The 230,686-nt window shown below is 39.7% G+C and carries 192 protein-coding genes, 1 tRNA gene, 1 other RNA gene, 1 pseudogene and 1 riboswitch (2 of these 196 only partly in view); of the genes and pseudogenes, 95 read left to right on the top strand and 100 right to left on the bottom strand.

The window, feature by feature from the left end; translation table 11 throughout:
* The 7 genes from IEE83_RS03460 to IEE83_RS03430 form a co-directional block, all read right to left on the bottom strand.
* Nucleotides 1–1,547 carry the 5' portion of an ABC transporter permease gene (locus tag IEE83_RS03460; RefSeq protein WP_194119229.1) on the bottom strand. The gene continues 892 nt to the left of window position 1, outside the view, so 1,547 of the gene's 2,439 nt are visible here — the first part of the coding sequence; its start codon is at nt 1,545–1,547; its stop codon lies beyond the left edge, outside the window.
* A gap of 98 nt (nt 1,548–1,645) precedes the next feature.
* Nucleotides 1,646–4,054, bottom strand: coding sequence for an ABC transporter permease (locus IEE83_RS03455; RefSeq protein WP_194119228.1), 2,409 nt, complete (start codon nt 4,052–4,054; stop codon nt 1,646–1,648).
* Between the two features lie 207 nt (nt 4,055–4,261).
* Nucleotides 4,262–5,302, bottom strand: coding sequence for a DUF4097 family beta strand repeat-containing protein (locus IEE83_RS03450; protein ID WP_194119227.1), 1,041 nt, complete (start codon nt 5,300–5,302; stop codon nt 4,262–4,264).
* Nucleotides 5,303–5,490: 188 nt separating this feature from the next.
* Complete coding sequence (locus tag IEE83_RS03445) at nt 5,491–5,847, bottom strand: hypothetical protein (protein ID WP_194119226.1); 357 nt, start codon at nt 5,845–5,847, stop codon at nt 5,491–5,493.
* A 90-nt stretch (nt 5,848–5,937) separates the two neighbouring features.
* On the bottom strand, nt 5,938–7,341 hold the full coding sequence (locus IEE83_RS03440; RefSeq protein ID WP_310588467.1) for a GH1 family beta-glucosidase: 1,404 nt from the start codon (nt 7,339–7,341) through the stop codon (nt 5,938–5,940).
* 224 nt (nt 7,342–7,565) lie between these two features.
* Nucleotides 7,566–10,106, bottom strand: coding sequence for a T9SS type A sorting domain-containing protein (locus IEE83_RS03435; RefSeq protein WP_194119225.1), 2,541 nt, complete (start codon nt 10,104–10,106; stop codon nt 7,566–7,568).
* 1,121 nt (nt 10,107–11,227) lie between these two features.
* A complete protein-coding gene (locus IEE83_RS03430; RefSeq protein WP_194119224.1) occupies nt 11,228–11,800 on the bottom strand; it encodes an RNA polymerase sigma factor in 573 nt (190 codons plus the stop codon).
* 386 nt (nt 11,801–12,186) lie between these two features.
* Here IEE83_RS03430 and IEE83_RS03425 point away from each other — a divergent pair, with 386 nt between their 5' ends.
* Entirely contained in the window at nt 12,187–13,116 is a 930-nt protein-coding gene (locus IEE83_RS03425) for a serine hydrolase (protein ID WP_194119223.1), read from the top strand.
* A gap of 43 nt (nt 13,117–13,159) precedes the next feature.
* On the opposite strand, the gene IEE83_RS03420 is transcribed toward IEE83_RS03425, so the two are convergent.
* From IEE83_RS03420 to IEE83_RS03395, 6 genes are all read right to left on the bottom strand, one after another.
* On the bottom strand, nt 13,160–14,368 hold the full coding sequence (locus IEE83_RS03420; protein ID WP_194119222.1) for a YncE family protein: 1,209 nt from the start codon (nt 14,366–14,368) through the stop codon (nt 13,160–13,162).
* 146 nt (nt 14,369–14,514) lie between these two features.
* Nucleotides 14,515–14,808, bottom strand: a complete 294-nt coding sequence (locus tag IEE83_RS03415) for a hypothetical protein (RefSeq protein ID WP_194119221.1) — start codon at nt 14,806–14,808, stop codon at nt 14,515–14,517.
* Nucleotides 14,809–14,834: 26 nt separating this feature from the next.
* A complete protein-coding gene (locus IEE83_RS03410) occupies nt 14,835–17,207 on the bottom strand; it encodes an ABC transporter permease (protein WP_194119220.1) in 2,373 nt (790 codons plus the stop codon).
* A gap of 15 nt (nt 17,208–17,222) precedes the next feature.
* On the bottom strand, nt 17,223–19,691 hold the full coding sequence (locus IEE83_RS03405; RefSeq protein ID WP_194119219.1) for an ABC transporter permease: 2,469 nt from the start codon (nt 19,689–19,691) through the stop codon (nt 17,223–17,225).
* 50 nt (nt 19,692–19,741) lie between these two features.
* Nucleotides 19,742–22,162 (bottom strand): ABC transporter permease, encoded by a 2,421-nt coding sequence (locus IEE83_RS03400; protein ID WP_194119218.1) that lies wholly within the window; start codon nt 22,160–22,162, stop codon nt 19,742–19,744.
* Nucleotides 22,163–22,169: 7 nt separating this feature from the next.
* A complete protein-coding gene (locus tag IEE83_RS03395) occupies nt 22,170–22,721 on the bottom strand; it encodes a hypothetical protein (RefSeq protein WP_194119217.1) in 552 nt (183 codons plus the stop codon).
* Between the two features lie 348 nt (nt 22,722–23,069).
* On the opposite strand from IEE83_RS03395, the gene vapB reads away from it, so the two are divergent.
* Nucleotides 23,070–23,279 (top strand): type II toxin-antitoxin system VapB family antitoxin, encoded by a 210-nt coding sequence (vapB, locus tag IEE83_RS03390; protein WP_194119216.1) that lies wholly within the window; start codon nt 23,070–23,072, stop codon nt 23,277–23,279.
* Nucleotides 23,280–23,338: 59 nt separating this feature from the next.
* On the opposite strand, the gene IEE83_RS03385 is transcribed toward vapB, so the two are convergent.
* The 6 genes from IEE83_RS03385 to IEE83_RS03360 all read right to left on the bottom strand — a co-directional run bounded on the left by IEE83_RS03385 (nt 23,339) and on the right by IEE83_RS03360 (nt 35,572).
* Nucleotides 23,339–25,729, bottom strand: a complete 2,391-nt coding sequence (locus tag IEE83_RS03385) for an ABC transporter permease (RefSeq protein ID WP_194119215.1) — start codon at nt 25,727–25,729, stop codon at nt 23,339–23,341.
* A gap of 65 nt (nt 25,730–25,794) precedes the next feature.
* Nucleotides 25,795–28,179 (bottom strand): ABC transporter permease, encoded by a 2,385-nt coding sequence (locus IEE83_RS03380; RefSeq protein WP_194119214.1) that lies wholly within the window; start codon nt 28,177–28,179, stop codon nt 25,795–25,797.
* Nucleotides 28,180–28,384: 205 nt separating this feature from the next.
* Entirely contained in the window at nt 28,385–30,793 is a 2,409-nt protein-coding gene (locus IEE83_RS03375) for an ABC transporter permease (RefSeq protein ID WP_194119213.1), read from the bottom strand.
* A 145-nt stretch (nt 30,794–30,938) separates the two neighbouring features.
* Entirely contained in the window at nt 30,939–33,299 is a 2,361-nt protein-coding gene (locus IEE83_RS03370; protein WP_194119212.1) for an ABC transporter permease, read from the bottom strand.
* 190 nt (nt 33,300–33,489) lie between these two features.
* Complete coding sequence (locus IEE83_RS03365) at nt 33,490–34,167, bottom strand: ABC transporter ATP-binding protein (protein WP_194119211.1); 678 nt, start codon at nt 34,165–34,167, stop codon at nt 33,490–33,492.
* 154 nt (nt 34,168–34,321) lie between these two features.
* Nucleotides 34,322–35,572: an efflux RND transporter periplasmic adaptor subunit gene (locus IEE83_RS03360; RefSeq protein WP_194123280.1), complete on the bottom strand. Its 1,251-nt coding sequence runs from the start codon at nt 35,570–35,572 to the stop codon at nt 34,322–34,324.
* Between the two features lie 447 nt (nt 35,573–36,019).
* On the opposite strand from IEE83_RS03360, the gene IEE83_RS03355 reads away from it, so the two are divergent.
* Together IEE83_RS03355 and IEE83_RS03350 are read left to right on the top strand one after the other, a co-directional pair.
* Nucleotides 36,020–37,384, top strand: a complete 1,365-nt coding sequence (locus IEE83_RS03355) for a sigma-54-dependent transcriptional regulator (protein WP_194119210.1) — start codon at nt 36,020–36,022, stop codon at nt 37,382–37,384.
* 234 nt (nt 37,385–37,618) lie between these two features.
* Entirely contained in the window at nt 37,619–39,571 is a 1,953-nt protein-coding gene (locus IEE83_RS03350; protein ID WP_194119209.1) for a glycoside hydrolase family 127 protein, read from the top strand.
* Between the two features lie 132 nt (nt 39,572–39,703).
* Here the strand turns inward: IEE83_RS03350 and IEE83_RS03345 are convergent, their stop codons facing one another.
* Nucleotides 39,704–40,618 (bottom strand): LEA/WHy family protein, encoded by a 915-nt coding sequence (locus IEE83_RS03345; protein ID WP_194119208.1) that lies wholly within the window; start codon nt 40,616–40,618, stop codon nt 39,704–39,706.
* Nucleotides 40,619–40,890: 272 nt separating this feature from the next.
* Here IEE83_RS03345 and IEE83_RS03340 point away from each other — a divergent pair, with 272 nt between their 5' ends.
* The gene (locus IEE83_RS03340) at nt 40,891–41,430 is read left to right on the top strand and encodes a YciE/YciF ferroxidase family protein (RefSeq protein ID WP_194119207.1); all 540 of its coding nucleotides are present in this window, start codon (nt 40,891–40,893) and stop codon (nt 41,428–41,430) included.
* Between the two features lie 218 nt (nt 41,431–41,648).
* Here the strand turns inward: IEE83_RS03340 and IEE83_RS03335 are convergent, their stop codons facing one another.
* The 5 genes from IEE83_RS03335 to thiM form a co-directional block, all read right to left on the bottom strand.
* On the bottom strand, nt 41,649–42,149 hold the full coding sequence (locus IEE83_RS03335; protein WP_194119206.1) for a pyridoxamine 5'-phosphate oxidase family protein: 501 nt from the start codon (nt 42,147–42,149) through the stop codon (nt 41,649–41,651).
* A gap of 122 nt (nt 42,150–42,271) precedes the next feature.
* Nucleotides 42,272–42,922, bottom strand: coding sequence for a thiaminase II (gene tenA / locus IEE83_RS03330; RefSeq protein WP_194119205.1), 651 nt, complete (start codon nt 42,920–42,922; stop codon nt 42,272–42,274).
* A gap of 6 nt (nt 42,923–42,928) precedes the next feature.
* Nucleotides 42,929–43,759, bottom strand: coding sequence for a bifunctional hydroxymethylpyrimidine kinase/phosphomethylpyrimidine kinase (gene thiD / locus IEE83_RS03325; RefSeq protein ID WP_194119204.1), 831 nt, complete (start codon nt 43,757–43,759; stop codon nt 42,929–42,931).
* Nucleotides 43,756–44,379 (bottom strand): thiamine phosphate synthase, encoded by a 624-nt coding sequence (gene thiE, locus IEE83_RS03320; RefSeq protein WP_194119203.1) that lies wholly within the window; start codon nt 44,377–44,379, stop codon nt 43,756–43,758. Before thiE ends, thiD begins: the two co-directional genes overlap by 4 nt.
* Before the next feature lie 387 nt (nt 44,380–44,766).
* Nucleotides 44,767–45,564, bottom strand: a complete 798-nt coding sequence (gene thiM, locus IEE83_RS03315) for a hydroxyethylthiazole kinase (RefSeq protein ID WP_194119202.1) — start codon at nt 45,562–45,564, stop codon at nt 44,767–44,769.
* Nucleotides 45,565–45,645: 81 nt separating this feature from the next.
* Nucleotides 45,646–45,738, bottom strand: a riboswitch (TPP riboswitch).
* Between the two features lie 109 nt (nt 45,739–45,847).
* Here thiM and hxpB point away from each other — a divergent pair.
* Together hxpB and IEE83_RS03305 are read left to right on the top strand one after the other, a co-directional pair.
* Complete coding sequence (hxpB, locus tag IEE83_RS03310) at nt 45,848–46,498, top strand: hexitol phosphatase HxpB (RefSeq protein WP_194119201.1); 651 nt, start codon at nt 45,848–45,850, stop codon at nt 46,496–46,498.
* Between the two features lie 76 nt (nt 46,499–46,574).
* The gene (locus IEE83_RS03305; RefSeq protein ID WP_194119200.1) at nt 46,575–47,915 is read left to right on the top strand and encodes a sensor histidine kinase; all 1,341 of its coding nucleotides are present in this window, start codon (nt 46,575–46,577) and stop codon (nt 47,913–47,915) included.
* A gap of 301 nt (nt 47,916–48,216) precedes the next feature.
* Here the strand turns inward: IEE83_RS03305 and IEE83_RS03300 are convergent, their stop codons facing one another.
* Both IEE83_RS03300 and IEE83_RS03295 read right to left on the bottom strand, forming a co-directional pair.
* Nucleotides 48,217–49,422 carry a DUF1501 domain-containing protein gene (locus IEE83_RS03300; protein ID WP_194119199.1) on the bottom strand — a complete coding sequence of 402 codons (1,206 nt, stop codon included), beginning with the start codon at nt 49,420–49,422 and terminating at the stop codon, nt 48,217–48,219.
* A gap of 20 nt (nt 49,423–49,442) precedes the next feature.
* Nucleotides 49,443–50,846, bottom strand: coding sequence for a DUF1800 domain-containing protein (locus tag IEE83_RS03295; RefSeq protein WP_194119198.1), 1,404 nt, complete (start codon nt 50,844–50,846; stop codon nt 49,443–49,445).
* Nucleotides 50,847–51,058: 212 nt separating this feature from the next.
* On the opposite strand from IEE83_RS03295, the gene IEE83_RS03290 reads away from it, so the two are divergent.
* A complete protein-coding gene (locus tag IEE83_RS03290) occupies nt 51,059–51,484 on the top strand; it encodes a hypothetical protein (RefSeq protein ID WP_194119197.1) in 426 nt (141 codons plus the stop codon).
* Between the two features lie 22 nt (nt 51,485–51,506).
* The gene (locus tag IEE83_RS03285) at nt 51,507–51,947 is read left to right on the top strand and encodes a hypothetical protein (protein ID WP_194119196.1); all 441 of its coding nucleotides are present in this window, start codon (nt 51,507–51,509) and stop codon (nt 51,945–51,947) included.
* Between the two features lie 67 nt (nt 51,948–52,014).
* Here IEE83_RS03285 and IEE83_RS03280 read toward each other — a convergent pair whose 3' ends face one another.
* Nucleotides 52,015–53,712, bottom strand: coding sequence for an amino acid permease (locus IEE83_RS03280; protein WP_194119195.1), 1,698 nt, complete (start codon nt 53,710–53,712; stop codon nt 52,015–52,017).
* A 248-nt stretch (nt 53,713–53,960) separates the two neighbouring features.
* Between IEE83_RS03280 and IEE83_RS03275 the strand changes: the two genes are divergently transcribed.
* The 5 genes from IEE83_RS03275 (at nt 53,961) to IEE83_RS03255 (ending at nt 58,613) form a co-directional block, all read left to right on the top strand.
* Nucleotides 53,961–54,749 carry a PI-PLC domain-containing protein gene (locus tag IEE83_RS03275; RefSeq protein WP_194119194.1) on the top strand — a complete coding sequence of 263 codons (789 nt, stop codon included), beginning with the start codon at nt 53,961–53,963 and terminating at the stop codon, nt 54,747–54,749.
* A 78-nt stretch (nt 54,750–54,827) separates the two neighbouring features.
* Complete coding sequence (eat, locus tag IEE83_RS03270; protein WP_194119193.1) at nt 54,828–56,132, top strand: ethanolamine permease; 1,305 nt, start codon at nt 54,828–54,830, stop codon at nt 56,130–56,132.
* A 27-nt stretch (nt 56,133–56,159) separates the two neighbouring features.
* A tRNA-Lys gene (locus IEE83_RS03265) sits at nt 56,160–56,232 on the top strand.
* 695 nt (nt 56,233–56,927) lie between these two features.
* The gene (locus IEE83_RS03260; protein WP_194119192.1) at nt 56,928–57,497 is read left to right on the top strand and encodes a dihydrofolate reductase family protein; all 570 of its coding nucleotides are present in this window, start codon (nt 56,928–56,930) and stop codon (nt 57,495–57,497) included.
* 225 nt (nt 57,498–57,722) lie between these two features.
* Nucleotides 57,723–58,613 carry a helix-turn-helix domain-containing protein gene (locus IEE83_RS03255; RefSeq protein ID WP_194119191.1) on the top strand — a complete coding sequence of 297 codons (891 nt, stop codon included), beginning with the start codon at nt 57,723–57,725 and terminating at the stop codon, nt 58,611–58,613.
* 323 nt (nt 58,614–58,936) lie between these two features.
* On the opposite strand, the gene IEE83_RS32810 is transcribed toward IEE83_RS03255, so the two are convergent.
* The 3 genes from IEE83_RS32810 to IEE83_RS03240 all read right to left on the bottom strand — a co-directional run bounded on the left by IEE83_RS32810 (nt 58,937) and on the right by IEE83_RS03240 (nt 60,729).
* On the bottom strand, nt 58,937–59,113 hold the full coding sequence (locus tag IEE83_RS32810) for a hypothetical protein (protein ID WP_228101663.1): 177 nt from the start codon (nt 59,111–59,113) through the stop codon (nt 58,937–58,939).
* 204 nt (nt 59,114–59,317) lie between these two features.
* A complete protein-coding gene (locus IEE83_RS03245; protein ID WP_194119190.1) occupies nt 59,318–59,755 on the bottom strand; it encodes a VOC family protein in 438 nt (145 codons plus the stop codon).
* Between the two features lie 125 nt (nt 59,756–59,880).
* Nucleotides 59,881–60,729: a hypothetical protein gene (locus IEE83_RS03240; protein WP_194119189.1), complete on the bottom strand. Its 849-nt coding sequence runs from the start codon at nt 60,727–60,729 to the stop codon at nt 59,881–59,883.
* A gap of 254 nt (nt 60,730–60,983) precedes the next feature.
* On the opposite strand from IEE83_RS03240, the gene IEE83_RS03235 reads away from it, so the two are divergent.
* The 3 genes from IEE83_RS03235 to IEE83_RS03225 all read left to right on the top strand — a co-directional run bounded on the left by IEE83_RS03235 (nt 60,984) and on the right by IEE83_RS03225 (nt 63,796).
* Complete coding sequence (locus IEE83_RS03235; protein WP_194119188.1) at nt 60,984–61,721, top strand: SDR family oxidoreductase; 738 nt, start codon at nt 60,984–60,986, stop codon at nt 61,719–61,721.
* 207 nt (nt 61,722–61,928) lie between these two features.
* Nucleotides 61,929–62,810 (top strand): SDR family NAD(P)-dependent oxidoreductase, encoded by an 882-nt coding sequence (locus tag IEE83_RS03230; RefSeq protein WP_194119187.1) that lies wholly within the window; start codon nt 61,929–61,931, stop codon nt 62,808–62,810.
* 62 nt (nt 62,811–62,872) lie between these two features.
* A complete protein-coding gene (locus tag IEE83_RS03225; RefSeq protein ID WP_194119186.1) occupies nt 62,873–63,796 on the top strand; it encodes a helix-turn-helix domain-containing protein in 924 nt (307 codons plus the stop codon).
* Between the two features lie 174 nt (nt 63,797–63,970).
* On the opposite strand, the gene IEE83_RS03220 is transcribed toward IEE83_RS03225, so the two are convergent.
* The 3 genes from IEE83_RS03220 to IEE83_RS03210 form a co-directional block, all read right to left on the bottom strand.
* Nucleotides 63,971–65,122 carry an efflux RND transporter periplasmic adaptor subunit gene (locus tag IEE83_RS03220; RefSeq protein WP_194119185.1) on the bottom strand — a complete coding sequence of 384 codons (1,152 nt, stop codon included), beginning with the start codon at nt 65,120–65,122 and terminating at the stop codon, nt 63,971–63,973.
* Between the two features lie 8 nt (nt 65,123–65,130).
* A complete protein-coding gene (locus IEE83_RS03215; RefSeq protein ID WP_194119184.1) occupies nt 65,131–69,495 on the bottom strand; it encodes a CusA/CzcA family heavy metal efflux RND transporter in 4,365 nt (1,454 codons plus the stop codon).
* 100 nt (nt 69,496–69,595) lie between these two features.
* The gene (locus IEE83_RS03210; RefSeq protein WP_310588466.1) at nt 69,596–69,976 is read right to left on the bottom strand and encodes a hypothetical protein; all 381 of its coding nucleotides are present in this window, start codon (nt 69,974–69,976) and stop codon (nt 69,596–69,598) included.
* 260 nt (nt 69,977–70,236) lie between these two features.
* Between IEE83_RS03210 and IEE83_RS03205 the strand changes: the two genes are divergently transcribed.
* Complete coding sequence (locus IEE83_RS03205; protein ID WP_194119183.1) at nt 70,237–70,407, top strand: hypothetical protein; 171 nt, start codon at nt 70,237–70,239, stop codon at nt 70,405–70,407.
* 70 nt (nt 70,408–70,477) lie between these two features.
* Complete coding sequence (locus IEE83_RS03200; protein WP_228101662.1) at nt 70,478–70,984, top strand: ankyrin repeat domain-containing protein; 507 nt, start codon at nt 70,478–70,480, stop codon at nt 70,982–70,984.
* Between the two features lie 17 nt (nt 70,985–71,001).
* On the opposite strand, the gene IEE83_RS03195 is transcribed toward IEE83_RS03200, so the two are convergent.
* Entirely contained in the window at nt 71,002–72,021 is a 1,020-nt protein-coding gene (locus IEE83_RS03195) for an SGNH/GDSL hydrolase family protein (protein WP_228101661.1), read from the bottom strand.
* 809 nt (nt 72,022–72,830) lie between these two features.
* Between IEE83_RS03195 and IEE83_RS03190 the strand changes: the two genes are divergently transcribed.
* Genes IEE83_RS03190 through IEE83_RS03180 form a run of 3 tightly spaced genes read left to right on the top strand, consistent with a single transcriptional unit; the run spans nt 72,831 to nt 74,263 of the window.
* Nucleotides 72,831–73,385 (top strand): REP-associated tyrosine transposase, encoded by a 555-nt coding sequence (locus IEE83_RS03190; protein ID WP_194123276.1) that lies wholly within the window; start codon nt 72,831–72,833, stop codon nt 73,383–73,385.
* Between the two features lie 7 nt (nt 73,386–73,392).
* Complete coding sequence (locus IEE83_RS03185; RefSeq protein ID WP_194119182.1) at nt 73,393–73,872, top strand: helix-hairpin-helix domain-containing protein; 480 nt, start codon at nt 73,393–73,395, stop codon at nt 73,870–73,872.
* Entirely contained in the window at nt 73,865–74,263 is a 399-nt protein-coding gene (locus IEE83_RS03180) for a barstar family protein (protein WP_194119181.1), read from the top strand. Before IEE83_RS03185 ends, IEE83_RS03180 begins: the two co-directional genes overlap by 8 nt.
* Before the next feature lie 235 nt (nt 74,264–74,498).
* Here IEE83_RS03180 and IEE83_RS03175 read toward each other — a convergent pair whose 3' ends face one another.
* Nucleotides 74,499–75,509 carry an aldo/keto reductase gene (locus tag IEE83_RS03175; RefSeq protein WP_194119180.1) on the bottom strand — a complete coding sequence of 337 codons (1,011 nt, stop codon included), beginning with the start codon at nt 75,507–75,509 and terminating at the stop codon, nt 74,499–74,501.
* A gap of 286 nt (nt 75,510–75,795) precedes the next feature.
* Here IEE83_RS03175 and IEE83_RS03170 point away from each other — a divergent pair, with 286 nt between their 5' ends.
* Entirely contained in the window at nt 75,796–76,701 is a 906-nt protein-coding gene (locus tag IEE83_RS03170; protein ID WP_194119179.1) for an RpnC/YadD family protein, read from the top strand.
* A gap of 272 nt (nt 76,702–76,973) precedes the next feature.
* On the opposite strand, the gene IEE83_RS03165 is transcribed toward IEE83_RS03170, so the two are convergent.
* The 3 genes from IEE83_RS03165 to IEE83_RS03155 form a co-directional block, all read right to left on the bottom strand.
* On the bottom strand, nt 76,974–78,482 hold the full coding sequence (locus IEE83_RS03165) for a RagB/SusD family nutrient uptake outer membrane protein (protein WP_194119178.1): 1,509 nt from the start codon (nt 78,480–78,482) through the stop codon (nt 76,974–76,976).
* A 17-nt stretch (nt 78,483–78,499) separates the two neighbouring features.
* Nucleotides 78,500–81,628, bottom strand: a complete 3,129-nt coding sequence (locus IEE83_RS03160; protein WP_194119177.1) for a SusC/RagA family TonB-linked outer membrane protein — start codon at nt 81,626–81,628, stop codon at nt 78,500–78,502.
* Nucleotides 81,629–81,868: 240 nt separating this feature from the next.
* A complete protein-coding gene (locus IEE83_RS03155) occupies nt 81,869–82,669 on the bottom strand; it encodes a GntR family transcriptional regulator (protein WP_194119176.1) in 801 nt (266 codons plus the stop codon).
* A gap of 510 nt (nt 82,670–83,179) precedes the next feature.
* Here IEE83_RS03155 and IEE83_RS03150 point away from each other — a divergent pair.
* The 5 genes from IEE83_RS03150 to IEE83_RS03130 all read left to right on the top strand — a co-directional run bounded on the left by IEE83_RS03150 (nt 83,180) and on the right by IEE83_RS03130 (nt 91,773).
* Nucleotides 83,180–86,323, top strand: a complete 3,144-nt coding sequence (locus tag IEE83_RS03150; RefSeq protein WP_194119175.1) for a GH92 family glycosyl hydrolase — start codon at nt 83,180–83,182, stop codon at nt 86,321–86,323.
* Nucleotides 86,324–86,390: 67 nt separating this feature from the next.
* Nucleotides 86,391–87,680, top strand: coding sequence for a GH36-type glycosyl hydrolase domain-containing protein (locus IEE83_RS03145; protein ID WP_194119174.1), 1,290 nt, complete (start codon nt 86,391–86,393; stop codon nt 87,678–87,680).
* A gap of 2 nt (nt 87,681–87,682) precedes the next feature.
* Complete coding sequence (locus IEE83_RS03140) at nt 87,683–88,621, top strand: ROK family protein (protein ID WP_194119172.1); 939 nt, start codon at nt 87,683–87,685, stop codon at nt 88,619–88,621.
* An 18-nt stretch (nt 88,622–88,639) separates the two neighbouring features.
* On the top strand, nt 88,640–90,421 hold the full coding sequence (locus IEE83_RS03135) for a class I mannose-6-phosphate isomerase (RefSeq protein ID WP_228101659.1): 1,782 nt from the start codon (nt 88,640–88,642) through the stop codon (nt 90,419–90,421).
* Nucleotides 90,422–90,423: 2 nt separating this feature from the next.
* The gene (locus IEE83_RS03130) at nt 90,424–91,773 is read left to right on the top strand and encodes a sugar porter family MFS transporter (RefSeq protein ID WP_194119171.1); all 1,350 of its coding nucleotides are present in this window, start codon (nt 90,424–90,426) and stop codon (nt 91,771–91,773) included.
* 150 nt (nt 91,774–91,923) lie between these two features.
* On the opposite strand, the gene IEE83_RS03125 is transcribed toward IEE83_RS03130, so the two are convergent.
* Complete coding sequence (locus IEE83_RS03125; protein WP_194119169.1) at nt 91,924–92,373, bottom strand: SRPBCC family protein; 450 nt, start codon at nt 92,371–92,373, stop codon at nt 91,924–91,926.
* 213 nt (nt 92,374–92,586) lie between these two features.
* Here IEE83_RS03125 and IEE83_RS03120 point away from each other — a divergent pair, with 213 nt between their 5' ends.
* Complete coding sequence (locus IEE83_RS03120; RefSeq protein ID WP_194119168.1) at nt 92,587–93,570, top strand: GlxA family transcriptional regulator; 984 nt, start codon at nt 92,587–92,589, stop codon at nt 93,568–93,570.
* 7 nt (nt 93,571–93,577) lie between these two features.
* Here IEE83_RS03120 and IEE83_RS03115 read toward each other — a convergent pair whose 3' ends face one another.
* The 6 genes from IEE83_RS03115 to IEE83_RS03090 all read right to left on the bottom strand — a co-directional run bounded on the left by IEE83_RS03115 (nt 93,578) and on the right by IEE83_RS03090 (nt 96,563).
* A complete protein-coding gene (locus IEE83_RS03115) occupies nt 93,578–93,835 on the bottom strand; it encodes a hypothetical protein (protein ID WP_194119166.1) in 258 nt (85 codons plus the stop codon).
* 47 nt (nt 93,836–93,882) lie between these two features.
* Nucleotides 93,883–94,467 (bottom strand): 2'-5' RNA ligase family protein, encoded by a 585-nt coding sequence (locus tag IEE83_RS03110; protein ID WP_194119165.1) that lies wholly within the window; start codon nt 94,465–94,467, stop codon nt 93,883–93,885.
* A gap of 119 nt (nt 94,468–94,586) precedes the next feature.
* A complete protein-coding gene (locus IEE83_RS03105; RefSeq protein ID WP_194119163.1) occupies nt 94,587–94,964 on the bottom strand; it encodes a DoxX family membrane protein in 378 nt (125 codons plus the stop codon).
* Between the two features lie 84 nt (nt 94,965–95,048).
* Nucleotides 95,049–95,453 (bottom strand): VOC family protein, encoded by a 405-nt coding sequence (locus tag IEE83_RS03100; RefSeq protein WP_194119162.1) that lies wholly within the window; start codon nt 95,451–95,453, stop codon nt 95,049–95,051.
* 54 nt (nt 95,454–95,507) lie between these two features.
* A complete protein-coding gene (locus IEE83_RS03095; protein WP_194119160.1) occupies nt 95,508–96,041 on the bottom strand; it encodes an SRPBCC family protein in 534 nt (177 codons plus the stop codon).
* A 105-nt stretch (nt 96,042–96,146) separates the two neighbouring features.
* On the bottom strand, nt 96,147–96,563 hold the full coding sequence (locus tag IEE83_RS03090) for a VOC family protein (protein WP_194119159.1): 417 nt from the start codon (nt 96,561–96,563) through the stop codon (nt 96,147–96,149).
* A 299-nt stretch (nt 96,564–96,862) separates the two neighbouring features.
* Between IEE83_RS03090 and IEE83_RS03085 the strand changes: the two genes are divergently transcribed.
* Nucleotides 96,863–97,387, top strand: coding sequence for a DinB family protein (locus tag IEE83_RS03085; protein WP_194119157.1), 525 nt, complete (start codon nt 96,863–96,865; stop codon nt 97,385–97,387).
* Between the two features lie 91 nt (nt 97,388–97,478).
* Here the strand turns inward: IEE83_RS03085 and IEE83_RS03080 are convergent, their stop codons facing one another.
* Nucleotides 97,479–97,772, bottom strand: a complete 294-nt coding sequence (locus IEE83_RS03080; RefSeq protein ID WP_194119155.1) for a YciI family protein — start codon at nt 97,770–97,772, stop codon at nt 97,479–97,481.
* A gap of 123 nt (nt 97,773–97,895) precedes the next feature.
* Here IEE83_RS03080 and IEE83_RS03075 point away from each other — a divergent pair, with 123 nt between their 5' ends.
* From IEE83_RS03075 to IEE83_RS03065, 3 genes are read left to right on the top strand one after another with little or no spacing between them, the layout of a single operon-like run.
* Nucleotides 97,896–101,039 (top strand): DUF3427 domain-containing protein, encoded by a 3,144-nt coding sequence (locus IEE83_RS03075; protein ID WP_194119154.1) that lies wholly within the window; start codon nt 97,896–97,898, stop codon nt 101,037–101,039.
* Nucleotides 101,006–101,614, top strand: coding sequence for a YcxB family protein (locus tag IEE83_RS33385; protein WP_194119153.1), 609 nt, complete (start codon nt 101,006–101,008; stop codon nt 101,612–101,614). Before IEE83_RS03075 ends, IEE83_RS33385 begins: the two co-directional genes overlap by 34 nt.
* Before the next feature lie 37 nt (nt 101,615–101,651).
* Nucleotides 101,652–102,407 (top strand): GDSL-type esterase/lipase family protein, encoded by a 756-nt coding sequence (locus tag IEE83_RS03065; RefSeq protein ID WP_194119152.1) that lies wholly within the window; start codon nt 101,652–101,654, stop codon nt 102,405–102,407.
* A 73-nt stretch (nt 102,408–102,480) separates the two neighbouring features.
* Here IEE83_RS03065 and IEE83_RS03060 read toward each other — a convergent pair whose 3' ends face one another.
* From IEE83_RS03060 to IEE83_RS03045, 4 genes are all read right to left on the bottom strand, one after another.
* Nucleotides 102,481–103,422 (bottom strand): hypothetical protein, encoded by a 942-nt coding sequence (locus tag IEE83_RS03060; RefSeq protein ID WP_194119151.1) that lies wholly within the window; start codon nt 103,420–103,422, stop codon nt 102,481–102,483.
* 63 nt (nt 103,423–103,485) lie between these two features.
* A complete protein-coding gene (locus IEE83_RS03055; RefSeq protein ID WP_194119150.1) occupies nt 103,486–104,592 on the bottom strand; it encodes a Fic family protein in 1,107 nt (368 codons plus the stop codon).
* Between the two features lie 218 nt (nt 104,593–104,810).
* A complete protein-coding gene (locus IEE83_RS03050; protein ID WP_194119149.1) occupies nt 104,811–105,182 on the bottom strand; it encodes a DUF983 domain-containing protein in 372 nt (123 codons plus the stop codon).
* A 128-nt stretch (nt 105,183–105,310) separates the two neighbouring features.
* Nucleotides 105,311–105,904, bottom strand: a complete 594-nt coding sequence (locus tag IEE83_RS03045) for a Crp/Fnr family transcriptional regulator (protein WP_194119148.1) — start codon at nt 105,902–105,904, stop codon at nt 105,311–105,313.
* Nucleotides 105,905–106,145: 241 nt separating this feature from the next.
* Here IEE83_RS03045 and IEE83_RS03040 point away from each other — a divergent pair, with 241 nt between their 5' ends.
* A complete protein-coding gene (locus IEE83_RS03040; RefSeq protein ID WP_228101658.1) occupies nt 106,146–106,961 on the top strand; it encodes an alpha/beta fold hydrolase in 816 nt (271 codons plus the stop codon).
* A gap of 288 nt (nt 106,962–107,249) precedes the next feature.
* On the opposite strand, the gene IEE83_RS03035 is transcribed toward IEE83_RS03040, so the two are convergent.
* A complete protein-coding gene (locus IEE83_RS03035; protein ID WP_194119147.1) occupies nt 107,250–107,747 on the bottom strand; it encodes a hypothetical protein in 498 nt (165 codons plus the stop codon).
* 501 nt (nt 107,748–108,248) lie between these two features.
* Here IEE83_RS03035 and IEE83_RS03030 point away from each other — a divergent pair.
* On the top strand, nt 108,249–108,623 hold the full coding sequence (locus tag IEE83_RS03030; protein ID WP_194119146.1) for a hypothetical protein: 375 nt from the start codon (nt 108,249–108,251) through the stop codon (nt 108,621–108,623).
* 48 nt (nt 108,624–108,671) lie between these two features.
* Here IEE83_RS03030 and IEE83_RS03025 read toward each other — a convergent pair whose 3' ends face one another.
* The 5 genes from IEE83_RS03025 to IEE83_RS03005 all read right to left on the bottom strand — a co-directional run bounded on the left by IEE83_RS03025 (nt 108,672) and on the right by IEE83_RS03005 (nt 113,643).
* Nucleotides 108,672–110,210 (bottom strand): DHA2 family efflux MFS transporter permease subunit, encoded by a 1,539-nt coding sequence (locus tag IEE83_RS03025; RefSeq protein WP_194119145.1) that lies wholly within the window; start codon nt 110,208–110,210, stop codon nt 108,672–108,674.
* Between the two features lie 239 nt (nt 110,211–110,449).
* Nucleotides 110,450–110,647 (bottom strand): hypothetical protein, encoded by a 198-nt coding sequence (locus IEE83_RS03020; RefSeq protein ID WP_194119144.1) that lies wholly within the window; start codon nt 110,645–110,647, stop codon nt 110,450–110,452.
* 145 nt (nt 110,648–110,792) lie between these two features.
* The gene (locus IEE83_RS03015) at nt 110,793–112,283 is read right to left on the bottom strand and encodes an IMP dehydrogenase (protein WP_194119143.1); all 1,491 of its coding nucleotides are present in this window, start codon (nt 112,281–112,283) and stop codon (nt 110,793–110,795) included.
* A gap of 1 nt (nt 112,284) precedes the next feature.
* Nucleotides 112,285–112,704, bottom strand: a complete 420-nt coding sequence (locus tag IEE83_RS03010; RefSeq protein WP_194119142.1) for a hypothetical protein — start codon at nt 112,702–112,704, stop codon at nt 112,285–112,287.
* A gap of 435 nt (nt 112,705–113,139) precedes the next feature.
* On the bottom strand, nt 113,140–113,643 hold the full coding sequence (locus IEE83_RS03005; protein WP_194119141.1) for a hypothetical protein: 504 nt from the start codon (nt 113,641–113,643) through the stop codon (nt 113,140–113,142).
* Nucleotides 113,644–114,040: 397 nt separating this feature from the next.
* Between IEE83_RS03005 and IEE83_RS03000 the strand changes: the two genes are divergently transcribed.
* A complete protein-coding gene (locus tag IEE83_RS03000; protein ID WP_194119140.1) occupies nt 114,041–114,226 on the top strand; it encodes a hypothetical protein in 186 nt (61 codons plus the stop codon).
* Nucleotides 114,227–114,244: 18 nt separating this feature from the next.
* On the opposite strand, the gene IEE83_RS02995 is transcribed toward IEE83_RS03000, so the two are convergent.
* Nucleotides 114,245–115,729: an aminotransferase-like domain-containing protein gene (locus IEE83_RS02995; RefSeq protein ID WP_194119139.1), complete on the bottom strand. Its 1,485-nt coding sequence runs from the start codon at nt 115,727–115,729 to the stop codon at nt 114,245–114,247.
* Between the two features lie 135 nt (nt 115,730–115,864).
* Here IEE83_RS02995 and IEE83_RS02990 point away from each other — a divergent pair, with 135 nt between their 5' ends.
* The 4 genes from IEE83_RS02990 to IEE83_RS02975 all read left to right on the top strand — a co-directional run bounded on the left by IEE83_RS02990 (nt 115,865) and on the right by IEE83_RS02975 (nt 119,384).
* Nucleotides 115,865–116,374, top strand: coding sequence for a lipocalin family protein (locus IEE83_RS02990; protein WP_194119138.1), 510 nt, complete (start codon nt 115,865–115,867; stop codon nt 116,372–116,374).
* A 95-nt stretch (nt 116,375–116,469) separates the two neighbouring features.
* Nucleotides 116,470–117,720 (top strand): asparagine synthetase B, encoded by a 1,251-nt coding sequence (locus IEE83_RS02985; protein ID WP_194119137.1) that lies wholly within the window; start codon nt 116,470–116,472, stop codon nt 117,718–117,720.
* Nucleotides 117,721–117,802: 82 nt separating this feature from the next.
* Nucleotides 117,803–118,744, top strand: a complete 942-nt coding sequence (locus IEE83_RS02980; RefSeq protein ID WP_228101657.1) for a UbiA family prenyltransferase — start codon at nt 117,803–117,805, stop codon at nt 118,742–118,744.
* Between the two features lie 7 nt (nt 118,745–118,751).
* Nucleotides 118,752–119,384, top strand: coding sequence for a class I SAM-dependent methyltransferase (locus tag IEE83_RS02975; protein WP_194119136.1), 633 nt, complete (start codon nt 118,752–118,754; stop codon nt 119,382–119,384).
* 107 nt (nt 119,385–119,491) lie between these two features.
* On the opposite strand, the gene IEE83_RS02970 is transcribed toward IEE83_RS02975, so the two are convergent.
* Nucleotides 119,492–119,671: a hypothetical protein gene (locus tag IEE83_RS02970; protein WP_194119135.1), complete on the bottom strand. Its 180-nt coding sequence runs from the start codon at nt 119,669–119,671 to the stop codon at nt 119,492–119,494.
* Between the two features lie 9 nt (nt 119,672–119,680).
* Complete coding sequence (locus IEE83_RS02965; RefSeq protein WP_194119134.1) at nt 119,681–120,592, bottom strand: RpnC/YadD family protein; 912 nt, start codon at nt 120,590–120,592, stop codon at nt 119,681–119,683.
* 191 nt (nt 120,593–120,783) lie between these two features.
* On the opposite strand from IEE83_RS02965, the gene IEE83_RS02960 reads away from it, so the two are divergent.
* The 10 genes from IEE83_RS02960 (at nt 120,784) to IEE83_RS02915 (ending at nt 133,480) form a co-directional block, all read left to right on the top strand.
* Nucleotides 120,784–123,234: a heavy metal translocating P-type ATPase gene (locus tag IEE83_RS02960; RefSeq protein ID WP_194119133.1), complete on the top strand. Its 2,451-nt coding sequence runs from the start codon at nt 120,784–120,786 to the stop codon at nt 123,232–123,234.
* Between the two features lie 136 nt (nt 123,235–123,370).
* Nucleotides 123,371–123,544, top strand: a complete 174-nt coding sequence (ccoS, locus tag IEE83_RS02955) for a cbb3-type cytochrome oxidase assembly protein CcoS (protein WP_194119132.1) — start codon at nt 123,371–123,373, stop codon at nt 123,542–123,544.
* A 69-nt stretch (nt 123,545–123,613) separates the two neighbouring features.
* Entirely contained in the window at nt 123,614–125,761 is a 2,148-nt protein-coding gene (gene ccoN, locus IEE83_RS02950) for a cytochrome-c oxidase, cbb3-type subunit I (protein WP_194119131.1), read from the top strand.
* Between the two features lie 85 nt (nt 125,762–125,846).
* A complete protein-coding gene (locus IEE83_RS02945; protein WP_194119130.1) occupies nt 125,847–126,878 on the top strand; it encodes a c-type cytochrome in 1,032 nt (343 codons plus the stop codon).
* Complete coding sequence (ccoG, locus tag IEE83_RS02940; RefSeq protein ID WP_228101656.1) at nt 126,879–128,333, top strand: cytochrome c oxidase accessory protein CcoG; 1,455 nt, start codon at nt 126,879–126,881, stop codon at nt 128,331–128,333.
* A gap of 53 nt (nt 128,334–128,386) precedes the next feature.
* The gene (locus IEE83_RS02935) at nt 128,387–128,839 is read left to right on the top strand and encodes a FixH family protein (protein WP_194119128.1); all 453 of its coding nucleotides are present in this window, start codon (nt 128,387–128,389) and stop codon (nt 128,837–128,839) included.
* The gene (locus tag IEE83_RS02930; RefSeq protein ID WP_228101655.1) at nt 128,839–129,546 is read left to right on the top strand and encodes a sulfite exporter TauE/SafE family protein; all 708 of its coding nucleotides are present in this window, start codon (nt 128,839–128,841) and stop codon (nt 129,544–129,546) included. Before IEE83_RS02935 ends, IEE83_RS02930 begins: the two co-directional genes overlap by 1 nt.
* A gap of 131 nt (nt 129,547–129,677) precedes the next feature.
* Complete coding sequence (gene hemN / locus IEE83_RS02925) at nt 129,678–131,042, top strand: oxygen-independent coproporphyrinogen III oxidase (RefSeq protein WP_194119127.1); 1,365 nt, start codon at nt 129,678–129,680, stop codon at nt 131,040–131,042.
* Between the two features lie 137 nt (nt 131,043–131,179).
* Complete coding sequence (locus IEE83_RS02920) at nt 131,180–132,400, top strand: PAS domain-containing sensor histidine kinase (RefSeq protein ID WP_228101654.1); 1,221 nt, start codon at nt 131,180–131,182, stop codon at nt 132,398–132,400.
* Between the two features lie 15 nt (nt 132,401–132,415).
* Nucleotides 132,416–133,480 (top strand): response regulator, encoded by a 1,065-nt coding sequence (locus IEE83_RS02915; RefSeq protein ID WP_194119125.1) that lies wholly within the window; start codon nt 132,416–132,418, stop codon nt 133,478–133,480.
* On the opposite strand, the gene IEE83_RS02910 is transcribed toward IEE83_RS02915, so the two are convergent.
* From IEE83_RS02910 to IEE83_RS02900, 3 genes are all read right to left on the bottom strand, one after another.
* Nucleotides 133,477–134,118 carry a response regulator gene (locus tag IEE83_RS02910; protein ID WP_194119124.1) on the bottom strand — a complete coding sequence of 214 codons (642 nt, stop codon included), beginning with the start codon at nt 134,116–134,118 and terminating at the stop codon, nt 133,477–133,479. The two genes, IEE83_RS02915 and IEE83_RS02910, sit on opposite strands and share 4 nt — an antisense overlap.
* A 147-nt stretch (nt 134,119–134,265) precedes the next feature.
* Nucleotides 134,266–135,381 (bottom strand): lipid-A-disaccharide synthase, encoded by a 1,116-nt coding sequence (lpxB, locus tag IEE83_RS02905; RefSeq protein WP_194119123.1) that lies wholly within the window; start codon nt 135,379–135,381, stop codon nt 134,266–134,268.
* 69 nt (nt 135,382–135,450) lie between these two features.
* On the bottom strand, nt 135,451–135,870 hold the full coding sequence (locus IEE83_RS02900; RefSeq protein ID WP_194119122.1) for a 6-pyruvoyl trahydropterin synthase family protein: 420 nt from the start codon (nt 135,868–135,870) through the stop codon (nt 135,451–135,453).
* Between the two features lie 188 nt (nt 135,871–136,058).
* On the opposite strand from IEE83_RS02900, the gene rfaD reads away from it, so the two are divergent.
* From rfaD to IEE83_RS02885, 3 genes are all read left to right on the top strand, one after another.
* On the top strand, nt 136,059–137,024 hold the full coding sequence (rfaD, locus tag IEE83_RS02895) for an ADP-glyceromanno-heptose 6-epimerase (RefSeq protein WP_194119121.1): 966 nt from the start codon (nt 136,059–136,061) through the stop codon (nt 137,022–137,024).
* A gap of 156 nt (nt 137,025–137,180) precedes the next feature.
* Nucleotides 137,181–138,632, top strand: coding sequence for a Fe-S cluster assembly protein SufB (sufB, locus tag IEE83_RS02890; RefSeq protein WP_194119120.1), 1,452 nt, complete (start codon nt 137,181–137,183; stop codon nt 138,630–138,632).
* Between the two features lie 108 nt (nt 138,633–138,740).
* Nucleotides 138,741–140,987 carry a monovalent cation:proton antiporter family protein gene (locus IEE83_RS02885; protein ID WP_194119119.1) on the top strand — a complete coding sequence of 749 codons (2,247 nt, stop codon included), beginning with the start codon at nt 138,741–138,743 and terminating at the stop codon, nt 140,985–140,987.
* 258 nt (nt 140,988–141,245) lie between these two features.
* Here IEE83_RS02885 and IEE83_RS02880 read toward each other — a convergent pair whose 3' ends face one another.
* Nucleotides 141,246–142,154, bottom strand: a complete 909-nt coding sequence (locus IEE83_RS02880; protein WP_194119118.1) for a 1-aminocyclopropane-1-carboxylate deaminase/D-cysteine desulfhydrase — start codon at nt 142,152–142,154, stop codon at nt 141,246–141,248.
* Nucleotides 142,155–142,262: 108 nt separating this feature from the next.
* Here IEE83_RS02880 and IEE83_RS02875 point away from each other — a divergent pair, with 108 nt between their 5' ends.
* Nucleotides 142,263–143,294, top strand: coding sequence for an RluA family pseudouridine synthase (locus tag IEE83_RS02875; protein WP_194119117.1), 1,032 nt, complete (start codon nt 142,263–142,265; stop codon nt 143,292–143,294).
* Between the two features lie 53 nt (nt 143,295–143,347).
* Nucleotides 143,348–143,791, top strand: coding sequence for a GNAT family N-acetyltransferase (locus tag IEE83_RS02870; RefSeq protein ID WP_194119116.1), 444 nt, complete (start codon nt 143,348–143,350; stop codon nt 143,789–143,791).
* Nucleotides 143,792–143,826: 35 nt separating this feature from the next.
* Here the strand turns inward: IEE83_RS02870 and trmD are convergent, their stop codons facing one another.
* From trmD to fabG, 10 genes are all read right to left on the bottom strand, one after another.
* Entirely contained in the window at nt 143,827–144,501 is a 675-nt protein-coding gene (gene trmD, locus IEE83_RS02865; protein WP_194119115.1) for a tRNA (guanosine(37)-N1)-methyltransferase TrmD, read from the bottom strand.
* Complete coding sequence (gene rimM, locus IEE83_RS02860) at nt 144,491–145,057, bottom strand: ribosome maturation factor RimM (protein WP_194119114.1); 567 nt, start codon at nt 145,055–145,057, stop codon at nt 144,491–144,493. The genes trmD and rimM overlap by 11 nt, the downstream gene beginning before the upstream one ends.
* An 88-nt stretch (nt 145,058–145,145) precedes the next feature.
* Nucleotides 145,146–145,703, bottom strand: coding sequence for a 30S ribosomal protein S16 (locus tag IEE83_RS02855; RefSeq protein ID WP_194119113.1), 558 nt, complete (start codon nt 145,701–145,703; stop codon nt 145,146–145,148).
* A gap of 141 nt (nt 145,704–145,844) precedes the next feature.
* Entirely contained in the window at nt 145,845–147,383 is a 1,539-nt protein-coding gene (locus IEE83_RS02850) for an OmpA family protein (RefSeq protein WP_194119112.1), read from the bottom strand.
* 55 nt (nt 147,384–147,438) lie between these two features.
* An RNA gene (gene rnpB / locus IEE83_RS02845) (RNase P RNA component class A) lies at nt 147,439–147,834 on the bottom strand.
* A 103-nt stretch (nt 147,835–147,937) separates the two neighbouring features.
* Nucleotides 147,938–149,281: a DUF4403 family protein gene (locus IEE83_RS02840; RefSeq protein ID WP_194119111.1), complete on the bottom strand. Its 1,344-nt coding sequence runs from the start codon at nt 149,279–149,281 to the stop codon at nt 147,938–147,940.
* Between the two features lie 94 nt (nt 149,282–149,375).
* Nucleotides 149,376–150,359: a Smr/MutS family protein gene (locus IEE83_RS02835; RefSeq protein ID WP_194119110.1), complete on the bottom strand. Its 984-nt coding sequence runs from the start codon at nt 150,357–150,359 to the stop codon at nt 149,376–149,378.
* 97 nt (nt 150,360–150,456) lie between these two features.
* Nucleotides 150,457–151,305: a DUF2279 domain-containing protein gene (locus tag IEE83_RS02830; RefSeq protein ID WP_228101653.1), complete on the bottom strand. Its 849-nt coding sequence runs from the start codon at nt 151,303–151,305 to the stop codon at nt 150,457–150,459.
* A gap of 172 nt (nt 151,306–151,477) precedes the next feature.
* Nucleotides 151,478–153,559, bottom strand: coding sequence for a VWA domain-containing protein (locus tag IEE83_RS02825; protein ID WP_194119108.1), 2,082 nt, complete (start codon nt 153,557–153,559; stop codon nt 151,478–151,480).
* A 326-nt stretch (nt 153,560–153,885) separates the two neighbouring features.
* Nucleotides 153,886–154,632: a 3-oxoacyl-[acyl-carrier-protein] reductase gene (fabG, locus tag IEE83_RS02820; protein ID WP_194119107.1), complete on the bottom strand. Its 747-nt coding sequence runs from the start codon at nt 154,630–154,632 to the stop codon at nt 153,886–153,888.
* 232 nt (nt 154,633–154,864) lie between these two features.
* Between fabG and IEE83_RS02815 the strand changes: the two genes are divergently transcribed.
* A complete protein-coding gene (locus tag IEE83_RS02815) occupies nt 154,865–155,080 on the top strand; it encodes a hypothetical protein (protein WP_194119106.1) in 216 nt (71 codons plus the stop codon).
* Nucleotides 155,081–155,225: 145 nt separating this feature from the next.
* Nucleotides 155,226–155,939 (top strand): SDR family oxidoreductase, encoded by a 714-nt coding sequence (locus IEE83_RS02810; protein ID WP_194119105.1) that lies wholly within the window; start codon nt 155,226–155,228, stop codon nt 155,937–155,939.
* A gap of 37 nt (nt 155,940–155,976) precedes the next feature.
* Here IEE83_RS02810 and IEE83_RS02805 read toward each other — a convergent pair whose 3' ends face one another.
* Nucleotides 155,977–157,059, bottom strand: a complete 1,083-nt coding sequence (locus tag IEE83_RS02805) for a hypothetical protein (RefSeq protein ID WP_194119104.1) — start codon at nt 157,057–157,059, stop codon at nt 155,977–155,979.
* Nucleotides 157,056–157,694, bottom strand: coding sequence for an ABC transporter ATP-binding protein (locus IEE83_RS02800; protein ID WP_194119103.1), 639 nt, complete (start codon nt 157,692–157,694; stop codon nt 157,056–157,058). The genes IEE83_RS02805 and IEE83_RS02800 overlap by 4 nt, the downstream gene beginning before the upstream one ends.
* A 198-nt stretch (nt 157,695–157,892) precedes the next feature.
* On the opposite strand from IEE83_RS02800, the gene IEE83_RS02795 reads away from it, so the two are divergent.
* From IEE83_RS02795 to IEE83_RS02780, 4 genes are all read left to right on the top strand, one after another.
* Nucleotides 157,893–159,257: an alpha-L-fucosidase gene (locus IEE83_RS02795; RefSeq protein WP_194119102.1), complete on the top strand. Its 1,365-nt coding sequence runs from the start codon at nt 157,893–157,895 to the stop codon at nt 159,255–159,257.
* Nucleotides 159,258–159,310: 53 nt separating this feature from the next.
* Complete coding sequence (locus IEE83_RS02790; RefSeq protein ID WP_194119101.1) at nt 159,311–160,345, top strand: isoaspartyl peptidase/L-asparaginase family protein; 1,035 nt, start codon at nt 159,311–159,313, stop codon at nt 160,343–160,345.
* A gap of 103 nt (nt 160,346–160,448) precedes the next feature.
* The gene (locus IEE83_RS02785; protein ID WP_194119100.1) at nt 160,449–161,867 is read left to right on the top strand and encodes an alpha-L-fucosidase; all 1,419 of its coding nucleotides are present in this window, start codon (nt 160,449–160,451) and stop codon (nt 161,865–161,867) included.
* 213 nt (nt 161,868–162,080) lie between these two features.
* Complete coding sequence (locus IEE83_RS02780; protein ID WP_194119099.1) at nt 162,081–163,544, top strand: alpha-L-fucosidase; 1,464 nt, start codon at nt 162,081–162,083, stop codon at nt 163,542–163,544.
* 96 nt (nt 163,545–163,640) lie between these two features.
* Here the strand turns inward: IEE83_RS02780 and IEE83_RS02775 are convergent, their stop codons facing one another.
* A complete protein-coding gene (locus IEE83_RS02775) occupies nt 163,641–164,027 on the bottom strand; it encodes a hypothetical protein (RefSeq protein WP_194119098.1) in 387 nt (128 codons plus the stop codon).
* 311 nt (nt 164,028–164,338) lie between these two features.
* On the opposite strand from IEE83_RS02775, the gene tnpA reads away from it, so the two are divergent.
* The 3 genes from tnpA to tnpC all read left to right on the top strand — a co-directional run bounded on the left by tnpA (nt 164,339) and on the right by tnpC (nt 166,606).
* On the top strand, nt 164,339–164,641 hold the full coding sequence (gene tnpA / locus IEE83_RS02770; RefSeq protein ID WP_194119097.1) for an IS66 family insertion sequence element accessory protein TnpA: 303 nt from the start codon (nt 164,339–164,341) through the stop codon (nt 164,639–164,641).
* Between the two features lie 3 nt (nt 164,642–164,644).
* Nucleotides 164,645–164,992 (top strand): IS66 family insertion sequence element accessory protein TnpB, encoded by a 348-nt coding sequence (tnpB, locus tag IEE83_RS02765; protein ID WP_131962091.1) that lies wholly within the window; start codon nt 164,645–164,647, stop codon nt 164,990–164,992.
* Between the two features lie 72 nt (nt 164,993–165,064).
* Complete coding sequence (tnpC, locus tag IEE83_RS02760) at nt 165,065–166,606, top strand: IS66 family transposase (RefSeq protein WP_194119096.1); 1,542 nt, start codon at nt 165,065–165,067, stop codon at nt 166,604–166,606.
* A gap of 231 nt (nt 166,607–166,837) precedes the next feature.
* On the opposite strand, the gene IEE83_RS02755 is transcribed toward tnpC, so the two are convergent.
* The 8 genes from IEE83_RS02755 to nirB all read right to left on the bottom strand — a co-directional run bounded on the left by IEE83_RS02755 (nt 166,838) and on the right by nirB (nt 179,426).
* On the bottom strand, nt 166,838–168,154 hold the full coding sequence (locus tag IEE83_RS02755; protein WP_194119095.1) for a DUF4302 domain-containing protein: 1,317 nt from the start codon (nt 168,152–168,154) through the stop codon (nt 166,838–166,840).
* 27 nt (nt 168,155–168,181) lie between these two features.
* Entirely contained in the window at nt 168,182–169,105 is a 924-nt protein-coding gene (locus IEE83_RS02750) for a zinc-binding metallopeptidase (RefSeq protein WP_194119094.1), read from the bottom strand.
* Between the two features lie 49 nt (nt 169,106–169,154).
* On the bottom strand, nt 169,155–170,651 hold the full coding sequence (locus IEE83_RS02745; protein ID WP_228101652.1) for a RagB/SusD family nutrient uptake outer membrane protein: 1,497 nt from the start codon (nt 170,649–170,651) through the stop codon (nt 169,155–169,157).
* Complete coding sequence (locus tag IEE83_RS02740) at nt 170,651–173,950, bottom strand: SusC/RagA family TonB-linked outer membrane protein (protein ID WP_310588463.1); 3,300 nt, start codon at nt 173,948–173,950, stop codon at nt 170,651–170,653. The genes IEE83_RS02745 and IEE83_RS02740 overlap by 1 nt, the downstream gene beginning before the upstream one ends.
* 351 nt (nt 173,951–174,301) lie before the next feature.
* Nucleotides 174,302–174,973 (bottom strand): response regulator transcription factor, encoded by a 672-nt coding sequence (locus IEE83_RS02735; protein WP_194119092.1) that lies wholly within the window; start codon nt 174,971–174,973, stop codon nt 174,302–174,304.
* 17 nt (nt 174,974–174,990) lie between these two features.
* A complete protein-coding gene (locus tag IEE83_RS02730; RefSeq protein WP_194119091.1) occupies nt 174,991–176,418 on the bottom strand; it encodes an ATP-binding protein in 1,428 nt (475 codons plus the stop codon).
* A 3-nt stretch (nt 176,419–176,421) separates the two neighbouring features.
* Nucleotides 176,422–176,775: a nitrite reductase small subunit NirD gene (gene nirD, locus IEE83_RS02725; RefSeq protein ID WP_194119090.1), complete on the bottom strand. Its 354-nt coding sequence runs from the start codon at nt 176,773–176,775 to the stop codon at nt 176,422–176,424.
* A gap of 134 nt (nt 176,776–176,909) precedes the next feature.
* Nucleotides 176,910–179,426: a nitrite reductase large subunit NirB gene (nirB, locus tag IEE83_RS02720; RefSeq protein WP_194119089.1), complete on the bottom strand. Its 2,517-nt coding sequence runs from the start codon at nt 179,424–179,426 to the stop codon at nt 176,910–176,912.
* Between the two features lie 280 nt (nt 179,427–179,706).
* Between nirB and cobA the strand changes: the two genes are divergently transcribed.
* The 6 genes from cobA (at nt 179,707) to IEE83_RS02690 (ending at nt 189,185) form a co-directional block, all read left to right on the top strand.
* Complete coding sequence (gene cobA, locus IEE83_RS02715; protein ID WP_194119088.1) at nt 179,707–180,465, top strand: uroporphyrinogen-III C-methyltransferase; 759 nt, start codon at nt 179,707–179,709, stop codon at nt 180,463–180,465.
* 229 nt (nt 180,466–180,694) lie between these two features.
* The gene (locus IEE83_RS02710) at nt 180,695–182,056 is read left to right on the top strand and encodes an alginate export family protein (RefSeq protein ID WP_194119087.1); all 1,362 of its coding nucleotides are present in this window, start codon (nt 180,695–180,697) and stop codon (nt 182,054–182,056) included.
* Between the two features lie 66 nt (nt 182,057–182,122).
* The gene (locus tag IEE83_RS02705) at nt 182,123–183,436 is read left to right on the top strand and encodes an MFS transporter (RefSeq protein ID WP_194119086.1); all 1,314 of its coding nucleotides are present in this window, start codon (nt 182,123–182,125) and stop codon (nt 183,434–183,436) included.
* A gap of 22 nt (nt 183,437–183,458) precedes the next feature.
* A complete protein-coding gene (locus IEE83_RS02700) occupies nt 183,459–187,028 on the top strand; it encodes a nitrate reductase (RefSeq protein WP_194119085.1) in 3,570 nt (1,189 codons plus the stop codon).
* Nucleotides 187,029–187,239: 211 nt separating this feature from the next.
* Nucleotides 187,240–188,700 carry a rubredoxin gene (locus tag IEE83_RS02695; protein WP_194119084.1) on the top strand — a complete coding sequence of 487 codons (1,461 nt, stop codon included), beginning with the start codon at nt 187,240–187,242 and terminating at the stop codon, nt 188,698–188,700.
* A gap of 11 nt (nt 188,701–188,711) precedes the next feature.
* Nucleotides 188,712–189,185, top strand: a complete 474-nt coding sequence (locus IEE83_RS02690) for a nitrate reductase associated protein (protein ID WP_194119083.1) — start codon at nt 188,712–188,714, stop codon at nt 189,183–189,185.
* Between the two features lie 108 nt (nt 189,186–189,293).
* Here IEE83_RS02690 and IEE83_RS02685 read toward each other — a convergent pair whose 3' ends face one another.
* The 3 genes and pseudogenes from IEE83_RS02685 to IEE83_RS02675 all read right to left on the bottom strand — a co-directional run bounded on the left by IEE83_RS02685 (nt 189,294) and on the right by IEE83_RS02675 (nt 190,309).
* Nucleotides 189,294–189,878: a precorrin-2 dehydrogenase/sirohydrochlorin ferrochelatase family protein gene (locus IEE83_RS02685; RefSeq protein ID WP_194119082.1), complete on the bottom strand. Its 585-nt coding sequence runs from the start codon at nt 189,876–189,878 to the stop codon at nt 189,294–189,296.
* A 10-nt stretch (nt 189,879–189,888) separates the two neighbouring features.
* Nucleotides 189,889–190,088: pseudogene (locus tag IEE83_RS33245) on the bottom strand (type II toxin-antitoxin system HicA family toxin).
* Nucleotides 190,085–190,309 (bottom strand): type II toxin-antitoxin system HicB family antitoxin, encoded by a 225-nt coding sequence (locus tag IEE83_RS02675; RefSeq protein WP_194119081.1) that lies wholly within the window; start codon nt 190,307–190,309, stop codon nt 190,085–190,087. Before IEE83_RS02675 ends, IEE83_RS33245 begins: the two are co-directional and overlap by 4 nt.
* Before the next feature lie 176 nt (nt 190,310–190,485).
* Here IEE83_RS02675 and IEE83_RS02670 point away from each other — a divergent pair, with 176 nt between their 5' ends.
* Nucleotides 190,486–192,438, top strand: a complete 1,953-nt coding sequence (locus IEE83_RS02670; protein WP_194119080.1) for an ABC-F family ATP-binding cassette domain-containing protein — start codon at nt 190,486–190,488, stop codon at nt 192,436–192,438.
* Between the two features lie 83 nt (nt 192,439–192,521).
* On the opposite strand, the gene IEE83_RS02665 is transcribed toward IEE83_RS02670, so the two are convergent.
* A complete protein-coding gene (locus tag IEE83_RS02665; protein WP_194119079.1) occupies nt 192,522–193,100 on the bottom strand; it encodes a Uma2 family endonuclease in 579 nt (192 codons plus the stop codon).
* A gap of 104 nt (nt 193,101–193,204) precedes the next feature.
* Here IEE83_RS02665 and IEE83_RS02660 point away from each other — a divergent pair, with 104 nt between their 5' ends.
* Both IEE83_RS02660 and IEE83_RS02655 read left to right on the top strand, forming a co-directional pair.
* A complete protein-coding gene (locus tag IEE83_RS02660) occupies nt 193,205–194,485 on the top strand; it encodes a type IX secretion system plug protein (RefSeq protein WP_194119078.1) in 1,281 nt (426 codons plus the stop codon).
* A gap of 85 nt (nt 194,486–194,570) precedes the next feature.
* The gene (locus IEE83_RS02655; protein WP_194119077.1) at nt 194,571–194,966 is read left to right on the top strand and encodes a hypothetical protein; all 396 of its coding nucleotides are present in this window, start codon (nt 194,571–194,573) and stop codon (nt 194,964–194,966) included.
* A 95-nt stretch (nt 194,967–195,061) separates the two neighbouring features.
* Here the strand turns inward: IEE83_RS02655 and ychF are convergent, their stop codons facing one another.
* Together ychF and IEE83_RS02645 are read right to left on the bottom strand one after the other, a co-directional pair.
* Nucleotides 195,062–196,165, bottom strand: coding sequence for a redox-regulated ATPase YchF (gene ychF / locus IEE83_RS02650; protein WP_194119076.1), 1,104 nt, complete (start codon nt 196,163–196,165; stop codon nt 195,062–195,064).
* 185 nt (nt 196,166–196,350) lie between these two features.
* Complete coding sequence (locus IEE83_RS02645; RefSeq protein ID WP_090335433.1) at nt 196,351–196,671, bottom strand: DUF3276 family protein; 321 nt, start codon at nt 196,669–196,671, stop codon at nt 196,351–196,353.
* A gap of 269 nt (nt 196,672–196,940) precedes the next feature.
* Here IEE83_RS02645 and IEE83_RS02640 point away from each other — a divergent pair, with 269 nt between their 5' ends.
* From IEE83_RS02640 to IEE83_RS02630, 3 genes are read left to right on the top strand one after another with little or no spacing between them, the layout of a single operon-like run.
* The gene (locus IEE83_RS02640; RefSeq protein ID WP_194119075.1) at nt 196,941–197,390 is read left to right on the top strand and encodes a septal ring lytic transglycosylase RlpA family protein; all 450 of its coding nucleotides are present in this window, start codon (nt 196,941–196,943) and stop codon (nt 197,388–197,390) included.
* Between the two features lie 17 nt (nt 197,391–197,407).
* A complete protein-coding gene (locus IEE83_RS02635; protein ID WP_194119074.1) occupies nt 197,408–198,322 on the top strand; it encodes a DUF58 domain-containing protein in 915 nt (304 codons plus the stop codon).
* Nucleotides 198,323–198,362: 40 nt separating this feature from the next.
* Nucleotides 198,363–199,508, top strand: a complete 1,146-nt coding sequence (locus tag IEE83_RS02630; protein ID WP_194119073.1) for a hypothetical protein — start codon at nt 198,363–198,365, stop codon at nt 199,506–199,508.
* 263 nt (nt 199,509–199,771) lie between these two features.
* Here IEE83_RS02630 and radA read toward each other — a convergent pair whose 3' ends face one another.
* A complete protein-coding gene (gene radA / locus IEE83_RS02625; RefSeq protein ID WP_194119072.1) occupies nt 199,772–201,145 on the bottom strand; it encodes a DNA repair protein RadA in 1,374 nt (457 codons plus the stop codon).
* Nucleotides 201,146–201,313: 168 nt separating this feature from the next.
* On the opposite strand from radA, the gene IEE83_RS02620 reads away from it, so the two are divergent.
* Nucleotides 201,314–202,027, top strand: a complete 714-nt coding sequence (locus IEE83_RS02620; RefSeq protein ID WP_194119071.1) for a porin family protein — start codon at nt 201,314–201,316, stop codon at nt 202,025–202,027.
* A gap of 203 nt (nt 202,028–202,230) precedes the next feature.
* On the opposite strand, the gene IEE83_RS02615 is transcribed toward IEE83_RS02620, so the two are convergent.
* Nucleotides 202,231–202,629 (bottom strand): LytR/AlgR family response regulator transcription factor, encoded by a 399-nt coding sequence (locus tag IEE83_RS02615; protein WP_228101651.1) that lies wholly within the window; start codon nt 202,627–202,629, stop codon nt 202,231–202,233.
* 394 nt (nt 202,630–203,023) lie between these two features.
* Here IEE83_RS02615 and pheS point away from each other — a divergent pair, with 394 nt between their 5' ends.
* A complete protein-coding gene (gene pheS, locus IEE83_RS02610) occupies nt 203,024–204,064 on the top strand; it encodes a phenylalanine--tRNA ligase subunit alpha (RefSeq protein WP_194119070.1) in 1,041 nt (346 codons plus the stop codon).
* Nucleotides 204,065–204,159: 95 nt separating this feature from the next.
* Here pheS and IEE83_RS02605 read toward each other — a convergent pair whose 3' ends face one another.
* Nucleotides 204,160–204,891, bottom strand: a complete 732-nt coding sequence (locus tag IEE83_RS02605; RefSeq protein WP_194119069.1) for an esterase family protein — start codon at nt 204,889–204,891, stop codon at nt 204,160–204,162.
* A 147-nt stretch (nt 204,892–205,038) separates the two neighbouring features.
* Nucleotides 205,039–206,469 (bottom strand): circularly permuted type 2 ATP-grasp protein, encoded by a 1,431-nt coding sequence (locus IEE83_RS02600; protein WP_194119068.1) that lies wholly within the window; start codon nt 206,467–206,469, stop codon nt 205,039–205,041.
* A gap of 354 nt (nt 206,470–206,823) precedes the next feature.
* Here IEE83_RS02600 and IEE83_RS02595 point away from each other — a divergent pair, with 354 nt between their 5' ends.
* From IEE83_RS02595 to IEE83_RS02585, 3 genes are all read left to right on the top strand, one after another.
* A complete protein-coding gene (locus tag IEE83_RS02595; protein WP_194119067.1) occupies nt 206,824–208,371 on the top strand; it encodes a DUF5723 family protein in 1,548 nt (515 codons plus the stop codon).
* 82 nt (nt 208,372–208,453) lie between these two features.
* Nucleotides 208,454–208,849 carry a peptide-methionine (R)-S-oxide reductase MsrB gene (msrB, locus tag IEE83_RS02590; protein ID WP_194119066.1) on the top strand — a complete coding sequence of 132 codons (396 nt, stop codon included), beginning with the start codon at nt 208,454–208,456 and terminating at the stop codon, nt 208,847–208,849.
* A gap of 82 nt (nt 208,850–208,931) precedes the next feature.
* On the top strand, nt 208,932–211,493 hold the full coding sequence (locus tag IEE83_RS02585) for a penicillin-binding protein 1A (RefSeq protein WP_194119065.1): 2,562 nt from the start codon (nt 208,932–208,934) through the stop codon (nt 211,491–211,493).
* Nucleotides 211,494–211,888: 395 nt separating this feature from the next.
* Here the strand turns inward: IEE83_RS02585 and IEE83_RS02580 are convergent, their stop codons facing one another.
* The 4 genes from IEE83_RS02580 to IEE83_RS02565 form a co-directional block, all read right to left on the bottom strand.
* A complete protein-coding gene (locus tag IEE83_RS02580; RefSeq protein WP_194119064.1) occupies nt 211,889–212,134 on the bottom strand; it encodes a hypothetical protein in 246 nt (81 codons plus the stop codon).
* A gap of 216 nt (nt 212,135–212,350) precedes the next feature.
* Nucleotides 212,351–212,854 (bottom strand): ATP-binding cassette domain-containing protein, encoded by a 504-nt coding sequence (locus tag IEE83_RS02575; RefSeq protein WP_228101650.1) that lies wholly within the window; start codon nt 212,852–212,854, stop codon nt 212,351–212,353.
* Nucleotides 212,855–214,026: 1,172 nt separating this feature from the next.
* Nucleotides 214,027–214,389, bottom strand: coding sequence for a helix-turn-helix transcriptional regulator (locus tag IEE83_RS02570; RefSeq protein WP_194119063.1), 363 nt, complete (start codon nt 214,387–214,389; stop codon nt 214,027–214,029).
* A gap of 197 nt (nt 214,390–214,586) precedes the next feature.
* A complete protein-coding gene (locus tag IEE83_RS02565; RefSeq protein WP_194119062.1) occupies nt 214,587–216,356 on the bottom strand; it encodes an ABC transporter ATP-binding protein in 1,770 nt (589 codons plus the stop codon).
* A gap of 160 nt (nt 216,357–216,516) precedes the next feature.
* On the opposite strand from IEE83_RS02565, the gene IEE83_RS02560 reads away from it, so the two are divergent.
* The 10 genes from IEE83_RS02560 (at nt 216,517) to IEE83_RS02515 (ending at nt 225,733) form a co-directional block, all read left to right on the top strand.
* Nucleotides 216,517–217,074 carry a DUF4126 domain-containing protein gene (locus IEE83_RS02560; RefSeq protein WP_194119061.1) on the top strand — a complete coding sequence of 186 codons (558 nt, stop codon included), beginning with the start codon at nt 216,517–216,519 and terminating at the stop codon, nt 217,072–217,074.
* Between the two features lie 7 nt (nt 217,075–217,081).
* The gene (locus IEE83_RS02555; RefSeq protein WP_194119060.1) at nt 217,082–217,999 is read left to right on the top strand and encodes a helix-turn-helix domain-containing protein; all 918 of its coding nucleotides are present in this window, start codon (nt 217,082–217,084) and stop codon (nt 217,997–217,999) included.
* 90 nt (nt 218,000–218,089) lie between these two features.
* Nucleotides 218,090–219,481 (top strand): glycosyl hydrolase, encoded by a 1,392-nt coding sequence (locus IEE83_RS02550; RefSeq protein WP_194119059.1) that lies wholly within the window; start codon nt 218,090–218,092, stop codon nt 219,479–219,481.
* Nucleotides 219,482–219,650: 169 nt separating this feature from the next.
* Nucleotides 219,651–220,466, top strand: coding sequence for a sugar phosphate isomerase/epimerase family protein (locus tag IEE83_RS02545; RefSeq protein WP_194119058.1), 816 nt, complete (start codon nt 219,651–219,653; stop codon nt 220,464–220,466).
* Between the two features lie 74 nt (nt 220,467–220,540).
* Complete coding sequence (locus tag IEE83_RS02540; RefSeq protein ID WP_194119057.1) at nt 220,541–221,686, top strand: Gfo/Idh/MocA family protein; 1,146 nt, start codon at nt 220,541–220,543, stop codon at nt 221,684–221,686.
* A 30-nt stretch (nt 221,687–221,716) separates the two neighbouring features.
* The gene (locus IEE83_RS02535) at nt 221,717–222,487 is read left to right on the top strand and encodes a 3-ketoacyl-ACP reductase (protein WP_194119056.1); all 771 of its coding nucleotides are present in this window, start codon (nt 221,717–221,719) and stop codon (nt 222,485–222,487) included.
* Nucleotides 222,488–222,626: 139 nt separating this feature from the next.
* Nucleotides 222,627–223,868: an MFS transporter gene (locus IEE83_RS02530; RefSeq protein ID WP_194119055.1), complete on the top strand. Its 1,242-nt coding sequence runs from the start codon at nt 222,627–222,629 to the stop codon at nt 223,866–223,868.
* A gap of 412 nt (nt 223,869–224,280) precedes the next feature.
* On the top strand, nt 224,281–224,664 hold the full coding sequence (locus IEE83_RS02525) for a T9SS type A sorting domain-containing protein (protein ID WP_194119054.1): 384 nt from the start codon (nt 224,281–224,283) through the stop codon (nt 224,662–224,664).
* Nucleotides 224,665–224,734: 70 nt separating this feature from the next.
* Nucleotides 224,735–225,118 carry a T9SS type A sorting domain-containing protein gene (locus IEE83_RS02520; RefSeq protein WP_194119053.1) on the top strand — a complete coding sequence of 128 codons (384 nt, stop codon included), beginning with the start codon at nt 224,735–224,737 and terminating at the stop codon, nt 225,116–225,118.
* Between the two features lie 231 nt (nt 225,119–225,349).
* Nucleotides 225,350–225,733 carry a hypothetical protein gene (locus tag IEE83_RS02515; protein WP_194119052.1) on the top strand — a complete coding sequence of 128 codons (384 nt, stop codon included), beginning with the start codon at nt 225,350–225,352 and terminating at the stop codon, nt 225,731–225,733.
* Between the two features lie 104 nt (nt 225,734–225,837).
* Here the strand turns inward: IEE83_RS02515 and IEE83_RS02510 are convergent, their stop codons facing one another.
* Nucleotides 225,838–226,782: a ring-cleaving dioxygenase gene (locus IEE83_RS02510; protein WP_194119051.1), complete on the bottom strand. Its 945-nt coding sequence runs from the start codon at nt 226,780–226,782 to the stop codon at nt 225,838–225,840.
* A 278-nt stretch (nt 226,783–227,060) separates the two neighbouring features.
* On the opposite strand from IEE83_RS02510, the gene IEE83_RS02505 reads away from it, so the two are divergent.
* The 4 genes from IEE83_RS02505 to IEE83_RS02490 all read left to right on the top strand — a co-directional run.
* Nucleotides 227,061–228,179, top strand: a complete 1,119-nt coding sequence (locus tag IEE83_RS02505; protein WP_194119050.1) for a Gfo/Idh/MocA family protein — start codon at nt 227,061–227,063, stop codon at nt 228,177–228,179.
* A gap of 164 nt (nt 228,180–228,343) precedes the next feature.
* Nucleotides 228,344–229,132, top strand: a complete 789-nt coding sequence (locus tag IEE83_RS02500) for a DUF3050 domain-containing protein (protein WP_194119049.1) — start codon at nt 228,344–228,346, stop codon at nt 229,130–229,132.
* A gap of 17 nt (nt 229,133–229,149) precedes the next feature.
* Nucleotides 229,150–230,118, top strand: a complete 969-nt coding sequence (rlmF, locus tag IEE83_RS02495; RefSeq protein WP_228101649.1) for a 23S rRNA (adenine(1618)-N(6))-methyltransferase RlmF — start codon at nt 229,150–229,152, stop codon at nt 230,116–230,118.
* Between the two features lie 438 nt (nt 230,119–230,556).
* On the top strand, nt 230,557–230,686 hold the start of the coding sequence (locus tag IEE83_RS02490) for an SMP-30/gluconolactonase/LRE family protein (protein WP_228101648.1). It continues 791 nt past the right edge of the window; only the first 130 of its 921 coding nucleotides appear in the window; the start codon lies at nt 230,557–230,559; its stop codon lies off the right edge, out of view.

Below are 230,686 nucleotides of genomic sequence, written 5' to 3'. Positions count from 1 at the left end.
AAATAATCACTGATTGTCGCATTTTTCACTTGCGGCAATTTTTTAACTTCTTCTTTAAAAATCGCCACCTTATCTCCCAGCGTGTTTGTGCCATGTACGAGCAAGACTTGATTTCTGTTATATCCGACTTTTGCATTCAATATAAAATTAACCTGACGGTAAATTACAAACGTGCCGATAATCAAAATGATAGAGGTTGTGAATTGAAAAACGACCAGACCACTTCTTAAATCCGATCCTTTTTTGCCTTTCACCAATTGTCCTTTTAAAACATTGATCGGCTTGAAACCGGATAAATAAAATGCAGGATACAGTCCGGCCAAAATCCCGATAGCAACTGAACTAAGAATTAGAACCGGCAACGGCCACCATTCGGTGAAAGGGAATACCAGTGATTTTGATGAAAGTGTATTGAAAAACGGAAGTAGAACGTAAGCCAGAACAAAACCCAAGGAAATCGAGACAAAACTGATCAGTAAAGATTCCGTCAAAAATTGATTGATCAAACCACTTCGCTCTGATCCTACCGTTTTTCTCAAACCTACTTCTATCGCTCTGTTAGCCGATTTTGCAGTGGAAAGGTTGACAAAATTAATACAGGCAAGCAAAAGTATAAAACCAGCAATGGCGCCAAAAAGCCAGATAAACCGGATATCACCATGTGTCAAACCATCGCGGATGTCTCCATTTCTCAAATAGATTTCAGAAAAAGGTTGCAGTTCATATTTTTTATCCGCTTCAATTTGATCCGGATTCACTTTTTGTCCGCTTGCAATGAGCTGCGGCATATAATATTTTTTGGTAATCGCAGAAAGTTTCGATTCAAACTTGTGCTTATCCGTTCCTTCTTTCAGCCTAACATATGTATGATAATTGGTAGCCAGCCAGTTGGTTTGTTCTCCTTCATAAAATACAACGCCGGCCATGGTCATCAGAAAATCAAAACCTACGTGAAAATTCTTTGGAAAATCTTCAATCACACCGGTAATTTTTCTTGGTTTTGATGCGTCATCATTGATAATCATGATCTTCCCAATCGCACTTTCGCCCGGAAAAAATTTGTCCGCTTTTGACTTGGTAATGACTAAACTATTTGGCTCATCCAGAGCATGTTCCTGATCGCCTTCCAGCATTTTCAAACCCCAGATATTGATCAGATCCTGATCCATATATACAAAGCGCTCTTCGTAAGCATTTTGCAGTTTATCCGATCTTCTTACCTGATTTGGCCCCGCTCCGAATAATTCACTATTTAAAAATCTTCCGGCTTTTTCAACTTCCGGGTAATCTTCTTTGATCACTTTGGCGACTCCGGCCTGCTGCCAGGTATAAGGTATTATTTCCCCCTGGTATTTTTCAACGGCGACAACTCTGTAAGTGCGGTTCTGATAAGGAATATCTTTGTCGTAACGGAGCTCGTCTTTTATGAACAGAGCTATCAGAAGACAAGCCGCAATACCAATGGCAAAACCACCGATTTTGACAAAAGAATACATCTTTTGATTGATGAGATGACGCCAGGCGAGTTTTAGATAGTTTCGAAACATGGTTATAAATTTTTATGGCTGATGGAATTTTGAGTCTTTTCCAACTTTAATTACCCGTCGGACGGCAGAAAAAGCCGTCCGACGGGCTGTCGCGTAAACTATTCTGATTTCAGTGATTTTACCGGATTTACCAGCGCGGCTTTTATCGATTCATATCCGGCCGTGATACCTGCCACAATAAATGTGATCGTAACGGCCAGGATCATGATTTCGGCACCAATTGGAATCCGGTATTCATAATCTTGCAGCCAGCCGTGCATCACATACCAGCCCAGCGGAGCGGCAACGACAAAAGCAACGACAATGAGTAATGCTATTTCTTTACCAAAAAGACCAATGATGTTGATAATGCTGGCTCCCAAAACTTTGCGGACACCTATTTCCTTTGTTTTCTGCGAAGCCATAAATTTCACCAAACCGTACAAACCAAGACAACCGATGAAAATCGCGATGAAGGAAAATACGCGTATCAGTTTTAGCATCATGTTTTCCAGCTCATAACTTTTGGCAATTTTATCATCCATAAAAGCTTGTTCGTAGAGATAATCCGGGAAGTATTCATTCCATAATTTCTCTACACTTTTCATGGTCTGATGAAGATTGGCGGTGTTCAGTTTGATGGCGCAGGTATAGTTGTAATCCTTGTAGGTGAAAATCGCGATGGGATTGATGCCACTTTTAAATGAAGTATTATTCCAGTTTTTCAATACGCCATAAATCGGAGCTGTTACGCCCCAGATTTTAAGATTTTTACCAATCACATCCTGAGGATTTTTCAACCCCAAACGTTCCACTGCTTTTTCATTAATCAAAAAACCACGGATGGTGTCGCTTTTAGGAATATTTTCGCCCGCAACAAATTGAAGCCCAAAAGTTTTGACATAATTATCATCAGCATTTTTGGTATTCATGCTCCACAATTCTTCCTTTTGGCGGGTGTCAAATTGAACGTTGCTGTTATTATTGGAATTGGTTGTGGGAAGAAACAGACAAAATGAAGCATCCGAAATTCCTGGAATTTGTAATAGTCTTTGTCTGAAAGTGGACTGATTTACTTTGTCGGGCGTAGGAATCTTGATTTCTGCAATTCCTTTCGTTTCATAACCGACAGATTGTGATAACATAAAATCAACCTGATTGTTGACAACCAGCGTGCATATGACCAAAAGCTGAATGAGCACAAATTGGAAAACAATTAATCCGCGGCGTAAAGAAATTCCACCGATTTGTCGTGTTGAAATATTCCCTTTCAAAGCTAAAACCGGCCTGAAACCTGCCAGAATTCCACCCGGATATGATCCTGCCAAAAGTACCACAGCAAGAAAAAGCGATACGAGGAAAATCCATAACAAACCGTCTGCCAGATTAATGTTTACAGGCCAGGTTCCAGGCTGATCAAGCCAGCTGTTGATATGCGGCACGACCAGAATCGCAAGGACAAAACCAATGACCAGGGCTGCAACGGTAATCAATGCAGTTTCCGTCATAAACTGAATAAAAACCTGACTTCTTGTTCCACCGACAGCCTTACGAACTCCAACTTCCTTGGAACGTCTAAGTGCTTGCGCAGTAGCCATGTTGATAAAATTAAAACAGGCCGTTACAATCAAAAATATCCCGATCACGCTCATGATCCAGATCCATTTCATAGGCATAGATCCGTTATAATTTTCGGAATGATGCATGGCTGAATAAGGAATCAACGGATGTTTGTAAAAGGCAAAATCGGTACTGTGATATTTCTTGTTCAGTGCTGCCATTTGTTTTTCAACACCTTTCACATTTACATTTTCAGGCAATAAAAGGAAACAAAAAGTTCTGGAATTAACACCACCCCAGTTGTCTAGTCCGGCACCTCCGTAATTGAATTTCGGGTTTGCAATGAGTGTTTGAAATGAAACAAAAAACTCATAAGGTAGATCTGTATTTTCAGCGATATTGTCGATGATACCGGTCACTTCCAGATTAAGCTCGTTTTCGAGGCGAATACTTTTACCAATCGGATTTTCAGTACCAAAATATTTTTTGGCCATTTTCTCACTGATAACAATAGTATTCGGCTTGGTCAGTGAAGTTTTTGGTGTGCCAATTTGCCAGTGAGAATCGAAAATGGAGAAAAATTCCGGCTGGACAAACGCCAGATTCGGGCCTTCTTCCTTGAATTTTTTAACAGCTTTCCCGCCGTTATCCAAAGCGGCCATAAAGGCGTCCGATTGCTCAAAACACATGCTGGATTTGTATTGAGGCAACTCCGCTGCCATCGCCTTCCACATAGGAGCCGGAACACCGCGGGAATAGGAAACGCCATCAGAATGAAACTCCGTCGTGATCTGGTAGATGTGATCAATATTGCTATTCGAATGATCAAAAGAAGTTTGAAAACGTATAAACCAGAAGACAATCAGCGCGCATGCCAGGCCTATGGAAAGACCAGCCACATTAAGTAAAGCATACAAACTGTTACGCGTAAGATTTCGCCAGGCGATTTTGATGTAATTTTTGAACATGACCGACAGATTTAAGGGAAAGGAAATCCGGCAAACGGAATTTCATAGGTTGCATATTATCAATCATTAGAGTAAATCTTATGCCAAAATAATATCAAACTGATATTCAATATTTTAAGTAGCTATTAAACAACAAAAGTGTCCGATAACGGACACTTTTGTTCAGGGACGAACGCCTGTAAAAGACAAGGATTACGAGTAATGTTTTTATTGATTAATAGAGACAGAACCACCGTTCGCTGACAAATTAACAGGAATCCCGCCACCATTCATTTTTCCAAGAACACGGTCTTTTTCAACTTGTCCGTCAAAGTTTTTCAAACTTACAGTTACTTTGTTTCCTCTCAGATTTAAATCCATTCCTTTATCCATTGGCATATTCACACGAAGGCTCCCAGCGGACGTAGACAAATCTACAAACTTGCCAACCTGAGTAATTTCAACTTCCATACTTCCGCCGCTTGTATGTGCTTTCACGCTCCCCGAAAGTCCGGCAAGGCGCACAGATCCACCCGAAGTTCCGGCGTCAAGATCACCTTTAATTCCATCACCTTTGATGCTTCCGCCGCTTGTTTGGGCTACAATTGTACCATCAAGTCCATTCAGCGTAATGCTTCCGCCAGAGGTATGCAAATTAATTTTTCCATTCAGTTCGCTCGCTTTGATACTTCCGCCGCTTGTTCCCAGCGTGATTTCTTTTTTGCAATTTTCAACTTCAATACTACCGCCGGAAGTTTGTCCATTGATAATGCCGTCAAGATCAGATACTTTCAAACTTCCGCCTGATGTTCTGAAATCCTGTTCTCCGGTAAGTGAAGAAATACGGATACTTCCGCCGCTTGTACGCAGGTTGGTTGCCATATTTCTTGGTGTAGAAACTTTGAAGGATATAGAAACGCTGTTTTTATCCCAGCCGTTTCTGTTTTTACGAATAGCAGTTGCTTTCAGAACACTGCCTTCGGTACCGATAAAAATATCAAAATCTTCAAGTTTGTCTTCAATTTCTTCTTTGCTCAGATTGACTTTCCCGTTCCAGTTATTCGGACGAACGTACATTTCAACCTTCACACCGTTTGCCTGATCGCCGGCAACGGTTATGGAACCGCCGGAAGTTTCCACTTTAAGATTAGTAAGCGATGCGCTAGTGAAATTTTTACTGACGTAAGGCTTGTCGTCTGAATTCTGCGCATTGGAAGAAATTGTAATAAATAGAACGAATGCGGCTAAAAGTAGATTAATTTTTTTCATGATCTAATAAGTTTTCTTTGTCGTTTGGAGGTAAGATGTTAAAAGTTAAATAGAGGTTGCGTGGGTCTCAAAACTTTTCTTAAGATTTAATGCAAAGCAAAAAAGAAGGGCAAAGCTCGCTAAGATTTTAACTTTGCGAAATTTGCCCTTTTTTTACCTGCTTGCGTGAAACCGCTTAGATTCTTAAACTATTCTTTATCAATCTTATAAACCTCAATCTCCGTAAAATTCCCGGTCGCACCCCAACCACAGGCAACACCTTTTTTCCTATCCGTAAGACTATAACGAATATGCACTTTGGTAAAAGAATAATAATCTTCTTTTTTCCCAAGCTCTTTTTCGACCACTTTTAAAGAAGTTTCGGATGGCAAATAATAAAGCAGAGAATCTCCCGACGGAACTTCAAAATGCCAGGAGCAACCATCCGTCGCAAGCATGTTAACCCATTGGGCATCGCTTTCCAGTATTACGACATCGGTTGGAAGTTTGTCGTCAGTGCAGGCAGTAAAAGTGAATAAGGCGAGTAAAAAGACTAATATTTTCATGGCAGAAAGGTTTGGAATTTTGTTATAATTACAAGATTCCGTTTGAATAAAAAAGGTTGGAAGCGCCTTAAAATATTATTGATCCACAGTCTATTCCTTCAAAAATCTGGCAAACCATTTTCCTGAATCCTTGATAACTCGCTCCTGGTTTTCATAATTGACATACACCAGTCCAAACCTTGGCCCATAGCCTTCTGCCCATTCAAAATTATCCAGCAGCGACCAGGCCAGGTAACCGCCGATTTTCACACCTTCATTTTTCGCTTTTAAAATATTAGCCAGATATTCTTCAAAAAACTGAATTCTTTTAATATCCTGAACAATTCCATTTTCCAAAATATCCTCAAAAGCCGCTCCGTTTTCGGAAATGATAATTTCCCTGATGTTGGGATACTGGCTGAACTGTTTCAATATTTCATACATGCCATCCGGTGCAACTTCCCAGCCCATGGCCGTCAACGGAACATTGCGTTTCCTGGCCGATACTTCTTCAAGCCACAAAACAGGTGCGAAATAGGAATGTTTTACGATAACCCGGAAGTAGTTTTGAAGTCCGATAAAATCAAAATCAAAGGCTAGTTTTTCTGCATCACCTTCCAGCATGAATTTTGAGATTCCTTTCAAAAATGGGAAAGTCTCCACCGGATATCCCATGCCCAGACACGGTTCAAGAAAAAGACGGTTCATAATCGCATCCGCTCTTTTGGCGGCGCGGATATCTCTTGCGCTTTGCGAAAAAGGCTGCACATGCGAGCAGGAAAGTGCAGTACCGATATAGGCATCCTGAACCATATCACGAACAATCCGTCCGCCTTCGGCCTGGCACATAGCCAGATGATGGACAACAGGAAGAAAATTAAATAATCCTTTTTTCCCCGGCGCGTGCATGCCTGTGGTATAACCCAAGCCAGCAACTGCCATTGGCTCGTTCAGGACAATCCAGTTTCGAACTTTTCCGCCAAAAGCATCCGCACAAATCGAAACATATTCAGAAAACCATTTTATAATTTCCCTGTTTTTCCAACCGCCACGATCTTCCAGCGCCTGGGGCAGATCCCAGTGATACAAGGTAATCCAGGGTTCAATATTTAGGGAAATACATTTATCAATAATACGGTTGTAAAAATCGATACCGCTTTGGTTGATCTTGCCAGTACCATCCGGCAAAATCCTGGACCAGGAAAGTGAAAAACGGAATTCCTTAAAACCAAGCTCCGCAACAAGTTCAAGGTCTGCCTCATACCGGTTATAAAAATCGCAGGCAATTTCAGCATGATGCCCATTTTTGATTTTCCCTTTTTGACTTGTGAAAGTATCCCAGATCGACGGTCCTCTGCCATGTTCTGTAACGGCACCTTCAACCTGAAACGCTGCCGTTGCTGTTCCCCATTTGAAATCAACGCCGAAATCTTTTCTGGAAAGAATTCCAGTTTCCGGAATTTCCAGATTAACGGCTTGTTCTGATGATTCAATATTATACTTAAAATCCTTCAATGTTTCTGCTGATTATAACCTGAACGTGAAGTCAGTAACACAAAATTAAATGGAATAATTGCCAAAAAGGTAACATTATCATAATCATATGAAAAACTTAACATTGGAAAGTGAATTGAGAATTCGGTCTTATCCTTTACATCGATTATTGGGCTTTATTTAAACAAAAAATTCCTTCACCCGAACAAACAGGTGAAGGAATTTGAAACTAATAACGCTTGGTACTACCTGATTACTGAAATTTTCTGTTTAGTTACCAGGCCATTGCTTTGTTTAAAGGTTACTACATAATTTCCGGCTGGCAGACTGCTGATATCAACATCAACACCGTCTTTCGGAATGAAGTCTTTCACCTTTACACCTCTGATGTCATAAATCTGAATGCTGGCAATTTGTTCCTTGCCATTTCTCAGCTTCATGAAATTTGAACTTGGATTTGGGTAAAGTAATGCGGACTCATCTGTAACAAAATTTTCACTAACAATTCTGCTATAAGCAAACGTTTCATCGTTATCAATCATTTTCAGACGATACAAATTGTTTCCGTTAGCAGGGCTAGCATGTGTATAGCTGTAAGATTTTGTAACTAAACTTTCACCTTGTGCAGCAACTGAACCTAAAACAGCCCATTCTTTGCCATTAAGGCTATGTTGTACTTCAAAAGATTTCGAGTTGGTTTCAGCAGTGGTTTTCCATGAAAGTGCAGCGCTCGTACCTTCTTTTTTCACGCTGAAATCTGTAAGTGTTACAGGTAGCGGCGTGTCTGTTTTGATAGTAAAGCAACCCAGATCAGAATAAACAGTACCGGCACTGGTAGAAATTTCAAGAACAACAGAAGTTGTTGTAGCCGGAGCCTGTTTGGTTAATGTATATTTCTTCAAACCAAGTGTTCCGGCCGTTACCGCTTTGTCAATTGTCACGGTCACTGTCGATGATGTTAACTCAGTCGATCCGTTTAAGAATTTAACTTTCAAAGTTTGTGTGTAACCAGCGTTTGAACCATCATAGCCAGCATATATAGACCAGGTAATTGTATTTCCCGGTGCAATAGTTTTTGACTGTGAAATCGCAACCTTGTCAGTTAATTTCGCAGATTTAACACCACATACTACGTAATCCGTTGACGTTGTAAAAGTACCAGTTCCGGTTTTTGTCCAGTTATTTGTTCCATCTTCAAAACTTGGATTCAACAAGGCATTTCCTGTACAGGTTTCACAAACCGGAGGAGTAATTTTAAGACATGCATTGTCCACTTTGAAATAATCTCCTGTTGCAGATCCAAGTACACGAATATATGACGTTCCTGCCGGTGCAGCACCAGCTGTTAAAGTATATTTCGTCATTCCGTTTGGTCCTGTTGCAGGAAGATCTTCAACTGCTTTGTTAAGTGTAGCTTCTGCTGCAACTGCCCCAATTTGAACTTTTGACGCGTTCAGGTAAATAAGCTGGAATTTATGACTTGATTTTACATGGTATCCACCCCAGATATTCAATACCGCCGTGCTTCCAGGAATAGTATTTACATCCTGCCAGAAACTTCCGCCAGAAGTACCCAAAAGACCATTTTTTGATCCACAAACAGCATATGCATCATCGTCAGTGAAAATCTGGCCTGCATCATTTGAAGAGCTCCATCCACTTGGAATTTGTTTTCCGTTTACTGTGTTATAGGTTTCAAAACTTGGGTTCACCAAAGTATTTCCATCACAATTACAATCAGCAGGAGGCGGTGTTACCTGCATACAAGCACCATCAAGTTTGAAATAATCACCTGTTGCAGTGGCCTCAGCACGAGCAAATGCAGCTCCTGCGGGCGCAGTTGCAGTCAAAACGTATTGTTTTAATATTGGACCAGTATTAGGAGCAGTATCAACATCCCAGTCAACAGCCACTGACGTTGCGTTCGCATTAATTAATGTACCGCCCGAATTATAAAAGGAAAGCTTAAATGTCTGCCCAGCTTTTACGTGATATCCGCCATATGCAGAGAAACGAACAACCGCACCAGGAGCAACAGCATACTGCTGGTAAATGCTGCCCGCGCCATTTAGAACAGTTGCATAACTTCCACAGACATCATAAGTTGTGTTTTTAGTTTCAAAATTTCCGTTTGTGGTCCAACCTGTGTTACCATTTTCAAAACTTCCGTTGGTCAGAACATTGTCGTCGCATCCACAATCAGCCGGAGGACGCGTTACCTGCACACAAGCACCGTCGATCTTAAAGTAATCACCTGATCCGTAAGCCTCAGCACGCGCAAATGCAGCCCCTGCCGGCGCTGTTGCATTCAATACATACTGTTTTAATATGGGACCATTACTAGGAGCTTTATCAACATCCCAGTCAACGGCAACAGATGTTGCGTTAGAATTAATTAACGCACCACCCGAAGTATAAAATGAAAGTTTAAAGGTCTGGCCGTTTTTTACATGGTAGCCACCGTATGCAGAGAAGCGAACCACGGCACCTGGAGCAACAGCAACCTGCTGGTAAATACTTCCAGCGCCATTCAGAACAGTTGCATAATTTCCACAGACATTATAAGCTGTGTTTTTAGTATCAAAACTTCCACTTGTTGTCCAGCCGGTATTACCATTTTCAAAACTTCCGTTGGTTAAAGCATTGTTGTCGCATCCACAATCAGCAGTGGTGGTTCCGGTAGAAGAAGTTTCAGGAAGAGTCAGAGAAACTTTTGCGTGTGATTCGTTATAGGACAGGCATAAGACTATTATGCACATCACCATAAGGGAGTAAACTTTTTTCATGAGACTGTATAGTTGTTAACGATAATGATGAGAATTACGGGTTAAATAATAAGTGAATGGTTAAAATTTTGTGATAAATAAATTCTATATATCAGAAGTTCTGATCATTAAGAAATTCAAAATGGATGTTATAGTTTTTAACGGATTAGAGGGTAGTTCAACTAAAATCACATTGACTCTGATGTATTTTTGCTAAACTTCTGTGGTTATTCTAGGAGGCGTCGACGACTGCAAATGTAAAAAAAATTCTATTTAAAAATCAAATCATTTTTATCATTAATTTTATATTATACACAAGCAATAACTATATCTACGTTAAAAATTAAACTAATTCTACAAGAAAAAAATAACTAAATCTATCTCATAAAATAGCCATAACGATGCCTATCAGCACTTTACAAATTAGTGACAAATTATAAATTGTAAAAAAATCATTTTTTACCTCAAAATAGAAAATATAACTTTTCCAAGTTGACACTAATTTATACTATTACAAATCGAACTAATTTTTTCTACTAATGAAGTGTTCTATAAATAGCTAAGAAATCGCCTTTTAATATATGTTTAAGTGATTTTGGCGAATGTCTAATTACTTATCAATCAGGATAGATGTTACGGAAGAAAAAGAAGTCTGCTGAAATAATGTAAAAGACAGTTACAAAATATATCACACTCAGCGAGTTAGAAGAGACATTTTAGGAATATCGGAACGATATTTATTATACGTTATCAAATTTACTCTACACTTCGCTACAATTTTCTTCTAAATCTGGATGTAAAAGAAAAAAATGAATAGTAAAGCGTGTATATTACTTAAACTTTCAACTTGATTTTTTCTTAGTGCTGACTTCTTAAATTTGATTCCTTCAAGAAAATCATTCTTACAAACTGATTTGGAAAAGAAAGTTTAGGGAGTAAAACACTTCGTGGCAGATGTAGTATCTTTTGGATTTTAGGCTCTGGAAAAATTCAGAAGATGTAGTATTAGTTATTTCCACCTAAAATCCTATGTTAAGAAAATTTAATATTAATTTTTTCTTAAAATTTTCGGATCCTAATTGAAACGTAAAAAAAACCAGCATCCCGGAAAGAGAAACTGGTTCAAAAGTCTGCTTTTTAATTTATGCCACCCTTAAAGAATAGTTGTTAACACCAAAAATATCTCTCAATTCATTAAGTGCTTTTCTAATCCTTGACTTTACTGTTCCAAGCGGCAGACTTAATTTTTCAGATACTTCCTCGTGCGTATATCCCTGAAAATAAACAAGATCTATTAAAATACTTTTTTCCGGAAGCAATCTGGAAACAATAGCACGAATGTCAATTGTAGCCGGAATTGGATTAAAGATAACATTATTTCCCATTTCAGATTCCAGAATTGTATCCCAGCTTACAGAATTTTCCTTTTTGAGGTCAAGCCTTAAACGATCAATAGCTGTATTTCGGGCAACATTGAGAATCCATGTAAAAAGGGTACCTTTTTCAACATTATAACTTTCAATATTTTTCCAGATTTTTAGAAATGAATCCTGCATTACATCCGCCGCTTTTTCTTCATCCTTAACGATTTTCATGATGATACCATACAAGGCCGAGGCGTAATGATCATAGAGATACTCGAAGGCTTCTTTTTTGTTGGATTTTAAAGAAGAAATCAATTCGAGTTCGGTGTATGCAGATTTACTTATCATCATTTCTGTTATTAATGTAGTTATTGCGGGTAAGTCTGGCAGCTTTGATAGCCTTTCATCAACGCTTTATACAAATTATGTTCCATTGTCTTTCATTTTAAATGTGTGTATCCTTTCCCTCTATTTTGTGGATTATGTATTTGAAGTGGTTCTGTTTCCAAATAAATTTTCCACAGATTACACAAAAATTGAGGAAATTCAGAATGGCAGTAATGGAATCCATTCCACACTTTTAATAGTCCATTTGATATTATCTTTTTGTAAAACGGATCATGTTAAAATTCAAATAGTTCACTATAAGCTATTTAGTAACTAACTTTTTATTTAATTTGCTATGTAATTTGCTATTTAATTTTTGATGCTTTTTTCAACACTTCCATTTGCACTGTATGAAATCTATTTATTTGCTGACAGCATTGCTAATCCTGAGTTTTGTCACTTTTTCACAAAATGTCAGCTCAATTTATGGGAACTCCGATAAAAAACTTACCGAAAAACTTGAAAAAGCACTGGAAGGTTTCAAAGGGAATGCAGGCGTTTATGTTCGGAATTTAAAATCAGATAAGTTTGCTGCTGTCAATGCAGACACTATTTTCCCAACGGCAAGCATGGTAAAAATACCGATCATGATTGGTGTTTTTGATAAAATAAATAAGGGTGAACTTCAATTCGACCAGCTTCTCACTTACCGAGATTCCCTGAAATATGATGATGGCATTACGGGTTCATTTCGTGATAGTACCAAAATTCCACTGCCAAAAGTTATTCATTTGATGATTTCACTGAGTGACAACACAGGTAGTTTGTGGTTACAGGCTCTGGCCGGTGGCGGAACGGCAATAAATCAGTGGCTTGAAATCAACGGTTTTGTCAATACCCGCGTGAATTCGAGAACGCCCGGACGAAAACAAAATCAGGCAACGTATGGCTGGGGACAAACATCTCCACGCGAAATGGCGGAACTTATGACAATGATCCGTCAGGGGAAAGTAATTAGTCCTGCCGCCAGTGAAAGAATGTACCGGTATCTGGGAATGCAGTTTTGGGATGGCGAAGCATTATCACAAATCCCGCCTTATATCAAAACAGGAGCGAAAAGCGGGGCAGTGAATCAGGCAAAATCAGAAGTAGTAATGGTGCACGCGCCACACGGTGATTATGTTTTTTGTATCACAACCAAAAATCAACAAGACGAACACTGGCAAAGGGATAATGAAGGATATAATCTGATTCGTAAAGTTTCAGAAATCATCTGGAATCATTTTGAACCAAAAAGTAAATGGAAACCTGTTTCCGGATATGAAAGATGGTGGTTTTAAATAATATCCTGATGGATTTTCCATCAGGATATTATTTTTCTAATTAGTGACTTTCGCTGGATTCTATCCCAAGAACACTCAGCTGATAAGGAGTCGCAGAAACCTTGATTTTTTTAACTTTCGTAAAGTCAGCCATATCAATTTGCAATAATTCACCGCTTTTTGGCTGGGTTAAGTATAAATATTTTGAAGTCGCTTCAATCTGTGGTTTTTGAGTTTCATCCTTTGCAATTGCTGATGATACAGAGCCACTTTTTACCATTGTATTTGTTTTGAGATCATAAATTCTGACTTCTCCGCTATAAAGGAAAGCGATCAGTTTATTTCCTGCGTAATCAAGTTTGACCTGAATTAAATCAGTGCTTTCAATAATAGGCGTTATTTTATCCAAAACCGGATCAATCAAATACGCGCCGACAGCAGCTGAAAAACCAATAAACTTCTCTGCTTCTTTTGCCTCTAAAATAGAACTGAACCAGGCTGTCCCGAAGCTGGCCGGATGGGCAATTAAGTGCTGCTTGCCCGTCGGTTCAACAACCAGTATGCCGCTCATAGAACCAAAAAGTGCGATAAGACCATCGCTCGCGTTTCCATGAATTCCTTTGGTCTGGATCGTTGAAGCAAAAAGTGTTTTACCACTTGCATCAATAATTTTCACTCTTTCCGGCAAGGATCCTGCAACAGATCCATCTTTCTCAGTAATGGAATAAGTGCCATTGTCAAACTTGTTCATGGCTCCGTGATGTGCAACATTACCGGCGTTGATGGTTTTCATTGTCGCGCCGGTCACATGAAAATCGGCTTCATTTGCAATGCTTAACGTACCGTCGCCATCATTGAATGTTATAATCTCATCGCCCTTACTTTTAAAATGCGTCGGTTTATTGCTGTTTCCTGTCAAAGCACCAAGTTTCGGAGTTCCTTTCACATCAACATGATCTCCATGTCCTTCGAAACCAGTATCAAAAATTTGCAGGGTATTGTTTGCTGTACTTATAATTGCGCCAAATCTTCCTGCTTTTGTTGGATACAAAGCCGTTTTGGGAAACTGAGCCTGGAAGGATTCCACCGAAAACTTTACCGGATCTACCAGTGAAAGTTCCTTTGTAGTCTCATCATTAACCAAAATACGAATGTATTTATACTCCGTTTCTTCCACTGGCGTAACAGATTCCTTATCATCCTTATCACAGGAAAACAAAACTGAAACAATGCTTAAAGCGATTAATGTTTTTAATAAATTCTTTTTCATCTTTCAATATTTAAATGCAACAATGATGCAAATATATGAATTTCATATATAAACGCAACATTGTTGCAAATAAAGTATGGGCACAAAAAAAGGTCTTTCCTATTCCAATCAAGAATAAAAAAGACCTTTTGCATGATTGTAAAAGTTTATGCGGTAGCCCTGCTCTTCTGCAAAAGCCATCTGCTTTCTTTTTTCACAAATGTTATGGGCACATACTCATCATTGGGTGCGCCAATATAGTAAACCGCCCATTCCGGATCCTGATGCGAAAGCATTTCACTGATACAATCGGCGCGGTGCCCGTTAGGATTTGAACAATTGTCCCAGTAAAAAAGCTCGACACGATAATGCAGCTGTTCTTTCAGCCCATTCACAGTCACTTCAATTTCGATTTCATGCCTTCCTGGAATTGATGGAATCGGGATAGCTATATGGCTCATATGATTGATGTTTAAATGTGTCTTTTTTAGTCTGTCTTAAGTGATTTAACCGGGTTCATCAAGGCCGCTTTTATACTTTGGAAACTTACGGTTAAGAGTGTGATGATGATGGCCATTATTCCGGCTGCTGCAAAAACCCACCAGGAAATTTCGATTTTTTCTGTGAAGTCCTGCAACCATTTATTCATAAAATACCAGGCGATAGGAGCCGCCAGTGCAATGGAAATCAGTACCAACTTGAAAAAATCTTTCGACAAAAGTGCAACGACACTAACTACACTTGCTCCCAGAACTTTTCGTATCCCGATTTCCTTAGTCCGTGTTTCTGCTGTAAATGTTATCAGACCAAACAAACCCATGCAGGCAATAAAAATCGCAAAAGCTGTAAAGACTGTAAACATTTTTGACATCCGGATTTCAGTCTTGAACGTATCATTGAAAGCATCATCCAGAAAATAATATTCGAACGGTTTATCCGCTGAATATTTCTTATAAATATTTTCAATTGATTTTATCTTTTCAACGATATCGGATTTAGGATCCATTTTGGCAAATAAAATGCCTGAACTTTGTTCATCAGCTAAATTGTTAGTGGTGTCCGAAATAATAAAAAGTCCCATAGGAAGCTTTTCACTTTGGGTTGATGCAAAATGAAAATTTTTCAGAATACCTACCACGTTTCTTTTAAAAACTTCCTGGCCGAGAGGATTGCCCTTCAAGCCCAATTCTTTTACCGCATACTCATTTATCAAGATGCCGTGACCATTTTTCCATGAAGTACCTTCTGGCTTTATTTTCCAGGCCAGTCCGAGTGTATTCATATAATTAGCATCTACTTCGGCATAAGACACACTTACATCTTTATTTGTTGATTTATTTTGTGTAAAAAACATGCTATACCCTTTGTACAAACCAGTACTTGAAAAGGCAACTTCTTCAACACCTGCCAGTTGCGCTATTTCATTTTTAAATGAGAAATAATTTTTGCCAATAGAACCACTTATAGGAATGTTCAGCATCTGGTCCTTATTCAGCCCCAGTTTTACATTTTGCATAAAACTTAACTGCTGTCGGACAATGAGACTGCAAACAATCAGCGCTATGGAAACTGTGAACTGAAAAACCATAAAAATCTTTCTTAAGGCAGTACCTTTTTGCTGGCTTCCCAATCTTCCTTTCAATACCTCTATCGGGGAAAATCCGGATAAGATCAATGCGGGATAACTACCGGCGACGAAAGCACTAAAAAGTAAAATCCCGGCTAATACCCCAACAAATGAAGGAGATAATAGAAATGAGCCGTCGATTTTCAGATTTAACAAATTATAAAAGGGCTGCCTCATGAGCTCTACAAAACCAAACGACAGACAAAATGCAATACAGCAAACCAGCACGGATTCAGTGTAAAATTGTTTAACTAAACTGTTTCTTCCGGCACCCGCTGCTTTGCGCACTCCTACCTCTTTCGCGCGCTGGGTTGATCTGGCCGTGGTAAGGCTCATATAGTTGAACAGCGCCAGAAAAAGTATTAGTGAAGCAATACCGGCAAAAATTTTGATCAGTTTAATATTTCCTGAATCCACAAAGTTATTTCCCAGATGAATCGTAGTAAATCCTTCTAGTGAATAACTTGCTTTTCTATCAAAATCATCCGTTGCAATCCCCGCCGCTAAAATCTTTTTCTCTACCTTCTTAACGGAATTTTCTGAATCCAACAATAAATAGGTAGTAAAAGCACCTGCGTGCTCCCACATGTTTTTATCCTGCTCACTTAATTGTGGAATGGTGTTGATAGAGGCAACAAAATCAAAATTAAAGGTGGAATTGGAAGGCGAATTTTCAGCTATGCCGGTAATCTCAAACAGGTGTTTTCCCTCATACAAAAGTGTTTTTCCGATCGGATCTTTTTCACCAAAATATTTTTTTGCAGCCTGTTCTGAAATCACCAAAGCATACGGTTTGTTCAGGACATTATCTATATTTCCTTCTTTCAATTTGAAAGAAAAAACTTTAAAAAACGAGGGATCTGCAAACATGAAATTGGGTTCACTGAAAAGCGAAGACGCGTTCTCCGGGTTTTTGAGCACCACAGGCTGATAAGACTCTTTTATCCGGACAAAATCCTGAATTTCCGGTGTTGATTCTTTTAACTGAGGTCCAATTTTAGAATTAAAACTCCTGAATTGTATATCCCGCTCATCCATCTTGACTTTGGCAAGTATACTGTAAATCCTGTTTCCATTTTTGTGAAACTTGTCATAACTATACTCATGCATCACAAACATCAATATCAGCATGGACACAGCCATACCCATCGCCAAACCGACGATATTGATGAAGGAGTAATCCTTGTGCTTCCAAATATTTCTGGCGGCGATTTTGAGGTAATTTCTGAACATGGGAAGTTAGGTTAATTATTCTGAACGGAGTGATTTTACGGGATTGGCCAGTGAAGCTTTTATACTTTGAAAACTTACGGTCAATAAAGAAATTAAAATAGCAGAAACAGCTGCCACGACGAAAATCGACCAGGAAATTTCGATACGGTATTTATAATTTTGCAGCCATTTATCGACAGCATACCAGGCAAGGGGCACGGAAACGACTATCGCAATAAAAACAAGTTTGAGAAAATCTTTTGACAGCAGAGCTACGAGACCGGCTACCGAAGCGCCAAGTACTTTTCTGATTCCGATTTCCTTAGTGCGCTGTTCAGCTGTAAATGCGGATAGTGCAAATAATCCGAGGCAACCAACAAATAACGCCAGGCCTGTGAAAACACTAAGCACAACACTGGTTTTTGCCTCCGAATTGTAAAGTCTGGCAAAGGAAGAATCCAGGAAATCATGCTGAAAAGGAACACTAGGAACAGCAGATTTCCATAGTGAAGCCACTTTTCCGGTAACATTTTTTTCTGAACCCGGTCGCAATCTCACGGCCATATTAGAATTCCATGTCTGGTAAGTTTTCGAAGATTCATTAAATATAGCCATCGGTTCTATGGCCACTTTGACAGAACCCATATAAAAATCTTTCATCACGCCCACAACCTGAAAACGCTGGTTTCTGTTTCCCGGATAACGCATCCATTTCCCAACAGCATTTGTCCATCCAATGGCTTTTACGGCTGCTTCATTCAGGATCACGCTGGTTGAATCACTGCCTGTATCAGACAAGAAATTACGACCTGAAATTATTTTCATTCCCATAGTAGGAATAAAATTCACATCCGTCAGAAATGAACTGATCAGCAGATTTTTTATAACAGCATGATTTTGATCACCCTGCTCTGGTTCATAATAATCTCCGAAACTGCCCCGTGAAGGCAAATCCGAACTGTATGTAGCACTGACAGCTCCGGGTATTCGAAGAAGTTCCTGTCTGAAAGTTTCTTTTGCAGAGGCACTGGCAAGGTGCCTGACATTTTCAATAATCAAGACATTTTCGCGCTGCAATCCGGGAGAAACTTTGGTGGCAAAATTCAATTGCTCATAAACCACAAAAGCGCCTAACATCAGCACGATAGATACCGTAAATTGAAAAACGACCAATGAACTTCTCAAAAATGCATTGCCACCCGTCGAAGCCGTACCCGTCATTTTTGAAATATCAATCGTTTTGAATCTTGAAAAATAAAATGCCGGATAAAGTCCGCAAAGCAAACCTGTCAGTAAAGGCAAAAGAATTATAAAAGGTATTATTTCGGGTGAGAAAAGATCAGAAACCGTCAGATTGAGAGATGTGAGCTTATTGAAAAAAGGCAATGCAAGAATAGTCAAGACAGAAGCAAGTGCCATGGAAATAACACTGAAAAGCAGGGATTCCGTCAAAAACTGACTAACCAGTATACCTTTATTCGAACCTAATGCGCGACGGATTCCGACTTCTTTGGTACGTTTTATAGACCGCGCCGTAGAAAGATTCATGAAGTTTACGCAAGCCAGCAGCAAAATCAAACCGCCAACAATACTGAAAATATTAACCTGCTGTTTGTCGCCGAGTGTTGATAGCCGTGAATAAAAATCTGTCGCATTAAGGTGCAATGATTTTAATGGCATCAATTTCACATCCAGTCTGTCTCCGTTTTGAAGTTGTTTCAAAAGGTCCTGTCCTACGCGCTCATACGCGGCGGGTGCAAATTTCCTGATCATTGCCGGAAATTTGGATTCCAGATTGGCAAGAACTTCTGGTGTAGGTTTTTCACGGAATTTGGCCCAGGTATCTACCTGAAGCCAGATCCAGCTCCACGCAAAATTCTCTACAACTTTGAAATTTGCCATGGGTAATAAAAAATCAACTTGTAGGGAAGACGTTACCGGCAGATCTTTCATCACTCCGGTAATGGTATAAACTGCTCCGTTAACTTCCAATGACTGTCCAACAGGCGATTTTGTACCAAAATATTTTTTGCCCATCTTTTCAGTCAAAACCAGGCTTCCCGTATTGTCAAGCGCTGAAAGTCCGCCTTCTTTCATGGGGAAAGCAAATAATTTTAGAAAAGAAGTATCGGCTGCTATTGCCCGGTCTTCATTATATTGTAAAGATTCCTGTCCGGGAATATTCCTGCGAACAATCGCACTACCCAGATTGAACGTTCTTGCGGTTGTCTCAATTTCGGGATAATCTGCCGCCAGCCTCGGACCTATTGGCGGTGGTGTATTTGTGGTTTTGAATTCCTGGTCTCCCATTTTCATGTCCAGCGTTACCGAGTAAATCCGGTCAGCATCAGGCAGAAATTCGTCAAAACTTCTTTCATAATAAACATAAATCCCGATAAGCCAGCACGCTGCCAGTCCAACGCCAAGGCCGGTAACATTGACGAGCGAAAAAAAAATCTGCCGCCGAAAATTCCGGAATGCCACTTTAATATGATTGGTTATCATCGTTTTATTATTAAGAAGTTAGGTAACAATAACTATTCAAAAACAATGTATCACTCTGATTTCAAAGATTTTACAGGATTCATCAACGCCGCTTTAATGGATTGAAAACTAACTGTCACTAATGCAATGCCAACTGCGGCTATCCCGACGAGAACGAAAATCCAGGCACTGATTTCGATGCGGTAAGAATAATTATCCAACCACTTTTGCATGAAAAACCAGGCTAACGGAGTGGCAATAACGATAGACAAAACGACCATTTTTACAAAGTCTTCGGAAAGTGTATAGACGATGCTTGAAATGCTCGCACCTAAAACTTTGCGAACGCCGATTTCCTTGGTACGCTGTTCAATGACCATCAGCGCGACAGCAAATAATCCCAGACATGACAGTAAAATTGCAACGCCAGACGCCAGACTGAAAATCTGAGAAAGCCTTTCTTCCTCCTTATACCAGGCATTTGTATTTTCGTCCATATAGGAACCGATGAATTCTGCCTGTGGAGCAACTTCTTTCCAGACTCCTTTCAATTTGTCCATAGCGCCAGCCAGACTTTGCGGCGTGACACGAACAAAAATATAGCTGATCGGATCGGAATGTGAAAGATGTAAAGTAATTGGTTTTTGATCCGCTTTCAGTGAGTATAAATGAAAATCGGGAACAAGTCCGATAATCTGATATTTGACACCCGCTGTATCCGTTTGAAAAAATTTCCCGACAGGATCTTTTTCACCGATCATCTTGGCCATACTTTCTGTAATGATCACACGATCAAGAGAATCTGTCGGGTAAGCAGGATCAAATTCCCTGCCGTCAAGAAGTTTTATACCAAGGGTTTTTGCATATTCGTAATCCACAGAAACCCAGTCTGAGGAGATTTCTTTTTCCTTGTAGGTAAACCCGATCACACTTCTTGAAGTGCTGTGGTCATTTCCAACACCTAGATTTACTGCACTGCCGGACACGCCAAGGATTGTCGGATCATTGCCCAGCGTATTACGCATTCTGCGCAAAACCTGCTGTCCGTTCACCTTGTTTCCAACCGGAATACTGATGACCTGATCCTTGTCAAAACCAAGCGGCTGTGTTCTGAGATAGCCAACCTGCTGAATAGCAATAATAGTACAGCAAATCAACAAACTCGATAAAGTGAATTGGGTAACGATCAAAGAATTACGAAGAATTCCGGGACGTTTCAATGTGATTTTCCCTTTTAAAACCTCAACCGCATTAAATTTTGACATTTGCCATGCCGGATAACCGCCGGCCACCAAAGTGACAAGTATAAAAAGGCCAAGAATAATAGTTAAAGTCTCCGGCTGAAAGACATATCCTAACGTCAATTTCCCTCTGAAAGTAGCATTGAATTGTGGTAAAAAAGCATAAGCCAACAAAAGGCCAGCGAGAAAACCAACAAAACAGATCATAGACGTTTCGCCCCAAATCTGTATAAAAAGTTGATTTTTAAGTGCTCCAAGTGATTTTCGAACACCAACTTCCCGAGCCCGCGTGAAGGAGCGGGCAACACTCAAATTAATAAAATTGATACAGGCAATCAGCAGGATAAAACTCGCGATACCCATCAGTGCGAAAATCAATGTTGAAGAAGATGAACCACCGGAAATGTCTTTTGCAAAATGTACATTAGCCAGTTTCTGTAATCTTATAGCGAAAATATCTCCTCGTTCATCTGGTTTTGCTCCACGCTTTTTCAAACTGGCAATGTTATCAGCAAAATATTTTTTTGAAAAAGATTTCAACCGGTTTTCAAAAGACGCCTGATCGGCGTTCGGGGTCAATTTTACATATACATTGTGAGACATGGCGTCCCAATGATCCTTTTCACGTTGATAACCTTCGTGATTTTCGATACGAATAAATGCATCGTACTGTATGGTTGAGTTGTCCGGAAAGTCACCCAATACACCTGTGACAATATATTGTTTTTGATTTCCGCCATCCGATCCCAGCTGTATCTGTTTCCCAATTGGATCTTCGCTTCCGAAAACTGCCTTTGCCATATTCTGGCTGATCACAATATTACTAAGGTTATTAAGCGCAGTTTCAGCACTTCCTTTCAACATGGGGAAAGAAAATATTTTCAGAAAATCAGGATCAGTAAGCATGACCTGTTTGTCAAAATACTTGCCTTTGTATTCCACCAGACTACTCCCGTTCATTAATCTCGACGCGGCTTCAACTTCCGGATATTCTGCTTTCAACGCCGGTGTCAGCGGCATAGGCAGTGTACCGCTCTTTTCTTCTTTTTCTGGATTGTTAGAAAACAAATAAGCCTGAAAAATCCGGTCGCCGTCTTTATGGAAATTGTCAAATGACAACTGGAAATAAGCCGTCAGAAAAAGAAAAATGCTGATACAAAAAGCTACCGAAAGCCCGACAATATTGATCGAAGCATAACCTTTACTTTTCCAGAGATTTCTGAATGCAATTTTGAAGTAGTTACGTATCATCTAATGGTTATTTATCGATTGAAAAACCTATTTCCTGTTCAGTTTCTGCAATAATTCTTTGACGTTCACTTTCAGATTTTCCGTTGGCGTTCAAAGTTCTTTCATATTCAAAATCCTCGCCGTTTTTGACAAATTGATAGTGCATATACATTTGCCCTTCCGCATTATATTTTATCTGTTTTGAAAAGGGCTGCTTTTTATCACAGACCGTTTCAGTATGTTCAGTTTTTTCAATTTCTACGGTTTCATCATCTGCTTTTGAAACTTCCTCTTCCGGATCTTCGTCGGAAAACAAGGGTGGTATCGGAGGCTCAGGAGGAGGAGGAAAAGAAAGATCCAGAGAATCGAGTACTTTTTCCTTCAATGCCAGTCGCTCAGATTTATCCAAAAAAGACAGATCAAAAGTATGGTCATACTTTATTGTTTGCCCATCGATTGTCCCACTGATATGGATAGAGACAGACTTTCCATCGTCTTCAATACTCCTACTCACAGACCGCGATTGTCCGAAAGCAATCGAATTGATGGTTGTAAGCAGAATGATAAAATAATTTTTCATAGCTGAATGAGTTGCTTTTTTAATTTCCGGGTTAAATAATCCTGTTCTAATATTAACATTGGGACTACCTGCTATGGCAAAATGAAATAATTATACCCGAATACTGAACGCTAGATAACTTATTAATTACAAGCATTTTAAATCAAAATAAAAATAAAAAAAGTGTCCGATTATGGACACTTTCGTTCAGTATTGGACTTTGGTTAATCTTTCGTGAATTATAAAAAAAGTACTTTAATTTAATCAACGTCTAACAAATTTTTGAGTGTTATATTAAATATGAATTCAATATAGTTATCTTCAAATAGGCAGGTTTTTTATATTTGTATAGCAAACAAAAAACTAAAAATGAGTACTTTATCAATTCATACGAAACTAGAAACCTTAACCCCTGCCTTAAAGGATGAGGTTAATGATTTTATTGATTTCTTAATCGAGAAATCAACAAAAGATAAAAAAAAGAAAATTATTCCTGAGTTTGGAAGTGCCAGAGGTAAAATTAGAATGTCTCCGGATTTCGACGAACCTCTTGATGACTTTAAGGATTATACAGCCTGATCATACTTAACAGAGATAACAATTTTAAACATTATCAATTACCGATAATCTGGTAAACCCTACTCCGATTTCAAAGATTTCACCGGATTCATCATCGCAGCTTTTACACTTTGGAAACTGATTGTAATTACTGCAATTAAAACCGTCAGCAATCCGATAGTCGGGAAAATCCACCAGCTAATTTCTATCCGATATGCAAAACCTTCCAGCCATTTGTTCATCGCGTAGTAGGCAATTGGCGATGCAATGACAACGGAAATTAATATTAACATAACAAAATCCGTTGATAACAACGTCACAATTCCGGCAATCGAAGCACCAAGTACTTTTCTGATACCGATTTCCTTGATCCTCCGTTCGGCTGTAAACGTTGCAAGTCCAAATAATCCCAGACAGGAAATTAATACAGCGATGATTGTAAATGTATTGAAAAGTGTTGCGCTGCGCTGTTCGTTTTTGTAAAGGCTGTCAAACGTATCATCAAGAAATTTATAATTCAGCGGATAATTTGGTACCATCTCAGCCCAGATTTTCTCAACCGATTTTATTGCCCGCGCCTCATTTCCCCTGGTGTATTTTACATAAATTCCTTTGCTCCATTCTGAATCCGTAAACAAAACCAGCGGTTCTATTTTCTCCCTTAAACTTTTATAATGAAAATCTCTGACTACACCAATGATCGTTCCTTTTTTACCCTGAAAATAAAAACGCTGCCCGACTATTGGTTTAGGAATATTCAGTTTTTTGACTGCGGCTTCATTTAAAACCACATTATCCTTATCAACAACACTGTTTTCCGCAAACCACCGGCCATCTGCCATTTTCAGGTTGAACAGGGATTGAAAATTGGATTCCACAGCAATCTGTCCCACCGTTGGCTTAAAATCCGCTGGCCGGCCATCCCAATCCAGACTGCCACTGTGGCTGCTGTTGATATCAACAATATTAGAGCTTGAAATCGTCACATCTTCAATTCCCGGCTGATTCAAAAGCCGGGCTTTCATCGTCTTTGCTTCAACCTTTGGAACCATGTTCCATGGAAGTGTAAAAGTAAACGTTCTCCCCCTGTCATAACCTAGCTTTGCATCCCGGATAAATTTCATTTGCTGGAAAACAATAAGTGTAGAGATCAGAAAAACAACCGAAACCGTGAATTGCACAATCACCAGTCCTTTTCTAAAATTGCCGTTATTTGATCCAAAAACGTTATTTCCTCTTAATGTTTCAAACGGCTTGAAAGAAGATAAAAGCAGTGATGGATAAATGCCAGTAAGCAAAATGGCAAAAAATGTTGTTCCTAATAATACATACCATAACGATGAATTCGTCGGCGACAAGACAAATAATTTTCCCGTTAAATCATTAAATGCAGGCAACAAAGCATAGATCAGGATCAGTGACAGACCCAAACTTAAAAGGCAGGTCATTATAGATTCAGTCATAAACTGGCCAAATAAATGGGAATGTGTGGCGCCTAAAAGTTTTTTCATACCCACTTCTTTTGCGCGCATACTGGCTCGGGCTGTCGTCAGATTAACATAGTTGATACAGGCTACGAACAAAATCAAAAGCGCCAATCCGAAGAAAATATAAACGGTTTTGTGATCGCCTTTATCCTGCCCGGCTCTCTGGATAGCATTATTAAAATGCATATCTGCCATTGATTCCGATTCCAGCACAATTTCTTTTGAAGGATTTCCTTTATCATCCTTTTTTGCATTTGAAATAATCGTTGTCAGTTTTTTATCCAGCTTTTTCAAATCAGCATCAGGCCTTACCAAAATAAAAGTTTCATAATTGAAATTCCCCCAATTATTGTCATTTTTAAAAGTACCCGGATCGGATAAGTAGGCACTTAGCGGCAAAATAAAGTCATATTGAAAACTTGAATTGGCAGGATTATCTGCCAAAACAGCTGAAATTCTATAATCCAGAGAATCAATCCGAACGATTTTTCCTGAGATATCAGCTTTCCCAAACAATTGCTCCGCTTTCGATTCCGTCATCGCAATATTTCGGATTCCGGATTTGAAATCGTTAAGAGATCCATCCAGAGTTTTGTAGTCGAAAATCTCAAACCAGTTGGAATCCACGTAAGCAACATGATCCGCCAAAATCATTTTCTCTCCAATCTTGATCGGCAAATTTGAAGAATTCATTATCCGGGTAACCTTTTTAATTTCCGGAAGCGATTTTATTTCGTTGGCCAATAAAAGCGGCGTGCTTGACCAATGCCAGGTTTCCTGTTTGCTAACCTGATAATGCGTCAAAATCCTTTTGATCTGATTTGAATTTTTATGGAAGGAGTCAAAACTGGATTCATTTTGCACCCACAAAAGAATGAAAACCGCGGCCACCATCCCACCCGAAAGTCCTATGATATTGATTGAAGTAAAAAGTCTGGAACCCAACAGGTTTCTGAGTGCAATTTTGATGTAGTTTTTCAACATGACGTTAGGCAGCGTTTATCTTAGTTTATTGCTTCAATCTATTTTTGCTTTTCGAAACAAATATTTTACTCACTTTTCAAACTCTTCACGGGATCCGTCATAGCTGTTTTCAAACTTTGGATACCAACGGTTAAAATGGCAACTGAAACAGCCAACACTGCCGAAACGGCAAAATACCACCAGGAAATTTCGATCCGGTAAGGAAATTTTTCCAGCCAGATATTGGCAGCATAATAAGATATTGGCAGCGCGGCAACAATGGCGATCAAAACCAGTTTGACAAAGTCAGTTGATAATAAGGTAGTGATACTCGCAACGGAAGCACCCAAAACTTTTCTAATGCCAATTTCTTTAACTCTCGTTTCAGCATTAAAAGTGGCCAGACCAAACAAACCGATACAAGAAACAAAAATGGACAAAATAGCGGCCAGCGTAATCATTTGTTTCCATTTCGCCTCGGTTTCATATCTTTTCAGATTCGTGGCATCTTCAAATTTATATTCAAACGGCATGAAAGGCACGTGGGCATGAAATATTTTTTCGACAGATTTGATGGTTTCCGGAATGTCGGTGGAATTCAATTTGACATAAATCGTACCCAATTTATAATCAGGATCCTGTGTCAGCAAAAGCGGTTTTATTTTTTCTTTCAAAGAAGCAAAATGGTAATCTTTAATCACACCGATCACCTTGTATTTGCGATTTTTCCAATCAAAATTAATTTCCTTCCCCACCGGGTCTTTCCAACCTGCTTCCTTCACAAACGCCTCATTTACCACCACCGATTCCATGGGATCCGATGTAAAACTTTCCGAGAAATTTCGTCCTTTGGTAACCGGAATCTGTAAGGCGCTCAGAAAATTGTCGTCTACTCCGATGTAACCAAAATCAATACTTCCATTTTCTATTTGCGCACCGGTTCCGTTGTAATTACCATTAAATGCTGCAACGGTTTTAACACCAGCCATATTTTTCAACTCCTGTTTAATGGCAGCAATTGATTCTTTACGGTTATCTCCCCGTCCGACACTAAAACTCATCAGATTATGATCATTGTAGCCTAAATCCTTATTGGTCAAATATTTAAACTGGGAATAAATGATAATGGTGCCAATAACAAGACAAATCGACAAAGCAAACTGAAACACGACCAGACCTTTCGTAAGAAAATGTCGCTGCGTCAGTTTTGTACGATTGTAAAGCGTTTGCGCCGGACTGAATCCCGACAAAACCATGGCAGGATAAAATCCCGCAACCAGGCCGGTAAGCAGAAAAAGACCGAAATAACCGGTGACAAGTTTAAAATCAAGTAAATAGGAAAGCGCCAATTGCTTGTTTGCCAAATCGTTAAAAATTGGCAAAACCAGTTGCGTTAAAACAATAGCAAAACTGAAAGCGATAAATGACAAAAGAAAAGATTCACCCAAAAACTGGTACATCAGCTGCTTCCGCTGACTGCCAACAACTTTACGAATTCCAATTTCCTTCGCCCGTTTGAGTGATCTGGCGACCGTGAGATTTATAAAATTGATACAGGCGATCAGTAAAATGAAGATGGCAATTCCGGAGAGAATGTAAGAATAAATCGGGCTGCTGCCGTTGGATAATCCGTTTCTTAAATCACCGGATGCATTATCCAGATGTATCGTCAAAAATGGTTGCAGATCGAAGTGAATTTTTTGTTTAAAATCTTTGATCTTGCTGATTTCAACGGCGGATTTACTTTTAAAAACCTGATCAAGTTTTGGTACAACGGAAAGATAATTCGCTTTGTCGTGCAGCAAAACAAATGTATTCATATAAAAACCAAGCCATTCCTGATCCGTCCAGCCACGGGTCTCCTGAAACTTAAAAGGAATAACTGATTTGAACTGAATGGAAGAATTTTGAGGGCAGTTTCTTGCTACTCCGGTGACGTTAAAAGTTTCAAACTTTTCGCCGATTTTAAGCTCCATTGTTTTACCAACGGCATCTTTTGTACTAAAATATTTCTCAGCCACATCTTCGGAAATCACAATCGAATTAATACCTGACAACACTGTTTTCGGATCGCCGTGCAATAATGGCATTGAAAAAACGGTAAAGAAATTATCGTCTGCAAAAAGGACTTCCTCGTTAAGCAGATCTGTACCTTTTTTGGTAACAAAGGAGCTGCCCTGCGCTCTTACGATTTCCTTGATTTCGGGAATTTCCTGTTTGAAAGACGGACCGTGGATCGCGTTAGTACTACCAATCACGTGTGTTTCTCCATCCTGTGTCATCGCCACCTTAATCCGATAAAGCTGATCTTTATTTTGCTCAAAACGATCAAAACTTACTTCGTCTTTGGTATAAAGCACAATCAACATGCAGCAGGTCAGCCCCAGAGATAACCCGGCAATATTAATTACCGAAAAAACCTTATTTCTGATAAGATTGCGAAAAGCGATTTTGAGATAATTCTTTAGCATGGCTGTTGGCAAGTAGCTTTTAGCGGTTAGTGATTAGCTTTTAGCCGTGGCTTCGAGCTTTTTTTGAGTTTTAGAAATTTTACCTGGAAGCATTAATTAATCAAGCATAAAATATCACTTTCAATATTTACAAAACCTCTATCTCATTTCGGGAAACAAATATTCAAAACCAAGTCCCCGAAGTTAAAACGCCAACAGCTAACGGCTATTCGCTCCTTAGCGATTTTACCGGATTTTTCAATGCCGCTTTTATCGATTGGAAACTGACCGTTAACAATGCAATTCCCACCGCGAGAATTCCGGCTAAACCGAAAACCCAGACGGGAATATTGATCCGGTAAGCATAATCTTCCAGCCATTTGTTCATTGCAAACCAGGCAAGCGGCGCGGCAATTGCAAATGCGATAAGTACCAGCTTTACAAAATCTTTGGAAAGCAGATTGACAATCTCAGCAACACTTGCTCCAAGCACTTTCCGCACACCAATTTCCTTAACCCGCTGTTCCACAGAGAATGAAGCCAGACCGAATAATCCCAGACATGAAATAAAAATGGCCAGACCAGCCAAAATCCCTACAATTTCACTCACCGTATTATCGGCCCGATACAATTCCGCAAAATGATCATCAAGAAATTCATATTCAAACTCTTCATCCGGTGCCATATTTTTGAAAGCTGCCTGGATTTCTGCAATCGCTTCTTTGGCTTTATCGCTGCTTATCCTGACTGACATTTCTCTGTAACCCCAATCCGTTTTATCAAGAATACAGAGCGTTTCAATTTTGTGGTGAAGGGAATTGAAGTTAAAATCTTTACAAATTCCGACGATCACACCGGCAGAATCCATACCTCCAAAACCGAAATTCTTGCCCACCAGATAATCCATTGGTTTTCCAGGCGTGTCTTTTAACAATTCTTTGGCCAGTGTTTCATTAACGATATAAGCATTTCCATTATCTGCTGCATTTGCTTTTGAAAAATTCCGGCCGGCAACAAGTTTAATTTTATACAAAGTCAGATAATCAGGATCCACCACCACCTGTGAGCTGGCCATTTCCCTGACAGGTCCATCTCCATGAAACTTGACACCGCTCTGATGTAAATTGTTTCCAAGTTTTTGTTGGGAACCAGTTACTGCTGTGATATGAGATTTACTTAATAATTCATCTTTTATAGCTTGATAATTTTTACCCGATTGAACACCCAAAGGAATCGTAACAACCTGTTCCCGATCAAAACCGATATTCGCTTTTTGCATATATTTTAACTGGCGAACGGTCAAAACAGTCGCGATCATTAGAAATATTGCACCTGCAAACTGGCCAACAACGAGCACATTCCTGAACGAAAGTTTCTTCCTTCCACTTTGCATCCTTCCCTTTAAAACGGTGATTGCATTGAAAGAAGAAAGATAGGCCGCCGGATAAAGTCCGGAAATAATTCCAACCAGGATAGTACCCAAAACCAGCGAAATGAGTAATAGCGGATTGGTGAAAAATGAAAATTTCAGTTCGCGCTGACTTAATTCATTGACATATGGCAGTAACATTTCAACAAATAAAATAGCCAGAATCAGAGAGAAGAAACACAGCATCACAGATTCACCAAGAAACTGCATTCCAAGTTGAAAACGGCCTGAACCACTGGCTTTTCTGATACCAATTTCTTTCGCCCGCCCGGCAGAACGCGCCGTAGAAAGATTCATAAAATTGATACAGGCAATCAGCAGAACGATGATGGCAACGAAAGAGAAAATGTAGGTATACGTTTTATCGAATTTTTGGTAATTCTGATAATCATGTGTGATATTCACAGAATTGGCATGAACGTCTTTAAGCGATTGGAGGAAAAGCTGATAATATTTCCAGCCGCCTTCTTTCATATGCCTTTTCAGATAATCCGGGAAGCGTTTTTCCATGGATGCAACATTGGCATTTTTTGACAATTCCAGATAAGTCACCAGCCAGTTTCCACCCCAGTTTTCCATATAATTCGGCTTGATGATCGTATTAAACGAAAACAATCCGTCGAATTGTAAATGTGAGGTTTTGGGAATATTTTCAAGAATTCCGGTTACCGTAAACCGTGTTGTATCACCTCCGTAAACGGTAATTATTTTTCCAAGTGCATCCTCATTTCCAAATATTTTAGCGGCGCTTTCTTCTGAAAGCACCACGCTGTTCGGTTTTTGTAAAGCCTGATTTCTGTCTCCTTTGACAAGTTTATAATCAAAAATTTGAAGAAATGTGGAATCAACAAAGTAACCGGAAGGGATACTGAATTTTTTATTATCAACCCGCAGTTTGACTTTATCCATCATTCTGACCCGTGTAAAATTCAGAACTTCCGGGAATTCATTTTTCAGTGTTGGCCCCATTGGAAACATGGACAAAGCCACATTCTGAGGTGCCACCATACCTTCAAATTTCTGGACTTCATCCAGTCGGTATACATTCTTTTTATGAATGTTATCAAAGCTTTTCTCATAAAAAACAAAAAGCATGATCACAATACAAGCCGTCATCCCGGTAGCCAGACCGAGAATATTAAGCAGAGAATATCCCTTATGCTTCCAAAGGTTTCTCCATGCGATTTTGAGATAGTTTTTTATCATTTTTCAGGTTTTGGCTTTTGGCTAATTGATATAATCTTTCCGATATTTCGAGCGTACCGATATAAAATATTCTGTTTAATAATAGCTTCCGATTCTCTGTAATCCTGGCGCTCAAAGCTAACTGCTAATAGCCAATCGCTCCCATTTATTCGCTTTTCAAACATTCCAAAGGATTCACATTCGCAGCTTTTACCGCTTGCATTCCAACTGTCAGCCAGGCAATTACTAAGGCGGCAATGCCTGCGCCAAGGAAATACCAGACTTCCAGGTCGATGTGTAATGCAAAGCTTTGCAGCCAATATCCGGTTATCAGATAACTGATAGGCAATGCAATGACTACTGCTGCAATGACCAGTTTTGTAAAATCACTTGAAAGCAGATATACGATACTGAAAACGCTTGATCCCAGCACTTTACGAATTCCAATTTCTTTCAATCTTCTTTCTGCGGTAAACGCGGCCAATCCAAACAATCCCAGACAGGAAATCAGAATTGCCAAACCGGCGAAGTATTTTGAAAGTGACGCAACTCTTTGTTCCGCAGCATATTGCGCCTGGTATTCCTGATCCAGGAATTTGTAGTCAAGGGAAAATCCGGGATTGTATTTTTTGTAAAGTTCTCCCATTGACGCTAAGACCAACTTTTCCTTTCCAGCCGCAATTTTAGCCATGATAATATAGGTATCACCTTGCGATAAACGGAAAAATAACGGTTTTACATTTTCATGAAACGATTCAAAATGGAAGTCTTTGGCAACACCAACAATTTGCATATCCTGTCCCCAAAGTTTGACCGTTTTTCCAACGGGATTTTTCAATCCCATGAATTTTATGGCTGCTTCGTTGAAGATTATTTTAGAACTATCTGCACTAAAATCTTTGGAGAACAACCGACCTTCTTTCAAACGAATTCCAAGCGTCTGCATCATTTCATAATTCACGCCGACATTTTCAAACTCTGTTTTGTTATCTTCCGCTTTGCCTTCCCACCATACTCCGAAAGTGCCTGAATTATGCCCCGTCATATCATGACCGATGCTTGATGCATTTAAAATTCCGGGCATATTTCTTAGTTCAGAAAGAAAAGTTTCCATTTTCGCATCATCCCCCATTTTCCCTTCTCTGGTAAAATAGACAATGTTGTCTTTATTGTAACCCAAATTTTCAGACTGGACAAATTCAACCTGTTTGTACACAACAATTACCGAAACAATCAGGATAACGGAGATCGTAAATTGGAAAACAACCAGACCCTTTCTTGCCCAGACTTCACCAACGGAAACATTTAATTTTCCTTTTAAAACAGAGATCGGATTGAAACCGGAAAGGTATAAGGCAGGATAACTACCCGAAATTAAACCTGTAACAATTACAACACCAAGAAGAGACAAAATTAGTTTTGGGTCATAATGAAGGATCAGATCCTTGCCCGTTATTTCATTAAATTGAGGCAAAAACAATAAAACCAATAACACAGACAGAAAAAGTGCAAGGAAAGTCATCAGCATCGATTCACCCAGATATTGATAAATGAGCGTCTCTCTATATGCCCCAATGGCTTTTTTAATACCAACTTCCTTAATTCTGCCCGACGCTTTGGCCGTAGAAAGATTCATAAAATTGATACAGGCGATCATCAATATGAATACGGCAATAATTGAAAATAACCGGACGTATTCTATTCTGCCGCCCGTCGGTAATCCGTTCTCATATTTTCCATACAGATATCCGCTTGAATATGGACGGGCAAATAATGTCCTGTGAGTTACCTCACCATTTGTTTTTGTCTTAACAAGATTGGCAATTTTCTTGTTAAACTGATTGACATCTGTTCCGCTTTTCAGCAGTACAAATGTATCAGGCCCCGAGTTTCCCCATTTGATGCTGTTTGGATACTTATCTACATATAGTTCAAAAGAAACAACAAAATCAAACTGCTCAGAAGAATTCGATGGCGTTCCTTTAAAAATTCCGGAAACTACAAATTGCTTTTCGTGCTCAAATTCAATCGATTTTCCAATGACGTTTTGTGTGGTATGAAAAAGATTCTGAGCCAGTTTTTCGGAAATAACTATGGAATTTTTGTCACTTAAAACCTGGTTTGCATCGCCCTGTTCGAGGCCATAAGAATACATATTGAAAATATCCTTTCCTGCATACCGTCCCTTGCTTCTAAAATCGTTATTTCCCTCCGATAAAGTCGCCACAAACTGTTTTGACGAAATAGCATACTCGACTTCCGGCATTTCACTTTTCAGCGTTTCAGCCAAAGATCCGGATGTTGACTGTGCCGTGAGAATACCTTGAGCCTGCACACGGTTTTCCATCATCTGAAAAAGCCGGCTGTCTTTTTCGTGAAATTTATCAATACTTAATTCATCATTAACCCAAAGGTATATCAACAACGAACAGGCCAATCCTGCGGAAAGTCCTGTCAAATTGATAAAAAAAGTGCTTTTAAACCGCTTGAAATTGCGATAGATAACAAGGAGATTATGTCTGAACATAGTTCAAGAATTTTTTAAGAGGTGACTGTGACTAATGCTTTAATAGTTAAAATCAAGGCAATATCATGTCTGGCTAATAGCTTAAATATGGTTTAGTATTTCAAAAAAGCGGATTTCGAAATACTAAACCATCATCGGAAGAAAACTTTTTGTTCGAAACCAATTCGAACTCTTGTTACTATATGTTTATCTAAACATGAATCTTTTCAGTGACCACCTTGCCATCGAATAAATTTACAATTCTGTGGGCAAAACCTGCATCATACGGCGAGTGAGTTACCATGATAATCGTGGTTCCGGCACCGTTCAGCTGACTTAATAAAGCCATTACTTCTTCCCCGTTTTTCGAGTCAAGGTTACCCGTCGGCTCATCCGCAAGTATTGTTTTTGGTGTTGCAACCACGGCACGTGCAATCGCAGTACGCTGCTGCTGTCCACCGGAAAGTTGCTGTGGAAAGTGATTGCGGCGGTGCATCATGTTCATGCGGGTAAGTGCTGCTTCTACTTTTTCCTTACGTTCAGCAGGAGGTGTTTTCAGGTAAAGCAAAGGAAGCTCAACGTTTTCATAAACAGTAAGTTCGTCGATCAGGTTGAAGCTTTGGAATACAAAACCAATATTTCCCTTACGAATCTGAGCACGCTGGCGTTCAGACATTTTGCCAACCTCAGTACCATAAAACTCATAAGAACCAGCGCTGGGATTATCCAGCAAGCCAAGGATGTTCAAAAGGGTAGATTTACCGCAACCGGATGGTCCCATAATAGCGACAAATTCCCCGTCTTTGATCTCCAGATCAATCCCGTTAAGGGCAGTGGTTTCTACTTCCTCGGTAGAAAAGATTTTCTGTAAGTTGTCAATTTTGATCATATTTTCTTAGCTGTTGGCTGTTAGCTTTTGGCTGTTAGCTGGTTATGGGTATTTCTTACGTGTTGGCTTGTTATAGTTTTTTACTGCTAGTATTCTTATTTCGTATTTCCGTTGGCTCGGATGTTTAAATTATTAATCCGAGCCAACCACTAATTTAGAATTCTAAAACCTCATTATCTCCAAAGTTCTCATAAGAACTCGTAATCACTTTTTCACCTGGTTGTAATCCTTCAAGTACTTCAAAATATTCAGGATTTTTACGTCCAAGGGTTATTTTGCGTTTTGCTGCACGTTTGCCGTCTCCACCCAAAACATACACCCAGTTTCCGCCGGTTTCAGAGAAGAATCCGCCAACAGGCAATAATGTTGCTTTTGATGGTTGTCCTAGTTGTAATCTGATCGGTGCAGATTGTCCGCGTTTGATCAGCTCAGGTGCGCCGCCTTTCGGGAATTCCATATCCACCTCAAAACGTCCGCTTAATACCTCAGGATAAATTTTGATAATTTTCAAAGTATATGCCTTGCCGTTAAAGTCCATACTGCCCTGCAAGCCGGCAAAAATTCTTGAAATATAATGTTCATCAACACTTACACGCATTTTGAAACCATTTAAATCATCAATTTGTCCAATATTCTGACCTTGATTAATATTTGAACCCACTTCAACATTCATTGAAGAAAGCATACCCGAAACCGGCGCTTTTACCACCAGATTGTCAAGTGTTTGTCTCCACAAATCAACGTTTTTCTTTGTATTGGTAAGTGTTCCTTCCAACTGTGTGATCTGCATTTTCGCATTTTCTTCCTGGTATTTCTGCGACTCAATTTCAATCTCACGCTGTTTTGTCAAACGTTCCAGTTCTCTTTTGGTTTTAAGAAAATCTGCATCGGGAATTACTTTATCCTTGTATAGTTTGATATTCCGGTCGTGTGCATCTTTGGCCTGATCAATCTGAAAATCCAGTTCACTCAAACTTTTCTGCAAAGCGAAACGCTCCACACGTAATCTTTGACGGGTATTTTGAAGATCATTCACCAATCGGCTGGCTTCCGTCTCAGATTGAAGAAAGCTCAATTTAAGGCTTTGATTTTCAAGACGTAAAAGTATATCACCCTGTTTTACCATATTACCGCCTTCTATCAGTTTCTGCGTTACATAACCGCCTTCGATGGCATCCAGCTGGATTGTTTTTAGTGGTTGAACAACCCCGGTCACTACAATAAATTCGTCAAAAACACCTGTTTTCACGGTTGATATTGTCAGTTTATCCTGTTGAACATTCAATTTGCTTCTCTTGTCGGCGAAGAAAAACTGATAAACCAAAAAGCTAACCAAAAGGACACTTCCGGCAATAATTCCTATTCTCCGGCTGTTCCAAAATTTCTTTGGCTTCACTTTATCCATCGTTGATCCTCCTGTGAAATTGGATCCGCTGCTCCCCGAAACTGGTGTTTTAACTTCCATTATATAGTCAGGCTTATAAATATCGTTTAAAAATCTTCTATCTTGTTATATCCAATCCTTGTGCCAGAAAAACCGGACAATCATAACTAATTGAAAATCAATAAAATTAAACATTTTAACATTATCAAACATGTTCAATATCGGACACTTTTGTTCGGCTTCGGACAAGCCAAATTGACATCGTTCGTACAGATATCTGGCCTTCAAACCATTACTAAAAATTCTAATCAGGGGAATAGTTTTTACAAATCAGCATAGAAGATTACGTTAAGTAGCTTATTAGCTTAAAAATTACGTAAAAATTAACCAATATTGCTTTATGATTTAGTGATCAATGCAATATTTGACTGCGAAACAAGAACCCAATATTAGCCAAAGCCAAAAAACATGCTCCTTTCCGAAGCCAAAATTCTAATAATTGATGATGATGTCGATGTTTTAAGTGCAGCAAAATTGTTGCTCAAACGTCATGCAAAACTTGTCGATATTGAAAAAAATCCGCAAAAATTACCTTTTCTTGTTACCAACAGCAGTTATGATCTGATTCTGCTGGATATGAATTTCACACGTGATGTCAATAGTGGCCGTGAAGGATTTCACTGGCTCGACAGAATTCTTGACATCAATCCGAATATAAAGGTGATTATGATCACGGCTTACGGAGATATTGAAATGGCCATTCGTGCCATAAAATCCGGAGCGACTGATTTCGTTTTAAAACCTTGGGAAAATGATAAACTCATTGCAACCATTGAAGACGTATTAGCGGAGAAAAAAGGTGATAAACTGGCAGCAGGCACCGAAGAAAAAGGTGACAGCAAAAAAGAAAAATCAACTTCCGATGCTATTATCGGACAAAGTGCCGCCATGCTTCATGTACTAAAAACATCAGAAAGAGTCGCTGCCACGGATGCCAATGTCTTAATTCTGGGTGAAAACGGTACCGGAAAAACACAATTGGCAAAACACTTGCACCAGCATTCACAACGCGCTGACAAACCTTTTGTCGTTGTGGATTTGGGTGCGCTGAGTGATTCTCTTTTTGAAAGTGAACTTTTTGGTCACGTTAAAGGCGCTTTTACAGATGCCAAAGATGACCGCGCCGGGAGATTTGAAGAAGCAAAAGGCGGTACTATTTTTCTTGATGAAATCGGGAACTTGACACTTTCATTACAGGCCAAATTACTGACTGTTTTACAGGAACGCAAGGTTACACGTGTTGGCTCAAATAAATCAATTCCGCTGGATGTTCGCCTGATTTGCGCAACCAATATGAATATTGAAAGTATGGTAGCCGATAAAACTTTCCGTCAGGATCTTTTTTATCGTATTAATACTATTGAACTGGATCTTCCCCCACTTCGTGAGCGCCCGGAAGACATTGCACCGCTTGCAGAATTTTATCTGAAACAATTCCGTAAGAAATACAATCGTCCGGTTACGGATATCAGCAGTGCATTGATCAAAAAAATGCAGCAATATAACTGGCCGGGAAATATCCGTGAATTGCAGCACGCTATTGAAAGAGCTGTAATTCTCTCCCAGGAAAAAACATTACAGCCAGATGATCTTTTCCTGAAAACATCAGGCGAACAACCAACCACTGCCACAGGTTTTGATCTTGAAGACATGGAAAAAAACATGATTGTTCAGGCAATGAAACGTTTTAATGGAAATATTACGGATGCGGCCAGAGAACTTGGGTTAAGCCGGGCGGCTTTGTATCGAAGAATGGAGAAGTATGGACTTTAAATTTTAGTTGAAAGTGGAGAGTTGAAAGTTAAGACCGGCGGCGAGGTTGAAAGTGATGTTGAATAGTTCGGGATGGCATACAAAGTTTTCGATTTACCGGATTGCATAAACAGCTTAAATCTTGTTATTCCTAACCAATGGAAAGCCGATTGCCGAAAGCCGACAGCCCCTTTGGCATATTTTTTACGCCTTTTATCGTTATGTTAACGAACTTCACATTTCAATTTTTAACTAATGATAAAGTATTGCAAGCTGATTTTTCTTCTTTTTTTGACACAAATAAGTTTTGCCCAGGATAATTCCATAATCTCCGTCCCGCTTAAAAATGTAAAATTGCATCAGGGATTTTGGCATGAAAAACTGGAAACCGGACGAACTGTAACGATTCCTCACGTTTTTCAGGAATGTGAACAAACAGGTCGGATTGATAATTTTGCAGTTGCCGGAGGATTAAAAAAAGGTGTTTTTCAGGGGACGAGATTTGATGATTCTGATGTTTTTAAAGTCGTTGAAGGTGCTGCTTACTCACTTCAAAATCATTATGACGCCAAACTGGATCGTTACCTGGATAGTCTGATCGTACTTTTCGCCGCTGCTCAGGAACCTGACGGATACTTGTATACCATCAGAACAATTAACAAAGACACAACCGGATCTTATGACTGGATTGCCGGTCCTTCCCGATATTCTTTTGAAAACGGCAGCCATGAACTCTACATTGTGGGGCATCTTTATGAAGCTGCCGTTGCCCATTACAACGCCACCGGAAAAAAGACTTTGCTGAATATTGCTACCAAAAACGCAGATCATCTTGTAAAAACAATCGGCCCGAAACCCGGACAAATGATCGTGGTGCCGGGGCATGAAGAAATTGAAATTGCTCTTGTGAGACTATACCGCACAACCAATAAAAAGGAATATCTGGATCTTGCACATTTCTTTGTAGACATGCGCGGTCGCTCTGATAAACGGACGCTTTTTCTTGATGAACATAAACTTGGCCCTTCTTATTTTCAGGATCAAAAACCGGTTGTAAAACAAACCGAGGCAGTTGGACATGCTGTTCGTGCGCAGTATTTATATGCAGGTATTGCAGATATGCTCACGATCAATGATGATCCACAATACAGTAAAGCCATTCATAGCCTTTGGAATGATGCTACTACAAAAAAACAATATATCACCGGTGGTGTTGGAGCAAGAGCGGATGGTGAGGCTTTTGACGCAGCTTACGTTTTACCCAATGACAATGCTTATGCGGAAACATGTTCAGCAGTAGCCAATCTGATCTGGAATCATAAAATGTTTTTGTACACCGGCGAATCCAAGTATATGGATGTTTTTGAAAGGACTTTATATAACGGATTTCTCGGAGGCATGTCCGTTTCTGGCAATGAATTTTTTTATGTTAATCCAATGGCTTCTAATGGCATAAATGATTTTGGTCATGGATCTGGCGCCACGCGTCATGAGTGGTTTGCCTGTGCCTGCTGCCCGACCAATGTTACCCGTTTTCTGCCGTCCTTACCTGGCTATGTATATGCAACAAAAGCTAACGAATTGCTCGTCAACCTTTTTATGGATAGCGAATCGGAATTGAATGTGAATAATAATCAGGTAAAAATTAATCAGAAAACAAATTATCCCTGGGATGGAAATATCAAAATCACCGTTTCACCAGCAAAATCTGCCACTTTTCCGGTTTCAATAAGAATTCCGGGCTGGGCTAACGGACAGGCGATTCCGGGGGATTTATATACTTATCTGGATAAAGCAGCAAAACCTGTCGTGCTAACAATAAATGGCAAAAATATGCCTGCAACGATTGAAAATGGTTATATCAAATTAAACCGTCAGTGGAAATCGGGTGATGTGGTGACGCTTGCTTTGGACATGCCAGTTAGAAAAGTGATTGCGAATGCAAATATCAAAACGAATAAAGGAAAGGTTGCCATTGAACGCGGTCCGGTTTTGTATTGTGCAGAAGGAAAAGATAACAATGGAAAAGCTCTTTCCATGAACATTGCTCCCAATCAGGCATTTACCTCCGAATACCAAAAAGATTTCCTCGGCGGACTTACCGTTTTGAAATCAAATGATACAAAATCAGCCGTATTGATTCCTTATTATGCCTGGGCAAATCGAGGCGCTAATGAGATGACAATCTGGTTTGACGAGAAGCAATGATAGAATTTTGAATGAGTGAATGATAGAATGATAGAATGATAGAATGATAGAATGATAGAATGGGTTGCTCATTGGGATGCCACGACCGTAATTGAGTCGTGGCATTTTTGGTTTAGGATTATATTTTTCTTTTTACTTGATATTCTTTTTTAGTTTTTCGAGGTCTTTTAATTCTCCCTCCATGATCATGCTCATGTCGCTGTTTTTCATGATATCGTTGTCGGATACCAGTCTGCATTTGAAATACATTTTGAATGGTAAACTTTTGCCTTTGAAAATTAATGCGCCGGCGGTTTTTAACGCTTTTCCCATTCCAACTTCCACTGGTATTTCAAACATTTGACTGCTCTTTGCCTTCACCTTGGTAACACCTTTTACTGATCCTTTTGCCAGTCCTTTTTGCTTTCCCAAATCAAAAACATAAGAAGGATCCCGGAATTCAACTGAGAATGCGTTGGGATTTATGAGTTTTAATTTAATGGATATGTCAGAATTACTTAACCGGAACTTTTCAATATCAAAATCTTCCATTTCCACTTTTGGTAAACGAATAAGTGGAAGTCTTTTATCCTGATCAAAATGCAGCGTGTCTTTTCCTAAAAATGGTTTTGCAAGATGCAAATATGTTTCGAAATGATAATCAGCACTATCCTCTCCTACCGCCGCACTTTTTTTACTCACTGTCACCAGTTTCTTAACCTCAATTTTAGTCGGTAGCGTAACCGTCGTAGTATCCTGCGATTTCAATACGAGAGAATCTGCATAATCACTTTCAATGATTTTCACTCCATTCATTTTTACCAGATATCTAAAATTTTTGATATCCAGCCCGACTGGCAATGGATTGTCTACCAATAATTTAAGAGACATTTCCATGGTACTGTCTGTCACATGGGTTATTTTACTGATACTCATTTCTACCTTCGGTTTCAGGCCGGAAACCGGATTGGCATTTTTTGATTTATAAAGAAAAAAGGCAACTCCAACACCGATCAGTAAAACCAGGATTATAATTAAAAGAGATGATGTTTTTGAGCGGTCCGTCATAAGTGCAGTGTTAATTTGATTATGGAAGCTGCCCGCCCAAAAATCATTCTTCAATTCCATCTGTATTATTTCCAGTTTTCATGTAATGCTTTGAGGAGTTTTTGCGCCTATTGAAATCCATTTAAAAAATAGTTGTGGATATATGTCTTCATTAAGTTATTCAAAATGAATACAGAAATGAATGTCTGGTTTGGTATGAATATTTACTAGAAGCCATAGTATTACAAATAACCAATTACCATCAACTACTTAAAAATTAAACTATTATAATCATGAAAACTGCAAAAAGTAAAGTAACGAACACAATCAGTGAAAAGGATCATGAAAAGTTGACTGAACTTTTTATCGACGGTTTGAAAGATATCTACTGGGCTGAAAAGCATTTGGCTAAGGCACTGGTAAAAATGGAAAAAGCTGCGACTTCTGACGAATTGAAAGCTGCTTTCGAAAAACATACAACGGAAACGGAAGAACATGCAAGTCGCCTGGAAGAAATTTTCGGAATAATCGGCGAAAAAGCTCAGGCGAAAAAATGTGAAGCCATGAACGGATTACTGAAAGAAGCTGACGAAATTACGGAAAGCACTGACAAAGGCACAATGGTACGCGATTGCGGATTAATTATGGCAGCGCAAAAAGTTGAGCATTACGAAATTGCTTCTTACGGAACGCTTAGAAACATTGCAAGAACATTGGGTCATGAAGACGTAGCCAATATTCTTCAAACTACATTGGATGAGGAGGGAACGACAGATCATAAATTAACCGAACTGGCTGAAACGTATGTAAACGAAGAAGCTAATCAGGAATAGTATTTCCTTTCCTTCATAATAGAGCGCTGGATTGAGGTTAATTACCTTATTTCCAGCGTTTTTTTATAATAAACGCTGTGTAAGTCTTTTTTTTAGATGTTTATCTAAAAATTTTTTTTCTCTATCACATATAGAAAAATCGCCCGTCAAAAGTTCGTCATAATGAACAAACTCTGACTGGCGATTTAATATACTATCTTAATAATTCAGCTGAATTATTAAGCCAGATTAAGTTTTCCATGATCTCCCGGATCACCTTGATGTCCGGTAACAGCTGCTTTTACCATTGAAAAGAAAACAACCATTTTGGAAGATGGGCTATCCCAATATGCGGCCTCATCCGTAGTTACTTTAAGCACTACCAGATTTGGATCTTCCTTTCCTTCCGGAAACCAGGCTTTTGATAACGGGCTCCACAATTCTTCTTTTTTCTGTTCGTCCTCAACGATTGTAGCGTAACCTGTCACACTTAGATACGTATTATCTCCCGGATGTGAGTAAATCAAAGTAACTTCTTCCCCACTTCCTGTCTCCTGGCCGATTTCAGTTTGTTTGCTTGTAAAAAACCAGGCATTTCCTTCCTCATCTACTTCCAGAGTGGTCATAGGACGCGATTCGATTTTACCATTCTCATAGGTTGTGTACATGCAAAAACGAATATCTTCAACCAATGATTTTAATTTTTTTATTGCTTCCGAACTTTGAAGGTTCTTTTCCATAACTATTTAATTTTAAGTCTGTGATGAATATGAATTACACACACAATTAAAATAACCGTTCCAAAAGTGGCAAAGCATAGCAATAAGAGCGTTCGCCTGCAATTTAGAAAACGCAATTTTTATTAAACCTTCCAGTTTTCGAGCTGATACGCACTATCCCAAAAAACGTATTCAAGTTTGGAAGCGATTATATAAGCTTCTGTCATTTTTTTCCTCACATTTTCCGAAGCATTGTCCGCCAGATTGTTACAAATCGACAACGCTTTTTCAACGGATGCGGCAAATTCTTCCCCTGCATAAGCGTCAATCCAGTTTTGATATGGATTTGGAGAACTCTGATGTGCATAAATATAGTCGCCGATTTTCTTGTAAATCCAGAAACATGGAAGTAGAGCTGCTACCGAAACTTCGAAGGATTCATAAGCCGCTGCGGACAACAAGTAATTGGTGTAAGCAAAACAGCCGGGAGCTTTTCCGCTATCAAAATCAATGATATATTCTTTGAAATAACTTTCATGTAAAATTCGCTCAACGATGATCGCGTTTTGGGCAAATTGAAGAAAATCGAGCAATTCCTGACTTGTTCCGGCCCTGGTTCCCGCAGTTGCAAGTGCCTTCGCGAAATCAGCGAGATATAATGAATCCTGATAAATATAGAATTTGAATTTTTCAACCGGCAATGTTCCGGTTTTCATTTCCTGATTAAAAGGATGATCCTGAATTTTATTATAAATTGGTAATGCCTCGTTCCAGAGATGATCTGTAAATTTCATAGGATGTTAATTATCGTAATTTCGGATTTGCATTACTTGTGGAGAAAATGAATGATTTAGCGGACCGGAGCCCTTGCCGGTTGTAATATTTTTCCCTGCTTCAATCGCTCCGGCGATATAAATTTTGGCCAAACGGATGGATTCGGTTAGTGAATTTCCAAGCGCGACATAAGTTGCAATGGCAGAAGAAAGTGTGCAGCCAGTCCCGTGGACGTTTTTACTTTCGATATACTCACTTTCAAAAATCTGAGGTTTCTCCCCTTTTTGAACAAAAACATCGAATAATTTGGGAGCGATTAAATGTCCACCTTTTAGTAAAACGGCCTGACAACCTTTTTCAATCATTTCCTCAGCAGCGACTACCATGTCATCCGTATTACCGATTTCTCTTCCAACCAGAATTTTAGCCTCATCCAGATTCGGTGTAATTAAGTCTGCGCGGGGAAATAATTCTTTCCACAAAACATCAATAGTTTCATCCTGAATCAGTTTTGAACCACTTGTTGAAACCATTACAGGATCAAAAATCACAAATCCGGGCTTAAAACGATCGAGAATTTCTGCGATTATCTCGGCCGTCTCAACGGTATTGATCATACCAATTTTGACTGAATCGATCATGATATCTTCAAAAACGGCTTCCAGCTGAGATTTCAAAAACGCACCTGGCACCGGATGAATGGCCCTGACTCGTGTTGTGTTTTGCGCAGTCAATGCCGTGATCGCAGAAGTGCCATAAGCACCCAAAGCTGCAATTGTTTTAAGATCGGCCTGAATTCCGGCACCTCCCCCGCTATCGGATCCGGCAATGGTGAGTACTGTGGGATAGCGCTTCATATTTTATTAGTGTTGTTAATCATGGATTTTAAAAATTTCGCGGCTTTGAAAGGTGAAGCCGCACTGCAAATGGCTGAAATAACTGCAATGCCTTCTGCTCCATTGGAAATTGCCTCGACAACATTTGATTCATTTAGTCCGCCGATCACCACAAGTGGATTTTTGCTGTGCGCTTTAACCCATTTTAAACCGTCCATTCCCCAGGGCGCCAAAGTATCTGTTTTTGAAGGAGTTGAAAATAATGGACTCACGGCGAGGTAAGTTAAATTAAGATTTTCAGCCTCAATTACATCTTCTTTTGTTTCAGCTGACAGACCGATTATTTTATCTGGCGGCAATAAATCTTTTAATATTTCATAAGGCATATCACTTTGTCCAACATGAACACCATCAGCATCGCAGGCCAATGCAACATCTACCCGATCATTTATGATTAGCGGGACATGATATGGATGAAGTATATCTTTCATCTTTTTCGCCCGGTCAATGAAAGCACGGGTTCCCAAAGATTTTTCCCGAAGCTGAACCATGGTGACGCCACCTTTTACGGCTTCTTCCACAACCCGGAATATGTCTCTGCCGAGGCAGGCATTTTCATCGGTTACGAGGTATAGTTGCATAAATTCTATTTTTTGTAATTCAGGAATTTACGGAGGTTGGTTGAGTGTATTATGTCACCCCTCCGGGGTTTTGGAACGGTTCGTTAGATTTTTTTAATATAATAATTTCATCCCTTCGGGATTGTGGCTAGTTGAAAGTCATAAATGGTACAATCCGAAATTGAATTTGATATTTTTCTTGCAATTGAATGAATCGTATTGTCTTGGAAAAGATTTTTCGAATCATTGCCCAAATCATAGAAAGTCAATTGGTTAAAATCCCGAAGGGATGACATTTTTATAGAAAAGATATTACGATCTGTTTTTTACAACCCCGACGGGGTGACATAATCATTCAACCAATTTCTCTACATTATTTGCTGACCAAATTCTAACGTTAATCAAAAACTATAACAACCTTACAACCGCCAATTCCACCAGCTCTTCCGGCGACAATTCCGATAATGAATCCAAAAACGCAATTTGAAATGACCCCGGTGATTTTGTTTTTTCAAATGCTTTTTCACCACAAACACCCATCATCGCGGCCGCCGAAATGGCCGCTTCAAAACCATCCTCCTGAATTGCGAAAAATGCTCCCGCAATGGCTGAAGCAGAACAACCCATACCTGTAACTTTGGTCATAAGCGAAACGCCATTATCAACGTAAGCTACTTTTTCACCGCTCACGATCACATCCGTCGCACCACTCACACTAACCACGCAGCCATATTTTTCGCTTAACAATTTCGCAGCTTGCAAACTATCCGTCGAATTTGCCGTACTATCAACTCCTTTTGTCTGAATGTTACTTCCAGCCAAAGCAAGGATTTCAGAAGCATTTCCACGAATTAAACTGGGAGACGCTGTATTCAATAATTCTGAAAGTGTAACATTCCGGTAAGCCGTAGCACCTGCACCAACCGGATCCAGAATAATGGGTTTTCCAAATTTCACAGCAGCCAGCATCGCTTTTTTCATTCCTTCCACCCAGATCGGTGAAAGCGTTCCGATGTTAATTACCAAAGCGCCGGCAATGGCAACCATATCTTCAACCTCTTCCACAGCATGCGCCATAACCGGAGAAGCACCAATCGCCAGGAGCGCATTGGCGGTGTAATTCATCACAACAAAATTTGTAATATTATGAACAAGAGGCGATTTTGCTCTTAATTCAGTCAGGTTCTCTGCAAGATTTAATTTCATTTTTACCGGGTTTTGTAAGAAAACAAAACGAATGGACGCCTGGACAGCTGTACCCGGAATTGAGATAACAAAAGTGAAAACTTCTGTTTAAACGCTTTTTCCTACGACAGTACAAACTGTTTCAGGTTCAAAGGGTATTTCTCAGTCCAATTTCGGACACCCCTAAAGCCATTCTTATCTGCGAATGTAGTAGTTTTGGTCATTATTAAAAACTGAAAGTGTTTTTAACACCGGTTTTTCTTATCCTTGCTATCTCACATCTAAATTTCTATTTTTTTTACTAATGATTAAAGCGGCAATATTTGACATGGATGGATTGCTTATCGATTCAGAACCAATCTGGACCGAAGCGGCAACCGAAGTGATGCAAAAAGTTAATTTCAAACTTACACACGACCTGAAACTTCAGACAACCGGCTTGTCGATAAAATTATTTCTGGAATTCTGCTACCGCATTCAGCCCTGGAACACGCCGGACCGCGCTGAACTTGAAAATGATATTTTAACTATCGCACACAAAAACATTATTGCAAACGCCAAAGCGATGCCCGGCGCGATTGACCTGATCAAAAACCTTCATGCTGAAAAAATAAAACTGGCCGTTGCTTCTGCTTCTCATATGGAGTTGATTGAGGCGGTTTTGCGCAGACTGGAAATCATTGATTATTTTGATACCTGGCATTCTGGTGAACTGGAAGAGCATACCAAACCACATCCGGCAGTATACATTTCGACGGCGGCAAAACTGGGAATTCCTGTGCATGAGTGTATTGCATTTGAAGATTCTTTTACGGGTCTTCGTTCTGCTTATGCTGCTAAAATGATCACTATTTGTGTTCCAAATCCGGAAGTTTACGACGATCCGAAATTTGATCTTGCCCATTACAAATTGCGCTCACTGGAAGAATTTGATATTCTGGCGGTTGGAGTTTAAGAATAAATGCGATATTAGTCCGGAAGAAAAATTTTCTTCAAAGAGAGTTCCTTAGCCATAGAAAAATCAGATCAGCATGACCGGTCTCCGCCATTTCAGTATTATGATTGCCGTCCGGATAACAGTTATTATTCTGACAGTTATCCTTTTGTTCCGGTTGGTTGAATTTCATACCAATGAAGGTCTGATCTATATTTTGGGCTCGATCGTGGTTTTTGTTCAGGCTTCTTTACTTTACAATTATGTAACGAAGGTGAACAGAAAGCTAATCTATTTTCTGGAATCCGTTCGCTATTCTGATTTTACGATCAATTTCCGGGCGGACAATACCATGGGTACGACCTTCAGGGAATTGAATCAGCAGTTTAATGAAGTTTTACAGGCCTTTCGTCAGGCAAGGGCAGAAAAAGAAGCCAGTTTGCAATATCTGAATACAATTGTTCAGCATATCGGAACTGGTTTAATCACTTTTGACGGCACTGGCCAGGTTAATATTATCAACAGCGCAGCTTTACGGATGCTTGGCATTTACCGGCTTCACCAGCTTAGCGAACTGGAAGATAAACATCCCAGATTGTACGAATTGCTGGCCAATCTGAATTCCGGTGTCCGTGAATTGTACCGTACGCCGGCAGACCAGCCTCTTGCTTTGCAGGGAGCCGCTATTCAAATGCATGGAAAGTGGGTCAGGATTGTGGTTTTGCAAAATATCCAGACTGAACTTCAACAACAGGAAGTTGAATCGTGGCAAAATCTTACCCGTGTTTTACGTCACGAAATCATGAATTCCATGACACCGATTGTCTCACTGGTTGGAACAATGCGGTTGATTGTTAATGAAGATATTGAACCAAGTACTTCAAATCACGAAGCTGTTGGTGACCTTAAAGAAGCGCTTCAAACGTTGGAAAAAAGAAGCAAAGGCATGATGCAATTCGTAAATGCCTACCGCGATTTCACCACATTACCAAAACCAAATTTTTCCACATTAGCCGTTAAAGAATTGCTCCATGATGTGATGCAGTTATTGCAAACTGACCTCACAGCAGCTGGTGTTTTATGGCAAATTAATATCAAGCCGGAAACACTTTCGCTCAAAGCAGACAGCGCACAGATCCAGCAGGTTCTGATCAATCTGATCAAAAATGCTTCTGAATCCTTCACATCGCAAACCAGCCGGATGATTTCTATCAATGCTTATGTGACGGATGGCGTTACGGTAATTGAAGTGGAAGATAATGGTGATGGAATTGAACCAGAAGCGCTTGACAATATTTTTATCCCTTTTTATACCACGAAGAAAACGGGGTCAGGTATTGGACTAAGTCTTTCCCGTCAGATTTTGCAGCAGCATGGCGGACAATTGAATGTGAGGTCTGAGGTTGGGAAGGGTACTGTTTTTTCTTTGGTAATTTGATAGGTTACACGGAGAACCACTGAGCGGACGCCGCGCGGGTTAAGAAGAGATACATAGAGTTTTTTATAAAATTCAAATTCCATCTTCATAAGCAACTTTTTGTTACCCGTCCGACGGTAGAAAAAACCGTCGGACGGGTGGCTAGTGAAATAAACTTTGGAACGGGCAACCCGTCGGACGGCTTTTTCCGCCGTCCGACGGGTAACAAAAAGTTATTACTGGAAGGTCAATCTCAAAACAAAACCTCCGTGTCCCTCCCTTTTTAACCGCGCGGAGTCCGCTCTGTGTCCCTCTGTGAAACCTAAACCAACCCCTGCAAGCCCGAAAAGCTTTTTCCCAAAACCGCCACATCATCCGCATTCAGCCAATCTTTCAACAAAGAGGAATACAAATCCCTGAAATCTAGCGTGTAACGCAAATCGCCACCATCCAGATCCACCAGATTCGGAGCTTCATTATACACTAGGGAACCACGAGGCGGACCGCCGATCAGAAATACGTTATTTGCCGTCCCATGATCCGTTCCGTTGCTCCCGTTTTGTTTTACCCTCCTTCCAAATTCACTAAAAGTCATGATCATTGTCCGGTCCAGTTGACCTTGTTTTTTCAGGTCATCAACAAAAACACTTACCGCATCGGCATATTGTTTTAATAATTTATCCTGCTGATTTCTTTGTCCCACATGCGTGTCAAAACCAGAAAGTGAAACGTAATAAACCTGAGTATCCACACCGGAAACAATCAATTCAGTTATCGTTTTCAAACTTTTTCCCAGTTCAGTATCCGGATAATCGCTGTAACTTCCTTTGACCTGACCTTTTTGATATAGATAATCTGCACTGGATTCGGTATCCGCCAGTGTTTTGTATAAATAACTTACCTGATCATGATCATCCTCGGAATGATGGATTGTTTTCGCAAGATTCCCGGCCATTCCGTTTTTTGTTTGGCGATATAGCTTTTGCGGATCCAGCATGGCTAATCCGTTTGCCTTGCTTCCTTTCATTGCCAAACTTAGCGTATCGTCAATTTCGAGCATATGATGCGGTTTTATTTCGCAGCCTGCACAGGTAGAATCCAGGTAACGGCCAAGCCAGCCGGTATTTAAATATTGATCCGCATTACTCGCTGTTTGCCAGATATCCATGGATCGGAAATGTGATCGATCCGGATTTGGATACCCTACATTATTCAAAATCCTGACCCGGCCATCATCATAAAGTCTGCGGAGAGATTCTAATGCAGGGTTTAAAGCTATTTCATCATTCAACGTTAATATCTTTTCTTTTTCAATCGCCAGAACAGGTCGTTCCCGATAATAAATATCATTGCGATATGGAATCACTGTATTCAATCCGTCATTGCCACCAGACAACTGGATTACAACCAGAATCTTTCCATTTGGATCTGCGGAAATTCCAGCTTCATGCGCTTTCAGAAATTGTGGAATCATCATCGTTCCGGCTGTTGCCAAAAGCGAAGTTCTTATAAAATCACGTCTTTTCATTTCGATTTTATTTAATGAAATTAACTGATTTGATATTCAGGTAAGCCCATAATGGCTAATGTCAGTTTCCTTATGTACTGCGTCCTGTCGGCAACAGCGGTTTCTTTTCCCGTAATTACAGCCATAACTGTTGGTGCCGGTTTTACTGCCAGCAATGTCCCGCATAAAAAATCAGGTAATTTCTGATTATCAATTGTTTCAAAACGTTTTGCCCATTGATCCCAATCGACATCGATTTTAGAATTTTCACCTTTCTTCTTCACTGTCTGATCATTCACATCGCCACTTTCTTTGGCTTGTATTTTCTGCGTTGTAACGCCCGCCATCAAATTCGGAAGCTGCATCCTGAATAGTAAACTTGAACTATCAATCCAGTTTCTGCCTCCAGGCCAGCCAGCAACATTGGGAGGATAAAAGAGAATTTGACCCAAAACTTTTTGGATATACAAAACCGGATCTTTATTGATAAAATCTGCATTTAATGTACGCTGAATACCAATAACCAACTCAACCGGCGATTTTATCAACATGTTTTTTGAGGCATCATCATAAAACCATTTGGCTGTAAAAATGTTATGCATCAGCTGGCTGATGTTGTAACCGGATTTGTAAAAGTCCTCAGACAAGTCAGCAATTCGTTTCTCGTCAGGAATTTCACTCACAAAATTCCGGTAAATTTTAGCGGTTATAAATCTTGCCGTTTGTTTTTGTTCCAGGAGAATTTTGATAATATCCTCACCCTGAAAATTACCGGTTTTGCCAAGAAAATTTTTCGTATCACTATCATGTACTTTTTCCCGGAATTCAAATTCACCTTTGGTATTAAATCCCCAACCGGTAAATGCCCTTGCGCCTTCCTTTACATCTTTCTCAGTATAATTTCCTCTGCCAAGCGTGAACAGTTCCATGACTTCCCTGGCAAAATTTTCATTCGGTTTATTTTTTCTGTTTTGCTGGTTATTGAGAAATTGAAGCATAGCAGGTTCTTTTGAAACTGCCATCAGCATTTCACCAAAATTACCAAGTGCATTTTTCCGTATCGTGTTTAGATAGCTTTGCACAAAAGCAGAATCCTGCACACGACAAGCAAAGTGGCCGTGCCAAAAAAGTGACATTCGTTCCCGTAGTATTGTTTCAGCTTTTGCCATTTTGGACATCCATGCCAGATTCAGTTCCCGGATTTCTTCACGGTTTTTCTTCATCTTTTCTTTTTTCACTGCATCCGGGTCGGGCGACATCATTCCTTCGCTCATCAGCGGCGGCTCGGATTCTTTACTTACCGTTTCAATCGGTGTGAAATTCTCGCTGTCGTGAAAAAGTTGGCTGAGCGCTTTTTTGATAGAAATATCTCTATCCGGCAAACCTCCAAACCCCGCTCTGCGGTACAAATGAAGTACGTCATTACTTATTTTTAAATCTTTCATAAGAACGTATTTTATTGTTGGACTGACCAAATAGCCAAAGGTTTAAGCCGGCAAAAATTCTATTTTAAATAATTAACAATCAAATCAATAAGAAATCATCATGCTTCGTTCATGAAATATTATTATATTTTATCAATAAATATTTCTATCAAAAATGAGAGGTAATTACAACCAATTTTAATATTTATCAGTCTTATTAAAAACGAAGAAAAATGAGAAAAATATACTTTATCTTGTTGGGAGGATTTCTGCTTTGTGCCTGTCAAAAATCGTCGGTAGATAAAAAAGAAGAGGGTTTGATTCGTTATAAAGAAACCGTCACGATCAACGATGTACCGCCGGCATCACTTACTTTTTTTGAGGTATCAGATAGTCGTTGTCCCGAAGGAGTTAATTGTCTTGTTGCCGGTTTCGCTCAGGTCGATCTGTCCCTGGATGGCGTTACCACTGAGGGAAGAATTACGAATCATGTAAAAATGTGTATTGGATGTGGTGAAATCGTGCCGGACACGTTGGACTATAATTTCGCAGGTCAGGGATACCGTTTTATTTTGAAATCCATATCACCTTTGACAAAGCCACAAACCGAAGTAAAAAAAACAGATTATGCAATTTCTCTTGATATTAAAAAGATTTAACACGCAATTTCGAAGAAAAGATATGATACAGAATTCAATTTACTTTCTGGTTTTGCTTGTGGGACTTTCGTCCTGCAAAACGGAAAAAGTAGCGTTACAGGAAGGTACAGTATTGTTAAATTACCAGAAACCACTAACCATTGATGAATCGACAAAAACGGTGGCAACTTTTACAGAAGTAGCCGACTCACGTTGTCCAGAAAATGTCAATTGCATTTGGAGCGGTTCTGTAACGGTTGATCTTTTGCTGGATATCCAAAGCCAGAAATCGCAAAAAGCGGTTCAACTTTGTTTGTATTGCATGGCTGGAAAAGACGGAACCAAGATTCCGCCCAGTTCAGATGTAAATTTAGGTGGTGAAAAATATAAGATCGAGCTACAATCCGTAACCCCATCTCCAAATACGGAAGTCCAAAAGAAAAAGGAGGACTATGTTATTTCAATCAAAATTAATAAAGTATAAAACAAAAAAATGGAATACCGGATTGAGCAATCAACTCGATATTCCATTTTATCATTCACTCAATCTATCATTCAACATTCCCTGCCAGCTTGCTCTTTTTATATCCGTAACTGAAATAAATAACAAGTCCGATCGCCAGCCAGATTACGAAAATCAGCCAGTTGGACGCGCCAAGTTCAGTCATCAAATAAAGATTTGTAAGAATTCCGGCAACCGGAAGGATGGAGAAATTATGCTTAAAGCTAAGTACTGAAAGGATGATCCAGGTTATCCAGAAAATGACAGTCAGGAATTTGTGTTCGAAAATTTCACTCACTGTCAATCCTTTCCATTCTGCCACAATATCCTGGCCGTAAAAGGCAAGTCCCAAAATTGCTGCCAACAATCCAAAACCAACCAAAAACTTGCCATTAAGGTAAGGAACTCTGAATTTCGATTGTTTTGAAATCCCGGAATGATCCAGATAGAGTACGCCGCTGCAAACCAGAATAAAAGCAAAAAAAGTACCGACACTGGTTAAATCCACAAAGAAATCCATCTTAAAAAACAGTGCGGGAATACCTACCACCAATCCGGTTACGACAGTTGCAAAAGAAGGCGTATGAAATTTTGGATGGATTTTAGAGAATTTTTTCCATAACAAACCATCACGACTCATCGTCATCCAGATTCTCGGCTGACCGAGCTGATATACCAACAGCGCACTGGTAATGGCGATAACCGAACTAACCGAAATTAGGCCAGCCATAAAATCCAGCCCTATACTTTGGAATACGAATGCAAGCGGATCACTGACATTTAATTCTTTATAATTGACCATTCCCGTCAAAACCAACGTGATCAAAACATATAAAACGGTACAGATCATTAAACAATAAATCATTGCCTTGGGCATATCACGCTGCGGATCCCGGCATTCTTCTGCGGTGGTAGAAATGGAGTCAAAACCGATAAATGCAAAAAACACGGCAGCCACGCCACTTAAAACACCTTTAACTCCATTGGGCGCAAACGGTGTCCAGTTTTCCGGTTTCACATAAAAAGCTCCTGCAAAGATCACCAGCAATACCACGCTGATTTTGAGAATAACCATAATGTTGCTGGCTGTCCGGGATTCTTTTATCCCGATGTAAACCAGACTGGTTACCAAAGCCGTAATAAGTCCGGCCGGCAGATCAAGAATGAGATGAAAACCACCAATAGTCGGTGCGGTTTGATAAGCAAGCGCACCTAACTTCTCAGCAGCAGAAAGTGATTCCATGCCTGTACTTTGCAATTTTTGAAATGCATCCGCTGCCGAACCGGGATCTATTGTAAGGTATCCGGGAATAACAATTCCGAAACCTTCGAGCATACTTACAAAATATTTTGACCAGGAAATGGCCACTACCATATTGGAAACGGCATATTCAAGAATTAGAGCCCAGCCAATAATCCAGGCGAAAAGTTCTCCAAAAGCGACATAAGCGTAGGTATATGCACTTCCTGAAACCGGAACTGTACTGGCAAATTGTGCATACGACAACGCAGTGAAAACGCATGCAATGGCGGTAAAAACAAACAAGAGAGATACCGCAGGACCTCCGTTATAACTCGCCAAACCGATGGTACTGAAAATTCCGGCACCAACAATGGCTGCAATACCTAACGATACCAAATCCCTGACGCCGAGTATTTTGGTTAATCCACCATTTTCATTCGCATGAGCATCTTTTAAGATCTGTTCAACTGTTTTTTTACGAAATAGTGAAGTATTTTTTTCCATCCGGGTTTGTGAGATTAACCATTTATTTGATACACAAAAGCGAAAATAAGGATATTCCTATATCATCATGTTATCAGGTCAAAATTTGTTGAATTAATCATCCTATTTCCAAGGATAATTCTTTGTTTTCAATTTCCTGACAAATTCAATTTTATACATATTGATAAAACCTTCTTACTATTCGGTAAATGATAATTTAACTTTATATTTACGATTACTTCTTCCTATGCCCTGTTTAAGTATTTGCTATGAAATGTGCTCTGAGTTCTACGCTGATTTTTTCCTTTTTTTTACAAAGTGCCTGGGCACAAAATATTTTGTCATATACTACGGCGCAGGCACATTCGCACAATGACAACCGCCAGCTTAAACCTTTTCTGGAAGCTTCCAATCAGCAGTTTGGCTCTGTTGAAACAGATTTGATGCTGAAAAACGGAATTTTGTATTCTGTCAATAATGTTGAAGATACCACACCGGAAAGAACTTTTGAAAAGCTTTATCTTAAACCCATTACAGCGCAGCTGGAAAAAAACGGCGGACAGATCTATTCACAAAAAGATGTACCATTCCAGTTCCTGATTGATATAAAAACCAAAGCCGTTGAAACCCTTGATGCGCTGGTAAAAGAACTGGAAAAACATCCGGAAATAACTTCACCAAACAGCAATATTAGAATTGTTGTCAGTGGAAATATTCCGGTACCCGAATTATTCTTTCAGTATCCCGCATATATTTCTTTTGACGGCAATCCTGATATTACCTACACAGCTCAGCAACTGGAACGGATTGCACTGATAAGCCAGTCGTTTTCCAAATATACCAGTTGGAACGGTGAAGGATCTTTACCAAAAAATGATAAAAAACTGATTTCCAAGGTTGTTCAAAAAACACATGGTTTAAATAAAAAAATTCGATTTTGGGACACACCCGACAATATCAATACCTGGAAAACCATGATGAGCCTTCAGGTTGATTATCTCGATACAGGAAAAGTGATACAAATGGGCGACTATCTGCGTACTGCGCCACGTAAGTAAAAATAAAATCCTAATTAGTAGGCCGATTAATAAATCTGTAAGTAATACCGAAGACTTCACTTAACCCACTCCTTTTACATGTCCACAGATCAGGTTGTTGCACTTAAAAAAGTTTTAAAACCCATACATCTTTGGGCAATCGCAGTTGGACTTGTTATTTCCGGAGAATATTTTGGCTGGAATTATGGTTGGGGAGTTTCAGGAACAATCGGTTTTTTAATAGCTACGCTGCTGGTTACGATCATGTATGTAACCTTTATTTTCAGCTTCACAGAACTTACAACATCAATTCCACAAGCGGGAGGTCCTTTTTCTTATGCACACCGCGCCTTTGGCTGGTGGGGCGGTTTGATAGCCGGATATGCGACATTGATTGAATTTTTGATTACGCCGCCTGCCATCGCTTTTGCTTTGGGCAGTTACGCACATTTTTTATACCCTGATATTACAGTCCTTGAAACCGCTTTTGCCTGTTATGTTATTTTCATCGCCATTAACATGTTCGGAATCAAGGAATCAGCACTATTTTCGCTAATTGTAACACTGCTCGCTGTTGGAGAATTGCTTTTGTATGTTGGCATTGTCGCACCTCATTTTTCCTACGAAACATTTGTCACCGACCCAATGCCGTTTGGTTGGCAGGGCGTATTTGCTGCGCTTCCTTTTGCAATCTGGTTTTATCTGGCAATCGAAGGTGTAGCGATGGTTGCGGAAGAAGTTGAAGATCCGAAAAGAACCATTTCAAGAGGCTACATTTATGGAATTCTTACACTGGTAATTCTGGCGTTGGCTGTAATGATTTTCACCGGTGGCGTGACGAATTGGAAATTTTTAAGTACCATAGATTATCCTCTTCCGGCTGCGTTGGGCATTGTTTTGGGAAGAGACAGCAGCTGGACACAATTGTTTGCCAGTTTAGGTTTATTTGGTTTGATCGCCTCCTTTCATGGAACGATCATCGGGTTTTCAAGACAGATTTTTGCTTTGGCAAGAAGTGGTTATTTACCTTCTTTTTTAGGCCAGGTTAATTCAAAATTCCAGACTCCACACTGGGCACTTCTTACCGGTGGAATAATCGGATGTGTTGCTTTGAGCCTTGGTACTACGGATCAGGTAATTATCATTGCAGCGCTGGGAGCAGTTGTGATGTACATAATCAGTATGGCTGCCTTGTTTGCACTGAGAAAAAAAGAACCTCATCTGGAACGTCCATTTGTTGTTCCTGCATATCCCTATTTCCCGGCACTGGCTCTCCTTTTATCTGCCATTTGCCTGATCGCAATTGTTTATTACAATCTTGTTTTGAGTCTGTGGTTTTTTGGCGGACTGATAATAGTTGTTGGAATCTTTGTCGCTTCCGGAAAACATAAAATTTTGAATTGAATTATATGTAACTTGGACAAATCGTCCGACTCCGTAGCTCAGCTGGTAGAGCAAATGACTCTTAATCATTGGGTCGAGAGTTCGATTCTCTCCGGGGTCACCCAACGGGTTAAATCAGAAAATGGCTGATTTAACCCGTTTTTTAATATTTATCAACTTATTACTAATTAAAATATATTTATTTAGCCGCAATTCTTCTCTTTTAACAAGTTGTGACCTAAATAGAATTAGCCTTTGTCCTGATTAGTATTCAATGATTAGTTTTCAGGTGCGGTATAAGCGAAACATTTACATTGGAGGAATTTCAATGCCTTCATAATGCATGAGGCATTATGTATGTCTACCAAATACTTTATTTACTGCCACCAGTTCCTAAACAAAAAACTGTTGTTAAAACCAGGCCTTGTATTCCGCACTTTGATTTGTTTAGCAAATTAGCCATTCATGAGCCTCACCTCAACTGCTATCGAGAGAATACAAAAACTTTTATGGACAATAGGGTTTAATAGAAGTTATGCTTCTTTTATCTTTGTTTGTCAAAATTGATTCAGACTTCTCAGAAGAAATTTCTTCCAACGTGATTAACAACTCTGCTAAATCACCAATTCCCAAAAACTTGTTGGTGCTAGAAACCGGAAAGCCATAAGTATCCCTCAGTTGCAAATAACGTTTTTTAGGAGAATTGTCGGTATAGGTTACCCCTTGCCGCAAATCCTCCCCAACATTGTCACAATCCCCCCTTCCCCAATTCTTCCATCCGGCTTAATTTTGCATAAACCTAAAACCAAAAGCAAAATGAGAAAGATCAAGATTATGGAACATGTTTCGCTGGATGGGATCATCGAGCAGGGAGAAGGATATGCATATGATAACTGGACAGCACCATACAGAAGTCCGGCAGGTTTGGAAGCCGTTATGGAGTCACATGGCAGCGCTTTTGACTTATTGCTTGGCCGCGTTACCTATGATATCTGGGCGGCTTACTGGCCTTATGCAGGCAATACCCCGATAGCAAACGGAATTAATGCTGCAACTAAATATATTGCTACCCACCGCCCGGAAAGTCTGGAATGGGGACCGGTTGAAGAACTGGGAACGGATATCGTTGAAGGTGTTCGCAAAATTAAGGCTGCGGATGGTCCTGATATTATCCTCTGGGGAAGTTCAACACTGACATCTATATTGCTGGATCAGGGATTGATTGACGAAGTTGTGCTAATTACATATCCGGTTTTGCTGGGTAAGGGCAAACGCTTTTTTTCAGACATTGTTTATGCGCGCGAACTTGCTTTCGTAAGCAGCAAGGTTACTACCACGGGCGTGCTCATAAATACTTACAAACATGTTGGTGCGCTTAAAGTTTAAGACTTTATCGGGGAAAAGTGGGGGCTTGATAACCGATTGGATAATATACTCATGAGATTTTTATGCTGAAAATCCGGTTAAAATTCGAACTGGTCTATCACATAGTTTATCGGAATATTGAGATTAAAATTCATTTTATAACTATGATAAAAGTACAATGTCTGATCCAATTTAATCATTCATATTCTTTGTACTGAAATTCCCCCGGATTCCGTACATTTAACCATGAATACAATCAAAAGCGATCAGGAAGTACCTGTTTTTTCACTGGAACATGATCCGGTTCTGCCCGGTAAATTGTTCAGTATGAAACATTTTGAAGGTGTGCGGCCGCACCAGTCGGAGCTGCTTGTTCCGCATAGAAAAGATTATTATCTGTTTGTATTTGCCCGTCGTGGTGGTGCCCGTTTCTGGCTCGATATGACTTCACATGAAACCAGAGACAACACATTATATTTTATGGGGCCCAACCGGGTGGTTGTGAAAGAAGAACCAAAATGTATGTGGGGCACTGCACTGGCATTCGATAAAGAATTCCTTGCACTGCACGACAATGTTTCACTGGCCCGGTTGCCAATCGTTCTTAATGTGCAAAATGCCAGCGAATTGCAGTTATCGGAGGCTAACGTCGCTTTCGTTGAGGATATGCTGGCAAAAATGCAGAAGGAATTCGATGAACCTGGTGAGTGGCAGCAAAAAATGATAACCGCTTCCCTGACGCTGCTGCTGACGTATCTGAGCCGGGTTTATAACGAGCAGTACGAAAGTTTCACGCCTTCAAATGACAAATCCTTGCTGAAAAAATATCAAGCAGCCATTGAAGTAAACTTCCGGGAAATACATCAGGTAAGCGAATATGCAGCTTTGCTTTACGTTTCTCCGGGCCATTTGAGGGATGTGATCAAAACCCAGAGTGGTAAACCTGCCATCGCACACATTCAGGAACGCATGGTACTTGAAGCGAGGCGTATGCTGTTTCACACAGAATATTCTCTAAAAGAAATCGGTTTTGATCTGGGTTTTTCGGACGCTTCGTATTTCAGCCGTTTTTTCAAAAGGGAAACAGGACTGACACCGGCGGAGTATAGGGCACTTACCAGAGAAATGTATCAGTGATCCTGAGTGTTTATATCACATCCTAGTTCGGTCGCCCAAAAAAGAGGCGGTAACCGTTGGGATCAGTGACTGAAAAATGTCAGGTCGGACATGACGAATTGTTTTAGAAGAAATATAAAAATTTGACCCGCTAAAATCAGACTTTATAAATTGATAAGAGAAAGTGAATTCTAAAAAATGTTGGCCTCTGACAATCTGATTGAGTTTAGAATTGCCAGAGGCCGAGATTCTATTGTGCTTTGTATTGACCTGATACGTTACTTAATTCGATGCTTCAAGGCCATATCGTATGGCCTCTTCAAGTACATTAATATTTATATCTTTCAGCGTTTTGAAATTATACAATAGCCGGTCACACTCGCCTTGCCCAGTTTTTGACCATAGGCGTCGGAGAGGTATTTCTTATCTTCAATGCCCAGAATGTAAACAGAAATCCCGGATTTGTTTGCGCTCATACCAATCTGGTAGAAATCTCCCGTTTTGCCATCAGCGTATTTCATCGTTTGAAATCCATATCCGACATTTGGATTTCAAACAACTTTATTTTCACTGTTTTTACCATCCAGAAACCACAATTTACAATCTGGCATTATATCCAGAATGATACCGTGCAACGCTTGCATGTCACTGCGCTTTTTTTAAGGCTGACTGGTAATATATGCTTCGATTTCTTCTTTTATATCCATAAAATTATTGTTCTCCGCTTATACTTTCCCCTGGTACTTTGGGTCAAAATCCACCATCCATTCAATGCCGTATTTGTCTCTGAACATGGCAAAATAAGACCCCCAGGGGCTATCATCGATCGGTACTTCAACACTTCCGCCTGCTGAAAGTCCATTGAATAATTTGTCGGCCTCTTCACGGCTTTCTGCGCTGATGGATATTTTTGACCTGTTTTCATTTTCATCAACTCGTCCCATAAACTCCGGAACGTCATTGCCCATTAGGACGTTTTGCCCGATTGGCAGCGCGATGTGCATGATCTTGTTTTCTTCACTTTCCGCAATCGGATGTTCAGGACTTGACATTTCCTTGAAACGGACAATCGTTGCGAACTCTCCGCCAAATACGGATTTGTAAAAATTGAATGCTTCTTCGGCATTGCCGTTGAAGTTGATGTGCGGATTGATGAGTGCCATGATTTATAGATTGGTTTGTTTTTGTTTATTTTTCAAATTGCTGAGCGCAAAATTTCATAAAAGAATTACGTCAATAAAATTTACATTCTTGATCATGATCCACGCGTCCTATATTTCCTCAACCTTCACCATATTTTCCACTTATTTTTCTTTGTCAGTTCTTTTACAGTTTGTTTGACGTTCGAGCCTGGTTTTGTCTCTTCTGAATTTAATTGCCGATCAGCAATTTGTATTACCCAAATTTCAAAATCACCAACAAAACCAAACGTAGATTTATTTATGTCATAATCTATTTGAACCTCAATTGTATCAATCTTCTCAACTAAATGTGCCTTTTTTTTATGCCTTGCTGTGTTATACCACTGAACAACTGGCTTATACCCCAAATTAGCAAAATTTGTTATCAGTAGTTCTGCATTTTGAAAGTCATTTTTGGCAGGTTTAATTGATTGATTAATTCTTGTTGTGGCGATGAGATTGTACGGGTGTGCACTGCCTCTAATTGCTTCCAAAACAACTGCGCCTCCATAATTCCCATTTTCAAATCTAAAAGTAAGACAGTCACCCTTTTCAAAAACCGGTTGGCGAATGATTACTTTTTTCCGCGCTTTAGCTTTTGGTTTTTCTGTTTGCAACTCCGCAAGAAATTTATCCAGAGCGACTTTTCTCTTTTTTAAATCCCGATCATCCGCGTCCAGTTGTCGCCAAACTTCAAGATCTCCACCTGTTTCAATAACTTTTTTTACTCGTTCAAAAACGTTATTGTCAAGTTGTTTGCATTCCCATTGTGCTCTTGCCAGGGCAAACCAAAAGTTATTGCAATCATCAACATCTTTAATTGTCTTTTTATTGGCAGCAATTAACTTCTGTGAAATTTTTGCAACCTCAAATCCTTCATTATATAACTCGTAAAAATCACTGTAAATGTCAGCATAAGTGTCGTTAGAAGATATTGATGTTCCCCAGGCGCCCATAATCTCTGTGTCGTGTCGGTCTTTCAGAATTTCCCATTCTCAACCAATCAGTGAATTACAATGAAAAGTAATTCTATTGGTAAAAAGTAATATCTATCCGCATTTTACTTAAAAAATCTATTTCTATTGACAAACACTACATAGAATGATTCCCGCCCGAAAAAACCTGCGAAATGTACCAGTGATCCTGCGCAATTTGTACCATTTACCAATTCCAGACAATCTAATTTTGTCTCAACATAAACAGATGAACTATGAAAACCGTATTGATCACAGGTGCTAATAAAAGTATTGGCTTTGAATCCGCCCGACAGTTGCTGCAATTGGGCTATTTTGTATACATTGGAAGTCGCGATCAGCAGAAAGGCGAGCTGGCTGTTGGACAGCTAAAAGCAGAAGGACATGAAAATGTTGAGTCTATTGTTATTGATGTCGATAATGGTGACTCTATCAAAGCTGCACGCCAAACACTCGGCAGTAAAATTGAATCGCTTGATGTGCTGATCAACAATGCAGGCATCAGCGGAGGTTTTCCGCAAACAGCTGCTGACGCAGATATCAATATTTTTCGCCAGGTTTTTGAGACCAACTTTTTCGGAGCTATTGAAACAACCCAGGCATTTCTTGACATGTTAAAAAAATCATCAGAGCCACGGATTGTCAATGTAACGTCAGGCTTGGGCTCTTTAACACTGCATAATGATCCAAACTGGAAATATTATCAGGTTAAAGGCGCAGTTTATACCGCTTCAAAAGCAGCATTGAATGCCTACACAATCGTGCTCGCCTACGAGCTGCGCGATACAGCTTTCAAAGTAAACGTTGTTGATCCGGGATACACCGCCACAGATTTCAATCATCACAATGGTCCCGGAACTGTCGAAGACGCGGCGGCCAGATTGGTAAAAGCTGCCACATTATCAGCCGACGGACCTACAAGCCAGTTTTTCAGCGACGACAATAATCCGGAAACGGGTGTGAGTCCCTGGTAATAAAAAACCATTTAAAAAAACGTAAAATCCTGTCCGGTTACCGGGCAGGATTTTACGTTTCAACCTGGCAAACTTTCATTCTGATTACCTATTCAATTTCAAGAATCAGACAGACTTTCTCATTTAGACTACGAATGCCCTCAATTAGGCTAAAGATAGGAATTCGCATCTGCCGACATTTGATATACCAAATTAAAATTCAATATTATGGCATATCAAAATGAAATTTCAGATGCAGGTTCTTTGTCAACTCCTGCCGCATCAAATAAAGTTTGGTTCATTACAGGAGCATCCCGTGGTTTTGGCCGGGTTTGGGCCGATGCCGCGCTTAAACGTGGTGATAAAGTTGCAGCAACAGCACGTTCACTGGACAGTATTGCCGATCTCAAAGAAAAATACGGCGCAAATGTATTGACCCTGGAACTTGATGTTACTAAAAATGAACAAGTAGAATCAGCCGTTGCAGAAGCGCACGCACACTTCGGAAGACTGGATATCGTACTGAACAATGCAGGTTATTCCCTTGTAGGTACGATCGAGGAAGCCAGTGCAGAAGAAGTTCAGGCGCTGTATAATACAAACGTTTTTGGACCGCTTGCCGTTATCAAGGCAGCATTACCTCTGCTTAGGAAACAAGGAGGCGGCCATATTCTTGGTACTTCCAGTAACCTGGGACAGGTGGTGCTACCGGTAATCGGTTACTATTGTTCTTCCAAATGGGCTTTTGAAGCAATTCATGAAAGTCTTGCTGCGGAGGTCAAACCATTTGGAATCAAAGTGACGATTATTGAACCTGGCGCGTATGCAACGGAATTCGGCAGTCAGGAATCTTTAAAATTTGCAAACGGAATGGATATTTACCAGGATTTCAAGACGGAGTTTATAGGAAGTATCAGAGACCAGGAAAGAGGAAATCCGGAGGCCACCCCTGAGGCCATTTTCAGGATTGTAGATTCCGAAAATCCTCCATTGCGCTTTTTTCTGGGCAGTCACAATTTAACCTGGGTACGCAAAGCCTACGCTGAGCGCATGGCAGTTTGGGAAGAGTGGGAATCTGTCTCCAATGCAGCTCAGGGAACATCGGTATAGAACGCAAAATGATATAACCGATAGTCTCATACTATCGGTTATATTTATATCTAAAAATCCAGATGAAAAAGGAAGAAGAGGCACCATTCAAGTTTAATTCTCTGTCAGACGTGCACCGGGCTTTTGGTTTGCCAAAGCCGCTACATCCATTGATCAGCCTGATAGATAACGCTAAAACAGCTGTCGAAACAAGCAAACTGAGGCATTCGCATGTGCTGACTTTTTATAAAATTGCGTATAAATCAAAGATCAGCGGGAAATTAAGATATGGCCAGGATTATTACGATTTTGATGAAGGCGGACTTTTATTTGCTGCTCCAAATCAAATCATTGGCAACCAACATGATACTATGCCAGACGAATGTTCCCGGTATACTTTGCTGATACATCCCGATTTCTTGCTGAATTATCCTTTGGCAAAAAAAATAAGGCAATATGGTTTCTTTTCCTATTCTGCCAACGAAGCGTTACATCTTTCAGACCAGGAAAAAGCGGTAATCCTGTCCATATTTAATATCATGAATGATGAGTTAAACAGCAGGATAGACGAATTTAGCCAGGATGTGATGATTTCTCAGGTTGAGCTTTTGCTGAATTATGCAAATCGTTTTTACAAACGTCAGTTTCTTACCCGCAAAGCAACAAGCAATAGCCTTTTACAGCAGTTGGAAGAGCTTTTAGACAATTATTTTGACAATCAAATATCCGGAAAAGAAGGAATTCCAACAGTTCAATTTCTATCCGAAAATTTAAATATATCTTCCAGTTATTTGAGCGATATGCTTCGTTCTTTAACCGGCCAGAATGCGCAGCAGCACATTCACCAAAAACTTATAGAAAAAGCAAAGGAAAAATTATCTACCACCAGCCTTACTATAAGTGAAGTTGCCTACGAACTGGGTTTTGAACATCCACAATCATTCAGCAAATTATTTAAAACAAAAACAAATCTTTCGCCATTGGAATTCAGACGATCCTTTAATTGATTTTGGTAAAACGGTACTGAAAGTTTTCTTGTAAATCTTTTGGTTTGAAAATTGGGATTACGATCAATGTTATGAAACATTAATTATGTAAAAAAATCAACCCAGTAAGTTTCTCAAAAGCCCCATACCGGATTGATTTTTAAATTGTTACATTAAAGAATTTCTTCCTCAAAATCAGCCTTCCTTTTCCGTATTTTTAATTTTCATCAAAAGGGCATATGCATTTTTAACAACAAGCCGCGTTCGATCGTCGACACCGGATGCCTCAATCTGCTGTTTTCCGTTGCTGATCACACCGGGTTTTACGTGGATCATTTCAAATTTTCCCGTCCCGTTTTCTGTGAAAACATAAAACTTATTTTCCCAACGCACCAATGCATCTTCGGGAACGGTCAAAGACTTATTATTTTGAACTGAAACTTCTCCATTCATAAACATTCCAGGCGCCAGTGACGGATTGTATTTTTCGAAATGACAATGCACTTCCGCCATCCGGTCCTGATCCAGGCTTTTTGTAATCAGAATGACTTCCGCCTGAAACTTTTTGCCTGGATCACTATTGGTGTAAGCCGTAACATGCTGGCCAACGGAAATCAGGTTCAAATCTTTCTCAAAAACATTCAGTACTAAATGAACATCACTTGGATCAACCAGTTCAAATAGCATATCTGTTGGTGAAGTATATTTGCCTACGTTTACATTCACTTTGGAAACAAAACCATTTATTGGTGAAACAATAAAGACACTTTTCGATATCTTTTCCGCTTTCAGCTTCGAAGGATCGATTCCTATTACTTCCAGTTTTTGACTCAGCGCATTAGCCAGTATTCTCTGCGTTTCCATTTCGGCACGAGCCTGCTGAAAAACCTTATCGCTGCTGGCTTTGCTCGCATTCAGATCACGCTGACGGTTAAATTCAGATTCTGACAAAAGCAGCTTTTCTTTGGCTGTAAGATAATCCTGTTGAAGCTGGATGAACTGCATATCTTCAAGCTCCGCCAGTACCTGGCCTTTTCTCACATGCATACCGGGCAGCATTTTGGTGGATTTTAAATATCCTCCCAAAGGAAAGCTGAGGCTTACCATACTTTGAGGCGGGACATCAATTGCACCCTGAAGTGAAAGTGTACCACTTATATTTTCAAGCTGCGGAGTGCCTACCTGAATGTCTGCACTTTTAAGTTGCTCCTGATTCATAGAAACAACCTGTTCAAGATTGGTAGAATCCGGTGCTTTTTTTTCAGTTCCTGCGGTTTCTGTTTTTGGTTCGCTGCTGCACGCACATACCAGGAGCGCCAACGAAATGATGATGATGTACTTTTTCATAGTATTGTCTATAAATTATTTAGCTTCAACAATTGTATTACAGCCATGTTATAGCTATTTAAAGCATTGATATATTCATTTCTGATATTGATTGCCTGGTCTACCACGATCACCCATTGCAGAAAATCAATGTCTCCCCCTTGAAATTGTTCGTCCGATACAGATATAATGACATCAGCATTTTTCAATCCCTGCTGTTCATAATATTGCAGACTCTGCTGATACTTTAGTACTTGACTTACTGCGTTAGCAAGTTCAGTTTTAAGCTGTAATTCGACTAAATCAGTTTGTTTTCTGTTTCTTTCCCATTCAATTTTGGCAGCAGAAATACGAGCGGATTGCGCTTTGGAGAAAATTGGAATGCCAATGCCTGCACTGATATAGTTGAAACGTTTGTTTCCATTAAAATATAACTCCTGACTGCCAACCTGCTGTGTCCCAATCAGACTCTGGTTACTATATCCGAGCGTAAAATCAGGCAGCATCCGGGATTTTTCTGTTTTCCAACGATATTCTGCCGCATCCTGTTGATGCCTGGCAAGTTCAATCAAAGGAAGCTGTTCCAGCGATACGGCGGAATCGAGGGTGACGAAAGAATTCTGCAACTTTGGATTTGAAGTTGTTGGAATGTATTCCTTTGTATCCTGAATAAACAGATTAAATTGTTTGGCTGAGATAATTAAATCACTATTGACTAAATTCAACTGGTTGGTAATTTGCTGTCGCCGTGACTCCGCTGCTGTTTTTTCCAGAATATTTGCCGACCCCTTTTCGAAACGCAGATTTGATTTTGCCTCAAAAAGCCGGTAAATGCTATCGGCATACATCAGCAGTTCCCGACGTTTAGCCAAATTGATATAATCAAAATACGCCTGGCGTACTCCGGCTCTGATATCTTGTTCGGTAAGCTTTGTATGAGCTTTTGAAGCGAGGAAATTGGCTCCCAACAGTTTTCGCTGATTGGAATAGACGCTTGGAAAATTTATAGTCTGGCTGATACCGATCCTCGTATCGTTGTTGATACTATTCACTTTTCCATAATCTGCACTGATGGTAGTTTTACCAATATCGAATGCACTGGATTGCAATCTTTCTGCTGCCTGTTCACCTAAACGGAAACTTTGTGCCTGAATATTATTTTCCAGAGCAATTTTCACCGCTCCGTCTACATCAATAGGTGTTGGCTGCGTTTGTGCAAAAGTCTGACTGCCAAAAAACATTAAAACTAAGATCAGGGCAGGTTTGATGCCGTTAATTTTCACAGTACGATCAAATAATAAGTAAAGTGCTGGTAAAACAAAAAGTGTAAGAAGCGTTGCCGTAATCAACCCGCCGATAACAACAGTGGCCAAAGGTCTCTGCACTTCTGCACCAGCTCCATTACTCAAAGCCATCGGTAAAAAGCCAAGAGAAGCCACCGCCGCAGTCATCAGAACAGGCCGGAGCCGGTTGCGTGTTCCGGTCATAATCAGTTCTAATGCGTCGGTGATAATTCCTTCTTTTTTTATCCGGTTAAATTCCGAAAGAAGCACGATTCCATTAAGAACAGCCACACCAAAAAGAGCGATAAACCCTACTCCTGCGGATATACTGAAAGGCATTCCGCGGATCGCCAGTCCAAAAACTCCGCCAATAGCAGATAAAGGAATGGCTGTATAAATCAGTGCTCCGTCTCTAAACGATGAGAAAGCAAAGTATAACATAATGAAAATCAACAACAATGCAACAGGTACGGCGATAATCAGCCTTGCCTTGGCCTGCTGTAAATTTTCGAACGCGCCACCATAAGTAATGGTATATCCCGCTTCGAATTTGAGTTGCGCATCCACTTTTTTCTGTAACTCTTCCACAATTGACTGTACATCTCTTCCACGCACATTGAATCCGACGATGATTCTTCTGCGTGTATTTTCTCTTTGAATTTGATTGGGTCCTTCGATTTCCTGTATACTGGCTACCTGATATAAAGGTATCTGGATACCTGATGGCGTTGAAATAAGCAGATTCTGGACGTCGTTAATATTACGGCGACCTTCGTTGCCAACGCGTACCACAAGATCAAACTTTTTCTCTCCTTCGTAGATTTGTCCCGCTGCGGCTCCTGCAAAAGCGGCGTTTATTGTACGGTTGATATCGTCGATATTCATACCATATTTGGCAATTTCATCACGGTTGAATTCAATCACTACCTGAGGCATTCCTGTTACTTTTTCGACATACCAGTCCGCAGTTCCTTTTACTGTTTTAGAAATATCTCCCAGTTTCTCGGCATAGGCAGCGAGTTTATCCAGATCTTCTCCGAATATCTTACAAACCACATCCTGTTTTGCACCCGTCATCAGCTCATTAAAACGCATTTGTACAGGATACTGAAAACCTGTTGTTACGCCCGGAACCACCTGCTGGGCAGAAGCCGCCATTTTACTGGCAAGATCAGGGAACGTTTTCGCGCTTGTCCATTCTGATTTATCTTTTAAAACGATAATCATATCACCACCTTCAATAGGCATTGGATCCGTTGGAATTTCTGCACTTCCTATCCTGGATACGATATTGAGTACCTCGGGATATTCAGATTTTAACCTTTCCGAAATACGGTTGAAAGCATCGATGGTAGTACTCAGGTTGGTGCCTACAAGAAGCCTAGTTTCCGTTGCAAAATCACCTTCTTCAAGCTGCGGAATAAATTCTCCACCCATTTGTATAAACAGGAAGACGGCAATACCAAAAAGAGTAAATGCCGATAAAACCATTATTTTTTTTATCCGTAATGCGCCGGACAATGCCCTCGCATAACCATTTTCTATACGGTTCATAATACGGTCAGAGATATTTGGTTTATGGGAAATCTTTTTACTGATGACCATCGAGCTGATCATCGGAATATAGGTCAGCGACAGAATGAATGCACCTGTTACTGCAAAAGCAACCGTCTGAGCCATTGGCTTAAACATTTTTCCCTCAATTCCTGAAAGAGAAAGAATGGGTAAGTAAACAATAAGGATAATGATCTGTCCAAAAACGGCTGCATTCATCATACGAGAGGCGGCTCCGGAAACTTCAACATCCATTTCCTGCTGCGAAACGCGGTCAACGTTTGCATACTTTTTGGAAAAATGCATGTGATGTAAAATGGCTTCCACGATGATCACAGCTCCATCAACGATAAGACCAAAATCCAGCGCACCTAAACTCATCAGGTTTCCGCTTACACCAAATAGATTCATCATGGCGATGGCAAAAAGCATCGACAAAGGAATTACCGAGGCCACAATCAGTCCTGCTCTGAGATTTCCCAAAAAGATAACCAGTATCAAAACAACGATTAATGCACCTTCAACAAGATTATGCTCAACAGTCCCGATTGCATTGTTTACCATCTTGGTCCTGTCGAGAAATGGTTCGATTTCCAGACCTTCCGGAAGTGTTTTCTGAATTTCTGCAACCCGGGCTTTTATATTTTTAATAACCTCTGAGGAATTTCCTCCTTTAAGCATCATTACAATTCCGCCGGATAGCTCGCCTTTCCCAGCCATTGTCAATGCGCCATACCGAATTGCTGAACCAAGGCGAACTTCCGCAATGTGACTGATCAGTACCGGCGTTCCGTTGCTATTATTTTTGACAACGATTTTTTCAATATCACTCATAGAACCGGCAAGACCTACACTTCGGATGTACAAAACCGAAGGACCCTTCTCTATATACGCACCACCAGTATTCTGGTTATTGCGGCTCAGTGCAGTAAAAACATCACTTATAGATAAATTCAGCGCTTTCAGATTTGCCGGAATCACGGCTACTTCATATTGTTTTAAGTCGCCTCCAAAAGTGGATACGTCTGCCACACCGGGAGTTCCCAAAAGTTGTCTTCTGATAATCCAGTCCTGCGTAGTGCGCAAATCTGCCAGCGAATATTTCTTTTCATACCCGTCTTTTGGCTTGACAACGTATTGATAAATTTCACCCAGACCTGTTGTGGCAGGAGCAAGCTGTGGTTTATTGGCATTCTGATCAATTTCAACCTGCGCCAAACGCTCGGTAACTTGCTGCCGAGCCCAGTATACATCCGATCCATCTTCAAAAACAATCGTAATCAAAGATAAACCGAATCTTGACATACTTCGGCTTTCCTTCAATCCGGGAATGTTGCTGATCGCCTGCTCAATGGGAAAAGTGATCAGGCGCTCCACATCTTCCGCGCCAAGCGACGGAGCGGTGGTGATAACCTGAACCTGGTTATTGGTTATATCGGGAACTGCATCTACGGGTAAGCGGGTCAGTTCATAGATGCCACAGACAATCCATAGCAGCATGAAAATCCCAATTACCAGTTTGTTCTTCACAGAGAACTGGATAATTTTATTCAGCATGATTCAATACAATAAATACAAAACAAATTGAACCGGACGAGACATTGCTTAAATGCACAACCGGATAAACGGGATCAAATCCCTTTCAATAAGATTATATTTATGCTCGTGGCGGACGGAACAAAGAGCCCAGCGTTGTACTGTAATCCAACTGGGGTTTGTCAGGCCCATATTTTGACCTGATCGTTAACTGATCATACCGGACAAATGAAAAACTTTCTGTACCGGAGATAAAAAGGAAATTTGCGTGGGTATTTTCGACTTTCTTAAAGGGCAGCTGCATGTCCTTTTCATCATCGTCATCGTCAATGTCCTTACCACCGTAATGCATTGCCAGATAATCTATAAAGTCGATATTGTGATTTAACGATTTGTGTTCAACGAAATGCCTGATCAAAGACGGCACTTTCATAATCTGATACAATGAGGTAGTATCAAGTATGACGATGGTCAGGATAATATTTCGAATCAGTTTCTTCACACCATAAATTTAGGCCTCAGTGCCCGGAATAACAAAGAAAAATACAATTAGAAGGTTTTAATTATGATAAACTTTGATTATTAGTATTACGTCTTGACATTATTTACTTTCAAAATAATCTGAACCTGTTATAATTTGAAAATTCTAGAATTTGAGTTGATGAATATCTGCACCAAATTAAAATTTGTCTCTGACTTGATACTTCATCCGGATTGTACTATTTTTATATAATTCCTCACAATAGTTCAAAAACATAGGCCATGTCAAAACTTCCCTGGACAAAATATTTTTTCAGTATCTGGATAGTTGCCATAACTGCCGGTATGGTAGCCAAGTATGTTACAACAAGCTTGCTTCTTCTAATACCACTGTCGCTCGTTTTGTACTGGATGTCGGTAAGAAGTTTGGCAAAAATTAAAGGTTATGAATAATTGGTTTAATGACAAAAGACATTATTTCCAGACGTTTCCCAGAAGCAAATAAATTGTAAAACTTCCCTGTTTGAATGACTTAAAAAAAGGAATCGACATGACGGCTTTGATGAATGCAATTAACAAAAATGATACTTCACTCGTAAAACAACTTATTCAAAAAGGTGCTGATGTTGACGAGTTAGATCAAAACCAGGATTCTCCATTAGTGATTGCAGCTTACAAAGGTTATAACCAAATTGTACAATTATTACTGGAAGCAGGCGCTGATGTACGAGCCGTTGATCCGGGCATGAAAGCGACAGCCTTACATGCTGCCGCATACGCCGGAAGAACTGAGGCAGTCAAACTTTTATTAAAATATCATATTGATATCAACAAACAAGGGCCATATAATGGATACACAGCCCTGCATGACGCCATTTGGCAAGGCAATATTGAAATTGTCAAACTGCTTTTAGATGCCGGCGCGGATTTAAATCTTCTATCAAATGACGGTAAATCTGCCCTGGATTTTGCCAAATCGAAAAATCGCAAAGAGATTATAGCCTTGATTGAAACAAAATCAGGTAAATAACGACCAGCCAGAAACAATCAATATTTAAGTGCTTTTAACTTTTCAATAACCCGGTTAGCTACAATTTGATACCCTTTATCGTTCAGGTGGATATCATCATTGATTATATCCATTCGCATGCCTCTTGGAAAATTCAAATTTTCAAGATCTTTTAGATCATCAGCAGTCGGACTATAACTAATCGCAGCCATTTCAGCGTCCGTCGGCGGAGTCATTTCCACAAACCGGTCACTATACTTAGCCAGCAAACTGGCATTGATTGAGGCTGCCTGATTATAGTTGTCTGTTCCTTTATTTTCGCTTGCAGCAATAAGAACTCCCAGAACAACATATCGCGCTGGCAATGTAATGTAGGCTATTGAACTTTCAAGTGAAGAGATAATTTCCGCCTCGGCACCCGTTTTTCCAATATTGTTGCGACCATACCATAAAATCTGCGTTGCGGTTTTAAGTCTTGCTGCATCTTCGAGCAAAAACTCGGAGTCTGCCGCAACATCTATTATACTTACTGTTGTAGGAGTGATCGTATACACATCGTCCTGTCCGGTAATCGCACTTCTTCTTATCGTACACCGTACTCCATTAACTGATCCTGTTCTGCTGTATTCATCACTATTTGATGGCGTCGACAAAAACTGACTGCTAAGTTTGGTAATTTTTACAGGCTGGATTCCATTCAGTTTGTTGCCTTCGACAGAAATTTTAAGCGGCACACCTCCTTGCCTGACGGCAATGCGCGATGCAATCTGACCAACAATTCCGTCACTTGTCACTGGTCTTCCATCCAGGGCTGCGCCAACAATATTACCATAAGGTGCAGTACCACCCGCGCCAATAGTCAGGCTGTCACCAAAAAAAGCCAGCGTCTTATCGCGGTCCTCCTTATCATTTTTCGGAAAAATATCATCTATAACATTGCATGACGATAAAAGTGTTGTAGTTAAAATTGCTGCTCCGGAATTGCGAAAAAACCGTCTGCGGGATAATAGATTTTCTTTACTTGTAATGTCTGAGTTAGTCAAGTTGTCTTCGATCATTTTTTCGGAAGAAATATTGGATTATGCTGATAACCTTCTTTTATAATAATCGTTCCAGTAAGCTTGAAGGGAATTTTCAGGCTTTTAATAAATGTAAATTGTTGTATTTTTCTACGGATGTTGTTTTTTGTAGTTTGAAGTTAGTTTTCGCCGTTATTCGTAGTTCAAACTACGAATTTTAATAATTTACCGTTTGTAACGGTAAGCTTTCGAAAATACTTCAAAACTATTAAACTTAATATAGACCGTTACAAACGGTCATTTATTGAAAGTAGGCAGTGTTCGAAGAACACTACGCACAACGCGTTATTCGTAGTTTGAACTACGAATTTTAATATTTACCGTTTGTAACGGTAAGCTTTCGAAAACACTTCAAAACGATTAACTTATTAAAGACCGTTACAAACGGTCACTTATTGGAGGTACGCAGTGTTCGAAGAACAATACGCACAACGCGTTATTCGTAGTTTGAACTACGAATTTTAATAATTTACCGTTTGTAACGGTAAGCTTCCGAAAACGCTTCAAAATCATTATACTTAATACCGACCGTTACAAACGGTCATTTATTGAAAGTACTCAGTGTTCGAAGAACACTACGCACAACGCGTTATTCGTAGTTTGAACTACGAATTTTAATAATTTACCGTTTGTAACGGTAAGCTTTCGAAAATACTTCAAAACCATTAAACTTAATACAGACCGTTACAAACGGTAATTTATTGGAAGTACGCAGTGTTCGAAGAACACTACGCACAACAATTGTGACCGGATCTTATTGCCAACGTCCAGAAGAAAAATCAGAATATGTGGCATTTGCAAGAAGAATTAAAAATCCGGAAGCTTTACATTTTATAACTTTCGCAACTGTTCAATGGGTTGACGTATTTACCAGGAGCAACTATGTTGATATTTTATTAAATAGTTTAAGATATTGTCAGAAGGAAAAGGGATTAATAATTCATGCCTGGTGTATAATGTCAAATCATGTTCATTTAATGATTTCAACCAAATCAGGCCATCACCCTTCAGATGTTCTTCGTGACTTAAAGAAATATACATCAAAACAAATAATCGCTGAGATTGAGGATAAAAACTTACCAGAAAGCAGAAGAAACTGGATCTTATGGATATTCCGCAAAGCGGGAGAAGCCAATTCCAAAAACACCAATTACCAGTTCTGGCAACAGGAAAACCATCCGATTGAATTATTTAGCAATAAATTTATTAATCAAAAACTAACTTACATTCATGAAAATCCGGTAAAGGCAGGATTGGTAGATGAACCTTGGGAATACAGATACTCATCGGCCAGAGATTATATGAATAATCAAAAAGGATTACTTGATGTAGAATTAATATAAAGTGAATATGAAAACTAAAACGATCCTGAAACTCCCGCTTACTGCTATTGAAAAACAAAACTTAAAAAGAAGCAGAGTAAAAATCAGTGAAATTCTCAATTATTCAGCAGATGAACTGGAAGTAATATTAAACGCATCGCCAAAACGTGCGAGACAGATATTTGCTTTGGCAGAATTTCAAACTGTGCCATCAATCGGAATAAAGTTTGCGGAAGATCTTGTCTTTATGGGTTATTATTCACTGAACGAACTTAGAGACAAAAACGGAGCAACCTTAACGGATGAGTATGAACAAAAGAAGGGATTTTGGACAGATCCTTGTGTAGAAGACCAATTTCGATTGGCGGTATATTACGCCAACACTAATGACGTGACAAAAATGTGGTGGAATTTTACCGAGGAGCGAAAAAAATTTCGGTTGGAAAACGGTTATCCAAAAACAAGACCCAAAAAAGCATGGCATGAAACATTAAACGAAAATGAATAATAATACTATAACCATAAACGCTGCTAATTTCTCAGACCTGGCCGGTTTTTATGAAGAAATGAACAGGCTCTTCATGAAGGATGTTGACTGGAAAATAGGACACAGCCTTGATGCCTTAAACGATATTCTTTACGGCGGTTTTGGTGTTTATAATCCAGGAGAGAAAGTTATTGTTTTGTGGGAAAATTTCTCAAAAAGCAAAAAGGACCTTGGATTAGAAGAAACGATGAAGCTTTATAAGATGAAAATAGATAAAGGCTATCCCTATAATGTGAACCTTTTCCAGGAGAAACTGACAGAACTTAAAAACGGCGAGGGGCCAGTGCTTTGTGACATTATCGTTGAGATTTTCAGAGATCATAAAAATATTGATCTCAGGTTAACAGATTAGTATGTATGCCTGTCTTAATAAACTGTATCTAAAAATCCACATTTGAAAAATACAACTATGGACCTTTTAGCTTCAAAATTGATTGTCAAATCAAAAGCTTGAAATAACACTAACTTAATTTCAGGTTCAATACAAAAAGTGCTTTAACTCACTTTTACTAAAAAAGAGTAACTATCAGACATTTCACCAAGGCTGACAATTACTCTTCAAATCATCTTGAAGATAATTTCAAAACTTAAATACTTACATGCTTCATTCCCTGTGCATCATAACGCGTACCTGCGGTGATACCAACCGGGATGATTGATTCCAGCTGCACTTTTTCCTCAGTTGTTAATTCCACATTCATTGCTGCCGCATTTTCTTCTATATATTTGATACGTTTTGTTCCCGGAATAGCCACAATCCCATTTGAAATAACCCAGGCTAATGCAAGCTGGGAAGGTGTAATTTCCTTTTTATCTGCCATTACCTGGATTTGTTTTAAAAGATCAAGGTTTTTGTAGAAATTTTCACCCTGATATCTTGGAATACCTTTGCGGAAATCGTTGTCCGCAAAATCGTCCGGACTTTTAATTTCGCCTGTAATAAAACCTCTTCCCAGCGGCGAATAAGCTACAAAGCCAATTCCAAGTTCATTCGAAGTGTCCAAAACACCATTTGCCTCCGGTTCACGTTCGAACAAAGAGTATTCTGTCTGAACGGCCGTTAATGGATGAATTTTATGCGCTTTTTTTATCGTGTCAGCGGAAACCTCGGATAAACCAATATATTTTACTTTTCCCGATTTCACCAACTCCGACATCGCTCCTACCGTTTCTTCAATCGGTGTATTTGGATCCAGCCTGTGCAGATAATAAAGATCAATATAATCCGTTTCCAAATTTTTCAACGAACGGTCAACTGCCTTTCTTACATATTCCGGGGAACCGTTAAATCCCCAGGTCAGCTGGTCGCTGTCATCTATTTCATAACCGAATTTGGTGGCAATTGTATATTTTTCACGGTTACCTTTGATAGCTTTCGCAACCAGGCGTTCATTTAATAATGGACCGTATAAATCCGCTGTATCAAGAAAATCTATTCCTAATTCCAAGGCACGGTGAATAGTTGCAATAGATTCCTGTTCATCCGCTTTGCCATAAATATCCCCGCCTGCAATGGTTGTCATTCCCATACATCCCAATCCTTCTTGTGATACTTCCAAGCCCTGACTGCCCAGTTTTATTTTTTTGATTGTGCTCATTTGATTGCAGTTAATGGTTTAAAGTAAGAATTCAGATAATGATTTCTGAAAGTCATAACAAAGGTAGAATTGCAATCCTCAACCGGATTAAAGAAATCAAAGTGTTAATTATAAAAATCAATGGATTGAAAACTTACATAAAATTGTAAACAGCAGGAGTTATTCAACACTGGAATTCTGAACACCCGAAATATTTGAATTAAAGTATTTTTCGAAAACCATTTTGGGTGACCAAAAATCGGGATCTCGTACTATGTATATAGCGGATTAACCAGATATCCATTTTATGAGGAGAAAAAATGATATTCTTTTGAAAAGTGCCTTTGAAGAAGCCTTTCCTGATTTACTCCGATTCTTTTTTGACAAGACTGATTCTCTGTTTGACCTTGACCGCGGTTTTGAATTTATGGATAAGGAATTAAACGAACTTTTCCCCGAACTGGAAAGAAAAGGCGGCAGCCGTTTTGTAGACATGCTTGTGAAAACTTATCTTAAAAACGGGACGGAAGAATGGATCCTTATTCATCTTGAAATTCAAGGAGAAAGAACTGATAATTTTGCCTTTCGAATGTTTCAATATTGGTATCGAATTTATGATCGTTTTGAGACTGATATTATTGCGCTTACCGTATTTACTGGTGGTAAAAATCAAAAGCGGCCTAATTATTTTCACAAAAGTTTTTTAGGAACGGAAATCCGGTATAAATACAACGCATATCATATTCTTGATCATACAGAAAAGCAATTGCTAAGTATGGAAAATCCCTTTGCGCTGATTATTCTGGCAGCACAAAAGGCGTTGCTGGCGGACAAAATCCCTGAACAAGAACTTGGTGAGCAAAGACTTACCATCGCTAGAGCATTAATAGAAAGTAAGAGATACGATAACGAACAAATCCGGCGTTTTCTGTACTTTCTCAAAACTTTCCTCCACATTGACAATCAGGAAATAAATATTAAATTTGATAAGAAGATTGACATCCTAACAAAAAACAAACATGCCATGGGAATTATTGAGACGATTAAAATGATTATTCGGGAAGAAGGTGTTGAAGAGGGAATAGAGAAAGGGCAAATGAATGTCGTCAAATCTCTCTTGCTTAAAACGGATTTTGACAACCAAAAAATTGCTTCACTTTGTAACGTTGAAGAATCGGAAGTTAGCCAAATGAGACAAGATCTAAGTCTCTAAACAAACATGCTTTGGGAATTATTGTGTTTATTAAAATGATTACTTAGGAAGAAGAAAAAATAGATTTTGTTAAATCCATTTTAGCAGATACTGATTTTTATGATCAAAAAATTGCTGCACTCTGTAAGGTTGAAGAGTCAGAGGTAAAACAAATAAGACAAGATATTACCATCATATAGCTGTAAATATCTAATAACGCAAAAGCGGTCGCACAAAATGTGCGACCGCTTTTGCGTTATTAGAATTACATCTAAAATTAGCAATGCAATTTATCAATACCCTGGATTATTCGGCAGCAGGTTAGGATTTACATCCGATTCCTGTTTTGGAATTGGGAATAGTAAATTCTTTTCCTGGAAAGTAGCATTGAAAACTGTTTTATGACCAACAAAATCATCCCAGTTACCTGTTATATCATTATGCACTTTACGGGTACGGATCATATCAAACCACATTTTGTTTTCAAAACATAGTTCATAATAGCGCTGCGCCCATACTTCATGCTCAAAATCTGTTTGAGATAAAGTACCGATATTAGCAAGATTAGCACGTTTCCGTATCGCATTTACAACGTCGATGGCCTTGGCATTTGGTCCGCCTTCCGCACGGTTTGAAGCTTCTGCGTACATTAAATAAACATCAGCCAAACGATATAAGGTGTAGTTTAGATCCGATTTAATTGTACTGGTTGCTGCGGTTACGTCAAACCATTTATAAATATAAGTGTTTCTGAAAACCACCGGCTGTCCTGTTTTTGCACTTGGATATGTTGTAAAGAAAAACTGTTTTTCCTGTACACGTTTATCACCAGCCGGGAAGGATTTAATAAATTGAGGCGTAGGGTAAACAGAGCCATACTCATCTGCATACAACGAGATACCCGAATAATTTGGAATCGTAAGCGGTGTCAACGGATTTGTTGAAGGCACGCTTGCAGCATATTGCACCTGGAAAATAAATTCGCCCATATTTTTATTAGAAGGCAAAATCATATCCGTGTAATTCGGGAACAAGGTATAACCGCCATTGGTAATAACCGCCAAAGAACGTTTCGCTGATTCTGCATAATACTGAGCTCCGCCATTAATCGCTGCACCAGCATAAGTCAGATATACATCCGCCAGCAGAGATTCAACTGCGCCCATCGAAACTTTTCCGGTATTATCAGACCAGGGCAAGGTTGATTTTTCAGCCAAAAGAAGATCCGGAATAATGATCTTGTCATAAATATCTTTGGCCGCCGTCCGCGGCAGATTCAGGTCAAGATTTTTTGGCACTTCTGTTACACTTGGTACAGCACCGTACATTCTTACCAGATGAAAATAATACAAAGCACGCAGCATATGAGCTTCTGCCAGCATATTCGTTTTTTGTTCATCTGTAAGTCCGGACGCATTAATTGTCGGTATGCTTTGTATAGCAAGGTTACAAGCACCAACGCCCTGATACAATTGTTGCCACCAGGTATCAATATAAAACGCCGTATTGTTGTAGCTCAGGTTTTGGAAATTAACAAACCCAGTCTGTCCCAAATCACTGTTGGCCTTTCCTGTTACAAATTCCATTAAGTTCCAGGTATTCCCGCCATAGGAAGATGGCTGACCGGCAAGAAATCCCTGTAAATTGGCATAACCTGCATTGGCATAAGCCCGGGCCACTTTAACACTTGACACATCTGAGTCCGGCGTTAAAAATCCCGTTGGCTGTTCTTCTAAAAAATCTTTACACGAGCCCAATGATAACATTGAGGCTGCTAATAGGATATGTTTGAGCACTTTCATGTCTATTGATTTTCAGGTTAAAAAGTAAGTGTTGCACCTAGGTTCCAGACACGCGGGCGAGGGTTGGCAAAAAAGTCCAGGTTTTGAGAAAACGAACTATTTGCTCCATAGCCAGAGTTAAACGTATCTACCTCAGGATCATAACCTGTGTATTTGGTAATTACGAAAAGATTTTGCACACTTGCATAAACACGCAAACGGCTAAGTTTCAGCTTTTGCAAAAGAGGATCCTGCAATGAGTAACCCAGCATAAAGTTTTGCCCACGAATGAAAGATCCGTTTTCAACCCACCAGGTATCAAAATGTGAATCCTGAGCAAATTTGTAATTACGAACCTGCGATATCATTGTGTTCTGATGCGTTGGAGTCCAGGCATCCAAAACCGTAGCCAAGCTGTTTGCCAATGTTTGTCTGTCTTCCGTCGAGTGTTTGAAAGTTGCAGCTGTATTCAGGCCTTCCACAAAACGGATATCGAATGTGAAATCCCACGCTTTATATTTCAATGTACTGCTGAAAGTACCAGTCCATTTTGGTGTGGTCCGGCCAATAATGCTGTAATAGTTACTTCCATCTGCATTGTAAACATACTTTCTGTCACCTGGTTTCAGATTGTGCGCTGCTGCAAGATCGGCCTCATCCGTGCTGTAAGTACCCAGACGTGTCATACCATACAATGAACCGATTGACTCTCCTACGCGCAAAATGTTGGTTTGTCCCAAAAAGTTTGGACCAGGGAAAATGTCAGCATTACCATGATTCAGCTTCAAAATCTTGTTTTTGTTCGCTGCAAAAATGAAATTGGTCGTCCAGGTAAAATTGTCAGTTTGAATGTTTGTTGTATTCAAAGCAACTTCAAAACCTGAGTTTCTAACCGATCCTACGTTCTGATAAACGTTCGCATTAGTTTCACCGGCCGACCATGGAATTGGTGCCTGAAGCAAAAGATCCTTTGTTGTACGGTTGTAATAATCCACAACAAGATTGATATTTTCACGAATTCCAAGTTCTACACCTGCATCAAACTGCAATGATCTTTCCCATTTCAAATTAGGATTTCCAAGGTAACTTGGCAATAAAGTAGATTGCTGAGCTCCGCCTAAAACCGTAGTGCCTGGCTGGATTTGAGCAATTGATTGATATTGACCAATTTCCTGGTTACCAGACATACCATAACTGGCACGAACCTTCAAATTGGTAATGTTTTTATTGCCTTTAAGGAAACCTTCTTCGGACACGCGCCATGCTCCACCCACAGAAGGGAAAAATGCAAATTTGTTATTTTCTCCAAATTTGGAAGATCCGTCATAACGGCCTGTCGCTGTGAACAAATACTTTTCATCCAGATTATAAGTCACACGGGCAAAGTATGAATTCATCGCCCATTTGTAATCACCTGATGTTGAAGAAGCTTTAACAGATCCGGAACCAAGCGTATGCCATGAAAAAACATCATCAATAAAATTCTGCGTTTCTACATAGTTTGTTTCCTGGTTATACTGCTGCCACGACGCTCCCAATAAAGCAGTAAAACGCTGACGGGAATTTATCGTTTTATTATAAGTCAGGTAGTTTTCAGACTGCCAGTACGTATTTTGATAATTTCTGATACTTGCCACACCACCCTGATCAGCCGATAAGTGAGCCAGGTTTTGGGAAGAAAAGAAATTATTTTTTTGGGAACTGATATTATAACCAAAATCTGTTTTGAAATCCAGATCCTTGGTAATGTGAAATTGCAAATAATTGTTACCAAGAAGCTGGAATGTATTATTGATCGTATAACGATTGTTTGCAATATTTACAGGGTTTGGTCCTCCTTCAAGTCCGGCAATATCATTATTTCCACCCCATGTTCCGTCAGGATATTTTACCGGAACAATAGGAACTTCTTCTGAAACCATACGCGGGACGTTCAAACCGCCATTACCATCAGATACCAGACGTTGTTTGCTTTTGATACCGGAAAGGCTACCCCCTACTTTCAGCCATTTGTTAATATCACTGTCCATCGTAATTCTTGCAGAATAACGATCAAATCCGGACGTGGCCATCAAACCTTTTTGATTCAGGTAACCCAGTGATACACTGAACAAAGTTTTATCACTTCCCCCTTGAAAATTCAATTGGTGATTGTGTGAAGTAGCAGGTTTATACACTTCCTTTTCCCAGTTAGTATCGTACAAAGGTTTATCATTTGCATCAAATAATTTCGGGTAATTGGCATGATTTAATGCCGCCGCTGGTGCCCAGGTACCGCCCGCAGGATCAAATTTTTGTCCGTTTGCAAAGGCAGTATTATAGGTCTGAACAAACTGCTCAGAATTCAGCGTTTTTACGTGACGGTACAAATCACTCACGTTTACGTTTCCATCATAAGATACTTTTGTTCCGCCCACTCTTCCGCGTTTTGTGGTGATCATGATGACACCATTCGCACCTCTCGCACCATAAATCGCTGTGGATGAGGCATCTTTCAGAACTTCAAGTGAAGCAATATCATTTGGGTTAATAGAGTTTCCGTCAACACCGATCACACCATCCACTACATAAAGCGGATCAATATTGGAGTTAATAGAACCCAAACCACGAACCCGCACTTTTGCTGCTGCACCCGGTGCATTGCTGTTTACGCTTACTTCAACCCCAGCAATTTTACCCTGCAAAGCCTGAGAAACGTTGGGAACCGGTTTGTCCATCAGCTGCTCACCTTTAATCGTTGCAACCGATCCGGTCAGATCCGATTTTTTCACTGTTCCATAACCAATTACAACCACTTCGCTAAGTGCTTTTGAATCAGAAGTAAGTGAAACAGACAAAGTTGTCTTATTACCTACCGGAATTTCCTGACTTACAAAACCAACAAAGCTGAATACAAGGACAGACGATTCACTTGGTACAGAAATTGTAAAATTTCCATCCGCATCTGTTGATGTTCCAGTGCTTGTTCCTTTTACAACGACATTCACACCCGGCAGGGTCGAATTATTAGCGGCATCTGTTACCTTTCCTTTAACTATTTTATCTGCCAAATGCAGCGACACGTTACTTGCATAAGAGGCAAAACTGCTTGCCAGCAATAAGTTCAGTAAGATTATTTTAATAATCTTGCCCGACTGAACGACGGGTCTTGGTACACAACTTTTCATACTAGTTAGATAGGTTGACGGTTGAATTTATTTCAAAAATTTATTTAGGGAAACGCTGAGATGCAGCTGGGGAGCGGATATGTATTTTCATGCGGCTGTGTGATTAAAATAAAAGAAAGATGAAATTTTATATGTATAAATGTTTATACATATAAAATGCAAAAAAGTGTACCATTTAAGAATTTGTTAAAACGTTTTAGCAACGTAATTTTATTATCAAATCTGAGGTTAAAGTGTTTTTTAAACGATGTCTATTGCATAATTAAACCGATCGGCGATGGCATAAGTCCAGCCTGCCACAAGTGCTACAAACCTTGCAATATCGATGGCATAAGTAAACCTGTCCGCCCGATAAAAACCCAGGTTGTATTCAATTAATCTGTCGCCGGGATCACAAACAACTCTTTTGCGTAACAAAACCGGATCACCCGTTTTCATGTGCAAAATATCTGCTAATTTCTCATCAGCCAGTGTAGCGCTAATCTCCTCTTTTGAAACGGCCACCACGGTGTGATGATCCTTTTCGAGCATCTCATATAAAGGTTTGGAAAAATCTTCATCTCCGGTAAGGCCAACCCTTGGATGGAAATAGGAAATAAAATTTACAATCGGTCCTATGTCCAGCCCTCTCAGTCTTTCAAGCTTCAAAACTTTGGTATCCTTGCTGATGCCAAACAATTCTGATACTGTCTGATCCGCATTAACCCAATCCACTTTCAGGTCATACGTTTTGAAGGCTACTCCTTTTTCATGCATTTCAAGTGTAAAACTCGACCATTTGTTTAATTTAGTTGTGATGTTGTTTTTGGAAACCTTGGTACCAACTCCTTTCTTTCGTGTTAAAAGCTGCTCGTGAACCAGTTTATTAAGTGCCTGCCTAACAGTATTTCTGGAAATCCCCAATCGCTTGGCAATATCCACTTCGTTCGGGAAAAGTTTTCCATTTTGATATTCAGGATCACCAATAAGCCCTCTTAATATTTCCTCTACCTGTACATGCAGGGGAAGAGCGCTGTCATGGTCTATACTGAATATTTCCATTTCCCTTTTGCTATGTTTATACATATGAACATTCAAATTTGAAAATAATTATTTTAACAGAAAAATTATAGTTCTACTATTTTAAGATTTTTTGTAAAATTTAATCTACACGAGTCGGGAACTTTTTCACTTTTTGCTTGTAAACTGATGTTTACTTAATTGATTTACTATAAATTATACAAGAAAAAACATGTTAAAATCAGTCTCTACTAATGCTATTCAGCATTTTGAAAAAAATCCAGAAAACAGGGACATTCAAAATTGACCGCTGGTATAAAAGTAAGATTTCTCTTCAAAGTTAGAGAGAATTCAAAATAAGGATTAAAACAAGATTAAAAAAGTTCGTTAAATTTTAATATAATTAAAAATGAAAATTGTTACATTTGCATTTTATATGTCCATACATACCAACATATAAATTTAGTATGTTCCTATCAGTGGAGAAATCAGTATCTAAAAATCACCCGAAAAATATCCGCCAAGTTCTTGTCAGTTAAAGATTCCTTTCCAATGAAAATAGCTAATTACCTGTTCCTGCTTTTCAGTCTGTGTTGTCTTCCACTTTTTGCCCAACAAAAAACAATCTGGAAAATTGGAGAAAACGACAATGCTGCCAGTGGTATGGCGCTTGCTCCGGATAAGTATAAAAGTTTTGTTGAAAACGATTTTGGTTACGAAGACCGTTTTTTTCTGATAGGGCATTCAGATGCAAAAAAAGACTGGCCCTACATACTTCCGGGACCGGTTAATGGCTGGGGCGGCACTGGAAATACAGCAGGAATCCGTTCGCACTTTTTGACCGTTTTCTTTGAAATAAATGACAAACCCGCAACCGGAAAATGGCAGCTGATAATAGATATACTGGACACAGATTCGCTTAATGCACCTTTTTTCAAAGTACTTGTCAACGGAAAATCCTGGGAATATAGGTTAGATAAAGGGTCAAGTTTCAAAGATCCTGATCATTTCACCGCAAATCCAAAAGAGCAGTTAATCAAAATTGACATTCCAGCAGACCTGATAAAAACCGGCGCCAACGAAATTGTGATGACTTCTCTGGAAGGCGGCTGGCTGGCCTTTGACCAGATAAAACTTGACGGACCGGAAACAACAAAACTGGCAATTCCAGGAGATATTCTGATCCGGAATATCAAAGCAGCCGATTATGAAATCAACAAAAACGGAAAACTATTTCAGCCATTTCTGGTTGATTTATCACATATCAAAGGGAATCCAACAATTCAGGTAAAGCTGGATGGACAAGTTATCCTGAATCAAATTATTGAACAGGATCGCTATATTCTTGAAGCTCCTATGCCGGCAGTTTCTGGGCAAAAATCCAGTCAATATGAGGTATTGATCAACAATATACTTGCAAAAAAAGGAGTTGTTGGACGTTCAATAATGAAATTGAAAACTCCTGCTGGCTACGTCAATACCATGATGGGCGCCGGACATTCGCGGTGGATGATTGCACCCGGACCATGGATGCCTTTCGGAATGGTGAAGCTTAGTCCGGATAATCAAAACAGCGGCTGGCAGGCTGGCTACGATCCTACATTTGAATCCATCGGCACATTTAGTCATATCCATGAATGGACGATGACAGGCCTTGGCACATTTCCAACCAGCGGACCCTTACAAATAAAAATGGGTGATCAAAGTCATCCGGATGAAGGTTACCGGTCCAGAATAGACAAAAGCTCCGAACAGGCGCCGCTTGGTTATTATAAAGTAAACCTGACTGATAATAACATTACTGCTGAATTAACATCCACTACCCGCGCCTCTTTTCAACGTTATACTTACCATCAGAGCGATATTGGCCGTGTGATGGTGGATTTTCAAATTCCTACCGAATATGGATACAAGATTAAAAATATCAAAATTGATAAAATTAATGATCACAGAATTGAGGGTTATAGCGACCAGCTTTCCCGCAACGTGTGGTCAGGTGGTGTTGATCAGCAGTACAAAGTTCATTTTGTAATTGAGTTTGATCAGCCTATCAAAAACTATGGAGTTTGGCTGAATGACGAGATCAAGAAAAACACAAACCTGCTGGCTGACAGTGCGAAAAATGCAGGAATTTATCTTGAATTTGATACCAAAAACAACAAAGTTGTTCAGCTGAGATCAGGGATTTCCTACGTCAGTATTGAAAACGCAGCACTCAATTTAAAAACAGAAATCTCCGATCCTTTCAACTGGAACTTTGAGCTGGTCAGAAATAATCAGGAAAAAGTTTGGAATGATTTACTCGGGCGTGTTGCCATTACCAGCAATGATCAGCGTGAAAAAGAAAGATTTTACACAAATATGTACCGCTCTCTGGCGAGCAGAAATACATTCAGCGATGTGGATGGAAGCTGGCGCGATGCGGATGAAAGGATAAATAAATTCCAGAATAAAGATGATATCGCGTTGGGTTGTGATGCTTTCTGGAACACCTTCTGGAACCTGAATCAGTTCTGGAATCTGGTAACGCCGGAATGGTCGAACCGCTGGGTAAAATCACAACTTGCTATGTACGACAGCGGCGGATGGCTTGCAAAAGGTCCGGCGGGAATGGAATATATTCCGGTAATGGTGGCTGAACATGAAATTCCATTAATCGTTGGTGCTTATCAGATGGGCATCCGCGGATATGATGTGAACAAAGCCTATGAAGCCGTACACAAAATGCAAACAACACCAGCAGCAAATGTTGGTGGTGGTCGCGCAGGAAACGAAGATCTGGTTACTTATTTAAAACACAAATATGTACCATATGATGAAGGCCGTTTTTCAAACTCCCTGGAATACAGTTTCGATGACTACACCGTTTCCCAATTCGCAAAAGCATTAGGCAAAAAAGAAGATTATCAGATCTTTAAAGACAGAGGAAACTGGTGGAAAAATGTGATTGATCCAAAAACCGGTTTTGCCAGAATGAAAGATGCAAAAGCAAATTGGCTTGCAGATTTTGATCCGTTCAAATCCGGCGCCAACCACCATTATGTTGAAGGAAATGCCTGGCAGTTAACCTTTTTCGTACCGCAGGATGTGACCGGATTGGCAAAAACAATCGGAGAAGCAGAATTTGTAAAAAGACTGGATTGGGGTTTTAATGAAAGTGTAAAATGGAGATACAACGGTCCAAATGACCAGTATTGGGATTATCCGGTAGTTCAGGGAAACCAGCAGTCGATGCATTTTGCATTTCTTTTTAACTGGGTCAAAAACCCGTGGCTGACTCAAAAATGGAGCAGATCGATTGTCGACAGATATTACGGTCACGAAGTTTCCAACGCATATCTGGGCGATGAAGATCAGGGACAAATGAGCGCATGGTTTGTGATGAACGCACTGGGACTTTTCCAGACCGACGGCGGTACAAGAGTAAATCCAATCTACGAAATCGGCAGTCCATTATTTGAAAAAGCAATAATTGATTTAGGAGAAAAATTTGGCAGAGGAAAAACATTCACAATCGAAGCCAAAAACACTTCGAGAAAAAACATTTACGTCCAAAAAGCCTTACTAAACGGAAAACCATTAGATAGCTTCTGGTTCAACGCCTCCGATTTATTAAAGGGCGGATCATTGATTTTAGAAATGGGTCCAAATCCAAACACAACCTGGGGAACTGCCACCCTACCACCAACTGAATAACTAAAACATCTTAAAAAAATCTTAGCGCCCATCCTTTTTTGCTTTGCATGAAACAAAACCCATAACCATGAAAAATACCATCCTAACCCTTACCTTTTCTTCCTTACTCCTGAGTTGCGCTACAAAAGAAAAACCAGAAAAAAGCATTTATCAAACCGATAGCACCCTTTCCATTGTAAAAGCAAAAGCATTGGAAATTGTCAAAACCGGTTTCAACGCCGGAGACGGATATGGTGAAGTCTGGATCAGAGATTATAACACCTTCATCACCCTGTCCGCAGAAGTTCACAAACCGGAAACATTGAAAGAAAACCTGAGCGTATTTTTCAAATTACAAGGCGAGGACGGAAACATTGTCGACGGATTTATTCCCATTCAAAAAGCCAAAGAATCAAAAGTTGGCTATGAATATATTTACAATGACCTCGAACCAAAATATGCCGGACATAAAAATACCGTAGAAACCGATCAGGAATCCTCCCTCGTTCAGGCTGTTGAGAAATATGTAAAAGTAAGTGGTGACACCGCTTTTCTAAGTGAAAAAATCGGTTCAAAAACCGTAGCGCAAAGATTGGATTGGGCCATGGAATTCTTGATGAATCATCGATATGATAAAAAACACGGATTAATCTGGGGTGCTACAACGGCCGATTGGGGCGATGTTCAACCAGAACATGACTGGGGCGTTTACCTGACAAAAGACACACATTTGGCCATTGATATATACGACAACGCTATGTTCCTGATTGCGCTTGACAAACTGATGGAACTGATTCCTGCGAAAAAAGCCAAGTGGCAGCCTATTCGTGATGCTATTGCCAAAAATACCATGACACATCTTTGGGACGAAAAAAACCAGAAATTCATCCCACATGTATACCTGAACGGCTCGCCGTTTCCTGATAGTCTGAATGAAAATGAAATTTATTATCACGGCGGGACGGCGGTAGCTATTGAAGCAAATCTTTTATCAAAAGAGCAAATCAAGGTTTCGCTCGATAAAATGATTGATAATGTAAAAAAATCGGGTGCCGGTTCCATCGGACTTACCTTATACCCTACCTATCCCGCAGGCAGTTTTAAAAATAAAGGAATGTATCCATATGGCTATCAAAACGGCGGCGACTGGACTTGGTTTGGTGCCCGTATGGTTAGTGCATTATACCAAAACGGATTCAAAAATGAAGCTTACGAACAGCTCAAACCGATGCTAAAAAGAGTCATCGACAATAAAGGGTTTTACGAATGGTACACGGTCGATAATAAACCAAAAGGCTCCGGAACATTTCGCGGAGAGGCGGGCGTGTTATATGATGCGATCATTTTATTCGAAAAAGACGATTTGAAAGAGAAATAAAAATGGAAGAAAAAACAGTAATGGCCATCGACCTGGGCGGCACGCAGATAAAAATGGGATTGGTCAGAGGTGCTGAAATACTTTCTTCAACCCAGATTGATTCACAAGCCGGAAATGGTTTGAGAGAACGCTTGCCGGAAATTGAAAAATGTTTAAATCAACTTTTGGAAAAAGCTTCACTTTCTGCCAATGATATCGCCGGCCTTGGTATGGCCATCCCCGGAATTATTGATTCTGTTGATAAAAAAATCTTAACCATCAATGATAAGTATAACGATGCACCAACGATTGATTTGAGCGAATGGGCAAAGAAAACATGGAATCTTCCGCTTTTCCTTGAAAACGATACCAGGTCGGCATTGTTGGGAGAATGGAAGTTTGGAAAAGGAAAAGGTTACGACAATGTTGTACTGATGAACCTTGGAACCGGCATTGGAACTTCCGCCGTGATTGAAGGAAAAATCCTGAGAGGAAAACATTTTCAGGCTGGAATTCTGGGCGGTCATTTTATGGTCAACGTTAAGGGCGACCGCTGTAATTGTGGAAATTATGGATGCGCCGAAGCAGAAGCATCTACCTGGAATCTGCAAAAAATTGTAAACAGCCATCCGGAGTTTTTCGACAGTTTACTTTTTCAACAGCCTCAACTCGATTTCAAAACCATTTTCCGGTTTGCCGCTGCCGAAGATCCGCTTGCTGTGCTGGTTTGTAATGAATGTCTGGAAATATGGAGTGCCTGTGCCATGAATTTAATTCACGCTTACGACCCTGAAATATTGATTATGGGTGGCGGAATCATGGGTAGCAAAGAAGTTATTTTGCCATACATCCAGGAAAAAGTAAATCAAAATGCCTGGGCTATCTGGGGAAAAGTGAAAGTTACGGAAGCGTCATTAATCAACACTGCTGCTCTTCTGGGCGTTGGCAGCCTAGTTATTTAACCCCTTAAAATCATCGTTTTGAAAAAGTCAAATTTTAACAAATTCCCTCAGGTAAAAATTGCCGGACACAAGGCTGTAACGGGTTGGGAGGATATTTCACAAACTATTCAGGATAAAATTAAATCAATTTCTTCCACAAAAACCATCGTGGTACTGGACACTTACCATGGTGTTTATATTGACGAAATATTATCAGGATTGAAAATCGGACAAACAGAATCTACTGTATTTGACGTCTCAAAAGCTTTTCTGGATCCGGAAAAACTGGAAGAACTAGTTTATCCGTTTGTTACTGATGATCCCGTTTTTGGATTTGTAACAACTTTGGAACTGTCTGCTTTTTTTGATCCTGAAAAAGTGAATATCATGCAAAAAGAAATTCAGGATGTCAAAGAAGGAATTATCCTGATTGCAGGAATTGGAGCGTCACTAATTGCTCCTGACCCAGATATTCTGATTTATGCTGATATGCCAAGATGGGAAATCCAGCTTCGTTTCAGAAAAAATAAAATCAGTAATCTTGGTGCGGATAATGCGGGAGATGCATTTTCATATCAATATAAAAGAAGCTTTTTCGTTGACTGGAAAGTTTGCGATAACCACAAAAAAGCGCTGATGGATCATTGGGATTTTGTTCTGGATACGACCATTGAAAACCATCCTAAATTGGTAACCGGAGCTGCTATAAAAGATGCGTTGGACAAAACCATTGAACAACCATTCCGTGTTGTCCCGTTTTTCGATCCGGGTCCCTGGGGTGGTCAGTGGTTGAAAGAAGTTGTAGATCTGGACCGGACGGCGCAGAATTATGCCTGGGGATTTGATTGTGTTCCCGAAGAAAACAGTCTTGTTTTTGATTTTGATGGCGTGGCTTTTGAAATTCCGTCCATCAATCTTGTTTTTACACATCCTGCCAGTCTGCTTGGCGAAGCAGTTTATGAAGCTTTTGGAGCAGAATTCCCGATCCGTTTTGATTTTCTGGATACCATGGAAGGCGGCAATCTGAGTTTGCAGGTTCATCCCATGCATCAGTATATCAAAGACAAGTTCGGTATGGGATATACGCAGAATGAAAGCTACTATTTTCTTGATACCAAGGACGATGGTTTTGTGTATCTCGGATTAAAGGAAAATATCGATCCGGCATTAATGCTGGAAGAACTGGAAACTGCTCAGGAAGGTGAAGCTGATTTTGACGCCGATAAATTTGTCCAGAAATGGCCGGTTAAAAAACACGATCATATATTAATTCCTGCCGGGACTGTTCATTGCTCAGGTGCCGATACGGTTGTGCTTGAAATCAGTGCAACACCTTTCATTTTCACTTTCAAATTGTGGGATTGGGGACGTATGGGACTGGATGGTAAACCGCGTCCGATTTCTCTTGAACATGGAAAAAATAATATCCAGTGGGAAAGAACTACCGAATGGGCAAGAAAAAATCTTGTAAACCAGATTGAAAATATAGCTTCCGGAGATGGCTGGCGTGAAGAAAGAACAGGACTTGATACCGAATCTTTCATAGAAACAAGAAGGCATTGGTTTACGAAAAAAGTGGAGCATAATACCGAAGGAATTGTAAATGTCCTGAACCTGATTTCTGGTCGTGAGGCCATTGTGGAAAGTCCAACCGCTGCGTTTGAGCCTTTTGTTGTTCATTATGCTGAAACATTTATAGTCCCTGCCAGCGTAGGAAGGTATACAATTACACCACACGGTGAAAGTGCCGTACAAGAATGTGCGACGATCAAGGCGAGCATCAGAACCAACAATCTCAAAGAAGATTATAAAATCAATTAATCATGGGAAATCAGGGAAGCGTATTTTTTCTATATAAAATTACCCTGGTAGCGGCGGTGGGTGGTTTGTTGTTTGGTTATGACACGGCAGTAATCGCCGGAGCAATCGGATTTTTACAGATTAAATTTGATTTATCTCCATCGATGGTCGGCTGGGTTGCTTCCTGCGCATTGATCGGCTGTGTTTTTGGAGCTTTGTTTGCAGGTGCGCTTAGCGACTGGCTGGGAAGAAAAAAAATCCTGATTCTCTCTGCGATTTTATTTGGCATATCTTCTCTTGGAATCGCTGTTCCTTCTGATTTGAACTGGTTCGTTTTTTTCCGCATCATCGGCGGATTAGGCATTGGAATCGCTTCCATGCTGGCACCAATGTACATTACTGAAATCGCACCGGCAGAAAAACGTGGCAGACTTGTGTCCATTAACCAGCTCGGTATCGTAACCGGAATTCTGCTGATTTATTTTGTCAATGCAGAAATTGCCGGCATGTATGATCAAACCTGGAATGTGGAAACCGGCTGGCGATGGATGTTTGGTTCAGGCATTTTTCCGTCTGTGATATTTTTGATCTTACTATTTTTTGTACCGGAAAGTCCGCGCTGGCTGGCCAAACAAGGCAGAAATGAAGAAGCGCTTATCATTCTGACAAAAATAAACGGACCGGAAAAAGCCGGAATCGAACTCGTTGAGATCAATCAAAATTTAAATACAGAATCCGTTTCTTTCTCTGAGATCTTCAAACCCGGAATCAGAAAAGCACTGATTGCCGGAATTATTCTGGCTATGTTTTCTCAAATCACAGGTATCAACGCCATCATGTATTATGCGCCTGAAATTTTCAAATCCACTGGCGATGGTTCTGATTCTGCTTTGCTGCAAACCATTTTAGTCGGCGTGGTGAATTTTCTTTTTACGATTGTTGCGATAAAATATGTTGACAAAGTTGGCAGAAAAGGTTTGTTACTAGTCGGTTCAGCAGGAATGACAATTTGCCTCGCTTTAATTGGCGGTGCTTTTTACCTTGATCTGGCCAAAGGTTATCTCGTTCTTATTTCTATTTTGGCATACATCGCCTTTTTCGCTCTCTCACTCGGACCACTGGCTTTTGTGGTTATAGCAGAAATATTCCCAAACCGCACACGCGGACGCGCCATGTCCATCTGTGTTTTTGCTTTGTGGATTTTTGTATTTATTGTCTCCCAATGCTTTCCAATTTTGCTTCAATCAATCGGAAACGCATTTACTTTCTGGATTTTTATGCTGATGTCCGTTGGAGCTTTTCTTTTTGTCTGGAAATTTATTCCTGAAACAAAAGAGAAAACTTTGGAAGAAATGGAGAAACTCTGGCTTTAAAGTCTCGGTATAAAACTCTAATTCAAAATCGAAAAACAAATTTTATTTGACTTTGTGAATCTTGGTGTTTCTTTCTTGGTGCAACTTTGTGGTAACATTAACACAAAGCGCACCAAGATTTTTCACAAAGGGCAAAAGCAGTATATGTGATTAATTTTCAGACAATTCCTTAATTTTTACGATAGCATTATCCCAGGCGGAAGACATCATTTCAAAATATTCCGGAGCTATATCAAGATCAACTTCCAGAAAAGTGCCTCCCTCGGCATCTGATATTTTATAAGTTTCGCGGCCTCCTTTCATCTGGTTTGCCATTTCGCTTTCAAAATCCTCAACACCGCCTTGCAGTACTCCTGTATATTCAATCGATAGTAATTCATTGGGTTGGCTTGCAACAATTTCTCCAATCAATCCGCTTTCACTATCATCTTTAAAAACCGCCTTACTACCTAATTTCCAATCGGTTACCGCATAACAACCTACACTGAATTCATTATACCAAATCCTGATATACGGATCTGTAAACAAAACATCCCAGACTTTTTCTTTGGGCGCTTTAATCAATATTGATTTTTGGATTAATAATTTTGCAGTTTCCATAGTCTTGAATTTAATCCGTGAATTGATTTATTAAATGCATCAGCTTTCCGCAATCGTTGTATATGGTCTTGTAAAGAAATCCGGAAAGCCAAAGTTTAATCGTTTATCAACTATTTATATTGCAAATTTAACATCATATTTATAAACCCAGGTGGTGCAATCAAGACGATGTGGAGGGTTGATTGCGACATTTTTTCGTTCTATTTTTGAAATATGAAACACATAGCTATTCTCGTTCCCAAAGGTGCTGCGGCGTTAAGCTGTATTGAAGGCCCGTTCAATATGTTTACCAAAATCAATGAGTTTCTGGAAATCAAAGGAAAACAGGCTCTGTTTGATGTAAAGCTTATCGGACTTTCCAAAGAGCCGGAGATTTATGATAAATTATTTCGCGTTTATCCGGATGCTATGATTGGTGAAATTCCAAAAACGGATCTGATCATTATTCCGGCTGTCAATGGCGACAGAGAAGCTGTGATAGAAGCTAATAAAGAATTCTTTCCCTGGATTGTTCAGAGATATGAGGAAGGTTCAGAAATTGCCAGCCTTTGCGTTGGTGCTTTCTTGCTGGCTTCCACTGGTTTAATGAAAGGAAAAAAATGTGCGACACACTGGGTTGCCGAGAATGATTTCAGAAGAATGTTTCCGGATGTTGATCTGGTAGCCGACAAAATCATTACCGATGAAAACGGAATTTATTCCAGCGGTGGCGCTAACTCATACTGGAATCTGCTTTTGTATCTATTAGAAAAATATACAGATAGAAATATGGCTATTCTGGCTTCCAAATATTTCGAGATAGAAATGGACCGGAAAAGTCAGTCGCCATTTATTATGTTCAACGGCCAGAGCGAACATCAGGACGAACCGATCAAAAAAGCCCAGGAATTTATCGAGACGAATTTTCAGGAAAAAATCACTGTCGATCAGTTATCATCTATGTTTGCGATCGGGCGGAGAAGTCTGGAACGCCGCTTTAAAAAAGCCACTTGTAATACTGTTTCGGAATATATCCAGCGCGTCAAAATTGAGGCTGCCAAAAAGAGTTTTGAGGGAAGTCGCAAAAATATCAATGAGGTGATGAACGATGTCGGTTATTCGGATACCAAAGCGTTCCGGACAACTTTCAAAAAGATCACCGGGCTTTCGCCAATCGGATATAAAAATAGATACAACAAGGATATGGTAGCGTTGTAATCTGTACTTATTTGACCAAAAGAATTTGCTCTGCCGGAGAACGATGGTTTTCCGGCAGAACTTCTGCTTCAAATTTAAAGTATCTGAGCAAGCTGATGATCAGGGAAGATTGAACGATGCCAGAATCAAAACAAACCCGCAGGATTTTGTCACAATCTTCCAGATCAAAATTGGCCTGATAACCTACAAAGGTCAAATGAATCTGATCCAGCAGCATATTGGCAACTTCGCGGTCGGTGACGTTGGTCTTAAAAACTTCTATCATATGGATGATTTTTAGTTTTGGCTCTTAATCAGATAAATACAACCCGCTTAATTTCCCAAATTCAGAATTCCTACTTCCTCGTATTTTTCCTTCGTGTCTTTTGGCCTTCTGAGCAGTGTGAGTTGCGTACAGCGGAAAGTCCCGGTATAATTCAATGCATTTAATTGACCCAGAACAGTTTCCGGATCATCAAGATAAACCGTCCGCACGATTGTAAGGTGCAAACCTTTCATTTTCCCGCAACGAAAAGTGGATTGAATCAAGGCATACAGATTTTTCAGTTCCTCCGATTCAACGACATTCAGAAACAACGTTTGTCCATATGGCCCCTTATGGAAAATGCCAAATCCGTTTATTTCAACATCAATTGGCGAAGTATTTACCAAAGCCGCTTGCAAAGTACTCAAAACCAAATCCTTTTCTGCTTTTTGTTTAAACGAAAGAAAAGAAATATGAGGCCGGAAATATTTCTGTCGATCGGGCCCAACGATGGCTTCCGTTTGTGCTTTCAGCATAACCGCATCCTCTTCAATATTTTTTGATATGGAAAGAAAGACCTCGTATTCGTATGTAACAGGTTTGTCGGCAACAGGTTGCTCAAATAATCCCGTTTGCCCGTTATTTTTTGCCATTTTATTTTTTCAATTTCAATCTCAAAATAAGGATAGTTCAGTGCGCCCCTGATCAGCCGGCAAGGTACCATTTTTTCAAAAAAACACTAAACTATCCTCTTTATACGAAGCGTCTCAACTTATTTCATGATAAACAAAGGCGCATAACTTTTGCGGTAATACCAGGCAATAAACAAATTCCCGACCAACATGAAAATTGCAATCGGTATGCCTTCCGGTGCCAGGAAAACATGCACCAGAAAAATGTGTATGGTTATCGGAAATATCACAATGGCAGTCAGCGGGATAAATAAGCCTGCTACGAGCAATAGTCCGGCGATCAGTTCCACAGCTTTCAAAAACGGCATAAAATAACCAGATGCTGCCAGACCTTCGTTAAAAAGTTTCATCGGACCGGCCAATTCAGGTTGTGGAATCAGTTTAAAAAAGAATGCGATGGAAGCAAAAAGGAACATCAATCCCATTAGCACACGTACAATGATGACTGCAATTTTCATGTTTTTCGTTCTTAAAGTTTAGATAGAATTTGGATAGGCGTGGTCAAAACACCTTTTTCACCCTAATATAAATAATTTTCAATTTCAACCCTGAATTACAGCCGGATCCATCCACATTACTTCCCACAAATGCCCATCCAGATCCTGAAAACCGTGACCATACATAAAGCCCTGGTCCTGAACTGCATTCGGCGCTGTTCCGCCGGCTTCCAGAGCCAGACTCACGAGCTTATCCACTTCTTCCCTGCTTTCAGCCGACAAACAGACAATTGCCTGCGCATACTCCTGCGTATCGGGAATTTCTTTTTTTGTAAATCCTTTGAAAAAAGGTTCAACCAGAAGCATCACAAAAATGTCTTCGCTGATGATCATACAAGTCGCATTTTCATTGGTGAACTGCGCGTTGAAGGTATAGCCCAGGTTCGTAAAAAACGCTATCGACTTATTCAGGTCTTTTACGGGTAAGTTGACGAAAATTTTAGTTGCCATTGTTTTTAGTGAGTTAAATTTTCTGATGAGAAATATAAGTAAGGGTCTGTTAACTTATTGTTTTTCAATGATTCCTTTCAGGGTTACGAGACTTTTTTCCATATCCCCACCCAGAAGTTTGCCAGTGAATAAGTTGGTAATATTCATTGGATATTTACTGGCACCCACCATTTTCCAGATCATTTTTGTCTGGTTTTCCGAAACCGGTTCCGCTATCATTTGTGTTTGTGAGATGCCTTCAAATGGTTTTTCGAAACGGATTTCCAGGTCCACTTCCTTACCTTCATGAAGTGCCTTTATTTCCTGTTCGCCTTTTCCGGCTCTTTCCTTTCCCTCCCAGGCATATACAAAACCAACAGTGCCGTCCGTGCCCCTGAACTGCTTCGTGATTGTTTTGTCCATCATCACCCACACATTAAAATTGTCCTGATTTTTAACATATTTAACGTAATCATAAACCGCCTGATTCGGTTTGTTGATCGTGATTTCCCTTTCGATCGTGTATTCTTTTTTGACAAACAAAGCGACGACAAGCACAAGCCCAATTATCAGTACAATGCCGATCAGGATAATTTTAAGGACATTCATTTTCTTTATGTTTAGGTATTAATAAGTACGCTGCAAAAGTAATGTCACCGTTTTGATCAAAAAGGGGGCAAACACGGCAATCTTGGGGGTGGATTACGCCAAAGGTTATTTTCCGCTGTTTATATCATAAAAAACCGACCAGTAAATACCGAATTTATCGACCAGTGATCCCATTCTGCCCGCAAAAAAATCTTCCAGCGCATGAGTTACTCTTCCGCCAAGCGATAATGCTGAAAAGAAATCGTTCATTTCCTCTTCACTGGTGGCCGTTATTGTCAGGGCCACATTATTTCCCGGGACAATTCCGTCAGGGCCAATCATGTCTGTCGCCATAAACATCAGATCACCTTTTGTCAGGCTTGCATGTAAAATGCTCTTTTGCAATTCAGCCGGAAAATGCTGCGCCATTGGAGAATCTTCGATCACGATGAATTCCAGTTCTCCGCCCAGAGATTCCTTATAAAAATTCATTGCTTCACGGCATTTGCCGCCAAAAGTCAGATACGCATTGATTTGTGCCATAATGATATAAATTTTCTGGTTTTAATACAACAAATTTATAAACTCTGATTTAAAATAAAGGGGTGTATAAACGACGAAATTCGTGGCAGAACACGACAAAATTGAGAGGCAAATCAGGTTTTTATCCGCTTCATTACTTCTCCCGCTCATTTAAAGAGACAAATCAACTTTACCCTTTCAGATTTAATATACAAAACGTATAGTAGTGATAGTTAAAACCTTTTCTTGCTAACTTTGGCAACCGGATTTTCTTCGAAGTTCAATCTTATTTCTAGTTTAAAAATCTCTGATCGATTGCCATGACTGACCGCAAATTTCCTATTGGCCCATTTATAAAACGGGAAGATTATTCCAAAGAAGCCATTGAAAGTATCATTCAGGGTATAGAACTGGCTCCGGCCAATTACCGTGAGCTGGTTGGAAATCTTTCAGAAGCAGAACTGGCCAAAACTTATCGTGACGATAGCTGGAACGTGCGCCAGATTGTACATCATGTGAGTGATATACAGTACATTCACTATCTGCGGCTCAAAAAAGCGCTGACAGAGCCCGAAAACAAAGAAATGATCCTGATTGATATGAATGCCTGGGCTGCTACGGCGGATTCACTTTCCGCGCCCATTGAAGATTCTTTGCAGTCCTTTGAAGGTACTTTAAAACGTTACGTTTTCCTGGCCAGGACCCTGACCGAAGAACAGCTGTCGATCAGTTATTATCATTCGGCCCGGCAAGTTTGGTTTACACAAAAAGATGCGCTTGCGATTTCTCACTGGCACATTTACCATCATTTAGGACATTTGAACTGGGCCTTGGGTAAATTCTGATCTTTAAATATCCGCCTGCTTTTCAGATGAAAGTCCGATTGATCTGCCGTCGTAACTTTCATCTGAAACCTTTATTTCAGTGATTTAACTTTTATTTCCCTTTCAGCAAATCTTTAAGATCCGGGTGAAATTGTGAGGTCAGAAAGTGGGTAATATCAAACTCAGCCAGTTCCAGTTTATAAAACGGATCTTCACTAATAATTTCTCTAACCTGCTCCTCCGACTCCGCCAAAGCCAAAATTATCCCACCCGACCGCGGCACTTTCCTTCCCGACGCTACGAATATATTTTTCTTATAATACTTTTTGAGGTATTTGACATGAGCAGCCATATGCTGGTCGAGTTCTTCGAGGGGGACGATGTAGGTTAGGGAGATGATGAACATTTTTTGGGGTGGTTTAGAGATTAGATATTTGTGATTTCTAAGTTTGGCTGGGTAAAATTTGTGCCAGAGGGACTTAGTTGCTTTAATTATGCTATTTTAGGCAAATAATATAATCCTCAACACATGCAACAAGGTCTTTACGAGCAACTTATTACAAAGCTAATTTCTTCCAAACTGGAAAGTATAGACCAGAAAGAATTTTTTGTTAGAGAAACGATCGTCGAAAAAAGTGAGGCTGCAAAAGTTTTAAGTCTTTATTTGAATGAAGTGATTAATCGCGGCTTGGGATCAATTACCGGAGATATCAGTATTGAAAGACAAATTGAAATCTCGAATAAAATCATTCGACTATTACGTGATGAATTGGCAGATACAGATTTCAACGATGATTTGATTACGGTCAATGGTAGGATATTGAATGCAGTATTTTCAAAAATAGATGCGCCCTTCTCGGATTTTGACAAACGCTTAAAAGAGATCACACCCTATACACGCCTAAGCCAGAGCGAATTATTCACAGGATCGAATGTTGGGATTTCTCTTGACAGCGAATTGAGAAAGGAGATTCTTTCATCAGACAAAATTTATTTTCTGGTTTCTTTTATTAAGTGGTCAGGTATAAGGATCTTCAAAAAAGAATTGGAAGAATATACCAGCAGGGGAAATTCGTTGAAAGTTATTACAACTTCCTATATGGGAGCTACTGATTTGATCGCAGTGGAATTTCTAGCTGGCTTACCCAATACAGAAGTTAAGATTTCGTACAATACAGAGAATGAGCGCCTTCATGCAAAATCCTATTTATTTTTCAGAAATACCGGTTTTAATACGGGTTATATTGGATCTTCCAATTTGTCCAGAAGTGCTTTAACCAGCGGTTTGGAATGGAATCTTAAAGTTACAACGCAGGAAGTTGGACACATTATTGATAAGTTTTCCAAAACTTTTGAGACCTATTGGGAGGATAATGAATTTGAAATATTCCGACTTGGTGAACATACTGAAAAACTAAAAGTTGCTCTTAAAAGAGAAAAAAGTAGAGACAAAAATGAAGCTTCGTCTTACTTTGAATTAAATCCTTTCCCATTTCAAGCTGAAATTTTAGAAAAACTAGCTGCTGAAAGAATAATTCATAATCGATATAGAAATCTTTTAGTAGCCGCAACCGGAACGGGAAAAACAGTTATATCTGCCTTTGATTTCAAAAGGTATTATGTTAAAAACCCTAACGCCCGGCTTCTCTTCGTTGCACATCGAAAGGAAATTCTTGTACAGGCAAGAGCGACATTTGCCGGAATTTTAAAAGATAATAATTTTGGAGAGCTTTGGGTAGAAGGAATAGAACCAGATCGTTATGAATTTGTCTTTGCCTCTGTGGCCACTTTGAAAAACAGAATTGGCACAATAACGCTTTCTAAAAACTACTATGATTTTATAATTGTGGATGAAGTACACCACATTACCGCAGATAGTTATCGGCCAATTTTAGAAAAATTTAAACCAAAGATTTTACTAGGACTAACCGCAACGCCAGAAAGGATGGACAATGCAAATATCCTTGCTGATTTTGATAATACTATTGCGGCAGAAATCCGGTTACCCGAAGCGTTAAATAGAAAGTTGCTTTGTCCTTTTCAATATTTTGGTATTACTGATAGCGTTGATTTATCGAACGCATCTTGGCAAAACGGACGGTATTTGCCGGCAGAACTAACCAGAATTTATACTCAAAACGATATCCGGGTTGGCGAAATCATAAATAACTGCGCAAAATATCTGCGGGACTATGAAGATGTGCGCGCGTTAGGTTTTTGTATTACTAGGGAACACGCATCTTACATGGCGGAAAAATTTGCGCTGGCCGGCCTAAAAGCAGATTATCTTGTGAGTGGTAATGATCGGGAAGAGTTGAGATCGACGATTAAATCCAGGTTTAGAAAGAAGGAAATAAATTATTTATTTGCGGTTGATATCTTCAATGAGGGCGTTGATATTCCAGAATTAGATACCGTTTTGTTTCTAAGGCCAACGGAAAGTCTTACCGTATTTTTACAGCAATTGGGAAGAGGGTTACGCTTATCAGAAAGAAAAGAATGCCTGACTGTTCTGGATTTTGTAGGAAATGCTAGATCTGAGTATGATTTTGAAGGTAAATTCAGAGCCTTGATTGGCAAAACCAACACATCCACCAAAGACGAACTTGAACGTGATTTTCCACATTTACCACTAGGCTGTTCCATTGTTTTAGAAAAAAAGGCGAAGGATTTTATTTTACAAAATATCAAGGCTGCCACGCAATTGAGCAGCAAACAATTGATAAATAAAATTGCCAACTTCAAACATCAAACGACTTTACCGCTAACACTTAAAAATTTTACAGAATTCTATCATATTCCTCTTCAAGCTATTTACAAAAAAGGTACTTGGAGTAGATTATGTTTTTTTGCCAATCAAGCTAACGATTTCTCAGTAAATAATGAAATAGAAATAAAAAGAGCGATTGCAAAAAAATGGCTCTGCTGTAATTCATACAGTTATTTGTCATTTATTTTAAAACTTGCCAAACGAGATTTTCAAATCAATATTACCGAGTTTGATGAATCAGAAAGACTAATGCTCACCATGCTGCATTATGACTTTTGGCAGACCAATGCTGGCTCTGAAAACCTTCAAACAAGTATTCAAAAAATAGGCGACAATTCAATTCTGGTCAAGGAGATCGTGGAGGTTCTAGAACTTTTAATTGATCAAATTTCTCATATTGAATTGGATATTGATCTTCCGTACGCGCAACCTTTGAAAGTACATAGTCGTTACACGCGTGAGCAAATTCTAGTGGCATTTGGCGACAGCACATTTGAAAGAAAATCCAGCAACCGGGAAGGCGTAGTAAATCTTGACAGCAAGAAAACGGAACTGTTACTTATCACTCTTAAAAAAACAGAAGAAAATTACTCTCCTACCACTTTGTATAATGATTACGCAGTCAGCGAAACGCTATTCCACTGGCAGTCTCAAAACAGTGCAAGACCGGAAACTGGAAAAGGATTATCATATATAAAGCAAGAAGAAAAGGGAAAAATCATTTTACTTTTTGTAAGGGAAAGAAACGATGACGAATTTGGAAATACTTTTGCCTACGTTTTTCTAGGAGCGGCAAATTATCTGGATCATTATGGTTCAAAACCGATGAACATTCACTGGAAATTGGAAGAGCCGATACCACATTATATGTGGAAGGAAACTGCGAAGATGGCGGTTGGGTAAAATTCATCTTATTATTAAAATTTAAATATTCTTTATTCACTAAATATAAAGTTGTAATGATAACAGCTACTTTTAAACTTACAGAAAATGAACTATATGAAAGTTTAGTTGAGATATCGAAATCAAAGTTTGTGGTAAGAGTACTTAGAGTAATCGGAATTGCCCTTCTTTCTCTAATGATTCTGCTATTCATATTTAATATTAGTAATGGGAGTCTTGTCCTAAGTTTCGGTTTTTTCTTTCCCATATTTCTACAATTATTTATGATTTTCATTTCCGAAATAACAGCTAAACTTCAAGTTCCAAGCCTGTTAAAAACAAAAGATCCACTCGTAGAAAACATGCTTATAAAGGTTGATTCAAACTATTTTAGTTTTACCGGCGAAAGTTTCAATATTCAAATGTCATTAGAAAAATTACATTCCGTAATAGAAACTAGAAATTTTTTTCTTTTAAAAGTTTCAGATGGTAGCGCCAATGTAATTCCTAAACGAGCCTTTACAATTGACGATGTAATTCAATTTAAAAATATTATCTCTGCTGTACCTGGACTTAAAGTGAAACTTAAAAAGTAGACTTAAATCGTGTAATAAATTAAAGCTGTAATAACCCATGAACCTAAAACCCACCCTACTCCTCCTCCTAATCACCCTCACAACCTACGCCCAAAAAAACCAAAACCTCGCCATCGTCTTCATTGGCAACAGCATCACCCAGGGCAAAGGTGGGCCGGATGGGTTTCCTCCGCCGACGCATGCGGTCAATTATTTGAAGGAGCAAAAAGGAGTTCAGGATGTGGTTTTTGCTAATTTGGGACGGAGCGGGTCTACTACTTTGGATTGGCTGCCGGGAAGCGGGAAGTATTTTGTGAAAGTAATTGAGGCGGCCGATAGTCTGTTCCTAAAAAAAGATCACCAGCTCGTATTTTCCATGAAACTGGGTACCAATGACAGTGCCATACAGGGGCCGAATGGCTCGCCGGTTTCCAGGGAAGATTATAAGAAAAATATGCAGACTATTATTTCAACGCTGCTCAAAAAGTATCCGGGCAGCAAGGTGATTGTGCATCATCCGATCTGGTATAGTACCAATACTTACAACAGCTCCAAATATCTGCAAGAAGGCCTGGACAGGTTGGAAACTTATATTCCTGAGATCGACGGCATGATTTCGGAATACAAAACTTCGGATCCGGGACGGGTTTTCAAGGGCGATACCAAGGCGTTTAAATATTTCAAAAAACATTATCTCCAATTACTGAAACCGGAAAAAGGACAGCAGGGAACATTTTATCTGCATCCTAATGAAGAAGGTGTTGTTGTACTTGGTAAGTTTTGGGGCAAAGCGATTGAAAAAAGAATATTGTGATCATTCCTTTTTCAATCTGTCTTTTTGCTTTTAAATATCAGCGATTTTTGAGGTGACACTTATTTTTAGCACCTCAAAAATCGCCTTCCTTAACAAAAAACCGCACGCCGTTACTTTCAATTTGTTCCCAGTCGTCACCGCTAAATTCTGCCTCACAATATTCATCAAAACAAACTTCGGCATCGAAAATTCTCAGCATAACGGTCACGATCATCGGGTATAATTCCATGTCATCAATTTCAAAGGCGAGCTGGATAATGTCAACGGAATCGCTGTAACAGGCCATAAAAACCTGGAATTGTCGCCAGGATTTTTCTTTGGTTTTATCGAGATGTTTTGTGTCGCTGCCGGCATTCTGGATTTCTTCATATTCACTATCCCAGAATATTTCCCATTCCAGAAGCATTTCAGGCAGGAAAATATGTTTTTCTATTCCCCCCGCATCGCTGTAAATTTTACTCCAGATAAATTTGCTGGTCATGGCCCCCAGTTCGGCATAGGATTTCTTTTCGATGAAAGACCTTAACCGCGCTTTAAGTCCCGCCATGGTATCCATTTGAAAATCGTCACCATCCTCCGTGCCAAATTCCAGTGTGTTATCAATGACGAGCGCTTCGTATGCATCGTCTTCAAGTTCTGAAAACTTCTCAAATGCCTGGATGAATTCGTCATAAGCAGGAATTCCTTCCGGCGTATTTTCATTATCAAACATATTACGTGCAATGCCCTGAATTCCCGTTTCTTCCGTAATGGCTTCCACTTCGCTTTTTAACACAGTCAAAACATTGCTTTCACCGCCAAATGACAGTGTTTCATATCTTTCGGAGAGATAGGATTTTAAACTCATGAGCGAATAAAAATAGGGATCGTCCGGAGAAACTTCCGCGTTTTCTTCATCCCATTCGCCATCCTCAACATTGTAACCCAGTGGAAAAGATACCGTTTCAGCGCCGTCACTGATGCGACAAAACAAATTCTCTTCTTCGCTTTCGTTTAAATAATAAGTGATTTCCATATTGTTTTATGCTAATATTTTGAGGCGGATAAAAATCGCCGGTGTTACATTTTAATCTTCAAATTATTCCCAAACCAGCAAATAGCCGCTGCTTCTGCCCCCGCCTCCATCTTTTGCCAATACTCCTTTTCCAATCAAATCCTGAATATCCCTGCCGGCAGTATCCTGGGAACACTTTGTCATTTTCGCCCATTTGGAGGAAGTCAGTTTTCCAAAAAAATCTTCCTGCATTTTGTTTATCATGAAACGTTGACGCTCATTAAGTGGCGTTGCAGCATGTTTGTCCCAAAACGATACCCTTTGCAAAACCACATTCAGCGTTTCTTCGGTTACCTGCAAAGCATCGCGCATGCAGGACAAAAACCATTGAAGCCAGAGCGTTATATCAAGGTCGCCCTTTTGTGTTTTTTCCAGTATGGCATAATATTCATTTCTACGTTTTCTGATCTGCGCCGACATGCTGTAATACCGCTGACCGCTGCCTTCCGTCCGGGCAAGCTGCATATCTGCGATGGCCCGCGCAATCCGGCCATTTCCGTCATCAAAAGGATGTATTGTCACAAACCACAAATGAGCAATTCCCGACTTGATGACCGGATCTATATTAGCAGCACTATTAAACCAGCTCAGAAATTGTGCCATTTCGTGTTCAACACGTGTTGCATCCGGTGCTTCAAAATGTACTGTTTCTCTTCCCAACGGACCGGAAACTACCTGCATCGGACCTTTCTCATTGTCCCGCCATTTTCCAGTCAGGATTTGATACATACCGCTTCGTCCGGATGGAAATAAGGATGATTGCCAACCCAGCAAACGATCTTTTGTCAGTTCATGATTGTATTTCTGGGTAGCATCCAGCGTCATTTCCACGACGCCATCCACGTTCCGGTCGGAAGGAACGAGCCCGGCGATTTCTATGCCCAACCGTCTTGCAATAGATGAACGCACTTCTTCACGTCCCAATACTTCGCCTTCAATTTCCGACGATTTTAAAACATCTTCGGTAAGTGTTTTTAATATGGTTTCCGCTTTTGATGAAAAACCCAAAGCCTCCATTCGTCCTGCAATCTTTCCCTGAACATAACGCACCTCTCCCAAAACTGTCGAAAGCTCAGCTTCATCCCAACTAAATTGAGGCCAGTTTTTTCTTTGGTGGATGTATAGGCTCATTATTTTTCTGCGGTGAATACTAGAAACAATCTCCGCAAATTTGCGGAGATTAGCAAATTTATTTTCCGCATTTTAAATAATACAGATGAGAATGATAGTCAGATAGTGACGAAAATTTATTTTCAAATAGCTGTTAATCAGAATATTAAATCTTACTTCTGGTCGAGCAATATTTCAAAATATCAATTTATAATCTCCGCAAATTTGCGGAGATTAATTCATTTATTCTCCGCATTTTCTTCAAAGTCAACAAAAATATTGATCCATATTGCCCTTCCCAAGCGAATGATTATTGGCTGCAAGGAAAACAGAATGATGGTAATGGCGACGAAAAACCATTCTAACTGCATTTTGACAAAGACAAGTAAAAGCACAGATAAAAGTGTCATCAGGAAAATGACGATTGGAAAACTTGTCCATAAAGCGCCGATATAAAAACCAGGTTCGATTTTGAAATCCTGACCACAAACGGGACAATTATCAGGCATTTTTAATGCGTCTTTCAGACTATATGGATTCCGTTTTGTAAACAGGTTTCCCTGATGACAACGCGGACATTTCATCCTGAAAACATTTACTATTTTTGACATTTTACTTTTTTGTTGATCTGTGGAGGGCTGAAATTTTTAGACTTGTTGCCGGGTTTGTTAACCCGTCCGACGGCGAAAAAAGCCGCCGGACGGGTGGCTCGTCGCCAAACTTTGGCAATTTATTACATTTATTTCCCTGCCATTTGCGCACGGATTCTGCTTAGGGAAGGGCCTTTGATTCCAAGATAAGAGGCTACATGTCCCAGCGAAACGCGATTGGCAACATCCGGGAATTCGGCCAACAGGGAAAGATAGCGATCCTCGGCTGACTGGCTTAACAAACCCTCTGCCTTAGTTTGGCTGTAAACATAGTATTGTTCGGCTAAAAGTCTTCCAAAACGCTCCCAACCGTGTGATTGCGGGTACAGCGATAATAAATTTTCATGACTGATCACGATCAATTCGGAATCTTCAAGGGCTTCAATACTATACGGACAGGCTGTCTGCGTCAGGAAACTTTTCAGGGAAACCAGAAATGTGTTTTCCGGGATGAAATAAATATTATGTTCCGTCTCTGTTTTTAAATCCGTGTAATAAACCCGGAACAATCCTTTGACGATAAAACCGATTTGTCTGCAAACGGAATTACGGAAATTGAAAAATTCATTTTTTGCAATTTTCCTGTGCGTCCACATATGATCTGCCAGCCGGATATCTTCTTCACTAAGCTGCGCAAAATGACTGAGGCTATTATGTAATGTTTCCTTAGGACTTAAAAGCATTGTAAAATTTGATTTTAAGAAATAAAACTGCGGATACCAAAACTGAAAATAACTGATTCTATACCACACTTTTCATAGAACTAAGGTACCACTTATTTCCTGCACTCTTTTCGCCTGATATCATATTTTATACCGTTTCGTCGCTTTTTAACATAGGTGAAAATTATTGCCGGGGGCCGCTTCTACCTTTGACCTATCAAAAAACAAACAAATTATTTTCAAAACATAATCCTTAAAAACAATGAAAACGATCATCACATCCCTGGCAATTTTGCTTACAATGGCATTCACTTCATGTAATTCAGAATCCAGTCCGGCACCTGAAAAGAAAGCAGAAACCGTAGTTTTAGTCCATGGCGCCTGGCAGGGCGCTTTTACCTGGAAAATTGTCAAAAGTAATTTAGAGAAAAAAGGATTTACTGTTGTTGCCGTGGAATTGCCCGCTCACGGAGATGATACTACGCCAGTTGCCGGTTTGACGCTGGACAGTTATAGCGCAAAAGTAATTTCGGCTATTGAGGCACAACCTTCCAAGGTAATTCTGGTAGGTCATAGTTTGGGCGGCATGGTGATTTCTGCGGTTGCTGAAAAAGTGCCTGCCAAAATAGCCAAACTTGTCTATTTGGCTGCATTTCTTCCCCAAAATCAACAATCCTTATTTGAAATTTCCGGCGCTGATAAACAAACGCTTTTACCAAAAGCTCTGGAAGTAAGTGCAGACCAGTCAACAATCTCTGTAAAATCAGACAGTCTGATCAATATTTTCTGCCAGGATGGAAGTGCTGAAATTAAACAACTTATCTTATCAAAAAACAGAACAGAACCACTTTTGCCTTTGACGAATAAAGTGACTTTAACAGACGCAAATTTCGGAAGTGTTACAAAATTTTACATTCGTACGATTAATGATCATGCGATCGGTATCAATTTGCAGGATCAAATGATTAAAACGACAACGATTAAAAAAGTATACAGCTTAACAGCGGGACATACAGCGCATCTTTCTCAGCCTAATGAAGTTTCTGCAATTATTGAAGAGATTGCTGCGATTAAATAATCTTGATATTTTGGAAGTAAAGGATCCTCTCAGAACTTTGTTTTGGGAGGATTTTTTTGGTTTCTAAATTCCGGGAGTTTTCTGATTAGGATTTTTGATTTATGTTTTGTTTACCGGAACGCGTTTCTGGCAAGATCCATGTTTTGTTTACCGGTCGGACGGTGGAAAAAACCGTCTGATCGGTGGCCCGAACGCGTTTCTGGCAAATAAGTTGTTATTGGCGGCCCGTCCGACGGCTTTTTCGCCGTCGGACGGGTAAACAAAACTATCCAAGATCAATTTCTCAAATTATTTCCTGACAACCGGCTTTAATCCGCGCATGGCTTTGGTGCCAATTGCCGGCATTTTTGCAGGCAATTTTAATAGGGTGGTTTCCGGTTTTGGATATTCAACGTAACCTGATAAGTATCTTTCAATAATAAAATCCACTTCGCGTTCAAAACCAATTGCCGGCTCATTGGCGTAGGCAGTCATATCATACAATTTCCTGTGCCAGATCGCAGAATCCAGATTTCCATCAAGGAAATATACATTTTCAAACCCTTTATCAAATTTGAAATGAATACCCTTTTCCGCATTAGCAATCAGACTTTCCGGATTTCCGGTTAAGGTTATCGGCATGTAAGTTTTCTTTTCGTAAACAAATCCGCCGTGACTTGTTTTGATATATTCCCGCATCGTTCTTGGCGCATCACCAACATATAACACATCCACAAGCAGAATCTGTTTTGCTGCATGGAACTGATCAGCGGTAGTAATTAAAGGAAGCTGCGAAATTTTAATCATTTTAAAGATAGTAAAATGGGATACTGTTTAACAAAACAGCTCCGGGAATAATAACATTCAAAAGTAAGCAATCGAAAAACGGATTTCGACCGGAACATCTATTTTTATCAAAATTGAATGATAAATTTATAAACCGCGATTCAATTTCAGACCATTTAAATTGAAAAATCTTACTGTTTGAAATAACCCATTTCGATGGTACCTTTACAGCAGAGAGGATTGATATAAATACAGATAAAACGCAAACGCTGTCATTGAAAATATTAATAACTGGCATATTTTTTTAAGCCCGACCCTTAAGAACTTATGTAAAACCTCGCTCTATTAACACCAGGAAGGGAATCCGGAATAAAATCCTGATTCCCTTAATTTTTGACGAAATGAAAGCCAGACCGTTAGATAATTAATTCAAAAAACGGGAACCAGCTTTGCCGGCATGATAATTATGTCTGGTAAATTAATAATCAAAACGAATAATTACCTCAGAACAAACCCCGAATCATGATTAAGGTATTAAGAAACATTGCCATACTGGGCGAAGGCATTACAAATTTCAACGAAAAATATGCTGAACTTGAAAAAGAAAATCCCACCGAAGCAGTCATTATTGATTCCGACGGAATTGTCAATGCGTACACTTATGAAGGTTTTGCTTTTTTGAACGAAAACTGGTACCAAAAATACAGCCCAAACTGGCAAACAGATTCATCGGCCATTGACAAACTTTTAACAAATCTGGTAAGGTCTTCTTCCAGCCATTCCACGTCTGTGAATCTCACCAAAATTAAAGATTACCTGTCCAGTCCACCCGAAACCATTGAAGAAACAATAAAGGTTTGGAAAACTTTTTATGATCCTCATTTCAGAAATATCTGAAAGAGAAGTTACCAGAAACAATTTCTTATTTAATGTGATTATCAGCGTTTAGTGATCCGACAAAATGACTTGCGGCTTGCTTCCTTTTTTCTTTGTAACTAAAAACAATAATGGCAAAGCACAAAGAAAAACAGCGCCGACTAATAAATAGGCATCGTTAAAACTTAGCAAGTTACTCTGGCGCCCAATTCCTGCATCGATTAAACCCATTGCTTTTTTATTGGCATCGAATAAAGTGAAACCTTTACTCATGAAAAAATTGGTGTAGCCGGCAACACGCTGCATGGCCAGGGGATTATATTCCGTAACATTTGAAACAAGATCAGATCGGTGCAGGGCATTACGGTTATGCAAATACGTATTCACCATAGCCAGCCCCACCGAGCCTCCAAGTTGCCGCATCATATTATTTAGTGCTGCGCCTTGCGGAATATCTTTCGGTTCAAGTGCAGAAACTGCCAGCGCCGTAAGCGGCACTGTTACAATCGCAAGTCCGACACCTCGGAAAATCAGGGAAATGGTAATGTCATGTGCACTGGCATTCAAATTTAACCGTGACATCTGCCAGCTGAACAGAACAAAAAGTATCATCCCGGTTGTGATCATAAACAATGGAGAAACGCCTTTCTGTAATAATTTTGCCGAGATAATTAAACCCCCAATTGCCAGAAAAGCGCCTGGCAATAATAGTAATCCGGTTTGTGAAGGTGTAAAATTCAATAAACGCTGTGCAAAAACCGGCGTTAAAAAGACAGAACTGAAAAGCCCGATTCCGGAAATAAATGTGACAATTGCCGCGATACTAAGATTTTTGCTTTTCAAAACCCGCAGATTAACCACCGGACTTTTCACTTTCAATTCCCACCAGATAAATAAGGATAGTCCAAGTGATGCTGCTACGCTCAGCCAAATAATATAATTGGCATCGAACCAGTCATCTATTTCTCCCCTTTCCAAAACAGTTTGTAAGGAACCGACACCAATAGCCAATAACAAAATGCCTGTCCAGTCGATATTTCCCGCCGCTTGCTTGAATTTTGGCTCTCCCAGTAAAACATAACAAAGTGAAGCTACCGTTATTCCAATGGGAACATTGATGTAGAAAATCCACGGCCAGGAGTAATATTCTGTGATAAAACCACCCAAGGTCGGCCCTATCGTTGGGCCTAAAAATACACCTACGCCAAAAATGGCGCTGGCCACATTTTGTTTTTCTTTTGGAAATAATTCAAAAACAATAGCCTGGGAAACAGAAAGCAACGCGCCTCCGCCAAGTCCCTGTAAAAATCGAAAGAAAACCAGCATCCAGATTCCTGACGCTTGTCCGCACATAAAGGAAAAGAATGTGAAAGCAATGACGGATCCGATGTAATAATTTCTCCGACCCAGTTTCAGGGCAAGAAAGCTGGTCATCGGGATAATGATCACGTTGGCTATGGCATAAGATGTTATTACCCAGGAGGTATCTTCAAGCGTGGAACCCAGGTTTCCGCTCATATGCGACAGGGCAACGTTTACAATTGATGTATCAATTAATTCCATGACGGCAGCCGCAATCACGGTAATCAGAAGGATTGTTCTTTTCATAATAATAACGATCGGTATATTCTTATCAATAACTTTCTCATTGCCGATCTTTTTAATTGTGTTTTTTTATGAATTACTATTTCTCAAAAATGAAAGTATTGTATCAGGTTTCATCTCGTCAATTCCAAAACAAAAATATACCATTCGGTATTATTTTACAAATGATTTAATTAAATTCTGAGATTTCATGGGTTAATCCATAGCTATCATGTCGGCCATGCCTACGGCATTTTAAATTGTTAGGGAAATTTCCGGTTCCGGGGGTTAAAACCCACGGCTACAATGTCGGTCATGCCGATGGCATTTACAGAAAAATGTAATTTCCTTGTCCGTGGGTTAAAACCAACGGCTACAATGTCGGTCATGCCGATGGCATTTACAGAAAAATGTAATTTCCTTGTTCGTGGGTTAAAATCCACGGCTACAATGTCGGTCATGCCGATGGCATTTGTAAAGAATAAACTGCAAGAGGCATGACCGATACGTAGCCCTGGAATTTACTTAGGAGAAAAATCTAAATTAAAAAAGCCGGCCAGGCAAGTATAAAAACTTGTCTGGCCGGCCAAATTAATATGCTGAATTTTATTCTTTTACAATCACATCATGTGCTCCGCCTTCAACTATACTTACAGAAGACACTAATGTAATTTTCGCTTTTTCTTTCAATAATGGTATCGAAATTGTTCCACAGCTGCACATGGTTGATTTAATTTTACCAACAGTTATTGCCAGATTGTCTTTTAATGTACCAGCATAAGGAACGTAGCTGTCAACACCTTCTTCGAATTTCAGCCCGTCTGAGGTATCACCCATATCATAGCGTTGCCAGTTGCGTGCACGATTGGAACCTTCACCCCAATACTCTTTTACATAGTTTCCATTAACCATTAATTTCCGTGTCGGACTTTCATCAAAACGAGCGAAATATCTTCCCATCATCAGAAAGTCAGCACCCATGGCCAGAGCAAGCACCATGTGATAATCTTGGGCAATTCCTCCATCCGAACAGATCGGAATATAAATTCCCGTTTCTTTAAAATATTCGTCACGTGCATCTGCCACTTCAATAAGCGCAGTCGCCTGGCCACGGCCAATACCTTTTGTTTCTCTGGTAATACAAATAGATCCTCCGCCCACACCAACCTTAATAAAATCAGCACCTGCTTCAACAAGGTATAAGAAACCTTCTTTGTCAACAACATTCCCGGCACCAACTTTTACTTTTCCGCCAAACTCAGTTTTGATGTATTCCAGCGTTTCTTTTTGCCATTCAGAAAATCCGTCTGACGAATCTATACATAAAACATCTGCACCAGCTTCAACCAAAGCAGGAACTCTTTCTTTATAATCTCTTGTGTTGATACCGGCACCAACGATTAATTTCTTTTGAGAATCAGACAATTCCAACGGATTGTCTTTGTGATTATCATAATCCTTTCTGAAAACAAAGAATTTGAAATTGTTATTTTCATCAATTACAGGAAGACTGTTAAGCTTGTGTTCCCAAATAATATCATTTGCCTCTTTCAGTGAAATTCCAAGTTCTGCCGTTACAAGATTTGAAAAAGGTGTCATGAATTCCTTCACCTTTTTATCCAGACTATCGTTTGTGACACGGTAATCTCTGCTCGTCACAATACCCAGCAATTTTCCTTCAGGCTTTCCATTGTCAGTAATTGCGATGGTTGAGTGTCCGGTTTTCCCTTTTAAAAGAATGACATCTTTTAGCGTATGTTCTTGCGTAAGGTTAGCAGTGCTGATAACAAAGCCGGATTTGTGATTTTTCACTTTTCTGATCATTTCAGCTTGCTCTTCAATGGATTGAGAACCAAAAATGAATGAAAGCCCACCGTTTTTCGCCAATGCAATGGCCATATTATCATCAGACACCGACTGCATGATGGCTGATACAAAAGGCACATTCAGTTCTATATCAGAGATTTCTCCCTTTTTGAATTTTGTCAAAGGCGTTTTTAATGATACCTTATTTGGAACACAATCCTTGGTTGTCAGACCAGGAATTAACAGGTATTCGCTAAAAGTTCTCGATGTTTCGTTTAAATACTGAGCCATTTTATCTGTTTTTTAAATTTATCGCTCTCCCGCCAAACGATGCAATCATATAATTAAAATCCAAATTCTTCATTTTATAAATTGAAGAAAAATAAGATTTAACTAATACAACAGTATCACCGGAAAAGAGTAAACGAATTGTTTTTTGAAGTTTTAAACTGAATACAGACTTCGTTTCCGAATCTGTGGAGAAAAATAAATTGCCTTCTGTGTTGGACTGATGAAATGAATATGGAAACAATTTTGAAACCAAAACATTCTGATTTCCATCTACATTCTGTACGAAAGCACTGATGTACAGCAGATTACAATAAGATGAAAACATTTCTGAAATTGCCGTTCTGTACCATTGTTGCTTTTTTCCTGCAACTTTCCGATTCTTAGAACCGGGTACTTCAACAATATTGAACCCTGCTTCCATAAAATATATTTATAGAGAACATCTTTTCCGGGAAATAATTCACATAAGTCAATTATCATTTTTCCGCGGAAGCTTTACATTGCATGAATTCGATAACATCTGGTGTTATGGCGACTCATTGTTAAGCGTTCTTCATATAATGGACGCAAAAGTAGTTATTTTTAAATCAATTTCCTCAGTTGAGAGAAGAGAAAATGTTCAAAAACTCTTTTATTAATGTGAGAAAGAATATTGTCTCCACTAGAATCAGGACGTCCAAAACAAGAGTAAAAATCACTAAATCTATTATTGAGGCAATAAATATTTTGTTTGTGCCTGTTTTTGCAAATATTATCTCAACTAAATTTAACCTGACGCCTTATACGTAAAAAAAGCTGCTACGTGGGAAGTAACAGCAGACTATAATTTTTTTAAAGATCAAAAAAAAATTTCTTATCATTCATACCCGTATGCGATCACAACCTGGTCGTTATTTTTAATAGATTCCTGACGTGCGTCATACCCTTTCAGCACAATAACGTGCGCTCCCATTTCAGCAGCCTGTTTTTTCATCTTTTCAACGTCTTTGGATTCGATATTTGAAATACCATGAATCTGATGGACTGATTTCACATGAATTTCTCCCTTTTTGATCAATCCTATAACAGAAAGGGGATTGCTGGTTACAACAATTTTCTCCCAGTCTTTTTTACCATGTACCTCTATTTTATCTGAAATTGGCTCGATACGGCCGGACTTATAAACTATTTTCTCAACTTCTGCTTTACCTAATTTGTCTGAATGGGAATTTGCCGGATCTGTATAAACAATGATACTTTCAGTTACGTAATTAACCTTGACATTTAACTTCGCACCATCATGTTTGACTATAAGATCCTGTGCAAAAACAAACTGTGTTGAAATACAACACATAATCAAAACTATTAAATATTTTTTCACTTTTTTTTTCCAATAGAGGTTCTACATAGTGCAAATATATCAATAGAATTTTTTCTACGAAAAAATTTATTATTCCGAAGATAATGTAAAATTTTATGATTTAAATAATTTAAAATAAAACTATTCAAACACTCCGCTAATTCTTTACATTACTACTACTTTAAAGGCCTACAAATCTTGTAGAAGTAAAACTTAGCTGTATATGGAAAGAGTGACCGTTAAATCAAAATATGTCACTTATAATCAAATAGTTAGTACATTTGCCCACTATTAATTCAAGCTCCACTCAACGAAGAAAAGTCTTCTTTCACCAGGTCTGAAATACGATAAAAGCGAGACTTTCAAAGATTTAACTTATAAAATATCTAATTAAAAAGGACTATCCCTCCGTTGTTTGATGAGCAGATTTTTTATTATTTTAATAAAAGGAATTGTTGTTATCATATGGTTTTTAGCCACTGTGATCACCAGCATCTTACTTTCGCCTTTTGTGCTGGCTTCCTGGATTTCTGGAAAGCTTGATAAAAAGCAAAGTGAGGACAAAGAAAAACCATCGTCAGAGGATAGTAATAATTTGCCATAATTGTCAATACTATTTTGACTATCCTTTCATAACTGCTTTTTTTAGAATACTAACTGCCTCTTTCATTTCCTCAATCGTCAGATTTCCAAAGCCCAGGCGCATGGCTGTTACACTTTCAGTTTGATATAAAAGTTTTTGAGGTAAATGGAGATTTTGCGCCAGACAATTTTTGCTGATCCGCATGAGGTTGAGTTCAGAATTCCATTTTGTCCAGATAGATAATCCTCCCGGCGGCGCTGAAAATGACACATAATCGCCCAGTTCTGAATTTAACAAATCACACAAAGAATCTCTTCGTTCCTGATATATTTTCAAGGCTTTTTTAAGATGCCGCTGTATTTCTCTTTCTTCAAGCAATTCTCCCAAAGCCTGTTCCATCAGCATATCTCCCTGACGATCAACGATTCGTCTAAATTTTCCTAGTTCCTGAATCAGATTTACCGGCGCCACCAAATACCCGGAGCGAAAACCCGGAGCAAGAGAATTACAAAAAGAGCCGATATAAACCACCATTCCATGCCGGTCGGCGCTGGTGAGCGGCAGCACCGGACTGCTGTTGTAGTGAAAATCATAGTCATAATCATCTTCCAGAATAATAAAACCATATTGCGCTGAAAGACTTAACAATTCAAGTCTCCGCTCAGCACTCAGCGTAACCGTTGTTGGATAATGATGATGCGGCGTAAGGTAAAGCATTCTGATTTTCCTGGTTTCACAGAGCTTTTTAATCGCTTCAACAGAAATTCCATCTTCATCCACCGCCACCGGAATGATACGTGCGCCGGCTTCCTGAAAGATCATATTAGCAACATAATAACTTAAATCCCCGACGATAACCAGATCACCTTTATCAATTAACATATTGGAAGCCAGATAAATACTCATATGAATTCCTCTGGTTGTCAAAATATTATTTTTAGTAATGTGCAGTCCACGGGTGTTGTTGAGGTAATGCGCAAGTGTTTCGCGATAAAATTCATTGCCCTCCACATGAGAATAGCCAAAATGTTTGTGACTGCTTTTCCTTTTCAAAATTCCGCCGTAAACTTTTGATAAACGATCCAAGGGCGCCAGGCGAATATCAGGAAGGCCGTCTGTAAATTCAAGAACGGAATTCGTACTTACGCTAGGTTTATCAAGCAATATGTTTTGTTTAAACGCAAAACCCGCTTTTGCCGGATAACTTGTTAGAAATTCAGTATTGTATTTTAAGGAATCCGATCTTCTGGCAGGTGCTTTGTTGCTTACAAAAGTTCCTTTATTAGGCTGAATTTCGGTCCAGCCCTGGGCATTCAATTCGTCATACACAGCGATAATGGTTTTACGATGCACTTCAAGCTCCTGCGATAACGCACGAGATCCGGGCAACTGGATTCCGGGCGTTAATACGCCACGCTGAATCGCGTTGATTATCTGATGGACAATCTGTAAATAAACTGGTGTGTCCAAAACCCGGTCTATAATGACCATGCTTTTGAAAGGAATTTGAACCGGACTACTCATGAGGCAAAATTAGGAAATATTAAGAGCCCGGTGCGTCTTTATTTCAAAAAACATTTTCATGAAAAGTGACGGTTTTAAATTATAATTCATCCAAATGAAACATGAAACCGTATATTCCGAAAAACGCACTTCATTATGAAACTATTCACATCAATCATTTTTGTCTGCTTTTTATGCGCTTTCAAGCTTCCTAATACTACGGTTGAAAAAGTTGACATCAACCATTATGCAGGAACCTGGTATTCACTTTATTCAATTCCGTCAACATATGACAAAGGAAGCAGGGAAACAACAGGGAAGTATACCTGGAACAAAAAGGGGGAATATTATGACGTTGTTACCTCCTATAAAAAAGAAGGCAGTGAAGAAGTTCATGCGGTAAATTCCAAAGTATATCAGGTGCCAGGCACTAATAATGCCCAGATGAAGGCTCAATTCTTGTGGCCATTTAAAATCGATTATTGGGTAATCGAACTTGCGCAAGACTATTCCTACGTCGTGGTTGGTCACCCGGAACATAAATTTTTATTCATTATGAGTCGAAAAAAGACGATGGATAAAAAACTTTATTCAGACATTGTGGCCCGGTGTGAAGCCAAAGGATATGATGTTTCGAAGCTTACCTGCCAAAATCATAAAGAATAATGTACCAACCTGAATTACAGCTGGATAAATCAGTTTTTATTCGCTAAATTTGATAATGTTCTGCATCTAATTTAGCAATTCTAACGGTATTGGCTATGTTCAGAAGATTTCTCCCATTGCTGCTGGTTCTTGTTTCGCCTGTTTGCATGGCGAATTTTCTATTGATACCGATGGACAAAACCCAAACCAATCATCTTAAAGCATATGGTTTGGCTTATGCAATACTCAAAGATGATATTGAACTGGACTGGCTTTTGAATTATCGCGGCGGCAGTTTTATGGTTCAATATTCAAAGTCCATTGAAACGGAATGTAAACTACGTGCAATTTCATTCGAGATTTTATCTGATGCTTCCGAAGCACAAATCGTCAGCCAGATCAGCAATCCGAATGTGAATATGGAAGTGATTAAACTGCATACAGCTGCGAAAATTGCTGTATATTCCCCAATAAAAATAAGTCCGTCAGAATCTGAAAATACGGATGCAGTATTGCTTGTCCTGAAATATGCAGAAATCCCTTTTGAAGTAATTTATGATGAAGAAATTTTAAAAGGAGATTTGCCAAAATATGACTGGCTTCACCTTCACCATGAAGATTTTACAGGTCAGTTTGGAAGAAATTTGCGCCGCCTGTCGCCCAGTGATATCAAAGCACAGGAAGCAATAGCTAATCGTTTTGGTTATACCAAAGTGTCACAGATGAAATCGGCCGTGGCAAAATCGATTAAAGAATTCTGTGCCGGCGGCGGATTTCTTTTTGCAATGTGTTCAGGCGCAGAAACGTTTGACATAGCCCTTGCTGCCGAAGGAATTGATATTGTCGATGGTATAGATGGCGACGGTGTGGATCCTAATGCACAGGCAAAACTGGATTATTCAAAAACTTTTGCCTTCCAAAATTTCAAGCTGCATCTGGACGATGATGATGGAAGTGCATTTTCGGATATTAATGCAACGGGTGGAAGATCATGGTACAGCGAAAATGAAGATTATTTTTCTCTTTTTGATTTCTCCGCAAAGTGGGATGTGATACCAGCGATGCTTGTCCAGAATCATGAAAGTCTGATTCGCGAATTTTTTGGACAAACCAATGCATTTACAAAATATACAGTTAAACCAAATGTACTGGTGATGGGAACAAGCAGTCAGTCAGACCGATACATTTATGGCGAACTCGGGCGCGGCCAATGGACATTTTATGGCGGGCACGATCCGGAAGGACGGCGTGGCGGGAATCGCAGGATGGCGACAGATTTAAATCTTTACCCCAATTCACCAGGTTACCGGCTTATTCTTAACAACGTCCTGTTTCCATCGGCAAGAAAGAAAAAGAGAAAAACCTGAAAGCTGGTTACAGCCACTTTAAATTGATATATTTCCAACCTATACAAACACTTCGGTCTGAAAATTAAATAAGTCCGGAAGTTTGATTTTGAAAATCGGAAATAGCTTACAGGTGGGAGCAAAATTGGTAAAATTTATCTTTTTCGGAAATTACTTTGTCGGTACGCTGGCTGTCGCTCTTTCTTTGGAAACCGCTTTTCAGCTTCAAATTCATTTTAACTCCTTAACATATTATTTGCTATTGTTTTTTGGAACGGTGATGTACTATACCTATGCGTATTCAGGTATCACAAGCGCTAACAATTCCGTAAATCCAAGAACAATCTGGTATGCCGAACATCATGATTTCATCAAATGGAGCCAGCCTTTTTTGCTTGTCATCTGCACGATTTTATCATCCGTTTTGCTAATTCAATATTATGAAAATATACTCCGATTGCCAGTCGCATACTGGATTGTCGTGGGAGCAATCTGCCTTGCTGCGATTTTATATTACGGTTTGATACCCAAATCCTTTATAAAATTAAATTTGCGAAATACTGGCTGGCTCAAAGCATTTATTATCGGATTTGTTTGGGCCTGCTGTGTAAATTTATTACCCCTCGTAGTTTTACAAATTGAACGTGGCACATATTACGTCGATCCGGTTTTTGCACTTTGGCTGTTTGTTAAAAACTGGATGTTTTGTACAGTAAATGCCATCATGTTTGATTTGAAGGATTATGAAGACGACTCAAACCAGCAGCTAAAAACATTTGTGGTTCGTTACGGATTAGAAAAAACAATCTTTTTTGTTTTGATACCTTTGCTAACGATTGGTGTAGTTTCTCTGTCTCTTTTTGCGCATTTCCGACATTTCAAAACGATTATTTTCCTATTTAACTTAACACCTTTTATTCTGATGCTGGTCGTTGCCTGGTCTATGCTCAAACATAAAAATATTTTATACTATCTTATTGTCATTGATGGACTTTTACTGATAAAAGCAATATGTGGCATAGCCGGATCACAATTTATTCACTAGACTAAATATGGACACTGATTTTGATGGAGTTGCCCGTCCGTATGATTTTATTAGCAGATTGGTATTTGGAGATGCCTTAGTAAGGGCGCAAGTAAGTTTGCTCTCTCAAATTTTACCAGATAGTAGCATTTTAATAGTTGGTGGAGGAACCGGTTGGATACTTGAAGAAATCACAAAAATCCATGAATCCGGTCTGGAAATTATTTACGTGGAATCGTCTCCGAAAATGATTGAATTATCTAAAAAAAGGAGCTGTAAAAATAATACTGTTAATTTCATTACTGCCCGGATTGAAGATTACCAAACTGAAAAGCTCTTTGACATCATCATAACACCCTTCTTTTTCGACCTTTTCAAAAAAGACAAGATTAAGTTTCTGTTTTCCGGATTAAATGAGAAGTTGAGGAAAGATGGATTGTGGTTTTATACTGATTTCATTCCGAGTAAATATCAAACCAAAATCTGGCAAAAACTCCTATTGAAGACAATGTATTTGTTTTTTGGAATATTAAGCAAAGTTGAAGCTTTCGAACTTGTGAATATGGATTTTTATTTTGCTGAAAAATATAGGGAAGTTTCAAAGGGGTGGTTTTACGGGAAGTTTATAAGGTCGATAAGTTACAGGAAAATAATGCTTTAAACCTATTTATTGATTATTCTCAAAACCAGTTTTCACTCATCGTACAAAATCAACTGATACAATAATTCCCATCGTAGATTCTTACAGGTTATTATTCAAATCAATTTTCACTTCTCAATAAACTCCTTTGCCACACCAGTCAGAAAGGATATTTTTTCCACATCAAAGCCGGAATTTTTAAGAAGATGTTTTACTATTATGACTTTTTCTTCTTCACGTCCTTTTTCTAAACCTTCTACTTCACCCTCTTCCTTTGCCAGCATTTTTATCGTTTTAATAATTCCCATAGCAGTTTCTCACCGGTTATTATTCAAATCAATTTTCACCTCTTCAATAAATTCCTTTGCCACACCAGTCAGAAAGGATATTTTATCCACATCAAAGTCGGAAATTTTAAGAAGATGTTTTATTATTATAACTTTTTCTTCTTCACGTCCTTTTTCAATTCCCTCCTCCTTTGCCAGCATTTTTATCGTTTCAATAATTCCCATAGCAGTTTCTTTACCGGTTAATGAATTGATTTCTTTATCAAATTTACTATTTATTTCAAAATTTTCTATGTGAATGAATGTCTTCAAAAAATACAAAAAACGCCTTATCTGCTCATTATCATATTGTTTGGTTTGAATGAGCGCTCTTGCAATAGTTAACCGTTGTTCCCCCAACTCTTCCTCCGGAATTTTACCCATTAACAAGGCCTTCTGCGCAGCCAAAACAATAAATGCAAATGGATTATTCATAGCAAGTAGCTCTTTTTCGCTATGCTGCTGAATTCCGTAGGCATTATATTCATACGTAATCTTCGTTCCAAGAAAATTCTTCTGATAAAAGGCAGGCTGGTTTTGATTTTTCTTCCCTGTAAAAACTGCCAACGCAACTATTTCAACCTCAAAACGATCAAGGATTCTGTAATAATACTGAAACATTCTTTTTGCGAAATTCCTACCAGACACCGATTCAATCTCAATATGAATTAATATCCACTCTTCCTCTCCGCTCCCCAGAAAAGTTTTAACCAGCATATCCACAAATCTGCTGCCGCCTTGTTTTTCAAGTTCAGGAAATAATTCGCTCAACTCCTTGTCCATAAATTCAAAACCACGATCCATATTGAAAATGTTATCAGCATCTTCAAAAAAGAACCGTAACAAATCCGGGAATGCCTCTTCAAAAGCACTTTTTAATAATATATCATTCTTTTTACGCATGTATTAACACATCATGTAAGTCACTCATTTTGCGAAAAGAATTGCCAATACTGACAAAAGTCACCCAGCTTGAAGATGCTGGTCATCTTCTCTCCCATTCAAATCCGCCAATTTTGACTAACATTTTAGAAAAGTGTCACATTACGCTTCATGATATTTTAAACGCTGATTTTAAACCCACCTTCTCAACTATGAAATCTGCCGAATTGATTATTGACAAACAGATACCTGACAAGCACTCCTGTTATCATTGTGGTGAGGAATGCAGAGAGGAAATCATTCACTCCGACGGTCATGATTTCTGTTGTGAAGGTTGTTCCACGGTTTATGACATTCTGAATGCAAACAATCTTTGCAGTTATTATGCCATTGACGGAGCACAGGGAATATCTCCTGATTCAAATTATTTTAAAGGAAAATTCGACCATCTGGATCTGCCGGAAGTCTCCAAAAAATTGTTGGAATTTACCGACGGGAAACTTTCCAGTGTCAATTGGCTGATACCTAAAATACATTGCAGCTCCTGTATTTGGCTGCTGGAACAATTGAACAGATTAAATCCAGCCATACGAAGTTCAGTAGTTAATTTCCCCGAAAAAAAAGTAAGAATAACTTTTGACGCTCAAAATATTAAACTGAGTGAACTGGCGGCACTTATTACCAAAATTGGATACGAACCTTACATCAGCTTAAACGACGTAGAAGGAACTCAAAGCGAGAAATGGAACAGAACCCGATTATATAAAATCGGGATTGCCGGTTTTGCTTTTGGTAATATCATGCTTTTGAGTTTTCCGGAATATTTCCATTTGGGCGAAAGTTCATCGGATCAGAATCTCCGGACACTTTTTAGCATTATCAATTTCGTATTAAGTCTGCCGGTATTTTTTTATTGCGCCGCTGATTTTTTCAAATCTGCCTGGTCAGCTTTAAAAGGTAAATATCTAAATATTGATGCGCCAATCGCTCTGGCTCTTCTTTGTGTTTTTCTGACCAGTATATACCAAATCGTTTCCAAAACTGGCCCGGGATATTTTGATTCCCTGACTGGTGCTGTATTTTTCATGTTGATCGGAAGATATTTTCAGGATAAAACCTATGCTGGTATTTCTTTCGACAGAGATTACAAATCTTATTTCCCGGTAGCCGTCACTGTCCTAAAAGACGGAAAAGAAAACCGTGTCCCCATCACTGAACTTTCCCACGGCGATAAAATGCTTGTCAGAAACCAGGAATTAATCCCGGCAGATGCAGTATTGCTAAGCAACAGAGCATTAATCGATTACAGTTTTGTATCCGGAGAAGCCGAACCTGTTGAACGCAAAAAAGGTGATACCATTTTCGCCGGGGGGAAACAGACAGGATTGTCTGTTGAACTGGAAGTATTGAGACAGGTATCACAAAGTTATCTTACCCAGCTTTGGAATAATGACACTTTTACCAAAGAAAAAGAGAATCAAAACCAGACACTTGCAGCTCGAATTAACCGGTATTTTTCGTCAGTTGTACTGGTTATCGCCGGTCTTACTTTTCTGTTTTGGTTTTTTATATTGAATGAACACGAAACTGCTTTCAGAGCTTTTACAACTTCTTTGCTCGTTGCGTGTCCATGTGCGCTGTTACTATCTTCAACTTTTACAAATGGAAATTTATTAAGTCTCTTTGGAAAATTCCGTTTTTATCCAAAAAACGCAGATGCCATTGAAAGACTTTCGCATATTGATACCATTGTTTTTGATAAAACAGGAACCATAACACAGACCAACGAAGCTGAAATCGAATTTTTTGGGAATAAACTAACTGATGTTGAACTGGTTATTATCAAAACATTAGCCATGCAATCCTCTCATCCGTTAAGCAGAATGTTAGTCAAAAAACTAGAAAATGTGACTGGAAGCGGACGGGTGCTGATGCATTTTGAAGAAACCGGAGGTGCTGGGATTAAAGCGTTCTGGGGAAAAACAGAAGTAAAATTAGGATCATCAAAATGGGTCGAAAATTCAGACCCAACAGAGAAAACGGATAATGCTTCACATGTTTATATTTCCTTTAACAAACAAATAAGGGGCTATTTTACACTTAAAAGCAAATACCGCCCCGAGTTGGCAAAGACTGTTAAAGTACTTCAAAAAGAAGGATTTGAAACGTATCTTTTATCCGGCGACAAACAGACTGATCGCGCTATATTATCACCGATTTTCGGGAAAGATTCAAACTTGTTATTTGAACAAAAACCCGAAGAAAAGCTTCGTTTTATTGAAAGTTTACAAAAAAACCAACGAAGAAATGTTTTGATGATCGGCGATGGACTGAATGATGCAGGAGCGCTTCGACAAAGTAATGTCGGACTGGCTGTTTCAGATGATATAAACAATTTTTCTCCCGCCTGCGATGCCATTGTGGAAGGAAATCAATTGGAAAAACTTCCTTCTTTTATCAATCTTGCCAAATCCGGTCAGCGCATTATCAAGATCAGTTTTGCCATATCACTTTTGTATAATGTCTTCGGTTTATCCTTTGCAGTTGCAGGAAAATTATCACCGGTAATCGCAGCGATTCTTATGCCCTTAAGTTCCATAACCATCGTCCTTTTTACCACCATCGCAACTAATATCTCAGCCAGAAAATGGATGAAAAGCTGATAAACATCAGTTTAAATACCATTCAAAAATCATCGTTTACCGACATCAACTCAGGTAGTTTTGGTTCATGAAAATCAGAAGAAACAATTGATCTAAAACTCTGATTATCAATAAAAATAACAAACAAAAAATTCTCATGAGCGCCCTTTATGTTTTGATTCTCGTCAGCCTGTTTGTAGCATTAGGCTTCCTCAGCACATTTATCTGGTCGGTCCGAAAAGGTCATTTTGATGACGATTGCACGCCAGCCATGCGCATACTTCTGGATGACGGAAACACAAATCAAAAACCGGCTAAAAAGTCTACCTAAATAACTCCGAATTAAGTCATTCTACCCAATCATTACCAATATCTATTCACCATTCTGCTCTCAAAAATTATGTCAAACCTTCCCAATCCAGGTATCGCATCCATTGAGCTGGACGAGTTTCAATATGATAATAAAATCGTACGAAACTTTGCTATCGCGACGATCCTGTTCGGACTTATCGGTATGCTTGTCGGTCTCCTTGCCGCCTTTCAGCTTGTATTTCCAAACTTAAATATGGATTTACCATACACCACTTTCAGTCGAATCAGGCCGCTTCATACTAATGCTGTTATTTTTGCTTTTGTAGGAAACGGATTTTTCACCGGTCTGTATTACTCAGCACCAAGGGTTTTGCGCACTCCCATGTGGAGCCCGGTTTTAAGTCGTTTTCACTTTTGGGCATGGCAGTTTATTATCATAGGCGCGGCCATCACTTTGCCGATGGGATTATCCAGCGCCAAGGAATATGCAGAATTGGAATGGCCGCTTGATATCGCGATTGCAGTAGTTTGGCTTTCAGGCTTAACCAACTTGGTGATGACAACCATTCACCGCCGTGTTGAACATATTTATGCAGCGATCTGGTTTTATATTGCTTCGTTTGTGACGGTTGCGATGCTCCATGTGGTTAATAATCTGGAACTTCCGGTTTCACTTTTCAAAAGTTATTCTCTTTACGCTGGTGTTCAGGATGCTTTGGTTCAATGGTGGTATGGACACAATGCAGTAGCGTTTTTCCTGACTACACCTTATTTGGGTTTGATGTACTACTTTTTGCCAAAAGCGGCGAATCGCCCTATTTATTCTTACAGACTTTCCATCGTCCATTTCTGGTCATTAATTTTCCTTTACATCTGGGCTGGTCCTCACCATTTGCTTTATACAGCGTTGCCGGATTGGGCTCAAACATTGGGAACTGTATTTTCTTTGATGCTGATCGCTCCATCCTGGGGCGGGATGATGAACGGACTTTTGACTTTACGAGGCGCATGGGACAAAGTTCGTGAAGATGTGGTGTTGAAATTCTTTGTCGTTGCAATCACCGCGTATGGTATGGCAACTTTCGAAGGTCCTATGCTAGCATTCAAAAATGTGAACGCCATCGCACATTATACCGACTGGATCGTGGCTCACGTACACGTAGGAGCGTTAGGCTGGAATGGCTTCCTGACATTTGGTATGCTTTACTGGCTTTTCCCACGTTTGTACAATCGCCCTCTGTTTTCTCCAAAACTTGCCAGTTTCCATTTCTGGATCGGGACGTTAGGGATTTTGTTTTATACCATTCCAATGTATTGGGCTGGTTGGGTACAAAGTTCTATGTGGAAGGAATTTACAGCTGAAGGTTTGTTGAAATATCCTAACTTCCTTGAAACGGTAACACAGCTTGCACCATTATATTTCCTAAGAAGTGTTGGTGGTACTTTATACATCATTGGTTTTGTGGTAATGATTTATAATTTGTGGATGACAGCTTTGAAAGGAAATCTTGTTCCGTTTGAAAAAGCAAAAGCAATGCCGCTAGCCGCTGTCTGGCATCCGGAGCAAAAAGAATTCTGGCACCAAAGATTATTGGAGCGTAAACCTCTCACGATCACAATTATTGCACTTCTCGTTGTTTCCATTGGTGGGATGATTGAAATGATTCCAACTTTCATGATCGAATCCAATGTTCCGACCATTGCCAGTGTAAAACCTTATACCCCACTCGAACTTCAGGGTCGCGATATTTATGTTCGGGAAGGATGTTATGTTTGTCATACACAAATGATTCGTCCTTTTCGTTCCGAAATTGAACGTTATGGAGAATATTCAAAATCAGGAGAATTTGTTTATGATCACCCGCACCAGTGGGGCTCTAAACGCACCGGTCCGGATTTGCATAGAATTGGTGGAAAATATCCTGATTCATGGCATTATAATCATATGGAAGATCCAACTTCGATGTCGCCGGGTTCAATCATGCCTCGTTATGGCTGGTTATTGGAAGATGATCTGGACACTGCTTCCACCCCTGGAAAAATCCGTGCGATGCAGACACTTGGTGTTCCGTATGAAAAAGGGTATGATAAAATTGCTAATGCCGAGCTCCATAAACAGGCGTTGGGTATCCAGTCAAGATTGAAACAAAGCGGGATCAAGGCCAATGAGAATAAGGAAATTATTGCGCTGATTGCTTATCTGCAACGATTGGGGACTGATATAAAAACGCGATAGGGGCAACCCTTGTGGTTGCCCAAATCCTGACAATCTGAAATCCGGGCGACCACGAGGGTCGCCCCTACCTAAATAATATATAAACATGAAATTCCGAAACTATCTCGAAACCATTGCGGGTGTGGGAATTTTCCCGCTCATTTCCCTCATCATATTTTTTGTCTTCTTTGTTGCACTTCTGTTTTACGTTTTCAAACTGGATAATAAGTCCGTCAACAAAATGAAAAACATTCCATTAAACGATGGAAGTATCAAAAAAGGAATCCTGTCCCTGATTACCTTTTTCCTCCTGTCTGTTCCGGCTTTCGCTCAGGAACAAAAAGAAGAAATTCGTGCAATTTCCGGTACCGACATTTTACTTTTAATGTTACTGGGATTGTTATTTTTCATAATGGTGCTGGTCATTATTTTATTAGCCAATGCACTTTCTGTACTTAAACAGGTTACGAATACCGTTCCTGAAACTGCTCCAAAAACAAGCTGGTTTAAAAAATTCGCTGGCCTCGGTGTCGCATTGAGTGATGAAAAAACAATCCTGATTGATGGTCATGATTATGACGGAATTCAGGAACTGGATAACCGGATGCCTCCCTGGCTGCAATCTTTATTTCTGGCAACGGTTTTAATCGCCATCGGATATTCAGCATATTATTTCAGCGGCATGGGTGATTCTCAAATCGCCGAACTCGACAAGGAAATTGCGATGGCTGATATTGAGAAAAAAGCTTATCTGGAAAAAGTAGGTTCAAGTATGGATGAAAATACAGTTACCCAACTCACAGAAACTGCCGGAATTGATGCAGGAAAGGCAATTTTTCAGGAAAAATGTACAGCTTGTCATGGTGTTGAAGGCGGCGGTGGAGTTGGTCCAAACCTCACCGACAAATACTGGCTGCACGGCGGAAATATTAAAAATCTTTTCAAAGTAATAAAATACGGCGTTCCTGAAAAAGGCATGATCTCCTGGGAAAAACAGCTTTCTCCGACTGACATTCAGAAAGTGGCCAGTTTCGTACTATCTCTAAAAGGAAGTAAACCGGCAAATCCCAAGGAACCGCAAGGGGACATTTTTGAAGAAGGTAAAATGTCTGCGGATAGTACGATAGCGGTTAAATAGTTGAAAGAATTAACGTCCATTTGGACTGATGAAATGATTACACCAAACTCAATTCCTGTTTCCACGCCTCCCGCCGACGATTCTTTTCGGGATCATTTTAATGGTATCAATGAAGATGGAAAGCGGAATTGGTTTTATCCGCAAAAGCCAAAAGGAGTATGGCATAACCGGCGTATATGGTTTACAGTCGTCATTCTTACTTTGTTATTTGTAACGCCTTTTTTAAAATACAACAATCAGCCCCTTTTGCTTTTCAATGTTCTTGAAAGAAAATTTATCATTTTCGGTTTGTTCATCGGACCGCAGGATTACTGGCTTTTTGGACTTACGATGTTATCCTTCATGGTTTTCATTGTTTTGTTCACAACCATTTTTGGCCGCTTATGGTGTGGCTGGGCCTGTCCGCAGACTGTTTTTATGGAAATGGTTTTCCGGAAAATCGAGTACTTTATTGAAGGTGACAGCAGCAAACAAAAACTACTAAACAAAAGCCCTTGGACTGGTGACAAAGTTCTAAAAAAGGGTACTAAATATTTCTCTTTTTTACTGGTTTCATTCCTTATTGCCAATCTGCTTTTATCCTACGTAATTGGTGTTGATAAACTGTCAAAAATTATTAGCGAGCCGATAAGTCAGCATGTTCCGTTTTTCTCAGGAATAATCATTTTCACTGCGGTCTTCTACTTCAATTTTGCCTGGCTGCGTGATCAGGCTTGTACGGTTGTTTGTCCATATGGACGGCTGCAAGGTGTATTAATGGACAGAAATTCTATTGTCGTTGCCTACGATTACAAACGCGGGGAACCCCGCGAAAAGTTACATAAAGGCCATGACCGGACTGCCGGAGATTGTATCAGCTGTTTTCAATGTGTCGCCGTTTGCCCTACCGGAATTGATATCCGAAATGGTACCCAAATGGAATGTGTAAACTGCACTGCCTGCATCGATGCCTGTGATTCAATCATGGATAAAGTAGGTTTTGATAAAGGTTTGATCAAATACACTTCCGAAAATGCGATTGTCAGTGGTGTCAATAAACTAATTACAAATCGTACGCGAGGATATATTTTTGTGCTGGTTCTGCTTTGGTCCGCACTTGGATATCTGGTCGTTTCCAGAAATGATACACAGACAACTTTATTTCGCGCACCGGGAAGTCAGTATATTGAAAATAAAGATGGTACGATCAGCAACTTATACACTTTCAAAATTTTCAATAAGACAAACCAGATTGTAAAACCGGTCATTCATCTTGATTCACCAAAAGGCACTTTACTTTTTGCCGGTAAACCGGATTTGACGCTGGAAGGAGCTGGCATGTCGGAAGGGACCGTTTTCATTATCATACCAAAAAGCGAATTAAAAAATCGTAAAACAAAACTCAAACTTTCTGTTTATCAGGCAAAGGAAAAACTGGAAACTTTCGAAACCACGTTCATGGCACCGGAAGAATGATTAAAAGCGCTTTGCTCAGAAATCATATTTCAAATAATTAAACAAAAAATATCATGAAAATAAACTGGGGCGCAGGCATTGCAATACTCTATGCCGGATTTGTGGCCATGATACTTTTGCTGGTAGGCATGAGTGCCAGCCAGAAAATCGATCTGGTAACGGATCAGTATTATGAAGAAGAACTTCAATTTCAAAACAAAATAAATAAAGTAAATCTCGCCAAAAAATTGAAAAATCCATTAATCTGGCAAGTGGAAGAGAGGGGAATCATTATTCATTATCCAGAAGAATTTGCAAAAGATACTTTAACCGGAAATGTGAAATTGTATTGTCCATCAGATAATACGAAGGATCGTAATTTTCCAGTAAAAGCGAAAAACAATGATCAGTTAATTGCTGGATCAGACCTTAAACCAGGCCGTTATTATTTGCAAATTGACTGGAAAAATGGAAAAAAATCCTACTGGAATGAAGGCGTTGTTGTGATTTCAAAAAAGGAAATGTGATGAACAATGCACTGCCCTATCTTGCCTTGTCAATGGGATTACTGAGCAGTTTTCATTGTATCGCCATGTGCGGCCCGATTGCGCTGGCATTACCTGTACAAAAAGGAAACCGGTTTCAGCAATTTGCCGGTTTGGCTTTGTATAATACCGGCCGAACTTTTACCTATGCAGCACTGGGAATTGCTTTGGGATCCCTCGGTTACTCTTTTGCCTGGATCGGCTATCTCCGATATCTTTCTATTTTTGCCGGAGTGTTAATGCTGCTATATGTTTTCTGGCCAACGCGACTGGATCCCTATTTTCATCCTCCAAAATTCTGGCAAAAGTTTATTCAACATTTGAAAAAACAAATGTCAGCAATGCTGCGAAGCCGGAAAATGCAAAGCTGGTTTTTACTTGGAGTTTTAAACGGATTACTCCCCTGCGGCCTGGTTTATCTGGCGCTGATCAGTTCTATTGCAACCGGAAATGCTTTTAATGGCGGTTTTTATATGCTGATGTTTGGAATGGGAACTTTGCCTGCGATGATGGCGGTAGGTTTTTTCAAACAATGGTTTTCAATTTCACTTCGTATGCATATTCGAAAACTCACGCCATTTATGCTGACACTGGCTGGCATTATTCTGATTATGAGAGGAATATTGATCCAATATACTGCCAACAATTCTTCTAATCTTAATACCATTACGGTTTGTCACGGCAAATAGAATTTCATTTTTTCATTTCAAAAGGTAAAATTCCTTTCAAAAGTAAGTTTTCCAGCTGATTTAAGTCATGTTTTTAGCCGCAGCGCCTGACTAGTTTTGAAGTATAGAATTTAATTCAAAACACGACTCCCATGGATAAGGATTTGCTTTTTAAATACAATACTCCCGGGCCAAGATATACAAGTTATCCAACTGTTCCATACTGGCAAAAAACGCCGCCAACAGAACAAAACTGGAAAAAACTTTCCAAAGAAGCTTTCACTATTTCCAACGAAAAAGAAGGAATCAGTCTTTACGTACACTTACCTTTTTGCGAAAGTCTGTGTACTTATTGTGGCTGCAATACGCGTATTACGATTAATCATAAGGTAGAAGAAACTTATATCAATGCAGTTTTGAAAGAATGGGAATTGTATTTTTCCATTTTTGGCGAAACAAAACCTGTCATCAGAGAAATTCATTTAGGAGGAGGAACACCCACTTTTTTCAGTCCTGAAAATCTTACAAAACTGATTGAAGGTTTGCTGAAAAATGCTGACGTTCATCCAAAAGCACAATTCAGTTTTGAAGCGCATCCCGGAAATACAACGGATGAACATTTGCAAGCGCTTTTCAATGTCGGTTTTCGCAGAATAAGTATTGGCGTACAAGACTTTAATCTGTTGGTACTGGCTGTGATTAACCGTCAGCAAACGTATGAACAGGTTAGTCATCTGACAAAAAAAGCGAGAGAAATTGGGTATACCTCTGTGAACTATGACATTGTTTACGGTTTACCGATGCAAAAAGTTTGCACGATGATGGAAACGATTATGCGCGTTGTTCAGCTTCGCCCCGACCGAATTGCTTTTTACAGTTACGCCCATATTCCCTGGATTAAACCGGGACAGAGAAAATATACCGAAAGTGATTTGCCCGATCCTGATAAAAAAATGGCGATCTATGAAACCGGCAGAAATGCACTGGAATTATCCGGTTATCATGATATCGGTATGGATCATTTTTCATTGGAAACGGATGAACTTTTCAAAGCACAACAAGATGGTCGTTTGCACAGAAACTTCATGGGGTATACCGATACGCATACGCAGCTTCTAATCGGTTTGGGTGCTTCTTCGATCAGCGACAGCTGGACTGGTTATGTTCAGAATGAAAAAAATGTTGAGGCATATTATGAGAAAATCAACGCCGGACATTTACCAATTATCAAAGGTCATGAACTGACAAAAGAAGATCTGATTCTTCGGAAACACATTCTCAGGATCATGACGCAATTTGAAACGACATGGAGAAATGCGGATGAAGTGTGCGACGATTTGTACAAAGCACTGGAACGGTTGTCTGAATTGCAATTCGATGAACTGGTTGAAATTGAAACTTATCGTTTACGTGTAACCCCAACCGGAAAAGCTTTTGTAAGAAATGTATGCATGGCTTTCGACGCAAAATTATGGGCAGAATCACCGGCAAGTAACCAATTTAGTCAGACCGTATGAGTTGAAATTTGAGCCATTATTCACTCAGTCTGTCATTCACTCATTCTATCATTGTTTCTGTTTCGTTTGTTCCCTTCACATATGTCCTGTAACTTGGTATGTTTAGTACGACTTATTTAGAAAAACATACAAAAGCCATGACACGGCACATTGAAATGCTCGACGCACTTTTTAAACATGCCACCGAAGGAATTGTTGTAGTCAACAAAGAAGGAGTTATTGTGATGTTGAATCCCAAGGCACTAGAACTTTTTGGTTACGACGACAAAGAACTTGTCGATCAGAAAATCGAAAGTCTTATCCCGAGAAGACTTTCAAAAGCCCACGTTCATCACCGCGATCATTATCTGGAATCGCCGCATGCACGCGGAATGGGGAGCTCTCTTGAACTTTTTGCAAGAAGAAAAGACGGAAGTGAATTTCCTGTGGAAGTTAGTTTAAGTCCTTTCAAAACCAGTGAAGGACAGTTTGTTGTAAGTTTTGTGATTGATATTACGGAAAGAAAAAAACAGGAAAATATTATCCAGGAAGCAAATCAGGAAATTCAGAAACTGAATGCAGAACTGGAAGAACGCGTAAATCAACGAACCGAAGAATTGGCAAAGGCAATTTATAAAATTGAACAATCACAGGAAGAAGTCATGCGTGCTTTGAAAAAAGAACGTGAGCTGAACAATATGAAAAGTCAGTTTGTGACCATTGCTTCGCACGAATTCCGTACGCCGCTGGCCACAATTCTTTCCTCAGCCTCTCTCATTGGGCGATATCCAAAAAGTGAAGAAGAGGACAAAAGACAGAAACACGTGCAACGGATAAAATCTGCGGTTACTAACCTGACTGAGATTTTAAATGATTTCATGTCTATTGGAAAACTGGAAGAAGGAAGAATTCATAGTGTTCCGGTTTACACAGAATTGCCTGTTTTTTGTGAAGGATTAATTGAGGAAATCAAAGGTTTGTGTAAAGAAGGACAAACGATTTCATTTTCTTATACCGGAAATAACGGTGTTTGGGTAGACAAACAATTGCTTCGTAACGTAATCTTTAACCTGATTTCAAATGCTATCAAATATTCTGATCCCGGGAAATTAATCCGATTTGATATAAAAGCCGACGGAAAAACCATTTTAATTGAAATTGCAGATCAGGGAATTGGTATACCTGAGACTGACCAAATGCATATTTTCGACCGTTTTTTCCGTGCAAATAATGCCGGGAATGCTCAGGGAACCGGTTTGGGATTAAACATCGTACAAAATTATGTCAATCTGATGGGTGGAGAAGTTTCTTTTACCAGTGAGGTTAATAAAGGCACCACTTTCAATATCCAACTGCCGGATCATTTACCCGCTAATTAATACGTCAACGCTATAATGGAAAATAAAAGAATATTATTGATTGAGGACAACCCTGAAATGCGTGAAAATACAGCCGAAATTCTGGAATTGGCCAATTATCACGTCTTGACTGCACACAATGGAAAAGAAGGCGTTCAGCTTGCACATCACGAAAGACCGGATTTAATTATTTGTGACATTATGATGCCTGAACTGGATGGTTACGGAGTACTGCTTTTGCTTAGCAAAGATGATCATACAGCCAATATTCCATTTGTTTTTCTGACTGCGAAGGCAGAAAAAAATGATTACCGGAAGGGAATGACCATGGGCGCAGATGATTATCTGACAAAACCTTATGACGATGTCGAGTTATTAAATGCCGTTGAAATGCGCCTTAAAAAGAGCGAGCGGTTAAAAGGACAATTTACACGCACAGCGGAAGGTCTGGACGAATTTATTCACGAAGCAAAATCTTTTGATCTGATCACAAAATTGGCGGACGATAAAAAAACAAAAACGCTGAGAAAAAAGGAGACCATTTATACCGAGGGCAGCTTTCCTTCCAACGTTTTCTTTCTTCAAAAAGGGAAGGTAAAAGCATATAAGTCGAACGACAACGGAAAAGAATACATAACTGAGTTATATAAGGAAGGCGATTTTTTCGGTTACCTGGATTTGCTTCAAGGTGAACCTTACCAGGAAACTACCATTTCCCTTGAAAAATCAGAAGTGGCGATGATACCAAAAGATGATTTTTTCAACCTTTTGCAGGGAAACCGGGAAGTGGCGACTAAGTTTATTAAAATGCTTTCTAATGAGATTAAAGATCGTGAAGAGCGACTATTGCAATTAGCATATAACTCTGTAAGAAAGCGTGTTGCGCAGGCTTTGGTGATGCTCGTGCAGCGTTATCAGGAAGATCGTTCCAAACCATTTTCGATGGCCATTACCCGTGAAGACATTGCTTCTATGGTAGGTACAGCAACGGAAACGGTGATCCGGACTTTATCGGATTTTAAAGAAGAGAAACTCGTTGATATGAAAGGCAGTCTGATAACGGTACTAGACTACGAAAAACTTGCCCGGATGCGAAATTAGCTTTCGGAAAGTAACGGTATTTTGATTATGTTTTTCAATTCAAGCAAACTGGTAATTCTTAGTTTATCAAGAATCCGGGTTTTATAAACAGAAACCGTTGGTAAATGTACGCCCATGATTTTGGCAATATTGGCAACTGTATCTCCCTTTATCAGGTGCGTAAGTATTTCAAATTCCTGCTCATCCAGATTATCGAAACGATCTATTTTCTTACTGTATAATGCTTTTTCAACAATTAGTTCAACCATTTCCTGACTGATATACCACTTTCCCGTGCTTATGCGGACAGCTGCATCCAGGATTTCGCCAACATCACCATTTTTGAAAAAACAATAACCATTAACGCCGCTGGTGAGATATCGTTTGATGAAAATATATTCAAGCTCTAAGGAATATATCAGTATGGGTAAGTCCTGATTTAAAAGTCTTAATTTATTGATTAACCCAAGCATATTCGTATTTGGCAAATCAAGATTCAGGATCAGCATGTCGTAAGAATCATTTACCACTTTTCTTAACGCCTCATTTCCTGTCTCAACTTCATCCAATATTACACTTTCATAATTATTTTCCTGAAAAAGCGAGTTCAAATCCGAATGCATATCCGGATCCTTATTAATTAAAAGCACCTGACGCATAATCAATTAGGTAAAGGAGGTATGGTGATACTAATACATGCTTTCAAGGCCATATTCCCTGCACGCTGTGCAAAAGTAATTTACTTTTTGCTAGAAAGAAGTAGCAAAATTTCTCAAATTTCGTAGCAGAATATCTACAAATTTATTCTATAACTTTTGTAAATATTTCTCTATTAACCTTCCTGTTTTTTGTGAAGCACCTGATCCGCCTACCAGTTGGTGGAGCTTTTTATAATCATCGAGCTGGATATTTCTCTTCTCTCCGTTTTTCAGAATTGATTTCAATTCCTCTACCAAGTGTTTTTCATTCAGTTCATCCTGAATAAGCTCCCGGACAACTTCTTTTTCCATAATCAGGTTAACGAGAGAAATGAAAGGGACCCGGATTAATCTTTTGGCAACGGCGTAAGAAAAGCCGCTCGTTTTGTAGCAAACTACTTCCGGAATATTTAATAATGCCGTTTCCAGAGTTGCAGTACCGGATGTCACAAGTGCAGCTTCTGATACCGACAGTAAATCATAGGTTGACTCGTATACAACAGAAACATTTCCCAACGCTTCATATTTTTCGTACAAAGATGAAGGAAGATTTTTCACACCTGCAATAACAAATTGATAATCCGGAAAATGTGGCTGAACGGTTAACATCAGATCCAGCATATTGATTATTTCCTGTTTGCGGCTACCGGGAAGCAAGGCGATAACAGGCTGATTATTATCCAGATTATTCTTTTTCATAAACTCCGGATCTGGCTTAAAAGCTTCAATCGCATCCATTAAAGGGTTGCCGACATAGTCCACTTTGAAGTCAAATTTTTTGTAAAAATCAATCTCAAACGGAAAAATGACAAACATGTGATCGATGTTTGCTTTGATTTTCCAGGCACGTTTCTGATTCCACGCCCAGACTTTGGGAGAAATATAATAGAAGATTTTAAATCCGTTTTTCTTACCAAATGCAGCCATCCGTAAGTTAAATCCCGGATAATCGATCAGTACAATTACATCCGGCTGATAAGCAAGAATATCCTTTTTACATTTTTTCAGGAAGCCGGTAATTTTAAGAATATTTTTCGCTACTTCCAGAAAACCCATGAAAGCGGTATCCTTATAATGTGTCACCAGATCCATTCCCTCCGCCTGCATCATATCACCGCCCCAGCCACGAAACTGCGCCTCCGGATCATTGGATTTTATTCCTTTCATCAGATTGGCACCGTGTAAATCACCCGAACGTTCGCCGGCAATGAGGTAGTATTTCATGCTGAGATATTTGTAGAAGAGAAGAAAAGTATCGGCCAGTCTAAAAAATCAGCCGATACCTGTAAAGAATTATTCGCCGTAGTATTCTACGAAATTTTTCGGTGTTTCCACCAGTTTGATATAATGTAATTGTGCAGTTGAAGCCACTTCCTGAATCGCAGGAGCCAGGATTTTCCAAATTTCTGTCACAAAAATTTCACAGGAAGCCATTTTGTCTTTCATGAAATCCACATCAAGATTCAGGTTTTTATGATCGACCTTGTCAACAATCTTTTCCTTAATCAAATCCCCCAAAACTTTTAAATCAATCACGAACCCGGTATCCGGATCCGGTTTACCTTTTACCGTTACTATTAACTCAAAATTATGTCCATGCCAGTTATTATTGGCGCAAGGCCCGAATACCTCCTGATTTTTCTCTTCTGACCAAGCCGGGTTAAAAAGCCGGTGAGCTGCGTTGAAATGCTCTTTTCTCGTTACGTAAATCATAAATTTTCCCTTCCCTTTCTAATAATGTTACAAAATTACATCTTGTATCGGTAGTTTTGTAAAAATATTAGTGGTTAACTCAAAAAAATACAATTTAAAAAGAAAATTTCATGAGTAGATTGAACAAAAGAATTCCTCTTATCTGGCATTCTTTTTACAGTTTAACCTCATTAAACAAATAATCTAATATGATTATAGTAACAGGTGCAGCCGGATTTATCGGGAGCGGTCTGATCAGCAGACTCAACCAGGAAGGCTTTAGTAACATCATTGCCGTTGACGATTTCTCAAAAATCGAGAAGGCAGAGAATCTGGAAGGAAAGACAATTAAAGAGCGTGTTGAACGTAGTTCTTTATTTGAATGGCTTGATGAAAACAACAGGGATGTTGAGTTCATTTTTCACATCGGTGCCAGAACCGATACTACGGAGTTCGATGTAGATATCTTCAACGAGCTCAATCTTGATTATTCGAAACAGATCTGGGAGAAATGCGTTGCCTATCAAATTCCATTGGTTTATGCCTCATCAGCAGCAACTTACGGATTGGGAGAACTTGGATACGATGATAACGAATCTCTTATTCCACAACTGAAACCGTTGAATCCTTATGGAGATTCTAAAAACGATTTCGATATCTGGGCATTGAAGCAGGAGAAAAAACCTTTCTTCTGGGTTGGTTTGAAATTTTTCAACGTATACGGACCGAACGAATACCACAAAGGACGTATGGCTTCGGTTATTTTCCATGCATTCAACCAGATTAAGGCAACGGATAAAATGAAACTTTTCCGTTCGCACAATCCTGATTTTAAAGACGGCGAGCAAATGCGCGACTTCATCTATGTAAAGGATCTGATCGACGTTTGTATATTCTTCATGCATCACCGCAAAGATTCAGGCATATATAATCTTGGCAGCGGAAAAGCGCGTACTTTCAAAGATCTGGTAACGAATACTTTCCTTGCCATGGATAAAACGCCGGACATTTCTTTCATCGATACGCCGGCCGATATTCGTGATAAATATCAGTATTTTACGCAGGCAAATATGAGCAAATTGCATGCAATTGGCTACACAAAGCCGTTTCATACATTGGAAGAAGGAGTTAGTGAATATGTGAAGGATTATCTTTCGTCAGGAAGTTATCTCTAATATTTCATCCGTCTAAATAACCGAATTCTGGATACAAGTTATGATCCCGGTCATAACTTTGTCCAGAATTTTACGTATTTTTGAGTCTATCTATAAACTCAATGTCATTTCTGTGTGTTACATGTATAACAACCATAGAGTGATATAAATAAGACTATGAGCAAAGAAGAAGAATTGTTGGAGGAAATCACCAGTTCGGAATACAAATACGGATTTGTAACTGATATTGAAGCAGACGAAGCTCCTATGGGCTTGGATGAGAGCACTATACGGTTTATTTCCGCAAAAAAGAATGAACCTGAATGGATGCTTGAGTGGCGTTTGAAGGCTTTTACGATGTGGCTGAAAATGCCTGAGCCTAAATGGCCAAATGTACATTATCCTAAAATTGACTTTCAGGCAATTAAATATTATTCAGCACCAAAAAAGAAAAAAGTTGTTGAAAGCCTGGATGATATAGATCCTGAATTGCGTGATACATTCCAGCGTTTAGGAATTTCTTTAAATGAGCAAAAAAGGCTTTCAGGTGTTTCTATTGCGGTTGATGCCGTTATGGATTCGGAATCTGTGTTTACAACATTTAAGGAATCACTAAGAGAAAAAGGAATTATTTTCTGTTCGATCAGTGAAGCCATTCGTGAACATCCGGATCTGGTTAAAAAATATCTTGGCTCAGTTGTTCCGCCAAAAGATAATTTTTATGCAGCCCTGAATGCCGCAGTATTTTCTGATGGATCGTTCGTATATATTCCAAAAGGTGTTAAATGCCCGATGGAGCTTTCCACGTATTTCCGTATCAATGCGGCTGGTACAGGTCAGTTTGAACGTACATTAATTGTTGCAGATGCTGACAGTCACGTGAGTTATCTTGAAGGTTGTACTGCACCAATGCGTGATGAAAATCAGTTGCACGCTGCGGTGGTTGAAATTTTCGCACATGAAAATGCAAATGTGAAATATTCAACTGTTCAGAACTGGTATCCTGGTGATAAAGATGGAAAAGGTGGTATCTACAACTTCGTTACAAAACGTGGTTTGTGTGATGGTGCTTTCTCTAAAATTTCCTGGACTCAGGTTGAAACCGGTTCAGCGATAACCTGGAAATATCCTTCGGTAATTCTTAAAGGGGATAATTCGATTGGTGAATTTTATTCTGTTGCTGTTACCAATAACATGCAGCAGGCTGATACAGGAACAAAAATGATCCATATCGGTAAAAACACCAAAAGCCGTATTGTTTCAAAAGGTATCTCGGCTGGAAAAAGCCAGAATTCATACCGTGGATTAGTTCAGGTATTCAAAAAGGCAGATAAGGCACGTAACTTCTCTCAATGCGATTCGTTGCTGTTGGGTGATAAATGCGGTGCGCATACTTTCCCTTACATAGAAGTTAGCAATCCGTCAGCAACGGTGGAGCATGAAGCAACTACTTCAAAAATTGGAGAAGATATATTATTTTATTGCAACCAACGCGGAATTCCTACGGAACAAGCGGTTGCTCTGATTGTAAATGGATACGCAAAAGAAGTTTTAAATCAACTTCCCATGGAATTTGCTGTTGAAGCGCAGAAGCTTCTGGAAATCAGTTTGGAAGGTAGTGTAGGATAAGCGGATTGCATTTCATTTTTTCAAGTATTGCCAAAAAGCCTTTGAATCATCAAAGGCTTTTTGTATTTTATTGGTATTATTATATTTTCCGCGAAATATTAGTACCCAATGACCCATGTTCCACAGCTAATTGTAGACCTTTCGTTAATCCTGACAATGGCTGGTATCATTACCATCATTTTCAAAAAATTAAAGCAGCCCATTGTTTTAGGATATATTCTTGCAGGCCTGATCGTTGGCCCCAATTTTAGTATTTTCCCTACTATCACTGATATTAAAACCATCGAAATCTGGGCAGAGATCGGAGTTATTTTTCTTCTTTTCAATCTTGGATTAGAATTCAGTTTCAAAAAACTTGTCAAGGTTGGAAGTACTGCTGCCATCACTGGACTTTTTGAAGTTACGCTAATGCTTGTCACCGGATTTGTAACCGGACAGCTTTTAGGATGGACTAAAATTGACAGTTTATTTCTAGGAGGTATTATAGCCATATCTTCAACAACAATCATCTTCCGTGCTTTTGAAGAACTAGGTTTAAAAACACAGCAATTTACAAGCGTCGTATTTGGGATACTGGTTATTGAAGATCTGACAGCTGTTTTGTTGATGGTATTACTTTCAACACTTTCCATCAGTCAGCAATTTGCGGGAATGGAAATGCTGGAATCCATAGCTAAACTTTTCTTCTTCCTGATTTTATGGTTTTTAGGTGGGATCTTTATCTTTCCCACGCTGCTCCGCCGTTTTCGAAATTTAATGAATGATGAAAGTGTTTTGATCACTTCCATCGCGCTTTGTTTCGGGATGGTTTTTCTGGTAACCAAAGCGGGGTTTTCAGCTGCTTTGGGCGCTTTTATTATGGGCTCAATATTGGCTGAAACTACACACGCAGAAAAAATTGAACATCTTCTGAAACCGGTAAAAGATCTTTTCGGGGCGATTTTCTTTATATCTGTGGGAATGCTGATCAATCCTAAACTTTTGGTTGAATATGCCGTACCTACTGCCATTTTGGTTTTCGTGGTGATTTTAGGAAAAACTACTTATGTTACCATGGGCGCTGTCATTTCCGGTCAGCCTTTAAAAAAATCTATTCAGGCGGGAATGAGTTTATCTCAAATCGGGGAATTTTCTTTCATTATTGCCAATCTGGGATTATCGCTAAAAGTTACAAGCGAATTTTTATATCCAATCGCGGTTGGTGTTTCGGTGATTACCACATTCACAACACCATACATGATGAAGGCTTCCGAGCCTTTTTATGATTGGTTTGACAAACGTTTGCCTGAATCATGGAGAAGCCGGTTGAACCGTTACAGCAGCAGTACCGCAACAATCGCGAAGACGACGCATTGGAATTTAATTCTTCAATCTTACGCGCAAACTGTTGTTTTAAATTCTGTTGTTATTATCGGCATCGTGTCAATCATGTCACGACAAATTGCTCCACAGATTTTTCAGCGGGTACCTAAAACTTATGTGACATTATCTGCATTTTTCGCACTAACCTTTCTATTTATCTCGCCATTTATCTGGGCGTTAATTTTTAAACGATCCAATAGAAAAGCTTATTCGGCACTTTGGTTAAGCAGAAAATATAGTCGCGGACCCTTGTTATTACTTGAATTGTCAAGAGTTTTAATCGGAATAATTCTGATGGGATTTCTTCTTGATTCCTTTTTTGAAACGCCAACGGCACTGATGATTGCAGGTGGGATTATGGTGCTTGCGGTAGGAATATTTTATCAACGTCTTCAATTATTTTACAGCAAAATTGAAGACAGATTTCTGCAAAACCTTAATGCCCGACAACTGGAAGGAAGTGGAAAATCGAAGAAAATATTATTACCATGGGACGCGCATTTTGCTTTTTTAGAAGTAAGTCCGGATTCTTCTTTAATTGGAAAAAGTTTGCAGCAACTCGGAATACGGGAAAGTTTTGGAATTAATGTTGTACTAATCGAACGTGGTACCAAAACAATCCAACTCCCCCGCCCGACGGAAGTTTTATATCCATATGACAGAATTGAAGTAATTGGCACCGATGATCAACTGGATAACTTCCGTGGACACGTAGAAATCAGCAGAAATGGCGAAGCTTATCTGGCTCAGGAAGACAAAATTACGCTGCAACGAATTGAAGTTAAAAGTGAATTTAATATCATAGGAAAATCAATCAGAAACAGTCAGATTCGTGAGCAAACGCATGGTATGGTGGTTGGACTGGAAAGAAATGGTGAGCGTATACTTAATCCGGATTCTTCAGTGATTATTGAAAAGGAAGATGTTTTGTGGGTTGCCGGGGAAAGGGATTTGATTAAGGATTATATTCAGCGGAAGGATAGTATTTGGTAGGAATTAGACTATATTAAAGTCTTTGATAATGATTTCTCGCACTTATTTTTTACCACAAAGATTCACTAAGTTTTGCACGAACGGCACAAAGTGTAATAATATCACATGGTATTCCCATTATTCTCAAAAGAATTAAAATCCAGCCTTTGTACTTCTTTGTGTAAACCTTTGTGCGCTTTGTGTTTATTTTCACCGTAGTACGCATAGTATACTGAGAGAAACATCGAGCCTAAATCATTCCATTCCTTTTCACCACAATTAATCCTGCTTCAACTCCGCCAAAAGCCCCTGCAAACCACCCGTGTGAACAGCCACAATACAATCCCCGGTTTTAAAATATCCCTTCTCAATCAAATCATATAAGCCGAATAACATTTTCCCGGTATAAACCTGTTCCAACTGGATTCCATGATTGTTTTTGAACATCAATATAAAATCAAGTAATTCCTGTGTGTATTTGGCATAGCCCTTGAAATGATATTCTGTAAACAGTTTTAACTGTCCTCGACTATCATTTTCCTCAACCATATTTAAAATATCAGTTTCTAAAAAATCTCCGCCTTTTAAAGCTGAAAATGCCACCACATTAGCACCCGAGGAAAGTATCCCGGCAGCCGTTCCGCCAGTTCCCGCCGCAATTGCATAGTAATGAGGAGTAAAACCTAATTGTTGATTTACCTCTTCCGTCATCTCCTCCACTCCTTTCAAAGCAAATTCTGAGGTACCGCCTTCCGGAATTATAAACGTATTTGGAAATTTTCGTTTTAGCCCGTTAATATAATCATCCGAATTTCTGAGCTTATATTCTTCCCTTGAAACGTAATGTAAAACCATCCCCTGCGCCTCACAGAATTTCAACGTAGAAGATTTTTTCTCACCAGGATCTTCCCCTCTGACAATACCAATTGTTTGAAAACCTGAGTATTTGCCCGCCGCCGCAGTTGCATACAAATGATTGGAAAAAGCACCTCCGAAAGTTAATAAAGTCGTTGTTCCTTCTGATTTCGCCTGTTTAAGATTATATTTCAATTTCCGCCATTTATTTCCTGAAACCGTTGGGTGAATTAAATCATCACGTTTGATAAATAATCTGACACCAGACTTTAAAATGACCTCATCAGATATTTCCAGAAGCGGTGTCGGTAATGAAGGAACCAGTAAGTCCACGAATTTTGGTAATTTTGTTTTTTAGATTAAGATCCTTGATGTAAACTTCCCGAATACTGATTTGAATTCAGTTATCAATCGTTTACATTTCATATTACACCAGACCAAATGCTCGTAGACGAAATAGATAACGGTGCCGACGAAGACGATTTATTTGAACATTACCGGATTGTGGCCGACAAAGGGCAAACAGCAATGCGGCTTGATAAATTTTTGAATGTCCATGTTGCCAATGCCTCCCGCACAAAAATACAAAATGGTATTGAAGCGGAGGCCGTAAAAGTAAATGGTTTACCTGCAAAGTCAAGTTACAAGGTAAAACCGTTTGATATCATCACGTTATTGCTTCCCAATGCACCGCGTGACACAGAAATTATTCCTGAAAATATTCCGCTGGAAATTATTTATGAAGACGATGTTTTGCTTCTGGTAAATAAACCAACCGGAATGGTTGTTCACCCGGCTTTTGGAAACTGGACAGGAACTTTGATCAATGCGCTGGTTTATCACTTTCAAAATCTGCCAACAGGAAGAAATGGTGAAGGCCGGCCAGGTTTAGTGCATAGAATTGACAAGGATACTTCCGGACTTTTAGTTATTGCAAAAACGGAATTTGCCATGACCTTTCTGGCAAAACAATTTTCTGACCATACCATTGAAAGAACTTACAACGCTCTGATCTGGGGAGAGCCGAAAGAAAATAAAGGGACAATAACAGGCTATATCGGGCGAAGTGCAAAGGATCGACGCGTGATGGATATTTTTGAGGATGGTTCTCAGGGAAAACATGCGGTAACACATTTCGAGGTTTTGAAATCAATGCGATATGTTTCTCTCGTTAAATGTAATCTTGAAACCGGCAGAACGCATCAGATCCGCGCTCATATGCAACACATTGGTCATCCGATTTTTAATGATACTGTTTATGGCGGAGACAAAATTTTACGAGGTGGAACAACCGGCAGTTTCAAGGTTTTTGTAGAAAATAATTTTAAATTACTGCCTGGACAGGCCTTACACGCAAAATCTCTTGGTTTTGTGCATCCGACTACAAAAGAATGGATGCAATTTGATACGGAGCTCCCCGAAAATTTTCAAACCATTGTTGATAAATGGGAGAATTTTATCAAGTACCAATAGTATAAATTAACTAAAAAGCACTTATTCAATCGTTCAAATAATAACCTGACACAATGAATATTTCCACCCGCCAAGGTACAGTTGAAGATATACCCGCCATTTTCGAACTCGTAAAAGAGCTTGCTATTTTTGAAAGAGCACTGGATCAGGTTAGTAATAATGTCGATAAAATGTCCCGCGATTACAAGGAAAATCTTTTCAACTTTTTCGTTGCAGAAGATGATTCTAAAATCATCGGTCTTTGCCTGTACTATTACAGATACTCAACCTGGAAAGGGAAGAGATTATATATGGAGGATATCATCGTGACCGAGGATATGCGTGGAAATGGTATTGGGAAGATTCTTTTTGATGCGACTGTTGTTGCTGCAAAACAAACAGGATGCACCGGAATGATGTGGCAGGTGCTGGACTGGAACACCTCCGCTGTTGGTTTCTACCGGAAATATGGTACCAACTTTGATGATGAATGGATTAATTGTAATCTGGATTTTTAATTAGATTTTCAAATAAAAAAAACGAAGACCGGATACTATTTAAGTAAATCCGGTCTTCTTTCTTTGGTCCGTTTTAATGACTGCTCATACCGCCATTCTTCAATTTTGGCTTCATGACCAGATACTAATATTTCCGGAATTCCGTGGCCTTCAAAATCAGATGGACGGGAATAAACCGGTGGTGCCAGTAAATTATCCTGAAAAGAATCTGTCAGCGCAGAAGTTTCATCGTTTAATACACCTGGTAATAAACGAATGATAGCATCAGCAAGAACCGCTGCTGCAAGTTCTCCACCTGATAAAACGTAATCTCCAATACTGATTTCTTTGGTAATAAAAATATCACGAACGCGCTGATCAACGCCCTTGTAATGACCGCATAACATAATCAGATTTCCCTTCAAAGAAAGTGTATTCACCATTTTCTGCTCCATCAATTCGCCGTCCGGAGTCAGATAAATTATTTCATCATAATCCCTTTCGGCCTGTAAAGCGCGTATGCAACGGGCAATCGGTTCAATTTGTAAAACCATACCTGCACCTCCGCCAAAAGCATAATCATCAATAGAACGATGCTTATTGCCAGAATAATCACGCAAATCATGCACGACTACCTCCACATACTTTCCCTCTTGCGCACGTTTGAGTATGGAGTGCGCAAAGAAGCTATCCAGAAGGCTTGGAACACATGAAATAATATCAATCCGCATCGTCAGGAGTATTATCGCTGTCAGAACCGTTTTCCAGATAAACTTCCAGTAAACCTTCCGGCAAATTCACCAATAATTTCTTATTTTCTTTATCAGCCTTCAATACGATATCTTCGGCTGTTGGAATAAGAACTTCAACACCCTGATATTCCATCGAAATTAAATCCTGCCCATTCAGAGAATAAACTTCCCGGACAATTCCCAATTCTCCTTGTACTTCATCAACCACGGTATAACCCTTGATCTCGTGATAGTAAAATTCTTCTTCTTCCAGCTCAGCAAGAGAATCCAGAGGCAGATAAAGCGAAGTACCAACCAAAGCCTGGGCTTTTTCAATCGTATTAACGTCTTCAAATCTTACGATCGCTTTGGCTTGTTTTTGTAAATTGAAACGCTCGATAAAATACGGCACCAAATCTCCTCTTATATCGAAATATACAGAATCAAGATCTTCATAATCTTCCGGATAATCTACATCCAGAAAAATAACAACATCCCCGGTCGTACCATGGGTACGAACGATATAGCCCAGCAAAAAACTGCTATCGTGTGTCAAAGTAGTATTGATTTAATGATGTCCTTAAACAAATATGAGTCTGCACGGTAAACCGGACAGACCCATAAAGAAAGTATGTTCTACTAAATTATTCAGCAGCTGGTGCTTCATTAGTATCTTCTGCCACAGCTTCATCAGCAGCAGCTTCGTCAGTCGTTTCCTCAGCAGCAGGTTCTTCTACTACAACAGGAGCGTTTTTCTTAGCAATTGCTTCAGCACGTGACTCATTTACTTTACGTTCTGCATCCAATTTAGCTTGTTTCGCAGTATCTAATTTTTGAGATAATGAATCCGCAGCGGAAACATTACGATCAGTTTTAGACGATTTCCATTCTTCAAAACGTGCGTTAGCAACGTCCTGACCGATTGCACCTTTAATCACACCAACTTGTAAATGCTTGCGAAGCATTACACCTTCGTGGTGCAGGATTGAACGAGCTGTATCCGTTGGCTGAGCACCTTTAAGCAACCAGTCAACAGCCTTAGCTGTATCTAAAACAACGGATGAAGGATTAGTACCTGGGTTATAGCTACCAATCTTTTCGATGAAGCGACCATCACGTGGTGCTCTGGCATCTGCGATTACGATATCATAAATCGCTTTTTGTTTGCGTCCACGACGCGCTAATCTAATTTTAACTGCCATTATTGAATTTGTTATGAGAGGGAACTCGTCCCTGAATTAAACAGGGTGCAAATTTACGTAAAATAATTGGTTCAATAATCATTATGCATAAAAAAAGGGAAGTGACTGATCACCTCCCTTTTTTCTTATATCAAATACCTGTTATTTCTGGAAACCAGCAGGATATGTTGAACGCAATGTGTTGTTTGGCAAGATCTTGATTTCAACACGACGGTTAGACTGAAGTCCTTCAACTGTTGTGTTTTCAGCAATCGGGCGATATTCACCAAAGTACTCAATCAAGATTCTGCTTGTGTCTTTAAGACCCTGACGAACCAAGAAACGTTTCGCAGCATCCACGCGACGACGGGCAAGAGCCATGTTATAAGAATCCGAAGCACGAGCATCAGTATGTCCTACAAGAACAATACGGCAGTTTGTACGCAGATTCAACAATTCAATTACTTTGCTTAAAGTTTCTTTTGAAGCATCACGGATGATTGCTTTATCTGTATCAAATTCGATGTTGCTGAACAACGCTTCGCATTCGTCTTTTGGCAAGTTGTTTTTGATAGCATCTCTGATGATTTTATCAAGATCCATTGCAACACCGCCACCAGAAACTACGCTACCGGCAGGAGTATTTGGTTCTTTGTCAAACAAATCAGCAACACCGTCACCATCAGTATCAGTATAAAGACGTGGATCAACTGGTTTCGGCATGTTAGCTTTTGCAATTGAATCAGCATCGTTCATTGTCGGGTTGTAAGGAACAGGAATAAGAGCTTGTGGATTAGCCCAACGCAAATGGTAACGTCCACTACCTGCATCGTATTTACCTTTTTTCGCCATTACTGCATTTTTACCCAATTTGTAAGTCAATGCAATTTGCAAAACTCCCCATCTGTCATTTTTTGAATCACCTTTCTGAAATGTCCACAAACCAGTTTGTGTTTCGTAATCAGTTCTGTTACCAACAGTCAAATCAAGTTTTTCTGTGTTAACATACGTGTAAGTATAGTCAAGACCAAGGTCAAAACGTGGAGACAGTTCATAATGAACAGCTAAACCAGCCGGCATAACCCATTCACGAGTATAAGTAGAACCGTTACGATCCCAGGTACCTGCTGTTTTAGAACTTCCATCTGTGTTAGAAGAAAGCTTTGTAACCTTTCCAAAATTAGGACTGCCTGGAGTTACGTTTGTAGCAGTAACATCAGTATGGTAATACATGATACCCGCTCCAAGGTGAGCATCAACTTTCCATCTGCGTAATTTTTTATATCCAAAAAGCAAACGGTTAAGATTAACAGTTCCGTCTAACGATACCTGAACAAATGATGGACTGGTAAAATAAGCGTCATACGTATTGGTAAGCGCTGGATTTGAAGGATTAGGAACCGTCACGCCAGTTTTCGATCCTTGCAACCAACCGTTGTAGCCAGTAAGCTGAACACCGAAAATTGGAGATAATTGTTTGTTAATGGAGAGTCCCCATGCACCGGTCAAATTTTCATGATCGCCTCTTTTGAAATCGTATTCTTTCAAATCACCAAAGAATTTTGTGATGCCACCATATCCTGAGATAGACCATGTATTCATCTTGTTTGGTCCATCATACGTTCGGTTTTTTTGAGCCAAAGCATCCAGGCTCATTAGTGACAAACAAACTAAAGCAATGTAAAGATTCTTTTTCTTCATGGGAAACACTAGTTATGTGATTCAATTATTCATTAATTATTTACTAAAAAGCAGAAAAAGGAAAAAGCCTGTAAGCCGGATTCTGTATCCCAGTTTGCACCGGAATTCCTACCATTTATCCAGGATTTTGATCACTCAAAACCTCTAACGATCTACCCGTGCTAATGTTCCGAAAAACGGAGGCGAGTAGCCCCACAAATTAACACCTATTTGATCTTTCAGCCCGTAAGGTTTACCGTGCCTTCAAAGTCACCTTTGAAGCGGTGGTCTCTTACTCCACCTTTTCACCCTTACCTGACATAAAAAAATGTGCCAGGCGGTATATTCTCTGTTGCACTAGCTGTCAGCTGATCGTCGCCAATCGACTGCCTTCCCGTTAGGAAGTACGGCACTCTGTGCTGTCCGGACTTTCCTCTCCGGCATTCACCGCAGCGGTAGGACGGCTCGTTCCTTTCACTTGACCACAAAGCTAAGAAATACTTTCCTTTGATCAGCAGTCAATATACCATAAAAAGTAAAAAATATGGCATTTGTTTACTTAACAAGTGAATTAATTACTCAAAACTTCGCAATCCTTCTACACGCAAATTGACATTACCTTCTGCAAAAACCACGGCGTAAATGTGTTTTGGGGTTAAATAAACCTTATCCGGCGTAATCTCAGCCAGTGTTCCTTTCAATTGCACACCATCCGTAACCTTATAATTAGAAAGTGTCTGTTGGATACTTTTTTTAGCCTCCGCCATCTGCGTTCCAATACCAAAAACCATTTCCTTCTCCATCATTTTGGTAAATTTCCCTTGAAGAAGCCAGTTAGCAGTCTTGATAATTGTACTTTTCGTATCCAGATCATAATCAAGATTTTTTAAAGATAACTTCTGTGAAACCGGATCATAGTATGGAATTCCCTTTAAAAATATACTTCCGTTCATGCTGCCTTTTAAACCTGCCTTAATGATCAGCCGCTCATTTTGACCATACATTTCAATGGAAGTAACTTCAACATTATATTTTCCTCCTAAAAAAGAAAATTTTTGTCCTGCAAATTGCGCCGTTGCCAGCCGGGCGGCATCTTCATAGGATACCAGGCTTATCAGTCCCACCCGAAAATCAGAAGAAACCTTATCTGTGATCTGTAAATCAGGAAGTTTTGGTGCAGGTTTTACAATTGGTTTTATCGCAGAAGTTACGGTTTGTGTATAACCTTTGATCCCGATTGAAGCACGTAAAATGTTATTACTCGCCATTAACGGCGTCATCACAATGGATGTAGGTGTAACAACCAGCCATGTATCAAATTCCTTTGATAGCAAAACAGGCTGACGTGCAAGTAACCAGGCTGCCTCAACATATTTTTTTATTTCAATGCTTCCCGTAACCTGCTGATCAATAGCATCTGTTATTTTCTCAAAATTTTTGTTCAGCATCCTGCTCACCATGCTTTTAATAGGTATGCTGATGCCGGCAACTTTCACGTTTGGTTCTGTGATCCAGTCGTAGCTGTCCACATAGGTTTCAGATTTAAGCTTCCAATCAGGCGAAATACCGATTTTTGAAATGAGCCGGATATTTATTGAAAACTCTGTATCCTTATATCCTGATAAAGTTAATCCCAAAGGACTAACTTTATAACCAGCACTTACCCAGATTTTCAGTGGAACTTCAAACAAAAAAGTAGAATCTTTGGCTACAACCCTGATCGGGTTTAACTTCCAGACTCTCGCTTTAAGATTGTCGTCACCATTATCTTCATAGCTGTTGTCTTCATAAATCAAACCTTTAATTTGATTGTTAATCTGGTTTTGCAGCTCAGCAATGGGCATTTCTATTGGTAAATTTATTACCGACAGATGTTTTTCATTCTGAATTTCTGTGTCTGAATACAAATATTCTTCCATAGGTTTTTTAGGCGTAGTGGTTTTTGGACGACATTGCCATTGACTCAGCCCGATCCCTGCCAATAAAAAGAACCATGTTACACGCTTAAAGCGATTATTTAATTTTAACGAGCGTTGCACCGTATCCGAATTTTTCCTTTTGAGCGTCTTTAAAATACTGTACATGTTGATTTTTGCTCAACCTGCGATGCAATTCGTCACGTAATACACCACTTCCTGCACCATGTATAAACGTAATTTCATCCATTCCATTACCAATGGCCTGTTCCAGACTTGTCTCGAAAGTTGCCAGTTGTTTTTTCAATATTTCTTCCTTTGATAATCTTGAAAAGTCATCGACCAGTTTTTCAACATGCAGATCAACAACACCATCCGGTTTTTCCAGTTCAATTTTAGGCGTTACTGAGCCACCCATCAAACTTGTACGAAGTTGCTCCTGAATATCTGATTTTACTACAACTTCTTCTTTCTTAACGTTTTCTTCATCTAACTGAAAAACAAAAGCATCTTTTCCAATTACCGGAGCCGGGCCTTTACTTTTGTAAAAAGACTGCGCACGACATTTTATTTTCTTTTGAAAAGGCAGCAGTGCATCAAAAGTTCCTTCTCTGAAATACAACAGATTAAAAGAGAAAACCGGCCAGTTTTCAAAATCTTTCATTTGTAATTCTGTCAACTTCTGGGACGTTCTTGGCTGCAAAACACCGGCAGCAAGTCCTATGTGCACATTTTCCAATTGCGTTGTTGCGCTGAAAGGTAGTGTCCAATCTGAATTATTGATGATGTGCAGTGTTACAGCCTTATCATTTATAGAAACAAAAGCGATATAAATTCCTATTTCCGAAAATGCAGCCTGACGCGGTGTTATTCTCTCACGTTGCGGCGCAATGGTTTGCCCTGCCGGAGTTCTGTTAAGGCGCTGTGATTCAACGGGCGAAATTGTAACTAACTCACTACGTAACACGGGTATACGAAAGCCATCTTCAATTTCTACTTCAACAACATTGCCCTGTAAAAACGCGTAAACAATTCCTTCTTCACGGCCATGTACCAGTCTTACCTTATCTCCAATATTCATAATTCTTAATTTAAATTCGTTGACAGCCCGTTTACAAAACTTCTGTGCGCTGCTAAGTTACTTCTTTCTTATGATCCCTCCTCTGCTTCAATTTCAATCAAAAATATAACGGACGGAAATCCACTCCCTTTTTACTTATCTGAAGCGCCGGCGCTGGAATTTTTAACGAGTTAGCCAAAAAAGCAATTGTTCTGACAAATTTGCTTTTGGTTTTTATTTTTGTCAGATCAATGTCGAGAGAAAAATAATATTGCCGGTAAGGTCGATATCCCAATTCTGTACTTTGTTTAGGATCGGCAGAAATCATATTCTGAATACCATATCCAACCGACAAACAAAGCCACGGCGGCCATTTGCTATGTTTAAAAAACGAGCGCGGACTTCCTGAATACCAATAGGTTTGACCGTTATAATCTTTCAACCAACGTTCAGTTGGTTTATTGCCCAAAAGATTTGGACGTTGTGCGGCCAATGAAGTAAAGTGAAAAGAAAATTTGGGCTGAATCCTGATTTCATCCCAAAGCGCGATTTGGCCTAAATAAATTGCAGAACCGGTAAGATTCGCAACCATATCACCCGGCGAAAAACCATAGTCCGGAGAGAAGCCATCCAGGATTTCAATAGGTGTCTGAAAAATGATACCGGAAATGGCACCATAGATCATCATCTGTTTTTTTGAAATACCAGTTTTTTTATAAATTTCAGCAGTGTGGCGGGCAATTTGGTAGGATGTGTAAACGTGCCCCATTTTGTCCATTTGAAGCCACTCATAAGTGTCATCCTGTACCCGAAAGTTGGTTAACGAGTTTTTATACCATGATTTGCTCAGTCCATAAATAGTACCAAGATAGAGTACCGACTGTGCTGCAAAAATCCCATGCAGCAGTTTATAATTCGGGACAATTTTTGTTGTAGAATCTGTAATAACTTCCGCTTCCTGAGCCATTAAAAATTGTTGGCTTGAAAGCAGGATTTGTATCAAAAAAAGAACGCGTATTTGTTTAAAATATTTCATTAAAAAATACCGAAAGGAATGCTAAAATTTCAGCTTGTACCCGATCAGAAGGTTGTTGATAAATGACTTTATTACTTTAAGAGTTCAGAAAAATCACCTCAGCTTAATAACCGCCATGATATTTTCTAAGTCCCCACTCTATTCCCAAAAGTACAAGAATTAAGAAAAATAACCATTTTAAATGAATCAGCTCGACCATATCTTCACTGCTTTCGAGACGATCAGGTGCGCGGTTTGTTTTTAATTTTTGGAGAAACTGATTTAAAGAAGCAGGTTGAACAAATTCTCCACCGGTTTTTGCGGCAAGTTCACGAAGCATACCAAAATCTGCCGTTGTGTTTGCCATTTCAATATCAACATTTCTGACAACAAATTGTCCATTAATCTTTTCCTGAATACCACGCACCGCAGTACTGGCCTGAAAACGATAGACGCCGTCGGTTAAACCACTGATATTGAAACGCGGATTTTCAGCTGAATGGGTGTAAGTATATTGCCTGGTTTTTCCTTTTTCATCCGCAATATCCAGTTTGACTTCCTGACCATAAATTGGTTCATATATATCATTATAGATTTCAGTTTGAAAAACAACTTCCTCACCTGCATCAAACTCCGGCTTAATGGGATAAATCCTGAATTTACGTTTATCATCGCGAACAGAAAGTATCTGAATCACTTTTTGAAACAGATTATCAACCAGCTCATGTTTGCCCGTCAAAGCAAATTCTTCCTGCCGCCATTGCCAGATTCCTTCACCCGCAAGAATGGCAGTTTTTTGCTCCGTTGCCGTATTCAATATCAAAAGCGGTTTTGTGGTATTGAGAGAACCCACTTTTTGAAATAAAATCGTTTCTGTTCCGGGAGAAATGTTGTATTCACCAAAAGGTACCGAAAGTGGCGGAAGCCGTTCCAGCAATTTCATACTCTCGTCATTGAAATTAATTTGCTGAAATGCCGGATTATATCGTGCCGTTACTTTGTCGAACTGTCCCTGGTTTACATTAATTGTTAAAGAACGATTCAAAGTATTGAGTAACGGAACTGCGGATTGATTACCCAGAATATAAAAAATTGGTCTTTTTGAATCCAGAATTTTACGCACAATCGGATTACCTAGTCCCAGCACATTGGGGATCTGATGTAGAATAACCAGATCATAAGGTTTGTTTCCGATCGCGTCTGTTACTCCTTGTGAAGCAGTAAGAGTATTGACATCGAGCTCATAATTCTCATTACTTTCAATCAAACTTCTCAACGCTTTAACGTCCGGATGTGGAGTCAGAGCCAGTAAAAGTATTTTCTGGCGACCGTCAATGATATCAATATAAACATCTCTTTTGTTATTTCGGGCCGAAGATTCTCCCTGAATATTTCCAAGTTCTATGGTATAGTGCTGAACACCTTTTTGTTTGGAAGAAGTGGTAAAATCGAAAGATTTGAAATAAGTCGGGCGATCTATACTTACTGTTTGAGTCGAAATAATTCGTCCGCCTTGTTTTAGAGAAACCGTTGTAGATTTTCCGGCAAGTCCATTGGCAGCAATATCAACCCGGATTGGAAAATCATTTCCAAGGTAAGCAACGCGATTATTCACCACATCTTTAATACGGATATCAAGATCCGGAACTGTATCGCCAACAGCAATGGTATTGACTTTGAAAGGAAATTGATTAAAAGTTGGTGAAACACCCTGATTCGAAATCCCATCTGAAAGTAAAATAACGTCCGTCAGATTTCTTCCTTCAAAATTACTTTTAACCGTTTGAAGCAATCCTGAAAGATCCGTTTTATTTTTATTGAACTGAATTGAATCTACCGTTAAGCCAGTGCCGGATTTATCAAAAGTCTGAACACTTACTTCATAGCCTGCTGCATTTAACTCCTTCTCTGCTTCTATGATTTGTTTCAAAACCGGCTGTCCTGCGCCATTTACCGATTCTGAATTATCGATTGCAAAAACAATCTTGGCTTTATCGACTGTACTTTCTGTCCTGCGAACCAACGGACTTAATAACAAAAAACAGATCACAGCTACGACAACCCCGCGTAAAGCACCCAGTGCATAATTTAATTTCTTACTCCATGAAGCTTCCGGTTGGTACAAAAGAAATGCATAAGCGCCACCCGCGAGAAGACAAAAAATAATGAACCAATATGGAGTTTGAAATATAAGCTCTGAACGCATAATTGTGAGTAAGCAGTTTCGCAGTAAACAGTATTACAGAAATATAGTAAACAGTTTTCCAGAAAGCATTATTGTAGTAAATATTATTACAACAAAATATAGGGAAGAAAAACCGGAATATTAGTAAAAGCAACTAAAATTACGATTCAATGCCACACGAAATCACAGTTTTCACTCTTCCAAAACAATAGAAAAAGCAAACCACAAAGCACTTTTACCCAAAACAAAAAAAAGAGCCGAAGCTCTTTTCCTGACTATATAAATTCGAATCGATCTAAAAAATCGCTTCGCCAAACTTTCAACCGCGTGGCGGCCGCTTTCAACTCCTAGGTAAGCATTCCCCCATCAACCTGCAAAACCTGACCGGTAATGTATCTCGACATATCAGAAGCTAAAAACACACAGGCATCCGCAACATCTTCCGGCTGGCCTCCACGTTTCATAGGAATGGATTGTTTCCATTCATCCACCGCTTTTGAATCCACTGCATCAGTCATTTCAGTTTCGATGAAACCTGGCGCTACTGCATTTGAGCGAATATTTCTCGATCCAAGCTCCAATGCAATCGATTTTGTGAAACCGATGATACCTGCTTTTGAAGCTGCGTAATTTGACTGTCCGGCGTTTCCACTGATTCCGACAACAGAAGTAATATTAATTATAGATCCGCTTTTTGCACGAATCATGCTTTTTGTAGCTGCTTTCGTAAGATTAAATACCGATTTCAAATTGATGTTGATAACCGTATCCCAGTTTTCCTCACTCATACGCATAAGTAAGCCATCGCGGGTTACGCCTGCGTTATTGATCAAAATATCAAGTTTTCCAAAATCTGCAACAACGTCAGTAACCAGTTGGTCTGCCTGCTGAAAATCTGCGGCATCAGACCGATATCCTTTTGCTTTGATACCGAATGCTTCGAGTTCTTTCACCAATGCCTCCCCTTTTTCCACGCTGGAAAGATAAGTGAATGCCACGTTCGCTCCTTCCTGAGCCAAACGCAAAGCAATTGAACGTCCAATACCACGGGAAGCTCCGGTTACCAAAGCCACTTTATTTTCTACTAATCTCATAAACAGGATAAAAATCGGATAGAATTGTTTCGAGTCGCAAAAATAGGGTATTGTCTTGCATGAACAAAAATTGGGAGGATGAAAGTTGTGGTCGACCTAAGAAAAGAAAGTATCGGTGTACCCAATCTGGTAATGAATGATCTAATCAAACAATGAATAAAATAATCTGAAAGCACCATCTAATATTAGATAATGTCCAATTACCTTAGTAAATGATTTTGTAAGTCGCGCAATGGAAACTGTAACAATAGAAATAAAAGATGAGAAGGTAAGAAAACTAATTCATAGCCTTGCAGACTTGGAGTTAATTTCAATCATACCCAATCAACTGACGTGGTTGGAGCGCTGGAAAATATTATCCGCCTCGCTTCCCCAATCTTCTGAAATTACAGAAGACGAAATTCTGAATGAAATTTCTGAGGTTCGTCAAATGAAATTACTTGATTAGAAGAACTCAATACATGTAGTTTTAAAAATCTGATTTGATAAAATCCTCGGTTAAACCAAACCTTCCTGGCACTGTCTTTGTTGCCCTATTTATAAATCTCAATAATTAATTGACCTTTTCGGTCAGAAAAATATTTCCAACAAAAATGGCAGAATCAACAAAAACGGCCCTGATCACCGGAGGCTCAAAAGGAATTGGATATGGCGTAGCCGAAGTACTGATTAAAGAAGGAATCCAGGTAGCAATTACCAGTCGCTCGCAAAAAAGCGCGGATGAAGCGGCTGCCAAACTTAACCAGATTCGTGAAGGTTTTGCGATCGGTATTGAATCTGATGTCCGCAGTCTGGAATCACAGCAGAATGCTGTAAAAGTTATTCTTGAAAAATGGGGACAACTGGATTATGTGATTGCCAATGCCGGCGTTGGCCACTTCGCTCCTATTTATGACCTGACGGTTGAACAATGGCAGGAAACAATTGATATCAATCTTACCGGCGTATTTTTCAGTGCAAAAGCTTCACTTGCGGCTTTGAAAGAAACGAAAGGATATTTTATCAATATTTCAAGTCTTGCCGGTACCAACTTCTTTCCGGACGGAACTGCCTACAACGCAAGTAAATTCGGTTTGGTAGGTTTTTCACAAGCGATGATGATGGATGTGAGAAAAGACGGAATCAAAGTTTCGACTATCATGCCCGGTTCTGTTGCTACTGAATTTGCTGATCATACGCCATCAGAAAAAGATGCATGGAAAATCCAGCCGGAAGATATCGGCCAGATTGTTTCAGATCTAATCAAAATGCCAGCAAGAACTTTACCAAGTAAAATCGAAGTAAGACCTTCTGTTCCTGGAAAATAATCTGACAGTTTGTAGCAAGCGGTTTAGGCACCGTTTGCTACAAACTAATTTCATTTCTTCCGTACCACTTCGAATACAAATAGTAAGAAGAAATTAATCCTGCACCGGCAAGTCCCCAGACCGGAATTTTGTATAAAATCAATAATGTCAATATCACGAACCCGATTAAAACCGGTTTCAGCAGATCTTCAAGTATTCCACCGTGTTTGTATAAATAGGCATGAAATAACATCAGAACTGCCAGACCTAATCCGTATAATTGTAAGATTTCAAATAAAGCAAGTACCTGATATTTTGCAGCGATCAAAGTTTCCGGAATGATGATCAGCGCATGTGTTAAGAGAATTCTTATAAAACGGGTGGTTGTTGAAATAGGCAAGGACCGATTCCAAAGCCAAATTTGGTTTTCCCAGTGAAAAAGTTCAAAAGAAATTCCGACGTTTAAAAGGTAACCCAATGACAAACCGACAGCTGGCAATCTGAGATCATAATGATCAGTGTTGTAATAAATCAGAGTACACATCGAAACACCGATTGCTCCGGCTTTACAGGCGAGCAAAGTAATTCCTCTCTCACGAAAAAGCCATTCAACCGACCAGTAAATCCAGGAAACCGGTCTCGGAAACGGCCAGTTAAAAATTGTTTTGTTTTTGGATTGATATAAAACCGGATTACGGATTCGCCATTCTGATAAAATAATTACCGATAAACTAAGTAAAATATACCAGAAGAAAATCGGCCAGATTTTACCCAATAAACGGTCTTGTTTGGCAATGGAAATCATGTAAACACCATAGTATAATATGGGTTGTAAAAATCCGAGTGCCATCAGTCCAAATCTTAAAAACCGTTTTGAAGCTGGCCAGAGTCGTGCATTGTAGATAAAATTATATTCCGGCTGCATCCATAAAGTTTTGATAAAATGCAGGCATAATAGTGTATATAAAAACCAGATTCCACCCAAATAGAGCATTCCAAATCGATCTGTAAGAAAGAAAACCGCAAACGCATAATGCTCCCTCCCACTCAAAAATCCAAAAAGCAAGCCCATCAAAACAAAAAACATTCCGGAACGCTGCCGGAAAAAAGCTTGCACCGTAGAAATCATCAACACTTTCATACAGTTTCAAGCTTGATTAAATTTTTATTTTTCAAAGCAAAACTATCTGTCACATGCAACCCTTCCTGTTGAAAAAGCTGATGTGAAGAAATCAAAAAAGTAACACCTTTTGCATGATACTTTTCGATCAGATTGAAAAGCGCCAGTCTGGCTTCTTTATCAATGGTAATGAGCGGTTCATCCAAAATAATGATAGATGGATTTCCCAAAAAAGCTACGGCAAGAGAGACTTTTTTAACCATTCCACTTGAACAGCTTCCGAAGGAATTTTTCAAATAGTTGATTCCCAAAGCGTCAATCAACATTTCAGATTGTCCGGCTGGACTTTGTTTTGCTTCTGCGATAAACGCTATCAAATCACCAGGCGTCAGAAAAGAAGGATATAATGGTTCCGCTTCACCAAGATTTAACCTTAGACGATAGTCAACCGGCTGATTTTTAAGATTATACTTTTGATCTAAAATGATGTCACCCGAACTTGGTAACATGCCTGCCAAAGTTCTGAAAAGTGTAGATTTCCCAGCACCATTTTCTCCCTGAATCCAGTAAATTCCATAATCAACTGTCCATGAGGGAATTGACAATACTTCAAATGATCCGTATCGCTGTGTTAAATTTCGAATTTCAAGAACCATTAAAATATATATAATTTTATTTTATATCAAAGGTACCAAAAACGGTGATATGCAATCAAATATTCTGCCATTTGTGTTAAAATAATAGAAGATAAAGATCAATGACCAACACGACAAAATAAATTAACTTCCTGACTTTTTAAAAATTTTTAATAAATTGCGAATCCTTTATCAATTTTCAGTTTGTTATAGTATTTCATGAAAAAAAACCTGCTCCTCTTTTTCATTATTTTTGCTATTGGCTCAAAAACTCAGGCTCAATACGAGGCTGACTGGAAATCACTGGACAAGCGTGAAACGCCAACCTGGTTTAAGGATGCAAAATTTGGTATTTTTATCCACTGGGGATTGTATTCCGTTCCGTCCTGGGCAACAAAATCCGGCGCAGATGGTTTTGGAAGCGGATATTCCGAATGGTACTGGCAACGTTTAATGGATCCGAAATTGAAAATCCACAAAGAATTTGTCGCTTTTCAGGAAAAAAATTATGGACCAAATTCAAAATACCAGGATTTCGCAGGCGAGTTTAAAGCCGAGCTTTTTAATCCTGACGACTGGGCAGATATATTTAAAGATGCTGGTGCAAAATATGTTGTTTTAACGTCTAAACATCATGAAGGTTACGCGCTGTGGCCAAGTGCAGAATCATGGAACTGGAATTCTATGGACGTTGGTCCGCACCGTGATCTGGCGGGAGATCTGACAAAATCTGTAAAAGACAAAGGCTTGCATATGGGCTTTTATTATTCGCTTTATGAATGGTATAACCCGACTTATAAATCAGATGTGAACCGTTATGTGGATTCCCATATGATTCCGCAAATGAAGGATCTGGTTACGAGATATCAGCCAGATATTCTATGGACAGACGGAGAATGGGACCAAACTTCGGAAACATGGAAAAGCAAGGAATTTCTGACCTGGCTTTTCAATAATAAATCAGTTAACAAAAATATTGTAGTAAACGACCGCTGGGGAAATGATACCAAGGGAAAACACGGTAGCTTTTTCACCACAGAATACGGTCAGGGAACTTCCTCGGATACGCATCCATGGGAAGAATGCCGTGGAATTGGTGAATCATTTGGCTACAACAGAAATGAAAATCTGGAAGATTATATGAGCAGTGACAAGCTGATTCATTCGCTAATCCACATCGTTTCAAAAGGTGGTAATTTTCTGCTGAATATTGGGCCAACTGCTGACGGGAGAATTCCTGTTATCATGCAGCAAAGATTGAAAGATCTTGGAAAATGGCTGAAAGTAAATGGTGATGCTATTTATGGTTCCGAACGCTGGAATAATTCGGCCTCAGCTTCAAAAGACAGTACTGTTTTCTTTACCAAAAAAGGAAAAGATTTATACGTAATTTGCTCAGAATGGCCTGATCAACTGGCCATCAGCGGTATCTCGAAACCGAAGCGTATAACGATGCTGGGTTATACTGGAAATATAAATTCCAGTCAGTCAAAAGGGAAATTGATCATTTCGGCTCCGACTGTCACACCTAAAACTTTGCCATGTAATTCTGCCTGGGTTTTCAAACTTGAAGGTATTTTATAATCATTTTCAAAACGTCATTCCTGCTAAACCTATATAACCGAAAATTTTTGACCATGAAACCAACCCGCCGTTCCTTTTTGCGATTGTCAGCACTGGCAATCCCGTTTACCCAAGTTAACAAACTTTTTGCCTCCACGGCCGTCAACAAACCTATTGTTGTTTCGACCTGGGACAGTGGACAAATCGCCAATTCTGCTGCATGGCCTGTTTTGGAAAAAGGCGGAAAAGCTTTGGACGCTGTGGAACAAGCGGCGATCGCTATCGAAAATGATATCAATTGCTGTGTTGGTCTGGGTGGAAATCCTGACCGCGACGGATATGTTACGCTGGATGCAAGTATCATGGATGAAAAGGCAAATTGCGGTTCGGTCGCGTTTATGGAAAGAATCAAACACCCGATTTCCGTTGCCAGAAAATTGATGGAAACCACACCGCACGTATTTTTGGCCGGTGTTGGCGCACAACAATTTGCATTGGCAAACGGATTCCCGCTTGAATCCGGCGAGCTTTCTCCCGATGCTGCAAAAGCTTACAAACAATGGTTGGTAAAAGCTGAATACAAACCTGTTATCAATATCGAACACCAGCAGGCGCATCCAAAAGGTGAACATGGACCATTTGCGCCAAACCGCTTTGACGATGGTTCTTTCAATCATGATACGATGGGAACAATCGCTCTGGATACTAATGGTGATGTTTCAGGTATGTGTACTACCAGTGGAATGGGTTTCAAAATGCGTGGCCGCGTTGGTGACACGCCAATTATTGGAGCCGGTTTATTTGTAGATAATGAAGTAGGCGCGGCAACTTCATCAGGACAGGGCGAAGAAGTGATCCGGGTTTGCGGAACACACCTTGTTGTTGAATTTATGCGTAACGGACTTTCGCCTTTTGACGCTTGTAAAAAAGCAGTGGAAAGAATTGTAAAACCCAACCCGGAACGTGCCAAAACTTTCCAGGTTGGATTTATTGCGATCAACAAACAAGGTGAAGTTGGTGCTTATTCTGTTCAGAAAGGATTTAATTATACAGTAACAGAAAAAGGCGGCAAAGGAAAAGTAATTAACGCCAAAAGTCATTTTGCGTGATATTTGGCAATCGGCGGTCGGCTTTCGGCGATCAGATTTATGCTAAAAAAGCCAATTGCATCCATAAAGTATTTATTAAATTGAAACATAAGTATTACCAGAAATGAAATTAAACCGGATTATTCCTTCCCTACTCCTCTTACTGACGACGGCTGGTTTTGCGCAGCAGCATTCTGAGCAAAATCACTCCAACTATATCGCTCCGACGGATCCGTTAGTACAACAAAAACTAAGCAAATGGCAGGATGTAAAATTCGGTCTGCTTATGCACTGGGGAACTTACAGTCAGTGGGGAATTGTGGAATCCTGGTCGCTTTGCCCGGAAGATGAAGGCTGGTGTGAACGCCGTGGACCTCATTCGCACGACTGGTTTGAATATAAAAAAGCATATGAAGACATTGAAAGAACATTTAATCCGGTAAAATTCAACCCTGAAAGGTGGGCTTTGGCGGCGAAAAACGCCGGGATGAAATATGTTGTTTTTACAACAAAACATCACGACGGATTTGCAATGTTTGATTCAAAGTACACAGATTATAAAATCACAAATACACCTTTCAAATCCAACCCGAAAGCTAACGTTACCAAAGAAGTTTTGTCGGCATTCCGTAATCAAGGGTTCATGACAGGAACTTACTTCTCAAAACCTGACTGGAATACGCCATCTTACTGGTGGAAATATTTCCCGCCAAAAGATCGTAACGTTTCGTATGATCCTAAAAAATATCCTGACCAGTGGAATAAATTTAAAGAATTCACTTATAACCAGATTGAGGAATTGATGTCTGATTATGGTTCTGTTGATATTCTTTGGCTGGATGGCGGCTGGATTCGTCCAAAAAGTACCATCGATCCAAATATCAGCTGGCAGAAGAGTATTCCTTACGACCAGGATATTGACATGGCGAAAATCGCTAAAATGGCACGTTCGCATCAGCCGGGATTATTGGTGGTAGATCGTACCGTTACAGGTGAATTTGAAAATTATGTTACGCCGGAACAGTCAATTCCTGATCATTACATGTCTATTCCGTGGGAATCATGTTTGACAATGGGTGATTCGTGGTCATATATTCCAAAAGAAAATTTCAAGTCGACAGAAAAACTGGTTCATACTTTGGTAGATATCGTAGCCAAAGGAGGAAACCTTTTGCTGAACATCGCTCCGGGACCAGATGGAGAATGGCATGAAGAAGCATATCAGCGCCTGAATGAAATTGGAAAATGGATGAACGTGAATGGTGTTGGCATTTATGAAACCAAACCTGTTGCGCCATATCGTCAGGGGAAATGGGCTTATACTAAAAAAGGAAATACTACCTACGCATTTTATCTTGCTGAAAAAGGAGAAACTGTTCCTGCAAGTTTAAAACCGGATGGACTGACGATTCCTGCAACAGCGAAAATTACGATTGCAGGTAATAAAAAGGCATTGCGTCTTAAAAACGGAATGATTGAAGTTCCTGCCAAAACGATTGCAGAAGTTGGTAAGCAGCCTGCTTATTTGTTTGTAATTAACTAGTCAATTTAACCGCAATAGACGCGATAGGTTTCGCAGTGGACGCAAGCATTTACCATTGTGTCCATTGCGAAAACCATTGCGTCTATTGCGGTTAAATATTTCAAAGCTCTATTTAAAAGTAAATTACCGACTATACAGAAGTAATCTTATATTTGTTAGTATGAGTTTACGATTCGAAATAAATTAAAGTATATAAGAAACCTTTAATCCAAAATGATAAAATCAATAGCCGCGTTATTTTTGTTAACGGCCATTAATACCTTTGCACAAACACCTCCAAAACCTTACGGCGCTTTGCCTGCACCAAGACAAATTGCATGGCACGAGACAGAAGTTTACGGCATTGTGCACTTCACGCCTACCACTTTCGAAAATAAGGAATGGGGTTTTGGAGATGCTGATCCGAAGTCATTCAATCCAAAAGATTTTAATGCGGAACAAATTGTACTGGCTGCAAAAGCGGGCGGATTGAGAGGAATTGTTTTCGTGGCAAAACATCATGATGGATTTGCGCTGTGGCCCACAAAGACTACTGAATACAATATTTCAAAAAGTCCTTTCCGCGGTGGAAAAGGTGATATGGTTAAAGAAGTGGCGGACGCAGCCCGTAAACATGGTCTGAGATTTGGCGTTTATTGCTCTCCATGGGACAGAAACAATGCCAAATACGGAACAGCTGAATACCTGGCAATTTACCGCGAACAGCTCAAAGAATTGTATACAAACTACGGTCCATTGTTCATGTCATGGCACGATGGTGCCAACGGCGGCGATGGTTATTATGGCGGTGCAAAAGAGAAACGTTCAATCGACAACACGACTTACTACCAATGGGATTCTACCTGGACAAACCTGACACGCAAATTGCAACCGTCGGCTAACATTTTCAGTGATGTGGGCTGGGATGTTCGCTGGGTTGGAAATGAAGATGGCGAAGCGGCTGAAACTTCGTGGGCAACGTTGACACCGGTTCCTTCGAAAGGACAAAATGTAGCTGTTCCTGGTCAGGCAAATGCAGATGAAAATCCAGGCGGAACAAGAAATGGTAAATTCTGGATACCTGCCGAATGTGATGTTCCGCTTCGCAAAGGCTGGTTTTACCATCCGGATCAAAAACCAAAAACGCCGGAAAAACTTTTTGAATTGTATTTAAAAAGCGTAGGACGTGGCGCAGGACTTGATTTAGGACTTGCTCCTGATACCAGAGGTCAGCTTCATGAAGACGATGTAGTGGCGTTGAAAACATTTGGAGACCGGGTTAAAAATACTTTTGCTACAAACCTGATCGCCCGTGCAAGCTCAAAAGCTGTCAATGTACGTGGATATAATTCTATTTACAGTGCCAAAAATATCCTTGACGGAAAACCGGAATCTTACTGGGCAACGGATGAAGATTTCAAAACTCCGGAAGTAACAATCGATCTAAGTAATCCTGTGACTTTTGATATTATTTGTTTGCAGGAATATATAAAACTGGGACAAAGAATCGAAGGTTTTGCAGTGGACGTTTGGGAAGGAAGTGACTGGAAAGAAGTAGCTACCGGAACAAGTGTTGGTGCCAAACGTTTAATCAAATTATCTGCGCCCGTAACAGGCCAGAAATTCAGATTAAGAATCACAAAATCACCAGTTAGTGTAGCGATCAATGAATTTGGATTGTATAAGGATTCGATGTAATTGACAGATAATCTCATAAAACTAAAAACCCTTTGACGGCAAGTTCGTGAAAGGGTTTTTAGTTTTATATTGATATGAAATACCTCACGCTCTAACTTACCTTTTAACAAATAAATAAAGTGAATAATATAAAATAAGTAATCCGCCGCTCGTGACAATACTTCCAGGAAAGGGGGAATTCAATGTTGCAAAAAGTAGAAAACCTATTAAGGAAATACCCAAACCAACCATAGATATTAGTTTTTTCCTGCCAAGTGTTATTGAATTTGCCTTAACCTGATTTTCAAAATTTCTCTCCGGTTTATTCCAATTTACAATTTCATTAACCACCATCAAAAGCGCCACAACAACCAAAGCCCATTTGAGGTAAGGATGCAGGGTTTTATAAAGATTTTCATTCACAGCGTAAATTATGTTGATTATGGCACCGAATGTCATAATCGTCAGAAACAGATAAATCAAAGTTCTCTTATATGATTTCATAATCTGCAATGAATTGAGGAGACTAAATTTGGTTTCCCTTTTTCCAATCACCTGATTCAAAAATCCAGAAACAAAGTTTTGAAATGTATCGTATCCCAAAATGGAATGAACATCCGCCAGAAATCTTTCTTTTCCAGTTTATTTAAAGCTAAAAGGCGCAAGCCACTTACATAAGGATGGTATAAAAACACATATATCTGTAAGCCTATGAAAAACAATGTTGAATTGATCAAACCGTTTTGTGTGGTTAAAAGTAAGCAATCGCCTGTATCCATCTTTCAAGGCTGATCAGTAATAATGAGCTTTGGGGTATGAAAAAAGAACAACACAAATCCCAGCAACGGTATCACCAGCTCTATCTTCGATGGAAAAGTAGCGGAAAAGGTGCTCGTGTATTCTGCGAGCAGGAATCCGTTAAGTATTCAACATTCTGGTATTGGGCCAAAAGGTTTAAAGCCAGTACTCTTCCGGAGGCTGAGTTCATCGAAATGAAGGTTAATAAGATCGAAGTAAAGTCTTCTCAACCAGTCGCGGAACTTCGAGTGACCGACAAAAGTGCTCTTGTTTTCTATGAGTTGCCAGAGCCCTCATGGGTAAAAGCACTACTGGCTTAACCGATGCTGTCTTTATCTTCTTCTACACGTTACTTCTTGTTCAGCCAGCCTGTGGATATGCGCTGCGGAGTCTATTCGCTCGCAGGCCTGGTACAAAACGGTTTAAAGCTGAACCCGCTATCAGGTGATGTCTTTGTGTTTATTGGAAAACGAGCTAATCAGGTGCGTCTGCTACAATGGGATGGCGACGGCTACGCACTCTATGCAAAACGATTAGAGGCAGGTACCTTTGAGCGCCCGTCAGATAAAAAATTACTGATCTCTACGAGGGAACTGACGCTAATTTTACAAGGTGTTAAGTTAAAATCTGTTCAGCTGCGCAAGCGTTATAAACAACTGTCCACCTATTAAAAAGCGCATAATATTTTTTAGAAAGTGGCCTTCACGGGTTGATAAGCCACTTTTTTGGTGTATTTTTATAGTATGACCGCAGCAGAACCAGACTATAAATTATTATACGAACAGGCCCAGCAGAAGCTGGAGCAGACCGAGCAAAAACTTAGGCTGGCGCTGTTGGATGCTAATGAATTACGCAGAAAACTTTTCGGAATAAGATCTGATAACAGAGTAAAAAAACATCTGGAAGGGCAACTTGATCTTTTCCCTTTAGGTGCCACATCTGAGGATATACAAAACTCGGAAGAACTTGCAGTTAGGGAAGCTAAGAGTCTTAACCAGGAGCAGGACAACCAAGGTGAAAAGCGTCAGAAAGCAGCTCGCACAAGAATGGTATTGCCAGACGAGCTGGAAAGGGAAGAAGTCATAATTGATCCTGAAGGTGATCTGACTGAATATAAAGTGATTGGTCAGGAAGTCACTGAAATACTGGTAATGGTCCCTGCCTGCTTCAAGGTGCGCAGAATCGTTCGCCGCAAGTGGGCATTGAGAGATTCTGTTAACTCAGATGCAAAGGGTGTACTGATTGCACCAATACCATCCCGGACAATCCAACGAGGTCTCTTTGATGAATCCGTCCTTGCACATCTTCTTACCGGTAAATTCGTGGATCATCTCCCACTGTACCGGCAAAAGCAGATCTTCGAGCGGATAGGAATGAAAATCCCGCCTTCGACACTAACGGATAATACCAATGCAGCATGTAAATCCCTGGAACCGATCTACAATGCTTTGAAGCGTGAAGTATTGGCCAATCTGTACTTGCAGATTGACGAGACCAGCATACAGGTCCTGGAAAACAGCGGAAAGAAAGGAAGCTCTCACAAGGGCTACTTGTGGGCTTATCATGCCCCTGCAGATGGACTGGTTTTCTTCGATTATTGTCCAGGGCGAGATAAAACAGGACCGGAAAGAATATTAAAAGACTTCTCAGGCGTTATCCAGACTGATGGATACAATGTCTATCAGAGCCTTTTTGAGAAGAATCAATCCATCTACCATTACTTTTGTATGTCCCATATCCGCAGGAAGTTTGATGAAGCGGTTAAAAATGACAACCAGAGAGCTGCTTGGGCGGTAGGAACTATCGGTCAGCTTTACGGGATTGAAAAGGAAATCCGTGAGCATACGCCACCACTCAGTGAAGGTCAGATTGTCGAAAAAAGGATGACGAAAGCCCTGCCGATACTCACCCAACTACACGAATGGATGCAGCAGGAGTATCCCAAAGTACTACCACAGAGTCCTATTGGAAAGGCGATTGGATATGCTCTTCCATTGATGGAAAGTATGAGACTATATGCGCTCCATGGAGATTTACAAATCGATAATAATCTGATCGAGAATGCTATCAGACCAATCGCATTGGGTCGGCGTAATTACCTCTTTGCAGGCACGCATGACACTGCTCAAAATGCTGCCATGATCTATTCTCTTTTCGCCACATGTAAAAAGCATGGAGTAAATCCGAACGACTGGCTGCTGGATATTCTTCGCAAAATGAATGATCCTGATTATGATGGTAGATTCTCAGACCTTCTTCCAAACCGCTGGAAACTGAATCAATAATCTCTGTATTACACCTCTTGGAAAAATAGGGGGATGCCCGACTGCTTACGGTTAAAATCAATAAACCTAGTGGAAGCAAAATCAGTAAATAGTAGATCAGAATATTCTTGGTTTTCATAATCAAGAGCTTAGATAACCTTTGTACTTTGGTTATACGATAAAACCCTGAATTGGTCACATTTTTTTCGAAAAAATATGACCAATTCAGGGTTTCTGAGACACTAAACTTTTTTAATTTCTTATCCAGTTAATCCATCCTTTTCCATCCTTCGCACTCACCATATCGTAAGCATTATCAGAAAGCTGGATAATGTAAAAACCGCTGGTATCGTACAAATAAGTTTTTGAAGTTATAACAGGGCCGTCCGTTGGATAACCTGCTCCTAACGTACCGCTTGCAACAAATACAATTCGTCCATCCGAAGCAAAAGTTGGCGTCCTCGGAGCATCCGCATAATACAAGGCAAGGGAATTATCCGTTACAAAAGCAGGTCCGAAAGCATCATAATTTGATCCGAATGCCGGCCAGTAGAAGTAATAATAATAAGGCGATCCCTGATAAGTAAGTGTGTTTACTTTAAAAGCATCATCCACGCCGTTCACATGAAATCCATCAAAAGAAAACCAGTAACTGTCCGCAGCAACCGCCGACTGATACCATCTCCTCGCCGCAGTCTGATCTACTCTTAAAGGTTTGGGATTATCAACAATCGTTGTTTTCGTACCGGCAACGGTCAGCCCGATTATTGAATTTGCAGCATCCCAGGTAATATCATTTAAGCCATTAATTGTCGTTGAGCCATTTACAAATGGCGTCAAAAATGAGATACCGGTTGCTCCGTAATAATAATCTGTTGTAAACGTATTTGCCGTTGTACCGGTAAGCCAGTTTAATGTGATCTTTCTGTCATTCTGATTTACCAAAATTTCATAAGTAACGCCACCGGCAGTGAAGCGTTTGAAGTAATACAGATATTTTGAAATGTTGTTAAAAAGTAAACTCTTGGCCATTCCGCCATTTCCATAGGCCGTCGCTTCTTCCTGAGTCGCTTTTATTAATATCAGTTTGCTTTGATTTTTTGTACCCGTTAAAGTAATATTTCCAGTATTCAAAGAATCCTCGGCAAAAGCAAATTCATAATCAGATCTTAAACCGTCACCATACGTTCCGCCATTAACTTCTGCATCCGGATCTGCCAGTACATGGAGGTAAGAGTACGTATCGAAAATCAAAGACGGCGCCTGCATCGCTTTTACACGATAACTGCTTTCCTTTGGTGTAGCAGCAGATTCGGCAGCAAAATCGGAGTACATCACGACGCGATTCTGATCATTGAATTTGAAATAAAAACTGTAAACACCGCCGCCGCCAGGATAAATAATTCCCTTCCATCCATAAGGGGCGTCGGATAATTGTTTCTGGTATGCGGCAAGTGCTGCATTGACACGTTCATCCGCTGTTTGTTCAAAAACGTCATTGTCGTCACTGCAAGACCAAAGCCCGGCAAGAAGAACTAATAACAGATAGGACAGATACTTATTTTTCATTGGAAATCTTTTTGAACGAACAAATTCTTATAACAATGGAACCAGCGCGGCGCGGGTTTTCTTTTGTAATTCATAAAAATCAATACCCCAGGCAGTTTTGTAATAACTTACCACAAGCGCTTCTTTTCTTCTCAATTTTGCCTGCGCATCCGCCTGGCTTGTACCATTTACGCTAAAACCCGCCGGAATTGAATTAATTAGCTTTTCCCATCCTCCTTTTCCCTCAATCAGCAACATGGCAATCGTTTCAACAAAATCATCATCAAAACCCGAACTTGAATAGGCGGTAACAAATCCATCCCGGCGCGCTTCTGCATCGGTGATATTAATCCAGTTTTCTCCCTGAAACAATCCCTTACAAATTGTTTTGAATTCAACCGGATAAAGAATGTTCTGATGTAAAATATGGCCGAATTCGTGCTGCAATGTGTGGACAAACTCTTTCACTTTAACTGAATCCGTGGCTGCAACATAACCGGCTGTGCTTCTCGTTTTGAAATTATTTACATCAAAAAGAACAATTTTTCTTCCGCCTTCCGCCTGGCCAAGTACCACACCTCCATTAGACAAATACTGCACACTTCCCGAAAGAATGAAAGTTTTTGGGGAATACATATTGAAGAATGTCAGATCTTTCTGCTGGACATATGGTAAAATCCAGGCACTTTTTACAACGCGTGACAATGGGATAATTTTCTCCTCTTTTGGCGGCACCAATGTTTTGGTTACATCTCCAAATTCAAACTGATCCCAACGATATTTCATCTGGATGTTATACGGTGTTGTCAAACTATCCAAAAGATATTTATCAATTGCCGTCGGAGCGATCACGTCACCACCCAGACCGGAAATATCGGCAACATCACCGATCGAATCTTCCTTACATGAACTCATCAAAAGAGCCAATGCGAGAAGAGAAAAGATATAGTTGAAGGTAATTTTTATATTCATTTTATAAGATCTTTAATATAATTTTCCAATAGCTAAACTTCACCAATACTTATCTCGGGTTTAATTGTATACCCGACTGAACGACAGATTGTGGCAATTGCAGTTGTCTTTTTGGATCATCGCTGGTTATAGAAATTGTTGCTCCCTCTTTCGTTGTGTGTACCACAGCAGTTCCATAACGAAGCATATCAAACCAACGCATACCTTCCTGTACAAATTCAATTCTACGCAGGTCTTCGATTGAATAAAGTAGTCCCAGGTTATTGTTTGAGGTTGTGTTGCTCAGTCCATAGTATGTTCTGATTTTTGCCGCAGTTACGGTCTGGGTCGTTACATCATAATTTCTTAGGCGCTTGCTCATGAACAGATTAATATCAGAAAGCGTAGCCGTCGTGTTTCCTAAATAAAGATTTGCTTCTGCACGATTGAAAAGAACTTCCTCGGCAGTAAATAGAGGAACCATTACATACGGATCACCTATTTCTGCATTAACTGACTGTTTTACGAAATACTCAGTCAATTTTGGAATAAGCAAATTTCCATCACCCTGCGTGTAAACCGGGAAAGCCCAGTTCGCGGAATTGCTTGCCAAAGCACTGATCTGGTTTATTTCTGACCATTTTGCATTGGTAAGACCATACCGATACTGAGCCACATAGCGACCATATACCGAGGTAGTTTCTACCAATAATAAATTTGCTGGTTCTGTCGCCCTTGTATATCTTTTGTACAAAGCGTCATAGGTCAATGGCAAATATTCTGTATTCCATGGCCGCAAATTGCCGGCAAGATCACCAGATGGGAAAACTGCATTGGCGTAAGAAAGCGTTTTGGCATAGTCCCTTTTTACCAAATAAAAACGGCTAGCAAATGCATTGGCAGCAGCAATATTGAAATGATATTTGGGAACCGTGTAAGAAACATCTTTGATCAAAGGAAGACCTTCCAATAAATCTTTCTCAATCATTTCATAAACATAAGCAACGGTTTTTCTTTCATATTGCTTGATCACAACATCTTCCGGCTCTGTTACATAAGGAATTCCCGGATCCGTTGCCGCGGTCGAAGGATTATAAAATTTTGAGAAAAAGCTTACAAGCATAAAATGCGCATAAGCACGGGCAACCAAAGCTTCTCCTTTTTGTGCTGAATAAATGGATGGATCCTTCGCCTCACCAATAATCTGAAGTGCCAGGTTTGTAGCTGCAATAGCCCGGTAAGCTTTTGCCCAATACATATCGGGGGAATCTTCAACGTTAACCGGCGCATCAACCACTTCAAAAAGATAAGACCCGCGGTTGACACGGTCGTCCTGCCCGACACCTTTATCCCCAACATTATCACTCATGGCTTCGCTGAAAGAAACGTAACCTCCCTGAGGATAAGCGGTTGTCAGCAATTGTGAAACCTGATCAGGTGTTTCTAATGTCGCCCTTGTGCTATCCGGTTCTTTTGACAAAAAGTCGTCGCAACCCATCAGCAATAGTAACGGCAGCAAAACAAAAATTCGGTTTATATATCTGTTTTCCATTTTCAATTTCATCATTATAAAGTGAACTTGATGGCTACCGTAAATTGCTTTTGAATCGGCTGAGCCACACCACCAGTATTAAAGAATTCCGGATCCTGTCCTTTCAGTTTTTTATCAGAATAAATAAGCCAAGGGTTAATTGCAGAAACCTGAATCGAAGCCGCAGACATACCAAGTCTTTTAATCGTCGTCAAAGGAAAACGATAAGCAAGTGATACAGATTTCAAACGAACAAAATCTCCGCTGGCTACGCGCTGACTGGAATAATTGTAAGTTGTGTAAGGATAAATTCCAGCCAGATACTGGTTTTCCAAAATATCCGGAATTGATGGAATATTCGTGATTTTTTCATCACCCGGCTTTTCCCAACGATCATTTAATTCTCTCGGCGTAGCGTCAAGATCACTGAAAGCAGGTCTCGAACCAGCCGTTCCTTTGTATAGTGGATTCAGACGAATTTTATTTCCGGCCTGTCCGGTAAGGAAAACGTTCAGGGTAAGATTTTTGTAAATAAATGTATTGTTCAAACCACCTGTAAGCGGCGGATCAACAGGTCCTTCGTATTTAAGATAAGAAGTATTCAAATCCTGAAGATAAACATCTTTGCTCACTTCTCCTTTTTCGTTCAGGAAAGTAGGCACGCCTGTTTTTGGATCAAGTCCGCGGTAATCAACAGAGAACAAACTTCTTACCGGATGCCCCTGAATATTGGCTCCTTCTGCTTTTACCATATCAAAAATAGTCGGAAGGTTATCAACACTCGTGATCTTTGTACGCGCATAACCTGCCGTGAAACGTGAACGCCATGAGAAATTTTGCGTTTTAAGAATTACTGCTTCGAGAGATAAGTCAATTCCTTTTGACTGCATATCCGCGTAGTTGGCAATTTTATAGGTTTGCCCGCCGATACCGGAAGTCTTGATTCTGTCAATCAGATCAAAACTGTTTCTTAAATAAACATCAGCTGTAATATTGAAACGGTTACCTAAAAGCCCAAGATCCAGACCGATATTCCCACTATAAAGTTTTTCCCAGGTCAGTTCCAGATTGGCAAGAGAGGCAAGATCAATGGCAGACTCTTTTTCATCGGTGTAAGGACGGTTTGTGATAATACTTTTTAGTAAAACCGCCGAATTTGTTGCCGGTCCGGTACTGGCAGTCAATCCGTAACTACCACGTAATTTGGCATAACTGATCCATGAAAGATTTTTAATAAACTCTTCATGATCAAGATTCCATGATCCCGCAACCGTCCATGTTGGCAGCCAGCGACCGATTGCCGATTTTCCGAAACGGTTTGAACCATCGTAACGGGCATAAGCGGTAAAGTTATATTTATCATCCAAAGTGTAACCTAAACTTGCATAAAAAGCAGCAAAACGGTCAAAACTTTTGGTCATTCCAAAATACTGGAAATTACTTTCAATGGTTTGTTTCAAAATCCGGTAATCAACAAAAGGCACACCACCCTGGTCATATTGATAACCATATCCGGTGTTATTCGAATTTTGCCTGTTTGTAAATTTTATTTCCTGACCAACCAGCGCGTTTATTGCATGTCTCTCGGCAAAAACTCTGTTATAACGAAGGTTATTCCGGACGTTATAAAAAGTCATATCATCTTCATTACGGTTGTAAAAACCACCACGAGGCAAAACGACAACCGGATAAGCATCAGGATCGTCCGGATCGCGGTAGAGGAATTTGTTTTTCAAAGCGATGGTAGAATTTCCAGCGGCCCGGTATGCATTGGCCATGTTAGAATTTTCAGTGATCTGATGTTCCTGGCCTGTGTGAATATAGCGTAGCGCACCTACGAAATCATAAGAAATATGCGGCGTAATTTTATAAGCCAAATCTCCCTGTAACCTGATATCGATCAGATTCAGATCGATGTAATTATTTTCAAGTTCAGTTAAAATGTTAAACGGTGCATAGTTTCTTCTGAAAAATTCGCGGTTTCCGTTTTCATCAAAAGCGGTTAAAGTACGGCTTGTATTTAAAGCATAACTGAATGGGTTTATATCAAAATCCCTTCCATAAGTTCCATCCACAGGATTGCTCTGGCGCGTTAAAGAACCAGGAGCGCGTTGCTGACGAACAGAGGAAAGTGTTGAAAATCCAAGTGTTAGCTTGTCAGATAATTTGTAAGTATTTCTGAAATTAAGTGTATAACGTTTCACTTTATCCACAACCGTCCAGCCGTTATCACTCAGGAAGCTGGTAGAAAAATAGGATTGGGATTTATCCGTTCCGAAAGAAACACTCAGGGAATGTTCCTGTAAAAAATTGTTTTTGAAAAGTATGTCAAACCAGTCCGTGTTTGCTCCGGCATAACGCAAGAGAAATGCCTTTTTGGCTTCCGGCGTGTTAGCAATTCCGAAATTGCCATTGGCATCAGCATTTAATAAACTGTAATATTTTCCGTAAACACCATAATCAGGGTTATCCAGAACATTTGTGTTCAGATATCCTTTTCTTTCCAGTTCTCCCAAAACAGACATCTGTTCGGCAGAATTCATGATGTTGAAATTTTTGTAAGAAGGCTTTAACTGCGTACTGAAATTGCCTGAATAACTGATAACAGGTTTTCCGGCTTTTCCTTTTTTTGTTGTAATAACAATTACACCGTTCATCGCACGCGCACCATACAAAGCCGCCGCCGCTGCATCTTTCAGGATGTCAAAAGTTTCAATATCGTTTGGGTTAAGTCCTGCAACTGCGGAACCGAGCAAAGTAGTCGGGTCACCGCTGGAAAGCTGGTCGTTGGAAATATTTACAATATCTTCCAAAACAACACCATCCACTACCCAAAGCGGTTTATTATCACCATTTAAAGAAGTTGCGCCACGAATACGGATTTTTGGCGCAGCACCGAAAGTTCCTGAAACGTTCTGGATAGATACGCCGGCAGCCCTGCCTTCCAGCATACGACTAACGTCAGGAAGTCCGTCGATCCGTACGTCATCAGTTTTTAAGGTTACCGCAGATCCAGTAAATTTACTTTTATCAATTTGCTGAAAACCAGTCACAACCACATCCTGAAGACCAACTGCATCTTCATTCAATTCAATTGTAACAAATTTGGCAGCCGGAAATTCGGTAGGTAAAAAGCCGATCATGGTCACTACCAATGTGGCTCCTTCATTAATATCAGGCAAAACAAATTCGCCTTTTTCATTTGAAACTGTTCCTTTTTGAACGCCTTTTACCCGTATTGTGGCTCCGATCAGCAATTCACCGGCTTTACTTTTTACCACGCCACGGACTTCAATGTTTGCAGCTGCTACCTGCTTTGGGTTTATTGTTAACACAACACACAGAATAGTGCATAACAAGAACACAAAGAATGGTCGAAAACCACTGGTCCGATAAAAAATCTTCATACTTGAATGGTAGTAAATTTCTATATTAAATAGGTCTCAAATTTTAATGAACTCAATTATACAATAAACAATCTAATAAACGATCATTCAGGGGTTAGATATATATCAACCATAAATAGTATTTCAGAAAATAATATTTTCAGTATACACTAAAATACCAAATTTGTGACAGCAAGTGACTTTAATAATACAAGATATGTATGGAGAGGGGTGTATGGTAATAAATGTAAGGAAAAAAATTTCTTATCCCATTATTGGTTACATTTATTAATATAATTTTTACGCTTTTTCGCGGTCTCTTAGTGCTAACCCGATCAGTTCCGCCGTATTCTTAACATTGGCTTTTCGCATAATACTGGCGCGCTGGTTCGCTACTGTGTTGGAGCTTATTGTAAAATGTTCAGCAATATCTTTACTACTCATTCCTTCGGTAAGGCATTGTAAAATCTGCTGTTCCCTTGGTGTCATTTTGTTCCACACCGATGCCGGATTCCCAATTTTAGATTCAGGAATTTCCGTTTCTTTTTTAGGAAGAATGAGATTTCTTATGATGATTGAAGACGCATTGGGAGGATAATATAATTCGCCGGAAGCAACGCTGCGCACAGCTTTCAGGATTTCGTCTCTGCCTGTATCCTTCAAAAGATACCCTGCAGCCCCGCTTGTCACGGCCGATAAAATGTAATCCGCATTGTTGTGCATGCTAAACACAAGGATTCTTACATCCGGAAAAACCGGAACCAATAATTTGATTGCTTCCAAACCTGAAACGCGGGGCATGGTCAGGTCAAGTAAAACCACATCGGGCTTTAACTTTGAAACCTTTTCCAGTACCTCATCACCATCCGACGCCTCTCCTACGATGAGAATATCATCCTCATCTTCCAGCAAGGTTATGATACCTTGCCTCACCACTGAATGATCATCAACGACCAGTATACGTATTGGCATCTCGTTCAGATTTATGATTATATGGGGATATTAATAACCAGCCTCGTGCCGGTATCCACGTTTGATATAATTTTCATTTCACCGTTGAGCAATTGCGTACGCGTCCGGATATTTTCAATTCCGTTTTGTGTTAAAATGGATCCGTTTTTATTTTTCAAATTACTAATTAAAAATCCTTTCCCATCATCCTCAATCTCCAAAAATATCTGATTCGTGTTTTGTTCTAATTTTATCTTTATATTGTCCGATTCAGAATGTTTCACAGCATTATTTAACGCTTCCTGAGCAATCCGGTAAAGGCCTGTTTCCATCGGTTTACTGAGTTCAAGGCGACCGGAAGTGCCATAATATTTTACTGAAATGCCAGACATTTCCTCCATTTGTTTACAAAGCAGATTCAATGCGGCGCTTAATCCAAAGTCACTTAAAACAGATGGCATAAGGTTAAATGAAACCTGCCGTGTTGTCTGGATTGTATCCTGAATGAGTGCAACCAGTTTATCAAAACGTAACCTGTATTTTTCATCGTCAAATTGCATTTGTTTGAGCTTTTCGGCCTGAAGTTTTAATCCGGTTAGCATTTGTCCGATACCATCATGCAATTCCAAAGCGAAACGCTTTCTTTCTTCTTCCTGCCCTTCAATTAACGCAGCAGCCCTGACTCTGTTTTCGGCCAATTGTAACTGATATTTTTCTTCTTCGCTTCTTATGAGATCATCCTGTGCCCGAATGAGTTGACTGTTGGCAATTTTTAACTTTTTATTTGCGACTCTGACAGCATCCTCAGATGCGGCCAGCAAACGAACAACCCGTCGTGTAGTATTCACAACGGGCCGGAAAATTAAAATACCTTCTGCCAAAAGAACTATGAGTGTCAGAATATCCAAAATCCATTCAATTTGTTCCAGAATCCTGATACGCCCATAACTTTCCCTGTCAAACTGAAAAACGATTGCATCCATTTGATTCAGAAAAACAGGTTCTGTTGTCAAAATAATCCGTAACGCTTTTTTCTTTTCTCCTTCCGGAACCGATTTGTTAATCACAGTCAGAAGATTTGTATAGATTGTCTGGAAAACAGGTTCCAGATTTCTGTACATGTTTTTAATCGAGTCACTCTTTAAAACAACAAATTCACTTTCCATCCTGATCCGGCCGCGAAGTAGTTGTTCGTGACTGACCTTCCAAATGTTGAGTAATGAATCGATTTTGACTGAATCACTTGTTGGAATTTTTTCGGTTTGTAGAATGGCCAGTTTAGTAAGTCGCTGGCTTAACATACGCTGGCGACCTGCAACGTTTACAATCCGGCTGTCATGGTTGAGATTATTGATTGTTCTCCTGATGAGGAAAAGTCCGCTGACTGTCAGCACGGCGACCAAAGTCAGCGCGACGATATAATAACGGGTCAGACGATCCGCAACCTGACTTTCGAGTTTTTCCATTTATTACAAACCGATGTAAACCTGATTTTCTTTCACGATAACCGGAAAGGTATTGATTTTATAGCCATCATCGTTTAGGCAATCGCCGCTTTTTAATGAAAATGTCTTTTTATGAAACGGACAGGCAACTTTTGGCTCTTCACCCTGGCTTCCGATCATACCGCGCCCGATGGCCATTTGCTGTCGGTGCGGACATTCGTTATCAGTTGCATACCATTCTCCTCTTCGGGCGAAGTTGAAAATTGCAATTTGCTTTCCTGCAATTAGAGCACAGCCGCCTCCGTCTTCGGGAATATCGCTTACGTTGCAGGCGAGGTGCCAGGTTATTCTGTCTTTTGTGTTATATGTTGGTTCCATGATGATTTTTGAATGTTTTAGGAATGATTGAATGGCATTGTCTCCTCACGATGGATCCGGGCCGGATATTATTCACACCCCGGTTCCATCGGGCATTGCCCGATGCTAAGATATGACGGCCTTTCAGGCCTTTGTCAGACCCATTCTTTGGCTCGTTTTTGGGTGCGCATTTCTTCGAATGATACGGTCGGATCTTTGTCCGGGACGTTTACGAAATGGTTGTAGCGTTTTCTTAACTCCGGGCTGTCAACAACTTCTTTCCATTCGCATTTATAATTGTTGATCAAAGTCTGCATTTCATCTTCGAATGCGGACGCCAGTCCTAATAAATCGTCTACCACAACCGCTTTCAGATATGACATTCCACCTTCCATCTTATTTAGCCAGGTCGCTGTTCTTGTCAATGGATCAGCAGTTTTTATGTAAAACATCAGGAATCTGTCGATCAGTTTTACACAAGTTTCCTTGTCTACATCCGAAGCCAGCAATTGCGCGTGCTGCGGTTTTGAACCGCCATTTCCACAGACATATAAATTCCATCCTTTTTCCGTCGCGATGATACCAAAATCCTTACTTTGCGCTTCTGCACATTCACGGATACATCCGGAAACCGCCGACTTAAACTTATGCGGAGCTCGAATTCCTTTATATCGATCTTCAATTTCGATCGCAAAAGAAACAGAATCCTGCACACCAAACCTGCACCAGGTTGATCCCACACAACTTTTTACGGTTCTTAATGCTTTTCCATAGGCATGCCCGCTTTCGAAACCCGCATCAATTAATTCTTCCCAGATCAGCGGCAAGTCATTGACGTGCGCACCGAAAAGGTCAATTCTTTGTCCGCCTGTAATTTTGGTATACAGATTGTATTTTTTAGCAACCTGACCGATCACGATTAATTTATCCGGTGTAATTTCTCCACCCGGAATTCTCGGAACGACAGAATAAGTACCTCCTTTTTGAATGTTTGCCAGATAGCGGTCGTTGGAATCCTGAATCGGCGCACGGTCTTTTGTCAAAACATTTTCATTCCAAAGACTGGCCAAAACGGACGCTACGAGTGGTTTACAAACTTCGCAGCCGTCTCCGTGTCCAAATTCATTTAAAACTTCACCATAGGTTTTCAACCCGTTCATTTTCACCAGATCAAGCAATTCCTGGCGGGAATGATCAAAATGTTCGCAAATAACCGTTTTGATATACTGGCCATTTTGCTTCATTACGCCCTGAATAATATCTTTTACCAAAGGCACACAACCACCGCAACCGGTTCCGGCTTTACAGGATTTTTTAAGCAGATCGATCGTATTATTCCCGTTTTCGCCCACTTCCAGACAAAGCATCCCTTTCGTAATCGCTTCACAAGAGCAGATTAGCGCATCATCCGGCAAACTCATCACGCCAGCGCCTGCTTCTTCTCCACCTCTTGAACCTAAAATCAGATCTTCGGAATCTGGCGGCAGAATTGTTTTATTCTTGCAGGTTTGCAGAAGCATATTATATTGTTCCGCATCGCCAACCAGAATTCCACCCAGCAGTTCTTTACCATCAGGCGAAACATTGATTCTTTTATAAATTCCTTTGGCTTTATTCTCGTATCGAATTGTTTTACAAGCCGGTTCCTCAATAAACGGATCACCAAAACTGGCAACATCGGTTCCGATCAGTTTCAGTTTCGTCGACATATCATAAGGCAAAAATTCCTTATCAACACCAGTCAACGCGCTGGCAACTACATCAGCCATTTCATAACCAGGAGCAATTAAACCATATATCATGTGATGCGCCAAAGCACATTCTCCAATCGCAAAAATGTTGGGATCAGAAGTTCTTAGTGCATTATCAACAATAATTCCTCCGCGGGGATGTGTTTCCAATCCGGCGATTTTTGCCAGTTCATCGCGCGGGCGGATACCGGCAGAAATGACCAGCATATCCACATCAAGAAAAGAATTGTCGTTAAACTGCATTCCTTTAATACAATTATCACCGACAATTTCCTGTGTACTTTTCGCCAGATGGATATTCAAACCAAGAGATTCCAACTGGTTTTGCAGGATTTTAGAACCGGCGTCGTCAATTTGTCGGGGCATCAGGCGGGATGCAAATTCAACAACATGGGCTTCTTCCAGGCCCAGATCAAGCAGCGCCTTCGCAGCTTCAAGACCAAGCAAACCTCCTCCCAGAACGGCTCCTCTTTTTGCCTTGCGGGCATAAGACTGGATCAGCTCTAAATCTTCAATAGTACGATAAACAAAAACACCATCCTTTTCCACGCCTGGAATGGATGGAACAAACGCGCCAGAACCCGTTGCCATAATTAGATAGTCGTAATGCACTACATGACCATGGTGAGAACGAACCAGTTTTTCCTCGGTATCGATGTCAACAACAGGGTCGGAAAGAAATAGTCTGATGTTATTTTCTTCATACCATTCCTTACTCGCCATCGTAAGATCGTCCGCAGTCTTACCAGCAAAATACTCACTTAAATGTACTCGATCATACGCCACGCGAGGTTCTTCCCCAAAAACCGTCAGCATGAATTCCTGATCATTTTTTTTCTTGGCCAGCAATTTCTCGCAGAATTTGTAGCCAACCATACCATTGCCAATGACAACAATATGCGTGTCTGTGTTTGCTTTCATAGTTATAAGTAACTATTAATTTTGAATAACCCTGTTGTTTTGTTGTATTATTTTAATAATTACTATATTTCATTATCTAATAGTACATGTCAAAATTAAAACGTGTTTTCATCAATTCCTAACTTTTAATTCTAATTTAAGTTAAAACTCATACTTATTTTTTGGCAAAAGTGTTGTTTTATAAAATATTGATGCTAATTTTGATCCAACAAACAGATATAGTTAAATTTTACTATACATAGTACATTTCCAATATTCACCAGAACATATATATATAAAGATGGAGCCGAAACTTACACTCGTGGGAGCAGGTCCGGGAAACGGAGAGCTGATTACTTTAAAAGGAATTAAAGCATTGAAAACAGCAGATGCCGTTTTATACGATGAGCTTGTCAGCACCGAAATTCTTGACTTCGCACCGGAATCCGCATTGAAAATATATGTTGGAAAAAAAGCAGGTGCCGCCTCTTTTTCTCAGGATGAAATAAATGGATTGATCGTCAGACTTGCCCGTAAGCGCGGACACGTTGTCCGTTTGAAAGGCGGCGACTCTTTTGTTTTCGGACGCGGTCATGAGGAAATGGAATTCGCCCGCGATTTCGATATTGCCTGCGAAGTAGTTCCAGGCGTTTCGAGCTGCATTGCCGTTCCTGCATCTTTGGAAATTCCGGTTACCCGTCGTGGTGTGAGTGAAAGTTTCTGGGTGATCACAGGCACAACCAGAAACGGGGAATTATCGGATGATATGCGCCTGGCCGCTCAGTCGAAAGCTACGATTGTGGTTTTGATGGGGATGAATAAGTTAAATGAAATTTGTGACCTGTATAAATATTTTGGCCGCGGACATTTACCGATGGCGGTGATCCAGAACGGAACCCGCCCGGACGAAAAAAGTGTGATCGGCCAGGTTTGGGAAATGCCGCAATTAGTGAAGGAAAATAAACTGGGCACACCGGCAATCATTGTGCTCGGAGAAGTTGTTGGATTGCACCCATCCTATGCGATGGAATATTTGCAGAGCGCGAATCTGGCCTCTTAAAATAAAAGCCGATCCGGTGTGGGGACACCAAAATCGGCTCATGTATTATCCCAACAGGGCTATTCAAACCAAGGGATATTGTTTATGTTTCACACAAACGCTTCAAATAAAATGGAAAAAAGAACGTAAAGCAAATTCCTGAATATCCGGAGCGCACGGAGCTGCCTCTGAGATCGAATTCTGTCACACCGTGACGTCAGTATCTTTTTTCATTTTATTAACGATTCAAATGAAAACAATTCGCTACCTCCTGATTGCAGGAGTTGTGCTGGTTATGTCTTTAATTGTTCCATCCAAATCTTTGGCACAATTAAGTATTTCCGGTCAGCTTCGAACACGCTCAGAGCTTCTTCACGGTCAGGGTTCTCCCCTTTCCAAAGGAAGTAAACCAGCATTTTTCACTTCACAACGCACACGTTTAAATGTTGGATACAAAGGATATCGAACACAATTTTACATTTCAGCCCAGGACGTAAGAGTCTGGGGACAAGACGCTTCCACAAACAATCGCGTTGTAAATGCCAATTTAAATGGCTTTATGCTGCACGAAGCCTGGGGAGAAATCAGTTTACTGGACACTAATTATACGAAACTTGGAAAGGAATTCTCCATAAAAATCGGTCGCCAGGAATTACTATATGACGACAGCCGATTATTGGGAAATCTGGATTGGTTACAGCAAGCAAGACGTCACGACGCGGCATTGATTAAGTATAGCGACAAAGGTTTTACTGCACATCTTGGCTTTGCGTATAACCAGAACAGTGAGCTAAAAACGGGTACACTATACAATGGAATTCCTAACGGATATGCGGCTGGAACGAATGGAATCGGGACAATGTACAAGTCGATGCAGTTCGGATATTTCGGCAAAAAGCTGAGCCAGGGAAATGTTTCGTTTCTGATTTTAAAAGACGATTTTCAAAAATATAGCTTAACGCAAGCCGGAGCAAAAACTTCTGAAAAAGGCGTGAATAGCCGCGTGACATTAGGTCCGTTCATTCAGACGAAACTTGGAAAAAGTGTAAATCTGACGGCGAGCGCTTATTTGCAAAAAGGAAAAGATAAAGACGGACAGAGCTTATCGGCTTATATGTATTCGATCAAAGGAATTTACGATGTAAATAGATTTATTTCGATCGGACCGGGTTTTGATTATACATCAGGAAGCGGCTCTGGCAGTTCGAAAAACAGAAGTTTCGACCCACTGTACGGAACACCGCATAAGTTTTGGGGACAAATGGATTACTTCTATGCCGCGAATGGATTCGGAAAAGGTGGATTGTCCGACTTGTTTTTAAGCAGCACAATCAGAGCATCTTCAAAACTTTCCATCCAGGCTGATCTGCATCAATTTTCAAGCGCGGCTCAGATTAGGAATGCGAAAGATGAAAAGCTGAGCAGCAATTTTGGAGAAGAACTCGACATTATCGCGACTTTCAATTTAACAAAAACGATAAGTTTTCAGGGAGGATACTGCACATTTTTACCAACCAATTCACTTGCTCAGGCCAAAGCGGTGACTGATCCGCAAAAAATGGCCAACTGGGCTTATCTGATGATCAGCATCAAACCAGATTTTCTGAAATAATCACAATACTATCGATTTCAAATTCTACATCACTCTTATTATCAAAAGTTTAAAACGTATTGAACTATGGAAATGTCGAATAAACCGTTACAGAAATTAAATATTTTCAGTGCAAAAGGCGTTCAGATGCGGACTTTCCACTTAACCTGGATGGCATTTTTTCTTTGCTTTTTCGGCTGGTTCGGATTGGCTCCACTGATGACCGTTATTAAAACGGATTTAGGTTTAACAAAAGGACAAATCGGAAACATTATCATCGCTTCCGTTGCAGCAACTGTTATCTCCCGGATCGCCGTTGGAAAACTTTGCGATTCCTGGGGACCAAGAAAAACTTATACTGCACTACTAGGAATTTGCTCCATACCGGTCATGACAGTCGGTTTAGTCCACTCCTATGAAGGATTTTTACTTTTCAGATTGGCAATCGGCGTAATCGGCGCTTCGTTTGTGGTTACGCAATATCACACTTCAGTAATGTTTGATAAGAAAATCGTAGGAACGGCTAACGCAGTTGCTGGCGGCTGGGGAAATTTGGGTGGCGGTGTTACCAATATGGTTATGCCTTTGATTTTCGCAGGTTTCATCGGCGCAGGTTATTTGCCTGAATCAGCATGGCGTTTGGCTATGATTGTACCGGGCGTGGCGTTGTTGATTTTCGCTTTTGTCTATTATTTTTTCACTAAGGATACACCCGCTGGAAATTTTGATGAACTGTCGGAATTCAGCCAAAATTCTGCTGTTAAAGTAAAAGGAACGATGACAATGGCTATGAAAGATCCTCGTACCTGGGCGCTTTTCCTTGCTTACGGAGCGTGTTTCGGTATTGAAATTACTTTCGATAACATCGCCGCATTATACTTTTTCGAAAACTTTAACACAACACTGGCGGTAGCGGGGATACTTGCAGGAACATTCGGTTTCATGAATTTATTTGCCCGTGCTTTGGGTGGAATTGTCGCCGATAAAGTGGGATTGAAATATGGAATGTTGGGAAAAGGCCGCTTGCTGGCACTTTTGCTGGCGATGGAAGGAATTGGTATCGCGCTTTTTGCTCAAAGCTCAACATTGGCAATTGCCGTAGCCAGTATGTTATGTTTCGCGATGTTTTTGAAAATGGCCAATGGCGTAACCTATGCGATTGTACCTTTTGTCAACCAAAAAGCAATTGGCTCCGTGAGCGGAATTGTAGGTGCAGGCGGAAATGTGGGGGCCGTGCTGGCAGGTTTTCTTTTCAAATCCAGTTCCATATCTTATTCTCAGGCATTTGTCTACATAGGCGTGGCGATAGCCTGCGTCGCTGCGGTTGTCGCTCTGGTAAATTTTGATAAAATGCGCTCCACAATTACCGAACAGGCTACACTTGAAACTGCAAATTCTTAATCAGTAAATAACTTCTTTTGCTATGAAAACTTCGTCTGATACCTATAAATCTACTTGTTGCTATTGCGGCGTGGGTTGCGGCGTGGTTGTAACAAAGGAAAATAACGGCCGGTTAAGTCTGGAAGGGGATAAGGAACACCCTTCCAGCAAAGGTATGCTTTGTTCAAAAGGAATGAATTTGCATTACACAGTGATGGATCAGTCTGACCGGTTGCTTTACCCGCAAATGCGGCTGAACCGTTCGATGCCTTTGCAACGTGTTACCTGGGACGAAGCGCTGGACAGAACTGCTGCTGTTTTTAAAACACTGATAAAAAAATTCGGTCCGGATTCGGTTGCTTTTTATGTTTCCGGACAATGTTTGACGGAAGAATATTACCTGGTCAACAAGCTGATCAAGGGTTTTATTGGTTCCAATAATATCGATACCAATTCCCGGCTTTGCATGAGTTCTGCCGTGGTTGGCTACAAACTTTCGCTGGGCGAAGATTGTGTTCCGGTTTGTTACGATGATATCGAAGAAGCTGATGTTTTCTACGTAACGGGCGCAAATCCAGCCTGGTGTCATCCGATTTTATGGCGCAGAATGGAAGCGCATAAAGCAGCAAATCCACAGGTCAAAATTATCTGTGTTGATCCACGAAAAACCGATACGGCGCGGTCGTCTGATCTGTATTTAGGAATTGTACCCGGAACGGATATTGTTTTAAACAACGCAATCGGACGCATACTGATTGAAAAAAATTATATCAATCAGGATTTTATAGAAAAACACACGGACGGATTTTCTCTTTTCCAGGAAAAAGTTTTTGAAAGAACAATTGACGAAGCTGCCGAAATCTGCGGGATTGATGCAAAGGATATTTACCAGGCCGCAGAATGGATTGGCGGGTCGAAAGGATTTCTTTCTCTCTGGACAATGGGTTTAAATCAATCGGTTATTGGTGTAAATAAAAATCTTTCACTGATTAATCTTCATTTGATAACCGGAAAAATTGGAACGCCTGGAAACGGCCCGTTTTCCCTAACTGGACAACCCAATGCGATGGGCGGCCGTGAAACAGGCGGACTTGCCAATATTCTTCCCGCACACCGCGATGTGACCAATGCTATACACCGGGAAGAGATGGAGACATTTTGGGATAGTCCCGTAAAAATCGCACACAAACCGGGATTTACGGCTACCGAAATGTTTGAAGCGCTTGCCGATGATCGTTTGAAAGCAATCTGGATTATAAATACCAATCCACTAGTGAGTATGCCGGATATCAACATGGCGGAAAAAGCACTGAAAAATTCGCGGTTTGTAGTAGTACAGGATGTTTCGAATCTGGCTGATACGGTTCATTTTGCAGATGTAGTTTTGCCAGCGGCTGCATGGCTGGAAAAAGAAGGAACGATGACCAATGCGGAAAGGCGGATTACCTACCTGCCAAAAGCACTGGAAGCACCTGGAGAGGCTTTACCCGATTCAGAAATCATCTGGAAGTTTGCTCAGAAAATGGGTTTTACAGATGCTTTTAATTACAAAAATACATCTGAGGTGTATGACGAATATGTCAAAATCACTGCCAATACAAATGTTGATGTTTCGGGAGTTAGTTATGATTTACTGAAAAATAAACGCAGTGTTCAGTGGCCTTTGGCAGCAAAAAAACTAACAAATAACGAGACGATAGCAACAAGCGAAGAGCCGGATATTATACTATCCTCAGCAGTTGGAACGAAACGACTTTTTACAGATCATAACTTTTACACCCCTAACAAAAGAGCGCAGATTTTCGCGATCGCGGATGAAAATACATCCGAACCAACGGACGAAAATTTCCCATTAGTGCTGACAACCGGGCGTATTCGTGACCAATGGCACACGATGACGAAAACCGGCAGGGTCACAAAACTGAAACAGCATATACCGCAACCCTTTTTACAAATTCATCCGAAGGATGCGGAAGCAAGAAATATAACAGAAGGAAAACTTGTTGTCGTGAAAGGGAGGCGCGGTGAAGTTCGTGTGAAAGCGCAATTGAGTGAAGATGTGCGTCAGGGATTATGTTTTTTGCCAATGCACTGGGGAAAAATCCTGGGCAGCAATTTAGGAAGAGCCAACAACCTTACCAATTCGATGGTTGATCCCCGGTCGAAAGAACCGGATTTTAAGTTTTCGGCGGTTGAGGTTTCATTGTATAAAAAACCAGTTGAAAAAATCATCATTATCGGTGCGGGTTCGGCTGGTTTGGGTTTTGTCAACACTTACCGGACGCTCAATCAGGATGACGAAATTCATGTTTTTTCCAAAGAAATTTATCCGTTTTACAACCGCGTTCTTCTTCCCGACTATATTAGCGGCGAGCAAAGCTGGGAGCAGCTTGTAAAACTGCGGGAAGAACAATTCTCAGACGCCAATATCATTGTTCATAAAGGAATCAGCATTGTTCACATTGACAGGAAAAATAAAATTTTGACTGATAGTAAAGGCAATGAGCAGAGCTATGATAAACTGATTCTGGGCATGGGCAGCAGGTCGTTCAAACCCAAAGGAGTTCCGGAATTACCCGGTATTTTCAACATGCGTTCAAGAATGGACGCGGATAGACTTTTGCCTTTTGTAAATCAAAAAGACGCGCATGCGGTAATTGTAGGCGGTGGAATTTTAGGTCTGGAACTGGCTGCATCTTTCCGCAAAATGAATGTCCGGGTAACCGTTATCCAACGCAGCGGGCGATTAATGGAAAGACAACTGGACCCACTGGCGAGCGAATTACTTTATCAGGATTTAATGGATCGGGGCATTGAAATTTTCTTTAACGATGAAGTTTCAACCTATAAAGGGACTGATAAAGTTGAAGGAATATTATTGAAGTCGGGTAGAAAAATAGATTGTCAGGTTGTTGTACTCGCCATTGGTACAGTTCCGACCATTGAACTGGCGCGCGAGGCAGGAATTGAAAATAAGCGTGGAATTTTGGTCAACGACTACATGCAAACTTCGGACGAATCCATCTTTACCGCCGGAGAAATTGCCGAGTGGCGCGGACAAATGTGGGGAATAACTTTGGCTGCTGAACAACAGGCGGAGGTTGCGGCGCATTTCATAGCAGGCGATATTTCTCAGCCTTATCAAGGTAGCGTTTCCATGAATATTTTAAAAATGGAAGGTCTGCACATGAGCAGTATTGGAATGACGGAAGCACCCGTAAACGACCCGACTTATGAAGAGATTGTCTTTATTGACAAAGCGAAAAGATATTACAAAAAATGCATCGTTCATCAGGACAGGCTGGTTGGTGCCATTTTAATTGGTGATAAAAATGAATTTCTGGAATTCCGGGATCTGATTGCAAAAGGTACCGAACTGTCGGAAAAACGGCTGCAATTATTAAGGGCGAGTCAAAATGCTGATCCGATGGAAGGAAAACTGGTTTGTTCATGCAATAATGTTGGTCAGGGAAATCTGGAAAAAGCGATTCTTGAAGGATGTAATGATGTTCAGAAGCTTTGTCAGAAAACAGGTGCCGGGACAGGCTGCGGATCATGCCTGCCAGAAGTTCGCGCGATTTTCGAGAGGATGGAAATGGTGACGGTTTTATAAAATGATTCGATGACGCAAACACCTAAATCCAAATGTTGCGAACACCCAAATCCGATGGGCGATGCCCACCGCTAAGATATGACGCCCTTTCAGGGCTATGATGGTCGAAATCCCTAACCCTGAAAGGGCGGGATATCTTAGGATGGGGCAACGCCCTATCGCACCGAAAATCCCGAGTCGGACATTAAAATAATAAATCATCAAAACAACCATGCGCGATTATTTCACCATAAAAATCAACCTCCCCGGAGGCATCGTTTCACCGGGATATCTCATAGACATCCTCACGATCGCATGGGAATCAGGTATTCGCAAAGTACGCTTTGGAGCGCGTCAGCAATTATTGCTGACCGTTCATTACGAAGTGGTTCGTTTTATTGAAAAAGACCTTCAAAAGCTCAATATAAATTACGAGCTGAATACAGAGAAATATCCAAATATCATCAGTTCCTATTGCGGTGAGGAAGTTTTTAGAACCGGACAATGGCTTGGCAGTAATGAATATCATTCTGTGCTGGATAGTTTCGACTATCAACCTGAATTGAAAATCAATATTTCCGATTCCAACCAAAGTTTTACACCTTTTTTCACTGGAAATCTAAATTTTGTTTCATCACCTGAACCGCATTACTGGTATCTGTACATACGATTAAAACAAAGCGATACACTCTTTCGCTGGCCGGAATTAATTTACACCAACGAAATTGGAAGACTTTCAAAAGTTTTGGAAAATGGCATGCTTCATCAGCCATGCGAAAGTGCTGAAAATCTTTTTGAATCAGTAAGAAATACAACAACCTATATTTCAATTCCGGCGAGTCAGGAACTGGAATTACCTTCCTTTTCACTTCCGTATTATGAAGGATTTAACCGGTATGAATCAAGAACATGGCTGGGATTATATCGGCGTGATGAATTATTTTCCGTTGAATTTTTGATAGACTTATGCCTGCTTTGTCTCAAAACGCGTGTGGGCGAATTGTGCGTCACACCTTGGAGATCATTGATTATCAAAGGCATTGAAGACAATCACCGCTCCTCATGGAGTAACATTCTTGGCAAACACAATATAAATGTGCGTCACGCTGCGAACGAACTCGCGTGGCAAACAGAAGATCATACCGAAGATGGGACACGGTTGAAAGACTTTTTGGTACGTTACATAGAAAAAAATGACACGCGGACTTTCGGACTTTCTTTTGGAATACAAACACGCGCTAAGTCAGAAGTTTTTGGTTCTGTTTTAATCCGAAAAAGGCCGCTTATTCAAATCGCACAGCTCTCACTTTTTAGTGTTTATGATTTGTATTACACTGAGAATTTCAATCCGAATAACCGAAAACACATTCTGTTTGAAAGAGGGTTATTCAAAATTCATTTGCCGTGGCAGCTTGAAAAATTATGCAGAAAATTCAATAATCGCCGTTCGCTGGAAAACACCGAGACTTTCCATATTGAAGAAGAGCCAAAAGAAATAAGTGCTTTACTATCAACCGTTCACCAATGTCCAAACTGCCTGACGATTTATCATCCCGAATACGGCGACATATTGAATAATGTTTTACCGGGAACGACTTTTGACTCGTTACCTGGGGATTATTGCTGTGCAACTTGTGGCACCGAAAAAAATGAACTGGTTGAAATTAAATTACCTGCCTCCGTTTTATTTTAAATGATATCGAAATGAAAACCGAAACCATCACTCCTTTTTTCTTCGATTTTGAAAGTGATTTTGTGGAATCACTTCGTTGCATTCCAATGATTGTCCGTTACAAACTGGATAGCTGCGGCATCAAATTAAAACTTCCTGAATGGGTAAAAATAAGTGTTGAAGAAAAACATCAACTTGCATTTTTACCCTGTTATCTGGATTCGGAAGTTAGGTTTTATGGTGAGTTTGTACAAAAACTGGTTTGGAAGTATGCGAATCACGAGGCCAGTTTTCTGACTTCTGTTGATGATTGCTGGAATATTTTGAACGAAATCCCGGAAGAAGTACAGACGAAAACAGCTGAATGGAATTGTCCTGTTTTGTCAGACAAACAATGGATTGAGCTCAACACGCTTCAACGTTTTGCTTTGGTAAAATTAAGTAGATCAGGACATGAAGGGAAGAATTTCCCACGGGCAATGCAGGAGTTTGGTTTAATGCGCTAAGCCCTATCTGCAATCGGGGCGACCTGCATAGGGTTTAAATGGTTAGGCGTTTGTAACGCCCTCCGATAATTGTTTCAGTTTATTATGCCAGATCTCAACATTACGTTATCATTTCACGTCCGACTTTTCCACCAACACCGAAGTTATCCGATTCAACTCATCCACTTTATAAGCAAAATCCCCTTTCAACATATCCCTGACTGCTTTCAATTGCTCCATAGCCGTTTCCAGATTATCAGGCAGCGCTTCATTCAAAACCTCTTTCAGCCGTTTTGCCATGGTTGGCGACATTCCATTTGTCGAAATTGCCACTTTCAAATTACCTTTTCTAACAACAGAAGAAAGATAAAAATCACAGAGCGGCGGAGTATCGGCTACATTACAAAGTATATGCTTTTGCCGGGCGACTGATTTAATTCTTTTATTTTCTTCCTTATCATTCGTCGCAACTATGACCAGATCTTTTTCCACCAAATCTTCATCTTCGAATTTCCGCTCAATTAAAGAAAGTCTCTCATTAACAACAGCGATTTCACGAATTTCCTGCCGGATTTCTGGCGAAACCAACGTTACGGTAGCCTCAGGAGAATTATCCAAAACCGCAGTAATTTTTTCCAAACCAACATATCCACCGCCAATGATAAGCGTATGAAGATTTTCAAGTTTCAGAAATATGGGAAATAGGTTATTCAAAATTTAGATTTTAAATGTTAATATCTATTCCCGCTTGTTTTAGAATAGCAAGAAATGTTCCTTTTTTCAGATCTTTTCCTCCATGAAACGGCACTATGGCCGTTTTGTCAGACTCCTTATTGTAAAAACCTGATGCGACCCTTTCGATCTTTTAAAAATAAAACCATTAGATTCTAAAAGTTTTATCAAATATTTCGGCGATAAGTTCACGCAACAAGACTTAGAGAATATTCCAACGTGTTACTATCGTCCGGAACAGGTTCTCCTCGTTCTATTAATTCTTCAACATATAAAGAAATAGCTTCCTTCGCCATTTCCAGTGCTTCATCTATACTTTCGCCATAAGTTATGCATCCCGCAAGAGCCGGAACGAAAACTGTATAACCACCATCAGCTTCCGGTACGAGCCTTAATTTGAATGTATAGTTCATGTCTACAAAATTTAATCTAGGGATAATGCTGCCTCTGTGGTTCTCTTCAAACCTCTGTGTAACATACAACACAAATTTACAAGATTAATGTCATATTTCGGATTAACTATTTGATTTTATAACTATTCCAACAAGTTGCATTTTTACAATCTCTATCTTATCCGTACCTTTGCGGCATGATCGCGATTACGAACCTCAGTTATTATCTTGGCGACCGTGCACTTTACGATGGCGCGTCGCTTCATATTAAGCCAAAAATGAAAATTGGCCTTATTGGTCTGAACGGAACGGGGAAATCCACTCTGCTTCGGATGATCGATGGGGAATACCAGCCGGACGAAGGGCGCATCTCTAAATCAGGAGATTGCACGATTGGCTTCCTGAACCAGGATTTGCTTTCTTATCAAAGTGACGAATCAATTTTGGCTGTTGCCATGCAGGCTTTTGAGCGCCAAAATCAACTTCAGGTGCAGATTGATAATATCCTGCACGAAATGGAGCATAATTACCGCGACGAACTCGTGGATAAACTTGCCAAAGTTCAGGATGAATTTGATGCGTTGGACGGTTATACAATCCAGTCAAAAGCAGAAGCAATTCTTGAAGGACTTGGTTTTGTTACGGACGATCTACACAGGCCATTGAGATTATTTTCAGGTGGATGGAGAATGCGGGTTATGCTTGCAAAATTGCTTTTGCAAAAACCATCTCTTTTAATGCTCGATGAACCTACCAACCACTTGGACTTACCGTCTATTCAGTGGGTGGAAAAATATGTTCAGAGTTATGAAGGCGCTGTGATTGTGGTTTCTCACGATAGAGCGTTCCTGGACAATACCGTTGATACAATTGTTGAAGTTTCGGGAGGGAAATTGAATTTGTACTCCGGAAATTACTCTTACTATCTGGAAGAAAAAGCATTGCGTAACGATATCCAACGCGGAGCTTTTGAAAACCAGCAGGCGAAAATTAAACAGACAGAACGTTTTATCGAACGTTTCAAAGCCAAAGCAACAAAATCCAAACAAGTACAAAGCCGGGTTAAGGCACTTGACAAAATGGAAGTTGTGGACGCGGTTGTTGACGAAAACGCAAAAGTTCATTTCCGTTTCCAATTTACAACCCAGCCGGGCCGCCACGTTTTTCAATTGGAAGATGCCTCGAAAGCTTATGGCGATAAAGTAATTCTGGATCATACCAGTATTACGATGGAGCGTGGTGATAAAATTGCGTTGATTGGTGCGAACGGACGCGGAAAATCTACGGCGTTACGCGTTGTTGCCGGTACTGAACCGATTGAAGGAAAAAGAAGATTGGGTCATAATGTAATGTTTACGTTCTACGCACAGCATCAGCTGGAATCTCTGAACATTAATCACAATCTTTTAGAGGAACTTAAATACGCCAATTCAACAAAAACGGAAACCGAATTGCGTACAGTTCTGGGTTGTTTCCTTTTCTCCGGAGACGATGTATTTAAAAAGATCAAAGTCCTTTCAGGAGGAGAAAAATCTCGTGTAGCCTTGGCAAAAGTTTTGCTTTCACAAGCGAATTTCCTGCTGCTCGATGAACCTACCAACCATTTGGACATGCAGTCGGTGAACATTCTTATCCAGGCTTTACAGCAATACGAAGGAAGTTATATCGTCGTTTCCCACGATAGATATTTCGTTGAATCGATTGCAAATAAAATCTGGTATATCGAAGATCACCAGATTAAGGAATATCCTGGTACCTATGTTGAATACGAAAGATGGATTGAAGAGCGCGGATTACAGTCAGCTGTGAGTGAGAAAGCAACCGTGAGCAGTGCGCCACCACAAGTAAAAAGCAATCAGGCTACGAATAATAACGGAAACGCGCAAAAGAACATAAATAAAGCAACTTCCGCCGAAGATGTTCAGAAATTGAAAAAAGCGAAGAAACAGGTTGAAGAACTTGAAGCGACTATCAATAACCTGGAATCTAAGAAATCCGAAACCGAAGCAAAACTGGCTCAGCCCGAGGTGTACAACGATTCTGCAAAACTTGCCGAATTAAATCGTTTTTATGCCGACGTAAAGAAGAAGCTTGACCAGGCAACCGAATCATGGGAAACTGCTATGATGGAGGTTGAAGAATTGGGTTGACAAATTATTAGCGTCAGAATATAAAAAATGGTCATTTCGGTATAAACTGAAATGACCATTTTTATAATAATCTATCTAATCATTTAATTCAAATCTTCTGTTTGAGCATAGATATCTGTCATTGCCAACGTTAAACCAACACTCTTCATTTCCAACCGGTCATTCAGATTATATGCTTCTGAGGCCAGCACCCAGAATCCTTCTTCATTTTTGCGAAAAACTTCCGCCGCATAAGAACGTGAATTTATTAGAACATATTCCTGTAAAGTGCTGATGCTACGGTAAAAATGAAATTTCTGTCCGCGATCGTGCGCCTCTGTACTTTCAGACAGTACTTCGATAATAATTGCTGGATTTAGTATTGTATCTTTTTTATTATCCAGATACTGATTTTTATCACAAACAATTAATAAATCCGGATATGTGTAAAGACCTGTTTCGGGAATATGAATTCTTTGGTCGCTTGAAAATGTTCTGCACGACTTTCCTTTAAAAAAACCTCCAATTTCAATTGAAAGATTCTCTACAATCCGATTATGGTTATGATCCGCTCCGGCCATAGCAAAAATCTCACCGTTATAATACTCACTCTTATAACCGGCGTCACGTTCTATATCCAGATATTCTGCTTCTGAATAATGTTTTTGCGGTGGTACTGCCATATTGTTTCTGTTCTGGAATAAAATACTTAATTATGTTAATAAACATCGTCGTCATTCATACGTTGTCTTTATCTGATCGTTACATTTTTGCAACAAAATAACTTATGCGCTATATCTTTTTTACCCTTTTAAGTCTGACTTTTATAACCGCAAATGCGCAATTTCCGGATATGCGTCTGGAAGATTTTATTTATAATGACGACATTAAAACTGTCTTATTATACCCCGGAATTGAGGATAAGGAAAATCCTACCAGACTGATCTCACCGCCAATCATCCCAATTCAAAGCACCTTTCCGCTTGTTCTGGAATTTGATGATATGACGACAAACATGACAGGATTACGAGCCAAAATCTTTTCATGTAATGCAGACTGGACCAAATCAAACCTAAACGATATTGAGTTCACCTATGAATATAACGATTACCCGATCACGACTTATGAACAATCGTTCAGTACGAAAGTCCCATATACACATTACAGATTTGAAGTGCCGAAATTAAAATTATCCGGCAATTATGTTTTAATGGTTTATACCGACAGAGGCAAAAAAGTGCTTCTGACAAGGAAATTTATGATTTATGATACAAAGGTTGGCATTACTGCACAGGCTCGTTTCTCGCAGGGAATACAGCAACAATTCACAGATCAGCAGATTGATTTCAGTATCAGCTATAAAGGCTATAATCTGATTTCTCCGCAACAGGACCTGAAAGTATTTATCCGTAAAAATTTTCGTTGGGATCAGGTTAAAACCGGTTTTAAGCCAACAAACGTTCAGCCTTTTGACCAGCTTTTGGAATACACTTTTTTCAACCTTGAAAATACATTTCCGGGTGGGAATGAATTCCGGTATTTTGATAGCCGCACTTTATCAGGACGTGGTTATGGTGTTTATGAAATTGATCGCGCAGCAGACCAGACAAGTCTGGTAATTACGCCTGACAAATCCCGCTCGGATAACGGTTATTTGCAGATTGAAGATTTGAATGGTCAATACATTGTTGATCAGAAAGAATCGGGTCGTGGCAGCGTGGAAGCTGATTACACACCTGTACTATTCACACTAAAAGTTGCGGAAGATCCTGACGCAACCTTCTACGTCAATGGCGCGTATAATCTATGGCAGCTTAATGACCGCAATAAAATGGAATACAACGCTGACGCAAAAGCATATCAGTGCCAAATCCTTATTAAACAAGGTGTCATCAATTACGATTATACAACAGTCAGGGTTGGTCAAAAGCCGGATGAGGGCAACATTGAAGGAAATTATGCTGTGACAGAAAATGATTATGACATTCTTATTTACCACCGTCCGCCAGCAGGGCGTTCAGATTTATTAATCGGTTACAAAACTATTGAGTGGAATAGAAGAAGATAATATTTATTTTTCTTAAAATGATCTAATTTTTTAATAGATTAGTATATTATGGATATAAAAGACACCTATGCATAAATCACCTCTTATGAAAGCGAACTCACCGGCCTGGAATTTAACACCAAACTTGTATCTCACAAGAAATGAAACTGAAATTATTGATTGTCTGGTTGACCATCATGAAATGCCGGTAAAATTTGAAGAAGATCAGGTAATATCCTTTTTCAATGTTACAGATTTATTTCTTGTGCTCTATTTTTCAAAAAAAGAAGACAGGGGTTTTCAAATGTATGTGGTCAGGGATTTTTCTGTCAATGTCAATGAACTGATTTTACTCCACCAGCTTTTCGACAGACTAATTATTGACGGATTAAGCGTCAATATTTTACAAAAAGCGCAGTTCCAGATTGATAATATTATTTATATGGCCGATACTTTCCGGGCAATGATTCACAAAGATCTGGCCAATCAGATTGAAGATTGAAAATGGCTTGGGATAAGTCAAAAACGAGAAGCCAGCTTATACAAGCTGGCTTCTCGTTTTTAGCCCCAAATCCGGGTATAAATTATTTATCTTAACTAAACATTGAAACGGAAATGCATGATATCGCCATCTGCAACCACGTATTCTTTTCCTTCAACAGCCATTTTACCCACTTCTTTGACACCGGCTTCCGATTTGTATTGCTCATAATCAGCTAGTTTAATAACCTCGGCACGGATAAAACCTTTTTCAAAATCACTGTGAATTACACCGGCAGCCTGTGGAGCTTTCCAGCCTTTCACGATCGTCCAGGCACGAACTTCTTTAACACCAGCTGTGAAATAAGTGATAAGATTTAAAAGCGCGTAAGAAGCTTTGATCAGTTTACTAAGCCCTGATTCTTTTAAACCATATTCTCCAAGGAACATTTCATGCTCTTCTTCATCTTCAATTTCAGAAATTTGGGATTCAATTGCAGCACAAAGAACGATAACGTCTGCTCCTTCATGGGCAACAGCTTCTCTCAATCTTTCAGAATATTCGTTACCCGAAAGCATAGAATCTTCATCGACGTTTGCTACATAAAGTACAGGCTTGTCGGTAAGCAATTTCAAATCTCCTACCGCAGATTCTTTCAAATCTGCATCAGAAACCACAAGACTACGGGCATTCTTCCCGGCTTCCAGCGTTTCTTTATATTTTTTCAAAAGTTCAAGTTCAGCTTTTGCTTTTGCATCACCGGCTCTTGCACCTTTTTCAGTTTTCTGAATTTTTTTCTCGATCGATTCAAGATCTTTCAGCTGCAATTCGATATCGATGATTTCTTTATCAAAAACAGGATCAACTTTTCCTTCTACGTGCACTACGTTTTCATCCTGAAAACAACGAACCACGTGAACGATCGCATCTACCTCACGAATGTTGGCAAGGAATTTATTTCCCAAACCCGCACCCTGGCTGGCACCTTTTACCAATCCGGCAATATCCACGAATTCCATGATCGTTGGTATTACCTTTTGTGGTTTTACCAATCCGATTAATACGTCAATACGTTCATCAGGAACGGTAACAACCCCTACATTAGGCTCGATTGTACAAAAAGGATAATTAGCTGCTTCGGCTTTACCGGTAGAGATAGCATTAAATAAAGTGGATTTCCCAACGTTCGGCAATCCAACAATTCCACATTGAAGGCTCATAAAAACTAAGACAAATGAGATGAGAAGACCTTTAAGCCAATAAACTCATCATATTAAAATGGTAAATGGCAGTACCTAAATAGCAAGCCCTGATAATTTTATGCAAAATTACCAATTACCGGACAGAAAAACTAAAAGCCTTCGTCAATGATTTGCGAAGGCCTTCTTAAAAACGTAAAGTTTTTTTACTCCCACTTCAAATCTGACTCACCAATGGCGTCTACTTCATCCGCTTTGGCCTCATACTGAGAAAAATCAACTTCTGGCATTAATTCCGTTTTCACGTGATCTACCGCATCTTTCAAAGCTTCTACAAACTTATCAAAGTCCTCTTTGTACAAAAACATTTTATGTTTCTCATACGTAAAGCCTTCTCCCTGCGGATGACGGCGACTTTCGGTAATGGTTAGGTAATAATCGTTGGATCGCGTTGAGCGAACATCGAAGAAGTAAGTCCGTTTTCCCGCCCTGACCCTTTTGGAGTAGATTTGCTCTCTGTCTTCCACTATGTTTAGTTTTTAATAGGTTTGCAAACGCTAAAATAGAAAGTTTATTGCTGCGAACAAAAAAACCGGCATATATTAGCAAATCCTTAATGCCCGAAAAATTAAATTTTCGACATTTCTCTTGCACTTTATTGGTACAGTGTACAATTTTTCGGGTTAAATCCGTTACATTTGAAGAATCGTCGTTACTGTGGCCGCCACATAGCGTCGATTTTGGTAAAGAATTAAGGTCCTTTGGGCTTAATTATGTTTCACCTAAACTCTCAGATATGACTTATCCTCGGATTCTGATTCTATTCTTTTTGTCACTGTCAGCATTTACAGCAGACGCTCAGATCAGTCTTGGCAAAACAGAAGTTGGCAGCGCTTCTTTTTATTCTTCCCGCTTTGAGGGCCGGAAAACCTCCTTTGGAGAAACACATCAAAGTACCGAGCTTTCCGCAGCTCACCGTTCATTGCCTCTTAATACCATGCTGGAAATAACAAACCTGTCAAACAATCAGAAAGTTATAGTACGCGTAAACGACAGAGGCCCATTTTCCCGCAACAGAATAGTAGATATCAGTAAAGAAGCAGCACGCCTGATCGGAATCGTTTCCAGTGGTGTAGCCAAAGTTTCCATGCGCATTGTTGGCATGGAAGGGATGATCATGCTGGACTCAAATGAAGATATTGATCATAAAGCCGGCAAAATAATTTCCATGCGGACCAAAGATTAACAACGTTTTTCAGGTTTATGAATATCAGGCAGCTGGATTTAGCAAAAGTAAGAGAATTTGGTAACCTGGAATTTCTGGCTAAACAGCTGGTCGAAGGATTTATTACCGGCCTTCATAAATCTCCTTTCCATGGTTTTTCTGTCGAATTTGCTGAACATCAGCTTTATAATACAGGAGAATCTACAAGAAATATTGACTGGAAAGTTTTTGCCAAAACTGACCGCCTTTATGTAAAACGTTACGAAGAAGAGACTAATCTTCGTTGTCATATTTTGCTCGATACTTCTTCTTCCATGTATTATCCGGAAGAGAATTATGGTAAAATGACTTTTAGTCTGATGGCTGCGGCCAGTCTTACCTATTTGCTTCAAAGACAAAAAGATGCGGTAAGCCTTTGCACATTTTCGGATGATATTGAAATACAGACTGCTGTAAAATCTACACCTTCGCATGTTCATAAAATCATGCAGGAGCTTAACGGACTTTTACAAAAAACTCGTCCTTTACAAAAAACATCTGTTGCATCTGTTCTGCATCTTTTGGCAGAAAAAATTCATAAACGGTCGCTTGTTGTGATTTTCAGCGATATGTTTGAAAACATTGAGGAAGCTGACCTTATCTTTTCCGCCTTACAGCATTTAAGACACAATTTGCATGAAGTACTTTTGTTTCATGTAACTGATAAAAAAACGGAAGAAACTTTTTCGTTTGAAAATCGTCCATATGAATTTATCGACCTGGAATCCGGCGAAAAAATCAAGGTACAACCCGATCAGGTTCGCGAATCTTATCAAAAGTTTGTCGGTGAATTTTATCAAAAACTGAAATTAAAATGCGGTCAATACAAAATTGATTTCATTGAAGCGGATATCGCGCAAGGCTTTGATCCCGTTTTAATGGCTTATTTAGTAAAGCATTCGAAAATGAGATAATTTTTGTAGAAATTTGCTGACCCCTATCAGCGAACATTCTATGAAAAAACTTCCTGCTCTCTTACTCATATTTCTATTTTACATTATCGCAGATGGCTGTCATTCAGCCAAAAAATCGTTAAAACGAGGAGATTATGATGACTCCGTTTTCCGTGCTGCGGATAAATTAAAAAACAATCCCACACATAGTTCTTCCCTTGAAATCCTGAAACAGGCATTTCCAAACGCCGTAAAGCAGCATTTGGAAGATATCGCATCTTCTGAAAATCTGCCTGAAATGCAACGTTGGGAACAATTGCTGTCTTCGTATCAGATTTTAAATAAACTTTACGAAGCTGTGAAACCATGTAATGCGTGTATGCATGCTGTTTCAGCTAAAAGTTATTACGAGGAAGAAAGGAATTCAAGACAAAAAACGGCGGAAACGCACTATGCAGAAGGCTCTAAATTTCTCTCACTTGGAGGTCGAGAAAATGCCCGCTTAGCTTATGAACAGTTTGAACGCGTCAATGAGCTTTTGCCTAATTATAATAACGTCCAGCAAAAACTAGATCAATCTTATAACATTGCTTCTTTTAAAGTTGTGGTTGAACAGGTTTTGGTAACTTCAAAAGCATATCAACTTAGCAACGCTTACTTTCAGGATCAGATCAACCAGTTTTTAAAGACCAACCGGCGACTAAATAAATTTGTACAATTTTATACACCGGAGGAAGCAACCAATAACAAATTAAAGCCGGATCACGTTATCACGCTGCAATTTGATGATTTTGTTGTTGGTCAAACGCTAATTGAAAAAAATACGGAAACGGTTGTCAGCAAGGACAGTGTCAAAATCGGAGAGAAAACTGTTAACCGGAAAAAGATTGAGTTTTATGATAAAGTAAAAGCCAGTCTTACTAAAAATCGTAAAACGGTTCATTCCAGTGGTGTTCTGGATATGCGGATTATGGAATTTAGTTCGAAAAAACTGGCTAATCAGGAAAAGTTTGGTGGAGAATATAACTGGGTTTGTGAATGGGCAAATTTTAACGGCGACGAACGCGCCTTAACCAATGCACAATTGAAAATGTGTAAAAGCCAGGAATTATTACCACCAGATCCTCAGCAGCTTTTTGTAGAATTCAGTAAGCCGATCTATGATCGGTTGACGGATCGGTTGCGGCGTTATTATGCGAATTTTTGAATTTGATAAGAGGTAAAACGCCGGAATTAAATCTCCAAAGAAGATTCCTGTTTATAGAAATAATTTAAGCCACGAGATTCCTGGCTCCATAGGAGCCTCCGGCTTATAGAAAAATATCCAATCCCTAAATTCCCGGCTCCATCGGAGCCTCCTGGAATTTCGAGGAAACGCCGATGGAGTTACAATTTTCCCCTTTCATCAATATTTCTATAAACAGGATGCTCCGAAGGAGCGATGAATGTAGCAATTAGATAAAATTCAATTCACTTATTCAAAAACAACTCCATAAAAAGCTGATCCAGATGCGCTACGGTCACAACTTCGATTTTCGCATCCTTAAAATCAAGGCCTTTCCCATTATATTTTGAAATATAAATCTTTTTGAACCCTAACTTTTCCGCCTCTGAAATTCTGCTTTCAATACGGTTTACAGCCCTTACTTCGCCTCCTAGCCCAACTTCTGCTGCAAAACAAACCGAAGTCGGAATAAAGGCGTCTTCATAGGACGAAACAATTGAAGCAACGACCGAAAGATCAATCGCCGGATCTTCGACGCGTAATCCACCCGCAACGTTCAAGAACACATCCTGCACGCCAAGCCTGAATCCGCCACGTTTTTCCAATACCGCCAAAAGCATTTGTAACCTTTTCGCGTCAAAACCCGTTCCACTTCTTTGCGGAGTTCCATAGGTAGCCACACTCACAAGCGACTGAATTTCAATTAAAAGAGGACGATTTCCTTCCATCATAGAACCGATAGAAATTCCGCTGATCGGTTCGTCTCTTTGTGAAATTAATATTTCTGATGGATTACTAACCTGCCTTAATCCGGCGCTGTGCATTTCATAAATCCCCAATTCCGAAGTACTGCCAAAACGGTTTTTCTGGGTTCTCAGAATCCTATACGTTGTATGACGATCACCTTCAAATTGTAAAACCGTATCAACCATATGTTCCAAAACTTTTGGTCCCGCAAGTGATCCGTCTTTTGTAATATGGCCAATCAGAAATACAGGAACGCCGGTTTCTTTGGCATATTTCATAAACTCAGCCGTACATTCCCGAACTTGCGAAACACTTCCTGCCCCGGATTCGATATATGCGGAATGCATAGTCTGGATAGAATCTATGATCAGTATCTGTGGCTGAAATTCTTCGATCTGACGAAATATATTGGCGGTCTGAGTTTCTGTCAGAATAAAACAATTATCACTTTTGGACGACATTCTTTCCGCCCGCATTTTTATTTGCTGCTCAGATTCCTCTCCGGAAACGTAAAGAACTTTTTTATTTGAAAGTGTCAGCGCAATCTGTAACATCAGCGTCGATTTTCCAATGCCGGGCTCACCTCCTATCAATACCAGCGATCCCTGCACGATTCCCCCACCCAAAACACGATTCAGCTCACCATCGCTGGTAGTAATTCTTGGTTCATTCGCATACTCAATCTCTGCAATTGCCTTTGGTTTGCTCGCCAGATTTACCGATTTCCAGGTAACTGTGGCCTTTTTCTCTTCTTTTTCAATGACTTCCTGCACCATGGTATTCCACTCTCCGCAAGAAGGACACCGACCGACCCATTTGGGTGAATTATATCCGCACTCCTGACAAAAATATGCTGTTTTGGCTTTGGCCATAAGGTATTTTTCTTAATTTGTTGTTGTATAAAGTGTTAAAAATCCTGGCACGAAAATTTACTCAAATATGCAAACCTTTTATCCGTTAAATCAAAAAACAGTGAGTTCGCGTATCGTTTTTTATTTCCTGACGTTATCAATCGGTTTTAGTCATCAACAATTTTCCGTATGAACGTATTTAAAAGAACAATTTATACGACACTTTTATTCCTGACAACGCTGATTTCTGCGCAGGCTCAAACAAAAGGTTTCGCATTTGGTATTAAAGGTGGTGTTAACTTATCCAAGTTAACCATGGGCAACGTTTTCACAACCCGTTATGATGAAAATGGAAATGCCTATAAAAAGTTTGACGGTTCCGATGTGCGGGATAATTTAAAACAAAGTCTGGATACCAAAACAGGTATGGTCGGCGGTGTCTGGATGCGATTTGGGAAAACCATTTTTGTACAGCCGGAAGTTTTGGTTTCAACAAAAGGCGGATCGTTCCAGATAATTCCTGACGGATCAACTACGGCGCAAACCGTGAAAATAAAATACAGCAATATCGACGTTCCGCTGCTTATTGGATTAAAAGGCGGCCCAATCCGTGTTCTTGCCGGTCCACTGTTTTCGTTTCGTGTAGGTGATAATCAAAAGCTTAGCGATGCATTTAAACAATATTCATCTAATCGTGACGGCGCTTTATCCAATGCTGTTGTTGGTTACCAATTTGGAGCAGGACTGGATTTAGGAAGTTTTAGTCTGGATGTACGTAAGGAAGGTACTTTTACAGATCTTGCAACCTTCAAACTTAATAACAAGCCAATCGACGGTAACAGTGCTACGGTGCGTCAGAAAATCACTTCATGGCAGGTAACTTTGGGAATTAAGCTATTTTAAAAAAACGCTTTCGTCAATCAGCTATCGGCTGTCATAAATTATCAGAAGATTTTATTGAAATTCTGTTCTCTCCATTTTGAAAGCCGACAACCGATTGCCGACAGCCCAATAAAAAACATGCAGCCATCGATCTGGCGATGGCTGCTGTCTATATGAATAACCCACTAATTTTAAAAGTAAATATTTTTGTATAGGCAATCAGGTTAAGCGCTGATGCGCATGTTATTGTGATCGAGAATATTTGCGATTTCTTTAATTTTTCTGCGTGATACCATCACTTCCTTGCCGCAAGACATGCGAAGCATGCGATCGTCTTCCATTCGTTCAACAACGTAATTTGAATTTACCAGGTAAGACTTATGAACCCGGATAAAACTGCTGTCCAGTAACTCCGCAAGCGATTTTAAAGTTTTTGAAACTAAATATCTTTTGCCTGCATTTGTATATATGTAGGTGTAATTCCCTTCTCCTTCCAGAAAGCTGATGATCTCTGGAGTGAGAAATATAGTTCTGCCCATTGACTGAACAGAAATGTGAACGGCTCGGTCAGTAAATGAATTATCTGACAGTGTTTGATGGGTAAAATCTCCTAAATTTTTCATAGTGCTTGGGGCTGGCTGTAGTTACGTTGTTTGATAAATCAAATTTAGCTGTTCCTCTGCTCTAAGAAAAGTACCCGGAAATAGGTATTTCAATACAAAATTCTGTAAATCAGTTTTTTAAAAAAATTATAAAAGTAAAATGACGTAACTGACCTTAGTAAAACACGTAATTTTACCTAGTGCCCAAATCACCAAAAACAGGCTCTTTTTTTGTTAAATGACGAAGTAGTTAAAATTGTCATTCCAAGGAGTCTAACTTTATCTATCTTTGTACCAGTTTTAAGCCTGAGATAAAGACAGAAAATTCGGGTGTAAATAAAAAAATTCCCGGAATCCGATCGCACAGTAATGCAGCTATTTACTTTGCTATTATTCCTTCCAACCAATATAATGTATGATTACTGACCGAGTAAAAGAATTACTTCATGAGATAGAGAGCAGTCAGGTTGCAAATAAAGAGCAGCTTGAAGCATTTCGTTTAAAGTACATAAGTAAAAAAGGTGCCGTTACAGAATTGTTTGACGGCCTTAAAAATATTCCGCAGGAAGATCGCCGTGCAGTCGGACAGGAATTGAATACCCTGAAAAATCTGGCTCAGTCCCGATTTCAGGAATTCAGCACAGCACTTGAAAATTCGGAAGAGGTTAATGAAGGAAATCAGATTGACTTAACCTTACCGGTAGCTCCGAATTTACAGGGAAGTATTCATCCGCTGACAATTGTTCGTCGCCGTATTATTGAAATTTTTGAACGTATGGGTTTCAATGTTTCTTATGGTCCGGAAATTGAAACAGACTGGTATAATTTCGGCGCTTTGAATTTCGCTGATAACCATCCGGCACGTGAAATGCAGGATACATTTTTTATCTCAAAAAGTGAAGAGGCTGTGAAGGATGACGTTTTATTAAGAACGCATACTTCCAACGTTCAGATTCGTTTGATGGAAAGACAAAAACCACCGATCCGTTCCATCATGCCTGGCCGCGTTTTCCGTAACGAAGCCATTTCAGCGCGTGCACATTGTGTTTTCCATCAGGTGGAAGGTTTATATGTTGACAGAAATGTGAGTTTCCGTGATTTGAAGGATACGCTTTATCATTTTGCAAAAGAAATGTTTGATAAAGATTCCAGAATTCGTCTGCGCCCATCTTATTTCCCTTTTACCGAACCAAGTGCGGAAATTGACGTTTCGTGTTTTATCTGTAAAGGAAAAGGTTGTAATATTTGTAAACATACCGGCTGGGTAGAAATTGCCGGTTCGGGTATGGTGGATCCCAACGTTTTAGAAAACGCAGGTATCGACAGTGAAGAATTTACCGGTTTCGCCTTCGGAATGGGTATTGAACGTATTACAATGCTGAGATACGGAATCAGTGATTTGAGACTTTTCACTGAAAACGATGTAAGATTTTTAAGGCAGTTTGAAGGAGCCTGATCAACATATTTGATAAAGTAATCAGATTTACTTTGTCAAAAAGAACGAAATTTTCGAGTGTGATCGTTAGCATTAACGTTTCCCACTCGAAAATTTCAGAATCTTGTTTCCAAATAGTAAGGAAGCATTCTTTTCCAGGCCCACCATTCGTGTGGAATATCTTCTCCCCAGATATCAAGTTCATGCGGAACATTTTTAGAGCTCAATATAGCTGAAATCTGTTTCGAATATTCGGGCACTTCAAATGCTCCGGAACCCGTAACGAAATGAATATGGCGACTTTCGCGATATAGCGATAATTGCCATTCTGCTTTTAGCTGAGAAAGATATTGTATTGGCGAATTGAAATAAACGTTGTCGTCATAATAACCATTGGTGTAAACGCTCAGATCATAACATCCGCTCATTCCGATAACGCCATTGATAAAATCAGGATATCTGAAAAATAAATTTGCGGCGTGAAATGCACCAAGTGATGCGCCTGCGGTTATAATTTCATTTTTAGGACTGGAATTTTCTTTAATGAAGGGAATAACTTCCTTTATTACATAATCATTGAAGTGTTGATGGCGAACTGCTTTATCATATCCATGCATATATGGATTAAGCCAGCTCTCACCGTTGATACTATTAATGCAGTAAACCTTTACTTTTCCTGAATTGATGTAGGGAGCAATACTTTCTATTAAGCCATTTTGTTCATATTCAAGGTAATCAGACGACGCCGTTGGGATTAGTAACAAAGCGATACCATAGTGACCGTAAACGGCTATATCCATTTGTTTATTAAGCGACGGACTGTACCAGCCGGTTACTTCACGTTGCATTTCGTTCCTATTTAAGTGTAGTTGATATGTTTTCAGTAAACAGTTTCACGTATAGGCTAACACCAAAAATTTAATGCCAGTGCCTTAAACGCACACTTTATACATGTTTTTTTTAAACTGTTTACTAAAAACCGTATCAATTTCGACTTAATAAAGTACCCAGGTATCCTTTCCTCCACCTCCCTGAGATGAATTTACGACAAGAGAGCCTTTTCTTAACGCCACACGTGTAAGTCCGCCAGGAATCACACTGATATCATCACCATATAAAATATAAGGACGAAGGTCGACGTGACGGCCTTCGGCATGTCCATCAACCATACAAGGAACTCTTGAAAGAGAAATTGTTGGCTGTGCTACGTAATTACGTGGATTATCACGTATTTTCTGTCTGAATATTTCATGTTCTTCTTCCGTCGCTTTTGGCCCGATCATCATCCCATAACCACCCGCTTCGTTGGCTTCTTTTACAACAAGCTCATGAATATTTTCCAATACGTATTCAAAATCTTCCGGTTCGCGGCAGATGTATGTTTTTACGTTTGGAATAATTGCTTCTTCTTTCAGATAATATTCAATGATACGCGGCACATAAGCATATACAACTTTATCATCAGCAACACCCGTTCCGGGTGCATTTGCCAAAGCAACGCGGCCTTTTTTATACACTTCAAAAATACCTGGAATACCAATTAAAGAATCAAGATTGAATGCTTCCGGATCAAGGAAAGTATCATCAATACGACGATAAATTACGTCAACGATTTGCAAACCGCTTGTTGTACGCATTTTTACATATCCATCCGAAACGACAAGATCACGCGCATCAACCAGCTCAACACCCATTTGCTGGGCCAGGTAGGAATGCTCAAAATATGCTGAATTGTAAATTCCCGGTGTCAAAACAGCAACAGTAGGATTTGGACGGTCAGCCAGATGCTGAAGCATTTGCAACAATCTTGTCGGATAATCAGAAACAGGACGAACACCGGTACGCGCTAACACATCAGGAAAAATCTGTTTTGACAATTCCCTGTTTTCAATCATATAAGACACGCCGGAAGGGCAACGCAGGTTATCTTCCAAAACCATAAAAGTACCGTCGTCACCTTTAATCAAATCGGTACCTGTAATATGGCACCAGATTCCTTTTGGAGGATTTAAACCGATACAAGGTTTTAAAAAACATTTGCTGGATTCAATCAGATCACGCGGAACAACTCCGTCGTTTAAAATATTCTGTTCATTATAAACATCGTGTATGAACATATTTAACGCCTTGATGCGTTGTTTCAAACCTTTTTCAAGCCATTCCCACTCCGCATTCGGCAGCACGCGTGGAATGATATCAATCGGCATAATCCGTTCCGTTCCCTCGCCTTCGGAATAAACATTGAAAGTAATCCCCATTGAAAGTAGCGCACGTTCAGTAGCTAACTGTCTGTTTGTCAGATCTTCATTGGTCAAATTTTCAAATTTATTTTTAAGATGTTCATACCCCGGACGAATCTGGCCATCAGGCGTAAACATCTCGTCAAAGAACTCCTCGCATTGATAATCAGAGAATGAAAAATTCATACAATACAAAATTTGAATAAGTATACTTCTATTATTTACAGAACAATATATGGTATATGTTTCAATTTGCAAAACATACACTCTTTCAAAGACAACTAAAAATTATTCCAGGAAGTGAAAATCCGGCTTTCAGTATGAATCAAAAGTTTCGCTGTTAACAGCTTAAAGAATTTATGACCGTACAGTAAATGCCGGTAAAATTTGAAGATATGCAATATATTCATAAAAAATAAGCTCCATCTGCCCTCTCAATTATTTATTATTCCCTTAACTAAACAAACTTTGCATGTCAGTCAGGTTCCTGTTTTATTTGCATCGGGAATAATGAATCCGAAGGTTTACCGTTTTACACACATGTATAGGAAAATTTTACTTGTTGCAGGAATTTTATTGGGTTTATCAACTGTTGGCTGGTCGCAGTTTATGCAGGGCATAGGTATGGGAAATTATTCCGGAACACAGGCCTTGTATCACAATCCGGCTTTTGTAGCCGATAGCCGTTACAGTGTTTACGTTAATTTTGCAGGAGCTGGCTTGTACACTGCCAACAGTGGCGTCCGTTATAATGCTCCCTACTCTTTTTTGAGCCTCATCACCAATCAGGTTTCAAGCGAATATCGAAATGAAAAAGGTGCAGTCTTATTCCCCCGGGCCTATTTAAAAGAAAGATTAAACGGCCGTGACAAATGGCTGAATGCCGGTGTAGACATACGTCTTCCTTCCATCATGTTCGGACTTTTCAAAAATAAAATTGGTGTAGGACTTGCCGCACGTACACGGGTATACATCAACGGATCCAACATTACCGAACCACTTGCACGTTTATTAAGTAAAACTACAAGGGAAACTGACCTTCAAAATCAGCATTTTGAAAATCAGTCCGGTCGCCTGAATGTTAACGGATTAGGAGAACTGGCTATGACAGTTGGCGGCACCGTGATCGACAATGAAACTGATTATCTTAAAGTTGGTATCACAATAAAGCGGCTTATAGGTTTATATAATGCTCATGTAGAAGTTGATAACTCATCTTACTCCATACAGCCGGATCCGGCCTGGCAAAACAGAAGACAATTAATTGTTGCCGATCAGGTCAATGTGAAATATGGTATAACACGCGACGAAGCTTTTCAGAATTTTAAACCAAGTGTTTCCTGGCTTTTAGGAAATGCTCCGGCAGGAAGTGGCTGGGGTTTTGATTTAGGCGCAGTTTATGAATACCGGCCCGACATTAATAAATATTCTTACACCGAGCGAGGCGAGAGAAAAAGAGACAATAGTAAAAATAAATACCTGTATCGCATTTCTGCCTCCATAACTGATATCGGCAGGGTACGCTGGCGAAATCCTACCTATTTGTTGCAGCAGGAAGTTTCTACATCCAACAAAATTTTGCGCTATGATGATTTTCAAAAATTAATGGGTTCAGAAGGCGCCTACGATGCAGTGAATAAAGCTTTTGGCGTATCAGGAACGCAGGCTGCACACTTTTCAACGGTGCTTCCAATGGCCTTTCAGGTAAGCGGTGATTACAATATTAAGCCAAATGTGTATGTGAATGCACTCTGGGTACAGAATTTGATACCACAAACTGCATTTGGAATGAAAAGCGAATCAATGCTTTCTGTTACACCAAGATATGAACATAAATGGTATGAAGTATCTGTACCAATTTCAATCATGAACCGATACAGTTCTCCCGCGATTGGCTTGGCCGGACGTGCAGGACCTATCTGGATTGGGACAGACCATATACTTGGCTTGTTAAATGTTGGAAATCCGAAGGCATTTAATTTGTATTTTGGAGTTTCGGCGGGATTATTCAGAAGGCCACCAGAATCAGCAAATAAATGCTGGCCAGCCGAAGATTCATGGATCAGGCGAATTTTCCATAAGCGCTAGTTGTTGTCATATTAGCAATTGTTCATTGAATTGTATTTCAATTTGGGATGACAAATGCTTAAAACTTAAACCGAAAAAATCGATGAGAGAAGTAATAAAATCAGAAGAGGAATGGGCAAAAGAACTGACAGGACAGCAGTGTTTTGTTTTGCGTGAAAAAGGTACCGAAAGACCTTTCACCAGTCCGCTGAATGATAATAAAGAAGAAGGAATTTATGTTTGCGCGGCTTGTGATACACCTCTTTTCAGTTCAGAAACAAAATATGATTCGGGATCAGGCTGGCCAAGTTTCTTTACACCGATCGCTGAAAAAAGTGTTGAAGAAATTGTTGACCGAAGTCACGGTATGATCCGTACCGAAGTAGTTTGCAGAACTTGCGGCGGTCATTTGGGTCACGTTTTTAACGACGGACCAAAGCCAACCGGATTACGATATTGCATGAACGGCGTGGCACTTAAATTTATTAAAAAATCTTAGTGCGAGCCACTCGTAAAGCCGGACATACAGAGATGTGTCCGGCTTTTGTTATCTTTGACACCTTTATGAAACTTAACGTTTGATGGAAGTTATCAAAACCTTCTACAAGAATCTGAAAGCAATGTTTCAATTCATTGGAACACAGCTTAGAACAATAATTAAAAGTATAGTCTTCCGTATTTCTGCATTCTTTGTCGGCACGACAAAGACAGAAGCGTTTTTTCTTTCCCTGCATCAAAATAGGGAAGCCTATCATGCGTGGTGGGACAAAAATCTTGACAAAAACTCCGCTTTTTACAGGCCTATCGTTTTTACATGGAAGTTTTTTCTATATGGATTTATAGGATTTTTCTTTTACATCTTTTGTATTGAAACGAACTTCCTCTGGTTGATGGGAAGTATGCCAAGTGTAGAAGATCTTCAAAACCCGAAAGTTTCGCAGTCTTCAGAAATTTACACTTCTGACGGTGTCATGATCGGTAAATTTTATACTGAAAACAGAACGCCGGTTTCTTACGATCAAATTTCCCCAAATCTTATTAAGGCGCTTATCGCTACTGAGGATATTCGTTTTTACGAACATTCAGGGATTGATTACCGGGCGATGGCTGGTGTGGCTTTTGGTATCGCAAAAGGCGAAACGGATCGTGGTGGCGGAAGTACTGTAACACAACAGCTGGCAAAAAAACTTTTCAAAACCCGAAAAAGAGATGCACGCGGATTGCTGGGATATGTTCCCGGATTGAGTACGCTGATTTATAAAACCAAGGAATGGATCACGGCCATTAAGCTGGAAAGGAATTTTACAAAACAGGAAATCCTGACCATGTATTTTAATACGGTAGATTTTGGAAATAATGCTTACGGAATTAATACCGCAGCAAAATCTTATTTCAGCAAATCTCCGGATAGTTTGAATGTACAGGAGGCAGCTGTTTTGGTAGGTTTGCAAAAAGCTACCACGACTTATAATCCGGTACGAAATATCAAAAGATCGCTGGAACGTCGTAACGTCGTTATTGGTCAGATGCAGAAATACGGTTATTTATCTGCAAAAGCTGCGGATTCAATCAGTGCTTTACCGATTGAATTAAAAACCAAATTTGAAACGCCATACGACGGCAACGCCAATTATTTCAAAAATGCGGTTGTTGATTTTGTAAAAAAATGGGGTGATGAAAATGGCTATGACCTTTATACGGACGGATTGAAAATTTACACAACCATTGACTCCCGCATGCAGGAAAAGGCAGAGGAAGCAATGACTCAGAAAATGAAACAGTTGCAACGCGTTTTTGAAGATCACTGGGGAAAACAAAATCCATGGATTGATGAAGACGGAAAAGAAATCCCTGATTTTCTTGAATCGGTGGTAAAACGTACGAGCCGTTACAAGTCACTGGCAGCGAAATTTCCAAATCAGCCTGACAGCATAAAATGGTATCTTAATAAAAAAGACACCATGATGGTTTATGACTGGAAAACCAGTGGCGAGATAAAAAAATACTGGAGTTCGATGGACTCTCTGGATTATTACAAACATATTCTGCGTGCAGGTATGATGGCGATGGATCCGCATAATGGAAATATCAAAGCCTGGGTTGGTGGACTAGATTACAATTATTTCAAATATGACCACGTAAAACAGGGAAGACGCCAACCAGGATCAACTTTCAAACCTTTTGTTTATACCACGGCTATTGATGATTCAACTTATAACATGTCGCCATGTGATGAGATTGAAGATAAGCCATTTGTAAAAACTTACATGGAAGATGGTGAGGAGAAAGAATGGAAGCCGAAAAATGCAAATGGCTATTTTACTTATTCCAATATGACTTTACGCCGTGCATTGGCACAATCTATCAACTCCGTTACAGCTCAATTAACTGACGATGTGGGACCGGCCAATGTGGTGCGTTATGCCAAAAAGATGGGAATCACTACGCCCCTGAAAGCGGTACCTTCCATCGGCCTTGGACCGTTTGATGTTACGTTATATGATATGGTTGCGGCTTATAGTGTCTTTGTCAACAACGGACAATATACTGAGCCAATCCTGGTAACAAAAATTGAAGATCAAAACGGAAAAATTGTGCAGGAATTTGCTCCTGAACCGCGTCAGGCAATCAGTCCGGAATCTGCGTTTTTAATGGTCAATATGTTGCGTGGCGGTGTTGAAGAAGCAGGGGGAACATCAGGAAGTATTCGCTGGAAGTTTGATGTAACAAAAAATAACAATGAAATCGGTGGAAAAACCGGTACAACTTCTAATAACTCAGATGGCTGGTTTATGTGTATCACACGTGATCTTGTGATCGGTGCCTGGGTTGGTGGTGACGACCGCAGTATCCACTTCCGGACAACGAATCTCGGTGAAGGTGCAAAAACCGCTTTACCAATTGTCGGGAGTTTCCTTGAAAAAATATACAAAGACAAATCAATTGGGATAGAACCCGGGCCATTTCCGAAACCCAGTTTCAAAATTGATAAGGAATATAACTGTCCAAATTATTTCCAATCCAGCCGGAGTGATACTCTGAACGTAGGCGGAGATAGTACCGGAACAGGTGGTGCGGATGATGACTTTTTAATTGGACCGCCACCGATACCAAGTACGAGTGATACGGGGAGGAAAAATTAATATTATTTATTACAAAAATTGAGGCGTAAAATTCAATTTTGCGCCTCAATTTTTGTAATAAATAATTCCAATCAATTTCTATCTATTTCTTCCTCTTTTATCTTTTTGGTTTCCTTATAAGCTCTCCAGGCCTGAACCGATAAACTGATTGACATACTACTGTTTAATAATAATTGACTATCAAGCCAGTCGTTAAATGAGGAAAAATCGATGTCTTTTCTCAAGGAATTTATAGAAAGTGGGATTGTGATAATCGCTAAGATTGAGAAAAGGATTAAGCGAATGTGAGGATATTTTAAGTCCATTTGCTGTTCAATTTGAAAAGTAATGTTATTGACTGATATTTGAAGGTTGTCAAACCTTAGAAATGTAAAGCCCTTCAATAATGATATAAATTAAGAATCGTTCCTTGTATATGAGTCATTTTCTTCCCCTGTCTTTTTTATTTCTCGATAAGCCTTCCACAACTGATTTGAAAAACTGATTAAAAGCAAAATAGTAAGAAGTAGTTGGCTATCAAGTAAACCTTCGATTGAGTTATAGTCATTATCTTTTCGAAAGATAAGGATAAGCAATACTAATTCTACAATTAAAAAAGCTGAGAAAAGAAATAATCGTGCGTGAGGATCTTTGAGTTCCATCTACAATTCAATTTATCAATTAATGTTAGGAAAAAATCTCAAAATATAGTCAGCTATTCATTATCAAATTTCTTCAAATTCCTTTTACCTATAATGACGAATCAATATTAACCAATAGAATACGAACTATAAAATTTATTCAATATTTGAATAAATAATTGACTTTACAGGAGATTCCCTTCCTAATTACATTATTATAAGTTGGTTATAAAAGTTTTATCTCACCAAAAATTCAATTTCCAAATCCTTCCAAAACCGGCTATACATGTTATCTGTTTCAAGTAATTCATCATGAGAACCGGAAATAACCAGGTTTCCTTCCTCTAAAATATAAATTCGGTCACAAAAATTAGCCAGTGTATGCAAGCGATGTGATACGTAAAGAATGGCTATATCAGTTTTGAGACTGTTTAATAAATTCAAAACCTTTCGTTCGTTTTGTGCATCCATCGCAGACGTGGCTTCGTCCAAAAGCAACAGCCCCGGCTTATGAAACAAGGCGCGCATAATGCCAATCCACTGCTTTTGACCACCTGATAAATTTAATCCTTCTTCTCCCACCAATGTCATCAATCCCTGCGGCAAAGTGTTCAGGAAAGTCAGGTAAGGTTCCTGATTAAAAAAAGATTCCAGGTTTTCGCACTCCGGTTTTAGCCCCAGAATTATATTGTCTAACACCGTTCCATAAATAGGCCAGCACAATCCAGTAGATGAGTTCAAAAATGTTTAGGACTTGTAATGGGTATATTAGCCAGGTTTCCAGTGAATTAGGGCTAAATATATTTAACATTGACAGAGGATAAAAATATTGAAAGTCCTGGATCGTGTAATTTTTTACAAAAAATAAGAACCAAAAAAGTTTTGTTAATGCGGGTACTATAAAAATAAATTCAGCCTTTATGACTACGCTAAACATCTTTTCATACAAAAATCTTTCATAGATAAAATAAGTAGCTAAACTTAGACATAATGCAACAGCTAAACATTTTAACAAATAAACTACTGGGATTAATATATAACCGAGCCATTGCCACTTAGTTTTAAAAAAAATCAGTTCTTTTATTTGATCGTCAGAGAATAAATCAGCGTAGCTACTAAAATACATACTATCAACTAATACGAATTTTCTAGTGGCAATCATTACCAGTGCTATACCAAAAATCAAAAATGTAAAAGTCCTAATATTCATTCTTTTGGTAAATTATATTGTCTCTTGGATAAAAACACAATAACTATTCCAAACACAAAACCACATATTATATCTCTACGATCAGAAATTGACGATTTTCTAATATAATCTGATATATTCTAACCTCCGCACAGTAAGAAAATAGCCAGCCCTAACGTAACAAATCCTAATATCTTGCTTGTTATTTTCATTTTATTATAAATTTTACATTAGGTAAATTTAGTAAAGGGGAGTTTGATTAGATCTCCCCCCCTTTACTAAAAATAGTATATTACGAACTTAGCGACATCTGTAAATAATTTAGCTTTTTCATTTTAATAAATTAAAAATAAAACTCGCCCCAAATCACTTCCCACGCGGTTTGGGTTTCCGCCTATGTTACGTAACATTGTCATGACAAAACAAATATATTACAAATTTTTCTTGAAAAACAAAAGAAATTTCACCTCAATTTTTGAGGTGAAATTGGCTTATCAGACCTGAACTGACAGAAATCAAAAGGCATAAAAAATACCTGGGCTACCCATCCGGACAGTATTCCGGTTAGCATAAATGCTCTTCCCAATTGTATGATTGCACCTTTGCAAGCACCACCAGTGATTTCAGTCATTAGATCTTTCGGCAACTTTTTCATGGCTGTAATAAAGAGATTGGAGATTTAATTGATTTTAAAAAACAGGATAGAGAATGTTCATATCTGCCATCAGAAACGGTATTTTACAGTCCGGTTACCGCCTCCCGCAGTATTTTCCATTTCTTTAAACGGCAAGGTCCTGACTTTTGAAATTTCAACTACCGGCTTTGGAAAGAGGAAAACCCCTAGTTCAAGGAGCAAAGCTTTGTTCTCGAAAGCAAAATGGCCCAGTGCGCCATATCCGTTCACACCCAATTTTTTAGTAATCCGGTCTTTGTAATTGTCAATACTTTTGGGAAGAACGTCCAGCTTGATAGAAATCTCTTTTAAAGTCATTCCCATGGCGACGAGCACGAGAACTTCTCGTTCTTTTCTGGAAAGAAAATGGACAGTCGGGTATACCGACAAGGATCGGGGTAATACTTTTTCCATTGTTGATGTAAAGTTTAGATATAAAAAATCACCTCTAGTACTTCACAACGTTGATATGTAGAAGCAATTTTACCTACAAAACTCAAACTCACAAACTTTATTCAAACTTCGATTAAAATACCTCGTAAACAACAGACCAACTTATTCTACATTGAGAACAAGCTGGTCTGTTAACTTTAATATTCAAGAAATATTTTCTACCCAATCTTTAAAACCTCCTTATACTGCATCCGGTACAAATTCGCATAAAATGCCTCTTTTTCAAGCAATTGCTCATGCGTGCCTTCTTCCATAATCTCACCTTTATCGACAACAATAATCTTGTTTGCTTCCTGAATGGTTGAAAGTCTGTGAGCGATAACGATGGCTGTACGGCCTACCATTAATTTCTCAATTGCTTTCTGGATCAGTTCTTCCGTTTCGCTATCCACAGAAGACGTGGCCTCATCCAGAACAATGATTTTAGGATTGTGGACCATCGCACGAACAAAGGAAATTAACTGTCGCTGACCAACGGATAAGGTTGCTCCTCGCTCCATCACATTGTAAGTATAACCGCCCGGAAGTCTTTCAATAAAATCATGAACACCAACCAGTTTTGCTGCTTCTACAATCTTTTCATGCGTAATTGTAAAATCACCTAAACGGATATTGTTTTCAATGGTATCGGAGAATAGAAAAACATCCTGCAAAACGACACCAATATTTTTCCGTAAAGCATTCAATTCATATTCATGAACCTCAACGCCATCGACAAAAATCTGTCCTTTATTGATATCGTAAAAACGGCTTAATAAATTTATAATCGAAGATTTTCCGGCACCGGTCGCTCCTACAAAAGCGATTGTTTCTCCTTCACGTACCTTGAAATTGATATTTTTCAAAACATAATCTTCGTCATTATAGGCAAACCAGACATCTTTAAATTCTACCTCGCCTTTGATTACTTCCGGTACATAAGTGCCTTCATTTGAGGTATATTCATCACTATCAAGCAGTTTCAAAATCCTGTCGGTACTTACAATTCCCATTTGTAACGTATTAAAACGGTCGGCCAATTGACGGATCGGACGGAAAAACAGGTTGATAAACATGACAAATGCAGTAACGGTACCGAAAGTAACTTCCGCATTTAAAATCTGTTTCGAACCATACCAAACTACAAGCCCCGTACCCGCCGCAGAAATTACGTCGGCAACCGGATAATAAACTGAGTAATATAAAATTGACCGGATATTAGCGTCTCTGTGAATCTTGTTAATTTCCTGAAACTTCTCATATTCAATATCTTCACTGCTAAAAATCTGAACGATACTCATTCCGGTAATATGCTCCTGAACAAATGAATTCAGGTTAGAAACAGCAGCACGTACTTCGTTAAAAGCATCCTTAATTTTTTCTTTGAAAACATAGGTACAAAAAAGCATTAACGGAATCATCGAAAGGCTGATGATTGACAATTTCCAGTCGGTATAAAACATAACGGCAATGATCAATGTCAGCTGCAAAATATCGCCTGCAATAGCCGCCATACCATCACTGAATACATTAGAAAGCGTTTCTACATCAGAAATTGTACGCGTTACTAAACGACCGATTGGTGTATTATCAAAAAATTTCAACCGCAGTCCAATAATTTTTTCATACAATTGAACGCGGATATCACGGATAATATATTGCCCAAGCCAGCCTGACATATAGGTATTCCAAAACTGGACAACGCCCTGCACAATTAAGACCAAAACCATAACACCCAGCATAATCGCCAGCTGATTATAATTCCCCTCGGCAATCGGTTTATCAATGGTATATTTTATCAAAAGTGGTGTTAACGGAGCCAATACCGCGTTGACCATAATGATCACGATCAGCAAATAAAACTGCTTCTGGTAAGGCCTAACGAATGTATATAAACGTTTAAGAGTTGGCAGATCGAATATCTGGCCGCTTTTGGTTTCCTGATTCACAAACTGGTGGTTGTTGGTTCTTATTTGTTGTTCACTGTCACATATCTTACCATCAACAATGAAAAAGTAAAATTCGTCACCAAAGAAACGAAGAATTCATTTTTTTGTCTAACTTTCTTGACTGCCGCTTTTCTGAATTCTTCATCCAAACGATCAGGCCATGGAAATTTTTCTAAGTATTTGTCTTGGAGTGGGCCTGAGCGCCAGCAGCGGTTTTCGTGTATTTCTACCGATGCTGGTCGCTAATATTGCTACGCTGTGTGGATGGATAACGCCGGGTGAAGGCTTTGCATGGATGGCCACCTGGCCGGCATTTTTTGTTTTATTGACAGCAACTATTGCAGAAATTAGTGGTTACTATGTTCCTTTCATTGACAATTTACTGGATACCATCGCCACCCCGGCTGCCGTTCTTGCCGGAATTTTACTTTCGACTTCTTTTATTCAAATTGATAATCCGGTACTGCATTGGGGCTTAGGAATTATTCTGGGTGGCGGCACTGCTGGTTTGGTTCAGGCTGGTACGGGTCTGCTGCGCTTATTTTCGTCAAAAACAACAGCCGGCTTTGGCAACCCGGTCGTGTCCACGGCTGAAAATATTGCTTCGTTCAGTTTGTCAGGTCTCGCCGTTTTTCTGCCGATCGTTGCTTTGGCGTTGGTAGTTCTGCTGATACTTTGGCTTTTCAAAAGAATAGGAAGGTTAAGAAAATCTAAATAGTGCTTTCATGTTTGATAACATCCCTGTTCATTCACTTCCAAAATCACTAAGTCCGGTTCCGGCACTGAAAATTTACCGGTTTAAAAACAGTAATGGAACTTCAACGGAAATACCTGAAACACTACCCATAACTCCATTGCCAACAGATACCCCGCATCGGCACACCTATTATGAAATTTTGTTCATCGAAGAAGGACAGGGATTTCATGAAATTGATTTTCATTCCTACACCATGCAGGGAACCGGAATGCATTTTTTAACACCCGGACAAGTCCATCTTTTGACTTTTTCAGCTCCTTGCCAAGGTTTTATCGTCGCTTTTTCAGAAGATTTTTACACCTTTTACAATCCATCTGCCACTTCACTTTCCAAGTTTCACTTTTTTCAATCGGGAAAAAGACAGCCTATTTTACGATTATCAGAAATGGAACGCCATTATTTTCACAACATTCTGGAAAATATGGTTGAAGATCATTTAGGAAACGAGCCGGATCAAAACATGCTTGGACAATATCTTGGTCTGCTACTTCAAAAATGTGCCATCATAAGTCAGAAAGGAATAAGATCTTATGAAACTTCTGCCTCGTCTGTTCCCGAAATCGTCGGTCGTTTTCAGGAACTGGTTGAAAAAAACTTTCTGGAAATTCATGAAGTGCAGCAGTATGCAAACATCCTGAAAGTGTCTCCGGATTATTTGAGCAAAACTGTGAAACGGTTTCTTGGCATACAAACACAGGAATATATTCTGGATAAACTTTTATTGGAAGCAAAACGCCTGCTTGTATTTACAAATCTGAGCAGTAAAGAAATCGCTTACCATATTCATATTGACGATCCCTCCTATTTTGGCCGGATATTTAAACGTAAATCCGGATTGACGCCAAACGAGTACCGCGACCATGTTCGGAAAAGTACCATTTATTAACAGAAATGTACCTTGTCAACACTTCATTGAAAATATATCTTTGTATTATCCTAAAATAAAAAGGCTAAATAATACTTTTGATATTAACGCATGGAGATTCGTAACGACCTGTCCGCAGCTTCGCTTCAACCAAAAATTAATAGGTTGTGGCAACTTTCATCGGAAAAAATTAATCTTATTTCAAAAGAATACGATACCTCCAAAGGCTCGCCGGTTTTTACGGTTAACGGGAAATATACAACCCGCGGCTGGACTGAATGGACGCAAGGTTTTCAATACGGAGCTGAAGTTTTACAATTTGATGTTACCGGCGACGAATCTTTTTTAGAAAGAGCCAGAAAAAATACGGTTGATTATATGGCTTCTCATGTCAGCCATTTTGGTGTGCATGACCATGGATTTAATAATGTTAGTACTTACGGGAATTTACTTCGTTTAATGAACGAAGGCCGGATTGAAGAAAATAAATGGGAGCGGGATTTTTATGAACTGGCGCTAAAAGTTTCCGGTGCAGTTCAGGCAAAACGCTGGACAAATACCAAAGACGGCCAGGGATATATTCATTCTTTCAACGGTCCGCATTCCTTATTTGTTGATACCATCCGCTCCGTCCGCGCCTTGATGGTTTCCCATTTATTGGGGCATAGTCTGATGGGTGAAAATGATGTAAAAACAAGTCTTCTGGAAAGAGGCACTTTTCATTCCCTGGCTACTGCAAAATATTCTGTTTATTATGGTGAAGGTCGCGACAGCTATGATCTTTGGGGCAGAACGGCGCATGAAAGTGTATTTAATACCAGCGATGGAAATTTCCGTTGTCCAAATTCGCAGCAGGGATTTTCCGGCTTTACAACCTGGACACGAGGACTGGCCTGGGCGATGACCGGTTTTGCCGAACAATTGGAATCACTTTCTTTTTTCTCAGATGTAGAACTGGAACAGATCGGTGGACGGGAAAATATTGAAAACATTTATCTCAAAGCCGCGAAAGCTACCTGCGATTTCTACATAAAACATACTGCATCCGATGGCATTCCATACTGGGATACCGGAGCTCCTCAGCTTTACAAATTAGGAGATTACACCAGCAAAAAATCTGACCCATACAATGATTTTGAACCGATTGACAGCTCAGCGGCAGCCATCGGCGCGCAGGGATTGTTGAGATTGGGAAAATATTTGAATGATAAAAATCTGTCCGAAGAAGGAAATAAATACTGGCAGGCCGGATTAACTACGATCAACACACTTTTCGACGAACCATATCTTTCATCAGATCCAACGCATCAGGGTCTTATTCTTCATTCTGTTTATCACCGTCCAAATGGCTGGGATAATATTCCGGATGGACAAAAGGTACCAAACGGAGAATCCAGTATGTGGGGTGATTACCACGCAAGGGAAGTAGCGCTTTATCTGCATCGGATAAATAACGGATTGCCATACTACAATTATCTCAATTCTGTAATTGTTAAGGGTTAATTTCTAATTGTTAATTATTAAGGATTAATGGTTAATGATGGCATTTGAGGCGTTACGCTTAAACCTATTTTATTAAAATCATCAGCAGTCTATCCAACTGTTTTACAAAACTCTAAATTCAACCAACCCAACATTAACCCTTAACCATTAACAATTAACCATTTAAAAGATGACTCTCGATCGCTGTTGCATTCATACCATTACGACAAAGCCCTGGGCACTTTCGGAGGCTGTTGAGAAATATGCGGTAGCAGGAGTTAAAGGTATTAGTGTCTGGCAGAATGCTACCGAAGGAATTGGTCCGAGGCGTGCCGGCGAAATAATTCGTGCAGCCGGGCTTGAAATTGTTTCTTATGTTCGCGGCGGATTTTTCCCTCATACAAATAGTGCAGGACGGGCGCAAGCGATTGAACATAATAAAAAACTGCTTGAAGAAGCTGCCGCTTTGGGTGCTCCTATGATCGTTCTGGTTTGTGGAGCTTCACCAGATCAGTCGCTTGATATTTCCAGAAATCAGATACGTGAAGGGATTGAAGCGATTTTACCATTGGCGGAAAAACTGAATGTAAAACTGGCCATTGAACCGCTGCATCCGATGTATGCCGCAGACCGTTCCGCAATTAACACATTAGCCCAAGCAAATGATATGGCTGAGTATTTCAAGTCAGATTATGTTGGCGTTGCGGTGGATGTTTATCATTTGTGGTGGGATCCGCAACTGGAAAAAGAAATAGCCCGCTGTGGGGCGAATGGAAATCTTTTCGCTTACCATGTTTGCGATTGGAAAGTAAATACAATCGATCTTTTGAATGATCGTGGATTAATGGGCGAAGGTTGTATCGACCTAAAAAAAATAAGAAGCTGGGTGGAAGCAGCCGGTTTCAAGGGATTTTGTGAAGTTGAAATATTCTCAAATATCCACTGGGCAAAAGACCAGAATATTTTCCTGAAAGAAGTCACAGAGGCTTTTATTCAAAACGTATAGAAAATTAAACAAGCCTCAAAATATCAATTATCAACAAGCTAAAAGCTAATAACTAAACGCCAAAACCTAAAAAGATGATTACTCATACGATCGGCATTATCATGAACGGCGTAACGGGCCGCATGGGAACCAACCAGCATTTACTTCGCTCCATTGTAGCCATCATTGAACAAGGTGGTGTAAAAATCTCGGCAGACGAAATCATTATGCCGGACCCGATTCTGGTTGGGAGAAATAAAGCGAAACTGGAAGCTTTGGGCAAACAATCTGGCATCACAAAATTCACGACTGATCTGGATTCTGTTCTGGCTAATCCTCATTTTCAGATTTATTTTGACGCACAGGTAACAGGTCGCAGAGCGCCGGCGGTGAAAAAAGCCATTCTGGCCGGGAAACATATTTATTGCGAAAAACCAACGGGTACCACAACGGAAGAAGCACTTGAACTTTACGATCTCGCTACCGCAGCAGGACTTAAAAACGGTGTGGTTCAGGACAAACTGTGGCTTCCGGGTATGTTGAAATTGAAACGGCTGATGGAAAATGATTTCTTCGGAAAAATACTTTCTGTTCGCGGGGAATTTGGATACTGGGTTTTTGAAGGACATTCCATTCCAGCCCAACGCCCTTCATGGAATTATAGAAAAGAAGATGACGGCGGAATTATTGTCGATATGCTTTGCCACTGGCGCTATGTGCTTGATAATCTTTTTGGAAAAGTAAAAGCAGTATCATGTTTGGGAGCAACACATATTCCTGAAAGAATTGATGAAAATGGCAAACCCTATACATGCACAGCCGATGACGCATGTTACGCGACTTTTGAGTTGGAAGGTGATGTCATCGCCCAGTTCAATTCTTCATGGACAGTTCGTGTTCGTCGGGATGATTTGCTGACTTTGCAGGTTGACGGAACAAAAGGTTCTGCTGTGGCTGGCTTGCGTGAATGTTATACCCAACATTACGGAAACACGCCAAAACCTGTCTGGAACCCGGATATAGCTCAGCCAATTCCATTTTTCGATGGCTGGTCAAAAGTACCGGAGCAGGAAAATTTTGATAATGCCTTTAAAGCGCAGTGGGAATTATTTTTAAAACATGTTGTAAAAGATACGCCGTTCCCATGGAATCTTAAAGCCGGAGCACGTGGTGTTCAACTAGCCGAAAAAGGAATAGAAAGCTGGGAAAAGCGTCAATGGGTTACCATTGACGAATTATAAAAGTCTGTTCATAATCCAACCCGATATTTTATGAAAAAGACAGCACTTATAACCGGAGGAAGTCGCGGAATTGGTTTCGGAATTGCTAAATCGCTGGCAAAAGAAGGGTTCAATCTTGCCATTAACGGCGTTCGTGACGAAGAAAATGCAGCAGAAGCATTGGAAGAACTTCGCCAGCTCGGTGCAGAAGTACTTTATTGTCAGGGAAGTATTGCGATTGCGGAAGACCGTGAGAAAATCATCGCCAAGGCTTACGAGTTTTTTGGACCAATAAATTTGCTGGTCAATAATGCAGGAATTGCGCCGCGGGTTAGAATGGATTTGCTTGAAACGACTCCTGAAAATTATCAGGAAGTATTAACAACCAATCTGGAAGGACCATTTTTTTTCACCCAAAGTGTTGCAAAAAAAATGGCTCATGCTAAGCAGAATAATCATGTATTTGAAGCAACCATCATTTTTGTCACATCAATTTCCGCCACTGTGGTATCAACAAACCGTGGAGAATATTGTGTTTCAAAAGCCGGTCTGGCTATGACCAGCGCACTTTTTGCTGTTCGTATGGCAGAATATAATATTCCGGTTTTTGAAATTCGTCCAGGTGTAATTGCAACCGACATGACCGCCAAAGTTCAGGAGAAATATAATGGACTTTTTGAGAATGGAATGGCGCTGCAACCACGCTGGGGAACGCCAGATGACGTAGGAAAAGCCGTAGCATCGCTCACAAGAGGCGATTTCCCCTACTCTACCGGTCAGGTTATCGGCGTAGATGGCGGAATGCTGATAGACAGACTTTGATCAGTCGTTGGCTTTTAGCGGTTGGCTACTAGCTTTTCGGCTTGTTGATATATTATTCGTTCTTCCAGTTTTGCTTAATGACAGAATATTCTAATCATCCAGACTAATGCCTAACCGCTAAAAGCTAACCCTAAGTCCCATGTCAGCCATTCCGCAATCCCGTCCGTCTTTGTTATCGCAGCTTATGCAGGTGCCTGTTATTGTTGCTGCGCTTGGTTATCTGGTGGATATGTATGATCTGTTTTTATTCAGCGTAGTTCGTGTTCCGAGCCTTAAAGCGTTGAATGTGGCGGACGACCAGTTACTAACACAAGGTATTAAATTATTGAATTACCAAATGGCCGGTATGCTGATTGGGGGTGTTTTATGGGGAATCCTGGCAGATAAAAAAGGACGACTTTCAGTTCTTTTCGGGTCTATCATTATGTATTCATTGGCAAATATCAGCAATGGATTTGTCACGTCGGTTGATCAATATGCGATTTTACGTTTTATAGCTGGCGTAGGTCTGGCAGGGGAACTTGGTGCAGGCATTACGCTGGTTACGGAAGTCTTACCGAAAGAAGTTCGTGGATACGGAACAACGCTCGTGGCTACCTTAGGTGTAATGGGAGCCATTCTGGCCTATTTTGTAGCCGATTTATTTGCATGGAGAGTTTCTTATTTTGTCGGTGGCGGAATGGGACTGATACTTTTGGTACTGAGATTCAATGTTTTTGAATCAGGTATGTTTCAAAAAATAAAAGAAAAAAGTGTTGATCAGGGAAATATTCTGATGATTATCGGAAACGGTAAACGGTTTAGTAAGTATCTGATGGCGATTCTGGTTGGACTTCCAATCTGGTTTGTTGTTGGTATCTTAATTACATTTTCACCTGAATTTGGTCACGCCAAAGGAATTGTGGGCGTCAATGCGGGCAAGGCCGTCATGCTCGCTTTTTCGGGTCAGGTTTTTGGTGATATCGCCAGCGGATTATTTAGTCAGTATTTACAAAGCCGCAAAAAGGTGATTGGTTTATTTATCACGCTTTCACTTTGTATGATGATAACTTACCTCTTGATTCCTTTGCAGGATGCCTTTTCATTTTACATCGTTTGTGCGTTTTTGGGATTTTGTAATGGATACTGGACCTTATTCATTACCATAGCCGCCGAACTTTTCGGTACAAATTTACGCGCGACAGTAGCAACGACCGTTCCTAATTTTGTTCGTGGAGCTACAATTCCGCTGGCTGCTTTATTTGTTCAATTCAAACCCAATCTTGGCGTAATTAACAGTGGGCTCACTTTGGGTATTATTACCAGTATTATTGCGCTGATCGCATTGTACTTTTTGGAGGAAACATTTACAAAGGATATGAATTTTGTGGAGAAGGATTGAAATTGATTTATTTGTTTCCAATGATGTATCCATTTCAGCACCGAATCCATTTTCACAAACAAATTTGATTTTGCAGAATAAATTTCATTTTTCATTTCCAGGGAATAAATTCCCTGGCTACAATGTCGGCCGTGCCTACGGGCACTAGAAAATGCCGTAGGCATGGCCGATCTCATTGATCCAATAATTTTCCCACCAACTGATTTCCCTAATTCACATCTTTTCGACCCTTAGTTTTACAAAACCGCAATAACCTTCTTATTACCACATAATACTCATTTATTCCCCATACCACTTATCACTGAAAAGCATCCATTCGTGTACTTTGTTATACATAGTACCTGCCATCACCCTATCTTTGATTCATCAATAAGGGAAACAATTACTACAGAACATTCAAATATAAATAGCCATGAAAAACTCATTCAAAAATATCGCTCTTGCTTTCGCTTTTGTTACTTCTTTCACTTTCGCTGCTAACGCTGAAAATAAAGAAACTAAAAAAACTTCCAGCTTTGGAACCGGGGTTTACATCAACAAAGGAGGAAAAATCAATGTCTTGGTCGACAAAGCGGATGATAATGCTTCAACAACCATTCTTGTGAAAAATGAAAACGGAGACGTCGTTTACCGTGAAATTGTAGCCAAAGGAAATCAGAAATTCGGTCGCCAGTTAAATGTTACGGATCTTGAAGCTGGTAAATACCAAATCGATGTAACAAGCCAAAACGAAACACAAACCAAAACATTCCAATTGTCAGATCAAAAAACAGAACGTGCATTGACAATCAAATAAGTATCAGTAACGAATACCCTATTAGCCATTCATAAGAAAAATATTAGCCATAAATAAAAAAATCAAAGCCATGAAAACTTACATCAAAAATATCGCTGTTGCCTTTGCATTTGTTGCTTCTTTCGCTTTCTCTGCCCATGCAGATGATAAAGCAACTAAAAAATCTACCGGCTTCGGCACCGGAATTTATCCAACCAAAGGCGGAAAAATCAATGTGCTGGTTGACAAAGTAAATCAGGAAACACCAACTGTTTTGGTATTGAAAAACAGCTCCGGAGATATCGTTTACCGCGAAGTGATAGGCAAAGGAAACCAAAAATTCGGACGCGCTTTAAATCTGAATGATCTGGAAGCAGGAAAGTATGAAATCCAGGTGACCAGCAATGGAGAAACCCAGTCAAAATCACTTCAATTGACAGAACAAAAAACAGAACGTGTTTTGACAATTAATTAAATCAGAGCGTAATTAATCTATTAGCCAAAGTTAAAAAAACGGTTTCCGGGGACACGGAATCCGTTTTGCGTTTTACCCTTCCCAAATATTGCCGTTAAATCATTTCTTTCTTTAAGTACACATACTTTGTTGTCTGCCAGTGCAGCTGCTTCGACTAACATGATGAAAATGTCTGATTGAGCCTGGGAAAATTCAAGGACAAACATTTAATCCATCATAATCACATTAGCTATGAAAAAGATCACCAAAACAATTTTCGCTGCAATTTTACTTGTTGCGATTACCTGCATTTCCGCTTTTGCAGATGAAAAGGAAGCAAAAAAGCCTACTGGTTTCCAAACCGGGATTTACCGTTCCATCGATGGAAAGATCAATGTCTATGTTAATCGCATTAATAAATCATCACCAGCAATTATTTTATTGAGCGATGATAGCGGACAAATTTTCTATCGGGAAATTATCAGAAATAACTACACAAAATTTGGTCGTGCTCTAAACGTTGACCAGCTTGAAGATGGACATTACACGCTTAAAATAATGATAGGTAATGAAATCCTCTCAAAATCGGTTTTTATAGCGGAGCAAAAAGTACAACGTTCTCTCAAAATCGAATAAAATTTCTTGCCATTACGCATGCACTTCCCCAAGCTTTTATTAGCCATGTTCAAATAAAACGGCTTCCAGATTACCGGAAGCCGTTTTTTATTTATACTGTTATACTATTTACTTTCTGCAACGATGACTGGAAGTTCCGCCTCGATTTTCTCTCTTCTTGGTTCATACCATTCTGGTAATTTCAAGGAAGTACCTAATTCAGAAACACTTTCATCCACCGAAAATCCGGGAGGATTTGTTGCGATTTCAAATAAAATTCCACCAGGCTCGCGGTAATAAATACTGTGGAAATAATTACGGTCCAATACTTCGGTTGGATTATAACTTCCCGATAATAATTTCTCCCGAATTTCCAGCTGCGTTTCATCACTATCCGTCGCAAAGGCAACATGGTGTACAGAACCCGCACCTTGTAATGCCCGAATATCTTTTGGCGATTCAAGTACATCCACATAAGAACCCGGACCGCCGGCACCGGCTTCAAATCTGTAAATTCCATTTTCTTCAGCAACCAAACGATGCTGCATTATGTCTGTCAACAAAGAAACTGTTTTATCAATTTTATATTCATTCAGCGAAACTGTATAAGCTCCACGGATCGAATATTCGGTAGGAATTTTTCCATTATCCCAGCCCTTACGTTTGTCAATATCATTCGCAACTAGCTCTACGCCCATTCCGTCATAATCTTCAAAACGAAGATAAGTTTCATTAAATCGTCTGTAAGGCCCGGCGTATGGAATACCAAAATGCACCAACCGATCCATCCAGAAACTCAATGAAGCCGTGGGAATTGAAAAAGCAGAATAGGTCAACTGTCCGCCTCCTTTTCTTCCACGAACCAATCCGGCATAAGGAAAAAATGTAACAATGGATCCTGGTGAGCCGGTTTCATCACCATAATATAAATGGTATACATCCGGAGCGTCAAAATTGACGGTTTTTTTAACCATTTTCAAACCCAGAATTCCTACATAAAAATCTACATTTCTTTGTGCGTCGCTTGCCAATGCAGTGATATGGTGCAAGCCGTTAATTAGATTTTCCATATTTTTAAATTTACATGTTGTTACATTTAATGTATATACATGTAATTATTGAAATTGGTTCAACATTTTTCAAAATAATGGTCAAAAATCATTTGTTACAATTGCTGGAATCTCGAATCTCTTGTACATCTTATCGAATCGGGAATGAAGATTAAAAAATAAAATCTTCAAATCAATTTTATCGCCGCTGATAAATAAGGAGATAGGTCAAATCTTTTTCTTTTAAATGTGTCGGTGACATTTGATTTCAAACAATCTTTCTAAAATCTGTTTCGCACATGAATTCTCGTCGTGATTTCCTTCAAAAGGTTTCTCTTGGTATTGGCGTAACTGCACTGGCTGGTTTGCCGGCAACGGCGGCGGCTCCATCCGTTCCCCTGGTACGTGCTGAAAAGCAGCTCCGTGTTGCTATTATGGGTTTAGGCGGTTATGCCAATATCGTAGCCGATGCCATGCAAAAATGTACAATGGCGACACTCGTTGGTGTTGTTTCGGGCACACCATCCAAAATTGACACCTGGAAAAAGAAATACAATATCCCTGACAAAAATACTTACAACTATGAGACTGTCAGCGAATTAAAGAATAATCCGGACATTGATATTGTTTATGTAACAACGCCAAATTCACTGCATCACAAACATGTACTGCAAATCGCAGCGACCGGAAAACATGTTATTTGTGAAAAACCCGTTGCAGATAATGCCAAACAAACCCGTGAAATGATCGCAGCTTGTGAAAAAGCAGGTGTTAAATTTTACATCGGTTACCGTCTGCATTTTGAACCGCATACACGCGAACTCATCCGCATGCGTGAATCGGGTGAACTTGGAAAAATTATGCATGTCAATAATTACATGGGTTTCAAAAGCGGTGATCCTACGCAGTGGCGTTTGAAAAAGGCACTGGCTGGCGGTGGGGCTATGATGGATGTTGGTGTGTATGCATTAAATGGAGCACGATATTGTACAGGTGAAGAACCGATTTGGGTAACGGCTCAGGAAACAAAAACGGATCCGATAAAATTTAAAGAAGTAGATGAAACGATTACTTTTCAACTCGGATTTCCCAGCGGCGTGATTGCTAATTGCGGGACAACTTATAACTTCAATAATTTCGAAAGACTTTATGTTATTGGTGAAAAAGGATTTGTTGAACTCAGTCCGGCGTTTGGTTATGGACCGATAAAAGGAAGAACAAATGCAGGTCCAATGAACATGCCACCGCACGTTCCACACCAAACCTTACAAATGGATGGACTTGCCGATATTATTCTGAACAATAAACCTGATCCGCATATAACCGGACAGGAAGGATTAAAGGATATGATTGTTGTAGACGCTGTTTATGAATCGATCAGAAAAGGAGGACAGAAAATTTTTATTAATAAAGCATAATTGAAAATGCCCATGACTGATTGTCCGGGCATTTTTATTTTTAAAACATCTTGAATTTAATTCTTTCTTAAACGGAAAAAGCCTGAAATATAATGATCAGGAAACGGGATGCGTTACCTTTGCGGATTCATTCAGCATTCGAGTCGTATTTCAATTCATTTGTTATGTCAGATCATATTCAAAAATTACAAATAGCTATTGAGCCGCTAAGGCAGCAAATTATCAATCACAAAGTTTATTCTGCGATCACCGAGCTTGACGATTTAAGAATTTTCATGCAATATCACGTTTTTGCAGTTTGGGATTTCATGTCGCTTTTAAAGGCGCTTCAAAATAATCTTACCTGTACTTCTGTCCCCTGGTTTCCGGTTGGTTCGGCGGTGACAAGACATTTGATTAATGAAATTGTTGCAGGTGAAGAATCAGATATTGACCAAAATGGCGACTTGAAAAGTCATTATGAATTGTATCTTGAAGCGATGCAGCAAAGCGGCGCTGATACTTCTCAAATTGAAAAATTCATTGCCGAATTACGCATCAGTAATAATTTAAGTGCTTCTTTTGAAGTTTCAGACGCACCGCAAGCTGCTCAGGATTTTGTCAATTATACTTTCAAGATCATTAACAGCAAAAAGGATTATTTGCAGGCTGCAACATTCACTTTTGGAAGAGAAGACCTGATTCCAAATATGTTTCATTCCATCGTGAGCGATATCAGCAAAACTTTCCCGGAAGAAGTTTCCATTTTTAAATATTATCTGGAAAGACATATTGAAGTGGACGGCGATCATCACAGCAATCTTGCCTTACAAATGACTTCCAATCTTTGCGGCGATAACCAGACTTTCTGGAAAGAAGCAGAACAGGCAACGATTCAGTCTCTTCAAAAAAGAATTGATCTTTGGGATGCTGTTTATGAGCAGATTGCAAGTAAAAAAGCTGTATTAAGTTAATCTGATCTTCGTTTTCATTGGCTCAAAAATCAAAAAAAATTCATACCGAAAAAACCAGTCTGCACGAGCGAAACCTGCATAGGGAAAGGTATGATTTTAAAGCATTAATCGATAGTCACCGCGAATTATCGAAGTTTGTTTTTGTCAATCCCTTTGGAGACGAATCAATTGATTTTGCAAATCCTGATGCAGTCAAATCGCTTAACAAAGCGTTATTAAAACATTTTTACGGAATATTTTATTGGGATATTCCAGACGGTTATCTCTGTCCGCCTATTCCCGGGCGGGCAGATTACATTCATTATATTGCTGATTTACTGGCTTCTGTGAACGGAAATCAGTTTCCAGTCGGAAGAAGTATTAAAGTTCTTGATATTGGCGTCGGTGCCAATTGTGTTTATCCAATTGTCGGACACAGAGAATATGGATGGAGTTTCACAGGTTCAGATATTGATCCGGTTTCCATTGATTCAGCAACGCAAATCGTTGACAAAAATCCTTCGCTTGAAGGTGCGATAGATATTCGTTTACAAACTTCTTCCAAACACATTTTCAAAGGAATTATTCAGTCAGGAGAGATTTTTGACGCCACCATTTGCAATCCGCCCTTTCACGCCTCACTGGCAGAAGCACAAGCCGGAACCAAGCGAAAACTGACTAATCTCGGATTGAAAAAAGGGCCAAAACAGGTATTGAATTTTGGCGGACAAAATGCAGAATTATGGGTTGAAGGTGGTGAAGAAGTTTTTGTCAGACAAATGATCCGTGAGAGTGCAGAAATTTCTTCACAATGTTTCTGGTTTACGTCTCTTATTTCAAAAAAAACAACACTGCCAGGGGTTTATGCAGAATTGAAAAAGGTAAATGCGGTTGAGATAAAAACGGTTGAAATGGCACAAGGACAGAAAGTTAGCAGGTTTGTGGCATGGACATTTTTAGATAAGGAAATGCAGAAAAAATGGGTTAAAGAACGATTTCAGAGATAATATTTTTTTGAAATAATATCGTCCCAAAGCGGGTTATACCACCCTTTCAGGGTTTTGGTTGGTTGAGTGTAACGCATTTCTATAATAATGTCATCCCTTCGGGATTTTTGAAAGTCAAAAGTCTATGCATTTCAAGTAATGTTCTGTGACTTAAATTTCAAATCAATTAGAAAATTTAATGAATTCTTGATTTTGTTTAAATCAAACCCGAAAATCCAGGTATTGTATTTTGATAACTACATCCGCATTTTTCATCACCTACAATCCCGAAGGGATGAAATTATTACAGCAATACTAATGTTGATCCGGATGCTAAACCCTGAAAGGGTGGTATAAAAATTTCCATCCCCCCACGTTATCAACATTAAATTTCCAGTAAACTTTCCTTATGTATTAACTGCCATGATTTTGGTGGTTAACTATACATAATCCGTCCCCATGAAAAAATTCAGCATTTTCGCCTCTGCAATTACTTTGGCATTATCTTTTATTACACCGCATTCACTTTCTGCCCAAATCATGGATAAAAATTCAATTATTGCACCCCGAGCCCAGGTTGAAAAATTGG

The organism is Dyadobacter subterraneus, assembly GCF_015221875.1.
Taxonomy (GTDB): domain Bacteria; phylum Bacteroidota; class Bacteroidia; order Cytophagales; family Spirosomataceae; genus Dyadobacter; species Dyadobacter subterraneus.
Note: the sequence above shows the minus strand (reverse complement) of the source record. Positions and strands in the feature narration are given on the sequence as shown.

Coding starts and splice junctions, on each gene's coding strand:
- IEE83_RS03455 (WP_194119228.1), bottom strand. CDS start 4,054: ATGTTCAAAAATTACATCAAAATCGCCTGGCGAAATCTTACGCGTAAC.
- IEE83_RS03450 (WP_194119227.1), bottom strand. CDS start 5,302: ATGAAAAAAATTAATCTACTTTTAGCCGCATTCGTTCTATTTATTACA.
- IEE83_RS03445 (WP_194119226.1), bottom strand. CDS start 5,847: ATGAAAATATTAGTCTTTTTACTCGCCTTATTCACTTTTACTGCCTGC.
- IEE83_RS03435 (WP_194119225.1), bottom strand. CDS start 10,106: ATGAAAAAAGTTTACTCCCTTATGGTGATGTGCATAATAGTCTTATGC.
- IEE83_RS03430 (WP_194119224.1), bottom strand. CDS start 11,800: ATGATGATAAGTAAATCTGCATACACCGAACTCGAATTGATTTCTTCT.
- IEE83_RS03425 (WP_194119223.1), top strand. CDS start 12,187: ATGAAATCTATTTATTTGCTGACAGCATTGCTAATCCTGAGTTTTGTC.
- IEE83_RS03420 (WP_194119222.1), bottom strand. CDS start 14,368: ATGAAAAAGAATTTATTAAAAACATTAATCGCTTTAAGCATTGTTTCA.
- IEE83_RS03415 (WP_194119221.1), bottom strand. CDS start 14,808: ATGAGCCATATAGCTATCCCGATTCCATCAATTCCAGGAAGGCATGAA.
- IEE83_RS03410 (WP_194119220.1), bottom strand. CDS start 17,207: ATGTTCAGAAATTACCTCAAAATCGCCGCCAGAAATATTTGGAAGCAC.
- IEE83_RS03405 (WP_194119219.1), bottom strand. CDS start 19,691: ATGATAACCAATCATATTAAAGTGGCATTCCGGAATTTTCGGCGGCAG.
- IEE83_RS03400 (WP_194119218.1), bottom strand. CDS start 22,162: ATGATACGTAACTACTTCAAAATTGCATTCAGAAATCTCTGGAAAAGT.
- IEE83_RS03395 (WP_194119217.1), bottom strand. CDS start 22,721: ATGAAAAATTATTTTATCATTCTGCTTACAACCATCAATTCGATTGCT.
- vapB (WP_194119216.1), top strand. CDS start 23,070: ATGAGTACTTTATCAATTCATACGAAACTAGAAACCTTAACCCCTGCC.
- IEE83_RS03385 (WP_194119215.1), bottom strand. CDS start 25,729: ATGTTGAAAAACTACATCAAAATTGCACTCAGAAACCTGTTGGGTTCC.
- IEE83_RS03380 (WP_194119214.1), bottom strand. CDS start 28,179: ATGCTAAAGAATTATCTCAAAATCGCTTTTCGCAATCTTATCAGAAAT.
- IEE83_RS03375 (WP_194119213.1), bottom strand. CDS start 30,793: ATGATAAAAAACTATCTCAAAATCGCATGGAGAAACCTTTGGAAGCAT.
- IEE83_RS03370 (WP_194119212.1), bottom strand. CDS start 33,299: ATGTTCAGACATAATCTCCTTGTTATCTATCGCAATTTCAAGCGGTTT.
- IEE83_RS03365 (WP_194119211.1), bottom strand. CDS start 34,167: ATGATCAAAATTGACAACTTACAGAAAATCTTTTCTACCGAGGAAGTA.
- IEE83_RS03360 (WP_194123280.1), bottom strand. CDS start 35,572: ATGGATAAAGTGAAGCCAAAGAAATTTTGGAACAGCCGGAGAATAGGA.
- IEE83_RS03355 (WP_194119210.1), top strand. CDS start 36,020: ATGCTCCTTTCCGAAGCCAAAATTCTAATAATTGATGATGATGTCGAT.
- IEE83_RS03350 (WP_194119209.1), top strand. CDS start 37,619: ATGATAAAGTATTGCAAGCTGATTTTTCTTCTTTTTTTGACACAAATA.
- IEE83_RS03345 (WP_194119208.1), bottom strand. CDS start 40,618: ATGACGGACCGCTCAAAAACATCATCTCTTTTAATTATAATCCTGGTT.
- IEE83_RS03340 (WP_194119207.1), top strand. CDS start 40,891: ATGAAAACTGCAAAAAGTAAAGTAACGAACACAATCAGTGAAAAGGAT.
- IEE83_RS03335 (WP_194119206.1), bottom strand. CDS start 42,149: ATGGAAAAGAACCTTCAAAGTTCGGAAGCAATAAAAAAATTAAAATCA.
- tenA (WP_194119205.1), bottom strand. CDS start 42,922: ATGAAATTTACAGATCATCTCTGGAACGAGGCATTACCAATTTATAAT.
- thiD (WP_194119204.1), bottom strand. CDS start 43,759: ATGAAGCGCTATCCCACAGTACTCACCATTGCCGGATCCGATAGCGGG.
- thiE (WP_194119203.1), bottom strand. CDS start 44,379: ATGCAACTATACCTCGTAACCGATGAAAATGCCTGCCTCGGCAGAGAC.
- thiM (WP_194119202.1), bottom strand. CDS start 45,564: ATGAAATTAAATCTTGCAGAGAACCTGACTGAATTAAGAGCAAAATCG.
- hxpB (WP_194119201.1), top strand. CDS start 45,848: ATGATTAAAGCGGCAATATTTGACATGGATGGATTGCTTATCGATTCA.
- IEE83_RS03305 (WP_194119200.1), top strand. CDS start 46,575: ATGACCGGTCTCCGCCATTTCAGTATTATGATTGCCGTCCGGATAACA.
- IEE83_RS03300 (WP_194119199.1), bottom strand. CDS start 49,422: ATGAAAAGACGTGATTTTATAAGAACTTCGCTTTTGGCAACAGCCGGA.
- IEE83_RS03295 (WP_194119198.1), bottom strand. CDS start 50,846: ATGAAAGATTTAAAAATAAGTAATGACGTACTTCATTTGTACCGCAGA.
- IEE83_RS03290 (WP_194119197.1), top strand. CDS start 51,059: ATGAGAAAAATATACTTTATCTTGTTGGGAGGATTTCTGCTTTGTGCC.
- IEE83_RS03285 (WP_194119196.1), top strand. CDS start 51,507: ATGATACAGAATTCAATTTACTTTCTGGTTTTGCTTGTGGGACTTTCG.
- IEE83_RS03280 (WP_194119195.1), bottom strand. CDS start 53,712: ATGGAAAAAAATACTTCACTATTTCGTAAAAAAACAGTTGAACAGATC.
- IEE83_RS03275 (WP_194119194.1), top strand. CDS start 53,961: ATGAAATGTGCTCTGAGTTCTACGCTGATTTTTTCCTTTTTTTTACAA.
- eat (WP_194119193.1), top strand. CDS start 54,828: ATGTCCACAGATCAGGTTGTTGCACTTAAAAAAGTTTTAAAACCCATA.
- IEE83_RS03260 (WP_194119192.1), top strand. CDS start 56,928: ATGAGAAAGATCAAGATTATGGAACATGTTTCGCTGGATGGGATCATC.
- IEE83_RS03255 (WP_194119191.1), top strand. CDS start 57,723: ATGAATACAATCAAAAGCGATCAGGAAGTACCTGTTTTTTCACTGGAA.
- IEE83_RS32810 (WP_228101663.1), bottom strand. CDS start 59,113: ATGAAATACGCTGATGGCAAAACGGGAGATTTCTACCAGATTGGTATG.
- IEE83_RS03245 (WP_194119190.1), bottom strand. CDS start 59,755: ATGGCACTCATCAATCCGCACATCAACTTCAACGGCAATGCCGAAGAA.
- IEE83_RS03240 (WP_194119189.1), bottom strand. CDS start 60,729: ATGGGCGCCTGGGGAACATCAATATCTTCTAACGACACTTATGCTGAC.
- IEE83_RS03235 (WP_194119188.1), top strand. CDS start 60,984: ATGAAAACCGTATTGATCACAGGTGCTAATAAAAGTATTGGCTTTGAA.
- IEE83_RS03230 (WP_194119187.1), top strand. CDS start 61,929: ATGGCATATCAAAATGAAATTTCAGATGCAGGTTCTTTGTCAACTCCT.
- IEE83_RS03225 (WP_194119186.1), top strand. CDS start 62,873: ATGAAAAAGGAAGAAGAGGCACCATTCAAGTTTAATTCTCTGTCAGAC.
- IEE83_RS03220 (WP_194119185.1), bottom strand. CDS start 65,122: ATGAAAAAGTACATCATCATCATTTCGTTGGCGCTCCTGGTATGTGCG.
- IEE83_RS03215 (WP_194119184.1), bottom strand. CDS start 69,495: ATGCTGAATAAAATTATCCAGTTCTCTGTGAAGAACAAACTGGTAATT.
- IEE83_RS03205 (WP_194119183.1), top strand. CDS start 70,237: ATGTCAAAACTTCCCTGGACAAAATATTTTTTCAGTATCTGGATAGTT.
- IEE83_RS03195 (WP_228101661.1), bottom strand. CDS start 72,021: ATGATCGAAGACAACTTGACTAACTCAGACATTACAAGTAAAGAAAAT.
- IEE83_RS03185 (WP_194119182.1), top strand. CDS start 73,393: ATGAAAACTAAAACGATCCTGAAACTCCCGCTTACTGCTATTGAAAAA.
- IEE83_RS03180 (WP_194119181.1), top strand. CDS start 73,865: ATGAATAATAATACTATAACCATAAACGCTGCTAATTTCTCAGACCTG.
- IEE83_RS03175 (WP_194119180.1), bottom strand. CDS start 75,509: ATGAGCACAATCAAAAAAATAAAACTGGGCAGTCAGGGCTTGGAAGTA.
- IEE83_RS03170 (WP_194119179.1), top strand. CDS start 75,796: ATGAGGAGAAAAAATGATATTCTTTTGAAAAGTGCCTTTGAAGAAGCC.
- IEE83_RS03165 (WP_194119178.1), bottom strand. CDS start 78,482: ATGAAAGTGCTCAAACATATCCTATTAGCAGCCTCAATGTTATCATTG.
- IEE83_RS03160 (WP_194119177.1), bottom strand. CDS start 81,628: ATGAAAAGTTGTGTACCAAGACCCGTCGTTCAGTCGGGCAAGATTATT.
- IEE83_RS03155 (WP_194119176.1), bottom strand. CDS start 82,669: ATGGAAATATTCAGTATAGACCATGACAGCGCTCTTCCCCTGCATGTA.
- IEE83_RS03150 (WP_194119175.1), top strand. CDS start 83,180: ATGAAAATAGCTAATTACCTGTTCCTGCTTTTCAGTCTGTGTTGTCTT.
- IEE83_RS03145 (WP_194119174.1), top strand. CDS start 86,391: ATGAAAAATACCATCCTAACCCTTACCTTTTCTTCCTTACTCCTGAGT.
- IEE83_RS03140 (WP_194119172.1), top strand. CDS start 87,683: ATGGAAGAAAAAACAGTAATGGCCATCGACCTGGGCGGCACGCAGATA.
- IEE83_RS03130 (WP_194119171.1), top strand. CDS start 90,424: ATGGGAAATCAGGGAAGCGTATTTTTTCTATATAAAATTACCCTGGTA.
- IEE83_RS03125 (WP_194119169.1), bottom strand. CDS start 92,373: ATGGAAACTGCAAAATTATTAATCCAAAAATCAATATTGATTAAAGCG.
- IEE83_RS03120 (WP_194119168.1), top strand. CDS start 92,587: ATGAAACACATAGCTATTCTCGTTCCCAAAGGTGCTGCGGCGTTAAGC.
- IEE83_RS03115 (WP_194119166.1), bottom strand. CDS start 93,835: ATGATAGAAGTTTTTAAGACCAACGTCACCGACCGCGAAGTTGCCAAT.
- IEE83_RS03110 (WP_194119165.1), bottom strand. CDS start 94,467: ATGGCAAAAAATAACGGGCAAACGGGATTATTTGAGCAACCTGTTGCC.
- IEE83_RS03105 (WP_194119163.1), bottom strand. CDS start 94,964: ATGAAAATTGCAGTCATCATTGTACGTGTGCTAATGGGATTGATGTTC.
- IEE83_RS03100 (WP_194119162.1), bottom strand. CDS start 95,453: ATGGCAACTAAAATTTTCGTCAACTTACCCGTAAAAGACCTGAATAAG.
- IEE83_RS03095 (WP_194119160.1), bottom strand. CDS start 96,041: ATGAATGTCCTTAAAATTATCCTGATCGGCATTGTACTGATAATTGGG.
- IEE83_RS03090 (WP_194119159.1), bottom strand. CDS start 96,563: ATGGCACAAATCAATGCGTATCTGACTTTTGGCGGCAAATGCCGTGAA.
- IEE83_RS03085 (WP_194119157.1), top strand. CDS start 96,863: ATGACTGACCGCAAATTTCCTATTGGCCCATTTATAAAACGGGAAGAT.
- IEE83_RS03080 (WP_194119155.1), bottom strand. CDS start 97,772: ATGTTCATCATCTCCCTAACCTACATCGTCCCCCTCGAAGAACTCGAC.
- IEE83_RS03075 (WP_194119154.1), top strand. CDS start 97,896: ATGCAACAAGGTCTTTACGAGCAACTTATTACAAAGCTAATTTCTTCC.
- IEE83_RS03065 (WP_194119152.1), top strand. CDS start 101,652: ATGAACCTAAAACCCACCCTACTCCTCCTCCTAATCACCCTCACAACC.
- IEE83_RS03060 (WP_194119151.1), bottom strand. CDS start 103,422: ATGGAAATCACTTATTATTTAAACGAAAGCGAAGAAGAGAATTTGTTT.
- IEE83_RS03055 (WP_194119150.1), bottom strand. CDS start 104,592: ATGAGCCTATACATCCACCAAAGAAAAAACTGGCCTCAATTTAGTTGG.
- IEE83_RS03050 (WP_194119149.1), bottom strand. CDS start 105,182: ATGTCAAAAATAGTAAATGTTTTCAGGATGAAATGTCCGCGTTGTCAT.
- IEE83_RS03045 (WP_194119148.1), bottom strand. CDS start 105,904: ATGCTTTTAAGTCCTAAGGAAACATTACATAATAGCCTCAGTCATTTT.
- IEE83_RS03040 (WP_228101658.1), top strand. CDS start 106,146: ATGAAAACGATCATCACATCCCTGGCAATTTTGCTTACAATGGCATTC.
- IEE83_RS03035 (WP_194119147.1), bottom strand. CDS start 107,747: ATGATTAAAATTTCGCAGCTTCCTTTAATTACTACCGCTGATCAGTTC.
- IEE83_RS03030 (WP_194119146.1), top strand. CDS start 108,249: ATGATTAAGGTATTAAGAAACATTGCCATACTGGGCGAAGGCATTACA.
- IEE83_RS03025 (WP_194119145.1), bottom strand. CDS start 110,210: ATGAAAAGAACAATCCTTCTGATTACCGTGATTGCGGCTGCCGTCATG.
- IEE83_RS03020 (WP_194119144.1), bottom strand. CDS start 110,647: ATGACCGACATTGTAGCCGTGGATTTTAACCCACGAACAAGGAAATTA.
- IEE83_RS03015 (WP_194119143.1), bottom strand. CDS start 112,283: ATGGCTCAGTATTTAAACGAAACATCGAGAACTTTTAGCGAATACCTG.
- IEE83_RS03010 (WP_194119142.1), bottom strand. CDS start 112,704: ATGGAAGCAGGGTTCAATATTGTTGAAGTACCCGGTTCTAAGAATCGG.
- IEE83_RS03000 (WP_194119140.1), top strand. CDS start 114,041: ATGAGCAGATTTTTTATTATTTTAATAAAAGGAATTGTTGTTATCATA.
- IEE83_RS02995 (WP_194119139.1), bottom strand. CDS start 115,729: ATGAGTAGTCCGGTTCAAATTCCTTTCAAAAGCATGGTCATTATAGAC.
- IEE83_RS02990 (WP_194119138.1), top strand. CDS start 115,865: ATGAAACTATTCACATCAATCATTTTTGTCTGCTTTTTATGCGCTTTC.
- IEE83_RS02985 (WP_194119137.1), top strand. CDS start 116,470: ATGTTCAGAAGATTTCTCCCATTGCTGCTGGTTCTTGTTTCGCCTGTT.
- IEE83_RS02975 (WP_194119136.1), top strand. CDS start 118,752: ATGGACACTGATTTTGATGGAGTTGCCCGTCCGTATGATTTTATTAGC.
- IEE83_RS02970 (WP_194119135.1), bottom strand. CDS start 119,671: ATGGGAATTATTAAAACGATAAAAATGCTGGCAAAGGAAGAGGGTGAA.
- IEE83_RS02965 (WP_194119134.1), bottom strand. CDS start 120,592: ATGCGTAAAAAGAATGATATATTATTAAAAAGTGCTTTTGAAGAGGCA.
- IEE83_RS02960 (WP_194119133.1), top strand. CDS start 120,784: ATGAAATCTGCCGAATTGATTATTGACAAACAGATACCTGACAAGCAC.
- ccoS (WP_194119132.1), top strand. CDS start 123,371: ATGAGCGCCCTTTATGTTTTGATTCTCGTCAGCCTGTTTGTAGCATTA.
- ccoN (WP_194119131.1), top strand. CDS start 123,614: ATGTCAAACCTTCCCAATCCAGGTATCGCATCCATTGAGCTGGACGAG.
- IEE83_RS02945 (WP_194119130.1), top strand. CDS start 125,847: ATGAAATTCCGAAACTATCTCGAAACCATTGCGGGTGTGGGAATTTTC.
- IEE83_RS02935 (WP_194119128.1), top strand. CDS start 128,387: ATGAAAATAAACTGGGGCGCAGGCATTGCAATACTCTATGCCGGATTT.
- IEE83_RS02930 (WP_228101655.1), top strand. CDS start 128,839: ATGAACAATGCACTGCCCTATCTTGCCTTGTCAATGGGATTACTGAGC.
- hemN (WP_194119127.1), top strand. CDS start 129,678: ATGGATAAGGATTTGCTTTTTAAATACAATACTCCCGGGCCAAGATAT.
- IEE83_RS02920 (WP_228101654.1), top strand. CDS start 131,180: ATGACACGGCACATTGAAATGCTCGACGCACTTTTTAAACATGCCACC.
- IEE83_RS02915 (WP_194119125.1), top strand. CDS start 132,416: ATGGAAAATAAAAGAATATTATTGATTGAGGACAACCCTGAAATGCGT.
- IEE83_RS02910 (WP_194119124.1), bottom strand. CDS start 134,118: ATGCGTCAGGTGCTTTTAATTAATAAGGATCCGGATATGCATTCGGAT.
- lpxB (WP_194119123.1), bottom strand. CDS start 135,381: ATGAAATACTACCTCATTGCCGGCGAACGTTCGGGTGATTTACACGGT.
- IEE83_RS02900 (WP_194119122.1), bottom strand. CDS start 135,870: ATGATTTACGTAACGAGAAAAGAGCATTTCAACGCAGCTCACCGGCTT.
- rfaD (WP_194119121.1), top strand. CDS start 136,059: ATGATTATAGTAACAGGTGCAGCCGGATTTATCGGGAGCGGTCTGATC.
- sufB (WP_194119120.1), top strand. CDS start 137,181: ATGAGCAAAGAAGAAGAATTGTTGGAGGAAATCACCAGTTCGGAATAC.
- IEE83_RS02885 (WP_194119119.1), top strand. CDS start 138,741: ATGACCCATGTTCCACAGCTAATTGTAGACCTTTCGTTAATCCTGACA.
- IEE83_RS02875 (WP_194119117.1), top strand. CDS start 142,263: ATGCTCGTAGACGAAATAGATAACGGTGCCGACGAAGACGATTTATTT.
- IEE83_RS02870 (WP_194119116.1), top strand. CDS start 143,348: ATGAATATTTCCACCCGCCAAGGTACAGTTGAAGATATACCCGCCATT.
- trmD (WP_194119115.1), bottom strand. CDS start 144,501: ATGCGGATTGATATTATTTCATGTGTTCCAAGCCTTCTGGATAGCTTC.
- IEE83_RS02855 (WP_194119113.1), bottom strand. CDS start 145,703: ATGGCAGTTAAAATTAGATTAGCGCGTCGTGGACGCAAACAAAAAGCG.
- IEE83_RS02850 (WP_194119112.1), bottom strand. CDS start 147,383: ATGAAGAAAAAGAATCTTTACATTGCTTTAGTTTGTTTGTCACTAATG.
- IEE83_RS02840 (WP_194119111.1), bottom strand. CDS start 149,281: ATGGAAGAATATTTGTATTCAGACACAGAAATTCAGAATGAAAAACAT.
- IEE83_RS02835 (WP_194119110.1), bottom strand. CDS start 150,359: ATGAATATTGGAGATAAGGTAAGACTGGTACATGGCCGTGAAGAAGGA.
- IEE83_RS02830 (WP_228101653.1), bottom strand. CDS start 151,305: ATGGCTCAGGAAGCGGAAGTTATTACAGATTCTACAACAAAAATTGTC.
- IEE83_RS02825 (WP_194119108.1), bottom strand. CDS start 153,559: ATGCGTTCAGAGCTTATATTTCAAACTCCATATTGGTTCATTATTTTT.
- fabG (WP_194119107.1), bottom strand. CDS start 154,632: ATGAGATTAGTAGAAAATAAAGTGGCTTTGGTAACCGGAGCTTCCCGT.
- IEE83_RS02815 (WP_194119106.1), top strand. CDS start 154,865: ATGGAAACTGTAACAATAGAAATAAAAGATGAGAAGGTAAGAAAACTA.
- IEE83_RS02810 (WP_194119105.1), top strand. CDS start 155,226: ATGGCAGAATCAACAAAAACGGCCCTGATCACCGGAGGCTCAAAAGGA.
- IEE83_RS02805 (WP_194119104.1), bottom strand. CDS start 157,059: ATGAAAGTGTTGATGATTTCTACGGTGCAAGCTTTTTTCCGGCAGCGT.
- IEE83_RS02800 (WP_194119103.1), bottom strand. CDS start 157,694: ATGGTTCTTGAAATTCGAAATTTAACACAGCGATACGGATCATTTGAA.
- IEE83_RS02795 (WP_194119102.1), top strand. CDS start 157,893: ATGAAAAAAAACCTGCTCCTCTTTTTCATTATTTTTGCTATTGGCTCA.
- IEE83_RS02790 (WP_194119101.1), top strand. CDS start 159,311: ATGAAACCAACCCGCCGTTCCTTTTTGCGATTGTCAGCACTGGCAATC.
- IEE83_RS02785 (WP_194119100.1), top strand. CDS start 160,449: ATGAAATTAAACCGGATTATTCCTTCCCTACTCCTCTTACTGACGACG.
- IEE83_RS02780 (WP_194119099.1), top strand. CDS start 162,081: ATGATAAAATCAATAGCCGCGTTATTTTTGTTAACGGCCATTAATACC.
- IEE83_RS02775 (WP_194119098.1), bottom strand. CDS start 164,027: ATGAAATCATATAAGAGAACTTTGATTTATCTGTTTCTGACGATTATG.
- tnpA (WP_194119097.1), top strand. CDS start 164,339: ATGAAAAAAGAACAACACAAATCCCAGCAACGGTATCACCAGCTCTAT.
- tnpB (WP_131962091.1), top strand. CDS start 164,645: ATGCTGTCTTTATCTTCTTCTACACGTTACTTCTTGTTCAGCCAGCCT.
- tnpC (WP_194119096.1), top strand. CDS start 165,065: ATGACCGCAGCAGAACCAGACTATAAATTATTATACGAACAGGCCCAG.
- IEE83_RS02755 (WP_194119095.1), bottom strand. CDS start 168,154: ATGAAAAATAAGTATCTGTCCTATCTGTTATTAGTTCTTCTTGCCGGG.
- IEE83_RS02750 (WP_194119094.1), bottom strand. CDS start 169,105: ATGAATATAAAAATTACCTTCAACTATATCTTTTCTCTTCTCGCATTG.
- IEE83_RS02745 (WP_228101652.1), bottom strand. CDS start 170,651: ATGATGAAATTGAAAATGGAAAACAGATATATAAACCGAATTTTTGTT.
- IEE83_RS02735 (WP_194119092.1), bottom strand. CDS start 174,973: ATGCCAATACGTATACTGGTCGTTGATGATCATTCAGTGGTGAGGCAA.
- IEE83_RS02730 (WP_194119091.1), bottom strand. CDS start 176,418: ATGGAAAAACTCGAAAGTCAGGTTGCGGATCGTCTGACCCGTTATTAT.
- nirD (WP_194119090.1), bottom strand. CDS start 176,775: ATGGAACCAACATATAACACAAAAGACAGAATAACCTGGCACCTCGCC.
- nirB (WP_194119089.1), bottom strand. CDS start 179,426: ATGAAAGCAAACACAGACACGCATATTGTTGTCATTGGCAATGGTATG.
- cobA (WP_194119088.1), top strand. CDS start 179,707: ATGGAGCCGAAACTTACACTCGTGGGAGCAGGTCCGGGAAACGGAGAG.
- IEE83_RS02710 (WP_194119087.1), top strand. CDS start 180,695: ATGAAAACAATTCGCTACCTCCTGATTGCAGGAGTTGTGCTGGTTATG.
- IEE83_RS02705 (WP_194119086.1), top strand. CDS start 182,123: ATGGAAATGTCGAATAAACCGTTACAGAAATTAAATATTTTCAGTGCA.
- IEE83_RS02700 (WP_194119085.1), top strand. CDS start 183,459: ATGAAAACTTCGTCTGATACCTATAAATCTACTTGTTGCTATTGCGGC.
- IEE83_RS02695 (WP_194119084.1), top strand. CDS start 187,240: ATGCGCGATTATTTCACCATAAAAATCAACCTCCCCGGAGGCATCGTT.
- IEE83_RS02690 (WP_194119083.1), top strand. CDS start 188,712: ATGAAAACCGAAACCATCACTCCTTTTTTCTTCGATTTTGAAAGTGAT.
- IEE83_RS02675 (WP_194119081.1), bottom strand. CDS start 190,309: ATGAACTATACATTCAAATTAAGGCTCGTACCGGAAGCTGATGGTGGT.
- IEE83_RS02670 (WP_194119080.1), top strand. CDS start 190,486: ATGATCGCGATTACGAACCTCAGTTATTATCTTGGCGACCGTGCACTT.
- IEE83_RS02665 (WP_194119079.1), bottom strand. CDS start 193,100: ATGGCAGTACCACCGCAAAAACATTATTCAGAAGCAGAATATCTGGAT.
- IEE83_RS02660 (WP_194119078.1), top strand. CDS start 193,205: ATGCGCTATATCTTTTTTACCCTTTTAAGTCTGACTTTTATAACCGCA.
- IEE83_RS02655 (WP_194119077.1), top strand. CDS start 194,571: ATGAAAGCGAACTCACCGGCCTGGAATTTAACACCAAACTTGTATCTC.
- ychF (WP_194119076.1), bottom strand. CDS start 196,165: ATGAGCCTTCAATGTGGAATTGTTGGATTGCCGAACGTTGGGAAATCC.
- IEE83_RS02640 (WP_194119075.1), top strand. CDS start 196,941: ATGACTTATCCTCGGATTCTGATTCTATTCTTTTTGTCACTGTCAGCA.
- IEE83_RS02635 (WP_194119074.1), top strand. CDS start 197,408: ATGAATATCAGGCAGCTGGATTTAGCAAAAGTAAGAGAATTTGGTAAC.
- IEE83_RS02630 (WP_194119073.1), top strand. CDS start 198,363: ATGAAAAAACTTCCTGCTCTCTTACTCATATTTCTATTTTACATTATC.
- radA (WP_194119072.1), bottom strand. CDS start 201,145: ATGGCCAAAGCCAAAACAGCATATTTTTGTCAGGAGTGCGGATATAAT.
- IEE83_RS02620 (WP_194119071.1), top strand. CDS start 201,314: ATGAACGTATTTAAAAGAACAATTTATACGACACTTTTATTCCTGACA.
- IEE83_RS02615 (WP_228101651.1), bottom strand. CDS start 202,629: ATGAAAAATTTAGGAGATTTTACCCATCAAACACTGTCAGATAATTCA.
- pheS (WP_194119070.1), top strand. CDS start 203,024: ATGATTACTGACCGAGTAAAAGAATTACTTCATGAGATAGAGAGCAGT.
- IEE83_RS02605 (WP_194119069.1), bottom strand. CDS start 204,891: ATGCAACGTGAAGTAACCGGCTGGTACAGTCCGTCGCTTAATAAACAA.
- IEE83_RS02600 (WP_194119068.1), bottom strand. CDS start 206,469: ATGAATTTTTCATTCTCTGATTATCAATGCGAGGAGTTCTTTGACGAG.
- IEE83_RS02595 (WP_194119067.1), top strand. CDS start 206,824: ATGTATAGGAAAATTTTACTTGTTGCAGGAATTTTATTGGGTTTATCA.
- msrB (WP_194119066.1), top strand. CDS start 208,454: ATGAGAGAAGTAATAAAATCAGAAGAGGAATGGGCAAAAGAACTGACA.
- IEE83_RS02585 (WP_194119065.1), top strand. CDS start 208,932: ATGGAAGTTATCAAAACCTTCTACAAGAATCTGAAAGCAATGTTTCAA.
- IEE83_RS02580 (WP_194119064.1), bottom strand. CDS start 212,134: ATGGAACTCAAAGATCCTCACGCACGATTATTTCTTTTCTCAGCTTTT.
- IEE83_RS02570 (WP_194119063.1), bottom strand. CDS start 214,389: ATGGAAAAAGTATTACCCCGATCCTTGTCGGTATACCCGACTGTCCAT.
- IEE83_RS02560 (WP_194119061.1), top strand. CDS start 216,517: ATGGAAATTTTTCTAAGTATTTGTCTTGGAGTGGGCCTGAGCGCCAGC.
- IEE83_RS02555 (WP_194119060.1), top strand. CDS start 217,082: ATGTTTGATAACATCCCTGTTCATTCACTTCCAAAATCACTAAGTCCG.
- IEE83_RS02550 (WP_194119059.1), top strand. CDS start 218,090: ATGGAGATTCGTAACGACCTGTCCGCAGCTTCGCTTCAACCAAAAATT.
- IEE83_RS02545 (WP_194119058.1), top strand. CDS start 219,651: ATGACTCTCGATCGCTGTTGCATTCATACCATTACGACAAAGCCCTGG.
- IEE83_RS02540 (WP_194119057.1), top strand. CDS start 220,541: ATGATTACTCATACGATCGGCATTATCATGAACGGCGTAACGGGCCGC.
- IEE83_RS02535 (WP_194119056.1), top strand. CDS start 221,717: ATGAAAAAGACAGCACTTATAACCGGAGGAAGTCGCGGAATTGGTTTC.
- IEE83_RS02530 (WP_194119055.1), top strand. CDS start 222,627: ATGTCAGCCATTCCGCAATCCCGTCCGTCTTTGTTATCGCAGCTTATG.
- IEE83_RS02525 (WP_194119054.1), top strand. CDS start 224,281: ATGAAAAACTCATTCAAAAATATCGCTCTTGCTTTCGCTTTTGTTACT.
- IEE83_RS02520 (WP_194119053.1), top strand. CDS start 224,735: ATGAAAACTTACATCAAAAATATCGCTGTTGCCTTTGCATTTGTTGCT.
- IEE83_RS02515 (WP_194119052.1), top strand. CDS start 225,350: ATGAAAAAGATCACCAAAACAATTTTCGCTGCAATTTTACTTGTTGCG.
- IEE83_RS02510 (WP_194119051.1), bottom strand. CDS start 226,782: ATGGAAAATCTAATTAACGGCTTGCACCATATCACTGCATTGGCAAGC.
- IEE83_RS02505 (WP_194119050.1), top strand. CDS start 227,061: ATGAATTCTCGTCGTGATTTCCTTCAAAAGGTTTCTCTTGGTATTGGC.
- IEE83_RS02500 (WP_194119049.1), top strand. CDS start 228,344: ATGTCAGATCATATTCAAAAATTACAAATAGCTATTGAGCCGCTAAGG.